The 230,686-nt window shown below is 70.5% G+C and carries 189 protein-coding genes, 2 tRNA genes and 6 pseudogenes (2 of these 197 only partly in view); 115 read left to right on the top strand and 82 right to left on the bottom strand.

What is annotated here, in order from left to right; genetic code table 11:
• From ACP4E5_RS11945 to ACP4E5_RS11900, 10 genes are all read left to right on the top strand, one after another.
• A protein-coding gene (locus ACP4E5_RS11945) for an MFS transporter (RefSeq protein WP_425827789.1) crosses the window boundary here: on the top strand, positions 1-1,062 show its final stretch. 1,359 nt of this gene lie to the left of the window's left edge; 1,062 of the gene's 2,421 nt are visible here — the last part of the coding sequence; its start codon lies beyond the left edge, outside the window; it ends in the stop codon at positions 1,060-1,062.
• 280 nt (positions 1,063-1,342) lie between these two features.
• Entirely contained in the window at positions 1,343-3,724 is a 2,382-nt protein-coding gene (locus tag ACP4E5_RS11940) for an ATP-binding SpoIIE family protein phosphatase (protein ID WP_425827787.1), read from the top strand.
• An 85-nt stretch (positions 3,725-3,809) separates the two neighbouring features.
• The gene (locus ACP4E5_RS11935) at positions 3,810-4,535 is read left to right on the top strand and encodes a class I SAM-dependent methyltransferase (RefSeq protein WP_425827785.1); all 726 of its coding nucleotides are present in this window, start codon (positions 3,810-3,812) and stop codon (positions 4,533-4,535) included.
• A gap of 127 nt (positions 4,536-4,662) precedes the next feature.
• Complete coding sequence (locus ACP4E5_RS11930; RefSeq protein ID WP_425827783.1) at positions 4,663-5,496, top strand: M55 family metallopeptidase; 834 nt, start codon at positions 4,663-4,665, stop codon at positions 5,494-5,496.
• Positions 5,489-6,841, top strand: a complete 1,353-nt coding sequence (locus ACP4E5_RS11925) for a M20/M25/M40 family metallo-hydrolase (RefSeq protein ID WP_425827781.1) — start codon at positions 5,489-5,491, stop codon at positions 6,839-6,841. Before ACP4E5_RS11930 ends, ACP4E5_RS11925 begins: the two co-directional genes overlap by 8 nt.
• A gap of 54 nt (positions 6,842-6,895) precedes the next feature.
• On the top strand, positions 6,896-9,001 hold the full coding sequence (locus ACP4E5_RS11920) for a prolyl oligopeptidase family serine peptidase (RefSeq protein ID WP_425827779.1): 2,106 nt from the start codon (positions 6,896-6,898) through the stop codon (positions 8,999-9,001).
• Positions 8,998-9,918: a S66 peptidase family protein gene (locus ACP4E5_RS11915; protein WP_425827777.1), complete on the top strand. Its 921-nt coding sequence runs from the start codon at positions 8,998-9,000 to the stop codon at positions 9,916-9,918. Before ACP4E5_RS11920 ends, ACP4E5_RS11915 begins: the two co-directional genes overlap by 4 nt.
• Before the next feature lie 173 nt (positions 9,919-10,091).
• Positions 10,092-11,879 (top strand): CocE/NonD family hydrolase, encoded by a 1,788-nt coding sequence (locus ACP4E5_RS11910; RefSeq protein WP_425827775.1) that lies wholly within the window; start codon positions 10,092-10,094, stop codon positions 11,877-11,879.
• A gap of 122 nt (positions 11,880-12,001) precedes the next feature.
• Entirely contained in the window at positions 12,002-12,244 is a 243-nt protein-coding gene (locus ACP4E5_RS11905; protein WP_425827773.1) for a LapA family protein, read from the top strand.
• 65 nt (positions 12,245-12,309) lie between these two features.
• Positions 12,310-12,876 carry a GNAT family N-acetyltransferase gene (locus ACP4E5_RS11900; RefSeq protein WP_425827771.1) on the top strand — a complete coding sequence of 189 codons (567 nt, stop codon included), beginning with the start codon at positions 12,310-12,312 and terminating at the stop codon, positions 12,874-12,876.
• On the opposite strand, the gene ACP4E5_RS11895 is transcribed toward ACP4E5_RS11900, so the two are convergent.
• Positions 12,854-13,195, bottom strand: a complete 342-nt coding sequence (locus ACP4E5_RS11895) for a DUF6204 family protein (protein ID WP_425827769.1) — start codon at positions 13,193-13,195, stop codon at positions 12,854-12,856. The two genes, ACP4E5_RS11900 and ACP4E5_RS11895, sit on opposite strands and share 23 nt — an antisense overlap.
• A 235-nt stretch (positions 13,196-13,430) precedes the next feature.
• On the opposite strand from ACP4E5_RS11895, the gene ACP4E5_RS11890 reads away from it, so the two are divergent.
• On the top strand, positions 13,431-15,407 hold the full coding sequence (locus ACP4E5_RS11890; RefSeq protein ID WP_425827767.1) for a DUF5107 domain-containing protein: 1,977 nt from the start codon (positions 13,431-13,433) through the stop codon (positions 15,405-15,407).
• A gap of 32 nt (positions 15,408-15,439) precedes the next feature.
• On the opposite strand, the gene ACP4E5_RS11885 is transcribed toward ACP4E5_RS11890, so the two are convergent.
• The 4 genes from ACP4E5_RS11885 to ACP4E5_RS11870 all read right to left on the bottom strand — a co-directional run bounded on the left by ACP4E5_RS11885 (position 15,440) and on the right by ACP4E5_RS11870 (position 19,398).
• On the bottom strand, positions 15,440-16,735 hold the full coding sequence (locus tag ACP4E5_RS11885; protein WP_425827765.1) for an amidohydrolase: 1,296 nt from the start codon (positions 16,733-16,735) through the stop codon (positions 15,440-15,442).
• 118 nt (positions 16,736-16,853) lie between these two features.
• Positions 16,854-18,143: an amidohydrolase family protein gene (locus ACP4E5_RS11880; RefSeq protein WP_425827763.1), complete on the bottom strand. Its 1,290-nt coding sequence runs from the start codon at positions 18,141-18,143 to the stop codon at positions 16,854-16,856.
• A 123-nt stretch (positions 18,144-18,266) separates the two neighbouring features.
• Positions 18,267-18,968, bottom strand: coding sequence for a GntR family transcriptional regulator (locus ACP4E5_RS11875; protein WP_425827761.1), 702 nt, complete (start codon positions 18,966-18,968; stop codon positions 18,267-18,269).
• 55 nt (positions 18,969-19,023) lie between these two features.
• Complete coding sequence (locus ACP4E5_RS11870) at positions 19,024-19,398, bottom strand: VOC family protein (protein WP_425827759.1); 375 nt, start codon at positions 19,396-19,398, stop codon at positions 19,024-19,026.
• 116 nt (positions 19,399-19,514) lie between these two features.
• Here ACP4E5_RS11870 and ACP4E5_RS11865 point away from each other — a divergent pair, with 116 nt between their 5' ends.
• The 14 genes from ACP4E5_RS11865 (at position 19,515) to ACP4E5_RS11800 (ending at position 29,431) form a co-directional block, all read left to right on the top strand.
• Positions 19,515-19,871, top strand: coding sequence for a phage holin family protein (locus ACP4E5_RS11865; RefSeq protein WP_425827757.1), 357 nt, complete (start codon positions 19,515-19,517; stop codon positions 19,869-19,871).
• A 5-nt stretch (positions 19,872-19,876) separates the two neighbouring features.
• Positions 19,877-21,274 carry an NAD(P)/FAD-dependent oxidoreductase gene (locus ACP4E5_RS11860; RefSeq protein WP_425827755.1) on the top strand — a complete coding sequence of 466 codons (1,398 nt, stop codon included), beginning with the start codon at positions 19,877-19,879 and terminating at the stop codon, positions 21,272-21,274.
• Positions 21,271-23,142: a transketolase gene (locus ACP4E5_RS11855; protein ID WP_425827753.1), complete on the top strand. Its 1,872-nt coding sequence runs from the start codon at positions 21,271-21,273 to the stop codon at positions 23,140-23,142. Before ACP4E5_RS11860 ends, ACP4E5_RS11855 begins: the two co-directional genes overlap by 4 nt.
• A 158-nt stretch (positions 23,143-23,300) precedes the next feature.
• On the top strand, positions 23,301-24,188 hold the full coding sequence (gene ligD / locus ACP4E5_RS11850; RefSeq protein WP_425827751.1) for a non-homologous end-joining DNA ligase: 888 nt from the start codon (positions 23,301-23,303) through the stop codon (positions 24,186-24,188).
• A gap of 44 nt (positions 24,189-24,232) precedes the next feature.
• Positions 24,233-24,583 carry a gas vesicle protein GvpO gene (locus ACP4E5_RS11845; protein ID WP_425827749.1) on the top strand — a complete coding sequence of 117 codons (351 nt, stop codon included), beginning with the start codon at positions 24,233-24,235 and terminating at the stop codon, positions 24,581-24,583.
• Positions 24,584-24,663: 80 nt separating this feature from the next.
• Entirely contained in the window at positions 24,664-25,098 is a 435-nt protein-coding gene (locus tag ACP4E5_RS11840; RefSeq protein WP_425827747.1) for a gas vesicle structural protein GvpA, read from the top strand.
• Positions 25,095-25,847, top strand: a complete 753-nt coding sequence (locus ACP4E5_RS11835) for a GvpL/GvpF family gas vesicle protein (protein ID WP_425827745.1) — start codon at positions 25,095-25,097, stop codon at positions 25,845-25,847. The genes ACP4E5_RS11840 and ACP4E5_RS11835 overlap by 4 nt, the downstream gene beginning before the upstream one ends.
• 4 nt (positions 25,848-25,851) lie before the next feature.
• Positions 25,852-26,076, top strand: a complete 225-nt coding sequence (locus tag ACP4E5_RS11830) for a gas vesicle protein GvpG (RefSeq protein WP_425827743.1) — start codon at positions 25,852-25,854, stop codon at positions 26,074-26,076.
• Positions 26,073-26,714, top strand: coding sequence for a DNA primase (locus tag ACP4E5_RS11825; RefSeq protein WP_425827741.1), 642 nt, complete (start codon positions 26,073-26,075; stop codon positions 26,712-26,714). Before ACP4E5_RS11830 ends, ACP4E5_RS11825 begins: the two co-directional genes overlap by 4 nt.
• Positions 26,707-27,801 (top strand): SRPBCC family protein, encoded by a 1,095-nt coding sequence (locus tag ACP4E5_RS11820; protein WP_425827739.1) that lies wholly within the window; start codon positions 26,707-26,709, stop codon positions 27,799-27,801. Before ACP4E5_RS11825 ends, ACP4E5_RS11820 begins: the two co-directional genes overlap by 8 nt.
• Complete coding sequence (locus tag ACP4E5_RS11815) at positions 27,798-28,139, top strand: gas vesicle protein (RefSeq protein ID WP_425827737.1); 342 nt, start codon at positions 27,798-27,800, stop codon at positions 28,137-28,139. The genes ACP4E5_RS11820 and ACP4E5_RS11815 overlap by 4 nt, the downstream gene beginning before the upstream one ends.
• The gene (locus ACP4E5_RS11810; RefSeq protein WP_425827735.1) at positions 28,136-28,963 is read left to right on the top strand and encodes a GvpL/GvpF family gas vesicle protein; all 828 of its coding nucleotides are present in this window, start codon (positions 28,136-28,138) and stop codon (positions 28,961-28,963) included. Before ACP4E5_RS11815 ends, ACP4E5_RS11810 begins: the two co-directional genes overlap by 4 nt.
• Positions 28,960-29,157, top strand: a complete 198-nt coding sequence (locus ACP4E5_RS11805; protein WP_351342291.1) for a gas vesicle protein — start codon at positions 28,960-28,962, stop codon at positions 29,155-29,157. The genes ACP4E5_RS11810 and ACP4E5_RS11805 overlap by 4 nt, the downstream gene beginning before the upstream one ends.
• Positions 29,150-29,431, top strand: coding sequence for a gas vesicle protein K (locus ACP4E5_RS11800; protein WP_425827733.1), 282 nt, complete (start codon positions 29,150-29,152; stop codon positions 29,429-29,431). Before ACP4E5_RS11805 ends, ACP4E5_RS11800 begins: the two co-directional genes overlap by 8 nt.
• A gap of 30 nt (positions 29,432-29,461) precedes the next feature.
• On the opposite strand, the gene ACP4E5_RS11795 is transcribed toward ACP4E5_RS11800, so the two are convergent.
• On the bottom strand, positions 29,462-30,283 hold the full coding sequence (locus ACP4E5_RS11795) for a class I SAM-dependent methyltransferase (protein ID WP_425827731.1): 822 nt from the start codon (positions 30,281-30,283) through the stop codon (positions 29,462-29,464).
• 166 nt (positions 30,284-30,449) lie between these two features.
• Positions 30,450-31,979, bottom strand: coding sequence for a bifunctional phosphatase PAP2/diacylglycerol kinase family protein (locus ACP4E5_RS11790; protein WP_425827729.1), 1,530 nt, complete (start codon positions 31,977-31,979; stop codon positions 30,450-30,452).
• Between the two features lie 93 nt (positions 31,980-32,072).
• On the opposite strand from ACP4E5_RS11790, the gene ACP4E5_RS11785 reads away from it, so the two are divergent.
• Positions 32,073-33,695, top strand: coding sequence for an ABC-F family ATP-binding cassette domain-containing protein (locus ACP4E5_RS11785; protein WP_425827727.1), 1,623 nt, complete (start codon positions 32,073-32,075; stop codon positions 33,693-33,695).
• A 283-nt stretch (positions 33,696-33,978) separates the two neighbouring features.
• Here the strand turns inward: ACP4E5_RS11785 and ACP4E5_RS11780 are convergent, their stop codons facing one another.
• From ACP4E5_RS11780 to ACP4E5_RS11770, 3 genes are all read right to left on the bottom strand, one after another.
• A complete protein-coding gene (locus ACP4E5_RS11780) occupies positions 33,979-34,521 on the bottom strand; it encodes a type 1 glutamine amidotransferase domain-containing protein (RefSeq protein WP_425827725.1) in 543 nt (180 codons plus the stop codon).
• A gap of 47 nt (positions 34,522-34,568) precedes the next feature.
• Positions 34,569-34,964, bottom strand: a complete 396-nt coding sequence (locus ACP4E5_RS11775; RefSeq protein WP_425827723.1) for a CBS domain-containing protein — start codon at positions 34,962-34,964, stop codon at positions 34,569-34,571.
• Between the two features lie 69 nt (positions 34,965-35,033).
• The gene (locus tag ACP4E5_RS11770) at positions 35,034-35,414 is read right to left on the bottom strand and encodes a DUF2795 domain-containing protein (RefSeq protein WP_425827721.1); all 381 of its coding nucleotides are present in this window, start codon (positions 35,412-35,414) and stop codon (positions 35,034-35,036) included.
• 91 nt (positions 35,415-35,505) lie between these two features.
• On the opposite strand from ACP4E5_RS11770, the gene ACP4E5_RS11765 reads away from it, so the two are divergent.
• Positions 35,506-35,682, top strand: coding sequence for a hypothetical protein (locus ACP4E5_RS11765; RefSeq protein WP_425827719.1), 177 nt, complete (start codon positions 35,506-35,508; stop codon positions 35,680-35,682).
• 211 nt (positions 35,683-35,893) lie between these two features.
• Positions 35,894-36,712 carry an RNA polymerase sigma factor SigF gene (locus ACP4E5_RS11760; RefSeq protein ID WP_425827717.1) on the top strand — a complete coding sequence of 273 codons (819 nt, stop codon included), beginning with the start codon at positions 35,894-35,896 and terminating at the stop codon, positions 36,710-36,712.
• 22 nt (positions 36,713-36,734) lie between these two features.
• Here ACP4E5_RS11760 and ACP4E5_RS11755 read toward each other — a convergent pair whose 3' ends face one another.
• Positions 36,735-37,862, bottom strand: coding sequence for a PAS domain-containing protein (locus ACP4E5_RS11755; protein ID WP_425827715.1), 1,128 nt, complete (start codon positions 37,860-37,862; stop codon positions 36,735-36,737).
• Positions 37,863-37,996: 134 nt separating this feature from the next.
• Between ACP4E5_RS11755 and ACP4E5_RS11750 the strand changes: the two genes are divergently transcribed.
• From ACP4E5_RS11750 to ACP4E5_RS11740, 3 genes are all read left to right on the top strand, one after another.
• Positions 37,997-38,701 carry an ANTAR domain-containing response regulator gene (locus ACP4E5_RS11750; protein WP_425841223.1) on the top strand — a complete coding sequence of 235 codons (705 nt, stop codon included), beginning with the start codon at positions 37,997-37,999 and terminating at the stop codon, positions 38,699-38,701.
• A 233-nt stretch (positions 38,702-38,934) separates the two neighbouring features.
• On the top strand, positions 38,935-40,233 hold the full coding sequence (locus tag ACP4E5_RS11745; RefSeq protein ID WP_425827713.1) for an aminotransferase class I/II-fold pyridoxal phosphate-dependent enzyme: 1,299 nt from the start codon (positions 38,935-38,937) through the stop codon (positions 40,231-40,233).
• Positions 40,230-41,285 (top strand): MBL fold metallo-hydrolase, encoded by a 1,056-nt coding sequence (locus ACP4E5_RS11740; protein ID WP_425827711.1) that lies wholly within the window; start codon positions 40,230-40,232, stop codon positions 41,283-41,285. The genes ACP4E5_RS11745 and ACP4E5_RS11740 overlap by 4 nt, the downstream gene beginning before the upstream one ends.
• Here the strand turns inward: ACP4E5_RS11740 and ACP4E5_RS11735 are convergent.
• Together ACP4E5_RS11735 and ACP4E5_RS11730 are read right to left on the bottom strand one after the other, a co-directional pair.
• The gene (locus ACP4E5_RS11735; protein WP_425827709.1) at positions 41,265-41,894 is read right to left on the bottom strand and encodes a DedA family protein; all 630 of its coding nucleotides are present in this window, start codon (positions 41,892-41,894) and stop codon (positions 41,265-41,267) included. The two genes, ACP4E5_RS11740 and ACP4E5_RS11735, sit on opposite strands and share 21 nt — an antisense overlap.
• 82 nt (positions 41,895-41,976) lie before the next feature.
• Positions 41,977-42,750 (bottom strand): MBL fold metallo-hydrolase, encoded by a 774-nt coding sequence (locus tag ACP4E5_RS11730; protein ID WP_425827707.1) that lies wholly within the window; start codon positions 42,748-42,750, stop codon positions 41,977-41,979.
• 89 nt (positions 42,751-42,839) lie between these two features.
• Here ACP4E5_RS11730 and ACP4E5_RS11725 point away from each other — a divergent pair, with 89 nt between their 5' ends.
• From ACP4E5_RS11725 to ACP4E5_RS11715, 3 genes are all read left to right on the top strand, one after another.
• Positions 42,840-43,265 (top strand): hypothetical protein, encoded by a 426-nt coding sequence (locus tag ACP4E5_RS11725; RefSeq protein ID WP_425827705.1) that lies wholly within the window; start codon positions 42,840-42,842, stop codon positions 43,263-43,265.
• Between the two features lie 205 nt (positions 43,266-43,470).
• Positions 43,471-45,558 (top strand): alkaline phosphatase family protein, encoded by a 2,088-nt coding sequence (locus ACP4E5_RS11720; RefSeq protein WP_425827703.1) that lies wholly within the window; start codon positions 43,471-43,473, stop codon positions 45,556-45,558.
• A gap of 90 nt (positions 45,559-45,648) precedes the next feature.
• A complete protein-coding gene (locus ACP4E5_RS11715) occupies positions 45,649-47,043 on the top strand; it encodes an amino acid permease (protein ID WP_425827701.1) in 1,395 nt (464 codons plus the stop codon).
• 96 nt (positions 47,044-47,139) lie between these two features.
• Here the strand turns inward: ACP4E5_RS11715 and ACP4E5_RS11710 are convergent, their stop codons facing one another.
• On the bottom strand, positions 47,140-48,768 hold the full coding sequence (locus ACP4E5_RS11710) for a DUF6345 domain-containing protein (protein WP_425827699.1): 1,629 nt from the start codon (positions 48,766-48,768) through the stop codon (positions 47,140-47,142).
• Between the two features lie 256 nt (positions 48,769-49,024).
• On the opposite strand from ACP4E5_RS11710, the gene ACP4E5_RS11705 reads away from it, so the two are divergent.
• Both ACP4E5_RS11705 and dnaK read left to right on the top strand, forming a co-directional pair.
• On the top strand, positions 49,025-49,453 hold the full coding sequence (locus ACP4E5_RS11705) for an OsmC family protein (RefSeq protein WP_425827697.1): 429 nt from the start codon (positions 49,025-49,027) through the stop codon (positions 49,451-49,453).
• An 87-nt stretch (positions 49,454-49,540) separates the two neighbouring features.
• The gene (gene dnaK, locus ACP4E5_RS11700) at positions 49,541-51,418 is read left to right on the top strand and encodes a molecular chaperone DnaK (RefSeq protein WP_425827695.1); all 1,878 of its coding nucleotides are present in this window, start codon (positions 49,541-49,543) and stop codon (positions 51,416-51,418) included.
• A 9-nt stretch (positions 51,419-51,427) separates the two neighbouring features.
• Here dnaK and ACP4E5_RS11695 read toward each other — a convergent pair whose 3' ends face one another.
• From ACP4E5_RS11695 to ACP4E5_RS11675, 5 genes are read right to left on the bottom strand one after another with little or no spacing between them, the layout of a single operon-like run.
• Positions 51,428-52,291: a helix-turn-helix domain-containing protein gene (locus tag ACP4E5_RS11695; RefSeq protein WP_425827693.1), complete on the bottom strand. Its 864-nt coding sequence runs from the start codon at positions 52,289-52,291 to the stop codon at positions 51,428-51,430.
• A gap of 21 nt (positions 52,292-52,312) precedes the next feature.
• Positions 52,313-53,035, bottom strand: a complete 723-nt coding sequence (narI, locus tag ACP4E5_RS11690; protein ID WP_425827691.1) for a respiratory nitrate reductase subunit gamma — start codon at positions 53,033-53,035, stop codon at positions 52,313-52,315.
• Positions 53,032-53,619 (bottom strand): nitrate reductase molybdenum cofactor assembly chaperone, encoded by a 588-nt coding sequence (gene narJ / locus ACP4E5_RS11685; protein ID WP_425827689.1) that lies wholly within the window; start codon positions 53,617-53,619, stop codon positions 53,032-53,034. Before narJ ends, narI begins: the two co-directional genes overlap by 4 nt.
• Positions 53,619-55,250, bottom strand: a complete 1,632-nt coding sequence (gene narH, locus ACP4E5_RS11680) for a nitrate reductase subunit beta (RefSeq protein ID WP_425827688.1) — start codon at positions 55,248-55,250, stop codon at positions 53,619-53,621. Before narH ends, narJ begins: the two co-directional genes overlap by 1 nt.
• Positions 55,250-58,936, bottom strand: a complete 3,687-nt coding sequence (locus tag ACP4E5_RS11675; protein WP_425827686.1) for a nitrate reductase subunit alpha — start codon at positions 58,934-58,936, stop codon at positions 55,250-55,252. Before ACP4E5_RS11675 ends, narH begins: the two co-directional genes overlap by 1 nt.
• A 191-nt stretch (positions 58,937-59,127) precedes the next feature.
• Between ACP4E5_RS11675 and ACP4E5_RS11670 the strand changes: the two genes are divergently transcribed.
• Positions 59,128-59,544, top strand: coding sequence for a hypothetical protein (locus ACP4E5_RS11670; RefSeq protein ID WP_425827684.1), 417 nt, complete (start codon positions 59,128-59,130; stop codon positions 59,542-59,544).
• On the opposite strand, the gene ACP4E5_RS11665 is transcribed toward ACP4E5_RS11670, so the two are convergent.
• Entirely contained in the window at positions 59,460-60,335 is an 876-nt protein-coding gene (locus ACP4E5_RS11665; RefSeq protein WP_425827682.1) for a helix-turn-helix domain-containing protein, read from the bottom strand. The two genes, ACP4E5_RS11670 and ACP4E5_RS11665, sit on opposite strands and share 85 nt — an antisense overlap.
• Before the next feature lie 38 nt (positions 60,336-60,373).
• Between ACP4E5_RS11665 and ACP4E5_RS11660 the strand changes: the two genes are divergently transcribed.
• On the top strand, positions 60,374-60,676 hold the full coding sequence (locus ACP4E5_RS11660; RefSeq protein WP_425827680.1) for a 4a-hydroxytetrahydrobiopterin dehydratase: 303 nt from the start codon (positions 60,374-60,376) through the stop codon (positions 60,674-60,676).
• Positions 60,677-60,777: 101 nt separating this feature from the next.
• The gene (locus ACP4E5_RS11655) at positions 60,778-61,485 is read left to right on the top strand and encodes a class I SAM-dependent methyltransferase (protein WP_425827678.1); all 708 of its coding nucleotides are present in this window, start codon (positions 60,778-60,780) and stop codon (positions 61,483-61,485) included.
• On the opposite strand, the gene ACP4E5_RS11650 is transcribed toward ACP4E5_RS11655, so the two are convergent.
• Positions 61,458-61,694, bottom strand: a complete 237-nt coding sequence (locus tag ACP4E5_RS11650) for a hypothetical protein (protein ID WP_425827676.1) — start codon at positions 61,692-61,694, stop codon at positions 61,458-61,460. The two genes, ACP4E5_RS11655 and ACP4E5_RS11650, sit on opposite strands and share 28 nt — an antisense overlap.
• Before the next feature lie 113 nt (positions 61,695-61,807).
• Here ACP4E5_RS11650 and ACP4E5_RS11645 point away from each other — a divergent pair, with 113 nt between their 5' ends.
• Both ACP4E5_RS11645 and ACP4E5_RS11640 read left to right on the top strand, forming a co-directional pair.
• Positions 61,808-62,308: a WYL domain-containing protein gene (locus ACP4E5_RS11645; protein WP_425827674.1), complete on the top strand. Its 501-nt coding sequence runs from the start codon at positions 61,808-61,810 to the stop codon at positions 62,306-62,308.
• Between the two features lie 43 nt (positions 62,309-62,351).
• Positions 62,352-64,220 (top strand): rhamnogalacturonan lyase, encoded by a 1,869-nt coding sequence (locus ACP4E5_RS11640; protein ID WP_425827670.1) that lies wholly within the window; start codon positions 62,352-62,354, stop codon positions 64,218-64,220.
• A gap of 31 nt (positions 64,221-64,251) precedes the next feature.
• On the opposite strand, the gene ACP4E5_RS11635 is transcribed toward ACP4E5_RS11640, so the two are convergent.
• A complete protein-coding gene (locus ACP4E5_RS11635; protein ID WP_422472244.1) occupies positions 64,252-64,473 on the bottom strand; it encodes a hypothetical protein in 222 nt (73 codons plus the stop codon).
• Positions 64,474-65,128: 655 nt separating this feature from the next.
• Between ACP4E5_RS11635 and ACP4E5_RS11630 the strand changes: the two genes are divergently transcribed.
• The 3 genes from ACP4E5_RS11630 (at position 65,129) to ACP4E5_RS11620 (ending at position 69,328) form a co-directional block, all read left to right on the top strand.
• Positions 65,129-66,502: a cellulose binding domain-containing protein gene (locus tag ACP4E5_RS11630; RefSeq protein ID WP_425827668.1), complete on the top strand. Its 1,374-nt coding sequence runs from the start codon at positions 65,129-65,131 to the stop codon at positions 66,500-66,502.
• Positions 66,503-66,554: 52 nt separating this feature from the next.
• Positions 66,555-68,288, top strand: a complete 1,734-nt coding sequence (locus tag ACP4E5_RS11625) for a glycoside hydrolase family 6 protein (RefSeq protein WP_425827666.1) — start codon at positions 66,555-66,557, stop codon at positions 68,286-68,288.
• 116 nt (positions 68,289-68,404) lie between these two features.
• A complete protein-coding gene (locus ACP4E5_RS11620; protein WP_425827664.1) occupies positions 68,405-69,328 on the top strand; it encodes a class I SAM-dependent methyltransferase in 924 nt (307 codons plus the stop codon).
• Positions 69,329-69,419: 91 nt separating this feature from the next.
• On the opposite strand, the gene ACP4E5_RS11615 is transcribed toward ACP4E5_RS11620, so the two are convergent.
• From ACP4E5_RS11615 to ACP4E5_RS11590, 6 genes are all read right to left on the bottom strand, one after another.
• Positions 69,420-70,211, bottom strand: a complete 792-nt coding sequence (locus tag ACP4E5_RS11615) for an aldo/keto reductase (protein ID WP_425841220.1) — start codon at positions 70,209-70,211, stop codon at positions 69,420-69,422.
• A gap of 154 nt (positions 70,212-70,365) precedes the next feature.
• On the bottom strand, positions 70,366-71,100 hold the full coding sequence (locus tag ACP4E5_RS11610) for an ABC transporter ATP-binding protein (RefSeq protein ID WP_425827662.1): 735 nt from the start codon (positions 71,098-71,100) through the stop codon (positions 70,366-70,368).
• Positions 71,097-73,763 (bottom strand): ABC transporter permease subunit, encoded by a 2,667-nt coding sequence (locus tag ACP4E5_RS11605; RefSeq protein ID WP_425827660.1) that lies wholly within the window; start codon positions 73,761-73,763, stop codon positions 71,097-71,099. The genes ACP4E5_RS11610 and ACP4E5_RS11605 overlap by 4 nt, the downstream gene beginning before the upstream one ends.
• A gap of 22 nt (positions 73,764-73,785) precedes the next feature.
• Positions 73,786-75,048 (bottom strand): ABC transporter substrate-binding protein, encoded by a 1,263-nt coding sequence (locus tag ACP4E5_RS11600; RefSeq protein ID WP_425827658.1) that lies wholly within the window; start codon positions 75,046-75,048, stop codon positions 73,786-73,788.
• A gap of 132 nt (positions 75,049-75,180) precedes the next feature.
• Positions 75,181-77,010 (bottom strand): AMP-dependent synthetase/ligase, encoded by a 1,830-nt coding sequence (locus ACP4E5_RS11595; protein ID WP_425827656.1) that lies wholly within the window; start codon positions 77,008-77,010, stop codon positions 75,181-75,183.
• Positions 77,011-77,235: 225 nt separating this feature from the next.
• Positions 77,236-78,174 (bottom strand): LysR substrate-binding domain-containing protein, encoded by a 939-nt coding sequence (locus ACP4E5_RS11590; RefSeq protein ID WP_425827654.1) that lies wholly within the window; start codon positions 78,172-78,174, stop codon positions 77,236-77,238.
• Positions 78,175-78,299: 125 nt separating this feature from the next.
• Between ACP4E5_RS11590 and ACP4E5_RS11585 the strand changes: the two genes are divergently transcribed.
• Positions 78,300-79,349: a bile acid:sodium symporter family protein gene (locus ACP4E5_RS11585; RefSeq protein WP_425827652.1), complete on the top strand. Its 1,050-nt coding sequence runs from the start codon at positions 78,300-78,302 to the stop codon at positions 79,347-79,349.
• On the opposite strand, the gene ACP4E5_RS11580 is transcribed toward ACP4E5_RS11585, so the two are convergent.
• Positions 79,279-80,517, bottom strand: coding sequence for a DUF4185 domain-containing protein (locus tag ACP4E5_RS11580; RefSeq protein ID WP_425827650.1), 1,239 nt, complete (start codon positions 80,515-80,517; stop codon positions 79,279-79,281). The genes ACP4E5_RS11585 and ACP4E5_RS11580 overlap by 71 nt on opposite strands.
• 569 nt (positions 80,518-81,086) lie before the next feature.
• Positions 81,087-82,916 carry an exo-alpha-sialidase gene (locus ACP4E5_RS11575; protein WP_425827648.1) on the bottom strand — a complete coding sequence of 610 codons (1,830 nt, stop codon included), beginning with the start codon at positions 82,914-82,916 and terminating at the stop codon, positions 81,087-81,089.
• 264 nt (positions 82,917-83,180) lie between these two features.
• Here ACP4E5_RS11575 and ACP4E5_RS11570 point away from each other — a divergent pair, with 264 nt between their 5' ends.
• Positions 83,181-84,122, top strand: a complete 942-nt coding sequence (locus ACP4E5_RS11570) for a sulfotransferase family protein (RefSeq protein WP_425827646.1) — start codon at positions 83,181-83,183, stop codon at positions 84,120-84,122.
• Positions 84,123-84,161: 39 nt separating this feature from the next.
• Here the strand turns inward: ACP4E5_RS11570 and fdhD are convergent, their stop codons facing one another.
• The gene (gene fdhD, locus ACP4E5_RS11565) at positions 84,162-85,010 is read right to left on the bottom strand and encodes a formate dehydrogenase accessory sulfurtransferase FdhD (RefSeq protein ID WP_425827644.1); all 849 of its coding nucleotides are present in this window, start codon (positions 85,008-85,010) and stop codon (positions 84,162-84,164) included.
• 235 nt (positions 85,011-85,245) lie between these two features.
• Between fdhD and ACP4E5_RS11560 the strand changes: the two genes are divergently transcribed.
• The 22 genes and pseudogenes from ACP4E5_RS11560 (at position 85,246) to ACP4E5_RS11455 (ending at position 110,870) form a co-directional block, all read left to right on the top strand.
• Positions 85,246-86,613 carry an OFA family MFS transporter gene (locus ACP4E5_RS11560; RefSeq protein WP_425827642.1) on the top strand — a complete coding sequence of 456 codons (1,368 nt, stop codon included), beginning with the start codon at positions 85,246-85,248 and terminating at the stop codon, positions 86,611-86,613.
• Positions 86,570-86,716 carry an MFS transporter small subunit gene (locus ACP4E5_RS11555; RefSeq protein WP_425827640.1) on the top strand — a complete coding sequence of 49 codons (147 nt, stop codon included), beginning with the start codon at positions 86,570-86,572 and terminating at the stop codon, positions 86,714-86,716. The genes ACP4E5_RS11560 and ACP4E5_RS11555 overlap by 44 nt, the downstream gene beginning before the upstream one ends.
• A gap of 132 nt (positions 86,717-86,848) precedes the next feature.
• Complete coding sequence (locus tag ACP4E5_RS11550; RefSeq protein ID WP_425827638.1) at positions 86,849-87,796, top strand: beta-ketoacyl-ACP synthase III; 948 nt, start codon at positions 86,849-86,851, stop codon at positions 87,794-87,796.
• A gap of 154 nt (positions 87,797-87,950) precedes the next feature.
• Positions 87,951-88,628 (top strand): GntR family transcriptional regulator, encoded by a 678-nt coding sequence (locus ACP4E5_RS11545; protein WP_425827636.1) that lies wholly within the window; start codon positions 87,951-87,953, stop codon positions 88,626-88,628.
• Between the two features lie 227 nt (positions 88,629-88,855).
• Positions 88,856-90,037 carry an ROK family transcriptional regulator gene (locus tag ACP4E5_RS11540; RefSeq protein ID WP_425827634.1) on the top strand — a complete coding sequence of 394 codons (1,182 nt, stop codon included), beginning with the start codon at positions 88,856-88,858 and terminating at the stop codon, positions 90,035-90,037.
• Between the two features lie 156 nt (positions 90,038-90,193).
• Positions 90,194-91,678 (top strand): sugar ABC transporter ATP-binding protein, encoded by a 1,485-nt coding sequence (locus ACP4E5_RS11535; protein ID WP_425841217.1) that lies wholly within the window; start codon positions 90,194-90,196, stop codon positions 91,676-91,678.
• Positions 91,679-92,088: 410 nt separating this feature from the next.
• On the top strand, positions 92,089-93,099 hold the full coding sequence (locus tag ACP4E5_RS11530) for an ABC transporter permease (protein ID WP_425827632.1): 1,011 nt from the start codon (positions 92,089-92,091) through the stop codon (positions 93,097-93,099).
• A gap of 20 nt (positions 93,100-93,119) precedes the next feature.
• Positions 93,120-94,169: a substrate-binding domain-containing protein gene (locus ACP4E5_RS11525; protein WP_425827630.1), complete on the top strand. Its 1,050-nt coding sequence runs from the start codon at positions 93,120-93,122 to the stop codon at positions 94,167-94,169.
• A 58-nt stretch (positions 94,170-94,227) separates the two neighbouring features.
• Positions 94,228-95,445: a Gfo/Idh/MocA family protein gene (locus tag ACP4E5_RS11520; protein ID WP_425827628.1), complete on the top strand. Its 1,218-nt coding sequence runs from the start codon at positions 94,228-94,230 to the stop codon at positions 95,443-95,445.
• A 27-nt stretch (positions 95,446-95,472) separates the two neighbouring features.
• A complete protein-coding gene (locus ACP4E5_RS11515; RefSeq protein WP_425827626.1) occupies positions 95,473-96,471 on the top strand; it encodes a sugar phosphate isomerase/epimerase family protein in 999 nt (332 codons plus the stop codon).
• 273 nt (positions 96,472-96,744) lie between these two features.
• The gene (locus ACP4E5_RS11510) at positions 96,745-99,192 is read left to right on the top strand and encodes a PQQ-dependent sugar dehydrogenase (RefSeq protein ID WP_425827624.1); all 2,448 of its coding nucleotides are present in this window, start codon (positions 96,745-96,747) and stop codon (positions 99,190-99,192) included.
• A gap of 15 nt (positions 99,193-99,207) precedes the next feature.
• Positions 99,208-100,584 carry a ThuA domain-containing protein gene (locus tag ACP4E5_RS11505; protein WP_425827622.1) on the top strand — a complete coding sequence of 459 codons (1,377 nt, stop codon included), beginning with the start codon at positions 99,208-99,210 and terminating at the stop codon, positions 100,582-100,584.
• 76 nt (positions 100,585-100,660) lie between these two features.
• Positions 100,661-101,710 (top strand): IS630 family transposase, encoded by a 1,050-nt coding sequence (locus ACP4E5_RS11500; RefSeq protein WP_425827620.1) that lies wholly within the window; start codon positions 100,661-100,663, stop codon positions 101,708-101,710.
• Positions 101,700-102,239: a plasmid pRiA4b ORF-3 family protein gene (locus ACP4E5_RS11495; RefSeq protein ID WP_425827618.1), complete on the top strand. Its 540-nt coding sequence runs from the start codon at positions 101,700-101,702 to the stop codon at positions 102,237-102,239. Before ACP4E5_RS11500 ends, ACP4E5_RS11495 begins: the two co-directional genes overlap by 11 nt.
• 147 nt (positions 102,240-102,386) lie before the next feature.
• Positions 102,387-103,529 (top strand): inositol-3-phosphate synthase, encoded by a 1,143-nt coding sequence (locus ACP4E5_RS11490; protein ID WP_425827616.1) that lies wholly within the window; start codon positions 102,387-102,389, stop codon positions 103,527-103,529.
• A gap of 110 nt (positions 103,530-103,639) precedes the next feature.
• Positions 103,640-104,578: an SCO3242 family prenyltransferase gene (locus ACP4E5_RS11485; protein ID WP_425841215.1), complete on the top strand. Its 939-nt coding sequence runs from the start codon at positions 103,640-103,642 to the stop codon at positions 104,576-104,578.
• Between the two features lie 119 nt (positions 104,579-104,697).
• Positions 104,698-105,519 carry a sugar phosphate isomerase/epimerase family protein gene (locus ACP4E5_RS11480; RefSeq protein WP_425841213.1) on the top strand — a complete coding sequence of 274 codons (822 nt, stop codon included), beginning with the start codon at positions 104,698-104,700 and terminating at the stop codon, positions 105,517-105,519.
• Positions 105,516-106,181, top strand: a complete 666-nt coding sequence (locus ACP4E5_RS11475) for an EboA domain-containing protein (protein WP_425827614.1) — start codon at positions 105,516-105,518, stop codon at positions 106,179-106,181. Before ACP4E5_RS11480 ends, ACP4E5_RS11475 begins: the two co-directional genes overlap by 4 nt.
• Positions 106,181-107,032 carry a TatD family hydrolase gene (locus ACP4E5_RS11470; RefSeq protein WP_425827612.1) on the top strand — a complete coding sequence of 284 codons (852 nt, stop codon included), beginning with the start codon at positions 106,181-106,183 and terminating at the stop codon, positions 107,030-107,032. The genes ACP4E5_RS11475 and ACP4E5_RS11470 overlap by 1 nt, the downstream gene beginning before the upstream one ends.
• A 3-nt stretch (positions 107,033-107,035) precedes the next feature.
• A complete protein-coding gene (eboE, locus tag ACP4E5_RS11465) occupies positions 107,036-108,226 on the top strand; it encodes a metabolite traffic protein EboE (protein ID WP_425827610.1) in 1,191 nt (396 codons plus the stop codon).
• Positions 108,223-109,608: pseudogene (locus tag ACP4E5_RS11460) on the top strand (alkaline phosphatase family protein); the annotation flags it as partial. The gene eboE and the pseudogene ACP4E5_RS11460, both read left to right, overlap by 4 nt.
• 86 nt (positions 109,609-109,694) lie before the next feature.
• Positions 109,695-110,870 (top strand): sugar phosphate isomerase/epimerase family protein, encoded by a 1,176-nt coding sequence (locus tag ACP4E5_RS11455; protein WP_425827608.1) that lies wholly within the window; start codon positions 109,695-109,697, stop codon positions 110,868-110,870.
• A 72-nt stretch (positions 110,871-110,942) separates the two neighbouring features.
• Here ACP4E5_RS11455 and ACP4E5_RS11450 read toward each other — a convergent pair whose 3' ends face one another.
• The 4 genes from ACP4E5_RS11450 to frc (ACP4E5_RS11435) all read right to left on the bottom strand — a co-directional run bounded on the left by ACP4E5_RS11450 (position 110,943) and on the right by frc (ACP4E5_RS11435) (position 117,213).
• Positions 110,943-112,316, bottom strand: a complete 1,374-nt coding sequence (locus ACP4E5_RS11450) for an OFA family MFS transporter (RefSeq protein ID WP_425827606.1) — start codon at positions 112,314-112,316, stop codon at positions 110,943-110,945.
• A gap of 1 nt (position 112,317) precedes the next feature.
• Positions 112,318-113,703, bottom strand: coding sequence for an OFA family MFS transporter (locus ACP4E5_RS11445; protein WP_425827604.1), 1,386 nt, complete (start codon positions 113,701-113,703; stop codon positions 112,318-112,320).
• Positions 113,704-113,826: 123 nt separating this feature from the next.
• A complete protein-coding gene (locus ACP4E5_RS11440; protein WP_425827602.1) occupies positions 113,827-115,980 on the bottom strand; it encodes an acetate--CoA ligase family protein in 2,154 nt (717 codons plus the stop codon).
• A gap of 3 nt (positions 115,981-115,983) precedes the next feature.
• Positions 115,984-117,213: a formyl-CoA transferase gene (gene frc / locus ACP4E5_RS11435; protein ID WP_425827600.1), complete on the bottom strand. Its 1,230-nt coding sequence runs from the start codon at positions 117,211-117,213 to the stop codon at positions 115,984-115,986.
• Between the two features lie 187 nt (positions 117,214-117,400).
• Here frc (ACP4E5_RS11435) and sucC point away from each other — a divergent pair, with 187 nt between their 5' ends.
• The 4 genes from sucC (at position 117,401) to ACP4E5_RS11415 (ending at position 122,069) form a co-directional block, all read left to right on the top strand.
• Positions 117,401-118,540, top strand: coding sequence for an ADP-forming succinate--CoA ligase subunit beta (gene sucC, locus ACP4E5_RS11430; protein WP_425827598.1), 1,140 nt, complete (start codon positions 117,401-117,403; stop codon positions 118,538-118,540).
• An 11-nt stretch (positions 118,541-118,551) separates the two neighbouring features.
• Positions 118,552-119,436 (top strand): succinate--CoA ligase subunit alpha, encoded by an 885-nt coding sequence (gene sucD, locus ACP4E5_RS11425; RefSeq protein WP_425827596.1) that lies wholly within the window; start codon positions 118,552-118,554, stop codon positions 119,434-119,436.
• Between the two features lie 171 nt (positions 119,437-119,607).
• Positions 119,608-121,152 (top strand): aldehyde dehydrogenase family protein, encoded by a 1,545-nt coding sequence (locus tag ACP4E5_RS11420; protein WP_425827594.1) that lies wholly within the window; start codon positions 119,608-119,610, stop codon positions 121,150-121,152.
• A 236-nt stretch (positions 121,153-121,388) separates the two neighbouring features.
• Positions 121,389-122,069, top strand: a complete 681-nt coding sequence (locus ACP4E5_RS11415) for a GntR family transcriptional regulator (RefSeq protein WP_425827592.1) — start codon at positions 121,389-121,391, stop codon at positions 122,067-122,069.
• 36 nt (positions 122,070-122,105) lie between these two features.
• Here ACP4E5_RS11415 and ACP4E5_RS11410 read toward each other — a convergent pair whose 3' ends face one another.
• A complete protein-coding gene (locus ACP4E5_RS11410; protein WP_425827590.1) occupies positions 122,106-123,494 on the bottom strand; it encodes an OFA family MFS transporter in 1,389 nt (462 codons plus the stop codon).
• A 225-nt stretch (positions 123,495-123,719) separates the two neighbouring features.
• Here ACP4E5_RS11410 and frc (ACP4E5_RS11405) point away from each other — a divergent pair, with 225 nt between their 5' ends.
• The 9 genes from frc (ACP4E5_RS11405) (at position 123,720) to ACP4E5_RS11365 (ending at position 133,812) form a co-directional block, all read left to right on the top strand.
• Complete coding sequence (frc, locus tag ACP4E5_RS11405; RefSeq protein WP_425827588.1) at positions 123,720-124,949, top strand: formyl-CoA transferase; 1,230 nt, start codon at positions 123,720-123,722, stop codon at positions 124,947-124,949.
• Between the two features lies 1 nt (position 124,950).
• Entirely contained in the window at positions 124,951-125,448 is a 498-nt protein-coding gene (locus ACP4E5_RS11400; RefSeq protein ID WP_425827586.1) for a beta-class carbonic anhydrase, read from the top strand.
• 225 nt (positions 125,449-125,673) lie between these two features.
• Complete coding sequence (locus ACP4E5_RS11395; protein ID WP_425827584.1) at positions 125,674-126,387, top strand: acyl-CoA dehydrogenase family protein; 714 nt, start codon at positions 125,674-125,676, stop codon at positions 126,385-126,387.
• A 155-nt stretch (positions 126,388-126,542) separates the two neighbouring features.
• Positions 126,543-127,016 carry an NAD(P)H-dependent oxidoreductase subunit E gene (locus ACP4E5_RS11390; RefSeq protein WP_425827582.1) on the top strand — a complete coding sequence of 158 codons (474 nt, stop codon included), beginning with the start codon at positions 126,543-126,545 and terminating at the stop codon, positions 127,014-127,016.
• An 18-nt stretch (positions 127,017-127,034) separates the two neighbouring features.
• Positions 127,035-128,648, top strand: a complete 1,614-nt coding sequence (locus ACP4E5_RS11385) for a formate dehydrogenase beta subunit (RefSeq protein WP_425827580.1) — start codon at positions 127,035-127,037, stop codon at positions 128,646-128,648.
• Positions 128,645-131,455, top strand: a complete 2,811-nt coding sequence (gene fdhF / locus ACP4E5_RS11380) for a formate dehydrogenase subunit alpha (RefSeq protein WP_425827578.1) — start codon at positions 128,645-128,647, stop codon at positions 131,453-131,455. The genes ACP4E5_RS11385 and fdhF overlap by 4 nt, the downstream gene beginning before the upstream one ends.
• Position 131,456: 1 nt before the next feature.
• Entirely contained in the window at positions 131,457-131,669 is a 213-nt protein-coding gene (locus ACP4E5_RS11375) for a formate dehydrogenase subunit delta (protein ID WP_425827576.1), read from the top strand.
• Positions 131,670-131,859: 190 nt separating this feature from the next.
• Entirely contained in the window at positions 131,860-132,831 is a 972-nt protein-coding gene (locus ACP4E5_RS11370) for a 2-dehydropantoate 2-reductase (RefSeq protein ID WP_425827574.1), read from the top strand.
• Positions 132,832-132,870: 39 nt separating this feature from the next.
• Positions 132,871-133,812 carry a LysR family transcriptional regulator gene (locus ACP4E5_RS11365; RefSeq protein ID WP_425841210.1) on the top strand — a complete coding sequence of 314 codons (942 nt, stop codon included), beginning with the start codon at positions 132,871-132,873 and terminating at the stop codon, positions 133,810-133,812.
• Positions 133,813-133,986: 174 nt separating this feature from the next.
• On the opposite strand, the gene ACP4E5_RS11360 is transcribed toward ACP4E5_RS11365, so the two are convergent.
• A complete protein-coding gene (locus ACP4E5_RS11360; RefSeq protein WP_425827572.1) occupies positions 133,987-135,375 on the bottom strand; it encodes an AMP-binding protein in 1,389 nt (462 codons plus the stop codon).
• A 254-nt stretch (positions 135,376-135,629) separates the two neighbouring features.
• Here ACP4E5_RS11360 and oxc point away from each other — a divergent pair, with 254 nt between their 5' ends.
• From oxc to ACP4E5_RS11330, 6 genes are all read left to right on the top strand, one after another.
• Positions 135,630-137,369: an oxalyl-CoA decarboxylase gene (gene oxc, locus ACP4E5_RS11355; RefSeq protein ID WP_425827570.1), complete on the top strand. Its 1,740-nt coding sequence runs from the start codon at positions 135,630-135,632 to the stop codon at positions 137,367-137,369.
• Between the two features lie 112 nt (positions 137,370-137,481).
• Positions 137,482-137,566: transfer RNA gene (locus ACP4E5_RS11350), tRNA-Leu, on the top strand.
• Between the two features lie 135 nt (positions 137,567-137,701).
• Entirely contained in the window at positions 137,702-138,802 is a 1,101-nt protein-coding gene (locus ACP4E5_RS11345; RefSeq protein WP_425827568.1) for a quaternary amine ABC transporter ATP-binding protein, read from the top strand.
• Entirely contained in the window at positions 138,795-141,407 is a 2,613-nt protein-coding gene (locus ACP4E5_RS11340) for an ABC transporter permease/substrate binding protein (RefSeq protein ID WP_425827566.1), read from the top strand. The genes ACP4E5_RS11345 and ACP4E5_RS11340 overlap by 8 nt, the downstream gene beginning before the upstream one ends.
• 101 nt (positions 141,408-141,508) lie before the next feature.
• A tRNA-Leu gene (locus ACP4E5_RS11335) sits at positions 141,509-141,593 on the top strand.
• Between the two features lie 425 nt (positions 141,594-142,018).
• On the top strand, positions 142,019-143,674 hold the full coding sequence (locus ACP4E5_RS11330) for an N-6 DNA methylase (protein WP_425827564.1): 1,656 nt from the start codon (positions 142,019-142,021) through the stop codon (positions 143,672-143,674).
• A 54-nt stretch (positions 143,675-143,728) separates the two neighbouring features.
• Here ACP4E5_RS11330 and ACP4E5_RS11325 read toward each other — a convergent pair whose 3' ends face one another.
• The 6 genes from ACP4E5_RS11325 to ACP4E5_RS11300 form a co-directional block, all read right to left on the bottom strand.
• Positions 143,729-145,876, bottom strand: a complete 2,148-nt coding sequence (locus ACP4E5_RS11325) for a UvrD-helicase domain-containing protein (RefSeq protein WP_425827562.1) — start codon at positions 145,874-145,876, stop codon at positions 143,729-143,731.
• A gap of 44 nt (positions 145,877-145,920) precedes the next feature.
• Positions 145,921-147,225, bottom strand: a complete 1,305-nt coding sequence (locus ACP4E5_RS11320) for an McrC family protein (RefSeq protein WP_425827560.1) — start codon at positions 147,223-147,225, stop codon at positions 145,921-145,923.
• A 10-nt stretch (positions 147,226-147,235) separates the two neighbouring features.
• Positions 147,236-149,029: a DUF4357 domain-containing protein gene (locus ACP4E5_RS11315; RefSeq protein WP_425827558.1), complete on the bottom strand. Its 1,794-nt coding sequence runs from the start codon at positions 149,027-149,029 to the stop codon at positions 147,236-147,238.
• A 121-nt stretch (positions 149,030-149,150) separates the two neighbouring features.
• Positions 149,151-149,675 carry a type II toxin-antitoxin system RelE family toxin gene (locus tag ACP4E5_RS11310; protein ID WP_425827556.1) on the bottom strand — a complete coding sequence of 175 codons (525 nt, stop codon included), beginning with the start codon at positions 149,673-149,675 and terminating at the stop codon, positions 149,151-149,153.
• On the bottom strand, positions 149,672-149,986 hold the full coding sequence (locus ACP4E5_RS11305) for a type II toxin-antitoxin system Phd/YefM family antitoxin (RefSeq protein WP_425827554.1): 315 nt from the start codon (positions 149,984-149,986) through the stop codon (positions 149,672-149,674). The genes ACP4E5_RS11310 and ACP4E5_RS11305 overlap by 4 nt, the downstream gene beginning before the upstream one ends.
• A 23-nt stretch (positions 149,987-150,009) precedes the next feature.
• Positions 150,010-150,459 (bottom strand): ATP-binding protein, encoded by a 450-nt coding sequence (locus ACP4E5_RS11300; RefSeq protein WP_425827552.1) that lies wholly within the window; start codon positions 150,457-150,459, stop codon positions 150,010-150,012.
• Between the two features lie 165 nt (positions 150,460-150,624).
• Here ACP4E5_RS11300 and ACP4E5_RS11295 point away from each other — a divergent pair, with 165 nt between their 5' ends.
• Positions 150,625-151,521 (top strand): helix-turn-helix domain-containing protein, encoded by an 897-nt coding sequence (locus ACP4E5_RS11295; RefSeq protein ID WP_425827550.1) that lies wholly within the window; start codon positions 150,625-150,627, stop codon positions 151,519-151,521.
• Between the two features lie 8 nt (positions 151,522-151,529).
• The gene (locus tag ACP4E5_RS11290) at positions 151,530-151,727 is read left to right on the top strand and encodes a DUF397 domain-containing protein (RefSeq protein WP_425841207.1); all 198 of its coding nucleotides are present in this window, start codon (positions 151,530-151,532) and stop codon (positions 151,725-151,727) included.
• 1,763 nt (positions 151,728-153,490) lie between these two features.
• Here the strand turns inward: ACP4E5_RS11290 and ACP4E5_RS11285 are convergent.
• From ACP4E5_RS11285 to ACP4E5_RS11255, 7 genes are all read right to left on the bottom strand, one after another.
• Positions 153,491-156,100, bottom strand: coding sequence for a DNA methyltransferase (locus ACP4E5_RS11285; protein ID WP_425827548.1), 2,610 nt, complete (start codon positions 156,098-156,100; stop codon positions 153,491-153,493).
• Positions 156,100-159,078 (bottom strand): DEAD/DEAH box helicase, encoded by a 2,979-nt coding sequence (locus ACP4E5_RS11280; protein WP_425827546.1) that lies wholly within the window; start codon positions 159,076-159,078, stop codon positions 156,100-156,102. The genes ACP4E5_RS11285 and ACP4E5_RS11280 overlap by 1 nt, the downstream gene beginning before the upstream one ends.
• Positions 159,079-159,139: 61 nt before the next feature.
• Positions 159,140-165,475: a protein kinase domain-containing protein gene (locus ACP4E5_RS11275; RefSeq protein WP_425827544.1), complete on the bottom strand. Its 6,336-nt coding sequence runs from the start codon at positions 165,473-165,475 to the stop codon at positions 159,140-159,142.
• A gap of 144 nt (positions 165,476-165,619) precedes the next feature.
• Positions 165,620-166,966, bottom strand: a complete 1,347-nt coding sequence (locus ACP4E5_RS11270; protein WP_425827542.1) for an AAA family ATPase — start codon at positions 166,964-166,966, stop codon at positions 165,620-165,622.
• Positions 166,963-168,462 (bottom strand): hypothetical protein, encoded by a 1,500-nt coding sequence (locus ACP4E5_RS11265; RefSeq protein WP_425827540.1) that lies wholly within the window; start codon positions 168,460-168,462, stop codon positions 166,963-166,965. The genes ACP4E5_RS11270 and ACP4E5_RS11265 overlap by 4 nt, the downstream gene beginning before the upstream one ends.
• Positions 168,459-169,580 (bottom strand): hypothetical protein, encoded by a 1,122-nt coding sequence (locus tag ACP4E5_RS11260; protein ID WP_425827538.1) that lies wholly within the window; start codon positions 169,578-169,580, stop codon positions 168,459-168,461. The genes ACP4E5_RS11265 and ACP4E5_RS11260 overlap by 4 nt, the downstream gene beginning before the upstream one ends.
• Positions 169,581-169,636: 56 nt before the next feature.
• Positions 169,637-170,470, bottom strand: a complete 834-nt coding sequence (locus ACP4E5_RS11255; RefSeq protein ID WP_425827536.1) for a hypothetical protein — start codon at positions 170,468-170,470, stop codon at positions 169,637-169,639.
• A gap of 177 nt (positions 170,471-170,647) precedes the next feature.
• Between ACP4E5_RS11255 and ACP4E5_RS11250 the strand changes: the two genes are divergently transcribed.
• The 12 genes from ACP4E5_RS11250 to ACP4E5_RS11195 all read left to right on the top strand — a co-directional run bounded on the left by ACP4E5_RS11250 (position 170,648) and on the right by ACP4E5_RS11195 (position 178,703).
• Positions 170,648-171,103 carry a LexA family transcriptional regulator gene (locus ACP4E5_RS11250; protein ID WP_425827534.1) on the top strand — a complete coding sequence of 152 codons (456 nt, stop codon included), beginning with the start codon at positions 170,648-170,650 and terminating at the stop codon, positions 171,101-171,103.
• Between the two features lie 126 nt (positions 171,104-171,229).
• Entirely contained in the window at positions 171,230-171,388 is a 159-nt protein-coding gene (locus ACP4E5_RS11245) for a hypothetical protein (protein WP_425827532.1), read from the top strand.
• A gap of 208 nt (positions 171,389-171,596) precedes the next feature.
• A complete protein-coding gene (locus ACP4E5_RS11240) occupies positions 171,597-171,998 on the top strand; it encodes a hypothetical protein (RefSeq protein ID WP_425827530.1) in 402 nt (133 codons plus the stop codon).
• Between the two features lie 59 nt (positions 171,999-172,057).
• On the top strand, positions 172,058-173,584 hold the full coding sequence (locus tag ACP4E5_RS11235; RefSeq protein ID WP_425827528.1) for an AAA family ATPase: 1,527 nt from the start codon (positions 172,058-172,060) through the stop codon (positions 173,582-173,584).
• Positions 173,585-173,771: 187 nt separating this feature from the next.
• On the top strand, positions 173,772-174,422 hold the full coding sequence (locus tag ACP4E5_RS11230; RefSeq protein ID WP_425827526.1) for a hypothetical protein: 651 nt from the start codon (positions 173,772-173,774) through the stop codon (positions 174,420-174,422).
• A gap of 82 nt (positions 174,423-174,504) precedes the next feature.
• The gene (locus ACP4E5_RS11225; protein ID WP_425827524.1) at positions 174,505-174,918 is read left to right on the top strand and encodes a hypothetical protein; all 414 of its coding nucleotides are present in this window, start codon (positions 174,505-174,507) and stop codon (positions 174,916-174,918) included.
• A complete protein-coding gene (locus ACP4E5_RS11220; RefSeq protein WP_425827522.1) occupies positions 174,911-175,630 on the top strand; it encodes a hypothetical protein in 720 nt (239 codons plus the stop codon). The genes ACP4E5_RS11225 and ACP4E5_RS11220 overlap by 8 nt, the downstream gene beginning before the upstream one ends.
• Positions 175,627-176,253, top strand: coding sequence for a hypothetical protein (locus ACP4E5_RS11215; RefSeq protein ID WP_425827520.1), 627 nt, complete (start codon positions 175,627-175,629; stop codon positions 176,251-176,253). The genes ACP4E5_RS11220 and ACP4E5_RS11215 overlap by 4 nt, the downstream gene beginning before the upstream one ends.
• 59 nt (positions 176,254-176,312) lie before the next feature.
• Positions 176,313-176,996 carry an SMI1/KNR4 family protein gene (locus tag ACP4E5_RS11210; RefSeq protein ID WP_425827518.1) on the top strand — a complete coding sequence of 228 codons (684 nt, stop codon included), beginning with the start codon at positions 176,313-176,315 and terminating at the stop codon, positions 176,994-176,996.
• Entirely contained in the window at positions 176,993-177,832 is an 840-nt protein-coding gene (locus tag ACP4E5_RS11205; RefSeq protein WP_425827516.1) for an N-formylglutamate amidohydrolase, read from the top strand. The genes ACP4E5_RS11210 and ACP4E5_RS11205 overlap by 4 nt, the downstream gene beginning before the upstream one ends.
• Positions 177,829-178,182 (top strand): hypothetical protein, encoded by a 354-nt coding sequence (locus ACP4E5_RS11200; RefSeq protein ID WP_425827514.1) that lies wholly within the window; start codon positions 177,829-177,831, stop codon positions 178,180-178,182. The genes ACP4E5_RS11205 and ACP4E5_RS11200 overlap by 4 nt, the downstream gene beginning before the upstream one ends.
• Before the next feature lie 290 nt (positions 178,183-178,472).
• Positions 178,473-178,703: a hypothetical protein gene (locus ACP4E5_RS11195; RefSeq protein ID WP_425842180.1), complete on the top strand. Its 231-nt coding sequence runs from the start codon at positions 178,473-178,475 to the stop codon at positions 178,701-178,703.
• Here ACP4E5_RS11195 and ACP4E5_RS11190 read toward each other — a convergent pair.
• A pseudogene (locus tag ACP4E5_RS11190) lies at positions 178,688-178,798 on the bottom strand (IS3-like element IS1141 family transposase); the annotation flags it as partial. The gene ACP4E5_RS11195 and the pseudogene ACP4E5_RS11190 overlap by 16 nt on opposite strands.
• Before the next feature lie 305 nt (positions 178,799-179,103).
• Between ACP4E5_RS11190 and ACP4E5_RS11185 the strand changes: the two are divergent.
• Positions 179,104-180,771: an APC family permease gene (locus ACP4E5_RS11185; RefSeq protein WP_425827512.1), complete on the top strand. Its 1,668-nt coding sequence runs from the start codon at positions 179,104-179,106 to the stop codon at positions 180,769-180,771.
• 32 nt (positions 180,772-180,803) lie between these two features.
• Here ACP4E5_RS11185 and ACP4E5_RS11180 read toward each other — a convergent pair whose 3' ends face one another.
• The 7 genes and pseudogenes from ACP4E5_RS11180 to ACP4E5_RS11150 form a co-directional block, all read right to left on the bottom strand.
• On the bottom strand, positions 180,804-182,549 hold the full coding sequence (locus ACP4E5_RS11180) for a hypothetical protein (protein WP_425827510.1): 1,746 nt from the start codon (positions 182,547-182,549) through the stop codon (positions 180,804-180,806).
• A gap of 95 nt (positions 182,550-182,644) precedes the next feature.
• Positions 182,645-183,718, bottom strand: coding sequence for a hypothetical protein (locus ACP4E5_RS11175; RefSeq protein ID WP_425827508.1), 1,074 nt, complete (start codon positions 183,716-183,718; stop codon positions 182,645-182,647).
• Position 183,719: 1 nt separating this feature from the next.
• Positions 183,720-184,067, bottom strand: a complete 348-nt coding sequence (locus tag ACP4E5_RS11170; RefSeq protein WP_425827506.1) for a hypothetical protein — start codon at positions 184,065-184,067, stop codon at positions 183,720-183,722.
• Between the two features lie 446 nt (positions 184,068-184,513).
• Positions 184,514-184,672: pseudogene (locus ACP4E5_RS11165) on the bottom strand (IS5/IS1182 family transposase); the annotation flags it as partial.
• Between the two features lie 218 nt (positions 184,673-184,890).
• Positions 184,891-185,076, bottom strand: coding sequence for a hypothetical protein (locus ACP4E5_RS11160; protein ID WP_425827504.1), 186 nt, complete (start codon positions 185,074-185,076; stop codon positions 184,891-184,893).
• A gap of 112 nt (positions 185,077-185,188) precedes the next feature.
• The gene (locus tag ACP4E5_RS11155) at positions 185,189-185,680 is read right to left on the bottom strand and encodes a hypothetical protein (protein WP_425827502.1); all 492 of its coding nucleotides are present in this window, start codon (positions 185,678-185,680) and stop codon (positions 185,189-185,191) included.
• A 153-nt stretch (positions 185,681-185,833) separates the two neighbouring features.
• The gene (locus ACP4E5_RS11150) at positions 185,834-186,571 is read right to left on the bottom strand and encodes a hypothetical protein (RefSeq protein WP_425827500.1); all 738 of its coding nucleotides are present in this window, start codon (positions 186,569-186,571) and stop codon (positions 185,834-185,836) included.
• 308 nt (positions 186,572-186,879) lie between these two features.
• On the opposite strand from ACP4E5_RS11150, the gene ACP4E5_RS11145 reads away from it, so the two are divergent.
• A complete protein-coding gene (locus ACP4E5_RS11145) occupies positions 186,880-187,104 on the top strand; it encodes a hypothetical protein (RefSeq protein ID WP_425827498.1) in 225 nt (74 codons plus the stop codon).
• Between the two features lie 156 nt (positions 187,105-187,260).
• Here the strand turns inward: ACP4E5_RS11145 and ACP4E5_RS11140 are convergent, their stop codons facing one another.
• The 11 genes from ACP4E5_RS11140 to ltnD form a co-directional block, all read right to left on the bottom strand.
• A complete protein-coding gene (locus tag ACP4E5_RS11140; protein ID WP_425827496.1) occupies positions 187,261-188,832 on the bottom strand; it encodes an amidase in 1,572 nt (523 codons plus the stop codon).
• Positions 188,829-189,104, bottom strand: coding sequence for a hypothetical protein (locus ACP4E5_RS11135; protein ID WP_425827494.1), 276 nt, complete (start codon positions 189,102-189,104; stop codon positions 188,829-188,831). Before ACP4E5_RS11135 ends, ACP4E5_RS11140 begins: the two co-directional genes overlap by 4 nt.
• A 104-nt stretch (positions 189,105-189,208) precedes the next feature.
• Positions 189,209-190,609: a uracil-xanthine permease family protein gene (locus tag ACP4E5_RS11130; protein ID WP_425827492.1), complete on the bottom strand. Its 1,401-nt coding sequence runs from the start codon at positions 190,607-190,609 to the stop codon at positions 189,209-189,211.
• Positions 190,606-192,021 carry an 8-oxoguanine deaminase gene (locus ACP4E5_RS11125; RefSeq protein WP_425827490.1) on the bottom strand — a complete coding sequence of 472 codons (1,416 nt, stop codon included), beginning with the start codon at positions 192,019-192,021 and terminating at the stop codon, positions 190,606-190,608. Before ACP4E5_RS11125 ends, ACP4E5_RS11130 begins: the two co-directional genes overlap by 4 nt.
• 409 nt (positions 192,022-192,430) lie before the next feature.
• Entirely contained in the window at positions 192,431-193,195 is a 765-nt protein-coding gene (locus ACP4E5_RS11120) for a FadR/GntR family transcriptional regulator (RefSeq protein ID WP_425827488.1), read from the bottom strand.
• 4 nt (positions 193,196-193,199) lie between these two features.
• Complete coding sequence (gene denD, locus ACP4E5_RS11115; protein WP_425827486.1) at positions 193,200-194,234, bottom strand: D-erythronate dehydrogenase; 1,035 nt, start codon at positions 194,232-194,234, stop codon at positions 193,200-193,202.
• Complete coding sequence (otnI, locus tag ACP4E5_RS11110) at positions 194,231-195,061, bottom strand: 2-oxo-tetronate isomerase (RefSeq protein ID WP_425827484.1); 831 nt, start codon at positions 195,059-195,061, stop codon at positions 194,231-194,233. The genes denD and otnI overlap by 4 nt, the downstream gene beginning before the upstream one ends.
• A 39-nt stretch (positions 195,062-195,100) precedes the next feature.
• On the bottom strand, positions 195,101-196,408 hold the full coding sequence (locus tag ACP4E5_RS11105; RefSeq protein ID WP_425827482.1) for an MFS transporter: 1,308 nt from the start codon (positions 196,406-196,408) through the stop codon (positions 195,101-195,103).
• 59 nt (positions 196,409-196,467) lie between these two features.
• A complete protein-coding gene (locus ACP4E5_RS11100; RefSeq protein WP_425827480.1) occupies positions 196,468-197,148 on the bottom strand; it encodes a class II aldolase/adducin family protein in 681 nt (226 codons plus the stop codon).
• Positions 197,145-198,440, bottom strand: a complete 1,296-nt coding sequence (gene otnK / locus ACP4E5_RS11095; protein ID WP_425827478.1) for a 3-oxo-tetronate kinase — start codon at positions 198,438-198,440, stop codon at positions 197,145-197,147. The genes ACP4E5_RS11100 and otnK overlap by 4 nt, the downstream gene beginning before the upstream one ends.
• A gap of 1 nt (position 198,441) precedes the next feature.
• Positions 198,442-199,413 carry an L-threonate dehydrogenase gene (gene ltnD, locus ACP4E5_RS11090; protein ID WP_425827476.1) on the bottom strand — a complete coding sequence of 324 codons (972 nt, stop codon included), beginning with the start codon at positions 199,411-199,413 and terminating at the stop codon, positions 198,442-198,444.
• Between the two features lie 356 nt (positions 199,414-199,769).
• Between ltnD and ACP4E5_RS11085 the strand changes: the two genes are divergently transcribed.
• Complete coding sequence (locus ACP4E5_RS11085) at positions 199,770-201,317, top strand: pectate lyase family protein (RefSeq protein WP_425827474.1); 1,548 nt, start codon at positions 199,770-199,772, stop codon at positions 201,315-201,317.
• A 79-nt stretch (positions 201,318-201,396) separates the two neighbouring features.
• Here ACP4E5_RS11085 and ACP4E5_RS11080 read toward each other — a convergent pair whose 3' ends face one another.
• From ACP4E5_RS11080 to ACP4E5_RS11070, 3 genes and pseudogenes are all read right to left on the bottom strand, one after another.
• Positions 201,397-201,888, bottom strand: coding sequence for a lamin tail domain-containing protein (locus ACP4E5_RS11080; protein ID WP_425827472.1), 492 nt, complete (start codon positions 201,886-201,888; stop codon positions 201,397-201,399).
• 105 nt (positions 201,889-201,993) lie between these two features.
• Positions 201,994-203,531: pseudogene (locus ACP4E5_RS11075) on the bottom strand (AbgT family transporter).
• Between the two features lie 59 nt (positions 203,532-203,590).
• The gene (locus ACP4E5_RS11070) at positions 203,591-204,832 is read right to left on the bottom strand and encodes a metal-dependent hydrolase family protein (protein WP_425827470.1); all 1,242 of its coding nucleotides are present in this window, start codon (positions 204,830-204,832) and stop codon (positions 203,591-203,593) included.
• A gap of 90 nt (positions 204,833-204,922) precedes the next feature.
• On the opposite strand from ACP4E5_RS11070, the pseudogene ACP4E5_RS11065 reads away from it, so the two are divergent.
• Positions 204,923-205,324 (top strand): annotated as a pseudogene (locus ACP4E5_RS11065) (Lrp/AsnC family transcriptional regulator); the annotation flags it as partial.
• A gap of 106 nt (positions 205,325-205,430) precedes the next feature.
• Here the strand turns inward: ACP4E5_RS11065 and ACP4E5_RS11060 are convergent.
• On the bottom strand, positions 205,431-207,470 hold the full coding sequence (locus tag ACP4E5_RS11060) for a zinc ribbon domain-containing protein (protein WP_425827468.1): 2,040 nt from the start codon (positions 207,468-207,470) through the stop codon (positions 205,431-205,433).
• 183 nt (positions 207,471-207,653) lie between these two features.
• On the opposite strand from ACP4E5_RS11060, the gene ACP4E5_RS11055 reads away from it, so the two are divergent.
• Together ACP4E5_RS11055 and ACP4E5_RS11050 are read left to right on the top strand one after the other, a co-directional pair.
• Positions 207,654-207,971 (top strand): AsnC family protein, encoded by a 318-nt coding sequence (locus tag ACP4E5_RS11055; RefSeq protein ID WP_425827466.1) that lies wholly within the window; start codon positions 207,654-207,656, stop codon positions 207,969-207,971.
• Positions 207,972-208,245: 274 nt separating this feature from the next.
• Positions 208,246-208,701: a hypothetical protein gene (locus ACP4E5_RS11050; protein WP_425827464.1), complete on the top strand. Its 456-nt coding sequence runs from the start codon at positions 208,246-208,248 to the stop codon at positions 208,699-208,701.
• On the opposite strand, the gene ACP4E5_RS11045 is transcribed toward ACP4E5_RS11050, so the two are convergent.
• The 6 genes from ACP4E5_RS11045 to ACP4E5_RS11020 all read right to left on the bottom strand — a co-directional run bounded on the left by ACP4E5_RS11045 (position 208,682) and on the right by ACP4E5_RS11020 (position 216,797).
• Entirely contained in the window at positions 208,682-210,157 is a 1,476-nt protein-coding gene (locus ACP4E5_RS11045; RefSeq protein WP_425827462.1) for an MFS transporter, read from the bottom strand. The two genes, ACP4E5_RS11050 and ACP4E5_RS11045, sit on opposite strands and share 20 nt — an antisense overlap.
• Positions 210,158-210,313: 156 nt before the next feature.
• Positions 210,314-211,462 (bottom strand): galactonate dehydratase, encoded by a 1,149-nt coding sequence (gene dgoD, locus ACP4E5_RS11040; protein WP_425827460.1) that lies wholly within the window; start codon positions 211,460-211,462, stop codon positions 210,314-210,316.
• Positions 211,463-211,520: 58 nt separating this feature from the next.
• Complete coding sequence (locus ACP4E5_RS11035) at positions 211,521-212,423, bottom strand: carbohydrate ABC transporter permease (RefSeq protein WP_425827458.1); 903 nt, start codon at positions 212,421-212,423, stop codon at positions 211,521-211,523.
• On the bottom strand, positions 212,420-213,283 hold the full coding sequence (locus tag ACP4E5_RS11030; protein ID WP_425841204.1) for a carbohydrate ABC transporter permease: 864 nt from the start codon (positions 213,281-213,283) through the stop codon (positions 212,420-212,422). The genes ACP4E5_RS11035 and ACP4E5_RS11030 overlap by 4 nt, the downstream gene beginning before the upstream one ends.
• A gap of 116 nt (positions 213,284-213,399) precedes the next feature.
• On the bottom strand, positions 213,400-214,731 hold the full coding sequence (locus tag ACP4E5_RS11025; RefSeq protein ID WP_425827456.1) for an ABC transporter substrate-binding protein: 1,332 nt from the start codon (positions 214,729-214,731) through the stop codon (positions 213,400-213,402).
• A gap of 74 nt (positions 214,732-214,805) precedes the next feature.
• Positions 214,806-216,797 (bottom strand): beta-galactosidase, encoded by a 1,992-nt coding sequence (locus ACP4E5_RS11020; RefSeq protein WP_425827454.1) that lies wholly within the window; start codon positions 216,795-216,797, stop codon positions 214,806-214,808.
• Between the two features lie 195 nt (positions 216,798-216,992).
• Between ACP4E5_RS11020 and ACP4E5_RS11015 the strand changes: the two genes are divergently transcribed.
• Both ACP4E5_RS11015 and ACP4E5_RS11010 read left to right on the top strand, forming a co-directional pair.
• Positions 216,993-217,760 carry an SDR family NAD(P)-dependent oxidoreductase gene (locus ACP4E5_RS11015; protein WP_425827452.1) on the top strand — a complete coding sequence of 256 codons (768 nt, stop codon included), beginning with the start codon at positions 216,993-216,995 and terminating at the stop codon, positions 217,758-217,760.
• 82 nt (positions 217,761-217,842) lie between these two features.
• Positions 217,843-218,571 carry a FadR/GntR family transcriptional regulator gene (locus ACP4E5_RS11010; protein WP_425827450.1) on the top strand — a complete coding sequence of 243 codons (729 nt, stop codon included), beginning with the start codon at positions 217,843-217,845 and terminating at the stop codon, positions 218,569-218,571.
• 67 nt (positions 218,572-218,638) lie between these two features.
• Here ACP4E5_RS11010 and kdgD read toward each other — a convergent pair whose 3' ends face one another.
• Together kdgD and ACP4E5_RS11000 are read right to left on the bottom strand one after the other, a co-directional pair.
• The gene (kdgD, locus tag ACP4E5_RS11005; RefSeq protein WP_425827448.1) at positions 218,639-219,556 is read right to left on the bottom strand and encodes a 5-dehydro-4-deoxyglucarate dehydratase; all 918 of its coding nucleotides are present in this window, start codon (positions 219,554-219,556) and stop codon (positions 218,639-218,641) included.
• Positions 219,557-219,762: 206 nt separating this feature from the next.
• Positions 219,763-220,932, bottom strand: a complete 1,170-nt coding sequence (locus ACP4E5_RS11000; protein WP_425827446.1) for an L-talarate/galactarate dehydratase — start codon at positions 220,930-220,932, stop codon at positions 219,763-219,765.
• 118 nt (positions 220,933-221,050) lie between these two features.
• Here ACP4E5_RS11000 and ACP4E5_RS10995 point away from each other — a divergent pair, with 118 nt between their 5' ends.
• Both ACP4E5_RS10995 and ACP4E5_RS10990 read left to right on the top strand, forming a co-directional pair.
• Positions 221,051-221,926, top strand: a complete 876-nt coding sequence (locus ACP4E5_RS10995) for a LysR substrate-binding domain-containing protein (protein ID WP_425827444.1) — start codon at positions 221,051-221,053, stop codon at positions 221,924-221,926.
• Positions 221,927-222,054: 128 nt separating this feature from the next.
• Positions 222,055-222,483, top strand: coding sequence for a PPOX class F420-dependent oxidoreductase (locus ACP4E5_RS10990; RefSeq protein ID WP_425827442.1), 429 nt, complete (start codon positions 222,055-222,057; stop codon positions 222,481-222,483).
• 32 nt (positions 222,484-222,515) lie between these two features.
• On the opposite strand, the pseudogene lplAB reads toward ACP4E5_RS10990, so the two are convergent.
• Positions 222,516-223,567 (bottom strand): annotated as a pseudogene (gene lplAB, locus ACP4E5_RS10985) (lipoate-protein ligase LplAB).
• Between the two features lie 1,030 nt (positions 223,568-224,597).
• On the opposite strand from lplAB, the gene ACP4E5_RS10980 reads away from it, so the two are divergent.
• The 4 genes from ACP4E5_RS10980 to ACP4E5_RS10965 form a co-directional block, all read left to right on the top strand.
• Complete coding sequence (locus ACP4E5_RS10980) at positions 224,598-225,410, top strand: SDR family NAD(P)-dependent oxidoreductase (RefSeq protein ID WP_425827440.1); 813 nt, start codon at positions 224,598-224,600, stop codon at positions 225,408-225,410.
• 126 nt (positions 225,411-225,536) lie between these two features.
• A complete protein-coding gene (locus ACP4E5_RS10975) occupies positions 225,537-228,656 on the top strand; it encodes a glycoside hydrolase family 2 TIM barrel-domain containing protein (protein ID WP_425827438.1) in 3,120 nt (1,039 codons plus the stop codon).
• Positions 228,657-228,855: 199 nt separating this feature from the next.
• The gene (locus ACP4E5_RS10970) at positions 228,856-229,914 is read left to right on the top strand and encodes a LacI family DNA-binding transcriptional regulator (protein WP_425827436.1); all 1,059 of its coding nucleotides are present in this window, start codon (positions 228,856-228,858) and stop codon (positions 229,912-229,914) included.
• A 139-nt stretch (positions 229,915-230,053) separates the two neighbouring features.
• On the top strand, positions 230,054-230,686 hold the start of the coding sequence (locus ACP4E5_RS10965) for an extracellular solute-binding protein (RefSeq protein ID WP_425827434.1). It continues 708 nt past the right edge of the window; the window shows 633 of its 1,341 coding nt (coding positions 1-633); the start codon lies at positions 230,054-230,056; its stop codon lies beyond the right edge, outside the window.

The following is a 230,686-nucleotide window of genomic DNA, read 5'->3' as shown; positions in this document are numbered from 1 at the left end:
TTCGCGAACCGGCTCGCCGACTCCCTCGCCGACCGGGTTCCGGACACCGGGCGCGGCCTGCCCGACGCCGAGTCCATCACCCCGCAGCTCGTGCACGCGATGCCCGCGGCGCTGCGCACCCCGTACATCGAGGCGTACGCCGACGCGATGCCCCGGATCTTCCTCTACCTGGTGCCGGTCCTCGTCCTGGGCCTGCTCCTCGCCTTCTTCCTCAAGGAGACCCCTCTCTTGTCCAGTTCCGCCGGTACCGTCGGCTCCGAGACCCCGCTCATCCCCTCCCAGGAGCGCAGCACCGCCTACGCCGCCGGGGTCCCGGTCTGCGGGACCGTACGGCACTCCGACGGCACGCCGGTGCCGCGCGCCGCGCTCACCCTCATCGACGTGGCCGGCTCCCAGATCGGCCGCGGCGCGAGCGGCGACGACGGCCGCTACGCGCTCGCGACGCCCGGCACGGGCTCGTACGTCCTGATCGCTGCGGCGGGCGGCCACCAGCCGCAGGCCGTGACGGTCACGGTCGGCGAGCGCCCGGTGGACCTGGACGTGGTGCTGGGTGGCGCGGGCCGCCTGGCGGGATCGGTCGTGACGGCGGACGGAGCGCCCGTACGCGAGGCCATCGTGACGCTGACCAACGTCCACGGCGAGGTCGTGTCGACGACCCGCAGCGGCCGCGAAGGCACCTACGTCATCACGGAGTTGGTGGCCGGCGAGTACACCCTGGCCGCCAGCGCCCCGGCGTTCCGCCCGGCCGCGCTGCCGGTGACCGTGATGGCCTCCCGGGAGACCCGCCAGGACGTGGAGCTCGCGGGCGGGGCGATGCTGCGGGGGACGGTGCGGGCGGGTGGAGGTCGCCCGGTGGAGGATGCCCGGGTGACGCTGCTCGATGTCGCGGGCAACGTGGTGGACACCCTGACGACGGGCCCGGACGGCACCTTCCGCTTCGTGGACCTGGCCTCCGGCGAGTACACGGTGATCGCCGCGGGCTACCCGCCGGTCGCCACGGTCCTCCAGGTAGCAGGCGGCGGCCGCACCGAACGCGACCTCCAACTGGGCCACGAGGACTGACCCGTACGGCGGCCGGGTCCCTCGCTTTGCCCACCCCGCCGCCCAGGGCGGCAGACTGCCCACGCCGGGATCGGCGGCGGGGTGGGCAAAATCTAGCCCCTGCGGCGATTGAGCAGCGGGGTCCGGGGCGGAGCCCCGTGGCCGGGGACCGGGTAGCCGCAACGGGAAGTCAAGGGGCGCGCGGGAAATCCCCGTAAGCCGCCCCCCGTCAACCGGCGGAGCCGTACCGTGGAAAGAGGCGGCACGCACCCCCGGCGCGCCGAAGGAAAGGAACACGGCGATGGACGGCACCGGTCAAGCCCCGCAGGGCCGCGTCCCGCTGGCCGTCGTACTCGTCGACCACGCGGGCCGCGTCTCGCACTGGAGCAGCGGCGCCCGCCGCCTCTTCGGCCCGCCCAAGGAGGACGCGGTGGGCCGCCCCGCCGCCGACCTGCTGCCGGTCTCCGGCGCGCTCCCCCAGGAGGGCCCCGCGCCGCACGACTTGGAGGAGTCGCTCGGCGGACACCTGTCCTACCCGGCCGCCGGGCGGGCCCGCCTCGACACCAGCGCGGAGCCCCGCGACCGCATCGACGTCCTGTGGTGGGCGTACCCCCTGGTGGGCCCGGGCCCCGAGCGGCTGCTCGTACTGGCCGCCGACGCCCGGAGGCTGAGCGGCGGCGAGGGACCGGAAGTCGAGCGCATAGCCCCCGCGTTCGCGCTGCACACGGACTTCCCGGCGGCCGACGAACTCGCCCGCAAGCTGCCCGAGATCCTGCCGAGCATGAGCGTCTCCGAGAGTGCCCGGATCGTGTCGCAGGTGCTCGAACTCGGCTATCCGGTCCTGGAGTTCAGCCAGCACGACCGGGTCCCCGTCACCGCGGACTGGGGCGTCTCCCGGCGCACGGAGCGCCAGGCGCGCCGCGCGGAGGCCGCCCGCGGCGCAGCGCCGGGTGTGCCGTCCCCGCGCGCGCCCCTCGACGACGCCGACACCGCGGAGGACCTCGAGTACGCGGCCGTGCGCGACCGCCTCGAATTCCTCAACGAGGTGAGCGGGCGCATCGGTTCGTCCCTCGACCTGTCCCGCACCATCGTCGAGGTCAGCCGCGCGGTCGTGCCACGCTTCACCGACGTGGCGGGCACGTATCTGCGGGAGCAGGTCGTCGCGGGCGAGGGCTTCCCCGAGGGCGCGCCCGACGCCACCACGATGTGGCACCGCGTCGCCCTGGAGCACACCGACGAACCGGGCCGCTGGGACGATGTCGTACCGGTCGGTGAGTCCATGCCGTTCCCGGTGCACACCCCGTTCTTCCAGTGCATGACCAGCGGCGAACCCGTCCTCGTGCCGTACATCTCGGAGGAGATGGGTAACGCGATCGCGTCGCAGTTCGAGAAGCGGGACATCCGGCCGCTGATCAACCATCGGTCGATGCTGGTGGTGCCGCTGAAGGCCCGCAATGTCGTCCTGGGCTTCATGATCCTGCTGCGCCACCAGGAGCGTCCTGTCTTCAACGACATGGACCGCGTGACCGGTGCCGAACTCGCCGCGCGGGCCGGCCTCGTACTCGACAACGCGCGCATGTACACGTACCAGGAGGCCGTCGCGGAGACGCTCCAGGACAGCATGCTGCCGCACATCGAGCCGCACGTGCCGGGCGGCGACATCGCCACCCGCTATCTGCCGGGCACGCTGCTCGGGCGGGTCGGCGGCGACTGGTTCGACTCCATCAAGCTGCCGGGCGCGCGCACCGCGCTCGTCGTCGGCGACGTGATGGGACACGGGCTCAACTCGGCGGCGATGATGGGTCAGTTGCGGACCGCCGTGCAGACCATGGCGGCGCTCGACCTGCCGCCCGCCCAACTCCTGCGCAATCTCGACGACCTGGCACAGCGACTCGGCGACACCTACCTCGCGACGTGCCTGTACGCCGTCTACGACCCCATCGCGGGCGAGCTGCACCTCGCCAACGCCGGGCACATCCCGCCCGTCCTGGTGCGCGCCGCCGACGGCGGCAGCGAACTCCTCGAACTGCCCACGGGCGCGCCGATCGGCGTAGGAGGCGTGCCCTTCGAGTCCGTACGGGTCCCGGTCGCGCCCGGCGACCGCCTGGTGATGTGCACGGACGGCCTGGTCGAGGTGCGCGGCGAGGACATCGGCGTGGGGCTCGCGACGCTCTGCGAGTCCGCCGCCCACCCGGCCGCGTCCATGGACGACGCCTGCGACACCATCATCCGCTCGCTGGCCACGAGGGGCGGCCGCAAGGACGACGTGGCGCTGCTGCTCGCGCGGCTCAACGGGTTCGCGGGGGACGACGTCGCGCAATGGACCTTCGCCCCGGAGCCCGCGGAGGTGCCACGCGCGCGTGCTCTCGTCCGCGAGCAGCTCGGGCGGTGGGGCCTGCCGGGGATCGCGGACTCCGCGGAACTGATCGTGAGCGAACTCGTCACCAACGCCGTCCGCCACGCGCGCGGCGGGCCCGTCCACGTGCGCCTGGTGCGCTCCGGGACGCTGCTGTGCGAGGTCGAGGACACCGAGGACGCGCTGCCGACGCTGCTCAACGCCGGCCCTGGCGACGAGTTCGGGCGGGGCCTGCGCGTGGTGGCGCGGCTCTCGCGCGCGTGGGGCACGAGCCGCACCGCGACGGGAAAGACGGTGTGGTTCGAACTTTCCGCGTCGTCTCGGTGAAGGTGCGTACGGCGCGCTTGTGGGGCGTGTCCGGGAGCGGTAGACCGATCTGACACTTCGGCTGCCGCATCCTGGGGAGGGTTCCATGAGCGTGAGCGAGCGCTACAGGGAAGCGTGGGAGAGCTTCTGGGAGGACGCCTCGCCCGAGCCGGGCGGCGTCTTCTGGGACTCCGAGCCCGCACTCACGGCGGGACTCCATCTGGCTCTGTTCGAGCCGGAGTTGGCGACGCCGGGCCTTCCCGTGGTCGACCTCGGCTGCGGCAACGGCACGCAAACCCGCTTCCTCGCCGACCGCTACCCGAGAGTCGTCGGCGCCGACCTGTCGGCGGTCGCCCTCGGCCGGGCCCGCGAGTCCGACCCGGCGGGACAGGCCGACTACCGGGAGCTCGACGCCACCGACAAGGACCAAATGGGCTCACTGCACGCCGAGTTGGGTGACGTCAACGTCTATATGCGTGGCGTGCTGCACCAGAGCGACCTCGCCGACCGGCAACTGCTCGTCGACGCGATCGCGGCGCTCGTCGGCGAGCGCGGGCGCGGCTTCGTCGTCGAGCTGTCGGAGCGGGCGCGGCCGATCCTGGAGGCGCTCGCGACGGGCCCCGCCGGGCCGCCGCCCAAGCTGGGCGAGGTGTTCTCGCACGGCATCGCGCCCGGCGAGGTCTCGGACGAGGCGGTGCCCGAGTACGTGGCGTCGGCGGGCCTCTCGGTGCTCGCGGCGGGGGAGCTGCCGCTCGTGACGACGGAATTCTCGGCCGACGGCGGTCGCATCGAGCTGCCGTCGACGTGGCTGGTGGTGGGACGGGCCGGGTGAGCCGCCGCGCCGCCGCACCGCTCTGACGAGCGAGAACTCCTCTCAACGGGTGGGAAATTGGTATACACCACTGGGAGTTATCCACAGGCCTGGTGCGCCCCGGCAGGATCCGCGTACGGTTCTGGCCATGAAGATCCTCATCAGCGCCGACATGGAGGGGGCCACGGGCGTGACGTGGCCCGCGGACGTCCTCCCCGGCACACCGCAGTGGGAGCGCTGCCGTTCCCTGTTCACGTCGGATGTGAACGCGGCGGCGCTCGGCTTCTTCGACGGCGGCGCCGACGAGGTGCTGATCAACGAGGCGCACTGGACCATGCGCAATCTGCTGCTCGAACAGCTCGACGAGCGGGTGCAGATGCTCACAGGGCGCCACAAGTCGCTGTCCATGGTGGAGGGCGTCCAGCACGGCGACGTCGACGCCATCGCGTTCATCGGCTACCACGCGGGCGCCGGCATGGAGGGTGTGCTCGCGCACACCTACCTGGCGAACCAGATCACGGGCGTCTGGGTCAACGACGTACGGGCGAGCGAGGGCCTGCTGAACGCGCATGTGGTCGCCGAGTACGGGGTGCCCGTCGTCCTCGTCACCGGCGACGACCACGCGTGCGACGACGCGCTCGGGTACGCGCCCGAGGCCCGCAAGGTCGCGGTCAAGGACCACGTCTCCCGGTACGCGGCCGTGTGCCGCACCCCCGCGCGGACCGCCGCCGACATCCGGGCCGCCGCCAAGGACGCCGCGTCCATCGCGGTGCGCCACGAGCCGGTGCAGGGGGGCCCGTTCACGATCCAGGTGGAGTTCGACGCCGAGCACCTCGCGATGGCCTCGACCGTCGTGCCGGGCGTGCGCCGGGTCGGCGAGCGCAGGATCGCGTACACCCACGAGACCATGTACGAGGGCATCCGCACCTTCAAGGCGGTCACCACGATCGCCTCGGCCGCGGTGGAGGAACAGTATGGCTGAGCAGGCCCACAGCGCGGCATCCCTCGGGACCGTGGACCAGCAGGCGCTCGACGAGGTCGTCGCGTTCACCTCCGAGCTGATCCGCATCGACACCACGAACCGCGGCGGGGGCGACTGCCAGGAGCGGCCCGCCGCCGAGTACGCGGCGGAGAAGCTGTCCGAGGCCGGCCTGAAGCCGACGATCCTGGAGCGCACCGCGGGCCGCGGCAATGTCGTCGCCCGCATCGAGGGCACCGACCCCACGGCCGAGGCCCTGCTCGTCCACGGCCACCTGGACGTCGTGCCCGCCGAGGCGGCCGACTGGAGCGTCGACCCGTTCTCCGGCGAGGTGCGCGACGGCGTCGTGTGGGGCCGCGGCGCCATCGACATGAAGAACATGGACGCGATGATCCTGGCGACCGTACGCCAGTGGGCCCGCGTCGGGTTCCGGCCCCGGCGCGACATCGTCATCGCCTTCACCGCCGACGAGGAGGCCAGCGCGGAGGACGGCTCCGGCTTCCTCGCCGACCAGCACCCCGACCTCTTCGAAGGCTGTACCGAAGGCATCAGCGAGTCCGGCGCCTTCACCTTCCACGACGGCAGCGGCAAGCAGCTCTACCCGATCGCGGCGGGCGAGCGCGGCACCGGCTGGCTGAAGCTCACCGCGCGCGGCAAGGCGGGCCACGGCTCCAAGGTCAACAAGGCGAACGCGGTCGGCAGGCTCGCCGCCGCCGTCGCCCGTATCGACGAGCACGAGTGGCCGGTGCGGCTCACGCCGACAGTGCGCGCCGCACTGACCGAGATGGCCGCGCTGTACGGCATCCGGGCCGACGTCGACGCACCGGACTTTGACGTCGACGCGCTGCTCCAGGTGCTCGGCCCGGCCGCCGCCCTCGTCGAACCGACCGTCCGCAACAGCGCCAACCCGACGATGCTGTCCGCCGGATACAAGATCAACGTGATTCCGGGGGAGGCCACGGCGTACGTCGACGGGCGCTATCTGCCGGGCGGCGAGGACGAGTTCAGGGCCACCCTCGACCGGCTCACCGGGCCCGACGTCGACTGGGAGTACCACCACCGCGAGGTCGCGCTCCAGGCGCCGGTCGACGGGCCGGCGTACGCGAAGATGCGCGCGGCCGTCGAGGAGTTCGCCCCCGAGGGCCACGTCGTCCCGTACTGCATGTCGGGCGGCACGGACGCCAAGCAGTTCTCCCGGCTCGGCATCACCGGATACGGCTTCGCCCCGCTCAAGCTGCCCGAGGGCTTCGACTACCAGGCGCTGTTCCACGGCGTGGACGAGCGGGTTCCGGTGGAGGCGCTGCACTTCGGAGTACGGGTGCTCGACAGATTCCTGCGCACGGCCTGAGCCGCCCGCACACGTATCGGTGGAAATACCCGCAAGGACACGGACTAGGAAAAGATGGCGGACGCGAAGAACATGGGGGTCACCGGACAAATGCGGGGCGGGGACGACATGCTGCACACGCGAGAGTACGGATCCTGGCCGTCGCCGATCGACGCCGAACTGGCGGCGGCGCACGACGGGCAGCCCGAGTACGTCGGCTTCGTCGGCGCCGAGGCCTGGTGGACCGAACCCCGGCCCACCGAAGCGGGCCGCCGCGCCCTGGTGCGCCGCCTCGCCGACGGCACGGAGCGGTCGGTGCTGCCCCCGCCGTGGAACGTGCGCAGCCGCGTCATCGAGTACGGCGGCCGCCCCTGGGCCGGGGCCGAGCGCCCCGACAACCCCCGCGGCCCCCTGGTCGTCTTCGTGAACTTCGCCGACCAGCGCCTGTACGCGTACGAACCCGACGCCCCCGGCGCCGAGCCGCCGCGCCCGCTCACCCCCGTCTCGGACATCGGCGGCGGGCTGCGCTGGGTCGACCCGCAACTGCACGTCGAGCGCGGGGAAGTGTGGTGCGTCCTGGAGGAGTTCACCGGCGAGCACCCCGGCGATCTGCGGCGCCTGGTCGCGGCCGTACCGCTGGACGGTTCGGCGGCCGAGGACCGGGCCGCGGTGCGCGAACTCTCCGACGACGCCCACCGGTTCGTTACGACCGCCCGGCTCTCGCCCGACGGGCGGCGCGCCGCGTGGATCGCCTGGGACCACCCGCGGATGCCGTGGGACGGCACGGAACTGCTGCTCGCGGAGGTCGCCGACGACGGCGCCTTCGGCCCGGCGCGTACCGTCGCGGGCGGCGTCGAGGAGTCCGTCTGCCAGGTCGAGTGGGCGCCCGACGGCGGACTGCTGTTCTCCAGCGACCGCAGCGGCTGGTGGAACCTGTACCGGCTCGACGTGCGGTCGGCGCCCGCGCCGGGCGGGCCGCAGGGCCCCGGAGCCCTGCCGGGCCTGCTCACCAGGGAACGGCCGCTGTGCGCCCGCGACGAGGAGTTCGGCGGGCCGATGTGGAAGCTCGGCCTGAGCTGGTTCAAGCCGCTGGAGGCCGGACTGATCGCCGTCGTGCACGGCGTCGGCGCCACCGCGCTCGGCATCCTCGACCCGGAGACCGGCGAGGTCGTCGACACGGCAGGCCCCTGGACCGCGTGGTCGTCCACACTCGCCGTGCACGGCAGCCGCGTCGTCGGCGTCGCCGCGAGCCCGCGCACCGCGCCCGAGGTCGTCGAGCTCGACACCGGCACCGGGCACACGCGCGTGATCGGCGCCGCGCACGACGACCCGGTCGACCCCGCGTACTACCCGGAACCGCAGATCCGCACCTTCGAAGGACCCGACGGGCGGGACGTCCACGCCCACATCTACCCGCCGCACAGCCCCACCCACGTGGCCACCGACGGCGAGCTCCCGCCGTACGTCGTGTGGGCGCACGGCGGCCCCACAGGACACGCCCCCCTCGTACTCGACCTGGAGATCGCCTACTTCACGTCGCGCGGCATCGGCGTCGCCGAGGTCAACTACGGCGGCTCGACCGGATACGGGCGGGAGTACCGCGATCGGCTGCGCGAGCAGTGGGGCGTGGTCGACGTCGAGGACTGCGCGGCCGTCGCGCTCGCCCTCGCCGAGGAGGGCACCGCCGACCGCGAGCGGCTCGCCATCCGCGGCGGCAGCGCCGGAGGCTGGACCAGCGCGGCATCCCTGACCAGCACGGACGTCTACGCCTGCGGCACGATCATCTATCCCATCCTCGACCTCACCGGCTGGGCCGAGGGGGAGACCCACGACTTCGAGTCGCAGTACCTGGAGTCGCTCGTCGGCCCGCTCGCCGACGTGCCCGCGCGCTACGCGGAGCGCTCACCGGCCGAGCACGCCGACCGCCTCACCGCGCCGTTCCTGCTCCTCCAGGGCCTCGACGACGTGATCTGCCCGCCCGTCCAGTGCGAGCGGTTCCTGGAGCGGGTGGAGAGCGAGGGGCGTCGGGTGCCGCACGCGTACATCGCCTTCGAGGGGGAGGGCCACGGATTCCGCCGGGCGGACACGATGGTGCGCGCCCTGGAGGCCGAACTCTCCCTGTACGCCCAGGTGTTCGGGCTCCATCCGAGCGGCGTCCCCACCCTTGAGCTGACCAAGTGAGGCCACTGCGCCGGCCGCGGCGGCTGGCTCCCGGCGCGCGGGTCGCCGTCGTCGCACCCAGCGGCCCGGTCCCCGAGGAGGCGCTCCAGACCGGGCTCGACATCCTGCGCGGCTGGGACCTGGAACCGGTCGTGGCGCCCCATGTCCTCGACGTCCACGGGGAGTTCGACTACCTGGCGGGCGCGGACGCCGACCGCGCCGCCGACCTCCAGCGGGCCTGGTGCGACCCGGGCGTGGACGCCGTCCTCTGCGCACGCGGCGGCTACGGTGCGCAGCGGATGGTCGACCTCATCGACTGGGACGCGATGCGCGCGGCGCCGCCCAAGGTGTTCGTCGGCTACAGCGACATCACCGCCCTGCACGAGGCGTTCGCGCTGCGGCTCGGGGTGAGCACGCTGCACGGGCCCATGGTCGCCACGGCCGACTTCCTCAAGAACACGCGGGCCCAGGAACATCTGCGGGCGACGCTGTTCGAGCCCGAGTCGGTGCGGGCGATCTCCGCGGTGGGTGGCGGTGGGGCCCTGGTGCCCGGCACCGCGCGCGGTGTCACCGTGGGCGGCTGCCTGTCGCTGCTCGCGGCGGACCTCGGCGCGGCGGGGGCGCGGGCCTCGGCGCAGGGTGGGCTGCTGTGCCTGGAGGACGTGGGCGAGGAGGCGTACCGCATCGACCGCTATCTGACCCAACTCCTGCGCGGGGGCCTACTGGACGGGGTGACCGGAATCCTGCTCGGCTCCTGGGCGGACTGCGAGCCGCTGCGCGGGCTGTTCGTGGACCTGTTGGGCGGGCTGGGGGTTCCGGTGGCGGAGAACTTCGGCTTCGGCCACTGCGAGGGGGCGCTGACGCTGCCGCTGGGGGCGGCGGCCGAACTGGACGCCGGTGCGGGGACGTTGACGCTGGACGCACCCGCGCTGAGCTGACCCGCGGCCGGCGCCACATATCAAGCCCCGCCGGCGATTGAGGCGCGGGGTCCGGGGCGGAGCCCCGTGGCGTGGGACGAAGATTCACCCAGCACGGTCCTTGCCCCCTGATGACACGTGCCACACGATGGCTCCGCGCCTACCGTTACCCGCCGGTAAGGCAACCGCACACCGTGGAGGTCGCCGTGCTCAGATCCCGCACCACGCTCGCCGCCGCCCTGTCCGTGATCGCCGCCGCCACTCTGGCCGCACCCGCCTACGCCGACACCGACGCCCCCCAAGTCACGGTCACGCCCCTCAAGGTCACCGTCCGCACAGCGGAGCGCACCTGCACCGTCGACGCCGACCTCTACCGCCCCGCCGGCGTCGACGCCGCGCACCCCGCCCCCGCCGTGCTGACCACGAACGGCTTCGGCGGCAGCAAGGCGGACGGCTCCACCGACGCGAGCGCCAAGGCCTTCGCCCAGCGCGGCTACGTCGCGCTCGCCTACTCGGGCCTCGGTTTCGGCAAGTCCGGCTGCCTCGTCTCGCTCGACGACCCGCGCATCGACGGCAAGGCCGCCTCCGCCCTCGTCGACCTCCTCGCCGGCACCCGCGCCGCCGACGACGGCACGAAGATCGACTACGTGTCCGCCGACAAGAAGGGCGACCCGCGCGTCGGCATGATCGGCGGCTCGTACGGCGGCGCCATCCAGCTGGCCACGGCCGCAGTCGACCACCGCGTCGACGCGCTCGTACCGCTGATCACCTGGAACGACCTCGCGTACTCCCTCGACCCGCAGAACGCGCGGGACCCCGAGGCGGCCGACGTCCCCGGCGCCTTCAAATGGCAGTGGACGAACGGGTTCTACCTCATCGGCGAGGGCCAGCCGCTGCTCTCCCCGTCCCTCGACCCGTCCCGGATCAACAAGCTGAGCTGCCTGCACTTCGTCGACGACGCCTGCGCCACGATCCGCACGCTCAACTCCGGCCGCTACCCGGCCGCCGAGACCAAGCGGCTCCTCGCCTACGCCCGCAGCGTGTCCCCGGTGTCGTATCTGAAGCAGGTGAAGGCGCCGACGCTGCTCGTGCAGGGACAGGCCGACACGCTGTTCAACCTGAACGAGGCCCGCTCGACGTACGACACCCTCACCGCCCAGGGCACCCCCGCCAAGATGATCTGGCAGTCCTGGGGCCACAGCGGCGGCCTCACGGACCCGGCAGCCGGTGAACTCAACCTCTCCGAGGGGAACTTGGAGACCAGCTACGTCGGGCGGCGCGTGCTCTCCTGGTTCGACCGGTATCTGCACAAGAAGGACGGCACCGACACCGGGCCCGCGTTCGCCTACTACCGCGACTGGATCACCGACCCGAACGGCACGTACGCGACCGGTCCGGGCGTCCCCGCGCTCAACCGCACGCTGTACCTCTCGGGCGACGGGAAGCTCGTCGACAAGCGCAAGAAGGTGGCGCGCGGCAGCCGCGAGTACCGCAACCGGCTCGTCCCGACCAGCCACTCCGAGTCCTCGCTCGCCGGCCTCATCGGCCTGCCCGACCCCGCCCCGTACGACACCAAGGGCACCTATCTCGACTGGACCACCGAACCGCTGACCGCCACCACCGACGTCGTCGGTGCCCCGAAGGCGACGCTCAAGGTGATCTCGCCGAAGACGGAGCGCGTGCAGAACTCCGGGGACGCGGCCGACAAGCTGGTGCTCTTCGCGAAGCTGTACGACGTGGCGCCCGACGGCTCGAAGACACTGGTGCACCGGCTCGTCGCCCCGGTCCGCGTGCCCGACGTCACCCGCCCCTTCACGGTCTCCCTCCCCGGCATCGTGCACCGCTACGAGAAGGGCCACCGGATGCGGTTCGTGATCGCCGCGAGCGACGACGCGTACGGCGGCAACAAGGGGATCAAGCCGGTGACCGTCACCAGCTCCCCGGACGACACCGGAACGCTACAGCTCCCCGTCGTGCCCTAGCCGACCCCGGGGCCATCACCCGTACGGGCCCCTGACCTGTGCGTTCTCGCCGTCTCCCCGGACATCCTTGGCACAGGGGAGGCGGCGACCGGCCTCCGGGGGAACGACGGAAGGGTCCACCGATGAGCCCCAAGGGCGGTTCGAGCTCCTCGAAGAGCGGCGGCTCCGGCGCGTTCACCCCGGCCAGGATCGGCGTGCTCGTCCTGGCCGTCCTCGGCCTGGTCTTCATCTTCGAGAACACCCGGCACGTGAAGATCCGGCTGCTGATCCCCGAGGTCACCGTGCCGCTGTACCTGGCCCTGCTGATCACGGCGGTCATCGGCGCGATCTGCGGGGGCTACTTCGTGTCGCGCAGACGCAAGTGACCACCAGGAACGGTGATCACCGGACCCGGCGACGGGGCGGGTCGACCGCTTCCTAAGCTGGCCCGATGACGGACTCTCCCGGCGCCCGCGTGGGCCTGCGCCCCTACTCCCTCGACGAAGCCGACGTCGCCGAGTTCACGGCACGCGCGCGCGAGAGCGTCGAGCTGCACCGCCCCTGGCTGTTCCCGCCGACCGGCGCCACGGCCTACACGGAGTACGCGGGACGGCTCATCGAGGATCCGACCCGGCACGGTTTCCTCGTGTACGAGCGGGACGGCGGGGCGAGCGGGTCCCTCGCCGGGTTCATCAACATCAACAACGTGGTGCTCGGCGCCTTCCGCTGCGGCGCCCTCGGTTACGGCGCCTTCGCGCACGCGGCCGGGCGCGGACTGATGTCCGAGGCGCTCGACCTCGTCGTCCGGGAGGCGTTCGGCCCGCTCGGGCTGCACCGTCTGGAGATCAATGTGCAGCCCGGCAACACGGCGTCGATCGCGCTAGCCCGCCGGGCCGGTTTCCGCCTCGAAGGCTTCTCGCCGGACTTCCTCTTCATCGACGGCGCCTGGCGCGACCACGAGCGCTGGGCGCTCACGGCCGAGATGGCGGCACAGGTCAGCGACGCGACTTCCGGTTGATCTTCATGGTGTCCATGTCGGTCACCGTCGAACGCAGCTCCCCGTGCCCGTAGCCGCGCTCCTCCAGGTACGCCTCCGCCTTCTCCTCGGCGAGCGCCCCCGCCATCTCCTCGCCGTCGTCCGGGTCGGACTCGACGACGTAGCGCATGGAGAAGTGCTTGAGCGTGCGGTCGTACGCGAGCGAGCCCTCCGGGCCGAACTTCATGCCGGCGATGCCCTCGTGCTCCGCGACCTCGGCGAGCAGCCGCTGCCGCGCCGTGTCGGTGAGGTCCTCGAACGTGGCGCGGACGATGACTCGGTAGGTGTGGCTCTCGGCCATGGTGGTGCGGTCTCCTCGGGCGTACGTGCTGCCTGCCGGCCTGTCGCGGCGGTGGGCTCAGAGCGCCAGCGTACGTCGGTGCGGGCGGGACGCCCATGGAATATCGGGGCGCCCGGTGGCGGCTCCCGACCGGTTTTGCGCAATCGTGGGCGGAAGGGGACCTGGTCAGCGCACGCGGGAGCATGTTCCATGGTCGTCGGGGGCGGGGCGCGTCCCCTGGCGACGGGAGGCACACGTGACCGAGATCCGCCGTGCGGTACTGACCCTGCCGGGCGTGCCCCTGGGCCCGGACAATCCGCTGCCGCCGCTGCGGCCACTCGACGAGACGCACGAGGTCGACGAGCGCGCCAAGGACGACATGCCGCTCGACATGGCCCGGCAGGTCGGCTACCGGCCGCTGCGCAGCGTGCTGCCCGAGCGGATCCGTGACGGGTACGGGCGCGACCGGCAGCCGGTCGACCTCGACACGATCGTCATCGAGAACGACCGGCTGCGGGCGACGGTGCTGCCGGGCCTCGGCGGCCGCGTCGCATCCCTGTTCCACAAGCCGACCGGGCGCGAACTCCTCTACCGCAACCCGGTGTTCCAGCCCGCCGACTTCGCGCTCAACGGCGCCTGGTTCTCCGGCGGCATCGAGTGGAACATCGGCGCGACCGGCCACACCGCCCTGTCCTGCGCACCGTTGCACGCCGCGCGCGTGCCCGCCCCCGACGGCGGGGACATGCTGCGCCTGTGGGAGTGGGAGCGGCTGCGCGACCTGCCCTTCCAGGTCGACCTGTGGCTGCCCGACGGCTCCGACTTCCTGTACGTCGGGGTACGGATCCGCAATCCGCACGAGAAGCCCGCGCCCACCTACTGGTGGTCCAACATCGCGGTCCCCGAGGAGCACCGGGTGCTCGCTCCGGCCGACGAGGCCTGGTACTTCGCGTACGAGCGGACGCTGAGCCGGGTGCCCGTGCCGGAGCACGGGGGAGCCGACCGCACCTATCCACTCAACAGCGAGTTCCCCGCCGACTACTTCTACGAGGTCGAGGACGGGCGACGCCGCTGGATCGCGGCACTCGACGACGCCGGACACGGACTCGTACAGACGTCGACCGACCTGCTGCGCGGCAGGAAGCTGTTCGTGTGGGGTGCGGGGTCGGGCGGCCGGCGCTGGCAGGAGTGGCTGACCGAGCCCGGCACGGGCGGCTATTCGGAGATCCAGGCCGGGCTCGCGCGCACGCAGTTGGAGCACGTACGCCTGGAAGCGGACGGGGAGTTCAGCTGGCTTGAGGCGTACGGGCCGCTGTCGGCGGACGCCGAAACCGTGCACGCGACCGGGAGTTGGGGACGCGCGGTCGGCGAGGTGGAGCGGCGCCTCGAGGACGCGCTCCCGCGCGCCGACGTCGACGCCGCGTACGAGGCGTGGCGGGCCTGCGCCGACACGGAACCGGTGGAGCGGCTCGCGGTCGGCTCCGGGTGGGGCGCGCTCGAAGTGCTGCGCGCGGGCTGGAAGTTGCCCGGTACCCCCTTCGACGAGTCGACGCTCGGTGAGGCGCAGGCGCCGTGGCGCGAGCTGCTCGACTCGGGCGCCTTCCCCGAGCGGCGCCGGGTCGGCCCGCCCGGTCCCACGCTCGTCGCCCCGCCCTGGCGGGACATGCTGGAGACGGCGCCCGCCCGGCCGCAGACCGAGTATCACCTCGGCATCGCGCAGTGGCACGCGGGCGACCGGGCGCAGGCCGTACGCAGTTGGGAGCGCGGCCTCGAACTGGCGCCCTCGCTCTGGCCGTTCCTGCGCTGTCTCGCCGTGGCCGACGCGGCGGACGGCAACACGGAGCGCGCCGCCGACCGTTACACCGAGGCCTTCGACGACCTGTGCGCGGAGCGCCGCGACGACGGCGAGCCGTGGCGCGCGGCGTGCGCGGCCCTCGGCCGGGAGGCGATCGGGGCGCTGCTCGCGGCGGGCCGGGTGGTGGCGGCCCGGGGTGTGTGGGACCGCCTGCACCCGGCCACGCGGGAGCGCGGACGCTACCGCTTGATCGAGGCCGAACTGCTGTGTGCGGAGGGCGACTTGGCAGCGGCGCGCACCATCTTCGACGCCGGGTTCGAGGTGGCGGATCTGCGGGAGGGCGCGGAGACGCTCGGCGAGGTGTGGGCGAAGGCGGCGGGCCCGGACGAGCCGCTCCCGCCGCGCTACGACTTCCGCATGCGCCCGTCCGGCGACGTGTAACTGGCTACGCGCGGCTACGGGTCACGGGGTGGCTAGACCAACTCCCCGTTGCGCGCCACCACGTGACCCGCATGCACGACCACGTCCCGCTGCGGCATGTCCACCACCACCTGCGGGACGCCCTCGCCGCGCATCAGCACGAAGTCCGCCGGGTCGCCCGCCTTGAACTCCACGCGAGGCAGCCCCATGACGTCGGCGCCGCCGTGCGTCCCCGCCGTGTAGCACGCGGTCAGTTCATCGTCGAGGCGGATGTCCGTGACCCAGCCGAGGAGGTGCGCGCGGTGCAGCATGTCCGCGTTGCCGAACGGGCTCCACGAGTCGCGCACCCCGTCCGAACCGAGCCCGACCCGCACACCGTGCTCCTTCAGCCTGCCGATGGGCAGGACCAGCTCCGCGCTCGGCGCGACCGTCGTCAGGGCGATGTCCTGATCGGCCAAATCCCGTGCCATGGTGTCGAGTTCGGCATCGCTCAGCAGCGGCAGACAGAACACGTGACTCACCGTCACCTTGCCCCGCAGCGACAGCGCCTTCGTGCGCTCGATGATGCCGCGCAGCACCTTCGTGCCCTTCTCGTCGCGATCGTGGAGGTGGATGTCCACTCCGACGCCGTAGCGGTCCGCGAGGTCGAAGACCAGGTCGAGCTGCTCGTCCATGGCCTGGTCGAAGCTGATCGGATCGATGCCGCCGATCATGTCGACGAGCCCGCCGCGCGCGGCGTCCCGCAGCAGCTCCGCGGTGCCCGGCGTGCGCACCACGCCGTGCTGCGGGAACGCCACGATCTGCACGTCGAGCGCGTCGGCGAGCCGGTCCCGCGCCTGCGCCACCCCCTCGACCCCGGCCAGACCGTACGCGGGCGCCACGTCGGCGTGCGCCCGCATCGCACGGGTGCCGCGGGTCACCGCGTGTGCCATCAGGCCGTACGCCCGCTCGCCGACCGGACGGGACTGCGTACGGAACACCTCGACGTCCTGGTCGCAGTAGTCCGCGATGCCGTCCGCCGGCTTGCGCGAGATCCAGTCGCTGCCCCAGGTCGTCTTGTCGGGGTGGATGTGCGCGTCCACGAGCGACGGGAGGGCGATCCGGCCGCCGCCGTCGACGATCCTCGCGCCGGCGGGCGCGGGGCCGTCCATGAACCGGCCGTCGACCACGGTCAGGTCCACGGACTCCCGCGCGCCGAAGGGGCGGACGTCGCGGAACACCACGGCTCTACCGGGACGCCGGCGCTCCGCGGTCTGCGCCTGCGCCTGCGTCGCCGACGCTCCGAGGGCCGCGCCGCCGAGCGAGGCCGCACCCGCGAGGACGCCGCGCCGGGACAGGGGAGGAGTCATGCCGTTCTCCTTCGGTCGAGAGGGAAATACGAGGGGGAGAGTGACGAAGGTGATGAAGGTGACGAAGGTGGAGAAGGCGGCGAGGATGGCTCAGTGCGGTGGCCGCGTGCGCCGTGCCTCAGGCCGCCGCCACCGCGATGCCCGAACGCACCACGCCCACCGGCTGCTTGAGGACCGACACGTCGGCCAGCGGGTCGCCGTCGACCAGCAGCACGTCACCCGCGCTGCCGCGCGTGAGGCGGCCCGCCGTGCCGTCGAGGCCCAGCAGGTGCGCGGCGCCCGTCGTCGCCGTGCGGATCGCGTCGAGCGCCGGGAGGCCCGCCGACACCATCAACTCGACCTCGCGGCCGATCGGTTCGATCTCGCCGCCGGACGAGTCCGTGCCCGCCGCGAGCGGCACACCCAGCTCGTACGCGGCACGGACCGCCTTCTTCAGCGCGGGCAGGTACGTGCGGCCGCGCTCGGCGAGTACCGGGTCGTCGGAGTCGGCGAGGCCCGCGATCGCGGTGAGAGTGGGCGTGAAGTACGTTCCCCTGCGCCGCATTTCGTGCAGCGTGCGCTCGCCGACGAACGCGCCGTGCTCCAGGGAGCGGATGCCCGCCCGCACCGCGTCGTCGCAGCCCTTCTCGCTGTAGCTGTGGCACAGCACGCCCTTGCCGCCGCGCTTGGCGGCCGCCACGACCTCGGACAGCTGCTCGTAGGAGTAGACCTGCGCGAGCGGGTCCTGCTCGGGCAGGCCCGCGCGCTCGTTGACGCGCGTCTTGATGACGTCGGCGCCGCGCTGGAGGTTCACCTCGACGACGCGGCGCAGCGCCTCGGCCGAGCGCACCCCGTCCTTGAGGCGGGCGAGCGCGGTGAGGTCCGGGTCACCGAGGATGGTGTCGCCGAGGTCGGGCGTGACGAAGATGCCGGCGGCCTTCAGGCGGGGTGCGAGTTCGGGGGCCTGGCGGGCCAACTCCCGTACGGCGATGTCCTGGTAGAAGTTCGTGGAGCCGCTGCGCGCGCTGGTGGCGCCCTTGCGGACGGCGTCGCGCGCCTCGGCCGCGGTGTTGAGGTGGATGTGCGCCTCGACGAGTCCCGGCAGCACCCACCGGCCGTGCGCGTCGAGGCGCTTCGCGTCCTCGGGCACGTCGACGCGGCCACGCGCGCCGGCCGCGCGGACCACGCCGTCGCGGATCACGACGACCGCGTCCTCGGTCACCTCGCCCGTCGCCGGGTCGAGCAGGGTGCCGCCGTCGACGACCAGGTCACCGGCGCGGGGCGCGGCGGCCGGGCGGCGGGGTGCGGCGGATACCGCGGACGTGCCGGAGCCGAGGGCGGTCGCGGTGCCCGCGAGCACGGCGGACGCGGCGAGGACGCCGCGGCGGGTCAGTCGGCTGGACGGCGGCTCGGCGGGCTCGACGCACATGAGGGCTCCTTGGGGGCAGGAAGGGCTGGCCCGCCTTTTTGTATACCAAGGTGGAACGCACGACAAGAACGGTCGCCCGTACTCTGCCGTTCTAGGCGGTAATGCCCGGGCGGGTGGGGCTGGTCACTCGCCCTCGGTATACAAGGCGGCGTCGCCGAACAGGGACCTCAGCGCGACCGTCCGGCTGTCCCTGACGTGCAGCAGGGTGCTGGCCACCGCCAACTCCTCGTCGCCCGCCGCGATGTGCCGGTAGATGTCCGCGTGCTGCGCCCGCATGTGCGCCGGCTCCTCGCGCATCCCGAACAGCAGCTGCAACTGCCAGCTCAGCTGCTCCATCGTGCGGGCGAGCAGCGGGTTTCCGCCGAGCGCCACGATCTCCTCGTGGAACTGGGTGTGCGCGGCCACCTCGTGCGTGCCCTCGTCCGCGGCGGCCGCCAGCTCGGCACGGTCGAGGCATGCGCGCAACGCCGCCAGGGAGGGCGGGTCCTGCGCCGTGAGCGCCCGCGCCGCGAGCCGCGAGGCCTGCACGGCGAGCGGCTCCCACACCTCGTACAGATGCCGCACATCGGTGCGCTCCAGGCGGCGCACCCGCACGCCACTGCGCGGCAGCAGCTCAAGCAGGCCCTCCGCGACGAGCGCGCGCAGCGCCTCCCGCACCGGGACCCGGGACATCCGCAGCTCCTCGGCGACCTCCCGCTCCACGAGCCGCGCGCCCATCGGGTAGCGGCGGTCCACGATGCGCTGCCGCACCGCCTCCCGCGCCTGCGCGCTCAGGGACGCCTTCGCCCGGTGCCCTTCGTCCGACCCCGCCGTGCTGCCCGCCACGTGCACCGTCCTTCGCCCGTCGTGCTCCGGGCGAGGATACGTGCCGCGCCGCCGGTCAGGCCTGTGCGGCGGGTTCCTCGGGCTGTGCCTGACGGTCCACGTACTCGAAGACCGAACCGTCCGGGTGCATCGCGATCAGGTTGCGGCCCGCCGGGGTCGGCACCGGGCCCGCGATGACCTTGGCGCCGGAGGCGGCGAGGAGCATGCCGGCCTCCTCGACGTCGGCGACCGCGATCGTCGCCGCGACCTTGCGCAGCACGTCGATCTCCGCCTTGGGGCCGCTCATCAGGAGGAAGCAGCCGACCGCCGCCACCGAGACCCCGCCGCGCTCGAACCGCAGCGCCGCGCTGCCCGTGAGGTTCTCGTAGAAGGTGACCGAGGACTCCAGGTCCTCGACGCAGACGCGCAGCGTGGTTCCCAGGATTTCCATGGGGAGGAGCCTAGTCGGAGGGGCCGGGAGCGCGTGATCGTTTCACGGAAGAAGCGCGACGCGGGCGGGCGCTACGGCCGTCGTTACTCGCCGCGGGGCACGGGTACCCGGCGCGCATGGAACGCATGGGCGAACACATCAACGAGCAGCTGACCGACGAGCTGGCCGGACGGGTCACGCACGCCGTGCGCGAGACGCTCCGCGAGGAGTTCACCGCGACCGTGCGGGCGCAGCGCCGCAGGGCCGCCCTGTACGCGGGAGCCGGCGCCGCCGCGCTCTACGCGGGGGCGGCCGCGGCGCTCGCGCTCGGTCTCGTCCTGGCCCTCGGCATACCGGACTGGGGCGCCGCCCTGGTCGTCGCCGTGGTGCTCGCCGTCGCGGCCTACGTGCTGCGGGGCGCCGCCCGGCCTGGACGGCCCCCGGCGCCCACCGCGCCGCCGATGCCGACCGCGCCGCCGACGCCCGGAGCGTGAACGCCGTGAGCCGATCCCGAGTCGTCGTCGTCGGTGCCGGATTCGCCGGATACCGGGCCGCCCGCATGCTGACGCGGGTGGCCCGCGACACCGTCGACGTCACCCTGCTCAATCCCACCGACTACTTTCTGTACCTTCCCCTGTTGCCGCAGGTGGCCGCGGGTACGCTCGAACCGCGGCGGGTCACCGTGTCGCTTTCGGGGACGCTGCCGCACGCGCGGCTCGTGCTCGGCGAGGCCGACGGCGTGGACCTCGACGAGCGGGTCGTCTCCTACACCGACCCCGAGGGCGGGCGCGGCACCCTGCAGTACGACCGCCTCGTCCTGGCCGTCGGCAGCGTGAACAAGCTGCTGCCGGTGCCGGGCGTCGCCGAGCACGCGCACGGCTTCCGCGGCATGCCCGAGGCGCTGTACCTGCGCGACCACGTGACGCGGCAGATCGAGCTCGCCGCGGCCTCGGAGACCCCCGAGGAGTGCCGTGCCCGCCGCACCTTCGTCGTGGTCGGCGCCGGCTACACCGGCACCGAAGTCGCCGCGCAGGGGCAGCTGTTGACCGACGCTCTGATGAAGAAGCAGCCGCCGCGCCACGGCGTCCGCCCGCGCTGGATGCTGCTCGACGTCGCGCCGCGCGTCCTCCCGGAACTCGATCAGCACCTCTCGCGGACCGCCGACAGCGTGCTGCGCCGGCGCGGCGTCGAGATACGGACGGGGACCTCCGTGAAGGAGGCCACCAAGGACGGTGTCCTGCTGGACGACGGCGAGTTCGTCGACACCCGTACGCTCGTGTGGTGTGTCGGCGTCCGCCCCGATCCGCTCGTCGCCGAACTCGGGCGGCCCCTCGAACGCGGGCGGCTGCTCGTCGACCCGTATCTGAACGTGCCGGGGCACCCCGAGGTGTTCGCGTGCGGCGACGCGGCCGCCGTGCCCGACCTGGAGAAACCGGGCGAGTACACGCCGATGACCGCGCAGCACGCCTGGCGGCAGGGGCGCGTCGCGGGCCTGAACGTCGCCGCGTCGCTCGGCAAGGGCGAGCGCCGCGACTACCGGCACAAGGACCTCGGCTTCACCGTCGACCTCGGTGGCGTGCAGGCCGCCGCGAACCCACTCGGTGTCCCACTGTCCGGCCCCCTCGCGGGCACCGTCACCCGCGGCTACCACCTGGCCGCGATGCCCGGGAACCGGGTGCGGGTCGCCGCCGACTGGCTCCTCGACGCCGTACTGCCGCGCCAGGCCGTCCAGTTGGGCCTCGTCCGCTCCTGGTCGGTGCCGCTCGACACGGCGTCACCGGAACTGGCCCGCGTACCCGACGACAGCCGCGAAAGGCAGCGCGACGGGGGACACGACAAGCAGCAGTCCGACCAGGCCCACCAGCCCCACCAGTCCGACCAGGGAGGTGTCTCGTGACCACCACCGCGACCACCACATACACCGACGCCGAACTCCGCGCCCTCGGACAGCAGTTGAGGGTCGACTCGGTCCGCGCGGCCGACGCCGCCGGCTCCGGGCACCCCACCTCCTCGATGTCCGCGGCCGACCTGATGGCCGTCCTCCTCGGTCGCCACTTCCGCTACGACTTCGACCGCCCCGCCCACCCCGGCAACGACCGCTTCGTCCTCTCCAAGGGCCACGCCTCGCCGCTCCTCTACGCCGCGTACAAGGCGGTCGGCGCGATCAACGACGCCGAGCTGCTCACTTTCCGCAGGCTCGGCAGCCGGCTGGAGGGCCATCCGACTCCGCGGAGCCTGCCCTGGGTCGAGACGGCCACCGGCTCGCTCGGTCAGGGGCTCCCGGTCGCGGCCGGCATCGCCTGGTCCGGCAAGCGGCTCGACCGGGTCGGCTACCAGGTGTACGTCCTGTGCGGCGACAGCGAGATGGCGGAGGGCTCGGTGTGGGAGGCAGCCGAGTACGCCGGGCACGAGCAGCTCGACAACCTCACCGCGATCGTCGACGTCAACCGGCTCGGCCAGCGCGGCCCCACCCGGCACGGCCACGACCTCGACGCCTACGCCCGCCGCTTCAAGGCCTTCGACTGGCACACCATCGTCATCGACGGGCACGACGTGGCGGAGATCGACCGCGCGTACGCGGAGGCCGCGTCGACCGTCGGCCGGCCCACGGCGATCCTCGCCCGCACCCTCAAGGGCAAGGGTGTCGAGGCGGTGGAGGACCGCGAGGGCGCGCACGGGAAGCCGCTGCCCGACGCCGCCGCGGCCATCGAGGAACTCGGCGGCGACCGGGGCGTACGTGTCTCGGTGCAGGCGCCGCCCGCCGCGCGCATCCTGCACGCGGTGCGCGGCGGGCGCCTCGACCTGCCCCGCTTCGACGTCGGCGACGAGGTCGCCACCCGCGACGCCTACGGCCAGGCGCTCACCGCCCTCGGCGCCGCGCGCGGCGACGTCGTCGCGCTCGACGGCGAGGTCGGCGACTCCACGCGTACGGAGATGTTCGCGAAGGAACACCCCGAGCGGTACGCCGAGTGCTACATCGCGGAACAGCAACTCGTCGCGAGCAGCGTGGGGTTGAGCGCCCGGGGGTGGCTGCCGTACGCGGGCACCTTCGCGGCGTTCCTGACCCGCGCCCACGACTTCATCCGCATGGCGTCCATCAGCGGGGCGGACATCAACCTCGTCGGCTCGCACGCGGGTGTCGCGATCGGGCAGGACGGCCCGTCGCAGATGGGCCTGGAGGACCTGGCGATGTTCCGCGCCATCCACGACACCACCGTCCTCTACCCCTGTGACGCCAACCAGACCGCCCGACTCGTCGCGCACATGGCCGACTTGAACGGCATCCGCTATCTGCGCACCTCGCGCGGGGCGTCGCCGGTGATCTACCCGCCGCACGAGGACTTCCCGGTCGGCGGCAGCAAGGTGCTGCGCTCCGGGGACGGCGACCGGGTGACGATCGTCGCGGCGGGTGTCACGGTCCACGAGGCGCTGAAGGCGGCGGACGAGCTGGCCGCGGCGGGCATCCCGGTCCGTGTGATCGACCTGTACTCGGTGAAGCCGGTCGACCGCCGTACCCTGCGGGCCGCCGCGCGGGCGACCAGGTGCCTGCTGACGGTGGAGGACCACCGGGAGCAGGGCGGCATCGGGGACGCCGTGGCCGAGGTCTTCTCCGACGCGGAACCGGCTCCGCGGCTGGTCCGACTGGGGGTTCGCGGTGCGCCGGGGTCCGCGACTCCCGAGGAGCAGTTGGCCGGGGCGGGTATCGACGCGGCCGGGATCGTGGCGGCGGTCGGCTTGCTGGTCGAGCACGCGGTGACGTCGTGACGGCCTCGGGGCTCCGCCCCGGACCCCGCTGCTCAATCGCCGCAGGGGCTTGATGTGGGCACTCCATTCAAGCCCCGCCGGCGATTGAGGCGCGGGGTCCGGGGCGGAGCCCCGAGGCCGTGACGCCGGTGCCGCGCAACAGGTAAGGAGGCCCCCCGATGACGGACTCCCGCACCGTGAACGTCCGGCGCCCGGACAAGGTGCTGCTGCCGGACGGGATCACCAAGAACGACCTCGCCGACTACTACCGTGCCGCCGCCCCGTTCATGCTGCCGCACCTCCGCGGCCGCCCCCTGATGCTCGAACGCCACCCCGACGGCGTCGACGGCCCGCGGTTCATGCAGAAGGACACCCCGGACCACTACCCGGACTGGATCCACCGCGCCGAGGTGCCGAAGGAGGGCGGCACGGTCACGCACACCGTGTGCGACGACACGGCCACCCTGATCTTCCTCGTCGACCAGGCCGCCCTCACCCTGCACCGCTGGCTGTCGCGCGCCGACGACATCGACCACCCCGACCGGCTGGTCTTCGACCTCGACCCGTCCGGGGACGACTTCGAGACGGTGCGCGAGGCGGCCCGCCTGCTGCACGGAACGCTGGACGACCTGGGTCTGCCCAGCGCCCCGATGACCACGGGATCCCGCGGCGTCCACGTCGTCGTACCCCTCGACAGGAGTCAGGACTTCGACGAGGTACGGGACTTCGCGCGACAGGTCGCCGACGCGCTCGCCGACGAACACCCCGACACGCTCACCACGGCCCCGCGCAAGAAGGACCGCGGCGACCGCCTCTTCCTCGACGTGCTGCGCAACGGCTACGCCCAGACGGCCGTCGCGCCGTACTCGGTGCGGGCCAGGCCCGGCGCCCCCGTGGCGACACCCCTGACGTGGCGGCAGCTCGGCGCCCCCGCCGTGGGCGCCCGGCACTGGACCATCGAGAACGCGGTCGAGCAGGCCCGCACCGACCCGTGGGAGGGCCTGCTCACAAGGGGCCGCTCGCTCGGCCCGGCCTGGCGCAAACTCCGGTCCCTGCAAGGGAGTTGAGGTTTGTTCCCGGCGTCTGTGGAGACTCGGTGACCGAGGCTGCCATGACCAACACACACAAGACGCAAGCGTCGTCGGAGCGCGAGCCCGGCGACGACAAGACCACTGAGGCGGGCGGCGTACCGGGCCCGATGGAGGTGCTGCGCGACGCGCGCACCCAGCTGGCGGAGCTCACCGGTATGGCGGCCGAGACCGTGTCGTCCTTCGAACGCACGGAGGACGGCTGGGAGTTGGAGATCGAGGTTCTCGAACTGGCCCGGGTCCCCGACACCATGAGCCTGCTGGCGAGCTACCAGGTGAGCCTGGACCCGCACGGCGCGCTGACCGGCTACCGGCGCCTGCGCCGCTACGAGCGCGGGCGCTCCGAGCCGGCCCACAGGCAGGGCGGCCACTAGGCCGTCGCGCCCCGCCTCGAACCACGTACCGCACACAGACACCGCGTACGTACTACACACAGACAGGAGGACCTGCCTCCATGACCGTTGTCCCCGCACAGCAAGGCGGTGGCGGTGGCGGCACCAGCGGCCTGTACGACGTGCTCGAACTCGTCCTGGACCGCGGGCTCGTCATCGACGCGTTCGTCCGTGTCTCGCTGGTCGGCATCGAGATCCTGAAGATCGACGTCAGGGTCGTCGTCGCCAGTGTCGACACCTATCTCCGCTTCGCCGAGGCCTGCAACAGGCTCGACCTCGAAGCGGGCCCCAAGCGCAACCCCGGACTGCCCGACCTGGTCGGCGACATGACCGAGTCCGGCGCGCGCGGCAAGACCAAGGGCGCCCTCTCGGGCGCCGCGCAGACCGTGTCCGACGCCTTCAACCAGGCCCGCGAGGAGGGCCAGGCCGAGCCGAGGCGATCCGGTTCCGGCAGCCGCAGGTCCACCACGAGCCGCCGTAAGGAGGAGCAGGAGTGAGCAGCACGTACATCTACGCCATCGCGAGCTCCGAACACCCCTCCCTGCCCGAGGGCATGGGCGGCATCGGTGAGCCGGCGCGCGAGGTGCGCGTCGTCAAGAAGGGCTCCCTCGCGGCGCTCGTCAGCGAGGCCCCCGAAGGGCTGCGGCCCAAGCGCCGCGATCTGCTCGCCCACCAGAGCGTGCTCGCCGAGGCGGGCGCCGGGGGACCGGTGCTGCCGATGCGGTTCGGCTCCCTCGCCCCCGACGACGAGTCGGTCTCCGAGGTGCTCGCCGAGCGTGCGGACCACTACCAGGAACGGCTGCGGGAGCTCGACGGCAAGGTCGAGTACAACGTCAAGGCGCAGCACGACGAGGAAGCGGTGCTGCACCTGGTGATGGTCGACAACCCCGAGGTCCGCAACCTGACCGAGGCCAACAGGCAGGCGGGCGGCGGCACTTACGAGGACCGGCTGCGGCTCGGCGAGCTCGTCGTGTCCGCCGTGCAGGCCCGCGAGGCGGAGGACGCCGTCGAGCTCCAGCGCCTGCTGGAACCCGTGGCGTCCGCGGTGTCGACGGGGCCCGAGAGCACGGGTTGGCTGGCCAACGTCTCGTTCCTCGTCGACAAGAAGGCGGCCGAGCACTTCCTCGCCGCCGTCGAGGAGCTGCGCCGCAGCCACCCGCACCTCGACCTCACGGTCAACGGGCCGCTGCCCCCGTACAGCTTCGTCGAGCCGGGCCCCGCGGAGCCCGCGGCAGCGACGGACTGAGCCCATGGGCCTCATCTCGGAGCTGCTGTTGCTGCCGCTCGCTCCGGTACGCGGGTCCCTCTGGGCCGTGGAGCAGGTGCTCACCGAAGCAGAGCGGCAGTACTACGACCCGGCGGCCGTACGTGCCGAACTCGCTCGCCTGGAAGAGCAGTTGGTGTCCGGCGAGATCGACCAGGAGACGTTCGACCGCGTCGAGGACGAGCTCCTCGACCGTCTGGAGGGACCTTGAACCGAACAGCGCTCGGCCTCGCGATAGGGGCCGGATACGTCCTCGGACGTACGAAGAAGATGAAGCTGGCGATCGCCGTCGGCACGATGGTCGCGGGCAAGCGGCTGAACCTGAGCCCGCGTGCGCTCGCCGACATGGTGACCACGCAATTGCAGAACAACCCGCAGTTCAAGGAGGTCGGCGACCAGCTGCGCGAGGATCTGCGCGGCGTGGGCAAGGCGGCGTCCGGCGCGCTCGTCGAGCGCCAGATCGAGGGGCTCGCGGGGCGCCTGCACGACCGTACGCAGGGTGTCCGCGACCAGATCGAGGGCGTCGCCCCGGACGTGGACGACGTACGGGACGCGGGGGAGCGGGTCACCGGAGTCGCGACGGGCCGCGGCCGTGACCGCGGGAACGACGAGGAGGAGTACGAGGACGAGGACAACGCCGGCTACGAAGACGAGGCCGAGGCCGAGGAAGAGGAAGAGTCCGAGGAGGACCGCCGGCCCGCGGCGGCCAGGAGCGCGAAGCAGCAGGCCGCCAAGAAGGCGCCCGCGAAGAAGCGCACCGCGAGGCCGCAGGGACCGAAGAAGACCGCGGCGAAGAAGTCGACCGCCGCAAAGAAGACCGCCGCGAAGGGAGGCCGGAGCCGTGGCTGACCGTACGAGCGACGTGCTCGGCGGCCTCGCCAAGAGCGAGGCGGCCGACCATCTCAAGGCGGAACTCCAGGAGTACCTCGCCGCCCAGGCCCAGCGACTGCTCATCGGCACGGGTCGCAAGCTCGGCGAGACCACCGTGAAACTGAACGACATCGCCGAGGGCAACAGTCCCGGCTTCGCCAAGCTCGCGCTCGACGGCGGCCGCAAGCTCGCCGAGGGCAAGGGCCCGGTGCGCAGCGCGGTGGAGCTCGGTGCGAGCCACCTGAAGGACAACGTCGTGGGCGCCTTCAAGGGGCTCGCCGGGAAGGGCAAGGGCAAGCGCAAGGGCGGCGCGGGCAAGAAGCCCACCGTCATCATCGAGTACATCGATGTCGGCGTCGACGTGCGCACCGCCTACGACCAGTGGACGCAGTACCAGGACTTCAGCACCTTCGCGAAGGGCGTCAAGAACGCGAACCGCGCCGACGACGTCACCTCCGACTGGCAGCTCAAGGTCTTCTGGTCCAACCGGAGTTGGAAGGCGCACACCACCGACCAGCATCCGGACGAGCGGATCGCCTGGACCTCGGAGGGCGCCAAGGGCACCACGAAGGGCGCCGTCTCCTTCCACCCGCTGGGCGACCGGCTCACCCGGGTGCTGCTGCTCATCGAGTACTACCCGAAGGGTCTGTTCGAGAAGACCGGCAACATCTGGCGCGCGCAGGGCCGCAGGGCCCGACTCGACCTCAAGCACTTCGCGCGGTACGTGACGCTGCGCGGCGAGGCGCCCGAGGGGTGGCGCGGCGAGATCGAGGAGGGCGAGGTCGTGCGCTCCCACGAGGACGCGCTCGCCGAGGAGGAGCAGGAGCAGGAGGAGCAGGAACGCGAACTGGACAAGCCGTCCGACGCGTACGACTCCGAGGACGCCGAGGACTCCGAAGACCCCGAGGAGTACGAGGACGAGGCCGACGAGGTCGACGAGGAACCGGACGAGGAGGAGCCCGAGGCCGACTACGGCGACGAGTACGAGGACGAGGAGGACTCCGAGCCGGCGGACGACGAGCCCGCGCGGGAGCGGGAGCACGCGGGGAGCGGGGCCCGCCGATGACAACGGCGAGCCGCTTCCCCGAGCCCTACCGGGGTGACGGCGGGGCCAACCTCGCCGACATCCTGGAACGCGTCCTCGACAAGGGCATCGTCATCGCGGGCGACATCCGGATCAACCTGCTCGACATCGAACTGCTCACCATCAAACTGCGCCTGATCGTCGCCTCGATCGACAAGGCGAAGGAGATGGGCATCGACTGGTGGGAGGACGACCCGGCCCTCTCCTCGGGCGCCCGCCGCAAGGAACTCGCAAGGGAGAACGCCGAGTTGAAGCAGCGCATCGCCGAACTCGACGAACTCACCGAAGGCCGCACCGAAGAACGGAGGGGTTCGGCTTGACCACCGACGACGCGAGCGAACCGCGCGAGCTGCGCTACGTGTACGCCGTGTGCCACCCGCTCGGCGCCCCGCTCCAGGCCGAACTCACCGGCGTGGCGGGCGCCCCGCCCCGGCAGCTGGAGCACGAGGGGCTCGTCGCGGTCGTCGGCTCGGTGCCGGAGCGGGACTTCGCGGAGGCGCCGCTCCGCGCCCACCTGGAGGACCTGGACTGGCTCACCGAGACGGCCCGCGCCCACCAGAACGTGATCGCCGCGCTCACCACGGTCACCAGCCCGCTCCCGCTGCGCCTCGCCACGGTCTTCCGTGACGACAGCGGCGTACGCCAGATGATGGAGCAGGAGGAGCGGCGCTTTCGCGCTGGGCTCGACCGCCTCGAAGGGCGCGTGGAGTGGGGCGTGAAGGTGTACGTCGAGGAGCCCGAGGCCGAGGCGCCGGCCCCCGCGCCGGCCGCCTCCTCGGGCCGTGACTACCTGCGCCGCCGCCGCGCGGAGCGCACCGCACGCGACGACACGTGGCGGCGAGCCGAACGCTTCGCGCAGGAGCTGCACGACGAGCTGTCCCGGCACGCCGCGCACACGCGCATCCACCCGCCGCAGAACCCGGAACTCTCCCGCGTCAGCGGCCTGAACGTGCTCAACGCGGCGTATCTCGTGGAGCGTTCGGGCGCGGAGGAGTTCGTGGAGCTGGTCGACGCGACCAAGGACCGCGAGCCGGACCTCCGGGTCGAGCTGACCGGTCCGTGGGCCGGCTACTCGTTCTCGTCGGAGGAAGGGGACGGGGATGAAGGCAACGGGGAGGAAGCGAAAGAGGAGGGAGAGACGTGACGGTCGTCGAGCGGCGCGAGATCGCCCTGGTCGACCTCCTCGACCGGCTGCTCGCGGGTGGCGTCGTCCTCGCCGGGGACGTCACCCTGCGCATCGCCGATGTCGACCTGGTGCGCATCGACCTCAACGCCCTGATCAGCTCGGTGAACGAGCAAGTGCCCTCGCCCTGGCCGGAGGTGACGAACGGTGAGTGAACGACGTCGCATCGAACTCGAACCCGACACGGTCGAGCGCGACCTGATGAAGCTCGTCCTCACCCTCGTCGAGCTGCTGCGCCAGCTCATGGAGCGGCAGGCGATCCGCCGCTTCGACATCGGCGATCTGACGGAGGACCAGGAGGAGCGGGTCGGGCTGACCCTGATGCTCCTGGAGGACCGCATGGAGCAGTTGCGCGAGCGCTACGGGCTGCGGCCCGAGGACCTGAACATCGACCTCGGACCGCTGGGCCCGCTGCTGCCCCGAAGCTGAACCGCCGTGCGATCGGCGGGACTTGAGGGGTCAGCGGGGCTTGCGGCAGAGGATCTCCCCGTGCAGGACGCCGAACCAGGCGTCCTCATGCGTGCCCCACTCCCGCCACGCCTCCGACACGGCCGTCAGCTGCCCGGTCGTCGCGTGCCCGCCGCCGGTCGCGCGGTCGGCGTACGCGGAGGCCAGCGTGCGGTCCGCCCACAGCCCGCTCCACCAGGCGATCTCCTCGGGCGTCGAGTAGCACCATGTGCCGGCGGAACACGTCAGGTCGTCCTGCGCGAAACCGGCCTTCAGGGCCCACGACTTCAAGAAACGCCCGGCGTCCGGCTCGCCGCCGTTGGCGCGGGTGACCCGCTCGTACAGGTCCAGCCAGTCGTCCATGGCGGGCAGCCGCGGGAACCAGGAGAACGCCGCGTAGTCGGACTCCCGTACGGCGATGATCCCGCCCGGCTTCGTCACCCGGCGCATCTCGCGCAGCGCCTGTACCGGGTCGCCCACGTGCTGCAGCACCTGGTGCGCGTGCACGACGCAGAACGTGTCGTCCGGCCAGTCCAGCGCGTGGACGTCCGCCGTCGTGAAGTCGACGTTGGTCAGGCCCCGTTCGGCGGCCGTGGCCCGCGCCTGGTCCAGGATGCCCTCGGCGTGGTCGGCGCCGGTGACGTGCCCGTCGGGAACCAGCTCGGCCAGGTCGGCGGTGATGGTGCCGGGGCCGCAGCCGATGTCCAGGATCTTCATGTGCGGCTTGAGCGAATCCAGCAGGTAGGCCGCCGAGTTGGCGGCGGTGCGCCAGGTGTGCGAGCGGAGCACGGACTCGTGGTGGCCGTGGGTGTATACGGCGGTCTCCTGCGACATGACTCGATCCCTTCGCGTGCGGCGGACCGCCGGAGGCGCCTGCCCCCGACGGTTTGATCACCGTACGCCCGTCAGCCGCATTGTGAGATACCCGTCTTGAATAATGGACACCTGGTCGGGTGGAGTGATGCCTGGCCGGGGCGGAGCGGAGTAATGCCCGGCCGTGTCAGAGCAGTGAGTGCGGCCGGTACACGCGCAGCCCCTCGTGCTCCTTGGTCACCCACAACTCCCCACCGCACTCGGTGACTTCACCGTCGAAGGCGAGCGGGGTGCCGGGTGCCACGCCGTCCACCCGCAGCCGCGTCAGGCGGGTCGCCGCGTGGAACGGTGAGCGGGACAGCGGCCCCGAGAGGGCCGCCGCGAGCAGCCGCACGCCGGGCAGCCGGCCGCCGTCCACCGTGCGCACGTCGAGCAGGCCGTCGGCCAGGTTCGCGCGCCGGCCCGCCGTCAGGCCCATCCGCCGGTACGTGCAGTTCCCGGCGAACAGCAGCCACAACGGCCGCTGCCTGCCGTGCAGTTCGACGGTCAGTGGATGGTCGCGGCGCAGCACGTACAGCGCCGCCACGACGTCCGCGAGCCGCCCGCCGACCCGGCCCGACCAGCGCTGCCGCTCCCGCACCAGCTCCGGATAGGCGCCCAGGCTCAGGGTGTTGAGGAAGATGCCGGAACCGTGCCCGGACGAGAAGCGGCCCACGTCCACGGCGACCGCGTGCCCGCCCTCGACGGCGCCCACCAGATCGCCGGTGTCCTCGATACCGAGGTCGTACGCGAAGTGGTTGAGGGTGCCGCCGGGCAGCACCGCGAGCGGCAGGTCGTGCCGGAGCGCCACGCGCGCGGCCGTGTTCACGGAGCCGTCGCCACCCGAGATGCCGAGCACGCGGGCGCGCGGCGCCGCCTTGTCGAGCTGCTGCTCCAGCTCGTCGCCCGCGCACTCGATGTACTCGGCGTGGGGCAGCGCGTCCCGCAGGGCCCGCACGCGCTCCGGGGTGCCCGCCCCGGTGTTCACGACCATCACCAGGCCCTCGCCGCCCGGCAGCGCCGGCACGTCGTCCACCAGGGGACGGCCCGGCGCGGGCATCTGGTCGCGGGTCGGCACCAGGCCGCGCACCGCGAAGGCCGCGCCCGCGCCGAGGGCCGCGCCCGCGAGGACGTCGGCGGGGAAGTGGGCGCCCGTGTAGACGCGGGAGGCCGCCACCGAGAACGCCACGGGGGCGACGAGCGCGCCCAAGCCGCGGGACTCCATGGCCACGCCCGTCGCGAAGGCCGCGGCCGAGGCCGCGTGCCCGGAAGGGAACGACGTCGTGAACGGCTGCCGCTTCAGCCGGCGCACCAGCGGCACCGGGTCCAGCGCGGGCCGCGCCCGACGCACCGAACGCTTGCCGAGGGTGTTGATGGTGGCCGAGGCGAGCGCCAGGGACGCCACTCCGCGCACGGCGGCCCGGCGGGCGCGCGGCGACCCGGACACGGCGAGGGCCCCGCCCACCGCGAACCACAGCACGCCGTGGTTCGCGGACCGGCTGAGTCGCGGCAGGATCCGCTCGGCGCCCGGCCAGTGCGCTCCCGCGGCGAACTCGAAGACACGCAGATCGAGGCCGGCGAGCCGCTCACGCAGCGTAGGGGGCACGGGCGGCGCCGGATCGAGGGTCGGACGCGAGGAGAACGGCTTCAGCGAATTGAGTGACTTCAGGGGCGACATGGGTGACAGGTACCCAGGCCAGGGGCGCGCACCCGGCGCCCTCCGGCCAATTCGTTTGCCCGTCACCCGCACGGGCGTCCAGAATGCGGGATCATGGGACATCTGGAAGCGGCACATCTTGAGTACTACCTCCCCGACGGGAGGGCGCTGCTCGGCGATGTCTCGTTCCGGGTCGGCGAGGGCGCCGTCGTCGCGCTCGTCGGGCCGAACGGAGCGGGCAAGACGACCCTCCTGCGCCTGATCTCCGGCGAGCTGCGACCGCACGGCGGCTCGGTCACCGTCGGCGGCGGCCTCGGCGTGATGCGCCAGTTCGTGGGGTCGGTCCGCGACGAGACGACCGTCCGCGACCTCCTCGTATCGGTGTCGTCGCCGCGCATCAGGGAGGCGGCGAAGGCGGTCGACGAGGCCGAGCACCTGATCATGACCGTCGACGACGAGGCCGCGCAGATGACGTACGCGCAGGCCCTCTCCGACTGGGCGGAGGCGCAGGGCTACGAGGCGGAGACCCTCTGGGACATGTGCACGACGGCGGCGCTCGGCATGCCGTACGACAAGGCGCAGTTCCGCGAGGTGAGCACGCTCTCCGGCGGTGAACAGAAGCGCCTCGTCCTCGAAGCCCTGCTGCGTGGCACGGACGAGGTCCTCCTCCTCGACGAGCCGGACAACTATCTGGACGTCCCCGGCAAGCGCTGGCTGGAGGAGAAGCTCCGCGAGACCCGCAAGACGGTCCTGTTCGTCTCCCACGACCGGGAGCTGCTCGCCCGCTCCGCGGAGAAGATCGTCAGCGTCGAGCCCAGCCCCGGCGGGGCCGACGCGTGGGTGCACGGCGGCGGCTTCTCGACGTACCACGAGGCGCGCCGCGAGCGTTTCGCGCGCTTCGAGGAGCTGCGCCGCCGCTGGGACGAGAAGCACGCACAGCTGAAGAAGCTGGTGGTCAACCTCCGGCAGGCGGCGAGCGTCAGCCACGAAATGGCTTCGCGCTACGCTGCCGCGCAGACGCGCCTGCGCAAGTTCGAGGAGGCGGGTCCGCCGCCGGAGCCGCCGCGCGAGCAGGACATCACGATGCGCCTCAAGGGCGGCCGCACCGGCATCCGGGCCGTGACCTGCGAGGACCTGGAACTGACCGGCCTCATGAAGCCCTTCTCGCTGGAGGTCTTCTACGGCGAGCGGGTCGCGGTCCTCGGGTCGAACGGCTCGGGGAAGTCGCACTTCCTGCGGCTGCTCGCGGGCGACGGGTCCGTGGGGCACACGGGCGCGTGGAAGCTCGGTGCGCGCGTGGTGCCGGGGCACTTCGCCCAGACCCACGCCCACCCCGAGCTCCAGGGCCGGCCGCTCCTCGACATCCTGTGGCGCGACCACGCGAAGGACAAGGGAGCGGCGATGTCCCTGCTGCGCCGCTACGAGCTGACCGCGCAGGCCGAGCAGAAGTTCGAGCGTCTGTCGGGTGGCCAGCAGGCCCGCTTCCAGATCCTGCTCCTGGAGCTGGAGGGCGCGACCGCGCTGCTGCTGGACGAGCCCACGGACAACCTCGACCTGGAGTCGGCGGAGGCGCTTCAGGAGGGCCTGGAGTCCTTCGACGGCACGGTCCTCGCGGTCACCCACGACCGCTGGTTCGCCCGCGCCTTCGACCGCTACCTGGTCTTCGGCTCGGACGGCCGCGTCCGCGAGACGGGTGAGCCGGTGTGGGACGAGCGGCGGGTCGAGCGCGCCAGGTAGGCGTGCGCGGCACCGCACATCAAGCCCCGCCGGCGATTGAGGCGCGGGGTCCGGGCGGATGAGAAGCTCTGCGATCCGGTGCTCACGGGCCGCGTCCACCAACGCCGGCACGCCCTCCGCCGCGGCGTCCCCCTGACCGCGCGCCTCGGCGAACAGCCGCTCCGACTCCCCGCGCGCGGAGCGCAGTTCGAAGTCGGCGCCGGTCCGGTCGACGTACACGGAGGCCATGGGGCCGGATCCATGGCTGCCTGCCGAAAGTCGTGGGTGTGGTGTGCCGCGCGCCTCAGGTGCCGCTGACCTGCTTGAGCAGGGCCGCGTCGAAGGCCTTGAGGTCGTCCGGGCGGCGGCTGGTGACCAGCACGTTCGGTCCGGCGGTGCAGACCTTCACCTGCTCGTCGACCCAAGTGCCGCCCGCGTTGCGGATGTCGGCGGCCAGGCTCGGGTACGAGGTCAGCGTGCGGTCGCGCACCACGTCGGCCTCGACGAGCGTCCACGCCGCGTGACAGATCGCCGCGACCGGCAGGCCCCGGTCGAAGAAGTCCCGTACGAACGCGACCGCTTCGGGGTCCGTGCGCAGCTGGTCCGGGTTGGCCACGCCGCCCGGCAGCACCAGCGCGTCGAAGCCGTCCGCCGACGCTCCGAGGGCCGCCACCGTCTTGTCGACCGGGAACTTGTCCGCCTTGTCGAGGTGGTCGAAGGCCTGGATCTCACCCTGCTTCGTCGATACGAGCACGGGTTCGCCGCCCGCGTCCCGCACCGCCTGCCAGGGGTCGGTCAGCTCAACCTGTTCGGCCCCCTCCGGCGCCACCAGGAACGCGATTCGCATCGTCGGTCAACTCCCTTGCTGAGTAGTGCTGTTGCTGCACAGTGCTGTTACCGGTCGAAGCGGTCGAACCGGTCGTGGGTCAGGGTCACATCGCCCAGGCTGACCATCCCGACCGCCCGCCCGTCCTGCACGACCGGCAGGCGGCGTACGGCGTGCTCGCGCATCAGGGCCACCGCGGCGGACACCTCGTCGTCCGGGCCGACGGCCACCGGATGCGGAGTGCACACCGCCTCCGCGCTCACGGTGAGCGGATCGGCCCCGTCGGCGACGGCCCGCAGCGTGATGTCACGGTCCGTGAGCACGCCCACGACCTGCGCCTCGTCAGCCACCAGCACATCCTTGATGTCCTGCGCCCGCATCAGCTGGGCGGCCTCGACCAGCGAGGCGTCGGGGCGTACCGCGACCACGCCGGGTGTCATGACGTCCCTCACTACATCGGCCATCGCCATCCGGCCTTTCCGCATCCTCGGGTGCACCGTGAATTCCGGCCCATGTACCCGACCGGCCCGGAGCTATTCCCCGTCATTTGTGAGGGCCTTGGCCAGGTCCGAGGCGTTTTGGAACACGGTTCCCGGCGGCAGCGCCGCCACCAGCTCGACGAGCCGGTCGGGGGCGGCCCGCTCACGCAGCCCGGCCGCGAGCGCCGCGGGCGTGGCCGGAAATGAGGTGCGGCCGAGGAGCCGTCCCAGTTCGAGCCGGACGGCGTCCAGGCGGCCGGGTCCGAGACCCGGTTCCACGGGGCCGCCCGCCACCTCCGGGTCGTCCTCCGCCGCGGGCTCGGGATCGTTCCACTCCTCGACCCGCGTGGGGTGACCGGACCGCAGCAGGCCCTGCAGTTCGTGCTTCATCTCGTCGTCGCGGTGCACGTTCAGCCGGTCGCTGCCTCGTTGCATCTTTCCCTCCAGTGACTCGGCGGTGCCCGACGCGTACCCGACCCCTTCGCGGTGACACCTGGTGGTTTGCCCCGGCCGGGCGGGGAGACCCGTGAGCGGTCGTTCCCTCTCGGACGACCGGCTGGAAGGACAGGCCATGGAGCTGCTGACGGTCCTGATCCCCGCGGGCATGCTGGGGTTCGTCCTGGTCCTCGGGCGGTACGAGGAGTGGCTGCTGCCCCGGCCCGAGGAGGCGGAACCCCGCGAACGTGCGGGCCCGGCCCGTTGAGTGCACGCTTGAGGTGTCGCCGTGTTTGCGGCGATGCCCGAGGGGCAGGCGAAAGACAGTGCTTCGGACAGGAGGCACGTCCGTGGGAGGGATACGACCGCGTCGTATCCGGTGGATCCGCAGGATCGCCCCGGGTGTGTCCGACTCGTCTGCGGGCGCGACTCCCACGGTGACCACCGAAACCAAGGCACCCTTCAGGGAGTTGCTCCAGATGCGTACGCGTACCAGCTCACCCCAGAACCCGGTGAAGCCCGGTGGACGCCACCCGCACGACGACGCCCCCGACACCGCTGAGGCCTTCGCCCGGCTCTGCGACCTGCCCGACGGGCCAGAGCGCGAGGAACTGCGCCAGGAGATCGTGGAGGCCTGGCTGCCGATGGCCGACCGGCTTGCGGGGCGATTCCGCAACCGCGGCGAGTCCTACGAGGATCTGCGGCAGGTAGCCGCGCTCGGCCTGGTCAAGGCCGTGGACCGATACGACCCGGCGCGCGGCAACGCCTTCGAGAGCTATGCCGTGCCCACCGTGACCGGCGAGATCAAGCGACACTTCCGCGACCACATGTGGACACTGCATGTGCCGCGCCGCGTCCAGGACCTGCGCAACAGGGTCCGGTTCGCGCAGCACGAACTCTCCACGAGCATCTCGGGGCGGGCCCCGACCCTCGCGGAGATCGCCGAGCACGCCAACATGACCGAGGACGAGGCACGTACCGGCCTGGAGGCACTGGAGAGCTTCACCGCGCTGTCCCTCGACGCGGAGCTGCCCGGCAGCGAGGACGGCTACTCGCTGTCGGACGCGCTCGGTGACGCCGACCCCGCGCTCGACGTCGTCGTCGACCGCGAGGCCGTCAAGCCGCGCATCGCGGAACTGCCGGAACGCGAGCGGGAGATCCTGTACATGCGGTTCTTCGGTGACATGACGCAGAGCCGGATCGCCGAGCAGTTGGGCATCTCGCAGATGCACGTGTCCCGGCTGATCAGCCGGTGCTGCGACCGCCTGCGCGACCAGGTGCTCTCGGACGCCGCGTAGGACGGTGCGCCGCGGGACGGCCCTATTTCCGCATCGCCAACGCGATGTGACGGGCCATCATGTCGAGCGTCTTCGCCTCCGCCATCGAGAAGGCGAGGCGGCCCGCGGACCGGAACAGGGTGAGCACACCCTGGACCGGTTCGCCGGGCGCGGCGATCAGCGGGACGCACAGCAGCGAGGTGACATCGGCGCGCACGAGCACCGGCGCCCCCGACGCGTCGTCACCCATGGCCCGCAGGTCCTCCGGGCGCACGAGCAGCGCCGGCGCGCCACCGCGCGCCGCCTCGACGACCAGCGGTCCCGCGGCCGGGTCCTGCGCGGCGATGTCCCGAACGGCCTCGTCGTCCGCGCCGAGCACCTCGATACGCTCCAGGCGCGCGGCCCCCTTGTCGGCCACCACCCAGTCGGCGAACCGGCCGTGCAGGACGTGGGAGGCGCGGCGCAGCAGTTCGGCCGGGTCGCCCACGGGGCTGCCGAGCAGCTCTCGCGCCATCGCGTCGAGCAGGTCGGTGAGCGCGGCGTGCCGGGTCGTCTCCGCGAGGTCGGGGACCGGCGCGGTGGGCCGGGCCGAGGCGGGCCCGACGGCGGCGGCCTCGGAGGGCTGGAGGACCGCGAGGACCGTGGTGCGCCGCTCGTTGCCCGGACGCAGGCCTGTGAGGACCGTGCGCACGGGGGCGTGCGGGTTCTGCTGCAGATGCACGGTCAGGCCGCGGTCCCCCTCGCCGCGGGCCACCGCCGCGACCTGCGAGCGGAACGCGGCCCGGTCGGCGTGCGCCAGGAACCCGGTCATCGGGCGGCCCGTCGCGTATCCGGCGCGTACGCCCGTGAAGGTCGTCGCCGCGAAGTTGAGGCGGCGCACCACCGACTCGCGGTCGACCAGCGCCACCGGCAGCGGCAGGCGCTGGAAGACGGCGCGCAGCAGCTGCTGCTCGTGCCGCTCGGCCATCGCGCTCCGGCTCGGGCTCGGGACCGCGGCCTCGTCCTGTTGGGGCCGAGCCGACAACTTCCCTGCTACATGGTCGAGTTCGAAGAGTGCCGCGTCGAGGACGGCGGGCAGATCCGCCGTCGGCACCGAGCGCGCCGCTTTCAACTCCGCCACACGGCGCACGAAATCGGCCAGCTCTTCATCGAATTCTTCCGTCTGCGCCATGCCCAGAACGTATCCCGTCCCGCGTTTTCGGGAGCCCGGTACGGGAAGCGAACCGACAAGGAGGCCTGAACCCGATGCGACAGAACGTGCCGGCCGAGCAGGACGACGACGCGGCCCACGTCGGAAGGTATCCGATGGCGCCGGGCCGACGCGCCACGGGTACAGCCGGATCGGAGCTCCCCGCCCGGCGGCTCTCCGAGCTCGCCGAGGGAGCGCTGCGGTGCACCGCGGAGTGCTGCGGCGCCGTCGCCACGGTGACCGACGGCGGCGACGAGCGGCCGACCGCGGTGACCCACCCCGATCTCGCCGCGCTCGTCTCCGTGCAGGACCGCAGCGGCGACGGGCCCATACCGGCGGCCGAGGAGGGCGGCGCCCCGGTCGACGCCAGTGACCTGCTCAACGACCGGCGCTGGCCCGACTACCGTGCGCTCGCCCTGGACTCCGGGGTGCGCTCCAGCGTCACCATCCCCTTCCGCAGCGGCGACCTCACGGTCACCCTCAGCCTGTACAGCTTCCGGCCCGGCTCCCTGGAGGCTGCGTCGCACGGCCCGATCCGCGCCCTCGGCGATCTGGCCGCGAGCTGCCTGGTGCGCGACCGCTCCTACCAGGCGGCACTCACCGAGGTCGACCAGTTGGGCTCGGCGCTGCGCTCACGGCCCGTGGTGGACCAGGCCTGCGGCATCGTCATGCATGTGCTGGGGTGCGCGCCGGACGACGCGTTCACCGTGCTGCGCCGAATCTCGCAGACGACGAACCGGAAACTGACGGATGTCGCCTCCGCCGTCGTCGAGCGGCGCGGACGCGGCCTGGAGCGCGAGTTCAGCGCAGTGGCGCGCTGACCGTCCGCCCCGCCCGGTCACCCGCCCGGCCCAGCCGCACGGTGCCGTCCCGCGCGCCCCGGTGCCCGGACGGGTACGTACAGGGGCAGGGGGACGGCCCCGCGGCCACGCCGCGCGCGGACACCGGGTGAGGTGTGACGCTGGAAGCAGGACCCGGCGGCCCGCGTCCCCGCGGCGGCCGCTCCCGTACAGCGACCCGCACCCGCACGACGGGCGGACGGCACGGAGGCAGCATGCGGCACCCGGAACCCACGGCCAGGACGTCAGGGCCCGGCGCCGCGCGGGCACGGGCCCCCGAAGGCCGGGGGCCCGTGCGGTACGGCCCGCCGCTGCCGGAGCCCGGCCTTCCGGTGCTGCCCGAACTGGCCGCCGTCGCCGCGGGCGCCGCGGCCCGCCCGGCGTCGGAGCCGCCCGGCGGGGCGCCCGCCCTGCTCGAAGCGGCCTGCGGCTACTGGCGGCGCCGCGGCCTCGACAGCGAACGCGAACAGCTCGGCGCGGCGCCCGGCGCGGCCCCGCTGCTGCTCGCCCTCACCGCCGCGCTCGGCGGCGACGTCCTGGTGCCGCGCCCCTGTTCGGCCTGGTGGGTGCCGCAGGCCAGGCTCCTGGGCCGCGCCGTCTACCACGTGCCGACGCCCGCCGAGTGCGGCGGCGTCCCCGACTCGACGGCCTTCCTGGAGACGGTCCGCCGGGTCAGGGCCGAGGGCGGCGACCCGCGCCTCCTCGTCCTGTCCGTGGCCGACGACCCGACGGCGACCGTGCCGCCGCCCGAGGTGCTGCACGAGGCCGTCGAAGCGGCCGCGGCCGAGGGGCTGCACGTGGTCAGCGACGAGACGTGGCGGGACACCCTGCACCCCGGCGCGGACTCCGTCCTGTTCAGCCCCGCCGAGATGTACCCGCGCGACGTCACCGTCCTCAACGACCTCACCGGCGCGTTCCTGCCGCCCTCGCTGCCCGCCGCCTGCGCCCGCTTCCCCGCCACCGAGCGGGGCGCCAGGCTGCGCGCCCGCGTCCTCGACTTCCTCACCGCGACGGGAGCGCTGCTCGCGGCGCCGGTCGCCGCCGCGGCCACGTACGTCCTGAACGAGACCGAGGAGATCACCGAGCGCCGCCGGATCGGTGCCGCCCTGCACGCGCAGGTCGCCGGGGCCGCGCACCGCGCCGTGCTCCGCGCGGGCGGCCTCGCCAGGCCGCCGCGGGCCGGCCGGCACCTCTACATGGACCTGGAGGAGCTGCGACCCAAGCTCGCCGTGCTCGGCGTCAGCGACTCCCAGGAGCTGGAGGACTTCCTCGGCGACCGGCTCGGGATGCCGGTCCCCGGCGGCCACCGCTTCGGCGACGAACAGGGCGCGCTGCGGGCGCGACTTTCGACGGGACCGCTGCTCGGGTCAACCCCCGAGGAACGCAGGGCGTCCCTCACCTCACCGGAGCCCTTGGAATTGCCGCACGTGGCACGGCAGTTGACCATGGTGGAGTCGACGCTCCGCGCCATCGGCGGGCAACCGGCAGGCGAAGGATGGGAGACCGAGCGATGACGCAGGCGTCCGAAGCACCCTCGGCCGTGGAGCGGGTCGATGCCCCCGCATCCCCACCGCCCCTCGTCGAGCCGCGGCCGCTCGGCGGGGGAGACACCGGAGCGCAGGACGTACCGCGCCGCTGGCCCAAATCCTTCGCACACCGGCTGACCGCACCGCTGCCGGGCCTGCGGGCCTTCGCCAGATTCGCCCGCGAGGGCGCGCTGCGGCCGCCCGCCGAGAGCCTGGCCGACATCCCGCAGCTGCCCTTCGCGCCCGGCCCGCTGCCGCGGGTCGACGCCCGCACGGCGGCCGTCACCTGGGTCGGGCACGCCAGCTGGATCGTCCGCATCGGCGGCCTCACGGTCCTCACCGACCCCGTCTGGTCCCGCAAGATCCTCGGCACCCCGGCCAGGGTCACCCCCGCGGGCGTCGCCTGGAGCGCGCTGCCCCGTATCGACGCCGTCGTCATCAGCCACAACCACTACGACCACCTGGACTGGCCGACCGTCAAAAGACTCCCGCGGGACACCCCGGTCCTCGTCCCCGCGGGCCTCGCCCGCTGGTTCACGCGGCGCGGCTTCACGAAGGTCACCGAGCTGGACTGGTGGGAGGCGGCGGAGCTGAACGGCGTCCGCTTCGACTTCGTGCCGGCCCACCACTGGTCCAAGCGCAGCCTCGTCGACACCTGCCGCACCCTGTGGGGCGGCTGGGTCCTCACCGACTCCGAAGGACAGCGGATCTACTTCGCCGGCGACACCGGCTACGGCCACTGGTTCTCGCAGATCGGCCGCCGCTACCCGGGCATCGACCTGGCGCTGCTCCCCATCGGCGCGTACGAGCCGCGCTGGTGGCTGAAGGACGTGCACTGCGACCCGGAGGACGCGGTGCGGGCGGCGCAGGACGTGGGCGCGCGCCGGATGGCGCCGATGCACTGGGCGACGTTCCTGCTGTCGGCCGAGCCGGTCCTCGAACCGCTCCACCGGCTCCGCGCCGCCTGGGAGAAGGCGGGCCTGCGGCGCGCCGACCTGTGGGACGTGCCGGTGGGCGGCTCACGCGTGCTGACTGCCTGACTCCCGCCCCCGCGCCTTGCGCCACAGGCTCGGCGCCACGCTGATCAGCACGGTCAGGGCGATCGCGGCGACGACGCCCTGCCACGGCTCCGGGAAGAGGGAGCCGCCGAGGATGCCGATCACCTGGTACGTCGCCGCCCACGCGAGGCAGGCGGGGACGTCGCCACGGGCGAATTGCCGCAGCGGCATCTTCGCCATCAGGCAGGCCAGCATCACGGGGATCCGCCCCGCCGGCACGAGGCGGGACAGCACGAGCACCATCACCCCGTGGTCGGCGAGCTTGTCCTGCGCCTGCGCGAGCCGCTCCTCCGGGGCCCGCGACCGGATCGCCTCCAGCCACTTCGAACCGTTCTTGGAGCGCATGCCGCGCTGCCCCAGCCAGTACAGGACGATGTCGCCGAGGAACGCGGCGAGCGCGGCCACCACGAAGACGAGCAGCAGCGTGAGCGGCGCGTCGTGGTGGAACGCGACGACCGCCGCGGAACTCACGAGCGCGCCGGTCGGAATGACCGGGACGAGTGCCCCGAAGAAGACGAGCAGGAACAACGAGGGGTAGCCGACGGCCTGTTGGGTCGTCTCGGGCGGCACCTGGGTCGCTGCGGAGAGCATCACCGGCGCGCTCCCGGCCGAGGGTTTCCGGGCCGACGGGTTCCGGGCCGTGGGGGTGCGGGCCTTGGGGTTGCGGGGCGTCTCATCCGGCCACCTCCGGCAGTACGCTCTCGCCCTGGTCGAGCCGGTGCACCGTCACGCCGGGCGCGCGCAGCGCCGCCTGCCGGACGAACTCGTCGCCCGGCGCGTGGAACTCGTGCGGCCGCACCGCGTCCATGCCGATCGGCCAGTACGTCCCGTAGTGCACGGGCACCGCGCTGCGCGGTGCGATCCGGGCGAGCGCCTCGGCGGCCCGGCCCGCGTCGAGATGACCGGCCCCGAGGTACGGGCCCCAGCCGCCGACCGGCAGCAGCGCCACGTCGACCTCGCCCACGGCCTCCGCCATGCCCTCGAAGAGCCCGGTGTCGCCCGCGAAGTACGTACGGGCCTCGCCGTTCACCACGTAGCCGAGCGCGGGGGCCATGCGCGGTCCGACCGGGAGCCTGCGGCCGTCGTGCTCGGCGCGGACCGCCTCGATCACCACCTGCCCGACCTCGACGCGCGCGCCCGCCTCCACCTCGATGATCTTCAGCGTGCTGAGCTTGCGCAGCGTCGGCACCGCGCGCGGGGCGCCCTTCGGCACGAGCACGCGCGTACCGGGCGCGAGCCGGGCGAGCGAGGGCACGTGCAGATGGTCGGCGTGCAGGTGGGAGACGAGGACGACGTCCGCCTCTGCCGCGCGCGGCGGCGGGGGCGCGCCGCGCCGGCGGCGCAGATGCGCGAGACGCCTCGCGAAGAGCGGATCCGTCAGCACGCGCGTGCCCGCGTCCTCGACGGTGCAGGTGGCATGACCCCACCAGGTGACCTCCACCGGCACGCGCTCCTCCTTGTGCTCCTTCGGGCGACTCCCTTGAGCCTACGTGCAGGAGTAGGGTCGACGCCGAAAGCTGTGGTGAGGGGGGACGCATGGGGGCATCCGACGGGAGCGGTGACGCGGTGCGGGTCGCGGCGATCGCCAGCCTGATCCCGCTGGAGGAGCTGGACGCCGACCCCTTCCTGGTGGATTCGCGCAGTCAGCACGCCATGTGCGCGCGCTGGGCCGCCGAGCGTGGCTACGTGATCACCCGCGAGCTGCTGGTCCACTCGGTCCGCCCCGACCACGAGGTGCTGTGGGCGGACGTCGACGCCGGCCTCGTCGATGTGTTCGTCGCCCCCTGCGAGCGGGTCCTGCGCGCGGCGCTCCGCTCGGTCGACGCGTTCTCGGCGGAGTGCGCGCGGCGCGGCATCCGCCTCGAAACGGCGGGCCTGGCGGAACCGTCGTACGACGCGCAGATGAAGGCCCGCGTCCACCGCCGCCTCTCCATGCCGACAGCCGGCTACGACGGCTGCTAGCCATTTCAAGCCCCTGCGGCGATTGAGCAGCGGGGTCCGGGGCGGAGCCCCGTGGCCGTCACACCGTCTGAGCGCAAAGGGTATGAAACCCTGACCACACGTGACCAGACGAAGGGAGCCGAAAGTGGCCGGAGGCCGATGGTGGCGGCGAGCCGGAAGCACCGCCTGGCGGTCCGTCGCGGTCTGGGCCGCATGCACCCTCACCATGATGGTCCTCGCAGGCCTGCTGCCCGACTTCAAGCTGACGTCCGACGACGGCGACAGCATGACCCGCGTCGCCATCACCGCCGCCCTCGGCGCCGCCGCCTTCGCCCTGCTGTCGGCCCTGGTCTGGCCGATCCTCGTACGCGCCCTGCTGCTCGTGCCCGCGCTCGTCCTCGGCCTCGTCGTGTTCTTCCTCAACGGCGCCCTGCTGCTCATCGCGCTGCACCTCATCCCGGACGGCAGGGGAGAGGCGGGACCCGAGACCGCGGTCGTCGTGGCCGCGGTCATGTCGGCCGTGGCGTCCGCGGCCGGCGGTGCGCTGGCCGTCCGGGACGACGACGCGTACCGCAGGCGCCTGTACCGGCTCGCCGACCGCAGGCGCCGCAGGGGCTCCGACGACACCGCCACCTGCCCGCCCACCCCCGGCACCGTCTTCATCCAGCTCGACGGCGTCGGTCACGAGGTGCTGGGCCGCGCCGCGCGCGACGACGTCATGCCGACGGTCGGCGCGTGGCTGCGCGACGGCGGCCACCGCCTCACCCCGTGGCGCACCGACTGGTCGAGCCAGACCGGCGCCAGCCAGCTCGGCATCCTGCACGGCTCCAACGAGGACGTCCCGGCCTTCCGCTGGTACGAGAAGGACACCGGCGAGACCCAGGTGTCCAACCGGCCCACCAGCGCCGCCGAACTCCAGCGCCGCGCCGTCGCGCGCACCGGCGACGGCGGACTGCTCACCGTCGACGGCGCCAGCCGCGGCAACCTGTTCAGCGGCGGCGCCGAACAGGTCGCGCTCGTGCTGTCCGTGGCGGCCCGGCGCGGCAAGGAGAACCGCTCGCGGGCCGGTTACTTCGCCTACTTCTCCGACCCGGCCAACGCCGTCCGTACCGCGCTGTCCTTCTTCGCCGAGGTCGGCCGCGAGATCGGCCAGTCCACGCGGGCGCGCCTGTGCAAGCAGCGCCCGCGGATCGGGCGCGGTGGCCTGTATCCGTTCATCCGCGCGTTCGCGACCGTCGTCGAGCGCGACGTCGTCGTCGCCGCCGTCATCGGCGACATGCTCGCGGGCCGCAGCGCCGTCTACGCCGACCTCGTCGCCTACGACGAGGTGGCGCACCACTCGGGCCCGTTCGGCCGCGACGCGCGGCAGGTCCTCGAACGCCTCGACCGCTCGCTCGCGCTGCTCGTCAAGGTCGCCGACCACGCGCCGCGCCCGTACCGCATCGTCGTCCTCTCCGACCACGGGCAGAGCCCCGGCGAGACCTTCCGCGGCCGCTACGGACTCACCCTCCAGGACCTCGTGCGGGCGGGCTGCGGGCTGCCCGTGCCGCGCAAGGCGGGCCGCACCCGCAGCGGCGCCGAGGCCCGCGCCGCCGTGCGGGCCGCGCTGCACCGGCCCGTCGAGGCGGGCGCGGGCAAGGGCCGCCGCAGCGAACCGATCGTGCTGGCCTCCGGCAACCTCGGCCTCGTCTCGTTCCCGGACGTCCCGCACCGCATGACCCGCGAGGAGATCGACGCCCGCAACCCCGCCCTGCTGCCGACCCTCGCCAACCATCCCGGCATCGGCTTCCTCCTCGTACGCAGCGAAGAGCACGGCGCGGTCGTGCTCGGGGCGAAGGGCGCGGAAGTGCCGCTGGCCGAGCTGGCCGACGGCGAGGGGCCGCTCGCCGACTTCGGCCCCGGCGCCGCCGACGCCGTGCGCCGCACCGACTCCTTCGAGCACACCGCCGACATCATGGTCAACTCCATGTACGACCCGCTGGACGGCGAGGTCCACGCCTTCGAGGAGCAGATCGGCTCGCACGGCGGGCTCGGCGGCGCCCAGAGCCGGCCGTTCCTGCTCTCGCCCGCCGAGCTGTCCGAGCCGGTGCCGGAGGGCGAGGTCCTGGTCGGCGCCGAGCAGGTGCACCGGGTGCTGCGCCGCTGGCTGACCGAGGGCCACGGACCGCAGATCCCGATGCGGGTCGCGCCGCTGCCCCTGGCCCCACCTGCGACGGAGCCCCTGGAGCGGGCCGTGGAGAAATCCCTCCGGCGCGAGCCCGACGGTGGATCATTTGCGGCCACGCCCCCCGAGCCGCAGGACAATTCCGCCTGATTTGGAGCGCGGCGGGAGCCCACCGGACCATGGGCCCCGCCATCCGGCGATCCCGCGGTGGCCCAGCACAATCGAGAGGCACTTCCCCTCATGCTCGACACCGGGACTGCCCCCGCTCCCGAGACGGCTCCGGCAGCGGACGAGGACCAGAACCACGACGGCAAGCACGCCCGCAGGTTCGGCCTTCCCATCGCGACGGCCCTCGTCATGGGCAACATCATCGGCGGCGGCATCTTCCTGCTGCCCGCGTCCGTGGCCCCGTACGGCACGATCTCGCTGGTCGCCTTCGGTGTCCTGACGGTCGGCGCCATCGCGCTCGCGCTCGTCTTCGGACGGCTCGCGAAGCGGCATCCGCAGACCGGCGGCCCCTACGTGTACGCCCGCGAGGCCTTCGGCGACTTCGCCGGGTTCCTCGCCGCGTGGAGCTACTGGATCACCACGTGGGTGTCGAACGCGGCGCTCGCCGTCGCCGCCGTCGGCTACCTCGACGTGCTCCTGCCGATCCACGGGTCGACGTTCTGGACGATCGTCGCGGCGCTCGCCTGCCAGTGGCTGCCCGCGCTCGCCAACCTCGCCGGCACCCGCTACGTCGGCGCCGTCCAGCTGGTCTCCACCATCCTGAAGTTCGCGCCGCTCGTGCTCGTCGCCATCGGCGGCCTGTTCTTCTTCGACGCCGACAACCTCGGCCCGTTCCAGGCCAGTGGGGACTCCCCGGTCGGCGCGGTCTCGGCGTCCGCCGCGATCCTGCTCTTCAGCTACCTGGGCGTCGAGTCCGCCTCCATGAGCGCGGGCGAGGTCCGCGACCCGGAGCGCAACGTCGGCCGCGCCACGGTCCTCGGCACGGGACTCGCCGCACTGGTGTACCTGCTGTGCACGGTCTCCGTCTTCGGCACCGTCGCCCACGACAAGCTGGTGAACTCCACCGCGCCGTTCACCGACGCCGTCAACGTGATGTTCGGCGGTACGTGGGGCGGCACCGCGGTCGCGCTCGCCGCGATCGTCTCGATGCTCGGCGCGCTCAACGGCTGGACGCTGCTCGCCGCGCAGGCGCCGTACGCCCCCGCGAAGGACGGCCTGTTCCCGGCCGCGTTCGCCCGCAAGAAGCGCGGCGTCCCGACGTTCGGAGTGATCGTCGGCGTCGCCCTCGCCTCGCTCCTGACCATCTACAACTACACGGCGGGGTCCGAGGGCGTCTTCGAGAGCCTCGTGCTCATCACGACGTTCACGGCGACGGTCCCGTACCTCCTCGCCACCGGCGCGCAGATCTACTTCCTGCTGTCCGGCCAGGGCCACCGGGTGAGCAAGGGCCGCCTCGCGCGCGACATGACCCTCGCGCTCGTCGCGTTCGGCTTCTCGATGTGGCTGGTCGGCGGCGCCGGCTACGCGGCCGTCTACCAGGGCGTCATCTTCCTGTTCGTGGGTGTCCTCGTCTACGCGTGGATGGCGGCCCGCAAGAGGCGGCAGTCAAGCCCCGCCGGCGATTGAGCCGATCAAGCCCCTGCGGCGATTGAGCAGCGGGGTCCGGGGCAGAGCCCCGCGGCCGAAACGCCGTGGGGCCCGCCCCGAGCCGCTCCGCATCGGTCACCGAGCGATAGGTGCCATCACCCACCGCTGGGTCTTGAACATGCCGTCCCGCGAACCGATCTCGATCAGCTTCCGGGCCGCGGGATACGCCTCGTTGCCCTCGATCTCGTAACCGACCTCGAGGGAACCGGGTACGTCCCTGACCTCCAGCTGCGCCTCGATGTCGGCCGCCGACCGCTCACCGTCGGCGGCCATCGCCGTGAGGTGGGCGATGCGCCGCCGCTGCGCCTCGTCGAGCGCCTGCCGCGGGTCCCGCGAACCGGGCGATGCCAGCGCCTGCTGACCCTTGCCGGACGGGGGCGCGACCGCGGAGGCGGGCGTGCGCGTGTCACCGGTGGGCGTGCGCGTCGACACGGTCGCCTGGACGACGGTGCCGTCGTTGTCGAGCGCGACCCGGAACTCGCCGCGGCCCGGCGTGATCACCGGTACGCCGTCGAAGGCCTGCCGGAACGTGACGTGCGTCTGCAACGACACCGGCTCACCGAGCTGCGAGCCGTCCTTCTTGCCGCTGTTCTGCATCAGGTCGTGCACACCGTCCACGACCAGCTCGACGCCGTTCGCGTGCTGCTCGGCGAACTGCCGCGCGATCTCGACGGCGCGCTCGGTGGACAGCTGGCGCGTGTTGCGATGGTTGGCCTCGGCGAGCTTCACCCAGCGCACCGCCTGCGGCGCCGTCGACACGAACCGGTCGCCCGAGCTCGCGCTGAGCACGCCCTGCCGCTCGACCTGCACCACTTGCAGCGCCGCAGCCGGGAAGTGCGCGATGCGGCCCAGCTCGGTGAGTTCCTCGCTCGGGTCGCGCGGCGCCAGCCGCACGATCTGCGGGGTCGGCGGCGCCTGCGTCAGCGGGTCGCGCAGCCCCTGGCGCGCGTAGTACCAGCGCCACACGTACCAGGTGTCCGGAACGTGCTCCCGGTAGAAGTTGCGCTCGGAGTTCAGCCGGTTCTGCGCGTCCGCCTGGGTCGCGCCCGTGGCGCACACCGACGGCGCCTGACCGTGGTAGATGTCCCAGCTCGCGTTCAGCCACGCGTCGCAGTACGTCTGCCCGGCCCGCCACTTCTCCCAGAACTTCTTGCCGTAGTCCGGGCTGTCGATGCTCGTCGTCTCGAACCCGAAGATCATCCGGGAGCCGAGGTTGGGTCCGGCCCAGGTGCGTACGGGGGAGTGCCCGTCGAGGACGCGCAGCGAGTTGCACGTCGACCAGAACACGTAGTTGGCCTTCTCGTTGCCGAACGCCATCCGGTTGGAGATCGCGTCCGAGCGGCCGTCCCACACCGCGCCGAGCGGAGCGAAGAACACGCCGTTGCCGTCCATGCCGCCGTGCCCCGAGTGGTACACGGCGACCACGGCGTCCACGCCGTACCGGTCCTGCCAGTTGTCGTACGTCTCCTCGTACGCCCACACCTGGGCGCCGCTGTCGGCGAACCAGAAGTTGCGGTCGTAGAACTGCTGGAGGTACGCGAGCCATCCGGTCGCGTCCTCGTGCGTGTGCGAGAGCGGGTTCTGGTTGACGAACTTCTGGATGCTGAACGCACCCCACCAGCCGAACGTGGAATCCCTGTCGGTCGCGCCCGGCTTCCCGGTCTCCAGTGGTGACGGACCTCGGTCCGCGTAGATCATGCGCATGGTCTGACCCCCTGCGAAGCCCCCTGAGACCCCCCTGAGCGGGAGGCATCAAACTGTCACCGTTGTGCCGACTTGCCCAGCTCGCTTTCCAGCCACATACCGAGCCCATATGAAGCCCGCCTTTGGGACGAGAGCCCGCGGGGTCCGGGGCAGAGCCCCGCAACCGCAACAACGCCCCCGTAAACAAGACCCGCCACCCCGAATGTGATCGGATGGGACGGCACACGTACACCTACCAACCCGGAAAGGACCACCCGTGGCAACCACCCGCTCCGCACACACCGTGTGGGAAGGCAACCTGTTCGAGGGCAACGGCACCGTCACCTTCGACTCGTCCGGCATCGGGCAGCAGCCGGTGTCCTGGCCGTCCCGCGCAGAGGAGGCGAACGGCAAGACGAGCCCGGAGGAGCTGATCGCCGCCGCGCACTCCTCGTGCTTCTCCATGGCGCTCTCCAACGGCCTGACCGGCGCGGGCACCCCGCCCACCAAGCTGGTCACCTCCGCGGACGTGACGTTCCAGCCGGGCGAGGGCATCACCGGCATCCACCTCACCGTCGAGGGCACGGTCCCGGGCCTCGACGAGCAGGGCTTCAAGGCGGCCGCCGAGGACGCCAAGAAGAACTGCCCGGTGAGCCAGGCGCTCACCGGCACGACGATCACCCTCTCCGCGAAGCTCGGCGGCTGAAGGCTCCGCGCTCTTGACGTGGGCCCGCTCACGCCCTGTGCTGGATCCGGACGTGTGCGGGCCTTCGTCACGAAATGGGGACGCGTCATGGGGCGTGCGGTCGGTATCGATCTCGGTACGACGAACTCGGTGGTGGCCGTGCTCGAGGGCGGTGAGCCCACCGTCATCGCCAACGCGGAGGGCGCGCGCACCACGCCCTCGATCGTCGCCTTCGCCCGGTCGTCGAGCGCCGAGGTGCTCGTCGGCGAGGTCGCCAAGCGGCAGGCCGTGACGAACGTCGAGCGCACCGCGCGCTCCGTCAAACGGCATATGGGCGACGGGAGTTGGCGCTTCCCCGACACCGGGGACATCGACGGGCACCGCTACAGCGCCCAGGAACTCGCCGCCCGCGTCCTGCAGAAACTGAAGCGGGACGCCGAGTCGTACCTCGGCGAGGACGTCACCGACGCCGTCGTCACCGTGCCCGCCTACTTCGACGACGCGCAGCGCCAGGCCACGAAGGAGGCCGGCGAGATCGCGGGCCTGAAGGTGCTGCGCATCGTCAACGAGCCGACGGCCGCCGCGCTCGCGTACGGGCTCGACAAGGGCGACGAGCAGACCGTCCTCGTCTTCGACCTGGGTGGCGGCACCTTCGACGTCTCGCTCCTGGAGATGGGCGAGGGCGTCATCGAGGTCAAGGCCACCAACGGCGACACCCAACTCGGCGGCGACGACTGGGACCAGCGGATCGTCGACCATCTCGTACGGCAGTTCAAGAACGCCCACGGCATCGACCTCGCCGGCGACAAGATGGCCGTGCAGCGGCTGCGCGAGGGCGCCGAGAAGGCCAAGATCGAGCTGTCCTCGTCCAGCGAGACGAACATCAACCTGCCCTACATCACGGCCTCCGCCGCCGGCCCCCTGCACCTCGACGAGAAGCTGACGCGCGCCCAACTCCAGGAACTCACCGGCGACTTGCTCGACCGCTGCAAGAAGCCCTTCCACCAGGCGGTCAAGGACGCGGGCGTCGAGCTGAAGGACATCGACCACGTGATCCTGGTCGGCGGGTCCACGCGGATGCCCGCCGTCACCGACCTCGTCAAGGAACTCACCGGGAAGGACCCGCACAAGGGCGTCAACCCGGACGAGGTGGTCGCCGTCGGCGCCACGTACCAGGCCGGTGTGATCCGCGGCGACGTGAAGGACGTGCTGCTGCTCGACGTCACGCCGCTGTCGCTCGGCATCGAGACCAAGGGCGGGGTGATGACCACGCTCATCGAGCGCAACACCACCATTCCCACCCGCCGTTCGGAGAGCTTCACGACCGCCACCGACAACCAGCCGTCCGTCGGCATCCAGGTCTTCCAGGGCGAGCGGGAGATCGCCGCCTACAACAAGAAGCTGGGCGTCTTCGACCTCACCGGCCTCCCGCCCGCGCCGCGCGGTGTGCCGCAGATCGAGGTCACCTTCGACATCGACGCCAACGGGATCATGCACGTAGGCGCCAAGGACCTCGCCACGGGGCGCGAGCAGAAGATGACGGTGACCGGCGGCTCGGCGCTGCCGAAGGACGAGATCGACCGGATGATGCGGGAGGCCGAGGCGCACGCGGAGGAGGACCGCACGCGCCGCGAGGCGGCCGAGGTCCGCAACGAGGCGGAGCAGCTCGTGTATCAGACGGAGCGCTTCCTGCGGGAGAACGACGAGGGCACGGCGCGTGTCCCCGCCGCGACGCGGGCCGAAGTGGAGGACTCCGTAAGGGAGTTGAAGACGATACTGGAATCCAAGGAGGCGTCCACGCAGGAGTTGCGCGAGGGTGCGCGGCGGCTCGCCGAGGTCAGCCAGCGGATGGGTCAGGCGATGTACCAGGCGGCCTCGTCGGCCCAGGAGGACGCGCCGCCGTCGGGCGAGCGGCCCGCCACGGACAAGGAGGGCCAGGGCGATGACGTGGTCGACGCCGAGATCGTGGACGACGACAAGCCCTGAGGCCTGCCTTCACCCCAGGCGATCGCGCGTCTCGCGCAGGATCTCCAGCGTCCGCCCCGCCCCGGCCGCCTGGGCCACCAGGTGGTCGAGGACCTCCAGGTGCATGCCGACCTCGTCCCGCGCGTCCAGGTACAGGGCCCCGGTCACGTACTCGCTGTAGACCATGTCCGGCAGCTCCCTGACCGGGAACCGGAACAGGGTGAACGGGCCGAACGTGCCGGGGTGCGGCCCCGTCGCGAACTCGGCTATCTGGAGCGTCACGTTGGGGCGCTCCGCCGCCTCGATGAGCCGGTCCAGCTGGCCGCGCAGCACATCGGGGGTGCCGGGCGGGCGCCGCAGCACCGTCTCGTCCATGACGACCCACAGGTGCGGCGAGTCCTCCCGGTCGAGCAGCGACTGGCGGGCCATCCGCAGGTCGATGTGCCGGTCGACCTCCTCGGGCCGGGAGCGGCCCACCGTGCCGGCGTCGAAGACGGCCCGCGCGTACTCCTCGGTCTGCAACAGGCCGGGCACGAAGTGCGGTTCGTAGGCGCGGATCATCGAAGCCGCGCCCTCCAGGCTGACGTACAGGCTGAACCAGTCGGGGAGCACGTCGTGGAACCGCTGCCACCAGCCCGGCAGGTTCGCGTCCTCGGCGAGCGCGACGAAGGCCTCGATCTCCCGCTCGGGCACCTCGTACAGCTCCAGCAGCATCTGCACGTAGGGGATCTTGAGCGCGACCTCCGCGGTCTCCATCCTGCGGATCGTCGCGCTCGCGACGCGCAGCGGCCGGGCCGCCTCCTCGCGCTTGAGCCCGCGGGCCTCGCGCAGATCGCGCAGGCGGCGGCCGAGGACGACCTGGCCCACCGTGGGCGCGGGCCGACGTTCACTCACCTTGGTACGTCCCCCCAGGAGTTAGGAGCCGGTGCGCTCCCACCCCCGACGCTCCGGCCGTGCGCCGAGGCGCCGCGGGTCGCGGCTGCGGTAAACGACGTACGGGCGGAACAGGTACTGCACCGGCGCGCTGAACATATGCACGAGCCGGGTGAACGGTACCAGCGCAATCAGTAGCATGCCCACTACTGCGTGAATCTGATAGAGAACGGGCACGCCGTCCATCAGCGTCACGTCGGGGCTCAGCGTGAACAGGCTGCGCGACCACGGGGCGATGGTCTGCCGGTAGTCGTAGCCGTTGCCGCCGGAGTGCGTGAGCTTGGCCGTCATGCCGAGGACGATCGCCCCGAGCAGGAACACGTACATGGTCTTGTCGTTGCGCGTCGTGGCCCGCAGCACCGGCGCCTTGGTGCGGCGCCGGTACACCAGCATCGCGATCCCGACGACCGCGAGCACACCCGCGAGGGTGCCGCCGATCAGCGAGAACATGTGGTACGTGTGCTCGCTGACGCCGACCTTCTCGGTCCACGACTCCGGGATGAACAGGCCGACGATGTGGCCTACGAGCACGAAGAGGATGCCGTAGTGGAACATCGGTGACGCGATGTTGAGCAGCTTCGACTCGTAGACCTGTGACGAGCGCGTCGTCCAGCCGAACTTGTCGTAGCGGTAGCGCCAGACGGTGCCGGCGATCAGCAGGACGAACGCGACGTAGGGCAGGACGCCGAAGAGCGCTGTGTTCACCGCGCGTGCTCCGTTTCGAGGAGGGGGAGGGCGAAGGGCTCGAGGCCGACGTTCTCTTGGGGCGGCCCGGACCGGGCGAGCGCCTGCGCCTCGGCCCGGTCCTTGGGGGAGGGGCCGGGCAGGGCGGCGCACACCGCGTTGAGGACGACCCCGTACGGGGTGCCGTGGTCGGTGAGGGCGAACCGCAGCAGTTCGAGGCCCGCACGGTTCTCCTCCAGCAGGAACGTGCCCGCCTGCGCGGAGAATTCGAGGACGGCGGGCAGGAAGTCGGGGAGTTCCTCGCCGGTGAACTCCATGCCGTGCTCCCGGTAGACCTCCTTCATCCGCACCAGGGACATGCCGCGCCGCCTGGTGTCGCCGTCGCGCCACCACGTCAGATACAGGCTGTGCCGGTTCTTGAAGTCGAAGACCTGCACGTAGTGGGCGGCCAGGTCCTGCATCGGTGTGGCCTCGGCGTGCTCGACGAAGGGGGCGAGCGGCGGGGCGGCCGCGCGGATCAGCGGAAGCCGCTGGTAGAACTCCTCGTCGGGGTACGTGAGACAGAGCGCGGAAGCCTGCAGGAGCAGGGAGGTCCGGTCGGTCATCAGCTGTCCTCCGTGGTCACTGTCTCGGTCCTGTCCGCGGTCTGCCGTTCCTTGCTGAGCTGGAAGTTCTCGACGGAGACGACGGGCAGCAGCTTGCGGCCGTCCGCGACGGTCGACCCGGAGTCGCCGCCGAAGGGGCCCTCGCCGCCCATGCCGGGCCCGCCCTCGTGGTCGAGCGAGCAGGTGTCGGCGGGCAGCGCCGACTCCTCGAGGCGCTGCGCGTCGCCGACGGCGGCGGTCGGGATCACGTACCGGTCCTCGTACTTGGCGATGGCGAGCAGCTTGTACATGTCCTCGATCTCGTCCGGTGACATGCCGATCGACTCGGCGATCGAACTGTCCGGCAGGTCACCGAGGTTGATGGCCCGCATGTGCGAGCGCATCGCCGCGAGCTTCTCCAGTGACGCCCGCACCGGGCCGACGTCGCCCGCGGTGAAGATCTCCGCCAGGTACTCGAGCGGGATGCGCAGGGTGTCGATCGCGCCGAACAGGTTCGCGTGGTCCTCGCCGTCGTGCCCGGTCTCGGTGAGCGCGTCGACGACGGGGGAGAGCGGCGGGATGTACCAGACCATCGGCATCGTCCGGTACTCCGGGTGCAGCGGGAGCGCCACCTTGTACTTGCTGATGAGCGCGTGCACGGGGGAGCGCCGCGCCGCCTCCATCCAGTCGTACGGGATGCCGGCCTCCTCGGCGGCCCGCTGCACCGCGGGGTCCTCCGGATCGAGGAAGACGCCCAACTGCTCCTCGTACAGGTCGTGTTCGTTCGTCGAGGAGGCGGCCTCCGTCACCTTGTCGGCGTCGTAGAGCATCACGCCGAGATAGCGCAGCCGGCCCACGCAGGTCTCGGAGCAGACCGTCGGCAGACCCACCTCGAGGCGCGGGTAGCACAGCGTGCACTTCTCGGCCTTGCCGGTGCGGTGGTTGAAGTAGACCTTCTTGTACGGGCAGCCGGTGACGCACATCCGCCAGCCGCGGCACGAGTCCTGGTCGACGAGGACGATGCCGTCCTCGACCCGCTTGTACATCGCGCCCGAGGGGCAGGACGAGACGCACGACGGGTTGAGGCAGTGCTCGCAGATCCGCGGCAGATAGAACATGAAGGTCTGCTCGAACTGGAACTTGACCTTCTCCGCCGCCTGTTCGCGGGTCTTCTCCACCATCGGGTCGAGGTCGCCGTACTCGGCGGAGCCGCCGAGGTTGTCGTCCCAGTTCGAGGACCACTCGATCTTCATCGGCTTGCCGCTGATCATCGAGCGGGGCTCGGCGACCGGATAGTCGTCGCCCAGCGGGGCGTCGGTGAGGTTCTTGTAGTCGTACGTCCAGGGTTCGTAGTAGTCCTTGATCTCCGGCAGCTTCGGGTTGGAGAAGATGCCGAGGAGCTTCTTGAACCGGCCGCCGCCCTTCAGCTTCAGGGCGCCCTTCTTGTTCAGCTCCCAGCCGCCGCGCCACTTCTCCTGGTCCTCGTAGCGGCGCGGATAGCCCTGCCCGGGGCGGGTCTCGACGTTGTTGAACCAGACGTACTCCATGCCGTTGCGGTTGGTCCACGCCTGCTTGCAGGTGACCGAGCAGGTGTGGCAGCCGATGCACTTGTCGAGGTTCATGACCATCGCGACCTGAGCCATGATGCGCATCAGTACTGGACCTCCTGGGAGCGGCGGCGGATGACCGTGACCTCGTCGCGCTGGTTGCCCGTCGGGCCGAGGTAGTTGAACGCCCAGCTCAACTGGGCGTAGCCGCCGATGAGATGGGACGGCTTGAGGATCAGTCGGGTGAGCGAGTTGTGGATGCCGCCGCGCTTGCCGCTCGCCTCGGCCTTCGGGACGTTCACGGTGCGTTCCTGCGCGTGGTGCATGTAGACCGTGCCGGCCGGCATGCGGTGCGAGACGATCGCGCGGGCGACGACGACGCCGTTGCGGTTCACGGCCTCGATCCAGTCGTTGTCCTTGACGCCGATCGACTCGGCGTCCTGCGGGGACATCCAGATGGACTGGCCACCGCGGGACAGCGCGAGCATGAACAGGTTGTCCTGGTACTCGGAGTGGATGGACCACTTGTTGTGCGGGGTGAGGTAACGGACCGTCACCTCCTTCTCCCCGTCCGGTCCGAGGCGTGGCTCGCCGAACAGCCGGTTCATGTCGAGCGGCGGCCGGTAGGTCGGCATCGCCTCGCCCAGTTCGTGCATCCAGTCGTGGTCGATGAAGAAGTGCTGGCGGCCCGTGAGGGTGTGCCACGGCTTGAGGTGTTCGGTGTTGAGCGTGAACGCCGTGTAGCGGCGCCCGCCGGACTCGCTGCCGGACCACTCGGGGGAGGTGATCACGGGGACGGGCGCCGCCTGCGTGTCCGCGTAGGTGACACGCTTGCCCTCGTGCTCGGCGGACAGGTGCGCCATCTCCTGTCCCGTACGGGCCTCAAGGGTGTGGAAGCCCTGGGTGGCGAGGCGGCCGTTGGTGGTGCCGGACAGGGCGAGGATGGTGTTCGCCGCCTTGACCGCCGTGTCGAGGGACGGCCGGCCGTCGGCGGGGCCGCCGCGCACGGTGCCGTTGCGCTCGCGCAGCTCCGTGACCTCCTGGTCGGGCTTGAGGGCGATGCCCTTGGCGGGAAGGCCCAGTTGCTCGACCAGCGGGCCGAGCGCGGTGAACTTGGCGCCGATCGCCGTGTAGTCGCGCTCGACCACGGTGAGGTTCGGCAGCGTCTTGCCGGGCACCGGCTCGCACTCGCCCTTGCGCCAGTCGAGGACGACGCCGCCGGGCTGCGCGATCTCGCCCGGGGTGTCGTGCTGGAGCGGCGCCGCCACCAAGTCCTTGCGCACACCCAGGTGTTGGGCGGACAGCTCGCTCAGCTTGTGGGCGAGCGCCTTGAACGTGTCGAAGTCGCTGCGGGCCTGCCACGGCGGGTCCACGGCGGGCGTGAAGGAGTGCACGTAGGGGTGCATGTCCGTGGAGGCGATGTCGTGCTTCTCGTACCAGGTGGCGGCCGGCAGCACCACGTCCGAGAGCAGCGTCGAGGACGTCTGCCGGAAGTCGAGGGAGGTGAGCAGGTCGATCTTGCCTTCGGGGGCCTCGTCGTGCCAGGTCACCGTCGTGGGCCGCTCCTCGGGCGATGCCTCCTCGGCGCGCAGCGAGGAGTGGGTGCCCAGCAGGTGCTTGGTGAAGTACTCGGCGCCCTTCGCGGACGAGCCGAGCAGGTTCGCCCGCCACAGGGTCATCACGCGCGGCCAGTTCTCCGGCGCGTCGGGGTCCTCGCACGCGAACTTCAGCGTGCCCGCCTTGAGTTCGGCGACGGTGTCCTCGACGGACTGCTCGCCGAGCGCGAGGGAGCTGCGGTCGAACGTCGGATACGACGGCATCCAGCCCGAACGCGCCGACAGGGCCAGCACATCGGCGCCCGTCATGCCCTCGAAGGCGCCCTTGCCGAGCGGGGACGCGAGCACGTCCGCGCTGAACCGGTCGTAGCGCCACTGGTCGGTGTTGAGGAAGAAGAACCCGGTGCCGATCATCTGGCGCGGCGGCCGCGACCAGTCGTTGGCAGAGGCGAGCGAGGCCCAGCCGGTGACCGGTCGGCACTTCTCCTGGCCGACGTAGTGCGCCCAGCCGCCGCCGTTCCTGCCCTGGCAGCCGGTGAGCTGAAGCAGGGAGAGGAAGCCCCGGTAGGTGGTCTCGGAGTGGAACCAGTGGTTCGTGCCCGCGCCCATCAGGATCATGCAACGCCCGCGCGACTTCTCGGCGGTCCTCGCGAACTCCCGCGCGATCTTTACGCACTTGGCGGCCGGTACGGACGTGTGGATCTCCTGCCAGGCCGGGGTGCCGGGCGTCTCCGCGTCGTCGTACGAGGTCGGCCACTGGCCCGGGAGGCCCTCGCGGCCGACGCCGTACTGCGCGAGCAGCAGGTCGAACACGGTCGTGACCAGCGGGCCGCTCTGGCCGCCGAGCCGGGTCGCCGGCACACCGCGCCGCACGACCTCGCCGCGGCCCTGCCCGTGCGTGCCGCCGTCGGTGTCGAAGCGGGGGAGGAGTACCTCGACACCGCCCGCCACGTCGGAGTCGTGCAGGGTCAACGTCGGCTGGATATTGCCCAGTTCGAGGTTCCACTTGCCCTTGCCCGACTCGGTCCAGCGAAAGCCGAGGGAACCGTTCGGAACGGCCGGCTGACCCGTCGCCTCGTCGAGCACGGCGGTCTTCCACTCGGCGCCCTCGCCGCCCTGCCCGAGGTCGGTGGCGCGCAGGAACTTCGACGGCACGTACGCGCCGTCCCGCTCCTCAAGCGTCACCAGGAACGGCAGGTCGGTGAACTTCTTGACGTAGTCCGTGAAGAACGGCGTCTGCCGGTCGACGAAGAACTCCTTGAGGATCACATGCCCCATGGAGAGCGCGAGGGCGCCGTCGGTCCCGGGGTGCGGGTGCAGCCACTCGTCGGCGAACTTCGTGTTGTCGGCGTAGTCGGGCGCGACGACCACGACCTTCTGGCCGCGGTACCGCGCCTCGGCCATCCAGTGCGCGTCGGGCGTCCTGGTGACCGGCACATTGGAGCCCCACATCATCAGATACGCGGCGTCCCACCAGTCACCCGACTCGGGGACGTCGGTCTGGTCGCCGAACACCTGCGGCGAGGCCACCGGAAGGTCCGCGTACCAGTCGTAGAACGACAGCATCGGGGCGCCGATCAGCGAGTGGAACCGGGCGCCCGCCGCGTGCGACACCATCGACATGGCGGGGATGGGGGAGAAGCCGGCGATCCGGTCGGGACCGTACGTCTTGATGGTGTGCACATGCGCCGCGGCGACGATCTCCACGGCCTCGTCCCAGGTGGCCCGCACCAGGCCGCCCTTGCCGCGGGCCTGCTGGTACCTGCGCCGCCGCTCGGGGTCGGCCTGGATGTCGGCCCACGCGAGCACCGGGTCGTGCAGCCGCGCCTTCGCCTCCCGGTACATCTCCACGAGCACACCGCGGATGTACGGGTAGCGGACCCGGGTCGGCGAGTACGTGTACCAGGAGAACGCGGCGCCGCGCGGGCAGCCGCGTGGCTCGTACTCCGGCCGGTCGGGGCCCACGCTCGGATAGTCCGTCTGTTGGGTCTCCCAGGTGATGATGCCGTCCTTGACATACACCTTCCACCGGCACGAGCCGGTGCAGTTCACCCCGTGCGTGGAGTTCACGACCTTGTCGTGGCTCCAGCGGTCCCGATAGAAGACGTCCCCGTCCCGGCCGCCCTTGATCTGCACGCTGTGCAGGTCGGGCGCCGCCGTCCCCCGCCGGAAGAACCGCCCCGCGCGCAGCAGCGCGGCGTCCGGCTCGGTCGGGGTGCGCGTCGTGTCCGTCACCGTTTGCTCCCTCGATATCCCGTTCTGGGCACGCTAATGGCGTTATGTGCGGGGCACACTTCGGCCGGGCCCGTACGAGTCGGAGCGGACGGCCCCGCGTACGGGCCCCGGCCATTACCCCGGACGTAATCGACCCGCCACCCGGGCGCGGGCAGGGTGGTGTCACCGAACCGATGACGGAGGGTGATCCCATGTCCGCCACCACGCTCGCCACCACCCCGGTACAGGCCCGCCCCTGGCTGCGCCGCCTGCTCGGCGCCGACGCGCTCGGCACCGGCGTCAACGGCCTCGCCTACGTCGCCGCCTCCGGGCCGATCGGCCGCTTCCTCGGCATCGATCCGGGGCTGCTGTTGGGTCTCGGCGTCGGTCTGATCGCGTATGCCGCCGCCGTCGGGGCGCTCGCCGCGCGGAGCAGCCCGTCCGCGCTCGGCGTGCGCACCGTGATCGAGGTGAATCTCGCCTGGACGGTGCTCAGCTTCGTCGCCCTGTTCGCCTGGCTGGACCCGAGCACCGCCGGGACGGTCTACGGGTCACTGCAGGCCGTCGTGGTGGCCGTATTCGCGGCGCTCCAGTACGCGGCGCTGCGCGCTGAGCCCAGCGCGGAGTGAAGGTACTTCGCCGTCGCCGGGTCGGCCGGGAGCAGCGTCTCCACGGCCAGCTCGGCGACCGTCACGTCCATCGGCGTGTTGAACGTCGAGATCGACGACACGAACGACAGCACATGCCCCTCGTGCTCGATCACCATGGGCAGCGCGAAATAGGGCAGCACGGGCGCGGCCGGTCCGTCCCCGGTCGCGCCCGGCGGCAGCGGATACGCGGCCACCTCCTCGTACAGCTCCCGCAGCGCGTCCGACCCGGTCAGCGTGATCTGCTGCTCCATCTGTGCCAGCAGATGCCCACGCCACTCGCGCAGATTCCTGATCCGCGGCGCGAGGCCCTCCGGGTGCAGGGTGAGCCGCATCGCGTTCAGCGGCTGCGTGAGCAGGTGCTCGGGCGCCGAGGACATCAGCAGGGCGATGCCGTCGTTCGCCGCGATCACGTCGTACGTCGCGTCGACGATGAACGCCGGATACGGCTCGTAGCCGCGCAGCAGCGTGTCGAGTCCCTCGCGCAGCATTCCGAGCGAGGGATCGTCCAGTGGCGTCTCCTTGAACCGCGGGGCGTAACCCGCGGCCAGCAGAAGGGCGTTGCGCTCCCGCATCGGTACGTCGAGGTGCTCGGCGAGCCGCATGACAAGGTCTTCACTGGGCCGCGAGCGGCCGGTCTCCACGAAACTGATGTGCCGCGCCGACGAGTCCGCCCGCAGCGCGAGCTCCAGCTGGCTGACCCGGCGACGCTCCCGCCAGCCGCGCAACAGGACACCCACTTCTGACGAGTTCTTGCGCGCGGGGGCAGTCATGGGAAGACCGTAACCGGATCCGGTGGCACGCTGGAGGCATGCCTACCGAACCGCTCTCCCAGAAGGACATCGAGGACCGCCTCACCGAGCTGCCGGGCTGGTCCGTGGACGACGGCGCGCTCACGCGCACGTACCGCCTCGGCTCGCACTTCGCGGCGGCGGCGCTGGTCGTGCACATCGCGCAGACCCAGGAGGACCTGAACCACCACTCGAACCTGACACTCGGATACAACACGGTGACCCTCGCGGTGAACACGCACGACGCGGGCGGCGCGCTGACGGCGAAGGACTTCGAGCTGGCGGAGAAGGTGGAGAAGCTGGCGGCGGCGCATGCCGTTTAAGCGTTTAACCCCCTCCGGCGTTTGAGGAGCGGGGTCCGGGGCAGAGCCCCGGTTTCGGGAAGGGGCGGGGTGGGGGAACTTCCTGGGCTAGAGTCCCCGGCGTGCTCGACTACGACGAGGAAGCCGCCCGGTACGACGCGACCCGCGGCGGCGAGCCCCGCGCTCAAGCGGCAGCGGAGGCCGTGCTCGGCCTCGTGCCGGCAGGCGCCCGCACCCTCCTCGACCTGGCCTGCGGCACCGGCCTCGTCACCCGGCGCATGACGCGCCCCGGCCTGCGCCCCATGGGCGTGGACCGGTCGAGCGGCATGCTGCGGGCCGCCGCACCCCGCCTGTCCGGCGCGGCGTTCCAGGCGGATGCCCGGCAACTGCCTTTCGCGGACGCCACGTTCGACGCGGTGACCGCCGTCTGGCTGCTGCACCTCCTGGACGACGCGGCACCGGTCCTCGCCGAGGCGGCCCGCGTGCTGCGCCCCGGCGGCGTGTTCGTGACGACGGTCGACAAGGCGGCGGCACACCTGGTCGGCAGTGACATCTGCGCCCTCGTCGCACCCCACGGCCGCCGCCCACCCACCGACGCGACCGAGCGCATCACGACGATCGCCGCCGAGCATGGCCTGCGCCCGCAGGGTTCCGCCACCTTCGTCGGACACGGCCAGGGCCGCACGCCGGCGCGGCTCGCACGGGAGGTGCGGGCCGGGCGGATCTACGCGAAGGGCGGCGCGGACCTGGCGGCACGCCTTGAGGCGCTGCCGGACCGGCAGACGGCACGACCGGACCCGGTCTACACCCTGCTGGCGTTCTCGGCCTGAACGGGTACCTGAGAGGTCCCGGCCCGCCGCGTGAAGTCCATCGTCCAGTTCGGCAGCCACGTCCGCCCTTCGTCGACGGAGAACGCCTGCTCCCAGCGCGCGGTCGTCGCGCTGATCCCGGACCACGTGAACCGCACCCGTACGTCCCGGCCGTCGTGCGAGTCGTCTCCGTGGAACAGGCCGAGCCCGTCCGTGAAGCCGCCGAGCACGGGCGGGAAGAGGCGGCCCGTGCGGTCGGTGGACCAGTTCAGGGACCAGGTGCGGGTCGCCGGGTCGAACAGACGGAGCGTGAGGCCCGTCCAGCTGGCGCGAACCGACCGACGTGGAGCGGCGGTTGGAGCCGTACGGGCTCGTGCTCAAGGCCGGCCGCTGGTACGTCGTGGCGTCGGCCGGGACGGGCGGCCCGCGCGTCTACCGCGTCGACCAGATCCTCGAACTGCGCGCGACGGGCGAGGAGTTCAGCGCGCCCGACGGCTTCGACCTGGCCGCGTTCTGGGCCGCGTACCAGACGGACTTCCACCAGCGTCTGCACACCGCTGAGGCCGTCGTGCGCCTCGCCCCCGGTGCGGCAGACCGGCTCACCGGGGCCGCAGCGCGAGCCGCGCGCGTCACAGGCCGCACCGAGGCCGACGGCAGGCTGCGCGCCCGGCTGCCCATCGAGTCGATCGGCCACGCGCACGACGAGTTCCTGCGCCTCGGCGCGGACATCGAGGTGCTTGAGCCAGCCGAGCTGCGTGATCGGATCGCGGCGACGGCGCGGGCGCTCGCTCGCATGTATGCGGGCACGGAGACCGGCAACTCATCGGTACACAGCGGCAACTGAGGGGTCGTAAGGATCTGTACGACTCACACCCCCAGGAGCGCCGATGCCCCGCCCCCACCGCAGACGCCGTCGTCTGTTGCTCGCCGCCACCACGGCCGCCGCTCTCGCCGCTACAGGGCTGACGCTGCTGCCCGGTGACGACGCCTCCGCCGCCACCGCCCGTCAGGCCGAGAGGCTGGACCGCGGCCTGGTCAGCGTGCACACCGACGCAGGGAACCTCGTCAGCTGGCGGTGGCTCGGCACCGACCCGGACAACGTGGCGTTCAACGTCTACCGCGCCGGTACGAAGGTCAACTCCGCGCCGATCAGCGGTTCCACGAACTTCTTCCATGACGGCGCGCCCAGCTCCGCCGACTACACGGTGCGGGCCGTCGTGAACGGCACGGAACAAGCCGACTCGGCGCACGCGATCCAGCTCCGGAGCGGGTACAAGGACGTGCCGATCTCGCCGCCCGCCGGTGGCACGACACCCGACGGCGTCGCGTACACCTACGAGGCCAATGACGCCTCCGTCGGCGACCTCGACGGTGACGGTGTCCTCGAGTTCGTCCTCAAGTGGCAGCCCACCAACGCCAAGGACAACTCGCAGTCCGGCTACACGGGCAACACCGTCGTCGACGCGGTGAAGCTCGACGGCACCCGGATGTGGCGCGTCGACCTCGGCAAGAACATCCGCTCGGGCGCCCACTACACGCAGTTCCAGGTGTACGACTACGACGGCGACGGCAAGGCCGAGGTCGCCATGAAGACGTCCGACGGGACGAAGGACGGGAAGGGGACCGTCATCGGCAACTCGTCCGCCGACCACCGGAATTCGAGCGGTTACGTGCTGTCCGGGCCCGAGTACCTGACCATGTTCAACGGGCAGACCGGCGCCGCCATGGGCTCCGTCGACTACGTCCCCGCGCGCGGCACGGTGTCGTCGTGGGGAGACTCGTACGGGAACAGGGTCGACCGGTTCCTCGCCGGTACGGCGTACCTCGACGGGGCCCGGCCCTCGCTCATCATGGCGCGCGGTTACTACACGCGCAGCGTCATCGCGGCCTGGGACTGGCGGGACGGAAGGTTCACGCGCCGCTGGACCTTCGACACCAACTCCTCTACCAACTCCGGCAAGGGGTACGACGGGCAGGGCAACCACCAGCTGTCCGTCGCGGACGTCGACGGCGACGGCAAGGACGAGATCGTCTACGGCGCCATGGCGGTGGACGACAACGGGTCGGGCCTGTGGACGACCAAGAACGGCCACGGCGACGCCATGCACGTCGGTGACCTCGACCCCTCTCGGCCCGGCCTTGAGGAGTTCAAGGTCGACGAGGACAGCTCCAAGCCGTCCTCCTGGTTGGCCGACGCCAAGACCGGTGGTGTCATCTGGAAGACGGGCGCCAATGGCGACAACGGCCGTGGTGTGTCCGGTGACATCTGGTCAGGAAGCGCGGGCGCCGAGTCCTGGTCGTCGGCGGAGTCCGGCGTCCGTGACACCAAGGGCACGGTCGTGAACTCGCACAAACCGTCCTCCACCAACTTCCTGGCCTGGTGGGACGGCGACACCACCCGCGAACTCCTCGACGGCACACACATCGACAAGTACGGCACGTCGTCCGACACCCGCCTCCTGACCGGCTCCGGCGTCCACTCCAACAACGGCACGAAGGCCACGCCGGCCCTCTCCGGTGACATCCTCGGCGACTGGCGCGAGGAGGTCGTCTGGCCGACGACCGACAACACGGCGCTGCGGATCTACTCGACGCCGGTCGAGACATCGACCCGCATCACGACGCTGCTGCACGACACCACGTACCGCACGGCACTCGCCTGGCAGAACACCGCCTACAACCAGCCCCCGCACCCGAGCTTCTTCATCGGCGACAAGATGCCGACGGCACCACGGCCGACGATCACGACGCCGTGACGTCCTGACGGCGGGCGAGGCGCCCCTGCGGTCAGTCCACGCGGTGCAGCTTGATCTCCCGGTTCGCGAAGAGATGCACGTAGCCGCACTTCCAGCAGATCAGCCCGGAGGCGTTCTCGTCCGCCCAGGCCAGCTTGAGGAACTCGCCGCCGGTGCTGTTCAGTTTCACGTTCCGCTCCCGGAACTGGTCGTTCTTGCAGACCAGACAGGTGATCCACATGTCACCCAACGACGCCCGCACCGGCTTGGCCATGATTGTTCTCCTTGATCGTCCGACGCGTCCGATCATGCCCGGGAAGGGAAGCGCGACACGTGAATTGAGCAAGGCCTGAGCAAGGCCGGTACAGGCGCACGTCGGGACCGGGCCGGGCGGCCCCCGGAGAGGGGAGGGCTGCCCGGCCCGGTAATACGGAGCCGCCTTCAGCGGGGCGTTGATCGAGCAGCTCCGCGCGAAATTGGTGGGCGCTGAATTCGAGCCACTGAAAGAGAATTGCGCGTCGGCCGAAGTGGCGGAGCCGGCCACAATTCTGCCCTGATATCCGGCGTCCTTCGTGGTGATCGTCGGCCCGGCAGGTGGCGCCGCCAAACGCCCAACTCCCGCTGTGGATACGGCAGATGGCGGAACGGCGTCGCCGGGGTCGTCTCTTGTCCGGTCTCTTGCGCGGCGTGTTCCTCCTGATGCGACTCGGAAATGCGTGAACCAGTGGGAGCGCTCCCAAGGATGCGGACGGGGTAATTGGCGGTCAAGAGGCTTGAGGAGTCGAATAAATTCGACAGCGAAAGTTCGGAACTCGTCTGTTGCTTGACGGCAGTTCCTTCTCTAAAGTCACCCAGCAACCAGTGGGAGCGAATCCACCAGTCGACGCGCCGGCCGTGGCCGTACGTGTCCGAGCTGCAAGGAATCGCTCATGCGACACCCCCCGCACAGTGCGTTACTCATGGTGTGTGCCGTCTCGGCGGCCACGCTGATCCCGTTGGCCGGCACCGCATCCGCGTCCGCCGCCGCCCCCGCCTGCACGGTCGAGTACTCCGTCACCGGGCAGTGGGGGGACGGCTTCCAGGGTGCCGTGAAGGTCACCAACAACGGTGCTGCGAAGTACAGTTGGAGCCTTTCCTTCGGCTTCGCCGACGGCCAGAAGGTCACCCAGGGCTGGAGCGCCAAGTGGTCCCAGTCCGGCACGACGGTCACCGCGGGCAACGAGACATGGAACGGCGCGCTCCCTACGGGCGCCTCCGTGTCCGCCGGTTTCGTGGGCTCGTGGTCCGGCGCCAACACTGTGCCCACCGCCTTCAGGCTGAACGGCACGACCTGCGACACCGACACCACGGGCCCGATCGATCCGACCGATCCGACGGATCCGACCGGCCCCGGTGACGGCGCCGCCCCGGCCCTGAAGGTGTCCGGCAACAAGCTCGTCGACGCCTCAGGGGCCACCCGGCGGATCCTCGGCGTGAACCGCTCCGGCGCCGAGTTCATGTGCGTACAGGGCCACGGAATCTTCGACGGCCCCGTCGACGACGCCGCGATCAAGGCGATCGCCGACTGGAAGTCGAACGCCGTCCGCATCCCGCTCAACGAGGAGTGCTGGCTCGGCCTCGACAACATCAAGCCCGAGTACGGAGGTGCCAACTACCGCTCAGCCATCAAGCAGTTGGTCGACCGCGTCACGGCCAACGGCATGACACCCGTCCTGGAGATGCACTGGTCGTACGGTCAGTACACCGGCAACTCGGCGGGCTGCTCCGATGTGCACGCGAGCTGCCAGAAGCCGATGCCGGACGCCAAGTACGCGCCGAGCTTCTGGTCGTCGGTGGCCGACACCTTCAAGGCGCGCCCTGAAGTCGCCGGCATGCAGGACCTGGTGGACGCCGTGCGCGCGGCGGGTGCCCCGAACCTGATCCTGGCGGGCGGCCTCGCCTACTCCAACGACCTGCGGCAGTGGCTCGCCCACAAGCCGTCCGACCCGGCCGGAAATCTCGCCGCGGCCTGGCACGTCTACAACTTCAACACATGTGCAGGGGAGGCCTGTTGGGCCGAGCAGCTCGCGCCCGTCGCGGCGCAGGTCCCGCTCGTGGCTGGGGAGATCGGCGAGAACACCTGCTCCCACGCCTTCATCGACCGGGTCATGAAGTGGTTCGACGAGCGGAAGCTGTCGTACCTCGGCTGGACCTGGAACACCTGGGACTGCTCCTCCGGTCCCTCGCTGATCAGCGATTACGACGGCACGCCGACCAACTTCGGGGTCGGCCTGCGCGACCACCTGAAGACCCTCGGCAACTGACCGAACCGACCGCCCGAGGAAATCCAACCCCCTGAAAGGAACCAGGAACCTCATGTTACGTACCCGATCGAGATCCAGAGCCGGCACCGCCGCGCTCGCCGCCCTCGCCCTCACCGGAGCCGGCTGTCTCGCCGGCGCCGCCGTCGCCCTCCCCGCCCACGCCGCGGCCCACGCCTGCACCGTCGACTACAAGGTGCAGAACGACTGGGGCAGCGGCTTCACCTCCGCCGTCACGGTCACCAACAACGGTGCGGCGGTGAGCAGTTGGAACCTGACCTGGTCGTACGCGGGCAGCCAGAAGGTCGGCTCCGGCTGGAACGCCGACATCTCCCAGTCCGGCGCCGCCGTCACCGCCAAGAACGTCTCCTACAACGGCGCCCTCGCCACCGGCGCCTCCGCCTCCTTCGGCTTCAACGCCACGTACAGCGGCGCCAACGCCGCGCCCACCACCTTCAAGCTGAACGGTGTCACCTGCAACGAGGACACCACGGACCCGACCGACCCGCCGGACCCCACGGACCCGCCAGGGCCCGGTGAGCGCGTCGACAACCCGTACGCCGGCGCCAAGGTGTACGTGAACCCGGAGTGGTCCGCGAAGGCCAAGGCGGAGACCGGCGGCAGCCGCATCGCCAATCAGCCGACCGGTGTGTGGCTCGACCGGATCGCCGCCATCGAGGGCGTCGGCGACGGCATGGGCCTGCGCGACCACCTCGACGCGGCGCTGACCCAGAAGGGCAGCGGCGAGGAGGTCGTCCAGCTGGTCGTCTATGACCTGCCGGGCCGCGACTGCGCCGCCCTCGCCTCCAACGGCGAGCTCGGCCCGACGGAGATCGACAAGTACAGGTCGGACTTCATCGACCCGATCGCGAAGATCCTCGCCGACCCCAAGTACGCGGGCCTGCGCATCGTCACCACGATCGAGATCGACTCGCTGCCCAACCTGGTCACCAACGTGTCCGGCCGCCCGACGGCCACGCCCAACTGCGACACCATGAAGGCCAACGGCAACTATCAGAAGGGCGTCGGCTACGCCCTCGACAAGCTCGGTGACATCGCCAACGTCTACAACTACATCGACGCGGGCCACCACGGCTGGCTCGGCTGGGACGACAACTTCGGGGCCTCCGCCGAACTGTTCAGGTCGACCGCGAGCAGCAACGGCGCCAAGCTCTCCGACGTCCAGGGCTTCATCGTGAACACCGCCAACTACAGCGCCCTGAAGGAGGACAACTTCGCCATCGGCGACAGCGTCAACGGCAAGTCGGTGCGCGAGTCGAAGTGGGTCGACTGGAACCGCTACACCGACGAGCTGTCGTACGCGCAGGCCATGCGCGACAAGCTGGTCTCGCTCGGCTTCGACCAGAACCTCGGCATGCTGATCGACACCTCCCGCAACGGCTGGGGCGGCGCGGCGCGGCCGACAGGACCCGGGGCGAAGACGGACGTCGACACGTACGTGGACGGCGGGCGCTACGACCGCCGCATCCACCTCGGCAACTGGTGCAACCAGAGCGGGGCGGGCCTCGGCGAGCGGCCGCAGGCCAACCCGGCGACCGGGATCGACGCCTACGTGTGGATGAAGCCGCCGGGCGAGTCGGACGGGTCGAGCACCGCCATCGACAACGACGAGGGCAAGGGCTTCGACCGCATGTGCGACCCGACATACACCGGCAACCCGCGGAACAACAACCACATGTCCGGGGCGCTGCCGAACGCGCCGGTGTCCGGGCACTGGTTCTCCGCGCAGTTCCAGGAGCTCATGAAGAACGCCCACCCGGCGCTGTAGGCCACCCAGTGCCGACAAATTGCTGAGTCGGCAACGTGGCTTGCCCGCCCGTATGTCGTCCGCGCACCCTGGGGTCGACGGACGACATACGGGCACGAAGGGCGGCGACACCGGACATGGCACACGGCCACCACCAGCACGGACAGCACGACGGAGAGCAGCACGGTCAGCACGGCGGGCACGGCGGCCACGACCACACGGACATCGACTGGGCCGACATGATCCCCATGCTGGAGCGCAACGCCTCCGTGTACGAGCCGCTCTACACGCAGGCCCTCGCGTGGCTCCGCGCGTCCCGCCCCGCCGGCACCGGCCTGATCGTCGACGCGGGCGCCGGCCCCGGCGCCGTCTCGCTGCACCTCGCCGAGGCCTTCCCCGAGGCCCGCGTCATCGCGGCCGACCCGGAAGAGGCGCTGCTCGCCCGCGCCACGGAGCGGTTCGCGCAGCAGGGGATCGCCGACCGCACCGACACGCTGCGCGTCGAACTCCCGGACAGCATCGACGAGTTGCCGTCCGCCGACCTCATCTGGGCGGCCCGCTCCCTGCACCACGTGGGCGACCAGCGGGCCGCGGTCGCCGCGCTCGCGGGGCGGCTCGCCCCCGGCGGCACCCTCGCGCTCGTCGAGGGCGGCCTGCCGCAGCGCTGCCTGCCGCGCGACTTCGGACTCGGCAAGCCCGGACTGCAGGCGCGGGCCGACGCCATCGAGGAGGAGTGGTTCGGCGACATGCGCGCGAAGCTGCCCGGCGCCAAGCAGGACACGGAGAACTGGTCGGAGCTGCTGACCGACGCGGGACTGACGAACGCCGTCAGCCGCAGCTTCCTGCTCGATCTGCCCGCGCCGCTCACCGGCCAGGCCCGCGAGACCGTCATCGATCTGTGGAAGCGCCGCCTGGAAGTGTTCGATGAGGCCCTTTCGCCCGAGGACATGGCCACGATCGGGCAGCTCATGGACAAGGACGACCCGCAGAGCCTGTACCGCCGCGACGACCTCTTCCTGCTGACCGCGCACACCGTGCACACGGCGGTCAAGGAGGCCTGAGGAGCGTACAAGCACACGCGTACGATCACGCGCGTACGAGCAAGAGAAGGGGCCCGGAGCGGTGCGCTCCGGGCCCCTCTTCGTACAAGTGTTACGCCACGTCCATCGTCGCCGGGTCCGGGCCAAGACGCCGGTCCTCGTTGAGCGCGGAGATCGCGCCGAGGTCCTCGGGGTCGAGCTCGAAGCCGAACACGTCGATGTTCTCCTTGATCCGCGACGGCGTCACGGACTTGGGGATCACCACGTTGCCCAGCTGGACGTGCCAGCGCAGCACGACCTGCGCGGGCGTGCGGCCGTGCTTCTGCGCGATCGCGACGATGGCCGGGACCTCCAGGAGGCCCTTGCCCTGGCCGAGCGGCGACCAGGCCTCGGTCGCGATGCCCAGCTCGGCGTGCTTCTCACGGGCGGCGCGCTGCTGGAGGTGCGGGTGCAGCTCGATCTGGTTGACGGCAGGGATCACGGAGGTCTCGGCGGTCAGCCGGTCCAGGTGCTCCGGCAGGAAGTTGGAGACGCCGATGGACTTGGCGCGCCCGTCCGCCTGGATCTTCTCGAAGGCCTTGTACGTGTCGACGGCCAGGCCCTTGGACGGCAGCGGCCAGTGGATCAGGTACAGGTCGACGTAGTCGAGACCCAGCTTCTCCAGCGAGGTGTCGAAGGCGCGCAGCGTGGAGTCGTGGCCCTGGTCGGCGTTCCACAGCTTCGTCGTGACGAACAGCTCCTCGCGGGGGACGCCGGACGCGGCGATGGCCTTGCCCGTGCCCTCCTCGTTGCCGTAGATCGCGGCGGTGTCGATGCTGCGGTACCCGGCCTCCAGCGCCGTCACGACGGCCTTCTCGGCCTCGTCGTCCGGCACCTGCCACACGCCGAAGCCGAGCTGGGGCATCTCGACGCCGTTGTTCAGGATGATCGGGGGAACCTTGCTCACGAGGTGTGGATCCTTTTTCGTCCGGTGATGGGTGGCACTGCACAATGCGGTACCCCCATGGTCAACGATCACGGGCGCACGCGCATTCCTGTGGGTGACACCAGCATGACAGTCAGGTATGAGCGCTTTGCGCCGGGGGCTGTGTCCCCAGGTAAGCCTCGCGTACCCGCGTGTCCGCCCGAATCACCTCAGCGGTCCCCTCGGCGAGCACGGACCCCAGATCGAGCACCACGACCCGGGAGCACAGCTCCATCACGAAGGCCACATTGTGCTCGACGAGCAGCACCGCGCAGCCGTCCCCGGCGAGGCGCCGCACCGTCGCCGCGAGCAGCTCGCGCTCCTGCGCCGTCATGCCGGACGCGGGCTCGTCGAGCAGCAGCACGCGCGGCCGGTCGGCGGCGGCCCGCGCCAGCTCCAGCATCCGGGCCCGGCCGACCGGCAGCGTCCCCGCGTACGTATCCGCGAGGTCGTCGAGGCCGCAGTCGCGCAGCAGGCCCTGGGAGCGGGCGGGGTCGGCGCCGCCGCGCCGCCACTCCTGCGCGACCAGCAGGTTGTCGGCGACCGTGAGCTGCCCGAACAGCTGCTGGCGCTGGAACGTGCGGCGCATCCCGTGCCGCGCCCGCCAGACGGGGGAGCGGCGGGTGACGTCCGCGCCGTCGAGCAGGACCCGGCCCGCGTCGGGCCTGCGGATCCCGGAGACGACGTCGAAGAACGTCGTCTTGCCCGCGCCGTTCGGCCCGATAAGGCCGCACACCTCGCCGGGCGCGAGGCGCAGGCCCACCCCGTCGAGGGCCCGCACGCCGCCGAAGCGCACGCCGATGTCCTCGGCTTCGAGTACGTGCCTCATGAGTGTTCGGCCTCCTTGGTCGCCGCGATGCCGAGGTACGCCTCCGTTAGCCGCTCGGCCTCCACCTTCTCGCGCGGCCCGCACCACGTGACGCGGCCCTGCGCGAGGTACGCCACGGTGTCCGCGACGCCGAGGATCTCCGACGCCTTCTCCTCGACGAGCAACAACCCCGTTCCCGCGTCGCGGAGTTCGGCGAGCAGCCGGTACACCTCGTCGGCGACGCGCGGCGCGAGTCCGAGCGAGGGCTCGTCGGCGATGAGGACGCGGGGCGGGCGGTGCAACAGCGGGGCGAGCGCGAGGAGTTGCTGCTCGCCGCCGGAGAGCGAGCCCGCGGTGACGTCGCGCCGCGCGGCGAGCCCCTTGAACCGTTCGTAGACCGCCAACCGGTCGTGTTGCTGCGGGAGTTGGAGGGCGAGGTTCTCGTCGACGGTGAGCGAGGGGAAGATGCCGCGGCCCTCCGGTGCGAGCACCACCCCGGCCCGCGCCCGGCGGACCGCGCCCCGACGGCCCGACGCGGACCCGGCGACGTACACCTCGCCCGCAAGGGGTGTCATGAGGCCCGCGGCGACCTTGCAGGTCGTCGACTTTCCGGCGCCGTTGGGGCCGAGGAGCGCCACGATCTCGCCGGGGTGGACGGTGAGGTCGACGCCCTGGAGGACGCGGGCGCCGTCGTATCCGGCCTGGACGCACGCCAGTTGGAGCGCGGCGTCCGGGTCGGGGGCCGCCGCGGGCGCGTCGTCGACGGCATCGGCCGTGGCGGTCTTCCGGCGGTGGCGGCGGGCCGGGATCGCCGCGCAGTAGCCGTCCGGGTCATTGGCGAGCGCGAGGCCCGCCAGACCGAAGAGGATCACCGGGAGCTGTACCGACTCGGTCAGGTAGTCGCTGATCAGATGCGGTACGACGGCGAAGCTGAGCCCCGCGACCACCGCGAACTGCGGCCGCCGCACGCCCGCCGCGACCACCACGGCGAGCCAGATGAGGCCGGTCATCGCGGTGAAGTCGGTCGCGGTGATGCGGGTGTTGTACGAGGCGTACATGACGCCGCCGAACCCGGCGAGGCCCGCCGAGATCGTGAACAGCAGCAGCTTCGTGCGGATCACGGAGACGCCCGAGGCCATCGCCGCGGCCGGCGCCGAGCGCACGGCGAGCATGGCCCGGCCCGCGCGGGAGTTCCGCAGCGCGCTCAGCCCCGCGACGGCCGCCGTGCACAGCACGACCATGGCGACGCCCATCGCCCGGTCGTCGCCGAGATCGAGCGGCCCCGCGACGGCCCGTGGGATTTCCCAGCCCGTGTCGCCGTTCCTCAACCAGCCGAGCTGGAACAGGACTTGGTCCGCGAGGAAGGCGAGCGCGAGCGTGGCGAGGGCCAGCGAGCGGCCGCCGAGTCGCAGCGCGGGCAGCGCCACGAGCGCGCCCAGCAGGGCAGCCGCGCACGTCCCCGCGAGCGCCGCCCCCAGGAACGGCCACCCGTGGCTCATCAGCAGGCCCGCGACCAGCGCGGCGCCCGTCACGAACGCGGCCTGCGCGAGCGACACCATCGCGCCGAGCCCGGTGACGACGGTGAACGACAGGAACACGAGCGAGATCGCGAGCCCCTGGGCGAGGATCCCGCTCCAGAACGGCGTCGTCACCGTGTAGAACGCGACGGCGAGCAGCACGGCGGCCGCCGCCCAAGGACCCCAGCGCCGCAGCCACGAACGCCCCGCGAGATAGTCCACCGGCGGCGCGTCGCTCGCCACCGTGCCCGCCGTGCGCTGCCGCCGCGTGAGCAGCAGCAGCCCGGCGAACAGGATCAGGAACGGCACCGCCGTACGGAACCCGGTGATCTTCTCCGCGAACGTGGCGTACCCCGCGACCAGGTTCTGCAGCACCCCGAGCCCGAGCCCGCCCGCGAAGGCGAGCGGGATCGACATGAAGCGGCCGAGCACGGCGGCCGTCGCCGACACGAACAGGAACAGCGTGAAGTCGTGCGAGGAGAGCCCGAGCAGGGGAGTGGCGAGGACGCCGGCCAGGCCCGCGAGCACCGAGGAGAGCATCCACGCCACCGACGAGAGCCGGTCGGCGCTGATCCCGCGCAGCTCGACGAGCGAGCGGTTGTCGACGGCCGCCCGCAGCTTGAGCCCAAGTGCCGTGTGGCGCAGGAGAATCCACAGGCCGAGCGCGACGACGGCGGTCGTCACCCAGGTGATCAGCTGGTCCGAGTCGATGCCGACGCCGTCCATCAACTGCCAGTTCTTCGCCGGACTCGGCCCGACACCGGGAAGCCCGAACTGGTTCTCCGCCGGCTTGACCGGCGCGCCCGCGTCCTCGAGGAGCTCGACGATCCACAGGCCGAGCGCCGGCAGCGCGACGAGCAGCCCGATCGTCGCCACGATCTGCGCGGTCTCGCCGACCCGCGCCAGTTTCCGGAACATCATCCGGTCAAGTCCCCAGCCCAGCAAGGGAGCCACGACGAGGACGAGCAGCAGCGCCGTCGGCACGGCAGGCCAGCCGAAGCCGGAGTGCAGCTCGTAGAAGGTGAGCGCGCACAGATAGGCGGTCGCGCCGTGCGCGAAGTTGAAGAGCCCGGAGGCCGAGTAGGAGAGTACGAGCCCCGTGGCGAGCAGCGCGTACAGCGCACCCGACACGAGCCCGCTCAGGATGAAGGCAAGCAGATCCGACACGTCAACGCCCCTAACCCTGGGCCTACTTGAAGGGGATCGGCGGATAGCACTTGAACGGCGACGACACCCGGTACGCCCCGTCCTTGAGCTGGGCGAGCGCCCCGCAGCCGAACGACTCGGTGCGCCCGCGCGGCAGAGCCCGGTCGCCGACGAGCGTCCCGGTGTCGGAGAAGCCGTTCGCCGCCTTCTGGAACGACGCGAGGTTGAGGTCCTTGCCGGCCTTCTTCGCGATGGCGAGGAACAGGTCGGCGCTCATGTAGCCCGTCATCATGTGCATGTTGAGCGGGACGTCCTTGCCGCCCGAGGCCTTCTTGATGTCCGCCTTGAATTGCTTCATGCCGGGCGTGTGAGCCTCGAACGGCTCGAAGGACAGCAGCACATGCACCCCGTCGAGCGCCTGCTTCGTCGCCTTCTTGGCGAGGAGCCCGGGGTCGTAATCCGTCGGATCGGTGAGCACGCCCTTGTAGCCGGTGCGCTTGACGGCGGTGAACAGGCCGATGTTGTACGGCGTCTGCATCACGGAGACGACGACGTCAGGCGCCTTGCCGCCGTCGCTGCGCAGCAGTTCCTTCGTGTACGCCGACCAGTCGCTCGGCACGGCTGTCGCAGGCACGGTGGCCTTCGCGAACGACACCTTGTAGCCCGCCGACTTGAAGGACTGCTTGTACGTGCGGATGGCGAAGGTGCCCGCGTCGTTGTCGTTGGCGAGGATCGCGACGCTCTTGCCCTTCGCCCCGCCCGTGACCTTCTTCAGGCCCTCGGGCCAGGTCTGCGAGATGGTGCCGCCGGGCATCGGCACCATGCAGCCGCCGAAGCCGTAGATGTACGTCGGTCCGCAGAACGAGGGGAGCGTGCCCCAGCCGAACGTCGGCACCTTCTGCTTCTGGAGGAAGTCCGCGCCCGAGAACGTCACCGAACTCATCGGCGAGATCGCGAACACCTTGTCCTGCTGCACGAGTTTGCGGGCCGCCGCGAGGTTCTTCGCCGGGTCCTGGCCGTCGTCCTCCGCGCCCAGGTAGTCGATCGTCCGGCCGTTGACCCCGCCCTCGGCGTTGGCGCGGTCGAAGCGGGCCTTCGCGCCGAGGTCGGTGTCCTTCTTGCTGTAGCCGCTCGACGTCGTCATCGAGACGATGCCGCCCACCTTGATGCTGTCGTCGGTCACACCGCGGACCGAACTTCCCTGCCCACCGGCGGAGTTGGTTCCGCTGTTGGCGGTGGAGTTGCAGGCGGTGGCGAGCAGGAGTGCCGCCACGGTGGCGGTGATGGCGCGGATCGGTCGCGACACGGTCGGTCCCCCTCCGTCGGAGTGAGGGTGATTCTGTGCGCGAGCTGATGAACCGTCAATAACTGACGCATAGTCAATTGATGACGCGTCAGTTACCGACGGTTTACCTCGTCCGGTCCCGGCGGGGTCGGGTCACCCCGTCCCGTACAGCGCGTCGACCTCCGCCGCGTACGCCTGCTCGATCGCCTTGCGCTTCAGCTTCAGGGACGGCGTGAGCAGGCCGTGTTCCTCGCTGAACTGGTGGGCGAGGATGCGGAACGTACGGATCGACTCGGCCTGCGAGACCAGGGTGTTCGCGGCCACCACCGCGCGCCGCACCTCCGTCTCCAGGTCCGGGTCGCGCACCAGGTCCGCCGGGGACATCGACTGCTTGCCGCGCATGCCGAGCCAGTGGTCGACGGCCTCGTTGTCGAGCGTCACGAGCGCCGCGATGTAGGGGCGGTCGTTGCCGACGACGAGGCACTGGGCGATCAGCGGGTGGTCGCGCACCCGCTCCTCCAGCTGCTGCGGCGAGACGCTCTTGCCGCCGGAGGTCACGAGGATCTCCTTCTTGCGGCCCGTGATGGTGAGATAGCCGTCCTCGTCGAGGGCGCCCAGGTCACCCGTGGCGAGCCAGCCGTCGTACAGCGAGGAGTCGGTGGACTTCGGGTCGTTGAGGTAGCCCTGGAAGATGTTGCCGCCGTAGACCCACACCTCGCCGTCGTCCGCGATGTGCACGCTGGTGCCGGGGATCGCCTGGCCGACCGTGCCGTAGCGGGTCTGCTCCGGCGGGTTCGCGGTCGCGGCGGCCGTCGACTCGGTGAGTCCGTACCCCTCGTAGATCGAGATGCCCGCGCCCTCGAAGAACAGGCCGAGGCGGCGGTCCATGCCCGAGCCGCCGGACATCGCGTGCCGCACCCGGCCGCCCAGCGCGGCGCGCACCTTGGAGTAGACGAGCTTCTCGAAGACGGAGTGCTGCATCCGCAGCGAGGCGGAGGGCCCGGGGCCCGTGCCGAATGCTTTCGCCTCCTGCGCGTCCGCGTACTTCACGGCGCACTCGATGGCCTTCTCGAACGGCCCCGACTTGCCTTCGTTCTCGGCCTTCCTGCGGGCCGCGCTGAACACCTTCTCGAAGATGTACGGCACGGCGAGGATGAACGTCGGCTTGAACGACTGGAGGTCGGGCATGAGCGCGGACGCGCGCAGCTCCGGCTGGTGGCCCAACTTCACGCCGCCGCGGATCGTCGCGACCTCCACCATGCGCCCGAAGACGTGGGCGAGCGGCAGGAAGAGGAGCGTGGACGGGGTGCGGTCGCGCTTGGAGGAGAACACCGGCTCCCAGCGCGTGATCATCGTGTCCGCCTCGAACATGAAGTTCCCGTGCGAGATCACACAGCCCTTGGGGCGGCCGGTGGTGCCCGACGTGTAGATGATCGTGGCCGTCGAGTCGGGGGTGATCGCGCGGCGGTGCCGGTGCACGGTCTCGTCGTCGAGGTGGGTGCCGGACCCGGTGATCTCGTCGACGGCGCCGCCGTCGATCTGCCACAGCCGGTGCAGATGGGGCAGCCGGCCGATGACCGTGGCGATGGTCATCGCGTGGTCCTCGTGCTCGACGATCGCCGCCGACACCTCGGAGTCGTACAGCATCCAGAAGACCTGCTCGGCCGAGGACGTCGGGTAGACGGGGACGACCTGGGCGCCGATGGTCCACAGCGCGAAGTCGAACAGCGTCCACTCGTAGCGCGTGCGCGACATGATCGCGACGCGGTCGCCGAACCGGATGCCCTGCGCGAGCAGGCCCTTGGCGAGGGCCATCACCTCGTCGCAGAACTGGGCCGAGGTGACGTCGTGCCACTTGTCGTGGCGGTCCTTACGGGCCAGGGCTATATGTCCCGGTGTGTCCAGGGCATGATCGAACACGGCGTCGGCCAGGCCGCCGACCAGCGGCGCCGACGCCACAGGGGGGTTGGTGAACTCACGCAAAGTTGCTCCTTGTGGCGCTCCGCACAGCGTCGGTGACGGTACCCGACCTCGGGCCCCTGCGGGAGTGCCCGCAACGGGCAGAAGGTGCGCGGAATTTGCACAGGTCAGGCGTTTATAACGGGCCACAACGGGTGGAGCTGGGCAGATTACTTACGCCACAGTAAGTTTCGGGAGCGTAATCTCCCGGCCCTCTTCACGGTCCTCCATGGGATCTCTGCAAAGAGGTCACCGTCGGCCGGCCTCCGAGTTTTTAGACGGAGTAGTCGGTTCCGGTGGACGGTACCACTGTGGCCGCTGTGGCTGGCGGGCGCTTCGGTGGAGGCGGTCGCCGCCCGCGAGGATCGCCTGCGCGAGGGCGCGCGCGGGCTCGCTCTCGTCTCGGGCCGCGCTGCGCACCACGAAGTCGACCTCGCCCAGCTCCGGAAGGCCCGCCCGGTCCGGCACCCGCACGAGGCCCGGCGGAATGAGGCCGCGCGAGTGGGCCATCACGCCGAGCCCGGCCCGCGCCGCCGCGACCAGACCGTTCAGCGAGCCGCTCGTGCAGGCGATCCGCCACGCCCGCCCGTGCCGCTCCAGCGCCTCAAGGGCGAGGGCGCGCGAGATCCCCGGCGGCGGGTAGACGATCAGCGGGACCGGGCGGTCCTGCTCGATGCGGAGCCGCTCGGAGCCGATCCACACCAGGCGGTCGTGCCACACCGACTCGCCGCGCGGATCCTCGGGGCGCCGCTTGGCGAGCACCAGATCCAGCTTTCCCGCGTCCAGTTGCGTGTGCAGCGTCCCCGACAGCTCGACCGTCAACTCCAGGTCCACCTCGGGGTGCTCGGCCCGGAACGACTCCAGGATCTCGGGCAGCCGGGTCACCACGAAGTCCTCCGACGCCCCGAACCTGAGCCGGCCGCGCAGCCGCGTCCCCGTGAAGAAGGACGCCGCCTGCTCGTGCACCTCCAGAATCCGCCGGGCGAATCCGAGCATCGCCTCCCCGTCCTCCGTGAGCTCCACGGAGTGCGTGTCCCGCGTGAACAGCGTGCGCCCGGTCGCGTCCTCCAGGCGCCGCACATGCTGGCTCACGGTCGATTGCCGCAGGCCGAGGCGGCGCGCGGCCTGCGTGAAGCTCAGCGTCTGCGCGACGGCGAGCAGGGTCCTGAGCTGTCCGGGGTCGTACATGCCACCGACCGTACCCCCGCTCATCACGTGACGCGATGACAGTCAGAGCGGTATGCAGGATTCCCGATCAAGGAGTCGGGGAGGACCATGGAGAGGGCACGACCTGAACCGAGAGCAAGGATCCAATGAAACGCCTGACCTGGCCGAGCTGGATGCCGATCGACCCGTACATCCTGGCGTTGATCGCGACAGTGGGCCTCGCCGCACTGCTCCCGGCCCGAGGGGCCGCCGCCGATGTCGCGTCCGGCGCCTCCACCGCCGCCGTCGCCTTCCTCTTCTTCCTCTACGGGGCGCGTCTGTCGACCCGCGAGGCGATGGACGGACTGCGTCACTGGCGGCTCCACGTCACCGTCCTCGCCTGCACGTTCCTCGTGTTCCCGCTGCTCGGCCTCGCGGCCCGCGGCCTGGTCCCCGTACTGCTGCCGCAGAACCTCTTCGAGGGCTTCCTCTTCCTCACCCTCGTCCCGTCGACCATCCAGTCGTCGATCGCGTTCACCTCGATCGCGCGCGGCAACGTCCCGGCGGCGATCTGCGCGGGCTCCTTCTCCTCGCTCGCCGGCATCGTCCTCACCCCGCTGCTCGCGGCGGCGCTGCTCGGCAACAGCGGGGGCGGCTTCTCCGCCGACTCGGTCGTCAAGATCGTGCTTCAGCTCCTGGTGCCGTTCCTCGCGGGCCAGTTGCTGCGCCGCTGGGTCGGCGGCTTCATCGCGCGCCACAAGAAGATCCTCGGCTACGTCGACCGGGGCTCGATCCTGCTCGTCGTCTACACCGCGTTCAGCGAGGGCATGGTGCAGGGCATCTGGCACCAGGTCAGCGCGGTCCGCCTCGCCGGGCTCCTCGTCGTGGAGGCGGTGCTGCTCGCGATCATGCTGGCGGTCACCTGGTACGGGGCGAAGGCCCTCGGCTTCAACCGAGGCGACCGGATCGCCATCCAGTTCGCGGGCTCGAAGAAGTCCCTCGCCTCCGGGCTCCCCATGGCGAGCGTGCTGTTCGGCGCGCACGCCTCGCTCGCCGTGCTGCCGCTGATGCTCTTCCACCAGATGCAGCTCATGGTGTGCGCGGTCATCGCCAAGCGCCGCTCGAAGGACACCGAGGAGCCGGAGTTCAGCGAGCCGCTGGAGGCCCGAGCCGAAGAGACACGAACCGCGGTCGGTACAGGGACACGTTCCGGCTGAGCTCCGCCTGTGCGGCGGCGGGCGCGGCGTCCAGCCAGTTGACGTCGTAGCTCAGGACGAGCCGGCCGCCGCCGCTCAGCGCCGGGTGCGCCTGCGGGTTGTACGCCGCCGCGCGCGAGGGCGCCGCCCCGTCGCGGGGGAGCGGCGGCGTGAAGGCCTGCGCGGGGCCGTGCCAGGGTCCGGTCGGTGAACAGGCCCAGTACGAGGTGACCTTCGTCAGCCCCTCCGCGCCCGCCGCCGTCGTGAACAGGACGTACGTCCCCGCGTCCCGCACCACCGAGAAGGCGGTGCCCACGCCGCGGCGTTCGCCGTCCCCCAGGACCGGCGCGGCGCGCGTACCCCACCGCTCGCCGTCCCAGTACCGCCAGGCCCGCGCGTCCCCGAGGCTCCCCTGCGGAACCCTCGCCACGTACGCGCGATGCACGGCCTTCTCCCCGTCGTCCGCGCCGAACACGTACGTCCAGTCGCCCTCGTCGACGGCCGTCGTCCCGTACAGCACGCGCCGCGCCGGGTCCCGCACCTGCCGCTGGTCGAGGACCTGCGTGATGCCTTCGAGGCGCAGGTCCGGCAGCGACAGGGTGGCCACCTCGGTCGCGTTCGGCACGCCGTAGACGTACGGTCCCGTGCCCTGCGCCCGCGTCCACAGCAGCACCCGTACGACCTGCTTGCCGCCGCTCTCCTCGACGCGCGCCGCGACCGGCCAGCGCCACTCGCCTGCGGCGGTGTCCGGGAACAGGGGGGCTGCGAGCGTCCGGTCCAGGTTTCCCGAACGGTCCGTCACCACGGCGGAGTTACGGACGAAGGGCGCGTCCGCGGTCCGCCAGGGGTGCGGTTGCCCGGCCGGGTTCGGGGGCCGGTTCACCGCGCCCAGATACGTGTCGGAGAACAGCCACAGCAGCCGCCCGTCCGGCAGCCGCACGGAGTGCGTTCCGTCGCCGCCGGTCCAGTCGTCGAGCCGGGAGGCGTCGTCGCCGTACGCCGCGAACGCGGTGGTGAGCCGGTTCTCGGCCGCCCACGAGGTGACGCCGCGCGGCGCGCAACGGGTGTCGCCCTCCTGGTCGGGGAGGGCGACGAACACGACGAGCACGAGGAGCAGCGCGGCGAACAACGCGAGCAACGGCACCCCCGGCCCCCGCCGCCGCGTCGCCGCCCGCTCATATCCCCGCACGCGAGGCGACGTTAATGCGCGGGGCGCGGTTGGTCCACGGGGCCGGTGGGCGATTCAGGCTCCGCTTGGCTGCGGCTCAGGGGTCGCGTGGCGGGTGGGCGATTCAGGCTCTGCCCGGCTGAGGCTCAGGGGTCCCGTGGCGGCGGGCAAAATGAGCCAGCCCCGCCTCCACGGGGCCCGTGGAGGGTGGGCAGTTCAGGGCTCCGCGCAGGGAGTGGTTCACGGGTTCAGCGGCGGGTGGGCGTTTTGAGTGCCGCCTCCATAGGGCCCGTGGCGGGTGGGCGTTTTGAGTGCCGCCTCCATAGGGCCCGTGGCGGTGGGGGATTCAGGCTCTGCCCCGGGAGTGGCCCACGGGTCCGGCGGCGGCTGGGCAATCTGAGCCCCGCTTCCACAGGGCTTGTGGCGGGTGGGCGATTCAGGCTCTGCCCCGGGACTGGTCCACGGGTCCGGCGGCGGGTGGGCCGTTTGAGCCCCGCCGGCGATTGAGGCGCGGGGGCCGGGGGCGGAGCCCCGTGGCGTCAACCACGTCGGCCGGGGCGCACGCCCGACCGCGGCAACCGCTGCCGAGGTCAGCCGCCCCTGACCCGGTCCAGCGGCAGCCACAGCACGACTTCGCCGCCCGAGATGACCCGTACGTCGTCGATGGCCCCCGTAAAGAACGCCCGGCTGTCCATCCGCTGCCCGATGTGCACGCCGAACGGCGAGTTCTGGCTCACCGATCCGGGCACGTCGTCGGCGCCGCCGACCTCCTCGCCGTCGACGGAGAGCGTCAATCGCCCATCGTCACGCCGGAGTTGGAGCCGGTGCCAGTTCCCGTCGTTGTACGCGGACGCCGACCGCACCGTCACCGTACTGGGCGGCGCGGCCCCGTCCCGCACGGTGATCAGCCCGGTGATCCGGTTCGACGCGGGCTCGGCGCGCAGCGTCACCTGGGGCTGCGAGGCGCCGGTGCCGCCGAGCGAGAGCAGCGGCTGCTCGCCACTCGTGGCGCTGTAGCGGAACCGAAGGGAGGCGCTGAACTCCCGCTCCCCGAGCCGGAGTCGGTCGCTGTAGGGCAGCCGCACCGCGTCGTCCGTCCCGTCGAACGACAGCGCCCCGCCGACCCGCCCCTCCGTCTCCCGCGCCCCGCCGAGCACGGCCGCGTCGCGAGCCCCCGGCGCCCGGTCGTCCGTCGTCGGGCCGGGGCCGCGCCGGTCCTTCAACCAGTCGAGCGTGAACCGGGCGAAGCGGATCTCGTCCCGGGCGTCGACGGCCCCGCCCTCGTACACAAGTCCCACGTGCTCCCGGTCGGCCTGCACCATGTCCGAGTAGCCCGACCAGTCCGTGCTCACGATGGTGCCCCGGTCGAAGCTCTCCCACGTGCGCCCGCCGTCGTACGAGGAACGGATCATCATGGTGCGCCGCCGGTCGGGGTCGCCGGGGCAGGCGAGCAGCAGCCGTTCGCCGTCCTCGCCCACGGGCAGGAGCGACCCCTGGACCTGTGGTGCGTAGAGGTCCGGGAGCGCGGTGAAGGGGTGGGCGAAGGAGTCGCCGCCGTCGCGGCTGACCGCGTGGGTGCGGTGCCCGAGGTCGGTGCCGTCCTGTTCGCGCGCGCTGACGTAGACGGTGCCGTCGGGCCGCTCGGCGATCGCCAGCTCGGAGGGCTTCTGCCGGAAGGTGCCGTCGTCGGCGATCGGCCAGGAGTCCTTCGCGCCGACCCGCCAGTGCTCGCCGCCGTCGTCGCTGACCATGAGGGCGGCGTGGTTCGCGGTGAGCCGACTGCCGTTCCACGTCTCGGCGTTGACCGCGAACACCAGGCGGCCGCGGTGCCGCCCGTGGGTCAGCTGGAGGCCGTGCGAGGGCCCGGTCGCGTACCAGGAGTTGAAGTCGGCGGGCAGCAGCTCGTCGCTCAGGTCGCGCGGCGGCGACCACGTGCGGCCGTCGTCATCACTGTGCTGCATGTGCGGGGTGCGGTCGCACGGCACGTCGCAGTTCTGGCCGTCCGTGCGCCCCGTGTTGTACGTCTCCGCGAGGAGGATGCGGCCCGTCCTGCGGTCCACGACCGGCGAGGGATTCCCGTGGGTGTCGCCCCCGCCCTCGTTGACGACCCGCAACGGCGACCACGTGCGGCCGCCGTCCTCGGACCGCTTGACGACGATGTCTATGTCCCCCGCGTCGGAGCAGTCGTTCTTGCGCCCTTCGGCGAAGGCGAGGAGGGTGCCGCGCACCGTCCGCACGACGGAAGGGATTCGGAAGCAGGCGTATCCGGGATCCTGCGAGGCTTTGAACAACACCTGTTGTTCAAAGGGGGTTTGGGGCGCGGTTCCCGCTCTCGCGGAGGCCGGGTGGGGGAGCGCGGCGGCGGCCAGCGCCGCCACGGCGAGCGATCTCAGGCAGACACGGACGGATCTTCCCTGCATGGCGCGGCCCACCCTTCAGATCAAGCGGACAACCGGACATCCCACGTCCTACGTGTGCGCCGCAGACGCTACTTGTGTCACTCGATGCCCCACAAGAACCGCGGCGAGGACCGCGCGTCGGGTGGCCGGACTCCGCCGGATGTGGAAGCGCTGTGTGTCGGATGTGCCGTGTTCCCGTTCCCCTTACGCCACATGGAATTCGTCTCGCCCCACTGGGCTGGGCCGGGAAACCGGAACGGTCGGATCGGAGAGGGGTGACGCGACGTGCGGGACGACCGCTGGGGCGCGGTACGCAAGGGGCTGCGACGCAGACGGAGGCTGCTGGGGGAGGCGATCAGGCCGCCGGCGCCGCGGGCGCGGGCGCTGGACGCGGTTCCGGCCCAGCCGGGGCCCGCCGATGACGGGCACGCGGATGACGGGCCCGACGGTGGGCCGGTCGTCGAGGCGGCCCCGCGGCTCGTGCCCGACCCGGTTTTCCTGCTTTCCTCGGTCCGCTCCGGCTCCACGCTGCTGCGCGTCCTGCTGAACAGTCATCCGCGGATCCGCGCCCCGCACGAGATGCACCTGCGCACCCTGCACGTCCGGCTCGATCGTGACTTCACGTACGACGCGATGGGTGAACTCGGCCTGGATCGGCGCGAGTTGGAGCACATGCTGTGGGACCGGGTGCTGCACCACGCGCGATGTCGGGGCGGCGTCGAAGAGACCGAGCTGCCCGTCGTGGTCGACAAGACCCCGGCCAACACCCTGCTCTGGCGCCGCCTGCACCGCGCCTGGCCGCAGGCCCGCTACGTCTTCCTGCTGCGCCACCCGGCGGCCGTCGTCGAGTCGCTCACGGCGCGCCGCACGGAGCCGGACATCGACGCCATCCACCAGGAAGTCCTCGGCTACGCCGAGGAGTTGGAGCATGCGCGGCACACCCTGGACGGTGTCACCCTGACGTACGAGGACCTGACCGCCGAGCCCGAGCGCGAGACCCGGCGGATCTGCGCGCACCTGGGCGTGGACTGGGACCCGGCGATGCTCGACTACGGCGCCCGCGACCACGGCACCTTCCGCCCCCACATCGGCGACTGGAGCGAGACCATCCGCTCGGGCCGCATCCAGCCGGCCCGGATGCCGGCCACCTGCGACGGTCTGCCGCCACGCCTGCGGGAACTCGCGCGGGCCTGGGGGTACGAGGTCTGGCCGGCGGGTCCTGGGTAAGGCCACCAGCGGGTCCTGGGTAAGGCCAGGGGGCCCGGGTCAGCCCTGTGCGACCGCGGTCCGCAGGGCGATCCGGTCCTCACCCGCGTACACGTTCATGGAGCTGCCCCGCAGGAAGCCGACCAGGGTCAGGCCCGTCTCGGCCGCGAGGTCCACCGCCAGCGACGAGGGCGCCGACACCGCCGCGAGCATCGGGATGCCCGCCATCACGGCCTTCTGCGCCAGCTCGAACGAGGCGCGGCCGGAGACCATCAGGATCGAGCGGGACAGCGGCAGCTGACCGTTCTGCAACGCCCGGCCGACGAGCTTGTCGACCGCGTTGTGCCGCCCCACGTCCTCCCGGATGTCGACGAGCCGCCCCTCCTCGTCGAAGAGCGCCGCCGCGTGCAGCCCCCCGGTCCGGTCGAAGACGCGCTGGGCCTCACGCAGCCGGTCGGGGAGCGAGGCGAGCAGCTCGGGTGTGATCCGGACCGGGGGAGTGTCGGCGATCGGGAACCGGGCCGTGGTGCGCACCGCGTCGAGGCTCGCCTTGCCGCACAGGCCGCACGACGAGGTCGTGTAGACGTTGCGCTCCAGGGTGATGTCGGGCAGCTCGACGCCCGGCGTCGTCCGCACGTCGACCACGTTGTACGTATTGCTGCCGTCCTCCGTGGCGCCCGCGCAGTACACGATGTTCTGCAGGTCGTCGGCGGTGGCCAGGACGCCCTCGCTGACCAGGAAGCCTGCCGCGAGCGGGAAGTCGTCGCCCGGGGTGCGCATGGTGATGGCGAGCGGCTTGCCGTTCAGCCGGATCTCCAGGGGTTCCTCGGCGACAAGGGTGTCGGGCCGCGTGGAGACCTGTCCGTCCCGTATCCGGATCACCTTGCGTCGTTCCGTGACTCGTCCCATGTCCCGATACGTCCTCATCGCTGCTGGTGGTGGTGATGGCCGGGGTGCGCGACTCCCATTGTCCTGCACCGCGCCCGGCCCGTCGGCTCCGGCCCCGGCCTCGTGCCACCACCATTGGGTGGGATATTGCCTACAGTATGGAAGCCGCCACCCGCATCGACAAGGGGGCGGACGGCAGAGGTCGGAGGCGGAGGGGGCTTCCCAACAGCCCCTCGACTGCCTACCGTTCGGGATCATGAGGCCCCCCGTCGCGCCGGCCGGCTGGAGCCGCTGGCTCGTTCCCCCCGCCGCGCTCTCCGTCCATCTCTCCATCGGTCAGGCCTACGCCTGGAGCGTCTTCAAGCCGCCCCTGGAGTCGGCACTCGGGCTGAGCGGCACGCAGAGCGCGCTGCCGTTCCAGCTCGGCATCGTGATGCTCGGCCTGTCGGCCGCCTTCGGCGGCACGCTCGTCGAGCGCAACGGGCCGCGCTGGGCGATGACCGTCGCGCTCGTCTGCTTCTCCTCCGGCTTCCTGCTCTCCTCGCTGGGCGCCGCCACCGAGCAGTACTGGCTGATCGTCTTCGGCTACGGCTTCGTCGGCGGTATCGGCCTCGGCATCGGCTACATCTCGCCCGTCTCCACGCTGATCAAGTGGTTCCCCGACCGGCCCGGCATGGCCACCGGCATCGCGATCATGGGCTTCGGCGGCGGCGCGCTCATCGCGTCGCCGTGGAGCGCCCAGATGCTGGAGTCCTTCGGCGCGGACAGCGGCGGCATCGCGCTCGCGTTCCTGGTGCACGGGCTCGCGTACGCGGTGTTCATGACGCTCGGCGTGCTGCTGATCCGGGTGCCGCGGCCCCGTACGCAACAGACGCAGCAGGGGGAACAGGTCGAGGCGGCGGTCGCGGTCGTCACGGGCCCGCAGGTCTCCGCGAAGCAGGCGATCCGCACGCCCCAGTTCTGGTGCCTGTGGGTCGTCCTGACCATGAACGTGACCGCGGGCATCGGCATTCTGGAGAAGGCCGCCCCGATGATCACGGACTTCTTCGCCGACACCAGCACCCCGGTGTCGGTGTCCGCTGCCGCCGGCTTCGTCGCGTTGCTGTCCGCGGCGAACATGGCGGGCCGCATCGGCTGGTCCTCCACCTCCGACCTCATCGGCCGCAAGAACATCTACCGCGTCTACCTCGGCGTGGGCGCCCTGATGTACCTGTTCATCGTGCTGTGGGGCGACTCGTCGAAGCCCCTCTTCGTGCTGTGCGCCCTCGTGATCCTCTCCTTCTACGGCGGCGGCTTCGCGACGATCCCGGCGTATCTGAAGGACCTCTTCGGCACGTACCAGGTCGGCGCCATCCACGGTCGGCTGCTCACCGCCTGGTCCACGGCGGGCGTCCTCGGCCCGCTCATCGTCAACTGGGTCGCCGACAGCCAGGAGAGCGCCGGCAAGCACGGCGCCAACCTGTACGGCCTCTCGCTCATGATCATGATCGGCCTGCTGGTCATCGGCTTCGTCGCCAATGAACTGGTACGTCCCGTGCACGCCCGCCACCACGTAGTCCCCGCCCCCAGGGAGCCCGCAGATGACATCGACACCGCCGCCGGAGACCGCAAGGAGCGCGCCTGAGCGGCGCGGCCTGATCGCCCTCGCCTGGCTGTGGGTCGGGCTGCCGCTCGCGTACGGGGTCTACGAACTGGTGCAAAAGGCCACACAGCTGTTCACCGGGTGAATGTCCGTGACCGGCCCTGCGGCTCCAGCGGAACTCTCCAAGCGAAACGGCACTTTCCTGTCACTGACCGGCACCCGTTACTCGTGAGTCGCTGACCAGACTGGAGGATCCGCAGCTCACGAGGGGGCCTCCATGGTCGGTTCGCGCATTGTCGGCATCGGGCACCACCAGCCCGCCAGGATCCTCACCAACGAGGAGCTGGCGGGCATGGTCGACACCAACGACGAGTGGATCCGCAGCCGCGTCGGCATCCGCACCCGCCACATCGCGGGCCCCGACGAGCCGGTCGACGAGCTCGCCGCGCACGCCGCCGCCAAGGCGCTGGCCGCGGCGGGCCTGGGCGCGGACGAGATCGACCTGGTCGTCGTCGCGACCTCCACGGCCGTGGACCGCTCCCCGAACATGGCGGCCCGCGTCGCCCACCGCCTCGGCATCCCGTCCCCGGCAGCGCTCGACCTGAACGTCGTGTGCGCGGGCTTCACGCACGCCCTCGCCACCGCCGACCACACGCTGCGCGCCGGGGCCGCGACGCGCGCCCTGGTCATCGGCGCCGACAAGATGTCCGCCGTCACCGACTGGACCGACCGCTCGACGTGCGTGCTGGTCGGGGACGGGGCGGGCGCCGTGGTCGTCGAGCCGTGCGCCGAGGGCGAGGAGCCGGGGATCGGCCCCGTCCTTTGGGGCTCGGTCCCCGAGATGGGTGACGCCGTACGCATCGAGGGCGAGCCCGCCCGCTTCGCCCAGGAGGGCCAGTCCGTCTACCGCTGGGCCACGCGCTCGCTGCCGCCGCTGGCCCGCGAGGCCTGCGCGAAGGCGGGACTCGACCCGGCGGACCTCGCCGCGGTCGTCCTCCACCAGGCCAACCTGCGCATCATCGAGCCCCTCGCGGAGAAGATCGGCGCGGTGAATGCCGTGATCGCCCGGGACGTCGTCGACTCGGGCAACACCTCGGCCGCGAGCGTGCCGATCGCCCTGTCGAAGCTGGTCGAGCGCGGCGAACTGGTCAGCGGGGCACCCGCGTTGCTCTTCGGCTTCGGCGGCAACCTCTCGTACGCGGGCCAGGTCGTGCGCTGCCCGTGACCTGACATCGGCACCGGCGCCCGGGAATCAGAATGTGACGAGGTCAACTCGCCCTAGCCGTGGCGATTGCGCTCGGTAAACTGTATTCCAAAGCCAATCCGGCATTCGTCGGAGCCGGCCTGCCGGATGTTCGAAGCCCAGGAGGGGGACCGCGATGTTGTCCACAGGACTGCCGCAGGGGGCGGTGCCCAAGCTGGAGCGCCCCGGACCGCTGCGCGAGCGGGTCTACGAGGCGCTGCTCGAACTGATCACGACGCGGGCCCTGCAGCCCGGCCAGCACCTGGTCGAGAGCGAACTCGCCGGCCATCTCGGGGTCTCCCGCCAGCCGGTGCGCGAGGCGTTGCAGCGGCTGAACACCGAGGGCTGGGTGGACCTGCGGCCCGCGCAGGGCGCGTTCGTGCACGAGCCGACCGAGGAGGAGGCCGACCAACTCCTCAGCGTCCGGACGCTGTTGGAGGCCGAGGCCGCCCGGCTCGCGGCCGCCAACGCGGGCAAGACCGGCATCGGCGAGCTCGAGGCGCTCTGCGCCAAGGGCGAGCAGGCCGTCGCCGACGGGGACGTCGACCTGGTCGTCGCCACCAATGCCGAGTTCCACGCCAAGGTCATGGAACTCGCGGGCAATGTGGTCCTCGGCGAACTCGCGGGCCAGGTCGACCGGCGCGTGCGCTGGTACTACCAGCCCGTCGCCCGGCAGCGCGGCGAGCAGTCCTGGATCGAGCACCGCCAGCTGATCGCGGCCATCTCGGCGCGCGACGAGGCCAAGGCCACGGCCGTGATGCGCGCGCACACCGAGCACACCCGCGAGACGTATCACCACCGCGACGAGGCGTGACGAGGTGTGAGGGGGCCTGACAGGCCCTGACGAGAGGCCTGCGGGGACCGTTCCCCGCCTCCGGCGACAGGCTTTGTCCTGTGGCCGGAGAAAGTCGCGGGCAATTCCTGCGCAACTTCTTCCCGCGCCGGGTGGGCGCTGCTACGTTCCCCATCGAAAGACGAACGCGAGCACACGGCACCACCACCCATGAGGCCCGAAGCGGCGGGGAGGGGCACGTGAGACGCATGACGGCTCGACCCGCCAACGCGCACCAGGCGCGACTGCTGCGGCTGCTGCGCGACGCAGGTCCCAACTCCCGCGCCCAGCTGGGCGATCAGGTGGAACTGTCCAGGTCGCGGCTCGCCGTCGAGGTGGACCGGCTCCTGGACACCGGACTCGTGGTCGCCGACGGGCTCGCCGCCTCGCGCGGCGGCCGCCGCTCCCACAACGTCCGGCTCGCCCCCTCGCTCCGCTTCCTCGGCGTGGACATCGGCGCGACCTCGGTCGACGTCGCCGTCACCAACGCCGAGCTGGAGATCCTCGGCCACATCGCCCAGCCCATGGACGTACGCGAGGGCCCCGTCGCCGTGTTCGAGCAAGTCCTCGCCATGGCGGCCAAGTTGAGGGCCTCCGGCCTCGCCGAGGGGTTCGACGGCGCGGGCATCGGAGTGCCGGGGCCCGTGCGGTTCCCCGAGGGCGTCCCCGTCGCGCCGCCGATCATGCCCGGCTGGGACGGCTTCCCGGTCCGCGAGGCGCTCAGCCAGGAACTGGGCTGCCCCGTCATGGTCGACAACGACGTGAACCTGATGGCGATGGGGGAGCAGCACGCGGGCGTCGCCCGGCAGGCGCGCGACTTCCTCTGCGTCAAGATCGGCACCGGCATCGGTTGCGGCATCGTCGTCGGCGGCGAGGTCCACCGCGGCACCACCGGGTCGGCCGGCGACATCGGGCACATCCGCGTCGAGCAGGACGGCCGGCAGTGCGCCTGCGGCAACAAAGGCTGCCTGGAAGCGCACTTCAGTGGCGCCGCGCTCGCGCGGGACGCGGAGTCCGCCGCCCGCGAAGGGCGCTCCGCGGAACTCGCCGCACGCCTGGAGAGCGCGGGCCGGCTCACCGCCGCCGACGTCGCGGCGGCCGCCGCGGCCGGCGACGCCACGTGCCTCGACCTGATCCGGGAGGGCGGCAACCGCACCGGACAGGTCATCGCGTCCCTCGTCAGCTTCTTCAACCCGGGGCTCGTCGTCATCGGCGGCGGTGTCACCGGCCTCGGCCACACCCTTCTCGCCGCACTGCGCACCCAGGTCTACCGTCAGTCGCTCCCCCTGGCGACCGGCAATCTCCCCATCGTGCTCGGGGAGTTGGGGCCCACCGCCGGAGTCACCGGCGGCGCCCGACTGATCAGCGATCACCTGTTCTCACCCGCGTAAGCCCAGCCGCTCCACGCCGCTCCACGCACACCTTGTACGGCTTGTACGGCGCTCAGCCCCGCCCTGCCTGTTTTGCCCTGAAACCGGCCCGCACCCGCCCCGAGGGGAACCGTCATGGGACCCGATACGGCCTCCGCACCACCACCGCTGCTCACCATGTCAGGCATCACCAAGTCGTTCCCCGGCGTGCGCGCCCTGGACGGCGTCGACCTGGAGGTCCAGGCCGGGGAGGTGCACTGCCTGCTCGGCCAGAACGGCGCCGGGAAGTCGACCCTGATCAAGGTCCTCGCCGGGGCGCACCAGCCCGACGACGGCGTCATCACCTGGCACGGCGCCGACGTCGCGCTGCGCTCGCCGATCGCCGCGATGCGCCTCGGCATCGCCACCATCTACCAGGAACTCGACCTGGTGGAGGCCCTGTCCGTGGCCGAGAACGTGTTCCTCGGGCACGAGCCGACCTCCGCCGGATTCGTCGTGCGCGGGCGCGCCGCCCGGACCGAGACGGCCGCGCTGCTCCGGCGGCTCGGCCACCCGGAGATCGATCCCGAGCGCCTCGTCGGCGACCTGTCCGCCGCCCACCAGCAGATCGTCTCCATGGCCCGCGCGCTCTCCCACGACGTACGGCTCATGGTCATGGACGAGCCGTCCGCCGCGCTCGACCCCGACGAGGTCGAGAACCTCTTCCGGATCGTCGGCGACCTCACCGCCGAGGGTGTCGCCGTCGTCTACATCTCGCACCGCCTGGAGGAGATCCGCCGCATCGGCGACCGCGTCACCGTCCTCAAGGACGGCCGCGCGGTGGCCGTCGGCCTGCCCGCCGAAAGCACACCCACCCGCGACATCATCTCCCTGATGACGGGCCGCAACGTCGAGTACGTCTTCCCGGACCGGCCCAACACGGGGCCGCACACGGATCCCGTCCTGAAGGTCCAAGGCCTCACCCGCACAGGGGAGTTCGCGCCCTTCGACCTCGACCTCCGCCCGGGCGAGATCGTCGGCCTGGCCGGGCTGGTGGGCTCGGGGCGCTCCGAGATCCTGGAGACGATCTACGGGGCCCGCAAACCGACGGCCGGTCAGATCAGCGTAGGCGGACGGCAGTTGCGCTCGGGAAGTGTCCGAGCCGCCGTCCGGGCGGGGCTCGGGCTCGCCCCCGAGGAGCGCAAGGCGCAGGCCCTGATGATGCTCGAATCGGTCACCCGCAACGTCTCGGTCTCGTCCATGTCCCGCTTCTCCTACGGGGGTTGGCTGGATCGCGGCCGAGAGCGCGAGGCGGCGCGCGGCGCCACCCGTGAACTGTCCCTGAGCCCCGACGACCCCACCGTGCCGGTGCGCACGCTCTCCGGCGGCAACCAGCAGAAGGCCGTGCTCGCCCGCTGGCTGCTGCGCGGCTGCCGGGTGCTGCTGCTCGACGAGCCGACCCGCGGCGTCGACGTCGGCTCCCGCGCCGAGCTGTACGCGGTCATCCGCCGCCTCGCCGACGAGGGCCTCGCCGTCCTCCTCGTCTCCAGCGAGGTCCCCGAGGTACTCGGCCTCGCCGACCGGGTCCTGGTCCTCAGGGAGGGCCGCGTCATCCACGAGTCACCGGCGACCGACCTGGACGAACACGCAGTGCTGGACCTGGTGCTGGAGGGGGCACGATGACGGGGACACCGGAGGGGACGCCGCGCGAGGAAACCGGGCCCGAGCCGCCCGCCGACTCCTCCACGGAGACCCACCACCCCACGAACACACCACCCCCTGCCGGGGCAGGCGGACGCCCTGCCGGGGAGGGCTCCGCCGCGGGGGCGGGAGTGCCTGGTGGGGCTGGTTCTGCCGCAGGGGCGGAGCCGTCCGGCGCGGAGGTCCCTGGCGTGCGGCGGGCGCCGACGGATGGCGAGGGCGCCGTCGAGGGGACTGCCACGGCGGCCGGCGCGGGGCCGGAGCCGCCGCATGGCGTCGGTGGCCGGCGGGCCGAACCGCCGCAGGTCGCCCGGGGCCGGCGGGCCGAACCGCCCCCGGTGGCAACGCCCGACCCGGCCGACCCCACCCGCCCCCCGAAGGGACCTGGCGTCATGACGCACACCGCATCCGCCACCAAGCCGGCGGCCCCCGAGGACGCCCCGGTCAGGCATCGACCCCGCGTCGCCCGGATGGACGTCCGCACCCTGTCACTGCTCGGCGTGCTCGCCGCGCTCCTCGTGATCGGCGGCATCACCCAGCCCGACTCCTTCCTGGACACGGACAACCTCCAGCTCGTCCTCACCCAGGCGTCCGTCATCGGCGTCGTCACCGTCGGCATGACCTTCGTGATCATTTCCGGCGGGATCGACCTCTCCGTCGGCGCGATCGTCGCCCTCGCCGGTGTCTGGGCCACCACCGTCGCCACCCAGGAGTACGGATTCGTCGGCATCCTGTTCACGGCGATCCTCGTCGGCGTCGGCTGCGGCCTCGTCAACGGGGTGCTGATCGCATACGGCGGCATGGTCCCGTTCATCGCCACGCTCGCGATGCTCGCCTCGGGCCGCGGACTCGCCCTCCAGATCACCGACGGCAAGACCCAAATGGTCACCGTGCCAGGGGTGTTGAAGCTCGGCGAGCGCGACTCGTACGTCCTCGGGATCCCGCCCCTGGTGCTCGTGTTCGTCGCGGTCACCGTGATCGGCTGGCTGGTCCTCAACCGCACCACCTTCGGCCGCCGCACCGTCGCCGTCGGCGGCAACGCGGAGGCGGCCCGCCTCGCCGGCATCGACGTACGCCGCCAGCGCCTCTATCTGTATCTGCTCTCCGGCCTGTGCTGCGGCATCGCGGCCTTCCTGCTGATCGTGCTCTCCGGCTCGGGACAGAACACCAACGGCAACCTCTACGAACTCGACGCCATCGCCGCCGCCATCATCGGCGGCACCCTGCTCACCGGCGGGCGAGGCACCATCGTCGGCTCCGTCCTCGGCGTCCTGATCTTCACCACGATCCAGAACATCTTCGCGCTGAACAACCTGCAGAGCGACGTCCAGCAGATCGCCAAGGGCGCCATCATCGTCGTGGCGGTCCTGGTGCAGCGGCGCACGGCCAGCACTTCCCATTGAAACGCGGAAAGGGACACGCCATGCCAGAGACAACGAGCCGCCGGGGACTGATCTTCGGCGCGGCCGCGGCCGTCACCGCGGGCGGACTGCTCACCGCCTGCACCAGCAACGAGCCCAGTGACAAGGGCGACGACAAGAAGACCGCCGACCAGCCCGTCGCCGACGACAAGAAGGGCAAGCAGGTCACCATCGGCTTCGCGGGGCCGCAGGCCGACCACGGCTGGCTCAACGCCATCAACGACAACGCCAAGGAGCGCGCCAAGAAGTACGCGGACGTCACCCTGGAGACCACCGAGGGCTCCAACGACACCGCCGCGCAGATCGGCCAGGTCGAGACCCTCATCAACAAGAAGGTCGACGTCCTCGTCGTGCTGCCCGCCGACGGCAAGGCGCTGACCCAGGTGGGCCTGAAGGCGATGCGTGCCGGGATCCCCGTCGTGAACCTCGACCGCATCTTCAACACCCCTCAGGCGTACCGCTGTTGGATCGGCGGCGACAACTACGGCATGGGCCTGAGTGCCGGTCAGTACATCGGCGAACAGCTCAAGGACAAGAAGAACGCGAAGGTCGTCGAGCTCGCCGGGCTCGACAACCTCGAACTCACCAAACAGCGCACCGAGGGCTTCGACGCCGCCCTGAAGAACTACCCCAACATCAAGAAGGTGGCCCGGCAGGCCGCCGAGTTCACCGTCGAGTCGGGGCAGGCCAAGATGGCCCAACTCCTCCAGGCGCAGAAGAACTTCGACGCCCTGTGGAACCACGACGACGACCAGGGCGTCGGCGCCCTGCGCGCCATCAAGCAGGCAGGACGCGACGACTTCCTGATGGTCGGCGGCGCGGGCGCGCTCTCCGCGATGCAGGCCATCGAGGCCGACAACAGCGTCCTGAAGGCCACCGTGCTCTACCCGCCGACCATGGCCGCCTCCGCGATCGACCTGGCCCGCGCGCTCGGCCAGGGCAAGGGCATCAGCGGCATGGCCGAGTTCGAGATCCCCGCCCACGTGACCCTGTACTCGGCCGTCGTCGACAAGAAGAACGTCGACCAGTACATGCCCACTGGCTTCAAGTGAGCCCCGCCCGTAGGACTGGAGGGTCAGCGAACACCGCGCGGACGAGGAGGACTTCTGCATGGCAAGCACGGACGACGGGACCAGTAACGACGGGGTAGGCAAGCCCGTCCTGGGTATCGGCATGGTCGGGTACGCGTTCATGGGCGCCGCCCACTCGCAGGGCTGGCGCACCGTGGGCCACGCCTTCGACCTGCCGCTCAGGCCCGGACTCGCCGCCATCTGCGGCCGCGACGCCGCGGGGGTGCGCGCCGCGGCCGACCGGCTCGGGTGGGCCGCGGCCGAGACCGACTGGCGGGCGCTGATCGCCCGGGACGACGTCGACCTGGTCGACATCTGTACTCCGGGCGACAGCCACGCCGAGATCGCCGTCGCCGCCCTGGAGGCCGGCAAGCACGTGCTGTGCGAGAAGCCGCTCGCCAACTCGGTGGAGGAGGCGGAGGCGATGGCGGAGGCCGCCGAACGGGCAGCGGCGCGCGGCCAGTTGGCGATGGTCGGCTTCAACTACCGACGCGTTCCGGCCCTCGCGCTCGCCCGCCAGCTGGTCGCCGACGGGCGCATCGGCACCCTGCGGCACGTCCGCGCCCACTACCTCCAGGACTGGCTCGTCGACCCGGCCTTCCCGCTCACCTGGCGGCTTCAGAAACCGCACGCGGGCACCGGCGCCCTCGGCGACCTCGGCGCGCACGCCGTGGACCTCGCCCAGTACCTCGCGGGCGAACCCCTGGCCGGTGTCTCCGCGCTCACCGAGACCTTCGTCCGAGAACGCCCGCTCCCGGGCGGGGCGTCCTCCGGACTCTCTGCGACCGGAGCCGACGGCGCCGGCACCGGCCCCGTCACGGTCGACGACGCGGCCCTGTTCACCGGCCGGTTCGCCTCCGGCGCGCTCGCCTCCTTCGAGGCCACCCGGTTCGCGACCGGCCGCAAGAACGCGCTCACCGTCGAACTCAACGGCTCCCACGGCTCGTTGGCCTTCGACCTGGAACGCCTCAACGAACTGTCCTTCCACGACCACACCGAACCCGCCGAGCACGCCGGATTCCGCCGGATCCTCGCCACCGAGCCCGGCCACCCCTATCTGGACGCCTGGTGGCCGCCCGGCCACGGACTCGGCTACGAGCACACGTTCACCCACCAGGCCCGCGACCTCGTCACCGCCATCGCCGAAGGGGTACAGCCCCGGCCTTCGTTCGCCGACGGTCTCCAGGTGCAGCGCGTCCTCGCGGCGGTCGAGGAGAGCGCGGCCAAGAACTCCGTCTACACCCCCGTTCCCGCCTGAGGGCCCCCGACCCGAGAGGAGCCACCCATGCCCCGCCCCTTCACCCTCTTCACCGGCCAGTGGGCCGACCTGCCGCTCGAGGACGTGTGCCGCATCGCCCGCGACGCCGGGTACGACGGCCTCGAACTCGCCTGCTGGGGAGACCACTTCGAGGTCGACAAGGCCCTCGACGACCCCGGCTACATCAAGGGGCGCCACGCCCTGCTCGACAAGTACGGCCTCAAGTGCTGGGCCATCTCCAACCACCTCGTCGGCCAGGCCGTCTGCGACGCCATCATCGACGAACGCCACGAGGCGATCCTGCCCGCCCGGATCTGGGGGCACGGCGAGGCCGAGGGCGTCCGCCAGCGGGCCGCCGCCGAGATCAAGGACACCGCCCGCGCGGCCGCCGCCTTCGGCGTCGACACCGTCATCGGCTTCACCGGGTCGGCCATCTGGCATCTGGTCGCCATGTTCCCGCCCGCGCCCGAGTCGATGATCGAGCGCGGCTACGAGGACTTCGCCGAACGCTGGAACCCCATCCTCGACGTGTTCGACGCCGAGGGCGTCCGCTTCGCGCACGAGGTCCACCCGAGCGAGATCGCCTACGACTACTGGACAACGCACAAGGCACTGGAGGCAGTTGACCACCGGCGGGCCTTCGGCCTGAACTTCGACCCCTCCCATTTCGTGTGGCAGGACCTCGACCCGGTCGGCTTCCTCTACGACTTCCGCGACCGCATCCTGCACGTCGACTGCAAGGAGGCCCGCAAGCGCCTCGACGGCCGCAACGGCCGGCTCGGCTCCCACCTCCCGTGGGGAGACCCGCGCCGCGGCTGGGACTTCGTGTCCGCCGGGCACGGGGACGTCCCCTGGGAGGACGTGTTCCGCATGCTCCGCTCCATCGACTACTCCGGGCCGATCTCGGTGGAGTGGGAGGACGCGGGCATGGACCGCCTCCAGGGCGCCCCCGAGGCGCTGACCCGCCTCAAGGCGTTCGACTACGAGCCGCCCACCGCGTCCTTCGACGCGGCGTTCAACAGCTGAACAGGCCGCCCGAGCCGCGCGACCGGACCCAGTGGTCGCGCGGCCGCTGAACCACGCCCGGAACCGGCTTTGTCCTGAGGTAGGAAAAAGCTCAACTCCCCGCTGCACATGGTCTGTTCGAACGGGACAAACGCGGCTAGCGTCCTCCCCCGAACGACCGCAACCACCGCAAGCACCGCACGGCACACACATCGCACTCACGGCACAGATCCCTCCGGGGCGACGGCGCGCCCCGGCGTATCGCACGACCCGCACCTCTGTCCGGAGGAACCCGTGCACAGGAAACGCCTGAGAACGCGCAACGCACTCGCCCTGCTCACCGGCACCCTGCTCGCCGCCGCCTCGCTCACCTTCTCGGCGGCCGCGGCCCCCGCGCCCGTTGCCGGCACGGCCGCGGCCGAGGACTTCCAGCAGGTCACCCTCGCCAAGGGCGCGGAGGAGGTCGGCGAACCGATGTCGCTGGCCGTCCTCCCGGACCGCAAGGTCCTGCACACCTCGCGCGACGGCGTGCTGCGCCTGACCGACGAGAACGGCACCACCAAGGTCGCCGGCAAGCTCGACGTCTACTCCCACGACGAAGAGGGCCTCCAAGGCGTCGGCGTCGACCCGCACTTCAGCGAGAACCGCGCGATCTACCTCTACTACGCGCCCCCGCTGAACACCCCGGCGGGCGACGCCCCCAACGACGGGACCGCCGCCGACTTCGCGCCCTTCGACGGCTACAACCGGCTCTCCCGTTTCACGCTGAACGCGGACGGCACGCTGAACAAGGACTCCGAGAAGAAGGTCCTCGACGTCGCCACGTCCCGCGGCATCTGCTGCCACGTCGGCGGCGACATCGACTTCGACAAGGACGGCAACCTGTACCTGTCGACCGGCGACGACTCCAACCCCTTCGCCTCCGACGGCTACACACCCATCGACGAGCGCAGCACCCGCAACCCGGCCTACGACGCCCAGCGTTCGGCCGGCAACACCAACGACCTGCGCGGCAAGATCCTCCGCGTCAAGGTCGCCGCCGACGGCTCGTACACCGTCCCCGACGGCAACCTGTTCGCCCCCGGCACCGACAAGACGCGCCCCGAGATCTACGCGATGGGCTTCCGCAACCCGTTCCGGATGAGCGTCGACAAGCCCACAGGAACCGTCTACGTCGGCGACTACGGGCCCGACGCCGGCACCGCCGACCCCGCCCGCGGACCCGGGGGCCAGGTCGAGTTCGCCCGCGTGACGAAGGCCGGCAACTTCGGCTGGCCGTACTGCACCGGCGCCAACGACGCCTACGTGGACTACGACTTCGGTACGCAGGCCTCCGGCGCCAAGTTCGACTGCGCGGCGCCCAAGAACACCTCGCCGCACAACACGGGCCTCACCGACCTGCCGCCCGCGCAGGCCGCCTGGATCCCCTACGACGGCAGCTCCCTCCCGGAGTTCGGCTCCGGCTCCGAGTCCCCGATGGGCGGCCCCGTCTACCGCTACGACGCCGCCAACACCTCCCCGGTGAAGTTCCCCGAGGCGTACGACGGCGACTTCTTCGCCGGCGAGTTCGGCCGCCAGTGGATCAAGCGGATCGAGCAGGACGCCGACGGCAAGGTCACCTCGATCAACCCGTTCCCCTGGACCGGCACCCAGGTGATGGACATGGCGTTCGGCCCCGACGGCGCGCTGTACGTCCTGGACTACGGCCTCTCCTGGTTCGGCGGCGACGAGCACTCCGCCCTGTACCGCATCGAGAACGCCACCGAAGGACACTCGCCGACCATCGACGCCAAGTCCGACAAGACCTCCGGACAGGCGCCCCTGAAGGCGCAGTTCACCTCCACGGCTTCGGACGCCGACGGTGACGCGCTCACGTACTCCTGGAACTTCGGCGACGGCACCACCGGCACCGGAGCCTCGCCCAGCCACACCTACAAGAAGAACGGCACCTACACCGCGACCGTGACCGCCAAGGACACCACGGGCCGCACCGGCAGCGCCGATGTGCACCTCGTCGTCGGCAACACCGCGCCCAAGGTGACCCTGGAACTCCCCGCCGACGGCCAGCTGTTCACCTTCGGCGACAAGGTCCCCTTCAAGGTGAAGGTCACCGACCCGGAGGACGGGGCCATCGACTGCTCCAAGGTCAAGGTCACGCACATCCTCGGCCATGACAGCCACGGCCACCCGATCACCTCGGCCACCGGCTGCTCCGGCACCATCCAGACCAGCGCCGACGGCGAACACGACCCGAACGCCAACGTCTTCGGCGTGTTCGACGCCGAGTACACCGACAAGGGCGCGAACGGCCAGCCGGCCCTCACCACGCACGACCAGCACGTCACCCAGCAGAAGCAGCGCCAGGCCGAGCACTACGGCGACTCCAAGGGTGTGTCCGTCGTCGGCCACGAGTCGGCCCACGGCGGCAAGGCCGTCGGCACCATCGACAACGGCGACTGGATCTCCTTCAAGCCGTACATGATCGGTAACGCCAAGTCCCTGAAGGCGCGCGTCGCCTCGGCCGGCAGCGGCGGCACCCTGGAGATCCGCACCGGCTCGGCCACCGGCAAGCTCGTCGGCAGCGCCAAGGTCGCACCGACCGGCTCCTGGGAGACGTACACCGACGTCACCACGGCGATCAGCAAGCCGCCCACCAAGAGCACCACGCTCTACCTGGTCTTCAAGGGCTCGGGTGGCGGACCCCTGTTCGAGATCGACGACTTCACGTTCACCACGAGCTGAGAGGAGCAGGACAGCATGCGCACCTCCGTACGCATAGGCCTCGCGACGGCCGCCGCCGCCCTGCTCATCGGCGGGCTCACGGCCCCGGCCACCTCGGCGCCCCAGGGCGCCGGGGCCCGCGACCGGGTCCTGGTGTTCTCCAAGACCGCCGGGTTCCGGCACGACTCCATCCCCGAGGGCATCGCAGCGCTGAAGGAACTCGGCGCCGCCGACCGCCTCGCCGTCGACACCACCGAGGACGCGACGGCCTTCACCCCGGGCAACCTCGCCCGGTACAAGGCCGTCGTCTTCCTCTCCACCACGGGCGACGTGCTCGACGCCACGCAGCAGAAGGCGTTCGAGGGCTACGTCGCCAAGGGCGGCGGCTACCTGGGCGTGCACGCCGCCGCCGACACCGAGTACGACTGGGACTACTACGGCGGCCTCGTCGGAGCCTGGTTCCAAGGACACCCGGCGATCCAGCCGGCCACGGTCCGCGTCGAGGACCGTCACCACCCGGCGACCCGCGAACTGCCGGACGCCTGGCAGCGCACCGACGAGTGGTACAACTACCGCTCCAACCCGCGCGACAAGGTGCACGTCCTCGCCTCGCTCGACGAGACGACGTACTCCGGCGGCACCATGAACGGCGATCATCCGATCGCCTGGTGCCAGAACTACGGAGGCGGCCGCGCCTTCTACACCGGCGGCGGACACACCAAGGAGTCCTACGCCGACCCCGCGTTCCGCGGTCATCTGCTCGGCGGTCTGAAGTACGCCACCGGGCAGGTCTCGGCCAACTGCCGCCCGAACACCGGCTACCGGGACATCTTCAACGGCGAGACGCTCGACGGCTGGAAGCAGGCGGGGCCCGGCGGCTTCACCGTGGATCCCTCGAAGGGAACGGTCGACTCCCACGGCGGGATGGGCCTGCTCTGGTACCAGGCCAAGGAGCTGAAGTCGTACTCCCTGAAGCTCGACTGGAAGATGGCGAGCGCCGGCGGCGACGACAACTCCGGTGTCTTCGTGGGCTTCCCGGCCTCCGACGACCCCTGGTCGGCCGTCGACAAGGGCTACGAGATCCAGATCGACGCCACCGACGCACCCGACCGCACCACCGGCGCGATCTACTCCTTCCAGTCCGCCGACCTCAAGGCCCGTGACAAGGCACTGAAGCCGCCGGGGGAGTGGAACTCGTACGAGATCAAGGTGCGGGGCGAGCGCCTCCAGGTGTTCCTCAACGGGGTCGAGGTCAACGACTTCACCAACAAGGACCCCGAGCGGAGCCTGACCGACGGCTACATCGGTCTGCAGAACCACGGCGACTCCGACCAGGTGTCCTTCCGCGAGATCCGCCTGAAGGAACTCACCGCCGCGTCCGACGCGGGCGCACTGCCCGGCGCGGGCGACTAGTGCTGCGCCGCGGAAGTTCCGCCGATGGCCATCGGCTCGTTGACCCGGCATGGTCTTGGATCCCGATGATCGGCGTGTGCTGGAGGACCGGGTGCGTGCGCACACCACCCCGCAGCGTGCCGCCCGCCGTGCGCACATAGTGCTGCTGGCTGCGGGAGGGTGCCCTGTCTGGCGGATAGCGGAGATCGTGCGAGTGGATGTCTCCACGGTGGTGCGGTGGCGGGACCGGTTCACCAGGGAGGGAGTGGCCGGACTGGAGGACCGGCCCCGCTCGGGCAGGCCGCCCGTTTACGGTCCGGAGGTTCGGCTGCGGATCGTGGCGACGGCCACCAGCACCCCACCTCGTCCCTACGACGGCTGGTCGCACCGGCTGATCGCAGATCGCCTGGCCGACACGGGCGTCTCCGTCTCCCAGGTCGGACGCATCCTTGCCGCGCTCCAGGTCAAGCCGCACCGGGTCCGCGGCTGGCTGACCCGGCCCGCCGACCCACACTTCTTCACCAGGGCGGCCGAGGTGTGCGCCCTCTACCGCAACCACCCGCCGGAATCGGTGGTGCTCTCGGTGGATGAGAAGACCGCGATGGCCGCCCGCTCCCGCAGGCACCCCGACCGGCTGCCCGGCCCCGGCCGGGTGCGCCTGCGGGAGTTTGAGTACGTCCGTCATGGCACCGTCTCGGTCACCGCCGCGCTGGACGTGCACACCGGGCAGGTCGTCGTGGACGAGCTGCCACGCAATGACTCCGCGCACTTCGTGAAGTTCCTGGCGCGGCTGGACAGGTGCATCCCGGCCGGGCTGACGGTCCATCTGGTCCTGGACAACGGCGCCTCGCACACCTCCAAGGCCACCCGGGCCTGGCTGAGGCGACATCCCCGGATCGTGACGCACTACACCCCCAAGCACGCCTCCTGGCTGAACCAGGTGGAAATCTTCTTCTCTCTCCTGGCCCGTGCCGTCCTGCGCCACGGGGACTTCTCCTCACGCACCGACCTGCTGGAGAAAGTCACCGACTTTGCCGTCATCCACAACGAGACTGCCCACCCGTTTAGTTGGAACTACAACGGTCGGCCCCGCCAGACTGGGCACGAAAGCGCCGCCGCTGCGAAGGAACCGTGCCATGCCCACTGACTCCGTCCTGCAGATCAAGGTCACCCTGGCCGGCACCCACCCGCCGATCTGGCGACGACTGCAGGTCCCGGCCGACCTCACGCTCGACCGCCTGCACCTGGTGATCCAGACCGCGATGGGCTGGGAGAACTACCACATGCACCTTTTTGAGACCCCGGCCGGCGACTACGGGCGCCGCGACAGCGAGCTCGGCCACCGCGACGAACGCAAGGTCCCGCTCTACGCCGTCGCGCCCGCAGTCGGGGACAAGATCAGCTACACCTACGACTTCGGTGACGATTGGGTGCACCGCATCGAGGTGGAAGAGACCCTGCCCCGGGACCCGGGAACGGCCTACCCCCGCTGCTTGACCGGTCGCCGGGCTTGCCCACCCGAGGACTGCGGTGGTCCGTGGGGCTACGCGAACTTCATCGAGGCCATCACCGATCCCGACCATGAAGAACACGAGGAACTCCTGGAGTGGGTCGGCAGCGCCTTCGACCCCAGCCAGTTCGACGTCGAGGACGCCAACAAACGCCTTGCCGCCTGACGGCCACCGGCAGAACTTCCGCGGCGCAGCACTAGGACGGCGGCGGGCGAGGGACGCCGGACCCCCGCCCGCCGCCTTGCCCTGCCCCACCGCATGACGTCATGCATGGCTTCACGACCGGCTTCACGCTCGACTAGGAGGCTGCCCATGTCCGCCGGACCGTCCCGCCCTCCATCCTCGACCGGCCCGCGGTTCGGTGTGTGGCTCATCGGGGCCCGCGGGTCCGTCGCGACCACGGCGATCTCGGGCTGCGCCGCCATCGCTGCCGGGTTGCATCCACCGTCCGGGATGGTCACGGAGACCGAGCCGTTCACCACGGTGCCCCTGCCGCCCCTGACCTCCCTCGTCTTCGGCGGCCACGACACCCTCGACTGCCCGCTGCCCAAACGCGCCGAACACCTCGCCGCCGGGGGAGTGCTGCCGCACGGGCTGCCGGGCGCGGTGCAGGGCGAACTCGCCGCCGCCGACCGCGAGATCAGGCCCGGCGGACCGCTTCCTGGCGACGACCGTCCCCAGAACGAGCTGATCGCCGCCTTCGCCGCGGACATCCAGGCCTTCGTACGACGCCATGCCCTGGCCGGCGCTGTCGTCGTGAACGTCGCCTCCACCGAGGCGCCGCCGCGCGGCGACCTCCTCCCGGCCAGCTCCCTGTACGCGGCGGCGGCCCTTCGCGCCGGTTGCCCGTACATCAACTTCACCCCCTCCACGGGACTCCACCACCCCTCTCTTCAGCACGCGGCGCACACCGCGGGCGTCCCTTTCGCGGGCCGCGACGGCAAGACCGGGCAGACGCTGCTGCGGTCCGTGCTCGGCCCGATGTTCCGCAGGCGCGCGCTCGACGTGCGCGCCTGGTCCGGCACCAACCTCCTCGGCGGCGGCGACGGTGCGGCCCTCGCCGACCCGGCCGCTGCCGCCGCCAAGAACGCCGGCAAGGAACGCGTCCTCGCCGACACCCTCGGCGCCGTCCCGCAGGGCGAGGTCCACATCGACGACGTCCCTGCGCTCGGCGACTGGAAGACGGCGTGGGACCACATCGCCTTCGACGGCTTCCTCGGCGCCCGGATGACCCTTCAGACCACGTGGCAGGGCTGCGACTCGGCTCTCGCCGCACCCCTCGTCCTCGACCTCGCCCGCCTCCTGCTGCGCGCCGCGCAGTCCGGCCTGACCGGCCCCCGCCCCGAACTGGGCTTCTACTTCAAAGCCCCCGACCCCGGCGCGTCCTCCGACCTGGACCACCAGTACGCATCCCTCCTCGCCTTCGCCCACCGCCTACGAGACGACGCATCGTGAGCGCGACACCGACCGGGGGGCCTGCCGACGGGAACCGGGACGAGGTTCCCCGTCCGCGGCGCCGTGGTCGGGCCTGGGTCGAACTCCTGCGCCTACCCGCCTTGTTCACCGTGCCCGGCGACGCCTTGGCCGGGGCGGCCGCGAGCGGATACGGGTCCCGACCCACGCGCGGCACCTTCCTCGCCGTCGGCGCCTCCCTCAGCCTGTACGCGGCGGGCATGGCGCTCAACGACTGGGCCGACCGGGACGAGGACGCCCGCGACCGCCCCCACCGCCCACTGCCCTCGGGACGCGTCCGACCGGCCCACGCCCTGGCGGCGGCGGGGGCGCTGACCGGCACGGGCCTGGCCCTGGCCTGCCGCGCCAACCGGACGACCGGCGCGGTGGCCACGGCCCTCGCGGCGACGGTGTGGGCGTACGACCTACGCCTGAAGCACACCGCGGCGGGCCCGGCCGCAATGGGCGCGGCCCGCGCCCTCGACCTCCTGATGGGCGCAACGGCCACCGGGCCGCCGCGGTCAGGCTGCGTCCCGGGCCCGGGTGTCACGGCAACCACCGCCCGGTCGGGGCCACACGACGCCCTGGCCCCGACCCTCACCGCGGCCCTCACCCTCGCCATCCACACCACCGCCGTGACCACCGTTTCCCGTACGGAGGCCCAGGGTGGGGCCAGTACTGGTCCGCTGACCGCCCTGGGCGCAGGCGTCGGCATCGCGGTGGCGCTCCTCAGCACGAGGGCCGGGAGCCTGCCTCGGGAGCGGCCCGGTGCACGTACTCGCCACCCGTGGGCCAAGCCCACGCGGTCCGCTCCGATCGCTGTCGCCCTCCCCGTCGCCGCGTACGCCGCCACCGCGCTGCGCCCCCTCTTCCACGCCGCCCTCAATCCGTCACCCCAGCTCACCCAACGCGCCGTCGGCGCCGGCATCCGTGCCCTCGTGCCCCTCCAGTCCGCGCTGGCCGCCCGCTCCGGCGCCCCCATGACCGCGCTCGCCACCCTCACCCTCACGCCCCTGCCCCGCCGCTTCGCGAAGAAGGTGAGCATCACGTGACTCCGCCACCGTCCGGCACCGGCTCCGCCACGCGGCTTCCGCGGACCGGCCATGTCGGGGCGTCCGCCCTCGAACCCACCCCGCCCCGCTGGGGCTACGGCACCAACGGCCTCACCGATCTGCGGCTCGCCGACGCACTCGCCCTGCTCGCCGACCTCGGCTACGACGGTGTCGGGCTCACCCTCGACCACATGCACCTCGACCCCCTCGCTCCGGACCTCGCGGCCCGCACCCGCGACGTGGCCCGTGCACTGGACCGGTACCGGCTCACGGCCACCGTGGAGACCGGCGGACGTTACGTTCTCGACCCGCGCCGCAAGCACGGCCCCTCCCTCCTCGACCCGGACCCCGACGCCCGGGCCTCCCGTATCCGACTGCTCGTCTGTGCCGTCCAGGTGGCCGCCGACCTGGGCGCCCACGCGGTGCACTGCTTCAGCGGCGTCATCCCCGACGGCACCGAACCGGACACGGCCTGGAAGCGGCTCGGCGCGGCACTCGCCCCCGTACTGGAAGCGGCCGACGCCGCCGGTGTCCCGCTCGCCGTCGAGCCGGAACCCGGTCATCTCCTCGCCACGCTCGACGACTTCCATCGGCTGCGCCGCATCCTCGGCAACCCCGAGGGGCTCGGCCTGACCCTCGACATCGGGCACTGCCAGTGCCTGGAACCGCTGCCTCCCGCCGACTGCGTCCGAGCGGCGGCGCCCTGGCTGCGGCATGTGCAGATCGAGGACATGCGCCGAGGCGTCCATGAGCATCTTCCGTTCGGGGAAGGGGAGATCGACTTTCCGGCCGTCCTCGGCGCACTCGCCGCCACCGGATACCAGGGTCTGACCGTCGTCGAACTCCCTCGCCACTCCCACGCGGGGCCCCAACTGGCCGCCCAGTCACTCGACTTCCTGCGGGCTGCGGCCCGGCCGGCACCGCGAGGAGGCACACCATGACGGACAGCACCGGCACCCTCCCGGCCCTCGACGCCCTCCGTGATCGTCTCGACTCCGCTGCCCGTGCCTGGTTGGACGCGGCACTCACCGACGCGGCGGCCGCCCACACCGTCGCCGCCACGGCCGAACGTGGCATCCCCGCATGGGAGTTGCGGTTCGCCGAGGCCGGACGCCGCGTCGGTGACGCGCACGCGGACGCCGCCCGGCTCCTGCTGCTGCACGCCGCCCGCGCCGACACCGCCACCCTCTCCGCGCTGTACGCGCAGGGCACCGCCGCCGAACGCCGCGCCGTACTGCTCGCCCTGCCCCACCTGGTGGAAGGCCCGGACGCCCGCCCGCTGATCGAGGACGCCCTGCGCGCCAACGACACCCGCCTGGTGGCGGCCGCCGTCGGACCGTACGCCGCCGCCCACCTGCCCGCCCACGCGTGGCGGCACGCCGTCCTCAAGTGTCTGTTCACCGGGGTGCCGGTGGACGCCGTGGCACGGCTGGCCGACCGCACTCGCGGCGACGGTGAACTCGCCCGCATGCTGGCCGACTTCGCCGACGAACGCACCGCCGCGGGGCGCGCCGTCCCCGACGACCTGCACCGCGTCCTGGCCCTGACCGCACCCGAGTCCTCGACCGACGGCCGGGTCGATCCCCACGGCAAGGAGTCCTGATGCGCATCTTCGACCCCCACATCCACATGACCTCGCGCACCACCGACGACTACAAGGCGATGCACGCCGCCGGTGTGCGGGCCCTCGTGGAGCCGGCCTTCTGGCTCGGCCAGCCCCGCACCTCGCCCGCCTCCTTCTACGACTACTTCGACTCCCTCCTGGGCTGGGAGCCCTTCCGCGCCGCCCAGTACGGCATCGCACACCACTGCACGATCGCCCTCAACCCCAAAGAGGCGAACGACCCGCGCTGCACCCCCGTCCTCGACACGCTGCCCCGCTACCTCGCGAAGGACAACGTCGTCGCCGTCGGCGAGATCGGCTACGACTCGATGACCGCCGCCGAGGACACCGCGCTCGCCGCCCAGCTCCAACTGGCCGCGGACCACGGCCTGCCCGCCCTCGTGCACACCCCGCACCGCGACAAGCTCGCAGGGCTGCGCCGCACCCTCGACGTCGTCCGCGAGTCCGCGCTGCCCGTCGAGCGCGTCCTGGTCGACCACCTCAACGAGACCACCGTCAAGGAGGCCAAGGACTCCGGGGCCTGGCTCGGCTTCTCCGTCTACCCCGACACCAAGATGGACGAGGCCCGGATGGTGGAGATCCTGCGCGTCCACGGCCCGGAGAAGGTCCTCGTCAACTCCGCTGCCGACTGGGGCAACAGCGACCCGCTCAAGACCCGCAAGGTCGCCGACGCCATGCTCGCCTCCGGCTTCACCGACGACGACGTCGACCACGTGCTGTGGCGCAACCCCGTCGCCTTCTACGGACTCAGCGACCGCCTGCGACTCGACGTGCCACCCGCGGAAACCGTCACCCACGAAGGCAACTCGGTCCTGCGCGGCGGTGAGTGACGCATGCGCTTCAGGCACCCCGACGGCTCCACCGTCCACCTCGCGTACTGCACCAACGTGCACCCCGCCGAGACCCTCGACGGCGTCCTCGCCCAACTGCGCGACCACTGCGAACCCGTGCGCAAACGCCTCGGCAGGGACCGCCTCGGCATCGGCCTGTGGCTCGCGAGGGACGCCGCCCGCGCCCTGATCACCGACCCCACCGCCCTGCGCGGACTGCGCTCCGAACTCGACCGGCGCGGCCTCGAGGTCGTCACCCTCAACGGCTTCCCCTACGAGGGCTTCGGCGCCGCGGAGGTCAAGTACCGCGTCTACAAACCGGACTGGGCCGACCAGGAGCGCCTCACCCACACCATCGACCTGGCCCGGCTGCTCGGCGCCCTGCTGCCCGCCGACGCCACCGAGGGCACCGTCTCCACCCTGCCGCTGGCCTGGCGCACCGCCCACGACCCGCAGCGCGCCGAACGGGCCCGCACCGCCCTGCGCACCCTCGCCGAACGCCTCGACACCATCGAGGAGCTGACCGGCCGCTCGATCCGCATCGGCCTGGAACCCGAACCCGGCTGCGTCGTCGAGACCACCGCCGACGCCATCGGCCCCCTCACCGACATCGCCCGCACCGACCGCGTCGGCCTGTGCCTCGACACCTGCCACCTCGCCACCTCCTTCGAACGACCCGACGCCGCGCTCGACGCCCTGGCCGCGGCCCGCGTCCCCGTCGTGAAGGCACAGCTCTCCGCCGCCCTCCATGCCGAACACCCCCATCTGCCCGAAGTCCGCTCGGCGCTCGCCGCGTTCGACGAACCCCGCTTCCTGCACCAGACCCGCGCCCACGCCGACGGCACCCTGCACGGCGTCGACGACCTGGGCGAAGCCCTGGCGGACGCCGGACAGGACAAGCCGCGGCGACTCCCGCGGGGCGTGCCGTGGCGCGCCCACTTCCACGTCCCCCTGCACGCGGCCCCCGCCGCGCCCCTCATCTCCACGCTCGACGTCCTCAAGGACACGCTGACCCGCCTCGTCGGCACGGCCCACCCGCTCACCCGCCACCTGGAGGTCGAGACCTACACCTGGCAGGCCCTGCCGCCGGCCCTGCGCCCACGCGGACGCCAGCAGCTCGCCGACGGGATCGCCGCTGAACTCGCCCTGGCACGCGACCTGTTGACCGACCTCGGCTTGAAGGAGCTGCCATGACCGGCACGCCCAGCACCGGTCCCACCCCGCTCCTCGTCCTCGACATCGTCGGCCTCACCCCCCGCCTGCTCGACCACATGCCGCACCTCAAGCGCATCGGCCAGTCCGGCACGAAGGCATCCCTCGGCACCGTGCTGCCCGCCGTCACCTGCGCCGCCCAGTCCACGTTCCTGACCGGCACGATGCCCGCCGAGCACGGCATCGTCGGCAACGGCTGGTACTTCCGCGAACTCGGTGACGTGCTGCTGTGGCGCCAGCACAACGGCCTCGTCGGCGGCGACAAACTCTGGGACGCCGCCCGCCGCGCCCACCCCGGCTACACGGTCGCCAATATCTGCTGGTGGTACGCCATGGGCGCCGACACCGACATCACCATCACTCCCCGTCCCGTCTACTACGCCGACGGCCGCAAGGAACCCGACTGCTACACCCGGCCCCCGGCCCTGCACGACGAACTCACCGAGAAACTCGGCACGTTCCCCCTGTTCCACTTCTGGGGTCCGGGCGCCGACCTCGTCTCCAGCCGGTGGATCATCGACGCCACCCGCCACGTCCTGGCCACCCGCCACCCCGACCTGATCCTGAGCTACCTCCCGCACCTCGATTACGACCTGCAGCGCTACGGCCCCGACGACCCGCGCTCCCTCCAGGCCGCCGCCGATCTCGACGCCGCCCTCGCACCGCTCCTGGACGACGCCCGCGCCGAAGGCCGCACCGTCGTCGCCCTGTCCGAGTACGGCATCACTCGCGCCGACCGCCCCGTCCACATCAACCGGGCGCTGCGCCGCGCCGGACTGCTCGAGGTGCACACGCAGGACGGCATGGAGTACCTCGACCCGATGGCATCGCGCGCCTTCGCCGTCGCCGACCACCAGATCGCGCACATCTACGTACGCCGCCCCGAGGACCTCGACGCCACCCGCGAGGCGCTCGCCGAGCTTCCCGGCATCGAGCGACTCCTCGACGACGAGCGCAAGAAGGCGCACCACCTCGACCACCCGCGCTCCGGCGAACTCGTCGCCATCGCCGACGCCGACGCCTGGTTCACGTACTACTACTGGCTCGACGACGCCCGCGCGCCCGACTTCGCGCAGCTCGTCGAGATCCACCGCAAACCCGGCTACGACCCGGTCGAACTCTTCATGGACCCCCTCGACCCCTATGTGAAGGTCAAGGCGGCCACCGCCCTCGCCCGCAAGAAGCTCGGCATGCGCTACCGCATGGCGGTCGTCCCGCTGGACGCCTCACCTATTCGCGGCAGCCATGGCCGCCTCCCGGCGAGCGAGGAAGAAGGTCCGCTCATCCTGTGCTCCACCCCCCACGCGTTCCCTGGCCGCGTCGCGGCCACCGATGTGAAAGCCCTGCTCCTCGAACTGGCAGGAGCAACAGCACCAGTTACAGAGAGTGAAGCACACGCCACTGACAACGCCCGGATCAGCCAAGACACCCGGACCGAGAGAAGGCACCCGTGACCGACTCCCGCACCACCACCCCCGGCCCCGACGAAGCGGCCGGCCCCGACGACGCCCTCAGAACCCGCCTCGGCATCAACCGCCGCCGCTTCCTCAGCACGTGCACCGCGGCAGCCGGCGCCGCCATCGCCGCACCCGTCTTCGGCGCGGCCCCCGCACTCGCCCAGCCGAACGCGAAGGCCGGAGGCGGCGGCCCCGGCACCCGCCTCGTCCCCGCCGACAAGCGCGGCATCATCCTCTACACCGTGCGCGACGCCACCGGCCGCGACCCGCTCAGCACCGACCTGCCCTCCGGCTTCCGCGAGGTGTTCAAGGAGCTGGCCCGCTACGGGTACCGGCAGGTCGAGTTCGCCGGCTACGGCCAGCACGCCAACGCGCCAGGAGGCGCCAACCTGGAGTCCGTCGAGGGCGCCAAGCTGCTGCGTTCGTGGCTCGACGAGTACGGTCTTCGCGCCCAGGGCAACCACGGCTTCATCCCGTCGTCCTGGCCGCTCACGCAGGCCGACACCGACCAGTTCAAGAAGCACCTGGAGATCGCGAACATCCTCGGCATGGACCACATGGGCACCGGCGGCGACCCCACCGGCAGCTCGTACAAGGCGGACTGGGACGTCGCCGCCGACAAGTGGAACGCGCTGGGGCGGATCGCCGACCGCGCGGGTCTCAAGCTCTACACGCACAACCACGACGCCGCGTACGGGTTCCTCACCGACGGCGGGCCGCTCGACGACCAGGGCCGCCCGACCCGCAGCTCCGGCATCCGCAAGCTCGAGTACTTCCTGCGGATCAGCGACCCGAAGACGGTGTGGCTGGAGATGGACATCTTCTGGGCGCACGTGGCCCAGTACAAGTTCCACACCTACACCGCGCACGACGGCTCCACGCGCGAGAAGGTCTTCGACCCGGCCGCCCTCGTCGTCGCCCACAACGCGCGCTACCCGCTCTTCCACGCGAAGGACGGCACCCGCAACGACACCAACGGCATGGGCTACGACATGGTGCCCTTCGGCGAAGGTGTCATCGACTACCGGACGTTCTTCAAGCGGGTCGGCGCCCGCAACTACCACAACCCCATGGTCGAGCAGGACAACGCGCCCAGCTCCACCGACCCCGCCCAGTCCCTGACCCACGCCCGCATCGGCTACGACAACCTCGCGGCCCTGCGGAAGTAGGACCCGGCGCATGAGTGGGGCCCGGCCGCCCGGCCGGGCCCCACTCAGCTGTCACGGACACGTGTTACGTGATCATGCCAATGACACCGCCTTCTCGTTCCGCCCCGGCTGCCGCAGCAGCAGGGCCACGAGCGCCGCCAGCATGGAGATCCCGCCGGCCAGGGCGTACGCCCCGTTGTAGCCCCAGGCGCCGACCACCATCGAGCCGAGGCCGCCGCCGAACAGGCCGCTGATGAGCTTGCCGCTGTACACCAGGCCGTAGTTGGTGGCGTTGAAGTTCTCCCCGAAGTAGTCCGGGGTCAGCGCCGCGAACATCGGGTAGAACGCACCGCCGCCGAAGCCGGACAGGAACGCGAAGACCAGGAACAGGGCCTCGCTGTGGATGTCGCCCGCCCAGATGATGCCGAACTGGGCGAGACCCAGGACGACGATCACGAGGATCAGGCTCGCCTTGCGGCCCCACAGGTCCGACATCCAGCCGACAACGGCACGGCCGACGCCGTTGATGACAGCCATGACACCCATCGACGAGGCGGCGACGAGCGGACCGAAGCCGACCTCCTTGGCGAAGTCGACCTGGAAGGAGATGCCGAAGATCGACACACCTGCCGTGAGGACCAGGCTGAGCCACATCAGGGGCAGCTGGCCGGTCTTGATGGCCTCCATGGGTGTGAACTGCCGTACGGCGGGCGGGTTCTTGGTGAGAGCGGCCCCGCTCTTGCCCGACTTGGCGAGCGGGTCGACCTCCGAGGGCCACCAGTTCTTCGGCGGGTCCCGGAAGAAGAACGCACACACCAGCACCACGACCAGCACGTACACGCCGATCATGTCGAGCACCCGGTGGTAGTTCGACGTGTCGAAGGCGTAGTTGAAGATGAAGATGAACGGAAGCGAGCCGTAGGCGAAGCCTCCGTTGACGAAACCTGTCCTGCCGCCTTTGCGCTCCGGGTACCACTTGCCGACCATGTTGATACAGGTCGCGTACACGAACCCGGAGCCGAGCCCGCCGATCACGCCGAATCCGATGATGGCCAGCCACACGTTGTGCAGGTGCGACAGGGCCAGGAAACCGAACAGGCACATGAAGGCGCCGACGTACATGGCGCGCCGCGCCGGCATGATGCCCTTCTCCCGCAGCCAGCCGGCCGGGAACGCCACACCTGCCTGGAAGAACACCCAGACGCTCAGGATCCAGAAGGTGTTGGACTGCGTCCAGCCGTGCGCGGAGGACAACGTGTCCTCGGCGGACCCGTAGGCGTACTCGAAGACACTGATGGCCATCATCGCGGCCCATGGCAGGTACACCATGAACTTGCGGGAGTGGCCGAGGATGTCGCGGTCGGTCTCGCCCACGCGATAGATCCGGCCGTGCTCATCGGTGATCTCTCGGTACCGGCTCCCCGAAGCCGGTGCCGTATTGCTAGCGGAGACAGGTTCCGCCGTCATATCAAGCCATCTCCTCACCAAGGGGTTGTGGGTTGGGGTGGATCCCACGCTTCTTGGGCCTACCGGGCGGGGACAGGAAGATGGCCACGAAGCCGGCGAAGAACGAGATGCAGCCGGCCAGGATGAACGCACCGGAGTGCCCCCAGGCGCCGACGACGACGGACCCCATGCCCGCGCCGAGCCCTGAGACGAGCTTGGAGCTGTAGACCATTCCGTAGTTGGTGGCGTTGTTGTTCTCACCGAAGTAGTCCGCGGTCAGGGCCGCGAACATCGGGAAGATCGCGCCGCCACCGAAGCCGGAGATCGCGGAGAAGATCAGGAACATCGCGAGGATCTGCTCCGAGGCCGACCAGATGATGCCGAACTGGGCGAGGCCCAGGATGAAGCAGACCGCCAGCAGACACTGCTTGCGGCCGTAGCGGTCGGACAGCCAGCCGATGACACCGCGGCCGGTGCCGTTGACGACCGCCTTGAGTGACATCGCGGTCGCCACGATGCCGCCCGCGAAGCCCGCTTCCTTGCCGATGTCGACCTGGAAGGCGATGCCGAAGATGTTCACACCCGACGTACAGGCCAGGCAGAACCACATCAGCGCGACCCGGCCGGTCCTCCATGCCTCCATGGGGGTGTACTGCTTGACGGCCGGCGGGTTCTTCTCCAGCGACCGGCGGGCCCGCGGGTCCTCCGGAGGGTTGAGCGGGTCGATGTTCGCAGGCCACCAGTTCTTCGGCGGGTCCTTGAAGAAGGAGCCCGCGACGGCGACCATCGTGGCCAGCAGGACACCCACCGAGACCAGCACCCAACGGAAGTTGGTCAGGTCCATGAACCCGGTGAACAGGAACACGAACGGGACCGAGCCGTAGGCGAAACCGCCGTTGACGAAGCCCGTCTTGCCGCCCCTGCGCTCCGGATACCACTTGCCGACCATGTTGACGCAGGTCGCGTACACCATGCCGGCGCCCATACCGCTGAAGACACTGAAGCCGATGTAGGCGACGATGACGTGCGGTGCGAAGGCCAGCGACAGATAGCCGAGGAAGGTTCCCGCGGCGCCGAGCATCATGGCCCAGCGGGCCGGTAGTTTGCCGCTCTCGCGCAGCCTGCCCGCGGGCATGGCCACGGCCGCCTGGAAGAACACCCAGACGGTCATCATCCAGAAGATGTGTCCGCTGTTCCAGTTGTGCGCGGTGTGCAGGGTGTCCTCTGCGGACGCGAACGCGTACTCCGCGGAGGAGATGCCCATCATGCCCACCCAGGGCAGGATGACCATCCACTTGCGTCCGCGACCCATGATGTCGATGTCGCTCTCGCCAACGCGGTACATCCGGCCGTTGGCGTCCGTCACCTCCCTGTAGGGGACGGAACTCGGCAGATCGGTTGTTGTCATGTCGGTCGTTTCCCTTGCGTCGAAAGATCTGGGCAGCGCCCCCTGTCCAAATTTCTTCCGTGTGCGCACGGGGCCTGGGTCCGGTCGGCGCACACCGCCGACCGGATCCGTCGGTCGTCTACCTCATCGACCGCCCCCCAACTTCCCTGCCGCGCGGGCCCACTTGTACTTGGCGCCGAGCACCGCGACGGGCTTCTCGGTCGTGTACGGGTACGCGACGACACCCCGGTCGAAGAGGTACTGGCACGCCTCCTCGACCTCGACGTCGCCGGCCAGCGAGGCCACCACGGGCTTCTCGATGCCGCGCTCCCGGAACTCCTGGACGACGCGCGCCGTCACCTCCGCGAACACCATGGGCGGGGTGACGATGGTGTGCCAGTAGCCGAGCACCAGCGAGTGGATCCGCGGGTCCTCCAGACCGAGCCGGATCGTCGCCTCGTACGTCGACGGAGGCTCGCCGCCCGTGATGTCGACCGGGTTGCCCGCGGCGCCGAACGGCGGGATGAACTTGCGGAAGGCGGCGTCCAAGTCGGCCGGGATCTCCATGAGTTCGAGCCCGTTGTCCATCACGGCGTCCGACAGCAGCACACCCGAGCCGCCGGCCCCCGTGATGATGACGATGTTGTCGCCCTTGGGCGTCGGAAGCACCGGCAGCGCCCGCGCGTACTCCAACATGTCGTTGAGGCCGGGCGCCCGGATGACACCGGCCTGCTTGAGGATGTCGTCGTACACGGCGTCGTCGCCCGCGAGCGCGCCCGTGTGCGAACCGGCCGCCTTCGCGCCCGCCGCCGTACGCCCCGCCTTGAGGACGACGACCGGCTTCTTCGGCACGGTGGCGCGCGCGGCCTCCACGAAGGCGCGCCCGTCCTTGAGGTCCTCCAAGTGCATCGCGATGCAGTCGGTGTTGGGGTCCTCGCCGAACCAGGTGAGCAGGTCGTCCTCGTCGAGGTCCGACTTGTTGCCGAGCCCGACGATCGCCGAGACACCCGTCTTCGTGGTGCGCGCGAAGCCCAGGATGGCCATGCCGATGCCACCGGACTGACTGGTGAGGGCGACGCCGCCCTTCACGTCGTACGGCGTGCAGAACGTGGCGCACAGGTCCTGCCACGTCGAGTAGTAGCCGTAGATGTTCGGCCCGAGCAGTCGCACCCCGTGCCGCTCCGCGATGGCCACGATCTCGTCCTGGAGCTCCTGTTCGCCGGTCTCGGCGAACCCGGAGGGGATCAGCACCGCGTTGGGGATGCCCTTGCGGCCGACCTCCTCGAGGGCCGATGCCACGAACTTGGCGGGGATCGCGAAGATGGCCACGTCCACGTCGCCGGGGACGTCCGTGACGCTCTTGTACGCCTTGCGGCCGAGGATGTCGTCGGCCTTCGGGTTCACCGGGTGGATCTCGCCGGAGAAGCCGCCGTCGATGAGGTTGCGCATCACCGAATTGCCGATCTTGCCCTGCTCGTTCGAGGCACCGATCACGGTGACGGAGCGCGGCTCCATCAGCCGCCGCATGGAGGTCAGGATCTCCTCGCGCGTGTAGGTGCGCCGCTTCTTCTGCTCACCCTCGGCGAGGATGACGCGGATGTCGGCGGCGAGCGCGCCCGTCGGGGTCGCGATCACCGGGTTGAGGTCGACCTCGGCTATCTCCGGGAACTCCGTGACAAGCTGCGACACCCGGCGGATCTGCTCGGCCAGCGCCTCCCGGTCGACGCCCTTGGCGCCGCGCACACCGCGCAGCACCTCCGCCGCCTTGATGGAGTCGAGCATGTCGAGTGACTCGTCCGCCGACACCGGCGCGAGCCGGAAGGTGACGTCCTTGAGTACCTCGACGAGTACGCCGCCGAGCCCGAAGGCGACGACCTTGCCGAAGGTCGGGTCGGTGACGGACCCGACGATGACCTCCTGGGCGTCGGGCCCGGTGGGCAGCAGCTCCTGCACCTGGATGCCGGTGATGTGCGCGTCGGAGTCGTATGCGTGCGCGTTGTCGACGATCCGCTGGTACGCCTCCCGGACGGCGCTCTCGCCCTCCACGCCGACGATGACACCGCCGGCGTCGGTCTTGTGCAGGATGTCGGGTGAGACGATCTTGAGCACCACGGGTCCGCCGAAGCGGGCCGCCGCGGCGACCGCCTGGTCGGCATCGGTCGCGAGCTCCTCGCCGGGGACGGCGATGCCGTACGCGTCGGCGATCACCTTTCCCTCGGGCGCGGTGAGCGCTGTACGTCCCTCGGCCCGTACGGTGTCGAGCAGCGCTCGTACCTTGAGCTCACGTTCCTCGGCCATCAATCAGATCACTCCGTTCGACTTGAGCAGACGCAACTCTTCGTCCCCGAGGCCGAGTTCACCGATGAAGACCTCCGCGTTGTGCTCGCCGAGCAGCGGGGAGGAGGTGACGTCGACGGGGGAGTCGGAGAGCTTGAGAGGGGAACCGACGGTCTTGAAGGAGCCGCGTCCGGAGTGCGGCACTTCGACGACCATCTCGTTGGCCACCAGCGACTCGTCCTCGATGATCTCCTTGGTGGAGAGGATCGGGCCGCAGGGGATGTTGTGGGCGTTGAGCTTGTCCAGGACCTCCCACTTGGGAAGCGTCGAGGACCACTCCTCGATGAGCTGGAACATCTTGTTCAGCTTCGGAAGGCGGGCCTCGGGTGTGGCCCAGTCGACGTCCTCGGCGAGTTCGGGCCGCCCGATCAGCTCGGTGAGCGGCTTCCAGCCGACCGGCTGGACGATGACGTAGACGTAGTCGTTGGGTCCGCCGGGCGCGCACTTGACGGCCCAGCCGGGCTGTCCGCCGCCGGAGGCGTTGCCGGAGCGCGGGACCTCGTCGCCGAAGTCCTCGTTCGGGTACTCCGCCAACGGGCCGTGGGTGAGGCGTTGTTGGTCGCGCAGCTTCACGCGGCACAGGTTGAGGACCGCGTGCTGCATGGCGACGTTGACGCGCTGCCCGCGGCCCGTGTTCTCGCGCTGGAAGAGCGCGGCCAGGATGCCGGCGACGGTGTGGATACCGGTGCCGGAGTCGCCGATCTGCGCGCCGGTCGCGAGAGGTGGTCCGTCCTCGAAGCCGGTGGTCGACATCGAGCCGCCCATGGCCTGGGCGACGACCTCGTAGGCCTTGAAGTTGGTGTAGGGGCCCTCGCCGAAGCCCTTGATGGAGGCGTAGATGATGCGGGGGTTGATCTCCTGGATGCGGTCCCAGGTGAAGCCCATCCGGTCGACGGCGCCGGGGCCGAAGTTCTCCACCAGCACATCGCTGCGGCGGATCAGTTCGGTCAGCAGCTCCTTGCCGCGCTCCGTCTTGGTGTTCAGGGTGATGCTCCGCTTGTTGCAGTTGAGCATCGTGAAGTAGAGGGAGTCGACGTCCGGGATGTCACGCAGTTGCTTGCGCGTGATGTCACCGGTCGGCGCCTCCAGTTTGACGACGTCCGCACCCAGCCACGCCAGCATCTGCGTGGCGGATGGGCCTGACTGGACATGGGTCATGTCCAGGACGCGCACACCCTCGAGTGCCTTGGTCACGAACGACTCACCTCGCTACTGGTCCACGGTCGGTCCACCGGCGACTCGTACATTGCATACAGTCGCCGAATACTGTATGAAAACTGGTATCCCGCATTGAGTGGGTGGTGTCCAGGGGGCGTGCAGCACTTTTCCTTTCCGTAGCCGAATCAGCGGCTGAAGCAGGAACCCAGACAGGAGCCGCAAAATGGACCTGTACGAACACCAGGCGAGGGACCTGTTCGCGGAGCACGGCATCCCCGTCCCGCGGGCCGAGGTCACCGAATCCGCCAAGGAGGCCCGCGAGTTCGCGCGCCGACTCGGCGGCCGCGTCGTCGTCAAGGCGCAGGTCAAGACGGGCGGTCGCGGCAAGGCGGGCGGCGTCAAGCTCGCCGCCGACCCGGCCGCCGCCGAACTGACGGCGCGCCAGATCCTCGGCATGGACATCAAGGGCCACACCGTCCGCAAGGTGATGCTGGCCCAACCGGTCGACATCGACAGCGAGTTCTACGTCTCCTACGTCCTCGACCGCGCGGCCGGCACCTTCCTCGCCATCGCCTCCGCCGAGGGCGGCATGGACATCGAGGAGGTCGCCGCCACCCGGCCCGAGGCCGTGGCCCGGATCCCCGTCGACCCGGCCGTCGGCGTCACCTCGGCCGTCGCGGCCCGCATCGCCGAGGCGGCGGTGCTCCCGCCGCAGACCGTCGACGTCCTCGTCCGCCTGTGGAACGTACTGACCCGCGAGGACGCACTGCTCGTCGAGGTGAACCCGCTCGTGCGCACCACGCAGGGGCAGATCCTCGCGCTCGACGGCAAGGTCACCCTCGACGACAACGCCCGCTTCCGCAACGCCCGTTGGGGAGAGCAGGAGGCCGCGCACGAAGAGCCGCTGGAGGCCCGGGCCGCGGCCAAGGGGCTCAACTACGTGAAGCTCGACGGCGAGGTCGGCATCATCGGCAACGGCGCCGGGCTCGTCATGTCCACCCTCGACGTCGTCGCCGGCTGCGGCGCGAAGCCCGCCAACTTCCTCGACATCGGCGGCGGCGCCTCCGCCCAGATCATGGCGGACGGCCTCGACGTCATCCTCTCCGACCCGGCAGTGAAGTCCGTCTTCGTCAACGTCTTCGGCGGCATCACCGCCTGCGACGCGGTCGCCGACGGCATCGTCCAGGCCCTGGAACACGTCCAGTTGACCAAGCCACTCGTCGTCCGCCTCGACGGCAACAACGCCGCGCGCGGCCGGGCCATCCTCGAAGAGCGCGCGCACCCTTTGGTCGGACAGGCCAGCACCATGGACGGCGCCGCGCGCCAGGCCGCCGATCTCGCCCTCGCCCCCAACCCCCTTTAAGGAGCCGGGACATGGCCATCTACCTCACGCAGGAGAGCAAGGTCCTCGTCCAGGGCATGACCGGCGCCGAGGGCATGAAGCACACCCGCCGCATGCTCCAGGCCGGCACGAACATCGTCGGCGGCGTCAACCCCCGCAAGGCCGGGCGCGGCGTCGACCTCGAAGGGCGCGACATCCCGGTCTTCGGCAGCGTCGCCGAGGGCATGGCGGCCACCGGAGCCGACGTCACCGTCGTCTTCGTGCCGCCCGCCTTCGCCAAGGACGCCGTGACCGAGGCGGCCGACGCGGGCATCCCCCTCGCGGTCGTCATCACGGAGGGCATCCCGGTGCACGACGCCGTCACCTTCCACGCGTACGCGAAGCAGCGGGGCACCCGTGTCATCGGCCCCAATTGCCCCGGCCTCATCTCGCCCGGCGCCTCGAACGCGGGCATCATCCCGGCCGACATCACCAAGCCGGGCCGCATCGGACTCGTCTCCAAGTCCGGCACCCTCACCTATCAACTCATGTACGAGCTGCGCGACATCGGCTTCTCGACGTGCGTCGGCATCGGCGGCGACCCCGTCATCGGCACCACCCACATCGACTGCCTCGAAGCGTTCGAGGCCGACCCCGAGACCGAACTCATCGTGCTCATCGGGGAGATCGGCGGCGACGCCGAGGAGCGGGCGGCCGTCCACATCCGCGAGCACGTCACCAAGCCCGTCGTCGGCTACATCGCCGGGTTCACCGCGCCCGAGGGCAAGACGATGGGCCACGCCGGCGCCATCGTCTCCGGCTCCTCGGGTACCGCCGAGGCCAAGAAGGAGGCCCTGGAGGCGGTCGGCGTCCGCGTCGGCGCCACGCCGACGGAGACGGCCCGGCTCGTCCTGGACCGCCTCGCCGACGGGCAGTGACGCTTCTCATAGGCGTCAACTCACCATCCCCGTACGGTTCCTGGCATACGGGAGGTGTCCGCCGGGCACCTCCCGTCCACAGCACCACCAGCCATACGGCACCACCAGCCATACAGCACCACCAGCCATGAAGACCCGCCCCGACTGTGCACCGTGAGCGGAGACCGAACAATGGCAATCACCCTCAAATCCGGAACGTCCTGGTCCGACGCCTGGCAGCGCTGCCTCGCCGTCGCCCCCGAGGCCTTCCAGGGCGACCGCGTCCTGAACCTGTGGAACGGCGCCTGGCAGGCCGACGGCCGCGCCCTGCCCGCCACCAGCCCCGTCGACGGCAGCCCCATCGCGGGCCCGCCCCGCCTCGACGCCGACACCGCCCACCAGGCCGTGCGCGCCTCCCTCGACCAGCACCGTGCCTGGCGGCACGTCCCGCTGCCCGAGCGCCGCGCCCGCGTCGCCGCGACCCTCGACGCGCTCACCGAGCACCGCGAACTCCTCGCCCTGCTCCTGGTCTGGGAGATCGGCAAGCCGTGGCGGCTCGCGCAGGCCGACGTGGACCGCGCCATCGACGGCGTGCGCTGGTACGTCGACGGCATCGACGAGATGCTGGCCGAGCGCACCCCGCTGGCGGGACCGGTGTCCAACATCGCGAGCTGGAACTACCCGATGAGCGTGCTCGTGCACGCCATGCTGGTCCAGGCGCTGGCCGGCAACGCGGTCATCGCCAAGACACCGACCGACGGCGGCGTGTCCTGCCTCACCCTGGCCTGCGCCCTGGCCGCCCGCGAGGGCATCCCGGTCACGCTGGTCAGCGGCAGCGGCGGACAGCTCTCCGAGGCGCTCGTGCGGGCACCCGAGATCGGCTGCGTGTCCTTCGTCGGCGGCCGGGACACCGGTGCGGCCGTCGCCACGGACGTCGCCGACCTCGGCAAGCGGCACATCCTGGAGCAGGAGGGCCTCAACACCTGGGGCATCTGGAACTTCACCGACTGGGACAAGCTGACGGCCGCGATCCCGAAACTCTTCGACTACGGGAAGCAACGCTGCACCGCCTACCCCCGGTTCGTCGTCCAGCGCGAGGCCTTCGACGACTTCCTCGCCGCCTACCTGCCCGCCGTACGCACCCTGCGCGTCGGCCACCCGCTGGCCGTCGAGCACCCCGAAGACCCGTACCCCGCCCTGGACTTCGGGCCGCTGATCAACGCGGCGAAGGCGAAGGAGCTGCACGACCAGGTCGCGGAGGCGATCGACCGCGGGGCCGTCCCGCTGCACCGCTCCAAGGCCGACCCGGCGCTGTTCCTGCCGGGACAGGACACCGGCGCGTACGTGCATCCGGTGACGCTCCTCGGCCCGCCGCCGTCCTCGCCGCTGCACCACGCCGAGCCGTTCGGTCCGGTCGACACCATCGTGCTCGTCGACACGGAGGCGGAACTCCTCGCGGCGATGAACGCGTCCAACGGCGCCCTCGTCGCCACGCTCTCCACCGACGACGAGGCGACATACGAGCGACTCGCCCCGCAGATCCGGGCGTTCAAGGTCGGCCACGGCAAACCGCGTTCGCGCGGGGACCGGGACGAGCTGTTCGGCGGGTTCGGGGCGTCGTGGCGCGGCGCGTTCGTGGGCGGCGAGCTCCTGGTCCGCGCGGTCACCGAAGGGCCGGCGGGGGAGCGGCTGCCGGGCAACTTCCCCGAGTACCACCTGATGCCGAACACCGGCTGACACCCTGGCGGGCCCCGTCGCAGCTGCGGCGGGGCCCCGCACGGCGCAGGGGGCGCTCCCCGCCGCTCGTGGACCCCGCCGCCGTGCCGCGGGGCGAGTTGTCGCTCGCCCCGCGCACACGATGTGTCGACGGGATATTGTGTACAGGCTGGGATTGCGCTCGGCAAGAACTACGACAATTCCCATGCGGGAAGCGTGGGTCGAGAAGCCGTGGACGCAGGACGGAAGGGGCCGCGATGTTGCCGACCGCAGGACTGCCGCAGGGCACGGTGCCCAAGCTGGACCGGCCGGGACCGCTGCGCGAGCGGGTCTACGGCGCGCTCCTCGAACTCATCATCACCCGCACCCTGCCGCCGGGCGCCCACCTCGTCGAGACGGAGCTCGCGGCGCAGCTCGGGGTGTCGCGACAGCCCGTACGGGAGGCGCTGCAACGGCTCAGCACCGAGGGGTGGGTCGATCTGCGGCCCGCGCAGGGCGCGTTCGTGCACGAGCCGACCGAGGACGAGGCGGACCAGCTCCTGACGGTCCGCCAACTCCTGGAGACCGAGGCCGTACGGCTCGCCGCGGGGAGGGCCGACGCCGCCGCGGTCGCCGCGCTGGAGGAACTGTGCGAGGCGGGGGAGCGGGCGGTCGCGGCGGACGACGTGGAGGCGGCGGTCGCGCTCAACGCGCAACTGCACGGAACCGTCATGGAGTTGGCGGCCAATGAGGTGCTCGCGGAGCTGGCCGCGCAGGTCGACCGCCGGGTGCGCTGGTACTACACGCCGGTGGCGCGGCAGCGCGGCCACCAGTCCTGGGCGGAGCACCGCGAGCTGATCGCGGCGCTCGCGGACCGGGACGAGGGCCGCGCGGCGGAGGTCATGCGCGCGCACACCGAGCACACGCGCAAGTCGTACCACCAGCGTGCGAGGCAGTGACCCGCGCCGGGCCACCACCTCGCGCGGGAGGGTGTCTCAGGTCGCCGCCTGCGGCTGCGGCACCGCGGCCGGGCTGCCCTTCTTCGGGCGGCCCGGCTGGTGCAGCGTCATCGCGATGACCGCGGCGATCAGCGAGGTCCCGCCGGCCAGCGCGTAGGCGCCGTTGTAGCCCCACGCGGAGACCACCATGGAGCCCATGCCGCCGCCGAACAGGCCGCTGACCAGCTTGCCGCTGTACACCAGGCCGTAGTTGGAGGCGTTGTAGTTCTCGCCGAAGTAGTCCGGCGTGAGCGCCGCGAACAGCGGGTAGAACGCGCCGCCGCCGAAGCCGGAGAGGAACGCGAAGACCAGGAACAGCGCCTCGCTGTGCAGGTCGCCGGCCCAGATGACACCGAACTGGGCGAGCCCGAGCACCAGGATGACCATCACCAGCGTCGGCTTGCGGCCCCACTTGTCGGAGGCCCAGCCCACGACGCCGCGTCCGACGCCGTTGATGACCGCCATGACACCCATCGACGAGGCGGCGACGAGCGGGCCGAAGCCGACCTCCTTGGCGTAGTCGACCTGGAAGGAGATGCCGAAGATCGACACACCGGCACTGATCACGAGGGCGATCCACATCAGCGGCAGCATGCCCGTCCTGATGGCCTCCATGGGCGTGAACTGCCGTACGGCGGGCGGGTTCTTGGCGAGGCTGGCGGCGCCCTTCCCGGTGCCGCTCTGCCCGGCCAGCGGGTCGAACTCCGCGGGCCACCAGTTCTTCGGCGGGTCCTTGAAGAAGAAGGCGCAGACGAACACGACGACCATCACGTACAGGCCGACCAGGTCGAGCACGGTCTGGTAATTCCCCGTGTCGAAGGCGTAGTTGAAGATGAAGATGAACGGCAGCGAACCGTAGGCGAAGCCGCCGTTGACGAACCCCGTCTTGCCGCCCTTGCGCTCGGGGAACCACTTGCCGACCATGTTGACGCAGGTCGAGTAGATGAGCCCCGAGCCGATGCCGCCGACGACCCCGAAACCGAGGATCGCGACGAGCACGTTGTGGATGTGCGAGAGGGCGAGGAACCCGATCAGGCACATCCCCGAGCCGATGAACATGGCCCGACGGGCCGTCAGAATCCCTTTCTCGCGCAGCCATCCGGCGGGGAAGGAGACCCCGGCCTGGAAAAAGATCCAGATGCTGAGGATCCAGAAGGTGTTGGACTGCGTCCAGTGGTGCGCGGAGGACAGGGTGTCCTCGGCGGAGCCGTAGGCGTACTCGAAGACGCTGATCCCCATCATGGCGACCCACGGCAGGTACACCATCAACTTCCGGGAGTGGCCGAGGATGTCGCGGTCGGACTCGCCGATGCGGTAGACGCGGCCGCGGGCGTCGGTGACCTCGCGATACGCGTGCGGCTCCGTTGTGTCGTGGTTCAAGGTCATATCAGGCGTTCCCTCACAGAGCTTCGTTGCTTCATGTGCGGTGTTCCGGGCCTGTGCCCCGGCGGCCGCAAGCAGACGAATGCTGCCGCCGGTTATTGCATACAGTCGACGAATACTGTATGAAGAGCGTTATCCCTCACTGGGTGGCTGAGTGTCCAGGGTCGTGCGGATCTCTGTACCGACCTTTTAACTCCGAACGCGCAAGCGAGAGGTGGGGTGTCGTTCATGACCAAGGCTCTTGAGGGCGTGCGTGTCCTCGATATGACGCACGTTCAGTCGGGTCCGTCCGCGACGCAGTTGCTGGCGTGGCTCGGTGCGGACGTCGTCAAGCTGGAGGCGCCGACCGGTGACATCACGCGTAAACAACTGCGTGACATCCCGGACGTCGACTCCCTCTACTTCACGATGCTCAACTCCAACAAGCGGAGCATCACCCTGAACACCAAGTCCGAGCGCGGCAAGGAGATCCTCACGGAGCTGATCCGCCGCTCGGACGTCATGGTGGAGAACTTCGGCCCGGGCGCCGTCGACCGGATGGGCTTCACCTGGGACCGCATCCAGGAGATCAACCCCCGCATCATCTACGCCTCCATCAAGGGCTTCGGCGAGGGCCCCTACACCAACTTCAAGGCCTACGAGGTCGTCGCCCAGGCCATGGGCGGCTCGATGGCCACCACGGGCTTCGAGGACGGTCCTCCGACGGCCACGGGCGCGCAGATCGGCGACTCGGGGACGGGTATCCACACCGTCGCCGGCATCCTGGCGGCACTGTTCCAGCGCGAGAGCACCGGGCGCGGGCAGCGGGTCAATGTCGCCATGCAGCACTCGGTGCTCAACCTGTGCCGCGTCAAGCTGCGCGACCAACAGCGCCTGGCGCACGGCCCGTTGGCGGAGTACCCGAACGAGGGCTTCGGCAACGAGGTCCCGCGCTCCGGCAACGCCTCCGGCGGCGGACAGCCCGGCTGGGCCGTCAAGTGCGCGCCCGGCGGCCCCAACGACTACGTCTACGTCATCGTCCAGCCGGTCGGCTGGAAGCCGATAGCCGAGCTGATAGGCCGGCCGGAGATGGCGGACGACCCGGAGTGGTCGACCCCGGAGGCCCGCCTTCCGAAGCTGAACAAGATGTTCCAGCTCATCGAGGAGTGGTCCTCGACGCTTCCCAAGTGGGAGGTCCTGGACAAGCTCAACGCCCACAACATCCCCTGCGGCCCGATCCTCTCCACCAAGGAGATCATCGAGGACGAGTCGCTGGGCGCCAACGAGATGGTCGTCGAGGTCGAACACCCCCAGCGCGGCTCGTACATGACGGTCGGCAACCCGCTCAAGCTCTCCGACTCGCCGACCACCATCTCCGGCTCCCCGCTCCTGGGCGAGCACAACTCCGACATCTACGCCGACGAACTCGGCCTGGACCCGGCGGAGTTGGCCCAGCTCGCCGAGCAGGGCGTCATCTGAGATGGGCGGCACCGTGGTCGACCGCCTCGTCGAGGCGAACGAACGGTACGCCGCCGCGTTCACCGATCCCGGCATGGACGCCCGCCCGGTCCTCGAAGTGGCCGTCGTCGCCTGCATGGACGCCAGGCTCGACCTGCACGCCGCGCTCGGCCTGGAACTCGGCGATTGCCACACCGTCCGCAACGCCGGCGGTGTGGTCACCGACGACACCATCCGCTCGCTGGCCATCAGCCAGCGGGCGCTCGGCACCCGCAGCGTGGTGCTCATCCACCACACCGGCTGCGGACTCCAGTCCCTGACCGAGGAGTTCCGGCACGAGCTGGAGCGAGAGGTCGGGCAGCGGCCGACATGGGCGGTGGAGGGCTTCACCGACGTCGACCAGGACGTGCGGCAGTCCCTGCGGAAGGTGCGCACGTCGCCCTTCCTGCCGCACACCGACGACGTCCGCGGGTTCGTCTTCGACGTACGGACGGGGCTGCTGCGGGAGATCACCGCGTAGCCCCGCCCCGCCCCGTCGGCCCGGTCCGCCGCGGCCTGCCCGGTGAGTCAGTCACCCGGGCCGGCCGCGGCCTCGCCGTGCGTGCCGGGTAAATCGGCCTGAATTCAAGGGAGTTGAAACTCAACCGTGCACACCTCTGGCCCCGGGGGAGTACGACGGAATACTGTATGCAATTACTGCGCCACATCGTGGCAGCTCATACTTCACTGACGAGGGGGTCGCCCCGTGTCGTACCGCACCGCACTCGCTCACGTCCTGACAGGCGCCGTCGCAGCCGGCGGCGAACCGGCCCGTACGCAAGGCAGATTCCCGCGGTCCGGAGTCACCGCGCTCGGCCGCGCCGGCCTCCTCGGCCTCACCGTCGCCCCCGAACTCGGCGGCGGTGGAAGGGGATTGACCGAGGCCGCCGATGTCGTGGACCGCGTCGCCCGCGTCTGCCCGGCCGCCGCGACCGTGCTCCGCTCGCACTACGCGGCGGTGGCCGTCGTCGAGGCGTACGGCGGCGCCTGGGTGCGCTCCGAGATCGCCGCCGGGCGCCATCTGTGCTCGCTGGCCCTGGAGGACGACGGGCCCGGTCCTGCGGCCCGCCGCACCGGCGAGGTCGTCACCCTGCGAGGCCGCAAGCACCAGGTGGTGGCCGCCGGCGAGGCCGACAGCTACCTCTGGTCGAGCGGACCGTCCGGAACCGGTTCGGGCGGGCGGAGCCTGTGGCTGGTCCCGGCCCACGCCCCCGATCTGTACGTGCCCGCCCGGGCGGCCGGGCCGGGACCGCGTGGCAGCGCGACCTCGACGGTCTGCGCCGACCCCGTGCGCGTACCCGCCTCGGCGCTGCTCGGCGAGGACGGGGGCGGCGAGCGGCTGGTGCGGGACATCGTGCTGCCGTGGCTGACCGGACTGGCCGCCGTGACGGACCAGGAGCCCGTGCTCGTGGCCTCGTGAACACCGGCCCGGTGTACGGAAGTCGGCCGATCGACTCCGCTCGATTTCGTCCCGCTCCTTTACACCGGGCTTCTGTATACAGAAGTCTGTATGGGGTAGCGCCGGGGTCTTCTGCACCCCCGCCGGAGGCCCGCACGACGGAAGGCGGAGCGATCATGACGACCAGCGGGACGGACGTGTCGGTCGAGAGCGTGGTCAGGAGGGCGGCATCCGCGCACCGCGGCGAGCGCGGCGCGCTGCTGCCCGTGCTCCACGACGTACAGGCCGAGTTGGGGTGCGTACCGCAGGAGGCGATCCCCGTCCTCGCCGACGAGTTCAACCTCTCGCGGGCCGACGTCCACGGGGTGGTGACCTTCTACCACGACTTCCGCCGCGAGCCCGCGGGCCGCTCCACCGTCCGCATCTGCCGCGCCGAGGCCTGCCAGGCCCTGGGCGCGGACCGGCTGGTGAGCCACGTACGGGAGTCGGGCCTGACGCTCGGCGACACGAGCGCCGACGGCGGTGTCACCGTCGAGCAGGTCTTCTGTCTCGGCAACTGCGCGCTCGGCCCCTCGGTGGAGGCGAACGGGAAGCTGCACGGACGCGTGACGCCGGCCCGGCTCGGCGCGCTGCTCAACGGGACGGTGTGAGAGGTGACTTCCGGCAACGTGACTTCCGACAACACGACGACCGTCTACGTTCCGCGCGACGCGGCGGCCCGCTCCGTCGGCGCGGACGAGGTGGCGCAGCAACTCCAACGCGCCGTGTTCGAAGGCGAATTGGACGTCGACGTCGTCCGCAACGGTTCGCGCGGACTGCTCTGGCTCGAACCCCTCGTCGAGGTCGTGACCCCCGAGGGCCGCATCGGCTACGGACCGGTCACCCCCGACGACGTCCCGGACCTCCTCGCCGCCGGCCTGCTCGACGGCGGCGAGCACCCGCTGCGGCTCGGCCCCGTCGGCCAACTCCCGTGGCTGGCACGGCAGAACCGCGTCACCTTCGCCCGCGTCGGCGTCACCGACCCGCTCTCGCCCGAGGACTACGAGGCCCACGGCGGCCTGCAAGGGCTGCGCGCGGCCCTGGAGATGACGCCCGCGGACGTCGTCACCGAGGTCACCGACTCCGGCCTGCGTGGCCGCGGCGGCGCCGGATTCCCTGCGGGCATCAAGTGGAAGACGGTCCTCGACTGCACCGACGACCTGAAGTTCATCTGCTGCAACGCCGACGAGGGCGACAGTGGCACCTTCGCCGACCGCATGGTCATGGAGGGCGACCCGTTCCTCCTCATCGAGGGCATGACGATCGCCGCCCACGCAGTCGGCGCCCGCGAGGGCTACCTCTACATCCGCTCCGAGTACCCCGACGCCATTGCCACGATGGGCGCCGCGATCGACATCGCGCGCGGGCGCGGCTGGCTCGGCACCGGCATCCTCGGCTCGTCGCTCGACTTCGACCTGCACATCCGCGTCGGCGCAGGTGCGTACATCTGCGGCGAGGAGACCTCCATGCTGGAGAGCCTGGAGGGCAAGCGCGGCATGGTCCGTGCGAAGCCCCCGATCCCCGCCGTCGAGGGCCTCTTCGGCAAACCGACCGTCGTGAACAACGTCCTCACCCTCACCACCGTCCCCGTCGTCCTCGCCGACGGCGCCAAGGCGTACCAGGACCTCGGCGTCGGCCGCTCCCGCGGCACCCAGGTCTTCCAGCTCGCCGGCAACATCAAGCGCGGCGGCATCGTCGAGACCGCCTTCGGCATCACCCTGCGCGAGCTGATCGAGGACTACGGCGGCGGCACCCTGAGCGGCCGCCCCGTGCGCGCCGTGCAGGTCGGCGGGCCGCTCGGCGCGTATCTGCCGGAGGCGCGGTTCGACCTGCCGATGGACTACGAGGCCCTCGCCGAGGCCGGGGCGATGCTCGGGCACGGCGGCGTCGTCGTCTTCGACGACACCGTCGACATGGCGGCGCAGGCCCGCTTCGCGATGGAGTTCTGCGCCGAGGAATCCTGCGGCAAGTGCACTCCCTGCCGGGTCGGTTCGGTGCGCGGCGTCGAGGTCATCGACCGGATCGTGGCCGGTGAGCAGCGGGACGAGAATCTCGCGCTGCTCGAGGACCTGTGCGAGCTGATGACCGATGGTTCACTGTGTGCCATGGGCGGGCTGACCCCGATGCCCGTACGCAGCGCCCTCGCGCACTTCGCCGACGACTTCGTCGACCGCGGCGACCGCCGGCTCCTGGAGATCCACCCCGTACAGCGGGGCAACACCCGAACGGAGGGCCAGGCATGACACTCATGAAGGAACCCGACTTCGGCACTCCACAGCGCCCCGGAGCGGCCACGGTCTCGGTGGAGATCGACGGACTGCCGGTGAAGGTCCCGGAGGGCACGTCCGTCATGCGGGCCGCCGCCGAGGCGGGCATCGACGTACCGAAGCTGTGCGCCACGGACAGCCTCGAGGCGTTCGGCTCCTGCCGCCTGTGCGTCGTGGAGATCGACGGCCGGCGCGGCACCCCCGCGTCCTGTACGACGCCGTGCACGGACGGCATGTCCGTGAGGACGCAGACCCCGAAGGTCGAGAAGCTCCGCCAGGGCGTCATGGAGCTCTACATCTCCGACCACCCCCTCGACTGCCTCACCTGCCCCGCCAACGGTGACTGCGAACTCCAGGACATGGCAGGGGTAGTTGGCCTGCGGCAGGTCCGCTACGGCTACGAGGGCGCGAACCACCTCGACGCCGAGAAGGACACCTCCAACCCGTACTTCGACTTCGACCCCTCCAAGTGCATCGCCTGCTCGCGCTGCGTGCGAGCCTGCGACGAGACGCAGGGCACGTTCGCGCTGACCATCGAGGGGCGCGGCTTCGAGTCCAAGGTGTCGGCGGGCGCGGGGGAGTTGTTCATGGACTCCGAGTGCGTGTCCTGCGGCTCCTGCGTCCAGGCCTGCCCGACGTCAACTCTCCAGGAGAAGTCGGTAGTCGACCTCGGCATGCCGACACGCTCCGTCGTCACCACATGCGCGTACTGCGGTGTCGGCTGCTCGTTCAAGGCCGAGCTGCGCGGCGACGAACTCGTCCGCATGGTCCCCCACAAGGACGGCGGCGCCAACGAGGGCCACTCCTGCGTCAAGGGCCGCTTCGCCTTCGGCTACGCCACCCACCCCGACCGCAAGCTCAAGCCCATGGTCCGCGAGAACATCACCGACCCGTGGCGCGAGGTCGAGTGGGACGAGGCCATCGGCACCGTCGCCCGCCGCATGCGCGAGATCCAGGGCCGGTACGGAGCGGGCGCGATCGGAGCCATTTCTTCGTCTCGCTGCACCAACGAAGAGGTCTACGTCGTCCAGAAGATGGTCCGCGCCGCCTTCGGCAACAACAACGTCGACACCTGCGCCCGCGTCTGCCACTCGCCGACCGGCTACGGCCTGAAGCAGACCTTCGGCGAATCGGCCGGCACCCAGGACTTCCGCTCCGTCGCCGAGGCCGACGTCATCATGGTCATCGGCGCCAACCCCACCGACGGCCACCCCGTGTTCGCGTCGCGGATGAAGCGTCGCCTGCGCGAGGGCGCGAAGCTGATCGTCGTCGACCCGCGCCGCATCGACCTCGTACGCTCCCCGCACATCGAGGCACAACACCACCTCCAGCTGCGCCCCAGCACGAACGTCGCCGTCGTCAACGCCATGGCGCACGTCGTCGTCACCGAGGGCCTCGCCGACGAGAACTTCGTCGCGGAACGCTGCGAAGGGTACGAGGAGTGGGCCGAGTTCGTGGCCCGCCCGGAGAACAGCCCCGAGGCGACCGAGGAGGTCAGCGGCGTCCCCGCCGCCGACCTGCGCGCGGCCGCCCGCCTGTACGCGACCGCGGGCAACGGCGCGATCTACTACGGCCTCGGTGTCACCGAGCACAGCCAGGGCTCGACGATGGTCATGGGAATGGCCAACCTCGCGATGGCCTGCGGAAACATCGGCCGCGACGGCGTCGGCGTCAACCCGCTGCGCGGGCAGAACAACGTACAGGGCTCCTGCGACATGGGCTCCTTCCCGCACGAGCTGCCCGGCTACCGGCACATCTCCGACGACGCCGTGCGTGGTGTCTTCGAGAACCTGTGGGGCTCCGCGCTGCTGCCCGAACCGGGCCTACGCATCCCCAACATGTTCGACGCTGCGATCGAAGGGGACTTCCGCGGACTGTTCGTGCACGGCGAGGACATCGCCCAGTCCGACCCGAACCTGAAGCACGTCACGGCGGCCCTCGAAGCCATGGAACTCGTCGTCGTCCAGGACCTGTTCCTCAACGAGACCGCGAAGTTCGCCCACGTCTTCCTGCCCGGCGCCTCCTTCCTGGAGAAGGACGGAACCTTCACCAACGCCGAGCGGCGCGTCAACCGGGTGCGGTCGGTGATGCCGCCGAAGGCCGGGAAGCACGAGTGGCAGATCGTGTGCGAGATCGCCACCGCGATGGGCTACGCCATGGACTACGACCATCCGTCGCAGATCATGGACGAGATCGCCTCGGTCACCCCGACCTTCGCGGGTGTCTCCTTCGACCTCATCGACAAGCTCGGCAGCATCCAGTGGCCGTGCAACGAGGAGGCCCCCGAGGGCACACCGACCATGCACGTGGACTCCTTCACCCGCGGCAAGGGAAAGTTCGCGGTCACCTCCTACGTGCCGACCAACGAACGCAGCACGCGCCGCTTCCCGCTGGTCCTCACCACGGGCCGCATCCTCAGCCAGTACAACGTTGGCGCACAGACCCGCCGCACCGGCAACGTCGCCTGGCACCCCGAGGACATCCTCGAAGTGCACCCGCACGACGCGGAGGAGCGCGGCATCAGCGACGGCGACCTCGTGACCCTCTCCAGCCGCGTCGGTGCGACGACGCTGCACGCGCAGATCTCCGACCGGATGCCACCGGGCGTCGTCTACACCACCTTCCACCACCCGGTGACGGGCGCGAACGTGGTGACGACGGAGAACTCCGACTGGGCGACCAACTGCCCGGAGTACAAGGTCACGGCCGTCCAGGTCGGACTCGCGCCGAAGGCGGCGGTCGCCCGCGAGACGGCCGACGCACTCGTCACGGTGGTGGACTGACATGACACACACCGTCCCGTCGGAACAGCGCATGGCGAACGACATCGCCGCGAACCAGGGCCACCTGCCGGGTGCGGCGGCGGCCGAGGTGATCGCCGGACACCTCACCAGGTTCTGGGACCCGAGGATGCGCACGCGGCTCTACGCGCTCGTGGACGACGGAGCGGACGGCCTCGACCCGCTCGTGGTCGCGGCCGTGAAGCTCATGCGCTGAGGCCCTTCGGCCATCTTCCCGGCGGCCGCCGCGCGACAGGGCACGCGCGGCGGCCGCCCCCGTTTCTGCATCTCTGTACGTCATGCCATCGGACACCCCGCGTGCTGTGCGGCGCGCGGGGTGTGCGTGACACCCGATGACATGTGTGCGCGTACGTACCTCCACACCCTCGAATCCAGGAGGCACCACGATGAAGATCGCAGTTGTCGGCGCCGGAGCCATCGGCGCGTACGTGGGCGCGGCCCTGCACCGCGGCGGCGCGGACGTACACCTCGTCGCCCGCAGGGACCATCTGCGCGCCATCCAGGCCGAAGGCGTCCGCGTGCTCAGCCCGCGCGGCGACTTCACCGCCCACCCGCACGCCACCGACGACCCGAACGAGATCGGCCCCGTCGACTACGTGTTCCTCGGCCTCAAGGCCCACTCGTACCCGTCGTGCGGCTCGCTCGTCGCCCCGCTGCTCGGCGAGCACACCGCGCTGGTGGCCGGGCAGAACGGCGTCCCCTGGTGGTACTTCCACCGCCTCACCGGCCCGTACGAGGGCCGCCGCATCGAGGCCGTCGACCCGGGCGGCGCGACCAGCAAGGTGCTGCCGCCCGAGCGCGCGATCGGCTGTGTGGTCTACCCGGCCACCGTCATCGAATCCCCGGGCGTCATACGGCACTTGGAGGGCACACGGTTCTCCATCGGCGAACCCGACGGCAGTGTCTCGCGGCGCTGCACCGAACTGAGCGAGGCCATGATCGCGGGCGGCCTCAAGTGCCCCGTCGAGCGGAACCTGCGCGACGACATCTGGATCAAGCTCATGGGCAACGCGGCCTTCAACCCGATCAGCGCCCTGACCCGGGCCACCATGGTCGACATGTGCCGGCACCCGCTGACCCGCACCATGGTCGCCCGCGTGATGGAGGAGATCCTCGACATCGCGGCCCGGGTCGGCTCGACACCCGAGATCTCCATCGAGAAGCGCCTGCGCGGCGCCGAGGGCGTGGGCGCGCACAAGACATCGATGCTCCAGGACCTCGAGGCCGGCAAGCAGCTGGAACTCGACGCGATCGTCACGGCGGTCGTGGAGATGGCCGACATCACCGGCGCCGAGGCACCCACGCTGCGCGCGATCCACGCGGCGACCGACCTATTGGCACGCACCGTGCTGCCGTAGCACGCTACGGGTGAAGATCACGTGGCAGAGGAGACGTACATGCTGTTCCGGCAGTTGGAGTACTTCGTTGCGGTGGCTCGCGAGCGGCACTTCGCGCGGGCCGCCGAGTCCTGCTACGTCTCCCAGCCGGCGCTCTCCGCGGCGATAGCCAAGCTGGAACGCGAGCTGAACGTCACGCTGATCAACCGCGGCCACAACTACCAGGGCCTCACCGCCGAGGGCGAGCGCCTGGTGGTGTGGGCGAAACGCATCCTCGCCGAACAGGACGCGTTCAAGGCCGAGGTCGCCGCCGTCCAGTCGGGCATCACCGGCACCCTCCGCCTCGGCACCGACCCCACGGCGTCCACGACGCTGGCCCTCCCGGTGGGCGCCTTCTGCTCGGCGCACCCCCTGGCGAAGGTCCAGGTCCGCTCCCGCCTCTCGACGAAGGAACTCCACCGCCAACTCCGCGACTTCGAACTCGACGTCGCCATCGCCCACTTCGACCCGGACGACCAGGAGGGCCTCCAGGTCGTCCCCCTCTACCAGGAGCGCTATATGCTCCTGGTCTCGGACGACCAGTTCAACTCCCGCACTGACAGCGTCACGTGGGCGGACGCGGCCGGCCTCCCGCTGGCCCTCCTGACCCCCGACATGCGCATCCGCCAGATCGTCGACAAGGTCTTCGCGAACAAGGGCCTGGAGGTCACCCCCCAGGTCGAGACCGACTCCATCGCCTCCCTGTACGCACATGTGGGCGGCGGAGAATGGGCCAGCGTCGTCCCCCACACGTGGCTGCGCGCCATGCCGGTGGCCGGCCGCACGCGAGCGCTCCCACTGGTCGACCCGGAGGCCGGCGCCCAGGTCTCGGTGGCCATCCACGCGGGCACACCGGGTTCGGTGGCGGCGAGGGCGTTCGTGAGCGCGGCGACGGCGCTGAACCTGGACGAGGTGTTCGCCCCGAGAGCCCCGACGAGCATTTCAAGCCCCGTCGGCGACTGAAAAGGGGGGGCCACTCAAGCCCCGCCGGCGACTGAGCAGGTGTGCCACTCAAGCCCCTGCGGCGATTGAGCAGCGGGGTCCGGGGCAGAGCCCCGATCTTTTAAGCCCCGCCGGCGATTGAGGCGCGGGGTCCGGGGCAGAGCCCCGCGACGTCAACCCACCCCCACCGCCAACTCACCCGTACCGCTCCCGCACGGCCAACCGGTCCAAACCCCCTTGCGCCGTCCGCGGCAGCGCGGACACCACCACCACCCGATCCGGCACCGCCACCGCGGCCAACCTCTCCCGGCAGTACCGCAGAATCTCCGAAGGCCCCACGCACTCCTCACCCCGAACGACCACCACCGCATCGACCCGGTCCGCCACCGCGAACACCGCCGCCTCCGCGACGGACGGACACCCGGCGAGGACGTCCTCCACATACTCCGGGGAGATCGCCAACCCCCGCCGCACGATGAGGCTCCCGATCCGCCCAGCCAGGGACAGATACCCGTCCTCGTCGAGCGACCCCAGGTCACCCGTGCGCAACCACCCGTCACCCGCCACGGTCGGCCCCGACACCCACACCTCCCCCCGCACCCCGGCCGCACACTCCCGCCCGTCCCGACCGACGACACGCAACCGCACCCCCGTCGCCCGCCCCACCGTCCCGTGCTTGAGCGGCCCACGCTCCGGCAACGGCTCGCTGGCGATCTGGTGCGCGGCCTCCGTCATCCCGTACGCGGACAGCAGCGGCGCCCCGAACATCCGCTCAAGAGCCCGTTGTGACGCGGCGTTGAGCGGCGCGCCACAACTGCGTACGAAACGCAGCGGAGGCGGCGCGCCCAGGTCGGCGGCCTCCGACGACCGATCGAGCAGCGCCTCATGGATCGTCGGCACCGCCGTGAACCAACTCGCCCCCGCCGCCCGCAGATCCGCCCAGAACGTGTCGGCCGAGAACCGCCCGCCCGCGGGCAGCAGCACACGCCCCCCGCTGGCGAGCGTGGCCAGGAGCGAGGCGAACAGCCCGTGCCCGTGGAAGAACGGCATCACCGCGACGGTCGCGTCCTCGGGCCCCAACGCGTAGGTGGCACAGACGTTGTTGACGGACGCCGCGACATTGGCGCGCGTGAGCGGCACCATCCGGGCGCGCCCCGTGGCCCCAGCGGTGTACAGGACGAGCGCGCTCTCCTGCCCGGAACACGACACGTTGCCTACGCCGACGCGGTTGATCCCCTCGGCGGTGAGCACGGCGCTGGCCCCCAACTCGCCGACCCGCAACCGCAGTTCGGCATCCATCAGAGCCGGATCCAAAGGGGCGGCGACCACCCCCGCGCGGGCCGCACCGAGCAGCGCGGCCACGAACTCCGCCGTGTTGCCCGCGACGAGAGCGAGCACATCACCGGGGCGCAGTCCCGCCGCGGCGATCCGCTCCGCCGCCCGTTCAGCGAGCGCGTCCAACGCCTCGTACGTCAGGGGGACCCGCTCGTCGCCGACGACGAGCGCGGGGGCGTGGGGCCGCGCACGCGCCTGCCGGTCGAGGAGATCGGCGAGCCCCGTGACGGTCAGGGCCGACGTGGCCATGCCTTCCACCTCCCCTCCTCAGCGAGAGTGCGGTCAGCGCCCGCGCACGTCCAATACGCACTCACGAACACCCGATAGCAACCGCTTATGAAGCCCGAACGGCCCTCCCCAGCAGGGGATTTGGAACGGCCTTGACTCTCGATAGACGCCAGTTATCGGCTGGAAGCCGATGGGTCTTGGACGAGGCGCCGCAGCCTGTCGAAGGTGAGAACAGGAGCCGTACCGGCAGGACCGTCCAAGGAGGAACTCGGATCATGACCGCTGACTCGACCGCCGACCAAATCGCCGAGGCCGCGGCAGGAGCCGACGCGCCGGCCGAGCTCACCGACGGCTACCACCTCGTCGTCGACGCCCTGAAGAAGAACGACGTCGAGACCATCTACGGGCTCGTCGGCATCCCCGTCACCGACCTGGCCCGCCTCGCGCAGGCCGAGGGCATCCGATACATCGGTTTCCGCCACGAATCCAACGCGGGCCACGCCGCCGCGATCGCCGGCTACCTCACCCAGAAGCCCGGCATCGCGCTTACCGTCTCGGCCCCCGGATTCCTCAACGGCCTGGTCGCCCTCGCCAACGCCACCACCAACTGCTTCCCGATGGTGCAGATCTCCGGCTCGAGCGAGCGCCACCTCGTCGACCTCAAGCAGGGCGACTACGAGGAGATGGACCAGCTCGCCGCGGCCCAGCCCTTCGTGAAGGCCGCCTACCGCGTGAGCCGCGTCGAGGACATCGGCCGCGGCATCGCCCGCGCCCTGCGCACCGCGGTCTCCGGCCGCCCTGGCGGCGTCTACCTCGACATCCCGGCGGCGGTCCTCGGCGCGGTCATGGACAAGGAAGAGGGGGCCCGCACGCTCTCCCGCCTCGTCGACCCGGCGCCGCGCCAGCTGCCCGCCCCCGAGGCGGTGGACCGCGCGATCGACCTCCTGGAGAACGCGGAGCGCCCGCTGATCGTCCTCGGCAAGGGCGCCGCGTACGCGCAGGCGGACGACAAGATCCGGCACCTCATCGAGTCGACGGGCATCCCGTACGTACCGATGTCGATGGCGAAGGGCCTGCTCCGCGACGACCACCCGCAGTCGGCGGCGACGGCCCGCTCCCTCGCCCTGAAGAAGGCCGACGTCGTCATGCTGGTCGGCGCCCGCCTGAACTGGCTGCTCAACCACGGCGAGCGCGGCTGGAACCCGGACGCGAAATTCATCCAGGTCGACATCGAGTCCAAGGAAATGGACTCCAACCAGCCGATCGCGGCGCCCCTCGTCGGCGACATCGAATCGGTCCTCGACCAGCTCGCCGACCGCACCAAGCCCGGCCAGATCTCCGCGCCGACCGCCTGGCGCGACGAGCTGGGCGCCCGCTCGGCCCAGAACATCGAGAAGATGGCCAAGCGCCTGGAGGCCGACCCGCACCCCATGCAGTTCATGGGCGCGCTCAAGGCCGTCCGCGACGTCGTCCACCAGCACCCGGAGACGTACATCGTCAACGAGGGGGCCAACACCCTCGACATCGCCCGCAACGTCATCGACATGCACCACCCGCGCCGCCGCCTCGACTCCGGTACCTGGGGCGTCATGGGCATCGGCATGGGCTACGCGATCGCGGCCGCGGTCGAGAGCGGCGGGGCGCCCGTCGTCGCCATCGAGGGCGACAGCGCCTTCGGGTTCAGCGGCATGGAGCTGGAGACGATCTGCCGCTACAACCTGCCGGTCGTCACCGTGATCATGAACAACGGCGGCGTCTACAAGGGCGACGAGACCATCGCGGGCAAACCCGCCCCCACCACGCTCATGAGCGCCGCCCGCCACGACCAGATGATCGAGTCCTTCGGCGGCAAGGGGTACCGCGCCACCACCCCGGCCGAGGTCACGGCCGCCCTCACCGAGGCGATCGCCTCCGGCGGTCCGGCGCTGATCGACTGCGTCATCGACCCGTCGGCCGGCACGGAGAGCGGCCACATCGCCCACCTGAACCCGAAGGGCATCGGCATCAAGAAGTAGTCACCCTCCGTATCCGGGAGTGCACCAATACGCAGGTGAAAGCCACTCCGAAACCTTGGTATTGTTGAGGTGTCGCCGCGGGGAACGCCACGCGCCGAGCGATGCTCACCTTGTCCGGGTGGCGGAATGGCAGACGCGCTAGCTTGAGGTGCTAGTGCCCTTTATCGGGCGTGGGGGTTCAAGTCCCCCCTCGGACACTTACGGAGTGCCGGTCGAGATTCTTCTCGACCGGCACTTTTTGTGTTTGAGCTGGTCGGACGCGGGCAGACGCGACCTTGAGCCATGTGTATGGCTTTTCAACCTTTCACAGGTCAAAGAGAACAGGGGTCAGGGTGTCCTCCAGACTGGCGGTCGAACATCTGTACAAGGTGTTCGGCGGGAGACAACAGGACGCTGTGGAGAAGCTCCGCGGCGGGGCGGACCGCGAGGAGCTGCGCGCCGAGGGCACCACGGCCGCCGTGGTCGACGCGTCGTTCACGGTGGAGTCCGGGCAGATCTTCGTCGTCATGGGTCTGTCGGGTTCCGGCAAGTCCACGCTGCTGCGGATGCTGAACGGACTCCTGGAGCCGACCGCGGGACATGTGAAGTTCGACGGCCAGGACCTGACAACGCTGTCCATGCGCGAGCTGCGCGAGGTGCGCGCCCGCAAGATCAGCATGGTGTTCCAGCACTTCGCGCTGTTCCCGCACCGTTCGGTGATGGAGAACGCGGGCTACGGCCTGGAGGTGCAGGGCGTTCCGCGCGCGGAGCGCGAGGAGCGGGCGATCGAGGCGCTGCGTCTGGCGGGTCTTGAGGGGTGGGAGAAGTCCTTCCCCGACGAGCTGTCCGGCGGTATGCAGCAGCGTGTGGGCCTGGCCCGCGCGCTGGCCACGGACGCCGATCTGCTGCTGATGGACGAGTCGTTCAGTGCGCTCGACCCGCTGATCCGGCGTGACATGCAGGACCAGCTCCTGGAGCTGCAGAAGACGCTGAAGAAGACGATCGTCTTCATCACGCACGACCTGAACGAGGCCATGCGTCTGGGCGACAACATCGCGGTCATGCGCGACGGGCGCATCGTTCAGATCGGTTCGGCCGAGGACATTCTCGTCACGCCGGCCAATGACTACGTGGCGTCCTTCACCCAGGACGTCGACCGTTCCCGTGTGCTGAGCGCGCGGGCGATCATGGCGGACGCGGAGGACGGCTACGACATGGCCGATGCGCCGGCGAAGGTCCACCAGGACGCGCCGATCATCGACCTGTTCACGCCGTGCTCGACGAGCGAGATACCCGTCGCCGTCGTCGACGACGAGGGAGAGCTTGTCGGCACGGTCCCGCGCGAGCGGCTGCTCGCCGTGCTCGGCGAGCCGACGAAGACCGTCGAGGACACGACGGCAGCCTCCGCTCCCGCCGTGGACGAATCGGCGAAGAAGGTGAACGCCGGTGCCTAGGATTCCCTTCGGTGACTGGGTCAACAGCGTCGTCCAGTGGATGCTGACCCACCTCGACTGGCTGTTCGGCTTCTTCGAGAGCATCTTCAACGGCATCTACAACGGCCTGAGCGACCTGCTCCAGGCGCCCGAGCCGCTCCTGCTCGCGGGCATCTTCGCCGTCATCGCCTTCTGGCTGCGCGGCACACTCGGTGCCGTCCTCGCCTTCGTCGGGCTCTGGTTCATCCAGAACCTGGAGCTGTGGGACGAAGCGATGCTGACGCTGTCGCTCGTCCTCGTGTCGACGCTGATCGCGTTGATCATCGGCGTGCCGCTGGGCATCTGGGCCGCGCGCTCGAACCGGATCAGCAATCTGTTCCGTCCGGTCCTGGACCTGATGCAGACGCTGCCGGCGATGGTCTACCTGATCCCGGCCATCCTGTTCTTCGGCTCGGGCGCTCCGGCCGGTATCGTCGCGACGCTGATCTTCGCGGTGCCGCCGGGCGTGCGCATGACCGAGCTGGGCATCCGGCAGGTCGACAAGGAACTGGTCGAGGCGGCCGACGCGTTCGGTACGACGCCGCGCAACACGCTGTGGCGTGTGCAGCTGCCGCTGGCGCTGCCGACGATCATGGCGGGTGTCAACCAGGTCATCATGCTGGGCCTGTCCATGGCCGCGATCGCGGGCATGGTCGGCACCGGCGGTCTCGGTGGCTCGGTCAACGAGGCCATCGGCCAGCTGAACGTCGGTCTGGGTGCCGAGGCCGGTATCTCGATCGTGATCCTGGCGGTCTACCTGGACCGCATGACCAGCTCGCTCGGTCAGCAGGTCTCCCCGCTGGGCCGTCGCGCGCTGAACAAGCTGCGGGCCACGCACGGCCTGAAGATCTGGTCGTACCGTCCCCGTCCGGCGGTCGCCGTGGTCGGTGTCGTCGTCCTCGCGCTCGTCGCGGGCGGCATGGGCATGTTCGGCCAGACGAGCACCGGTGGCAGCCCGACGGCCGGTTCCACGAACGTGGGCCAGGGCAAGAAGATCTCCATCGGCTACATCCCGTGGGACGAGGGCGTTGCCTCCACGTTCCTGTGGAAGGAGATTCTCGAGCAGCGCGGCTTCGACGTCGAGACCAAGCAGTTCGACGCGGGCCCGCTCTACACCTCGCTCGCCAACGGCAGCGTCGACTTCCAGACAGACTCCTGGCTGCCGACGACGCACGCCCAGTACTGGAAGAAGTACGGCGACAAGCTCGAGGACCTGGGCTCGTGGTATGGGCCGACGTCCCTGGAGCTGGCCGTGCCTTCGTACATGAAGGACCTCAAGTCCATGGAGGACCTGAAGGGCCAGGCGTCGAAGTTCGACGGCAAGATCACCGGCATCGAGGCCAGCGCCGGTGAGACGGGGCTGCTCAAGAGCAAGGTGCTCAAGGAGTACGGCCTCGACAAGGAGTACAAGGTCGTCGACAGCTCGACGCCGGCGATGCTGGCGCAGCTGAAGCGCGCGTACGCGGCGAAGAAGCCGATCGTCGTTCCGCTGTGGTCGCCGCACTGGGCGTACAACGACTACAAGCTCACCAAGCTCAAGGACCCGAAGGGTGCCTGGGGCAAGGGTGACGGGGTGCACTCGCTGGCCCGCAAGGGCTTCGGCAAGCAGTTCCCCGAGGTCGACAAGTGGCTCAAGAACTTCAAGATGAGCGAGAAGCAGCTCACGAGTCTTGAGGCCGAGATCAACAAGGTCGGCAAGGGCAAGCAGCAGGACGCCGTCAAGACCTGGCTGAAGAAGAACCCGGGCTTCGTGAACAAGGTGGCCCCGGTCGATACGAATTCGACCCCCGCCGAGGCCAAGCGCCCGGTGAACGTCGCCTGGTTCCCGTGGGACGAGGACATCGCGGTCACCTTCCTCTGGAAGCACGTCCTGGAGAACCGCGGCTACAAGCTCAACCTCAAGCAGATGGACGTCGGCCCGGTCTACACGGGTCTTTCCACCGGTGACCTCGACGTCAACTTCGATGCCTGGCTGCCGTATACGCAGAAGAGCTACTGGGACAAGTACAAGAACAAGGTCGCGACCCTCGGCTCCTGGTACGGGCCCACCTCGCTCGAGATCGCCGTCCCGTCGTACGTGAAGGGCGTCAAGTCGCTCGAGGACCTCAAGGGCAGGTCCAAGGAGTTCAACGGCAAGATCGTCGGCATCGAGGGCGGCACCGGCACGATGGACATCCTCAGGAAGGATGTCGTGCCGGGCTACGGCCTCGACAAGGAGTACAAGGTCGTCGACGGCTCCACCCCGGCGATGCTCGCCGAGCTGAAGCGCGCGTACGTCAAGAAGAAGCCGATCGCGGTGCTCCTGTGGACCCCGCACTGGGCCTACAGCAAGTACGACCTGACCAAGCTGAAGGACCCCAAGGGACTCTTCGGCAAGGGCGACACCATTCGCACGGTCACCAGCAAGGCGTTCACGCAGAAGTACCCGCAGCTCACGAAGTGGTTCAAGAACTTCAAGATGACCGAGGACGAGCTCGGCACCCTGGAGATCGAGATCAACAAGCGGGGCCAGGGCCACCAGGCGGAGGCCGTCACGGCGTGGCTGAAGAAGCACCCGGAGGTCGAGCGGCGGATGACTTCGTCGTAGTGCACAGGTGAGTGCATAGGTGCTGGTGAAGGCCGCTCCGAGACCTTGATAAGGTTCTCTTCGTCGCCACGGGGCCCCGCCCCGGGAGCGGCCGACACCTTGTCCGGGTGGCGGAATGGCAGACGCGCTAGCTTGAGGTGCTAGTGCCCTTTACAGGGCGTGGGGGTTCAAGTCCCCCCTCGGACACGTTCAGTGAGCCTATGGTTTCGCTGCGAGTCCTGGTCGAGAGCCATCTCGACCAGGACTTTTTGTTGTGCGAGCTGGTACGTGAGGGGCGGCCCGAGCTCCCGGTGGATCTTGGCCTGGCGGGTCGTACGAGGCGCCGAGCCGAGCGAGCCGATCTCGGTGCTTGCGGGGTGTGCTGAGAAATGTGTTGGCGGCATCAACGTGAAGAATGTTGCCCACTTACGGCAAGTGTGAACTCATGTTCTTGTTCGTCACGGTCTCTCGGTGTTGTTGCAGGTCGCCGCGCTTCGTGCTGGCTGGGGGCCGCCCTGTAGTGCTGAGTGTCGTTCAGTAGCGAGGGGGCTTGTGGACTGCCTAGTGCTTGTTAGCTACATCAACGCGCATCCAGGTTTCCGGCACGGGGAGTCGCGTGTACGGTGGCGCGCATGACCGAGCACAAGCCCAGCTCCAGCACGCTGGTCTCGGCTGCCGAGATCGCCCGGATCGCCGGCGTGACCAGGGCGGCCGTGTCGAACTGGCGTCGGCGCTACGACGACTTCCCGGCTCCGGCGGCGGGCTCCGGCACGAGCCCGCTCTTCGACCTGGCGGCCATCCACCGCTGGATGGCCGCTCAGGGCAAGGGACAGGAGCTCTCCGCGGAGGTTCTCCTCTGGCAGGACCTGCGCCGTGCGTACGAGGACGACATGGTCTCCGGTCTCGCCGATGTGGCGGCGTACTGCACGGGCGGCAGGACCGGGCTGAGTGCCGCGCTGCGCGAGCGGGTCGACGCGCTTGTGAGCGAGGGCGATGCGCGGCTCGCGGTCGACGGGCTTGTCGCCCGCTACACGGAGTCCGTGGGGCGCAGTGGTTCGGACAGTGCCTCATCCGCTCGACTCATCCGTGCGTTCCGCCACTTCACCCGCAAGGCCAAGGGTGTCGCCTTCGACCCCGCCTGCGGAATCGGCGCCCTGCTCCTCGCCGTCGGCGGACTGGAGATCAGAAACCGGGTCGGCCAGGAGATCGATCCTGCCAAGGCCTGGCTCGCCGAACGATGGGCGTACGTGCACGGTGCCTCGAAAGCCGCTGTGGCAGCGGGCGATTCGTTGCGTGACGACAGACACCGGGGCCTCAGGGCTGACCTCGTCGTCTGCGATCCACCCGTCGGCGTCACGGACTGGGGCCGCGAGGAACTGCTCCTCGACGCCCGCTGGGAGCTCGGCGTTCCCTCTCGTGCCGAGGGCGAACTCGCCTGGCTGCAGCACTGCTACTTCCACACGGCGCCGGGAGGGACGGCCGTTGTGGCAATGTCACCGTCCACCGCCTACCGGAAGGCCGGTCGGCGCATTCGCGCCGAGCTCGTACGCCGGGGGGTCCTGGAGCACGTGGTCGCTCTGCCGCCGGGCACCGCGGCCGCGCACGCGCTCCCCGTGCACCTGTGGCTGCTCCGGCGGCCGCCTGCCGACGCCACGACGAAGGCCGCCGAATCCGTACGGATGACGGACCTGACTGCGAACGAACCGGATGCGCCGCTTGAAGCCCGCCCCGATCAAGTGGCCGACGTCCCGCTCATCGACCTGCTGGACGACACCGTCGATCTCACGCCGGCACGGCACATCACGCCCGCCCGTACCGACTACAACCACGCATACAGCACCGCACGCCTCGCCCTGGAACGGCGACTCGGGGAACTCCAGGGGCGGCTGCCCGTACTGACGGAGGGATCGGACGGATTCCACGGCGGAACCGTCCGCGTCGCGGACCTCGCCCGCGCCGGCCTGGTCGACCTCAGCGGCAAGGAACCGCAGTCGACCAGCGATCAGCTCGATACGGACTACCTGCGCGGCTTCCTCCGCAGCGCCACCAACACGCGCCGCAGTACGAGCGCAACCGGCACGTTTCGCGCCGATGCCCGCGGGGCCCGGCTGCCGCAAATGGACATCGGTGAACAGCAGAGCTACGGCGCTGCCTTCCGCGCGCTGGACGAGGTCGAGTCCGAGATCACCGAAATCCTGGATCTTGCCAGGCAAGCCGTCGCCCTCGCCCGTGACGGGCTGACCAGCGGGGCGCTGTCTCCGCAGGCGGAGCCGGCCGACCAGGACTGACAGTGCCGTGGCGATGCCTCGACCGTGGTGCATCGAGGCATCGCCTGCTGTGATCTACGTGTTTGCCGTGTTCGCCGCCGGTACGAACGGGCTCGCCTTGCCGCTCCACGACACCCGCAGCGCCTCCCGAGCCCGCGTGCACGCCACGAACAGCAGGCACCGTTCGCGTAGCAGGTCCGACTCGTGCTGGAGTGGATCGCTCTCGGCTGCCGTGATCTCCCGTGCGAAGGGCACCGTCCCGTCCGCGACGCCGAGGACCGCGACCGCGCGGAATTCCAGGCCCTTCATGGAGTGCATCGTCGCGAGGCGGACGCCGTCGGCTCCGGCCGGGACCTGGCCCTTGACGCGGACGACCGGGATGCCGGCCGCATTCAGCCGGTCAGCGGCCTTGTCGAGGAGCACGTTGAAGCGCGCGCATACTCCGATCTCGGCGGGCGCGATGCCGCTGTCGATCCACTCCTGGACGCGCTCGACGAGGGCCGACACCTCCTCCTGCTGGCTTGCGTAGCCTGTGGCTTCGGGACGGCCGCCGTGCAACAGGGAGCGGTAGCCAGAGAGTGAGTCCGTACCGTCGCCGTCCATGGCCTCCACCGGCGTGGACGTGAGCAACCGCGCCGACCAGGTGAGAATCTCTTCCGTGGAGCGGTAGTTGAGGCGAAGCCGGTAGCTGCGCCCGGAGATCCGCACGCCTAGCGAGCCGAGCGATACCCGCGAGTCGTAGATACGTTGGTGCGGATCGCCGGTGACGAAGAGGTCGTCGGGGCCGGGTGCCACGGCGGCACGCAGTACGCGCCACTGGGCGGGATGCAGGTCCTGGGCCTCGTCGACGACGACGTGCAGGTGGGTGGGGCCGTGCTCCCGGAGCAGGTCGGCGGCGCGGGAGCAGATCCCCAGGTAGGTGGTCCCGTTCCGGTCGCGCAGCATTTGCTGGAACAGCTCGATCGCCTCCCAGACCGGCTCACGTCGCTGGCCCGACAGGGCGGTGCCGCGGCCGTGGCGGATCACTGCTTTGTACGCGGCGAGATCTCGCAGATCCTGGCCGATGATCACATGCCGGTACTCCTGTGCCAGAAACTGCTCGTTGTACGGCAGCCCGAGCTGCTTGACGACCTTGCCCCACAACTGACGCTGCTCGCGGTCTCCGACGGGTTCCGGAGTGCGCGCATCGTGGGTGCGCAGGACCGAGTTCGCGTACGCATCGACGGTGGTGACATCGACGCGAGCCAGCAGGTCCGCGTCGTCGTCGAGAAGCAGCGCGAGGTTGTCCCTCAAGCCGGCGGCCAGAGCATTGGTGAACGTGGTCAGCAGCACACGGCCGTCGGCGGACCTGCCGAGCAGATGCTTGACCCGGTGCAGGGCCGCCACTGTCTTGCCCGTGCCGGGACCGCCCGTGACCTGCACCGGTCCTCCGTACGAGGTGCGGTATGCAACACGACGCTGCGAGGGGTGAAGGAAGACCCGCCAGGCAGCGAACGGCTTCTCGAGGATCTCCTCCAACTCCTGTGGCCCAGTGACGAGTCGGATCCGTGCCGTGGTGTTGGAGAGCACCGTCGCGAAGTCCTCGACCGGCTCCACGGGGGCGTCGGCGGGCCGTCGCTCGGCGACGAGGTCCCGGTAGACCTCGTCCGGGGTGAATCCCTCGGCCAGGTACTGCAGCACTTCCAGCTGGTCCTCGGGCAGGAGTGTGGCGAAGGCCTCGAGCTGTGCCTTGTCCGCGATGGAGCGGACGGCTCGCAGAACCTGGTCGTCGATGCCGAGGTCCCGCAGCTTCCCGTCCGACACCATTGCGAACAGCAGCTCCGGCGCGGTCCGCGCTGCCTGTTCGTACATCGGCGTCAGCTCGTCGAGCGCGGCCGCGTTACGGACCTCGAGCGCGCGCGTCGCCGTGTTCGTGCTGTACAGGCGCTTGGCGGCCCACGTGTAGGCGTCGTCGTGCGGAAGGACGTTGACCAGGAGGAACACGTCGCTGCCGTCATCGGGGGCGAGGACGACACCGCGCCAGAAGTCGGTGATCCGGATGGTCCTCATCCGCGGGTCGCGGGCCTTGTCGACCGACTCCAGGTGGAGCCCCTTGTCGGCGTTGAGCTCGGCCATGCTGAGCGCCTGGAACTTCGCCATCGCCTTGCGGACTCCGGAGCGGATCTGCTTCTCCAGGCTGTCGTACCCCTCCCAGAAGCTCTGGGCGAATGCGAGCCGTGGCATGTGAGGTCTCTCCCGTCGGGTGTGAGCTGCCAGTGGAAGTGCGGTCAGACGCCGGTCGGTTGGGCTGGGGCCAGGCGGGCGGCCAGTTCGCGGAAGGTGCCGAGCAGGGCCCCCGGCTCGCGGTCCAGGTCGAGTGCGTGCTGGTGCAGTCGTACGCCGCAGCCGCGGACGTCGTGTGCGTCGTGGACGTGCCCGTCGTGCTCACCGGCCGCGTAGATCAGATGTCCTTCGGCGAGGCCGAGCGCGGTGCAGTACGCGAGCATCTGGTACAGGTCTGCATTCGGGTACGAGCCCTTCTTCTCCGTCTTGTACTTGGCGTCGGCGACCGCGACTGGGCTGCGGCCGTCCCTCCCGTACAGGACGAGATCCGGGTACATGGGGATGCGGTCCGCGGTGTCGAGTCGGTGTGGATCCTGCGGGCGACCGGTGAGCCCGTGCTCGCGCCCCGCCTCGGTCAGGGCGCCGGTGACGAAGTCCTCGAACAGGTCGTTCATGTCGAACAGGAAGCCGGAGAGCGGGAGTTGGCCGGCACGGTGCTCGGGTGAGGTGCCGCGCAGGACGGCTTCGGCGAGTCGAAGTGCGGGCTGGTAGCGGGCGTTGAGCCGGGACGGTGTCCAGGTGGGCAGCACGGTGCCGCGTACGAGAGGAGCGGCATCGGCGAGGCGTACGCGCTGGTGGGTGAGGCGGCGGCGTACGTCATCGGGTACGTCGGGCAGGCGCAGGAGCCGCTCGGTGGCTGCGCGCAGGATGCGGTTCTCGGGGGTGTCCGCGGTGTAGGCGTCGTAGGCGACCTCGACGGGCGGTGTGCGCCCGAAATGCCGCCGGATCTGCTCGGCCTCGCGGATCCGTCCGCGTACGACGTGTGAGGTCTCCTCCACCCGCTGGTACCCCTGAAGGAGCCCCTGCCTCAGGGCCCGATCGATCTGCCGCTCCACCGCGTGCGCGAGCGCGGGCACGATGTCGTCGTGCTCGCCGGTGTCCACGGTTCCTTCCCGGCTCTGCCGCCAGGCTCGGGCCGGGTCGCGGCTGAAACCGAGGAGGAAGAAGAGCCGGTGGACGGGGGTCTTGGGAGCGATGCGCAGGGTTACGGCGTTACGGGGCCGGGAGTGCCCGGCACTGGATGACGGGACCGGTACGCGCACGGCCCCGACGCGGCTGCCGGCGCGCAGCAGCCAGTGACCGGGTCTGCCGGGGTCCGGGGTGGCGCTCTCCAGGATGCCGGACACAGCCAGGGCCCGGCCGAGGGCGGCGTTCAGAGGAACGGAGCGGGCCGGGCCGTACTCGCGCAATGTGATGTCGGGCAGCGATGCCTCATGATCCGTTGCGGCAACGGCTGTTGGGCTCTCCACAGGAATCACGTCAGAGGCTTCCGCTCAGCGACTTCCGCAGCGCGTCGAGCCCGTACCGCTCCTCGATGTCCACGCCCTCCCCGAAGTGGTGCTCCTCCAGGAGCGGCAGGATCTTCGTCCGCCACGTCCGTTCGAGCCCACCGGGACGGTATGTGCCCGGCTTCATCAGGTACGAGGGTCCGATGGAGAAGTCGGGATCTGCCAGCGCGCGGTTGAGCGCGTCGAGGAGTCGGGCGGGCTCGTCGTCCTTGTCCTCGCGGCCGAGCCACCGGGCCAGCAGGCCGCGCGTCGGCTCGGTGCGCGGCGAGAGTTCGACGAAGGCGAAGCGCCGGCGCATCGCGGCGTCGACCAATGCGATGGAGCGGTCCGCGGTGTTCATGGTGCCGATGACGAACAGGTTCGGCGGGATGGCGAAGTCGTCACCGGAGTAGGTGAGCCGTACCGTCTTCTTCCGGTACTCCAGGAGGAAGTACAGCTCGCCGAAGACCTTCGCGAGGTTGGCCCGGTTGATCTCATCGATGATCAGGAAGTGCGGGATGTGCCGGTTGCCCTCACGGGATGCGAGGTCGGCGAGATCGCGCAGCGGCCCGGGGACGAGCCGGAAGGCGACGTCGCGTGTCTCCGAGTCCTCCACGGGCCTGTAGCCCTCGAAGAAGTCCTCATAGGTGTACGACGGATGGAACTGCACGAGCTTCACCTGCTCGGGCCCGCCACCGAAGTGCTCGGCGAGCTGGAGCGCGAGGTAGGTCTTGCCGGTGCCCGGCGGACCGTAGAAGATCAACTGCTTCTCGTCCCACAGGAGTTCGCGCACCTCCTCCAGCCACTCTGTGTCGTGAACGAGCAGGTCCGAGGCGAGGGCGTCCGTGACCTCGGGCAGGGACAGTTCCTGCGGGGGAGCGGGGACGGTCTCAACGGCGGCCTCTACGGCGGCCGTGTCGAAGCCCGGGAGGAGAGCAAGGGAGTCCTGGACCGGCGTGAGGTCGACGACGTCGCGCTGCACGGAGAGCTTCTGCTGGAGCTCCTCCGGCAGTTCCTCGTACGCGTACGTCTGCGGCAGCCACTCCGTCGCGCGCCGCAGGTTCGACAGGCCGCTCGGCGAATCGACCTGCTGGACCTCGCCCGTCAGCGTGCCCACGTAGAGCAGACCGTTGGAGAGCGTGCACACCGTGTCCCCGACGCGCATCTGCGAGAGCAGCGCATGCAGGTCGTCGACGAGGCCGCGCTTCTGGCTGTACGAGGTCGAGCTCTCGTAGCCCTCCTGCACGTACACGCGCAGCGTGCTCTTGGTCGGCTCGTCCTCGTCGAGGGCGGGCAGGTGGGTCGCGGCGAGGGAGACGAGACCTTCCTCCAACCAGAGGCGCTGGACGAGGTCGCGTCCTGCGACATTCGAACCGCGGATCAGCCAGGTCTTGTGCGAGGCACGCCAGCTGTGCCCCAGGTAGTCGACGAGCGGATGGTCGTCCTCGGTCTTCCAGTGATCGAGGCCGCCGGTGGTGCGTCCCGTGATCAGTGCGGCAGCACCGGAGGCCGAATTGCACTCGACGTCGCGCGCGGTCTCCCAGTACCCCGGCCACTGTTCGGAATCGACCAACACCCCTTCCGCGCGCAGGCGTTCACGCAGCTCGATCGTGTGTGAGCTCAGGCTCGCGGTCTCGTCCGGGCGGATCGGTGAACCGGCGAGCACCAGGAACTTGAAGCTCCCGTTCAGCCCTCGCTCGGGCAGCACCCGGCCCCGGGCGGAGGGCCCGCCGTTCGGCAGCCTGATCTGGAACTCGAGTCCGTCGAGCTCTGCGGGATAGTGCATGGGCCGGCCTTCCGTGGGGACGGGGTGCGCGCGGAGTCGCGGCCCAGTGTACGCGTTGACAGTGCTAACGGAAGGCTTATATGGAGATGGCTGGCGAGGGTTCGATGGCGAGGTTCTTTGGTCAGGGGCGTGGTCTGGCGGTGTACTCGGCCCACAGGTCGACCGCGGCTTCGAGATCCAGCGCCGCCACCTGCTCTCTGGGAATGCCCGCTGTGTGTACGAGGCGATCGGCGAGCCAGTCGGGGACGGGCTGTCTGGCAGCCTCCCGAGTGCGCAGCGAGATGTCGCCGGCCAGTTTTCCCATGCGCTCCACGACCTCGGCGAGCTGTACGAACTCGGGGCGCACGTCGCCGGCTTCGCGCACACGCCGCGTCGCTTCCGCGTACACCTCGGAGTCGGCCCGCTCGCCGACGGCCCACACCTCGCAGATCTCAATGGTCTTGTGCTCGGTGATGCGGTAGACGATGCGCCAGGTGTTCCGGCCGACGATCAGTTTCCGGTATCCGGTGAGGTCGCCGCCGAGTGGATACCCGGCTTCGGGGTTCTCTTCCAGGAGGAGAACCTTCTTCAGGACTTTCGGTACGGCGTCCGGCCCGATCCGGCGCAGGTCGTCCAGGGCTGCGTCGGTGAAGGTGACCTCTGTCATCGTTCCTCGTCGTCCGGGGGCTGGGACAGGGTGTCTCGGCTGTGCCCGTAGGCGGCGAGAACGTCGTCCAGCGAGGTTCGGCGGCCGGTGTCGGTGGTGCTCCGGGCCAGGACGAGAGCCAGGTCATGCAGGTCGGAGGCGGCGTTCTCGAGTTCTTCCAGTCTGTCGATGCCGACGACGGCCGCCACGGGCCGGTGGCGGCGGGTCACGATGAGGTCGGAGCCCTGCTCGGCTTCGGAGACGAGTTTGGCCAGACCGCGCTGGGATGCCTCGGTGACCGTGAGTTCGTGGGTGTCCCGCAGTATCGCCATGCCGTAACTGTACAGATTTCTACTCAGAACGGCAACCGGGTGTGTGCTGCGGCTGAAAGGTCGGCGTACACGGTTTTGCCGCCAGGTGGGTGCGGGACGGTGTCCCAGTGGTCGGCGAGCGCGTCGACGAGGAGCAGGCCCCGGCCGCCGGTCTCGGTGGGGTCGGGGGTGGCCGACTTGGGAGGGCAGTCCTCGCGGGTGTCGGTGACCTCGATGCGTAGGCGGCGGGTCGCGGGGTCGTATGCGAGCGCGAGTCGGAAGCCGCGGCCGGGCAGGTGGCCGTGGAGCACGGCGTTGGCGGCGAGCTCAGCGACGACGAGCTCGGCACGCTCCGTAAGGTCCGACGGCAGTTCCCAGGCGCGCAGTTCGGTCACGGCGAGCAGCCGGGCGAGGCGGGCGTCGCGTCGGGTGCACGACAGGAGCTGCCTGAACGTCCGTACCTGGGTTGGTGGTTGGGCAAGGTGCTGGTCCATGGGGTCAGCGTGGCGTGCTCGGTGAGGTGGGTGCGAGTGTACGGCCACGTACGCAGAGTGAGAGTACGTGGACGCGGGGTGGACAGTACGGCCGTGGCGTGGTCACGCTGAGTGTGCGGGTCGTGCGGCGGCTCGCGGTCCGGCATGGAGGGAAGGGGCGGGAGCATGGGGATCGTCGAGAGGGGTGCGGCGGCGCGAGTTCGGGACGATGGCGGGCGCGGATGCGTCGAGACCGACGCGGAGATCGAGAGGGAGCCGCGGCCGTCGGACAGTTTGAGGACCTTCGGCGCTGTCGTCCAGGCGTTGCGCGAGAACGCGGGGCTCAGCCGGGAGGATCTCGGTACGTGTGTCAGTTACTCCAAACACACCGTGGAATCGGTGGAGTTGGGCCGCAGGATGCCCGACGACACCTTCGTCGAACGAGCCGAGCAGGCGCTGGGCAACACCGGCGTGCTGCGCAAGGCGTCGCGGCATGTCACCCGCGGAGAGGCGGGGTTGGCGGCCTGGTTCCGGCAGTGGGCGCGCCTGGAGCGGGAGGCGGCGAGCCTGTGCACGTACGAGTGCCGGCTGGTGCCGGGCCTTCTGCAGACGGAGGCGTACGCGCGGGCGGTCTTCGAGGGCACGATCCCGCTCCGGACCGATGAGGAACTGGAGGCCCAGCTCGCGGCCCGGATGGACCGGCAGGCGACGATGCGGCTGCGGCCGACGGTGCCGTTCTCGTTCATCGTTGAGGAGCATGTGTTCCGGCGGCGGTTCGGGGAGGTGGCGGCGGTGCGTGAACTCCTTGATCATGTACTGGAGTTGACGGCACCGCGGAATGTGTCGTTGCAGGTGGTGGCGGTGGAGGGTGGGTTGCATTCGTGTACGGACGGCCCGGTGCGGATTTTGGAGACGCCTTCGCGGCAGCGGCTCGGGTACTCGGAGGGGCAGGAGAACGGGCGGCTGATTTCTGACCCGAAAGAGGTGAGCTTGCTCTGTCAGCGCTATGAAACACTGCGCTCGCAGGCCCTCAGTCCGGCGGATTCCCGGGCCCTGCTGGAGCGAATGCGAGGAGAGCTGTGAGCAGCGCTATCGGTACGTGTACGACGGAACTCGCCTGGTTCAAGTCCAGTTACAGCGGCAGCCAGGGCGACGACTGCGTGGAGGTGGCCATCGCCGAACAGGCCGTCCACGTACGGGACTCGAAGGACGTTGAGCGGCCTGCCTTCGCGGTGGGATGTGATGGGTGGGGGCGGTTTGTGCGGTACGCGGCGAGGGGCGGTCGGTAATCCTCCGACTGAAGTTGATTCGGGCCCGTTGGTCCCGCAGTGTGGGCGCGCAGTGCGCCGAACTGTGGGGCTGACGGGCCCGAGTCGTGTGCCGAGCATGGTCGACGGATGGTGGGTAGATCAGCTGTCGTCGGTCACCTGCAGCTGGGTGTCGCCGCCCGGTACGGAGTCACGGGCCGACGGATACGGGTCCGCCACGGGGTGTCGGGGGCCATTACCCGGGGGCGGGGTGAGAGTTGAGCGGTACGTGCCGGACTCGGACACGTCGAGCGGTGTGTCGAGGCTGAGGCTGGCGGTGGCCATGCGGTCGTACTCGGTCAGGACGAGGCGCTTGGTGCGGTACTCGCCGAACTTGGCGATCTCGTTGTTCTTCAGGCCGCCGGTTGGTGACTGGAAGGTCTCCAGGATGTAGTCGGTGTCCTCGCGGGAGATCCCGTAGAGATGAAAGAAGTACGCGTCCAGCTCGGCCCGGATCTGCGCCCGCCGGTCGTCGTCCCACCGGAAGGGGCCTTGCTCGTCGCCGAGGTCGAGGGCGAGCGGGGTCATGTCGTAGGCGGTGTAGACGAGTTCGATGACGCGGGGGAGCAGGAAGGGGAGGTGGGGTTCGAGGACGGTGGGGGCGGGGACGGGGAGCTGCTTCCAGATGAAGAGCTTCATGTGGGCGTCGCTGATTTTCTGGCGACTCACGAAGTCGAAGACCAGGGAGGACTGGGTGGCGATCAGGGCGGCCACCAGCTGAGGTTCGATGAGGGGCAACATCAGGGGGAAGGTGTGCAGTGTCGCAACTCGCGGGATGAATGCCGGGATGGATGTGCGTTCGTTCGTTGAGGCGGTTACGTCGCACCAGCCGCAGAGCCAGTCGTGGTTCCAGCGGTACCCGCGGAGCCGGGCGTCGACGCCTGGCACCTTGGTCTTCTTGCCCTTGCGTACGGTCTCGATCATCCCGGCGTCCTGTACCCAGTTCATGGGGAGCGCTTGACGCGTGGGGTCCTGCAGCTCGCGGCGCGACAGGTAGTCGGGCTGGTTCTGTCGGTTCACTGCGGTCGGGCTCTTGATGACGTCGGCGGCGCGATGGTTAAAGAAGTCGACCATCTTCGCTTCGTACAAAGGAAGGGCTCGCTCGCGCTCGCGCATGAAGGTATGCCCCTGCAACCGCCAGTCGCCGTCTTCGAACTCCTCCCGCGTGTGCAGAATGTCCCGATCGTTCGTGCTCCGGAACACGTACTTGAAATCGATGTTCCAGGGGTTACCTTCCCGGTCGCCTTCCTTCTGGAGGGCCGGGAAGCGCCGGTAGATCTCCGCTGTGAGATCGGCATCTCGCTGCGTGCGAAACGACGGAAGCGTACCCGTGTTCGGACTCATCCGCGCGAGGTCGTCCGGCGCCACTGCGAGGACCCGGCTGGGGTCGTCGATGTCAGCGGTGCTGGACAGAAAGAAGCCGATGCGGCTGGCGTCCGCGCGCGTTGCCCGACCCGTGAGGGAGAGCAGGCAGAACTTGTATCCGGGGTGCACATCGAACCACTTGCCGCCCTTGGGCAGTACCGGTGACTTCGGGCGGCGGTTCTCGAAGTCGTACAGCGAGGCCAGCGCGCCTCTGCGGACGAAGTTCCCGAACAGGTACTGCCCGCCGGCGTTTGTGGCGATGGCGGTCGGGATGATGGAGCCGAAGCGGCCGGTGGGGCTAATGAGCGCCGAGAATAGTTCGGTGAACAGTTGGTCGGTTTGGAGTTTGGTGACACCCCCAGCAGTGAGCCCCAGTGCAGTCAGGGGGAACACCCCGGAGTTCGCTGCGAACATGAAGGTCGCCTTGAGCTCGCGACGTGCACTGTAGTACCGCTTGGCCTCCTCTGGGTACTTCGCCAACCATTCGGCGATTCCCTTTGCCATTGCCGCACCTGCCAATTCGGCAATCGACGGCTCGACAACACTGAAGTACTTCTTGTCCTCGAATTCAGAGCGGTCCCACGGCGGGTTGCCGACCACGCACGAGAAGCCGCCCGTCCAGCCAGGGGCCGCTGCATCCTCGCCCGTGCCGTCCGAAGCTCTCTCGTCGTCCCGGACCGTGAAGCCTCTGGGAACTCCAGGTGCCAGTGGAAGAAGGTGTACTGGTCGCGCAGCCGCACGATCTCGTCGTGTGTGGACTTGGGCGCCGCGTCGCCCTCAGGGTCAGACAGACCGCGGAACACCTTGTCGGTGACGGCCGGCGGCGCGTCCTCGCGCTTGATCCAGACGAACGCCGCGCACCAGGCGTCCGCGATGTGCAGGGCGCGCAGGTACTCGGAGGACGTCGACCAGTCGTGGAATGCGGCCTCCTTGCGGCGGATATCGGTGAGCTCGCCGTCAGGTGCGTCCGTGATGCGACGCAGGCCAGGAGCGAAGGCGGTGTTGGAGACCTTCGTCTCGGACGTGACCTCGAACAGGCCTTCCTGGCCTCGGTGTTCTTCCGTGTTGCGGGCCAGGAGCTGCTTGACCCAGCCCTCGTCGTCACCCTCGGTCTTCTTGAACGCCTTGTCCGGGATGCCGTTCCGCATCAGCGCCGGCGTGGCGCCGATCAGGCCGTTGCCGTGCTTGATGTGCGCGTCCAGGAAGCCCAGCGGCTTGCCGGGTTCCATGGCCTCCAGCCACAGGGACACCTTGGCCAGCTCGACTGCCATGGGGTTGAGGTCGACGCCGTACACGCAGCGGGCGACGACCTCGTGCAGGGCATGGCGTACCGCGTCTTCGGTCGGCTCAGGGTTGCGTTCGCGGATGGCGGCCACGCGCTTGGCGATGCGGCGGGCCGCCGCCACGAGGAAGTGGCCGGAGCCGCAGGCGGGGTCGCAGACGGTGAGGATGAGCAGCTCGTCGACGATCGTGTCTGCGGCGTCCGGCAGGCCCTGCGCGCTCGCGCGCTGTTCGCCGCGCTTGACGGCGTCGTCGATGACCGGGTTGAGCGTGGAGTCGAGGAGGGTCTCGGTCAACTCCGTCGGCGTGTAGTAACTGCCGGTCTTCTTACGGTCGTTGCCGATGCGGTCGACGAGTTCGAAGGTGCGGTCGGCGGCGCTGTGCTTGGGGACCAGCTCCAGGAGCGCCTCGTACACCGAGCCGAGCTCCTCGGCGCCCATGCGCAGGTAGTCGACGGGGCGCCAGCGTCGGGAACCCGCGTCGCGGACGCGGGCCAGGTACTGGACGGCCTCGAAGAGGTGGCGGTTGGAGAGCCGCGCTCCGGTCAGCGGTGCGTCGGCCTCGGTGGAGTTGAAGAGACCGCCCAGGCCCTTGAGGCCCAGTTCGGGGCGTCCCTCCTCGGAGCCGAGGGCGTTGATCAGTAGGTCCAGAGCGCGGTACTCGTCGTCGTGTGCGGTTCCGACCCGTCGCAGGGCCTTGCGGCGCAGGCGAGCGGTGGCGAAGTAGCGGGCGTAGCGCTCGCGGGTCGTGTCGTCCGCGTCCGGGTCGAGCAGGGCGCTGCGGTCCTCGGCGACGAAGAGGAAAATCATCCGGTACACGAGCCGGAGCAGCGCCGTCTGGAAGGCGTGAACGTCCAGCTGTTGGCGAAGCTCGTTGTTGGCGGGGTGACTCAGGAAACCGGTGCCGAGTGCTTTCAGGGCGCTCTGTACGCCGTCGCGGAAGTGGTCGAGCGCCCGGCTGCCCGACTCGATGGCAATCGACCGCCACTTCTCCAGCCAGCACCCCGACGCCGCCTGCCCCTCGCCCACCTCGAAGCGGGACGCGTGCAGCGTCGCGTAGAGGAGGACGAACTCGCTGAACAGTTCGCCGTCGAAGATCGCTTCGAGGTCGAACTCGACGTATGCGGCCGTCGCCATCGCCGACGTGTCGCGCAGCAGGCGCAGGCGGCGGCCGTTGGTGAGGACGGCCCAGAGGTGGGCCTCGGTGCGGTTCAGACAGTCCTGGAGCATCGACTGCGGTGGGACCTGGCCAGCGGCTGCGCGTTTGTCCAACTCCCCGTTCCAGGGGATCTGGTGGACCAGGGCCGGGCCGTGTCGGTGGGAGACCGGGAAGCGGACGGAGGCGTCCGAGTCGGCCGCGATGCCTGCCGAGCCCACCTCCGTCAGGTGACCGAAGTCCAGCTTGCGGAACAGCTGGGACAGCCAGTCGTTGCCCGCCCGGTTCGTCGGGTCGGCGGCCGGGGCGCCCGTGACCGGGTCCGACGGAAGCGCCGAACGCAGGTCGCGCCACAGCGGCTTGAGGTACTCCCAGGCGCGCTCGGCCTCGTCGCGTACGGGGACGGAGGCCGGCAGGTGGTAATCCGCCGGCTTCGTGCCGGGCAGGTTCGTGCCCTCGGCGATGCGCAGGAGCATGTCGGCGGGGAGCAGGCCGCCGACCGTGCTGATGGCGGTGAACGTCTTCGCGGTGCGCGTAGTGGTCGTGGTGGACATCAGGCGTCGGCTCCAGCGGTGGACGCACCGGCGGCGGCCGGGTTGGCGGGCAGGTAGATGTACGCGCCGAGGATGTCGGCGGGCTTCTGCGGGTCGACCTTCAAGCCGCGAACGATCTCGCGGACGCGGCTGTCGGACTCGGCCTGGCGGACGCGGCGGTGCGAGGCGGCCAGGTCGGCGGCGAGCTGCGCCCCGTACTCCTCCAGGTGCCCGGTGAGTTCGTCGAGGTTGTCCAGGGTGCGGATGATCTGGTTGCGGGCCAGCTGCGCGTTCGTGTTGGCCGAAGCGCTCGCCGCGAGCAATTCGGTGGCCGCGTCGTCGTCGAGCCAGCGGGCCCGCGCCGGAGCCCCCTCGAAGGCGAGGAGTCGGGCGTCCTCGGCGACCAGCTGTTTCTCGCCCGTGCGAGACGGCAGCGTGAGGTGGAAGCGGTAGCGGACGAGCAGCAGTGTCGTGCGCGTCGACACCGCGTCCGTCGTGACCACGCCGCAGCGGCGGGCCGGGCGGGGGCCCGAAGTGTCGCTGTCCAGCGCCGAGTTGAGGACGTAGGAGGCCAGGGCGCCCACTGTGGGGTCCGTGCGCACGAGCGCCGCCTCGCCCCGCGCGATGGCCGGGTCGGTGCGGAAGGGGATCTCGCGGTCCTCTTCCACGATGCGGTTGCCAAGGGTCGCGGCGAGTGCGTCGCGCAGGCCGGCCGGGGCGCCCCCGATCTGGGCGGTGAAGTCGCCCGAACCGTCGCGCGGATCCCGTACCAGAGCGTCCAGGCCGTCCAGGGCGGCAAGCGCGAAATCCCGCACCTCCTCCGCGCCGCCGAGGGCGGCCCGGACCGCGATGACCTCGCGGGCGACGTCCTCCGGGTGGATGGAACGCTGGGCGTACTTCGAGCGGGAGGTCTTCTCGCGCTCGGCCGCCGAGTTCCAGTCGCGCTCGACGCGGTCGAAGGACTCCTGGAGCTCGGGGGAGTCGAAGAGGGACTCCTGTACGCCCTGGCGGCCGTGCAGGAGAAGCCAGTCGACGAGGGCGTCGGTGACGGCCACCGCCGACTCGTCCGGCACGGACACCGAGATCCCGAGGTCCTTCTGGATCTGCCGGTGCTTCTCGAAGAGCACCTTGAGCACGCGTTCGTCGATGCCGTTGTCCTCGCCGAACATGGTGATGACGCGGACCTGGTCGCGCTTCTGGCCGTACCGGTCGACGCGGCCCTCGCGCTGGTCGTGGCGGGTGGGGTTCCAGGCGAGGTCGTAGTGGACGACCGCGTCGAAGTGGTGCTGGAGGTTGACGCCTTCGGAGAGGCAGTCGGTGGCGATGAGGACGCGGCGTACGGCCGGGTCGTCCTGTCCCTGTGCGCCGAGTTCCTCGATGCGCTCCAGGCGCTGCTGCGGGGACAGGGTGCCGGTCACTGCGGCCACGTGGGTCTTCTTGCCGAGCTTGCCTGCCTTGCCGTCCTTCCCGCCCAGCTCCTCGGCCAGGTACTCCGCGGTCGGGATGTACCGGCAGAAGACGATGGGGTGATAGCCGTCGGCGAGCAGTGACTTCAGGTGCTTGATCAGGGCCTTCAGCTTGGCGTCGGTCGCCTGGCCCTCCAACTCCGCCGCCCGATCGGACAGTTCGCGCAGCCGGGCACCCGCCGCCTCGCTCTCACTCGCCCCCGGCGCGACGTCCAGACCCTCGAGGGCGTCGGTGTCGGCCGCGTCCTGGTTGAGCGGGGCGCCGAGGACATCGGCCTCCTCCGCGCTGCGCGCAACAGCCGATGCGGACCGGGTCTTGAGGGTCTGGGCAGCCGCGCGCGGTGAGGACACCATGGAGCGCAGCATCGCGATCACCGACCACCATGCGATACGGGCCTCGCGCCGGCCCTGGCTGTCGGCGGTGCGGACGCGTTCGGCGGCGTAGGCGATGGCGTCGTCCAGGAGGGCGCGGTACACGGGCGCCAGTTTGTACGGCTCGTCCTTCGTCCACCGGTCGACCGGGAACGCCGTGCGCTCGGCCAGCGAATCGTCGGCCAGGCCGTCCTCCTTGGTGAGGTAGTGGCGGACATCGGCGCGCTTACGGGCGATGAAGTGCTCGGCGAGCTTTCCGCGGCCTGCCGGTGTCTCGAGGTCGAGGGCGGCAAGTTCGGGCCGGACCAGGCCGAGCAGATTGCGGAAGGCAGACTCCTTGCCGGAGTGCGGGGTCGCGGTGAGCAGCAGCAGGTGCCGGTCCGCCTTCTCGGCCACGCGCTGCAGCAGCTCGTAGCGCAGCTGGTTGGTGGCCGACTTGCCGCCTCTCTTGGTGTCGTCGGCGGCGACACACGTGTGTGCCTCGTCCACGATCACCAGGTCCGGGCAGTGGCGCACGAAGTCCTCGCGATGGCGGGTGGACTTGATGAAGTCCGTCGAGATGATCGTGTACGGGTGCTTGTCGAACAGCGACTGGCCCAGCTCCAGGGCACGCTCCAAGCGCGAGACCGTCGATGCCAGGACGAGCTCGGCATCGATGCCGAACTTCTCGCGGAGCTCCGCCTGCCACTGCTCGGCCAGCGCGGGGGAGCACAGGACGGTCATGCGGCTCGCCTCGCCCTGAGCGAGCAGCTCGGACGCGATGAGCCCGGCTTCGACGGTCTTGCCGATGCCGACGTCGTCGGAGATCAGGAGCCGTACGGTGCGCTGCCGAAGCGCCATGAGGAGAGGTACGAGCTGATAGGCGCGCGGCTCGACGGCGATCGAGGCGAGCGAGCGGAACGGGCCCGCGCCCGAGCGGAAGCCGATCCGCAGGGCCGTGCGCAACAGCCCCGCCGCGCGCTGGTCGCCGAGGTCGTCGGCGTTGGGGGCGGCGAACTCGGCCGGGCGCACGTCCTCGAAAGTGGGGAACACGGCGGCGACGTCGTCGTCGCTTCCGCCCAGCGGGCGCAGCACCAGCATGTCGGGCGCGCTCTCGGGCAGTACCACCCACTCACGGCCGCGGGCGGCGACCAGGGAACCGGCGGAGTACGTGAGGCTCATGGCGTGTCTCGGATCCTTTGATGGCTGGTCAGTAGGTGATCAAGAGCTGGTCGGGATGTGGTCAACGGAGGTGGAAGTAGCCGGAGTTGGCTTCGGTGAGCGCATCCCAGTCGGCGCCCGCGCGGAACCGCAGCACGTCCCAGCCGGCGTCCTCGAGCCGCTCGCCGGCCTCCTTGTCGCGGGCAGGCTCGGCGTCGTGAGCCGTACCGTCCACAAAGACCGCGACGTTCGCTCCAGAGATGCGGAACACGTAGTCGGGCCGGGCGGCGGCCTCCGGGACGAACACGCCCGTCTCGTCGGGCAGCCGGTATCCCTTGGCCTTGAGCCACGCGACGAGGTCTCCGGCGTCCACGAGCGCGGCCAGGTCGGTCTCCAGCGGTGTGCTGTCGGACTGAGGAGCGAGCCGCCGGAACTGCTCGCTGCGCGACTCGCCCCGGTCCTCCGCGGTCGTCGTCGCGGTCGCCAGGCTCCAGAGCAGCGGGCGTGCCGCATGACGGCTGAGGAGCTGGTGAACGCCCTGATTTCCGTACGTGAGCAGGCACTCGTAGCAGCCGCGTGCACACTTTACGGCGTCGCTGGGCCCCTCCTTGTCGGAGCCGTCCGCCGGGTCGTAGTGGCAGATCTCCAGGGCCTTGCGGGCCGCCTGGGCCAGCGCGTGCTTGTCGTGCTGGATGCGGCGCAGGACACCCGCGCCGCCCTCCGCGGCCTCGGTGAACAGGAAACGGCGGTGCGGACCGTCGTCCGGTGGGAGGAGTTCCGCGGTCAGCTCGGCGTCCTCCAGCTCGAAGGCCGCCTCGATGCCGCGCTCCAGGGCGTACATGAACGACAGCGCGATGTTCTCCGGCTGCGGCTCGTCCAGCGTGACCACGAGGATGTTGCGCCGGTCCTCGACGTACGGAAGGACCCGCTTCTTGCGGCGCTTCTCGTTGCCGTCCTCGTCGACGACGGGAATGTCGGTGCCCTTGTCGCCCTCGATGGCATCGGCAGCGGCCTTGTCGTTGAGCCAGCGGCCGTCACCGAGGTCGAGCCAGTAGCCGTCCGGTTCGCCCTCCTTGGCGCGAACCCGGCCGAGGTTGGTGATGCGCACGGTCGCCGAGTCGCCGTAGTCCAGGTCGAGCACCGGCGCACCGCCGGCGTTGGTGACGTGCGAGGTGAGCCGGCCCTTGCGGTCGCCGTGGTCCTGGAAGGCGTACGAGGTCTCGAGCCGGAACCCGGCCCTGCGCCGCTCCTCCTCGTCCGAGGAGATCCGCTCGCGCGGCATCGTGTACACGGTGTGCAGGTGCAGCAGGTTCTTGCGTCGGCTGTTCAGCGGCTCGTCGCACATGTCGCAGATGTCGACGTGCGCCGAACCCTCGTAGTGATAGCCACAGTTGTCGCAGCGCTTGGCCTCGGCCGTCGCCAGGTCGCCGGAGGCGTCCGGCGGCAGCTGGACGCGGGTGACCTGGTACCGGGCGCCCTCGTGGTAGATGAGCGCGCCGGGGCCGAACTCGCGGATCGCAAGGAAACGCGGGCGCTGCAGATAGTCGCCGTCGGCGTTGCGCCGGTTGCCGGAGCGGGGAATGTAGGCGGCCAGGGGGAGGCGCGGGAAGCTGTAGCCGGGCAGGAACCCTTCGGAGGCCAGGTAGCGGTACGGATTGAAGTCGCTCATCACCGACTTGGAGTCGGTAGAACGGTTCAGCAGCAGCGAGGTCTGCGTCTCCGCCTCGCGCCGTCGCGTGCGGGCGCGGGCCTGCTCGCCCTGGGTCAGCGTGTGGTCGACGACCCGCCGGTTCTGCTCGTACTGGTCGAGGACGGCGGCCCGGAACAGCTGCCGCCACCGGTCGAAGGCGGCGTCGAGCGCGCGCGGAGCCTTGGCGACCTGGTCCTCGATCCAGTCGTCGTACCACCAGGTGGTGTCCGTGAAGTCCGGGATCAGCGGGCCCAGGGTGGCGCGCGCCGCAGCGATCGCGCGGCGCTGGGCGTCCTCGTCCAGGGACAGGTCGCGGATGTCGTCGAGCAGCGGCAGCGGCATGTTCGGGTCCGGGCGCTCGTCGCCGTCCGGGTCGTAGGCGACGTCGACGACCTGCGGCACGGCCTGTCCCAGCTTCATGCCGGTCTCGGCCAGCCAGATGCCCTGTAGGTGCGAGCGCACCAGGTCCTCGTTGGCCAGCTCCAGGCGCGGTGGCGCGACCTGACCGGCCACCATGTCCTTGGACCGGCGGAAGTAGTACTGGTCGTGGCTGTTGCCCGTGGCGCAGTACGTGGTCACCAGGGCGGGCTGACCCGACCGGCCCGCGCGTCCGGAACGCTGGGCGTAATTGGCGGGCGTCGGCGGGACGTTGCGCATCATGACCGCGTTGAGGTCGGAGATGTCCACGCCCAGTTCCATGGTGGGGGAGCAGTACATCAACGGCAGTTCGGCGGTTCGGAACGCTTGCTCGCGCCGTTCGCGGTCCTCGGGAGCCACCTGCGCGGTGTGCTCTCGGGCGTACAGGCCGGCCAGCTCGGAGGCGGCGTCCTTGTAGAGGTCGCGGAAGAAGGGGTTGACCCGTGGGACCTCACCGCCCATGTAGGTACGTGCCAAGGGGTCGAGGGCACCGGCCTCGCCGGTCCCCGCCTTCCAGATCAGCGACGCCGCTGACACCCGATATCCCCGGCGCCGCTCGGTACGGTTGCGGCGGAACACCGGCCCGGAGGGTTCCGGGCCCGCCTCCACCTCGTGGACCAAGTCGGCGCCGCGCAGCACCTTCAGCAGATCCTCGATGACCGTCTGGATGTCCTCCGTGCCGAGTTCACGGAACGCGGGTGCCGTGCGCTTGAGGTACTTGCCGAACTTGCCGCGCGCGGACAGGAACAGCGCGGACCGCTCCATGCCCGGCCGGGAACCGTACGGGTAGGCGGTACCCACCTCCGGCTTGTCGCTCTCGGAGAGCACCCACGGGTCGACGAGTCGCTCCTCGCTGGCGCGCTGCAAGGTGTCGAAGTCGTCGCGGAAGTACTGCACGTCGATGGCGAGCGCGCGACGCATGAAGTCGAGCAGCGTACGGGCCACTTCGGCACGCAGTGCGGGATCCGCGTCGCGCAGCGCGAGGTGCGTGCTCTGCCAGCGCTCCTGCTCGTCGGCGATCCAGTCGAGGTCCTCGTAGTCGATACGGAGCAGGCCGGTCTGCTCCAGGTTGGGCATCGTGATGCGCCAGCCGCGCTCCAGGTCGCGATACAGGCGATATCCGACGACATCACGGAACACCTTCGTGGCCCGGCGCTCCATGCCCGGCGCCAACTTCGGATTCCCGGTGTACTCACCAGGAGCGAGCCCCATCACGTCGGTGACGGCCCGGCACAGGTCGTCGTGGCGCAGCCCGTCCTCGCCGGCCTCGCGAGCCGCCTGGTACAGGGCGCTGCGCAACTGTGTGACCTGCGCGAAGTCGTTGAAGTGGCCGGCCTGGAGCGAGGCGTCCTGCCGGTTGTCGACGAACGTAAGGAGCTTGCGGGACTCCTTCGACAACACGTCGGGGTCCACCTGACGAAGCGACTTGACGATCGACGCCGATACGACGGACGTCGCCGAGGAGCGGCCCTCCTGGTCGAGTGTGGCCAGCTTGGCGAAGTCCCGGCCACGCGTCTGCTCGTACGAGATCTGGCAGTGCAGGCAGAACAGGAACGGGGCCGGAATGAACGCCGCGACCAGGCCCTCGCCGGACTCGAGTCCGTACGGATCGACGACGACGCGCTTGGGTAGCCGGGGCCGGTAGGACTTCTTGACGGCGTTCACGCCCTGTCCGTCCGGCTCCAACCAGGACTCCGGAAGCCGCCGTTCGTCGATGGCCTGCTGTGGATCGGCCGGCCACTCGTAGTCCTCACCGGGCGTGCCGACGTACAGATAGCCTTCGCCGGCACGCCCGCCAGAGGCCGAGGTGTCGCGACGCGGCTCGTAATGGAACGAACCGTCCTTCTCGGTGCGCCAGACCGTCATGTACTCCTGCCCGCACTGGCGGCAGAACGCCAGCGGGAAGAGAGGCTTGCCGTCGCTGCCTGGGTACTCCAGCTGGTATGTGCGGGTCAGTGGTCGTGTCAGTGGGTCCTGCAGCGTCGTGTAGACCGTGTCGCCCTTGGACAGGAACTGGTGCAGCCGGAACGCGAACAACGGGCGTTCGGTCACCGGGTGCTTGGCCTGGGACCCGGCCTCGAGGGTCGCCCGGATCGCCTCCGCGATGGTCTCCTCCTCGACGCCGGACTCTTCGCAGAGGTCCTTCGCGGCCTGCTCGATCGTGCCGGGCGGGCAGCGCCGGAGCCGGCCGGTGTCCTGCTCGCGTTCGAGGCCGAAGCGCGATTCCAGCCAGCGGGCCAGCGGGTCCTGGGTGAGCGCCTTGTAGGACAGGGGGGCCGCGGCCGCGCGCAGCCGTTCCGCAGGCACCTGGGCCGGGGCCTCTTCGGTCGCGCGGACGAGTGTCTCGCCGATGATGCGGTGCGGCAGCACGGTGGTGCCGAAGAGGCGCCCTGCGACCATGGCCACTTCGCGCTGCTGGTCCTGCCAGGTTCCCTCGGTCGACATCGTCGCGGACGTACCAATGCATTGGAGCGTGTCCGCTGCCCGGCACGCCTCACGGACCCGGCGGATCAGCAGGGCGACGTCCGCGCCCTGGCGGCCGCGGTAGGTGTGCAGCTCGTCGAAGACCAGGAACTGCAGGCCCTCGGCCATGCGGATCAGGCTCGCCCGGTCGTCGGGACGGGTGAGCATGAGCTCCAGCATCACGTAGTTGGTCAGCAGGATGTCCGGCGGATTCTTGCGCAGTTCGCGCCGGTCCTCCTCGCTCTCCTGCCCCGTGTAGCGGGCGAAGGTGACCGGCTCGCGGCCCGCGCCGAAGCCGTGCTGCAGGTACTTCTCCAACTCCCTGAGCTGGGAGTTGGCCAGCGCGTTCATCGGGTAGACGACGATCGCCCGCACACGCCCCTGAGCTCGTGGACCTTCCGCCTCCCGTTCCTTCAGAACCCTGTCCACGATCGGGACGATGTAGGAGAGCGACTTACCGGAGCCCGTACCGGTCGTCAGCACGTACGAGTCCTCTGCCTGAGCAGCCTCGATCGCCTCACGCTGATGCCGGTGGAAGGTGAGCGGCCTGCCGCTGGGGCGCCGATCGTCCCGCTTCTTGCCGGCCTGGAACACCTCGGCGCACTTCGGGTGGAGGACACCGTCGCGCACCAGGTCCTCGACCGTGCCGCCGTCGTCGAAGAACGGGTTCAGCGACAGCCATGGATCCGGCCACTGGGACTTGTGCGCCAGGTCGTCCTCGATGAAGCCAGCGATCCGCCCGTCGCGAACGACTGTGGCGCCCTTGGTGAAGCGCTCGTACTCGTCGATCAGGCCGCTGTGAAGGGTGAACACGTCCATGGCGTCGGGTACGCGCGGCTTGCGACGCGGAGCCGGCACCTCGACCGGAGGCGATGGTTCAGGGAAGTCCTCACGCAGGCGGGCCACCGGATCCATCGCTGCCCACTCGGGGGCGAGCAGGGCGGCCGAGTCGTCGTCCGCAAGTGCGAGCGGAGCGAGGATCTCGCGGACCTGGGTGGCGTTCTCCGGACGGTTCGCCGCGTCCTTCTCCAACAGTCGGTTGACCAGCAGGACGAGCTCGTCCGGAAGATCGGGGCGGACCACGGTGAGCGAGGGTGGGGCCTTGTACTGGTGAGCCTCGGACAGATCGAAGGCGGCCTTGGCATTGAACGGTGGCTTGCCGATGAGGAGTTCGTACAGCACGCACCCGAGCGCGTACAGGTCGGCGGAGGCGGTGACGAGCTCGGCGCGGAACTGCTCGGGCGCCATGTAGCGAGCCGTGCCCACCGCTACCCCTGTACTTGTCAGGCGGGTCTGGTCGGGGTCGTCGACGATGCGTCCCATGCCGAAGTCGAGGATCTTGACCGTGCCGTCGCGCGTCAGCATCACATTGGCGAGCTTCAGGTCCCGGTGCACGATGCCGGCACTGTGCGCGGAGGCGAGGCCGGCCGCGATCTGCGCGGTGATGGCCGCTGCCCAGGACACGGGCAGTTGGGGCGCCTCGTCGATGAGCTCGGACAGAGGATGTCCGTCGAGGAGTTCCATGGCCAAGTACGGCAGACGGTCCCCGGCCTCGGGCCCTGTGGTGTCGACGCCGCCGGCGATGAGGCGGGTGAGGTTCGGATGGCGGGGAGAGAGGCGGCGCATGATGTCCACTTCGCGGCGGAAGCGCTCGACCGCGTGCGTGTCCTGCGAGGTGTCGATCGCCATGCCGGTCCGGCCGCGCAACAGGGTCTTCACCGCGACCTCATGATCGGCGGGGCCGTTTCCGGATGCCTGAAGATCCGTGGCCCGGTGGACCTGCCCCATGTTTCCGCGCCCGATGACCCCCGTGATCCGGAACCGTCCGGCCACCGTCTGCAGGTTCACTGGGACTCCTTCGAATGTCATCCGCCTCGATGCAGACCAGGTGCGCGGCATGGGCACCCTGGTCGAGTCAGCGTACACCTCTGAATGAGGAATGGGGAGCATATTTATGTGTTGACGTAGTTAACATGTCGCAGTGTTTGGTCGTCAGTCGGCGACGCGGTGCTCGTCCCTCTCCAGATGCCCCATCACCGTCTGATGCGCCCGCCACCCGTCCGGAAATTTCGGCGGTACGTCCAGGTGGACCGGCCGCGTGCTCGGGTGGCGGTCCAGTAGGTCCCGGATGCCGGCCCGGGCCACCACGATGCACGCGTGCCGGTGGCGCGACAGCAGGACGCACAGGCGGCCCGTCTCCAGGTGGAAGGCGCTCGCGTCGTGCCGACCGGAGAGCGGATGCCACACCAGCGTGACATCGAACTCGCGGCCCTGGAGGCGGTTGGCCGTGTCGACCGTGATGCCAGTCAGGCCGCGGGTGGCCAGGCGGGTGCGGACCGCGTCGGCCTGCACCGTGCGTGCCGTGCCGACGGCGATGCGGGACTCCGTGAGGCGGACGTCGTTCGCCGTCGCGCCGCGCTCCAGGACGCGGGCGGCGCAGGTGGCGAGGGCCTCGGCCACCTCCGGGTCGTCGTCGAGGGTGTGGCGGGGCGGGAGTTCGAGGTAGCCCCAGCCGGAGTCGGCGGCGCGGGTGAGGACGGTGTCGACCGGCGTGAGGCGGTGGGCCGTCGTGGCGTAGGTGAGGGTGCGGTCGGCTGTCCGCGTGCCCGAAGTGAAGGGGTAGTACGGGTAGAAGGCGCGTTGGACGACGTCCGCCGCTGTCTCCGGGAGGCGCCAGGAGATGGGGAGTTGGTGGCGGGCCAGGTCGGTGTTGTGGGCGAGTGTGACGTCCACCGCGTTGCGCAGCGGGTCCCACGTCAGGCCGCGCCAGCGGTCCGTCTCCACCGTGGCGAAGGGGTCCAGTTGGCCGGGGTCGCCGACGAACAGGACGCGGGAGTCGGGCAGGGAGAAGAGGGGCGCCGTCGCGAGGAGTGCGTCCGAGCGCATTTGGTACGCCTCGTCGACGATCGCCCACTGCCAGGGTTCGCACTTCTCGGGATCCACGTATGACCATTTTGCTGCCGTCGAGACGACGATGGGGAGGGTGCGCAGGTCCGTGATCTGTGAACTGGCTGTGACGTTCGGGTGGTTGGTGACGCGGGGTGGGAGAGTGAAGCCGGTTGCGTGCAGGCGGCCGATGGCGAGATCACGGTGTTCGCGGGCCAGGCGGTCGACGAGGTCGTCGACCTGCTCGTTCGTCTGCGCGACGATCATGAGCTGGCGGTCGGTGTCGGCCAGGTGTCCGGCGGCCTTGACCACGAGCGTGGACTTGCCGGCGCCGGGTGGGGAGTCGACGACGACGCCGCGGCCTGGTGCCGTGTCGAGGTCGGCGAGGATCGCGGCGACGGCCCTGTCTGCGCGTGCGCCGGGGGACTCGGATTCGTGCGTGGTGTCCGTCATTCCCACAGTTCCTCCGCGTCCTCGGGCGTCGGGTCGTACGGGGCCGGCGGGCCGCCGTGCGTCCACGGGGTGTCCTCGTCCGTGGGCAGGCTGCGGGGGACGCCCCGCGGGTCGAGGGTCGTGTAGGTGAGTTCTTCGCCGAGGGCGGGGACGGCGCCCGGCGGGAGCGGCTGCTTGTAGCCACGGCCGAGGCCAGTGACGATCTGTAGGACCACCTCGAAGGCGCCGTCGGACGTCGGGCCGACGTGGACGACCTCGGTCTTCTGGCCCATGCGGGCCGGGCATCTGACGGTCGCACCGACGGGCGCGCGAGGGAGTTCCGTCGTGCGCAGCGTCACGGTCGGGCGTCGCCTCGGCGTCGTGCCGGTCGTGTCCAGGCGTTCCGGGTCCCGGGCCACGACCGTGCCCGTGAAGGCCTCGCCCGTCAGTTCGTACTCGCCCATGACCAGCGGGTCGTCGTAGGCGCACTCGACGGCGAAGCGGGTCGTGGCGTCCTCGAGGCGGGCGAGGCGACGGGCAGCCGATACGGCATGGTCACGACGGGCCTGAGGGTGTCCGTCCTCGTCGAGGTAGGTCGCGTACGAGGTGAAGAATTCGCGGTCTCGTGTCCAGCGTCGCTCGACGTGGGAGGCGGCCGGGAGGGATCGCAGGAGGTCGACGCCGTGCCACAACTGCTTCCAGGTGGGCAGGAGTTGGCCTTCCAGCTCGCGGTCGATCTGGCGGGCGGCGACCTCGCGGGCGCGGTCCGTGGTGGCGTCCCGGTGGCGGGCGACGAGCTCGTGGAGCTGAGTGTCGAAGACCGGGTCGGTGGTGGGGCCTGCGGGCGGGAACACGTCGGGGTCTTCGGCGAGGCGTGCGGCCTGCGCGCCCGTGCTGTCCTCGGGCGGGGCGATCCAGGCGAGGAGCGAGGCCAGGTTGGCGTCCTCCGTGGGGCTCTGCCCCGTGGCCCAGTGGAAGCCGAGCAGCCGGGTCATGGCGAGGAGCGCTGCCGAGCCGGGGAACTCGGCCGCGTCCGCGGCCCACGTCAGCCATTTCCCAAGCGTGGGCACCGTGGGATCCACCGCGTAGGGGCCGTCGGTCGCGCGCAGGCGCGTCGAGCGGCCGAGAAGGCGCAGGTATGCGATCCCGGCCGTGTTCGGGACCAGGATCTGCGGAGCGCGCAGCGCCCGGACCCGTTCCTCCTTGGGGCGGCCTGCCGTGTACTCCTCGGTCTCGGCGCGGCACTCCTCGATGTATGGCAGCAGCAGGCCGGCGAGGCGGGCGCAGAAGTCGAAGCGCTCGGTGCGGTCCTGCGGCCGGTGCACGGTCAGCAGCGTCGGCCGCTCCGGATCCGTGCCGGTGAGTGCGGCGAGCGGGGCGCAGGCCTCGCCGGCGAGGGTGAGCGGGACGAGGGCGAAGGGCCGGTCGTCGATGTGGTGATGGCGCACCGTCGTCAGGCGCTGCGCCTGTCCGGTGCGGGTCGCGTGCAGGGCTGCGACCGTCGTCAGTGCGCTCACGCGACGTCACCTCCGCGCAGCCGTCGCAGCCGGTGGGCGGCCCGCAGCTGCTCTACGGCGTCGGCCACCTCGGCGCCCGGCGGGGCGGTGCCGTCCAGGTGGGCGAGGGCGGTGCGGGTGGAGTCGATGCCCGGCAGGTCGTTGCGTACGGCGCTGCCCAGGCGGGCGGGCAGGGCGCGGCTCTCGGCCTCCTCGCGGCAGAAGCGGGCCATCTCGCAGAACGACAGGCAGTCGGGCATGTAGGCGGCGTCCAACTCGGCGACTGCTGCGGCGAGTTCGGTGGGGTCGCGGTCGATGTCGAGTGTGGCGGAGGGCGGAAGGAGCGCGGCGATCGCCGCGGCGCGCGGCAGCCGGGACAGCTGGAACTGGAGGGCGTCGAGCTCCTGGCGTACATCGACGATCCGGCCGTAGGGGCGGTTGGAGAAGTCCTTGGGGCAGACGAGGAGGAATTCGTGGGCGATCTGCTCGGGATCCCGGCCGGCGGCGTTGAAGGCCCGGCGCAGGGCGAGGACGTAGACCGCGGCCTGCTTCGCCGCCTGTGCCACCGCCGTCGGGTCCGCCTGGCCGTCGATCGCGGCGAAGGACTTGATCTCCACGACGTAGAACTTGCCGTCGACGCGATGGCTGAGCGCGTCGGGCTCCAGGTACGCGGTGCGGCCCGCCACGTCGAGAGTGAGGACCGGGTGGTCGAGGATGAGCCGCTCGTCGAGCCCGTGCGCAAGGCGCTCGACGATTCCCCGGGTCTCCCGCTCCCTGCGCCTCAGCGACGTGTCACCGGCGACGTCGTTCAGGTCGACCACGGCGGCTTCCGCCACGGGGACCCCCAGCTCCGCGCGCAGCAGCCGGATCAGCTCGGCGTAGCCGCCCCACTTCACCAGTGCCTCGAAGCTGTGACCGCGGGCGATCGCGAACGGGGACTGGCCCGAGCGCGGGTCGTGGCCGATCCGGGAGGCCAGGGCCGTCTTGTCGATGCCGGCGGCATCCAGGACGGCGCGCCGGGAGCAGGCGGGGTTCGCGGTCAGCGCGGTGATCTTGCGCGCCGTGTACGACTGCGGGTCCCGGGGTCCTCGCAGGTGCGCGAGTCTGTCGCCGGCGGAACCGGGATGTTGCGGGGACATCGTCTCTTCTTCGGTCTGCTGCTCTTTTTCTTCGGTTCTGGCGTCTGTACCTGTATTCAGCTTCCGCCGTCGGCGACAGGGCGCAAGGCGTGCGGCGACGCCGCACCGAACAGCTGTTGCGCATCGGCGAGTCGAGCGCGAGCCCGGTCCGCCGACTCCTGGCGCTGCAGGTCGTCGGTCTCCCGGTGCACCGTGGCTTCGCTGTGCGCGGCGGCGATGACGCGGGCGGGGTCCGGGTCCCCGTCATCGTAGACACCTGGAATATTGACAGCAAAACGCCTCAAAAGCCGCCATGCCGCATCGGGCGGGCTGTGGTCGGCCGCGAGCAGGCGCTGCATCTGCTCGGCGATGCCGACGGCGTGGGTGAGGAAGTCGCATCGCGGGCTGAGCGGGGCGATGATGCGCCGCTCCAGGGGCCAGACGGACACGGCGAGCAGGCCGCGGGCCGCCGCGAGCCGGTCATGGGTGAGTGCCGCGCAGATGTAGTACGCGCGTGAGTGCCCCTGGGAGGCGAAGGAGCGTTCCTCGTCGCGGCGGAGCGAGGCGAGCTTCGTGGCCACGAGGGGCTCGGCGAAGAAGGCCTCGTGCACCGAAGCGATCAGCTTGGGTGAGGCGGGGGCGCCGAGCACGGTCAGTGACTGGTGCACCTGCTCCCTGACGGGGACCGCGGCGCCCCGGGCCGGGCGCGGGGCGGCAGGTGTGGGCAGGGGGGCGGCCGCCTCTTCGGGCGCGACCTCGGCGTCGAGGGCTCGCTCCCAGGCCACTTCGCAGGCGCGCAGCTCGGTGCGGATCTGCTTCGTCCGCGTTTTGTCGCGTGCGCGGGCGGCGTCCCGCAGCTGTGCGCGGAGGTCCGTCAGGCGCTCTTCAAGCTCTTCGGGTGATGCGGCCATGTCGACAGCCTACCGCTGAACCATGCTCTTCCAAAGGTTTCCAAGAAATTCCAAACTTGGTGTACGTTCGTGGAGTCGGACGCCGCTGTGCGTCGTCCGCCCTGTCCCGCCTACGCCTGCTTGCTCCCGGAGCCGTGGGCCTTCCGATTCGCACCTGCTCGAAGGGACGGTTTCGCCATGCCTGCTTCCCACACCACGCCGTCCAAGCGCCGGCCGCGTCACACCTGCGGCAAGCGCCACTTCGGGGACCGGATCAGCGCGGAGCTGGCGCTCGCGTACATCTGGCGCGACCCGAACGACGATGGCCGGCCCGCCCCACGGGCCGCGTACGACTGCCCGACCTGTTCGGGATGGCACCTCACCTCCCAGAAGCCCCGGTCTCGGCGACCCGTGCACAACGGTCCCGAGACCAAGACGCAGAAACTCGTACGCGGCAAGGAGCACAAGGTCATGCGCTACGTGGCCGACTACCGCGCGGTGCACGAACACGGCCCCACGTGGAGCGAGCTGGCCGTGGCCTTCGGGTGGTCGCCGGGCCAGGGCGCACATGCGATCCGCTACCTCACCGCCCAGGGGTGGCTCGCTTCCACGGGTCGGCCTCGCTCGCTGCGCCCTGGCCGGCGCTCCGCCTGATCTCCCGTATCCGCTCACCGCCTCAAGCACGCGAAAGGCTCCACCGTGCATTCCGACACGCGCCCGCTGCTCCTGTTCGACCCAGACCTGCCCCAAGGCGGGGTGTCTGGGAAAGGACAACGCATCATGGCGCACTCACCACACCGGCGCTGGAAGGGCTGCCGGCTGTGCAAGCCGCACAAGCTGCGCGGCTTCGGCCGTTCCATGAAGGACCCGGCGGCCGTACGCCGCCGCCTCGGGAAGTCGCGTCGGCTCCGCCGCGGCGACCTCGGCGATCAAGGCTGACGCCATGGCTGCTCCCGCCCGCTTCGCCGGGCGGGAGCAGCCACTTCCTCTCGCCCCCTCGCGGGAACCCCCTCAGCGGCGCTCAACTCCTCATCGCCCGACACCACTTGGACCCCTCTTGCCCACCCCGTACCACCCCACCCGCACCTGTCCCCACCGTTGGTGCCGTCCCGCTCACCGGCTAGCGGGCGTCCTGGGGCTGCTTGTCGTGGCCCACGGCTCGTTCCAGAGCTTCACGTACTTCCTCTACTCCGTGGCCATGGGTGTCCTGGGCTGGCAGATAGTCCGGCTCGTGTGGCGCCGTTCGCCCACCGAGGTCGCCGCACTCGACCGGATCCGCACGCACCGGCTGACCGTGCACCGGGGCTGGGCACGCGTCGCGATCGCCCTCGACGTCCTCTTCGTCTCCCTCGGTGCGCTCGCCAATGTCCTCTCCCTGGTTAATACGGACCAGAAGGCGTCGGTGCCGCCTGCAGACGTGGAGGGCGGGGTCGTGCTGGTGATCGGAGTAGCGCTGCTCGTGTTCTGGGAGTTCGCACACTGGCGGGCGACGCATCCGCGCCGCACCAAGCGGGCCCGCTTCTGGGCGTGGGCGCCCCAGTCGACCTGACGGAGGAAGGGGGGCGATCAGTAGCCCACCGTCCAGCACCGCCATGAGCGCACATTCCAATGAAACGAACGGAAAGGCCGGACGTGCCGCACCACCAGCACCCAGACGGAGCGACGCAACGGAGGATCGAACTCCTCGCAGCCCTCGGCGAGCTCGACGAGAGCGAGGCGATCGGGAGTGCCGGTGACGGTGTGCAGGAGCGACCGGCGGACGACAACGCCCCGTGGCGCCCGCTGCCGCTGGGCCGCCAGTACAGGTACGCGAACGGCCTCGTGGTGTGGGTGGACGACCTCCATACTCGGGAGCCGGCCGGATTCCTGGACGGGCCTGAGGAAGACGAGACGGTCGTTGAGTGCAGCGTGACCGTCGTGAATCGCGCTTCCGCTCCTACGAATGTCTCCCGCATACGGGCATCGGCGCGGGCGGGCAGGCACGGCGTGCAGGCGCGGAACTCGACACTGTCCGCGTTGCCCTTCAGCGGGCGTCTGCTGCCTGGTCGTGCCGCGACCGGCACTGTCTCGTTCATCCTTCCCGCCAATACCCTGGACCGGGTCGACGTCGAGGTCGATGTCGACCCCTACAACTCGCGCCACGAGGAGTCGGCGACCTGGACGGGAGCCGCCACAGGCGCGGTCCGGCGGCGCCCGGCCGAGCGTGGCGACGTCGCCGCCGGCCCGGACCCGGGCGCCCTCGACGAAGCAGTCCAGCAATTGACGGCCCTGGTCGGCCTCGCCCCGGTCAAGGAACACGTCCGCATGCTCACGGCCCAGCTCCGCCTGGCCCAACTCCGGCGCGACCACGGCCTTCCGGCCGGGTACGCCCCACACCACCTGGTCTTCACGGGCCCGCCCGGCACCGGCAAGACGACCGTCGCCCGAATCGTCGGCAAGATCTTCGCGGGCGTAGGGCTGCTCGCGCGCGGACATGTGGTGGAGGTGTCCCGCGGCAACCTCGTTGGACGCTTCGTCGGCCACACCGCCGCGAAGACGAACAAGGTCATCGACAGCGCGCTGGACGGCATCCTGTTCATCGACGAGGCGTACTCCCTCATCAACACCAAAGGCGACGACGACCGGGACGCGTTCGGCGACGAGGCCGTGCAGACGCTCCTCAAGCGGGCCGAGGACGAGCGCGACCGGCTGGTGGTGGTCCTCGCCGGCTACCCCGACGAGATGGACGTCCTCCTGACGGCCAACCCTGGGCTCGCCTCGCGCTTCAACACACGTATTCCGTTTCCCAGTTACTCGGCCGACGAGCTCGCGGCCATCACGCAAGTCCTGATCGCCGACCAGTCCGACGTCCTTGACGAGGAGGGGCAGCGGGCGCTCACCGAGTGCTGCCGCGCCGTTGAAGAGGGCGGGCTCGCCGACACGCTCGGCAACGGCCGCTTCGCCCGCACCCTCGCCGAACGCACCGCGGCGGCACGGGCCCTGCGGGTCGTGGAGAACCTGGATGGCAGGGAGCCCACCCGCGACGAACTCGTCACCATCAGCGGTGGTGATGTCGCTGCGGCTGTGCGGCGGTTCCTGCCCACGGGGCTCGGACCGTGTCCCCGGGACGGAAGCGGACCATGTGCGCTCACGTGAGGGGCACACGTTCACAGTGACGCAGAGTATTCCAGGAAGCGTCGATGTCACCTCTTCATCCAATTTGACACCTTTGTCCAGGGGTTGTGTCCTGGCAAGCACTGCTTGGGCTATGGCTGCGCGAGCGCCCGAGGCCATGACAGCAAGCGGCACGATGAGGCGCGGCATGCAAGAAAGGCGGTCTTCGATGCTGGACCCCGGCTACTTCGAGATCGACATTCCTCTGGAGCACGTCGATTGGGCCCAGACCCATGCCTTTGGTGACGACATCTTTGGCCTGGGCACCGTGACCGAGGGTGAACACGAAGGCAGGCCGGTCGCGGTCCTACGTACCGACCGCGGAACGCGCATCTATGTCGGAGAGTCGCAGGCGTACGCCAAGGAGGCCCGAGACGCCTTGCTGGCGATCTACCTCGAGGGCGGGGATGCTCCTGCGGACCTCGAGCTTGGCGACGGTGAATGGAAGATCTACCGGGCTTCGGACAGCAGCGCATACCTCGTGAAGTGGGACCCCGACGAGGGGAGCAGCATCGAGGCGGGCACGTACAGCGAACTGGCGCTGGCTGCGGCCGGCCAGCTCGCCGGTCGATTTCAGCTCGGGGACCACGAGGACGAGGATGCCGACATCGGTGAGGACGACGAAGACTACGGTGACGCCGAGTTGCGCGAAGGGTGTCGGGCTGAGGTTGGTGCCTTGCTGCGGAGTCTGCAGGCACAGGGGCTGATCCGTGAGGGTCGCAGCACCAAGGCTGCCCGTGGCAAGAGTGCGGTCGCTCGTGAGCTGGAGATCACCACCGCGCGCCTGGAGTCGATCCTCGCAGGTCACGCATGGTCCTGAGCAGCGTCGACTTGAGCATTCGTTCGCTTTACTCCCTCGCCGCGCCGGAATTGCTCCGGTGAATCCGAAGGGTTCCCATCCCGTGACCTTCCTTCCCAAGTGTCTTGCGACCCTCGACTTCAGCGACGGCAGTCGTGCTGAGCTGCGCCGACTGAGCGTCGGTCTCACTTACGAAGGGCTGATGCAAGGCACCCCCGACTCACGCTTCAACCAGGAACTCATCGACGGTGCGCGGCAGCAGGCTGTCCGTGCGAGCCCGCATGTCCCCGTCTACGTCCTCGCCCCTCCGCGCCGCCTCGGCGACACCAGGCGCGAGGAGTGGTTGCCGGGTGTGCACTGTCAGGGCCGGTTCACCGGCCAGGATGCCGGTGGCCGGCACGGCGACCTGAACATCGTCTGGTGGCAGGACGACACGGACCTGCCCTTCTCCGAGGAGGCTCGGCGCAGGCTCGCAGCTGTCGAGTGGTCCGTACTGGCCGAGGAGCTGTATGACTGAGAGCCCTGGCGTTCCGGAGGCTCCGCCCTGCTTCCCGGGGTCCCCTACCCCCAGCGGCCCCTGGTGCACGGACGGCGTCTTCAGGATCGGCGCTCTGTCCGAAAGCCCCAGTGCCGGACCGTCCGTCCAGGCCGTCATCACGGCCGAGGGACTCCGCTTGGTGCTCGGTGACCTCCTGCGCGACACCGAAGAGGCGTACTGCGACTGGCTCGCCGTTCGCGAAGGCGCACACTCGGACTCGCCGCAGACCTTCAACTACGGACTCTGGTACTCCCTCCGTCTTTACCGAGGAGCGCAGGATGTGGCCGTGGTGATCGCCCAGTGCCTAAACCCCGAGCACCCCACGGGGTCCTATCGCGTCGCTAAGGGCGGCTTCGAGCAGGTGGCCGTCCGAACGGCCCGTCTGGTGCTCGACGGCAACGGCCTGCGGGAGCGAGACGACAGCCCGCCCCGGAAACTCCCGGACGGTGGCACGGAGTTCGACGACTTCGGGTGCACGGAGGTCGACCGGCCCGCGGTGGCGAAGCTCCTGCGCCGTCTCCGGCTGAAAGACGAGCACAACGACCCCTCGGCGACCTTCACTCTCGACGACCTCTCCCGCCTGCTGCAGCTGACCCCGGAGCGGCTCCGCGAAATCATGAACGGCCGTATCTGGCAGGACTCTTTCGGCTTGGACAGCGACCTGCCCCCCACCCCCGAGGAGACCGGATGAGCGAGAGTCCCACACTGCTCGACGACCCGCAGCACCTGCGCGACCTGGTCCGCTTCCGCGCCGAACACCCGCCCCCGCTCCCCGTCGGATTCCACCAGGCCGTCGGAGAACTCAACCTGTGGCGAGCCGCGATGCACGCCATCGGCTTCGAGGGCGGCTTCCTGCCGCTGTCCCTGCTGGTACGCAGCGGCGTCGCGGTTGGTCTCGCATACGGACTGTACGGGGGCGAGGTCCGCCCGGACTGGGGCGTGCTGTACGAGGCGCTCGGCGGCGACGAGGACGCCGTGAGCGAAGCGCGTTGGTGTGTACGCGAGACCTTCGGGGCCGACCACCCCGACCCCTGGGCGGACCGCAGGTTGTCAGATGTGCTCGCGACGCACGCGGCCATGGGCGAGGGGCAGGGCGTGGGACCGGCCCGCGTCACCCGAGCCGAAGCCGGTCGGCGCGGCGTACGAACCTTGCGCATGGAGTGGAATTGCCGCCCGACCGGAGAGGCCGTGACGATCGAAGAGGCGCTCGGGCAGCACCGAGGGGGCCGCGCCCCGAGCGACGAACCCTACGTTCCCCTGCACACCAGCGAGGGCCCGGCCATCCCCGGATTCCACTACGAGCCCGCACGATGACTGCGCCCCGGCACGACGGGACACGTAACGACGCAACCCCGGCCGCGCACCGCACAACCATGCATCGCATCACCCCGTACGCCCCGCTCACCGAGGCCGATGCCCGACAGCTGCTCGACCGCATCGCCGGCTTCGGAGTCACCATCGAGCCCGGCCTCACGGAGGCCGAAATCGCCGCTGCTGAACGACGTTGGGGGTTCCGCTTCGCGCCCGAACATCGCACGCTGCTCGCCGTTGGCCAGCCTGCCGACAGCGAGGAGGACAACTGGCCCGACTGGCGAGACCTGGATAGCGGCCGCATCAGTGAACTGATGGAGTGGCAGGCGAGAGGGGTGGAGTCGCAGGTGGACAGAAGCAACTTCTGGCATCCGTCGTGGGGTTCGCGACCTGATGACCCTGCTGTAGCCCTCGCCCTCGCGCGTGAACACACCGCGGTCCTGCCCATCCTGGTTCCCGTCGACGGCTGGCGCTTCCTGCCGGAGGCCGCCCATGGCACAGGGAACCCCGTCCTGTCCTTCTTCGGCCCCGGTACCGACGTACTCGCCGTCGGCCGCGACCTGGCCCACTACTTCACCGGTCCGGGAGACGAAGACCTGCCCAACCCAGTCCACGCCACCGCTGCCGACGTGCCCTTCTGGACCACCTGCGGACGAATCGGCAGATGGGAGGAAGGCGCGGACGGTCACCCGCCCAATCCCGGGCCCCACGCGATCGCCACCCTCTTCGCACGGAGCACCTCATGACCCACGAAGCGAACACCGGGTACCGCATACTCGCCGGCGCGCCCACATCGCCGGTACTGCTGCACGTACCGCACTCGGCGCGGCACATCCCGGCCGACGTGCGCCGCGACATGGTCCTGGACGACACCGCCCTGGCCGTGGAGCTGGACCACATCACCGACGGTCACACCGCCGACATCGCGGCACGTGCGGCGCAGCAGGTGGAACTCACTCCATGGCAGTTCATCAACCAGCTGTCCCGACTCGTCATCGATCCCGAGCGCTTCCCTGATGAGCGCGAGGAGATGCTGGCTGTGGGCATGGGCGCCGTATACACCCACACCACCCACCGCGAACCACTCCGCAAACCCGGACACGACCCCCAGCCCCTGATCGATGCCTACTACACCCCCTACGCGCAGGCCATGACCCAGCTCGTCGACGACCTTCTGGCCCGCACCGGTCGAGCAGTGATCATCGACGTCCACTCGTACCCGACCCGCACCCTCCCGTACGAATTGCACGGCGACGGCCCCCGCCCGCCAATCTGTCTGGGCACCGACCCCTTCCACACCCCACCCGAACTCCTGGACCGAGCACGGGAGGCCTTCGCCTCGACGGGGGAGACGTCGGTGAACAGCCCCTTCGCCGGTACATACGTGCCCCTCAAGCACTACGGCCGAGACGCCCGCGTCCAGGCACTGATGATCGAGATCCGACGCGACCAGTACATGCACGAGCCTGGAGGCAGTACGACCCACGGGGTTGACTCTTTGGCCGCTGGGCTCGCGGCTCTTGCGGGGTCCGTAGCCGGCGGGGTGCCGGTGACCAACTATCAAAGAGAGAATCGGACATGACCAGCACCTCCGTGACGCTGCCGATCCACCCAGAGCTGCTGGAGCGCGTGCGGCAGCGACTCAACTTCAGCACCAACAAGCAGTTCCAGCAGGCGTCCCAGGCCTACATCAAGTACCTTCTGGCTCAGGCGGGCAAGCATGCCGGGACTGACATCGCCCGCAGCTTCTACGAGACAGAGATGGTGCGCTATGCCGAGCTGGCCCATGACACCACGTTCTGCGGTGCGACGGCGGATGTACCTGCCGATGATGTCAACGATGTGCAGCGGCTGGCCGTTCTCGACCTCGCCGATCTCGCTGTCCGGTACGGGTGCCCGGTGCCCGAGTTCGAGCCCGAAACCAAGATCTGAACGTTTGCCACCCCGAAGGTCTTCGAACGGGACACACCAAGTTTGCTGCATCGCCAGTCCTGCCCCGCGGCGACGTTGACTCCGACGAGACCGGGCAGCAGCAATCCTTCCCTTCGTATTGGCGTGGTTGGACCCCGCTGTCAGGCCCTGGATCGGCACACCGTTCACGCCGTAGCAAGCGCCAGCTCCGTGCGCAACGGCGCCACCAATAGGTCCACCGTCCAACTCCCCCCTCGGACACCGACCCCAGGCCCAACGGCCGCCGGGGAGCCCTTCGGGGAACACTGAGAGTGCTGGTTGAGATCCATCTCGACCAGCGCTTTTTGTTGTGCGGGTTGATAGGTGAGGGTGAGTCCGAGCTCGCGGTAGATCTTGGCTTTGTCGGCGGGGACGGCGTCGCGGATGACGGCGGTGAGGTTGCGGACGGCGCCGCCTTGCATCTTGCGCTGGCAGGCGCCGCAGAAGAGGACGCCGCGCAGGAGGTACGGGCGGCAGGAGAAGCGTTCGGGGGGCGTTCGTAGGCTTCGGCGAGGGTGACGGCCCGCTGGTCGCGGACCTGCTCGGCGGTGCCGAAGTGCACGGAGGCGGGGGTGTGCAGGCCGATCCCGGAGTGCCGCCGCTTCTCTGGGGGTCGTTTCATTGCTCCGGCTTGAAGATGGCGTCCCGCCGAGTGCAACGCCATGACTCTCTTGAACATCGCCAACAGAGTCATGGCGTTGCATCACCAGGGACACGACCGCCCTTCTGCCCAAGAAAGTTGACACGGGACAAACGGCGGTGACGATTCGTCAAGTCGCGTATGAGTAAGGGGGAACCTCAGTGAAGCTTTCGCGCTCAGAGGGAAACGGCATACCGCACAGCTGTAGCATTCTTCTCTCGCAATCACGGTCTACGCGACATGGGTGGGGGCAGTCGGCGCACATGGGGGAAAGAGGCGAGTCGACTGGAACGGTGCAAAGCGGGCTCTCTGTCTGGGAGCTCCTCGGGATGGCAGCCGGCGGGATCCTCGGCTCGGGGTGGCTCTTCGCCGCAGCTGCTGCTGCTCGCGCGGCTGGCTCGGCGGCCATATGGTCCTGGCTGATCGGCGGCGCGCTCATGCTGCTGGTCGCCGCCGTGATGGTCGAGCTGGGGACGGCGATCCAACGCACCGGGGGACTGATCCTCCATCCGTTGGACAGCAGCGGGCGGCTGGTGGCGCTGATCGTCGCAGCTGGCCTCTGGGTTGCCTACGCGACAATTCCCGCCGTACAGGCGGTGGCTGCGACGCAGGGCATCGCGCACTGGTACCCGGGCCTGGTGGCTGAGCCCCACACCGGCCGGCTGACCGCGGCCGGGACGGCCTGTGCGGTCGGCCTGATGGCGCTGGTGCACCTCCTCAACCTGATGGCTCCGCGGTTGTTCGTCCGGTTCAATCTGGCGCTGACCGCCTTCAAGGTTGCCGTGCCGGTGCTCATCGCAGCATTGCTGCTGGCCTCGTCGTTGACCGCCCACCACGCCGTCTCCGCTCCGGTCCCGGCCGGACACAGCACCCTCTCGGCAGCCATGTCTGCGGTGGTGGGAGGTGGGGTGGTCTTTGCCTATATAGGCTTTCAGGCCCCACTGGACCTGGCCGGCCACGTCCGGGCGCCTGACGCAGCCACGAAGAGCCGACTGCTGCGCCGGGCCGTGTACGGGACGGTCGTGGCCACGGTGGTGCTTTACACCCTGCTGCAGACGGTTTTCCTTGGGCACCTGCACGAATGGGGTGGTGGCGTGCTGACCTCCCCGTACGCCGCATTCGCGACTGCTGCCTCGCTCGGCTGGCTCTCCATTCTGGTGCTGGCCGATGCCATCGTGTCGCCGGCCGGCTCGGCGCTGGTTTTCTCGCACGCACTTACCCGGGAGATCGCCGAGCTCAGCCACAACGACCTGGTACACGGAAGGCTTGCCGACGCACCGCGCTCGCGGATTTGGCTTCCGTGGGGGCGCCGAGAGCGCATCTACTGGGCGGTTCTTGCGGTCGACTTCCTGCTGGGTGCGGTCTTGCTGTTCGCCGCCCGTGGGAACTGGAGTGATCTCGCGGCCTTCAACAGCATCCCGCTGCTGGTCGTCTATGTACTTCAAGGGGTGTGCCTGCTCACCCTCCCCCAGGTATCCGAGGCGTACGGCCAGCGACGCCGACAAGTGCACTGGCTACTGGTCGGCGCGAGTTTCGTCGGTGTCAGCCTGGTGCTCTACCAGAACGGCTGGCATCCGCTCTCCTTGGGCCTGGCCGGGATGGGTGTGATGCTGCTGGTCCTGCTGGTGGTGCCGTTGCTGCTGCCTGGCGGGGTCGAGCCGCTGCTTCATCAGATCCATCGCCCTGAGCACCGGCTAGAGCTAAGGCCGGCGGTGCCCCTGCTGGGGATGCTGGTGACATGGCTGTTGGCCGACCTGTTCTTCCGCTCGGACGCGGGTCTGCACAGCCGCGGCGCCGTGGTCGCCGTTGGCGTCCTCGTGCCGCTGCTGACACTGGCTGCACTCTGGTGCATGGTGCACCACTCCCGGAGGTACGCACGTGCGCAGCAGCGAAAGATACCGCGCGGGCCGAGGCAATTGAGCGACTCCTGATCACATGCTCTTCAAGGTCACGCTTGACTGGCTCAGAACCACGACAGCCCTTGCGCCCAGCTCGCCTCGGCTGTGAGTCCCGCTTCTCGCAGTGCGTTGCAAGCCGCTTCCCGCCGGGTGGTGTCTCCCCACATTCCAACGGTGCCCTTGAACAGGTCCCTGCGCGCGTCCTCGGGCACGTCCGCGCCGTGCAGCCGCCGAGCAGCGGTGACCACATCTGCAGATTCGACGCGCATATCCGACTTCAGTAGCTGGTGCAAGGCCTCCCAGCCCTTCTTGTGCAATGGAGTCTCTCGAAGGCGTACAGCGATGTCCGCGACCACGTCTCCCAAGTGCGCCTCCGGAACCGACCGTGCGGGATTGACCAGATCGGCGAAGGCGGCCCGCACCGCGTCAGACTGGTGGTCCTCCAATGCGCCCAGGCAGTCCGTGAACAGCGAGATGTCCGCACCGTCCGCCAGGACCTGCTCGGCCAGCTGCTCCCCCATTACACGGGCCGCGGTGCGCAGATCACCGCGGCCCTTGAACCCGCTGAACCGGCCCTTCAACGAGTTGATGCGCTCGAGGATGCCGGTCAGATCTGGCCCGGTCCGCCCTGCCACCTGCCGCGCGGCCGCGAGCCACAGCTGCCGGATGCACTCGGGGCCCGCGTCCAAGTGCTGGTGCAGCTCACCTACCAACCAATCCAGTTGATCCAGTGCCCTCGGTCCTCCCTCGGATCCGGTGGACACCACGTCATCCATCAGGGCGGGTAACCCGTCCCGTAGATCGTCCTTCCGCCACCAGTTGGTGACCAGGTCGACCAGCCTTCCGCGAGTCCGCCGACGTGCGGCCAGCCTGCGCAGCTCCGCGAAGTGCTCGGACTGTGCCTGTCTGAGGGCACTGCAGGCCTGTGCGACATGCTCGCCGGACCAGTGATCGGCGATGTGCCGGCTGAGCATGTTGCCGGACTCCGAGGCCTCGCATCCATCCATGAGCGAGACCACCAACCAGCTCATGGACGGCAGTTCGTCGGGCACGTCGGAAAGTGCCAGGTCAACATACCGCTCCAGGATCGCCTCGGAAGGGCTGAGGAAGTGGAAGGCCCCCACCAGATCGTGGATCCCTTTGAGCCCGCTGGATCTTCGAGTGTCACCGGCCCCTGCCGTGGCGCCGCGCCCTCGGTCCTGTGCATCGGCTGCCTTTGCCGCGGTACCGCGCCTCGCTTGCTTCGCGACCTCCTGCAGACACACCGTGAGCAGAGTATGTGCTTCGGCCCGCAATCCCTGGTCGCGGAGGACGAAGTACAGCAGCGCCTTGTCGAAGGCGGTGCGTCCGGAGTCGGCGTCTGCGAACGAGGCCAGCGTCCGATCGCTGAGTAGCGTCGACTGTGCCTTCCGGCATGCCTCGACGAAGGCTGCCACGTCGGTGACGAGCCGCTGGCGGGCAATGGCCTGGACGAGGCTGTCGATCACCGGCTGCTCGGCCTGTTGTCCGTGTGCGCCGTGCTCGTCAGCGTCATGCTTGTCGTCTTCGACGACCAAGGCCGTCGCGACGGCTGCAGCATCCGCAGGGGAACGGCTGAGGGCGGCGCTCGCCAAGACGGTCAGCCGATCCCGCTCGTCCAGCTTTCTGGATTCCCGGACCAGCTCGTCGATCGGCTTGCGCTCGGCGAACGTCTGAAGGAAGAGGAGTGCGTCCGAGGCCTTTGACTCGGGGGCATGCCGACGGATGTACTCGATGTCCCGCTTGAAGTTGTCGATGGACCTCTTGACGGCCGATGTGGCCGACAGACGCACGCGCGGAACGTCAGTGCTTCTCGGGCCTTCGAACCCGCTGTCACCCAGCGCGCCCCGCTCTCCAGCCCTGGACCCGCCCTCGGCTGGTTCTGGGATCACGCACCCTCCGGCACCGGCTGCAACTTGCGTTCCACTGTTGTCCAGTACTGGTAGAACTCCTCGGGATCGCTGTAGGCCGTGCACGCCCAAGTATCGATGCGCTCCGCCAGGTACTGGCTCTGATCGTCCTGTTGCAGCTGGGGCCTGCGCAGTTCGGCCACTATCTCCCCGGCGATCAAGGGCTTCTGCTGGAGCTGGGACGTGTAGTGCTCGAAGTTCAGCTTCAGCACCTTCGTCCACTCATCGATGTTCTGCGGCTCCTGGATCTGGGTGCGCGAGCCCGGGGCTACCTGGTTGGTGAACAGTATGCTGTCGCCGCGCCCCTTCAGGGTCATCTCAGGTACCTGGCCGCTGTGCGCGTCGCAGTCGGCCATGTCCCGCCACACGGCCTCGCGAAGGAAGCTCAACGTCCAGTCGCTGTCGTATCCCTTTGTCCCGTTGTCGAGTTGGTGGAGGAGGTGCCCGCTGAAGGCTGTGCACTGGGAAAACTCGTCCGGCAGGTGCGGACAGCCTTTGGGATCGGCGAGATTGCGGTCGCCTTCGAGGGCGGACAGCACGCAAGTACCGCCGTCGGGATGGCCGAGCACTCCAGGGAGTCCGTCCGTACGCAGCCCCTGCGGAGGTGTGTCACCCCCCAGCCCGGGGAGCTTGTTCGAAAAGCAGCAGTCGGCTATCAGCACTTTGAGCGAGGCGTTCGAGGTGCGGATGGCTCGGTAGAGATACCAGCTGTTCAGCCAGGTCCATGGCTCGTTCTTGCGGGATGACTCGACCGCGAAGTGCACCTGCGCTCCAGGAACGTCCTCCCAGGCAGCCCCGTGGCCGACATAGACCACCAGCAAGGTGTCGCTCGCTCCCACCAGCCTCGCTTTCTCTTGAAGTGCCGCCATGACCTTGGGCACGGATCCGAGTTGGGCCCGGTCCAGGACGGTTAAGTTCTCCGGTCCCCACAACGGGTCTTGCTTCAGGACCCGTTCGTAGAGATCCCCGCTGGCCGCGATCGAGGCGTGGCGCTGCAGGCCGGAGCCGTCGGCGTATTGGGATGGTGCGATCACGATCGCCTGCGATGCCATCTCAGTCCTCCGCGCCATTCTGCTCGGCTTCGCCCTGCTCGGGATTTTCATCGGGCTCGGCGACCGTACGTTGCTCGATCTCGGTTGTTGGAGGGGAGACCCACCGTTCCTTGAGCTCGGCGAGCACGGTTTTGGCACCGGCCACGATCTGCTCCACGGAGAGCTCGGTCGCCTTGGTGAGCGCGACGATGAGGATGATCTCCGCTATGCCGCCGGCGAGGTGGGAGTCATTCGGCTCTTTCGGCGCCCACTGGACGCCGGTTTTCTCGGCGAGTCTGTCGGCAAGCAGCGTGGGGTCGTCCAGGCCGAGGTTGCCTCGGACGGTCACCGCGATCTCCGTCGCCACCATTCTCCCCCTCCTGCGCCGTCGCCTGCGAAGGCTCGAAGGCGCACAGCAGTGCCCGTGCGACAATACGCCGCCACCCCACCACTGTGCCTAGGTATCACCCACAGGCGAAAGCCGATGGCGCAGCCCCTTACGCAACCATTACAACTGTCGGGCGGTTGGTTGGATCGCGCTGAGCGAGACGGCTGTCCGCGGCGGCGTCTACATCGACGCCCGGGCATCCGACGACAGCGGACACCGCGCGCCCTCGACTTCCGGGACGGCTGACAGCTGCAACCCACCGCCGCATGGCGCACCAAGGACTTCGACGGCGTCCACGTACGCAATCACGCCAAGTTCCTCGCGATCGACCACCGCCAGCTGCTCGTGACGAGCGCGAACTTCTCCCGGGGCGCCGAGCACAACAACATCGAGTTCGACCTCATAGCCGACGGCCGCATCTACGGTAGGGGGTCGTGTTTCGGCTGGTGGCCTTCGGACATGGGCTTCAGTGCGGGGCTGTCGTGGACAGTGACGGCGGAGTCGCCGATGACCAGGGGCAGTCCGTTCGCGTCCGTCAGAAGGTGCATCTTGGAACCTGGCTTGCCCCGGTTCACGGGGCTCAGACCTGCGGGCCCCTACGCCCCCACCAGCTCCAACGTCCCCCTCAACGGCGCCACCATTAGGCCCACCGCCCAACTCCCCCCCTCGGACACGTCAAGTGAGCCTACGGTTTCGCTGTGAGTCCTGGTCGAGAGCCATCTCGACCAGGACTTTTTGTTGTTCGGGTTGGTAGGTGAGGGAGAGGGCGAGCTCTTTGTAGATCTCGGCTTTGTCGCGCTCCGGGCTACGACTCGATCACAGGGCACCGCCCGCCGAGGAGGAGTCGGCTGCCGCCCGCCTCGCCCGCGACCTGGCCCGCTGCGCCGTCCGCCTCGCAGCCACGCTTGGTGTACCGCTGGAAAGGATCGCGATCGAGTGCGACGAGCAGCGGGCCCGCGTCACGGCCCGTCCGGCGCACGCTGCAGTACATGATGAACGTGTCGCACTGCCAGGCCGCGGCAGCGGAGTGCCGGCACTCCGCTCGCCGAGGGCGATCACGTCGGCCAGCTGCCGGGCCTCGCACCGGCCTCGGTTGCATGCCGCTATGCGGCGCCGGTCACCGCCCGCCAGCTGGATCCGGGGAATTGGACGTCCACCCACGAGCCGTCGCGGAAATGGATGCGCACCATACCCCCCGCAACATCGTCAGGGCGGACCCAGTGCGCGAGCTCGATGTCCTTGACGGCCGATGACGGGCACTGCCAGGCGACCTCGGTGCCGTAACGTCCCACGTACACCAGCGCCAGGCCCTCTGCGCCGGACGCCAGTACGCGGCGTCCCCGGATCGAAAGGCGCGCCGCGAGCTCGCCGGCCGTCGATGACCAGCCACCCTTGAGCCACTTCTCCTGACGGCGACGTTCCGGACCGCGAAAGGGACCGACGAACGCGTCACCGAGGGAGCCGAACGGATCCAGAATCCAGTCGACGAACCCGGCGCCGGCGTCCGCTGCACGGTCGCCCGCCGTGCGCCGCCCCCGGTGGGGAAACACGTCGGAGGCGGGGCGCAGCCTGCGCGGGGGACGCTTGGCGGTCACGGGCAACCTTGCTGCCTCGGCCCACGCCGTGGGTGCACCGAGCGCGGCGGTCGCGGCCGTGATCGATTGCGTGTCACGCTGCTGCGGCTGTCGAGGGGAACGCGCCACTGGTCACTTGCTCCTTGATGCGGTATCGGTCCGGACGGTACTGGATCAGCCGAAGGTGCTGCGCACGTCGCGGTCGCTCGCTGATTCGGCGGCGTGCATCCGCTCGTCGAAGCTCTGCGATGCGGGCCGGGCGTCGTACTCGGCGTGCCGCTGCGCTGTCCCCTCGTCGGAGAACTCGGTCATCGCCTGACCGATGGGTTCGCCCACGTCATTGCCGAGGGCTGGGGCGACGACGCCCTTCTTTACGCCCTTCTTCACCCCTTGGTAGATCGCGTACTCGGTGAGATCCGCCCCGGTGCCGAGCCGGTTGCCGTCCTCATCCTTGGCTCTGAAGCGCTTGAGGCCGTTGCGGTAGCTGTTGGCGACCTTCTTGCCCGCGCCGAGCCGCTTCATTTCCTGGGCGAGTTTCTCGGCGCGGCGGATCGCCTTGAGCCGCTTGGCGATGTCGGTGAGCTTGTCGGCCAGGCTCGCGGTGATCTTCACGGCGCGCAGGACCTTCGTCGCCACACCCGCCGTGGCGACCACAGGCCCGATCGCAGCCGCTACACCGGCCGTGACCAGGGACAGAATCGCGCTGGTCACGAGGGCCGCGGCCACCGTCTCCAGGATCTCCATGATGAGGTCGATCATCAGCTGCTCGGCCGTGGCGCAGGCTTCCGCTGCCGTCTCCAGGAGTACGGCGACGGTCTCCATGTCGTCCGCCTCGCCGGACAGCGCTTCCTCGTACGCGGTCAGCTTCGCATCGAAGGACTCCTGCGCCCCGCCCTGCCAGGAATGCGCCAAGGGCCGCGCTCTGTACGTCGTACCCAGACATTGACCCGCCCCGGCCTTCCCCTGCGCCCCACGTGTCACGGAACGGTGAGACTAACAATTGCAGCTGTGCCGCTATGGGCAAGGTGCCTCGGCTCCGGAGCTGTCCCCGTGAGCCTGGTGCCACGTCACGATTGTTGACTGCCGTCCTCATGGTTCTCGTCAGAGTCACTCAAGGTTCGCAAAGCTGGCACGTGGGGTGCTGGCACCCGCGCCCAACGCCCATCTCCCATACCAGTCGTCAGCACGCTGTACCGGCCTCGCTGTGCACGACGCACTCCATGACCGCCAGCCCCAGGCCAGCACCCGCTTCATCGTCCCTGGTCCCCACGACGGTGTGGCTCCCCGTCCCCGACCAGCATCCGGAGACCGACGCCCGGCCGGGCGCACTCCTGCTCGACCGGGCCGTGGACAAGATCCCCGGCAAGATGCTCCCCGCGATCGCCGCGCATGCAATCCGCACAACGTCCGCTGGGCCCGCCGCCGCGGGCACCACCTCGCCGTGATCCAGCATGAGGACGTGCTGGTGTTCAGGGCGGGCTCCTGGCCCCTCGGCGTGGCCCGGTACCGTCCGCGAAAACCATCTGGCGGGGCGCGCCGGACGAGGGCCCGTGTCGCGGCGAGGCGCCGTCCGCGGAACTGAAGTTCCAACAGCTCGTCGGTCAGGCCGACTTCTCCGCGGCCTCCTTCGCCCCGATGCGTGGCCGGGCCACGATGGACCGCAGGCGAGCCGCTTCGGGGTCGGCGGGGCGCCGTGTGTGCCAGTCCGTCACCGCCTGATACGCCGCAGCGACCTCAAGCAGGCGGTCCTCCTCGTACGGTTGGCCGCCGAGGATCACACCGGCAGGCACGTTGTCGCCAGAGAAACCGATCGGGAAGGCGATCTCCGGCAGCCCGAGGATGTCGAACGGCACGGGGCTGGTCTGCAGTAGTACGTCGCAGCGGGCCATCACCTCGTCCAGGACTTCGCGCAGGAGATGCGTCTTGGCCCGCTGTGCCGTGATCCACTCGTCGCCGGAGATCATCAGCCCCTGCAGCCAGCTCAGCAGCGACACCCCGAACTTGGCCGGGTCTTCGCGCAGCCAGTGCCGGAACGGCTCGGTGCGTTCGGACAGGCGTGCCGCGTTGAACGCCCCGGTAAGCAGCTCCCAGTCGTCGGGATACGCCACGTCGAGGAGGGTGACCCCGGAGATCGCGTCGAGCCGGTCCAGGAAGGCCTTCCGCAGCCCCAGCCCGTCACCGGCCAAGAAGTCCGCCGGCACCCCGACCCGCGTCGCCCGGCGCATCCGCACCGCGCCGCCGCGCCCCACGACGGGCGTCGCCGACGTAACGAGGTCGGGCACCGCGGGCAGGCCGAGCGTGCGCGGGTCGCCGGGGTCGGGACCGGCCATGACGGTGAGCATGAGCGCGGCGTCCATGGCGTCGCGGGCCAGCGGACCCGCGTGATCGCGGGTGTACGACAGCGGGATCACGCCGTGGATCGATACGCGCCCCATGGTGGGCTTGAGTCCGGTCAGGTTCTGCTGGTTGGACGGCAGCACGATCGAACCGCCGGTCTGCGTGCCTATCGATGACACCGCGAGCCGCGCCGCGACAGCGCAGGCAGGCCCGGTGGACGAGCCGCCCGGATCGACCGAGGGGTCCTCGGGCGTCCAGGCGTTGACGGTGGTGACCGTGCCGTTGGGCTTCGTCGCCCGCGTCGTGGCGAGCGGTCCCATCTGCCCTTTGCCGAGCACGATGCCACCCGCTGCCTTCAGCCGTGCCACGGCGGTCGCATCGTGGTCGGGCACGAAGTCCTCGAAGATGTACGAGTTGCAGCGGGTCGGTACCTCGGCCGTGAAGTAGTTGTCCTTGATGCACAGCGGGATGCCGCGCAGCGCACCCTTGGGTCCGTCACCGCGGTCCGCCTTGCGCGCCGCTGCGAGTGCGCTGTCCGCGGTCACCTCCGCGTACGCCTGGTACGTGACGTCGTACCGCGTGATGCGGTCGAGGTGTGCCTCCACCAGCTCGACCGACGTGAGCCGTCCCCGCGCCATGAGGGCGGCGGCCTCGGCGAGCGTGGCCTCCGACGGATCGCTGCGGGCGGCGTCGCGTACGTCGATGTCGGGGACGGCAGGGGGCTGTTGTGCAGCGGCCGCGGCGTGGGCGGGCGTGGCCCCGGTCGTGGCGACGACGGTCGCCGCCGCGGAACTGGCAAGGAATGTACGCCGGTTGAAGGCTCTCGATGTTCTCACTGTCGGCCTCCCCGCGCCTCGTCGATCGACGGATAGATCAGTGGAGCGGACTCCTGCTGTGCGTGGGCGGCATCCGTCGCGGGCGGCGTCCAGGAGGACAGGGCACCGGGCGTAGACGCCACGAACACCCGTAGTGAGGCGAGCGCTTGGGCGCGCGTCGGCACCCCGGATTCCGGATCGGCTTCTTCGGGCAGCTTGGCCAGGTCGAAGCCGGCCAGGGCCAGCCGGGCCCGTATGTAGGCGTCCAGTTCTTCCTCGCTCAGCGAGTCCATGCTCACAGCTCCTCCGGAATCGGACACGGTTGACACGGTTGCGGTGACTTCATCACCGGCCCGTGAACTTCCCATTGAGCATGTGCTTCACAGCCGTAACGCGCCTACCGGCCTCCCGACGTCGACCGCGTTGTAGGTCCCGAACTTCGCTGTCCACCAAGGATTTCGAGTGCGAGGACCGTCACCGTTCCGACGACGACGCCCTGGCCCGCGAGGTCCGCGAGGACGGACGGGAGGTGGTCGAGGAAGGGGCGGCCGAGTGTGGGGAGGCCCAGGCCTGCCATCAGGGCGAGTGCGACGAAGAGGAGGCGGCGCTGATCGTCCAGGACCTTGCCGATGAGACGCAGTCCCGCGAGGCAGACCGCGGCCGCAGCCGGTAGGAAGAGGCCGCCGACCACCGGGGCCGGGGTCGCCACCAGGAAGGCCCCGATCTTCGGGCAGAAGGCCAGCGTGATCATGATCAGGGCCGTCGCCCGCACCGCACGCCGACTGGCGACGCCCGTCATCTGCACCACCCCCAGGTTCTGCGCGTAAGCGGTGGTCCCGAAGCCGCCGAACAGTCCGGAGACGAGCGAGCCGCCCGCTTCGCCCGCGACGCCCGCGCCGAGGCGGCGGGAGGTGAGCGTGCGTCCTGTGTGCTCCGCCGTCGCCTCGTAACAGCCGATCGCCTCGATCACCGCGACCAGGAAGATCACGGTCATGGTCACCGTCAGACCGGCGTCGAAGGTGAGCGGCCCGTACGGCAGGAAGGACGGCAGCCCGAACCAGGCGGCGTCCGCGGCCACGCCGAAGTCGAGCCGGCCGAAGACACCGGCGAGTCCGTCGCCGAGGGCGAGTGCGAGGAGGAACGCGTACGGACGGGTGCGGCCGCGGCCGAGTGCGTATACGGCTCCGCAGGTCACCACCGCGATGAGAACGGTCGCGGGCGCCGCGAACCCGGGTGCGGACGGTTCGCCGCCGAAGAACTCGAGGAAGGTGAACTGGGCGAGCACAAGCCCGACCAGGAGCATCACCGTCCCTGTCACGGCCGGTGTGAAGAAACGGCGCACGCTGCCCAGGACGCCCGTGACGGCGGCGAGGAAGACGAGGGCCGCGCCGATGACGAGGCCGGTCGTCGCGGCGGCGAGCTGCCCGGACTTGGCGGCGGCGATGGCCATCGCGTCGAACGCGGACGAGGGTCCTTCGACGATGGGCAGCCGTACCAGGCGCCATGTCTGGACGAGGGTGGCTAGACCGGCGGCGAGGAAGGTGACGGCGACCAGGTTGGCGGACAGCCCTGCGGAGAGACCGCCGACCCCGGCGATGAACAGGGGGTCCAGCCAGACGTTGGAGACGAGGAGCTGCTGCAGGCCGACCAGGGCGGTCTTGCCCGGCGGCAACTTGGCTTCGACGTCGGGCGCGGGTGGCGTCTGCGGGACGTCACCAGGCGCTGTATCCGTATCTGTATCTGTATATAGAACCGTATCCGTATCTGTATCCGTATCAATCGGCTTGATGTCGCTCATGCCACCGCACCCCCGATCCCCTGCATCCGCGCGGCGATCCGCCTGTGATCCCGCAGCGCGTCGGCGAGCCCCGGCAGCCTCGGTTCCCCGTCCTCGACAAGGACCCGGCCCGCGACCACCGTGGCCCACGCCCGCGAGGGCCCGCAGCGCAGCCATGCCTCGACCTGATCGGTCAACGCACCGGCCAGGGCGAGCGGATGGGTGTCCCAGACGACGAGGTCCGCGCAGGCGCCCGGCCGCAGGTGGCCGAGTTCGTCCTCGCGTCCCAGGCAGCGGGCCGAGCCGCGGGTCGCGATGTCCAGGGCGTCGCGCCCGGTCATGGCCGTGGGGCCGCCCCGGTAGCGGCCGAGCAGCAGGGCGCCGCGCGCCTCCATCCACAGTGAGGCGTGATCGGTCGAAGCTGATCCGTCGCAGCCCAGGCCGACGGGCAGCCCGAGCTCCCGCATCTCGCGCACCTTGGCCGTATCTCCGCAGATGAGCATGTTGGAGCTGGGGCAGTGCGCCACGCCGACCCCAGCGGCAGCCAGACGACGGATCTCCTCGTCGCTGGGGTAGATGCCGTGCGCGACCCAGGCGCGGTCCGTCATCCAGCCCGCCTGCTCGAAGTACTCCACCGGGCGGCAGCCGTACACCTCTTGGCAGTACGTCTCCTCGTCGCGGTCCTCGGCGAGGTGCGTGTGCAGGCGTACGTCGAGGCGCTCCGCCAGCTCGGCCGTCGCCGTCATCAGCTCCTTCGTCACCGAGAACGGCGAGCACGGGGCGAGCGCGACGCGGATCAGCGCGCCGGGTGACGGGTCGTGGAACGTACGGACGACGCGTTCGCTGTCGGCGAGGACCTCGTCGTCGGTCTGCGTCACCGAACGCGGCGGCAGCCCGCCGTCTTCGACCGACCGCGTCATGGAGCCGCGCGTGGCATGGAACCGGAAACCGATCTCACGGGCGGCCGCGATCTCCGCATCCACGAGGCGTGGGCGCGGATGCACGTACAGATGGTCCATGGAGGTCGTGCAGCCGCCCATGAGGAGTTCCGCCATACCGACGTAGGCGGACGCGTGTACGGCCTCCTCGTCCAGCGCCGACCACAGCGGATACAGCGTGGTCAGCCAGTCGAAGAGTGAGCCATTGACGGCGGGCGCGTAGGAGCGGGTGAGGTTCTGGAAGATGTGGTGGTGGGTGTTGATCAGCCCGGGGGTGACGAGTCGTCCGGTGGCGTCCAGGGTGCGCCGCGCCGGCGGTCGTGGCGTGGAGCTGTCCCCGACAGCCGCGATCCGTCCGTCCCGCACGGCGAGCCAGCCGCCGGGAATCTCGCATCCGCCGTCGACGACCAGCAGAGCGGCGTCGCGGATGAGGAGATCGGCTTCGGGGACGGGAGCACTCTCTGCGTTCCGGGGGTGATGGTTCGGCGGCGCCATGCGGGGCCTCCTCGGGCAGGCGCACGCACCTGGTGCGCCAAACCCCGCTCCCGGGAGGGGCGGACGGCGGACGTCACCGGCGCGTGCGGACAGCGGTGCCGGAACGTCCTCGCCCTACGGGCGGGCACGAGCCGACCTGGATGCGCTGCCCTGTCCCGGGGCCGTGCGAGCCTCCGGATCGTCACCGCCCGACGGAACGACGTGCCCGCACCGCTGCGCGGTGATGGGCCGACGGGACCGGGGTGGACGGGCCGAACAGGACGGTAGGCAGGGAGTGTTGCGGGTGCGCGCCCGTGCGGGTTTCGAGGCCGTTACGCCGACTCGGCCGGAGCGGAGGACGCCCTTTGCCTTCTGTGAAGACTGTGACGGTGACGGCCCGACCGGGTTCCCCGGAGCGTGAGGGGCGCGCTCAGGCCCGCTCGTCCAGGTGGACGTCCACGTCCAGGTGCTCCGCCTCGTCCCAGAATTCCGGGTCCGCCTTCTGGAGGCGGGTCGCCGCGTGTTTCATGTGGCGGCGGGCCGCCGTGCGGGCCGCTTTCGCGTCGCCCTCCTCGATGGCCGTGAGGATCGCCTGGTGTTCCTGGCGGACCGCCTCGAAGAAGTCGTCGCGGCGGGCCTCGTTGGCGCGGGTGACGCGGATGCCGCCGCGGGAGACCTCGCCGAGGTAGTGGACCGTCGAGACCAGGACCGGGTTGCCCGTCGACTCGGCGATGGAGCGGTGGAAGGCGAGGTCCTCGTCCGTGCCGTCGCCGCCCGCCGCGACCGCCGTGTCGATCGCGGCCAGCGCGGCCCGCATCCGTACGATGTCGGCCGGCTTCGCGCGGGTCGCCGCCAGGTGTGCCGCCTCGGCCTCCATGGCGCGGCGGACCTCGACGATCTGGAGCACCTTCGCCAGCGTTCCCGGTGACTCGGTGTCGCCCTCCAGGTCGAGGGGGCGGATGCGGCGGGGCAGTACGAAGACGCCGCGGCCCTGGCGGGGTTCCACCAGGCCCGCGTTGCGCAGCCGGGAGACCGCCTCGCGGATCACCGTGCGACTGACGCCGAGCTGCTTGACGAGTTCGACCTCGGTCGGCAGCTTGTCGCCCGCCGTCAGCCGCCCCGAGTCGATCTCCTCGGTGAGCATCGCGGCGACGCGATCGGCGAGTCGCACGGGACCGTCCACCTTGTTGAACATGGCGTCAGTCTATCGACGTGGCCGCGGACACCTCGGCGCTCACCGCGGCCGGGTGGTCGGCCACGTACTGGAGGATCACCGACGCGAAGTCCGGGTCGGGGGTGAGACCGAGCGCCGCCGCGCGGGCGTTGTCGAACGACGCCGGCCACGAGCCGACGAGCGCCTCGACCGCCGGGTCCGGTGCCACCGTCACCAAGTCGGCCACCGCGTCGCCCGCCACCTCACGGAGCGTGTCCAGCATCTCGGCGACCGTCACCGTCAGGGCCGGGAGGTTCACCGGGATGTTGCCGGTCAACTGGCCCTCCTCCGTGCCGCGTTCGGCCTCGGCGACCCGCAGGATGCCCTCCACCGTGCGGCGCGGCGAGGCCAGCGCCACCCGCGTCTCCGGGCTCACCGGGCAGGCCGCCGGGAGGCCGGCGAGGGGCTCGCGGACCACGCCGGACAGAAAGCCGGAGGCGGCGGCGTTCGGCTTGCCGGGGCGCACCGACACCGTCATCAGGCGGGTCACGCGGCCGTCCACGTACCCGCGGCGGGTGTACTCGGCGACGAGCTGCTCGCAGATCCGCTTCTGCACGCCGTAGCTGGACTGCGGTGTCGGCAGCGTCGACTCGGTGACCACCGGCGGCAGCGGGAGCGCGGCGTCGGAGCCGTAGACCGCGACGCTGCTGGCGAGCACGAGACGTACGGAGGGGCCACCCGCCTCCGACTGGGCACGGGCCGCCTGGAGGAGGGTGCGGGTCGTGTCCAGGTTCGCCGTCATGCCGAGGTCGAAGTCCGCCTCGCACTCCGCCGACACCGCCGCCGCGAGGTGGATGACCACGTCGACCGGCTCGGCGAACAGTTCCGCGAGGTGCTCCGTGAGGTCGCCCCGCACCACGTCGACCAGCGCGTCCGCCATGAGTGGCGACTCGTCGGGCACGAACTTGTCCGCCAGCGTCAGGCGGTCGATGGGCGCGCCGTCGAACGTGCGCCGCTCCAACAGGGCTTCGGCGACCTGGCGGCCCAGGAAGCCGAAGCCGCCCGTGATGACGATCCTCATGATGCGTGCTCTCCAGAATTGTCGTGCGTGGTACGGAAGTTGCCGGTACGGAAGTTGTTCAGCCAGCCGAGGCCCTCGCTCGTGCCGGCCTTCGGGAAGTACTCGCAGCCGATCCAGCCGTCGAAGCCCAACTCATCGACGACTCCCATCAAATGACGGAGGTTCAGCTCGCCCGCGTCCGGTTCGTGGCGGTCGGGTACACCCGCGATCTGAAGGTGGCCCACGCGGCCCGTTGGCAGGTCGCGGCGGAGGGTGGTGGTGAGGTCGCCCTCGACGATCTGGCAGTGGTACAGGTCGAGTTGGACTTTCAGGTTGGCCGCGCCCACCTCCTGGACCACGGCGTGCGCCGCGGCCTGGTGGTTCAGGAAGTAGCCCGGCATGTCGCGGGTGTTGATCGGCTCGATGAGGATGTCGACACCCGTGGGCGCCGCCTGTTCGGTCGCGTACGCCAGGTTGGCCAGGTACGTGTCCCGGCACTCGGCGCGCGACACACCCTCGGGCACGAGGCCCGCCATGATGTGTACGCGCGGGCTGCCGAGCGCGGCCGCGTACTCCAGGGCCCGGTCGACACTCTCGCGGACCTCCGACTCGCGGCCCGGCAGCGCCGTGATGCCGCGCTCGCCGCCGTCCCAGTCGCCGGGCGGGGCGTTGAACAGGACCTGGCGCAGGCCGTGTTCGTCGAGGCGGGCGCGGAGTTCTCCGGTCCCGTACGCGTACGGGAAGAGGTACTCGACGGCATCGAAGCCGTCCGCCGAGGCCGCGGCGAAGCGGTCCAGGAAGTCGTGCTCGGGGTACAGCGTGGAAAGGTTCGCCGCGAACCTCGGCATGGTGGCTCCAATCGGAAGTGGTGTGTCAGCGGAGGTGCGTCAGCGGTTGACGACGCTCTTCTTCGTCGTCAGGACGGCCGCCGCCCCGATGACCAGCGACAGTGCCAGAACGTACATCGGGATCGCCGTCGAACCGGTCGCGTCCTTCAGCGCGCCGATCATGTACGGGCTGACGAAGCCGGCGAGGTTGCCGACCGAGTTGATCGCCGCGAGGCCCGCCGCGGCCGCCGTGCCGCCGAGGAACGCGGTCGGCAGCGACCAGAACAGCGGGGCGCAGGTCAGGACGCCGGCCGCCGCGATCGACAGGGCGACGAGGGCCAGCGGGGTCGAACCGGTGAAGCTCGCCGCCATCGAGAAGCCGACGGCGCCCATCAGGGACGGGATCACGAGGTGCCAGCGGCGCTCACGGCGTTTGTCGGCGGAGAAGCCGAACAGGTTCATGGCGATCAGCGCGGCCAGGTACGGGACGGCGCTCAGGGCGCCGATCGCGAGGCCGCCCTCGACGCCGGTGGACTCGACGAACGTCGGCATCCAGAACGTCAGCGCGTACTGGCCCATCACGAAACAGAAGTAGATGAGGCACATCAGCCACACCTTGCCGTTGCGAAAGGCGTCGAGGGCACGGCCGTGGACGGTCTGGTGTGTGGCGTCGGCGGCGAGGGCGTTCTCGATGACCGACTTCTCGTCGTCGGTCAGCCACTTGGCGCCGCGCACGCTGTTGTCGAGCCAGAACAGGCAGACCACACCGATGACGAGGGCCGGGATCGCCTCCACGACGAACAGCCACTGCCAGCCGCTCCAGCCGGCCGCGTCGTCGAAGACGTCCATGATCCAGCCGGAGAGCGGGTTGCCGAAGATGCCCGCGACAGGGATCGCCGACATGAACATCGCGATGACGCGCGCCCGGCGCTGGGACGGGAACCAGTACGTGCAGTAGAGGATGACACCGGGGTAGAACCCGGCCTCCGCGGCGCCGAGCAGGAAGCGGAGCACGTAGAACGTCGTCTCGCTGTTGACGAAGGCGAACGCCGCGGACACCACGCCCCAGCTGATCATGATGCGGGCGATCCAGGTGCGGGCGCCCACCTTCTGCATCAGCAGGTTCGAGGGGACCTCGAAGAAGAAGTAGCCGATGAAGAAGAGGCCTGCGCCGAGCCCGTAGGCCGCCTCGCTGAAGCCGAGGTCCGAGGACATCTGCAGCTTGGCGAAGCCCACGTTCACGCGGTCCAGGTACGAGACCACGTAGCAGAGGATCAGGAAGGGGACGATGCGGCGGATCACCTTGCGGAACACCGCGTTCTCACGCGCGAGTTCGGGGGTTTCGGCCGTGGGGACGGTCGTGGACATGAGGGGCACTTCCTTGTGCGGCTCAGGTGGGGGAATGAGCGGGGCGGGGGGACTGCCGACTACCAGGCCGCGCCGAACGTGGCTCTCAGCTCGGCGATGGCGTCTTCGGGGAGGGGAGCGGGCTTGCGGTCGGTCGCCAGCCAGAGGCGGGCCGTCTCCTCGAGCTCTTCGAGGACGGCGAGCGCGGAGGCGGCGTCCGGGCCCCAGACGACGGGGCCGAGGCGGTCGAGCAGGACCGCCCTGATCGGAGTCCCTTGAACGGTACGGGAGTTGATCCGCTCGGTCACCAGGTCGGCGACGCGCGGGTCCCCGGGCCGGTGGTACGGGATGTGCGGGACGTGACCCACCTTCATCACGTAGTACGGGGTGATGGGTGGCAGTACGTCGTCCTGGTGCCACACACCGGCGAGGGTGAGCGCGACCAGGTGTGTCGAGTGGGTGTGGATGACGAAGCGGGCCGTGGGGTCGGCCTCGTAGATCCGGCGGTGCAGGGTGAGTGTCTTGCTGGCGCGGTCGCCCGCCACCTCCACACCCTCCGCGTCGACGAGCGAGAGCCGCTCGGGTGTGAGGAAGCCGAGGGCCGCGTCGGTCGGGGTGATGAGGTGGCCGAGGCCGTCGTCGAGCTTGGCGCTGATGTTGCCGGCGCTGGCGTGGACGTAGCCGCGGGCGAAGAGGCTGGTGCCGACGCGGACGATCTCCGAACGCGCCGTGTCGACGGGGGAGTTGGTGTCGGGTGTCATTGGTGCGCCCCCTGGCCGAGCTCGGCGAGCTTGTCGAAGGACGCGGTGAAGAAGTCCGGGCCGCCGAAGTTCCCCGACTTGAGCGTGATGTGGAGAGTGTCACCGTCGGCGAGCGGCGCCGCACACCACGGCACACCGGGGTCGATCTGCGGGCCGATCCGCAGCCCTGTCAGACCGAGTGCCTGCACGACGGCGCCGGAGGTCTCGCCACCGGCGACGACGAGCCGCCGCACCCCGCGCTCGACGAGCCCCTGGGCGACACGCGCCAGCGTCCGCTCCACCAACTCCCCGGCCTCGGCGGCCCCGAGCCGACCCTGCACATCACGTACGGCGTCGGGGGACTCGGTCGAGTAGATGAGAACCGGTCCTTCGGACGACAGGTGGGCGTCGGCGAAGGCGAGCGCCTCGGCGGCCACGTCCTCGCCCGCCGCGATCCGCATCGGGTCCACGCTGAAGCCGGGGCGGCCGGTGGCGAGGAAGTCCCGCACCTGACCGTTCGTCGCGGCGGACACCGATCCGGCGACGACCGCCGAATGGCCGGAGGCGGCGGTGAGTTGGGCGGCCTCGGGGGACGGCTCGATGCCCCAGTTCGCGGGCAGCCCGATGGCGAGGCCCGAACCGGCGGTGACCAGCGGCAACTTGGCGACCGCGGCACCGAGCCGCACCAGGTCGTCGTTGGACACGGCGTCGACGATCGCGGCGCCGACCCCCTCCGCCCGCAGCTCCTCGATGCGCGCCGCGATGGCCTCGGGGCCCGCCGCGACGGCCTTGTGGTCGATGAGTCCGACGGGCCGCCCGGTCTGCGCGCCGAGCACGGACACAAGATTGGAGTCGGTCATCGGGGTGAGCGGATGGTGTCGCATGCCGCTCTCGCCGAGCAGCACATCACCGACGAAGAGGTGTCCCTTGAAGACGGTGCGCCCGTTGTCGGGGAACGCGGGCGTCGCGACGGTGAAGTCCGTGCCGAGCGCGTCCATCAGCGCCTCGGTGACCGGGCCGATGTTGCCGGCCGGCGTCGAGTCGAACGTCGAGCAGTACTTGAAGTAGATCTGCTCGGCGCCCGCGGAGCGCAGCCAGTCCAGGGCGCGCAGCGAGGAGTCGACGGCCTCGGCCGCCGGGACGGTCCGCGACTTGAGCGCGATGACGACCGCGTCGGCGTCCTGCGGCGCCGCCGCGTCCGTCGCCGGTACGTCGATCAGCTGGACCACGCGCATGCCCGCGCGCACCAGATTGTTGGCGAGGTCGGTGGCGCCGGTGAAGTCGTCGGCGATGCATCCGAGGCGGATGGGCACGTCAGGCCTCCTTCTCGTCGTTGTCGTGGGTGTTCGGCCGGTGCTCGGGCAGCTCGATGCCCGGGAAGATCTTGATGACCGCGCTGTCGTCCTCGCCGCCGAGGCCGGACGCGGAGGCCTGGAGGAACATCTGGTGGGCGGTCGCGGAGAGCGGCAGCGGGAACTTCTCGGGTCGTGCCGAGTCCAGCACGAGACCGAGGTCCTTGACGAAGATGTCGACGGCGGAGAGCGGTGTGTAGTCCCCGTCCAGCACATGGGCCATGCGGTTCTCGAACATCCACGAGTTGCCCGCGCTGTGCGTGATCACCTCGTACAGCGACTCGGCCGGCACACCTGCCTTGATGCCGAGGGCCATGGCCTCCGCGGCGGCGGCGATGTGCACGCCCGCGAGCAACTGGTTCACGATCTTGACCTTGGAGCCGAGCCCGGCCGTGTCACCGAGCCGGTAGACCGCGGCGCTCATCGCGTCGAGCACGGGATCGGCGAGCGCGTACGCCTCCGGGGAGCCGGAGGTCATCATCGTCAGCTCGCCGGTGGCGGCGCGGGCGGCGCCGCCGGAGATGGGGGCGTCGAGGAACCGCACGCCCAACTCGCCGAGCCTTCCCTCGAGTTGGACGGAGAAGGCGGGGTCGACGGTGGAGCACATGACGTAGACGGCGCCGGGCCGCAGCCGGTGGGCCGCGCCGCGGCCGCCGTCGTTGCTGTCGCCGTCACCGTCGCCGAACAGCACCGATTCGACCTGCGCCGAGTTGACCACGACACCGACGAGGACGTCGACGTCGGCCGCCAGGTCACCGGCCGTGTCGTACGCGGCGCCGCCCTCACGGGCGAAGTCGGCGGCGACGTCGGCGCGCAGGTCGTGGACCGCGACATGGAACCCGGCGGCGCGCAGACTGCGCGCCATACCGAGCCCCATGGCCCCGAGGCCGACGACGCCTACGCGTGGGTGGTCCTGGCGATCCTGGTCGTGCATGTGTGTCTGTCCCTGTCTCTCGCCGTGGGCCGGGGCCGTGGGTCGAGGCCCCTGGGGCCGTCGAGCGCAGGTCATATGATGACCTGACGTCGCTGGTGAGTACAGGGTGATGCCGGTCACAGGTGAGTGACGGCGTCCACGTCGGGGGGCAGGGGGGCGCGGGTTCGCCGGAAAGTTGAGTCACAAGCGGTGCGCGGGACCTTGTCACCCGATCCAGCGGCGCTCTATTGTCCCGCGCAGAAAGCGCTTTCTCTCTCTTTTCGCCGGGCACCGCACCCGTGGCACCGGCATGCCCAGAGCACCTGAGTCAGCGCGCCAGTCAGTGCGCTGCACTGCACCGGAAGGGAACCACGACGATGAAGTTACCCAGACCCGTCGCGCTCCGCCTCACCGCCGCCGTCGGCGCGCTCGCCCTCGCGGGAGCCGCCGCGATGACGTTGTCGACGTCCGAGGCGTCGGCCGCCGTGACCGGCAGCGCCACCGGCTACGCCACGCAGAACGGCGGGACCACCGGAGGCGCCGGCGGGGCCACCGTGCGGGCCACCACCGGGACGCAGATCCACGCGGCCCTGTGCAACCGCGCGAGCGACAGCACCCCGATCACCATCGAGGTCGAGGGCACGATCAACCACGGCAACACCAGCAAGGTGTCGGGCGACAGCTGCAACACCGCCGACGGTGTCATCGAGCTCAAGCAGATCAGCAACGTCACGCTCGTGGGCGTCGGCAACGGCGCGGTCTTCGACCAACTCGGCATCCACATACGCGAGTCCAGCAACATCATCATCCAGAACGTGACGGTCCAGAACGTCAAGAAGTCCGGCTCGCCCACCTCCAACGGCGGCGACGCCATCGGCATGGAGAGCGACGTCCGCAACGTCTGGGTGGACCACGTGAACCTGCTCGCCTCGGGCGGCGAGTCGGAGGGCTACGACGGCCTCTTCGACATGAAGGACAACACCCAGTACGTCACCCTCTCGTACAGCACGCTGCGCAACTCCGGCCGTGGTGGCCTCATCGGCTCCAGCGAGACCGAACTCTCCAACGGCTACATCACGTTCCACCACAACCTGTACGAGAACCTCGACTCCCGTACGCCCCTGCTCCGCGGCGGCACGGCGCACATGTACAACAACTACTACGTGAGCCTCAACGAGTCGGGCATCAACTCCCGCGCCGGGGCGAAGGCCAAGGTCGACAACAACTACTTCAAGAACTCGAAGGACGTCCTCGGCACCTTCTACACCACCGCCGCCGGATACTGGCAGGTCAGCGGCAACACCTTCGACAACGTGACCTGGTCGGCCGCCGCGAGCGACTACAAGCCGGCCGGACCGAACCCGGTGTCGAACACCACGGTCTCGATCCCGTACTCCTACAAGCTCGACGACGCGTCGTGCGTGCCGGGCATCGTGGGTCAGACGGCGGGCGCGGGCAAGGGCATGAAGGTGTCGGACGGCAGCTGCTCGACGCAGACACCCACGCCGACCCCGACGCCGACACCCACGGACCCCACGCCGACGCCCACGCCGCCCTCCGGGAGCAACCTGAGCATCGGTGCGGGCTCCGACGGCTCCAGCAAGGCGGACGGCACCAGCTACGGCAACGTACGAGACGGCAGCATGAGCACCTACTGGTCGCCGAGCGGCACGACCGGCTCGGTCTCGGTCAAGTGGGGTACGGCCACCGCGGTCTCCAAGGCCGACATCCGGGAGACGGCGGGCGCCACCGGCCGCATCAAGGCATGGCGGGTCGTCAACGGTGACACCGGCGCGGTGCTGGCCTCCGGCACGGGAGCGGGTGTCACGTCCTTCCCCAGGACCTCACTGAAGAAGCTCACACTGGAGATCACCAGCGCGAGCGCGGCGCCCCAGGTGGCGGAGTTCGAGACCTACGCGCAGTAGGCGTCGGCGCCGACGACACACCATGACACCCCCTCCCGCCGGTTTCCTCACCGGCGGGAGGGGGTGGGCTACCAGCCGCTCAGCCGTGGAACGTGATGTAGCCGTTGCCGTCCCGGTCGTTCGTCGACGCCTTGTAGGAGTGGACGTCGGAGCGGGGGCCGGAGGGCTTGTACAGGTAGATGGTGTCCTTGTCGTTGTTCCATATGAAGTTGCAGTTGTCGCGGTAGACGACGTTCTTCGCGTCGGAGTCCGTGCCGTTGCCGCCGCGCAGCTTGACGTAGTCACCGGGCTGGAGGGAGTGGCTCGCGGTGAACGTGAAGCGGTTCCCCGTGGCGTCCTTCACGACGTACCCCTTGAGGTTGACCGTCGCGGTACGTGAGTAGTTCTTGATGGTCACGTACTCGTCCTTGGTGTTGCCACCCGAGCAGCGGTTGGAGTCCGGACCCGGGGCGTTGTACTGCACGCCCCGGATCTTCAGCGCCGAGGAGTACTCGGTGGCCTGCGCGGGTGTCACCGCCGCGGCGAGCGCGGCGGCGGCGAAGACGGCGGGCAGGGCGTAGCGGTAGCGCATGAGGTTCCCCCCTCAGTGGTTCCAGTGGAGCCCCGCGAGCATATGGCATGTGAATACGTAGTGGCGTCGACGTGCAGGAATTGTGCGCAGGTTGAGATCTGTGGGTCAGGGTGCGCTGATCGACGCCCCGGGCCCGAGCGGTATGTCGAAGCCGTAGAAGATGCCGAGCACCGCCAGCCACGCCACGAGGAACGGCACCACGAACACCGACAACCGCGAGAGCAGTGAGCCGAGTTGGGCCTCCGGTTCGTAGCGTTTGAGGACGGTGAGGAGCAGGAAGACGTAGGGGTTGAGGGGAGTGATCATCTGGGTGGCCGAGTCGCCGATGCGGAACGCCGCCTGGGTGACCGCCGGTTCCATGTGGAGCAGCATGAAGGCGGGTACGAACACCGGGGCCACCAGCGACCACAGCGCGGAGCCCGATGTGATGAACAGGTTCAGTACGCACACCAGCAGGACGAACGCCACCAGGCCCAAGTAGCCCGTCAGGCCCACCGATTCGAGCAGCGCCGCGCCCTTCACCGCGAGCAGCGTGCCCAGGTTCGTCCAGTCGAAGACGCCGATGACCTGGGCGATGACCAGGATGAGCACGATGTACGCGGACATGCCCGTGATCGCGTCGGCCATCATGCGCGGCACGTCCTCGAAGCGGGTGACCGCCTTGACCGTGCGGCCGTAGACCGCGCCGGCCAGCAGGAACGCCACGAAGAGGAGCGGGACGATGCCGTCCAGTACGGGGAGGGGACCAGCGCCCCGCCCTCGCCGCGCAGCGGGGAGCCGGGCAGCAGCCAGCAGGTGATGACCACGGCCGCGTAGGCGAGGACCGCGAGTCCGGCGCGGAGCATGCCCCGGCGCTGGAGGTCGGTGACCTCCGTGGTGACGTCTCCCGTGGTGGCTTCGTCGGCGGCCCGGGCCGTGGTGTCTTCGCCGGCGGCCTGGGCGCCGTCCGCGGTCGGCCACGGCAGTCGCGGCTCCAGGACGCGGGCGATGAGGAAGCCGCCGATGAGGGCGAGGACGATGCTGGCCGACGCCGTGTAGAAGTAGTTGATGAGGATGTGTGTCGGGGCGTCCGCGCCCTGCGGGAGGACCTGCGCGGCCTGATGGGTGATGCCCGTGTAGAGGGCGTCGAGGGCGCCGATCGAGAAGCCCGCCGCGTATCCCGCGCACACGCAGGCGAAGCCGCCGATCAGGCCCGCGACCGGGTTGCGGCCCGCGTTCTTGAACACCAGCGCGGCCAGCGGCGGGATCACCAGGATCGCCACGTCGCTCATCAGGTGTGCCTGCGCCGCCACGAACGCGACCAGGTAGGGCAGGAGCCACCGAGGGGCGCGGGAGATCGACGCCCGGACCACCGTCTCCAGGAGGCCGGTGCGCTCGGCGACACCCACCGCCGCCATCATCAGCAGGACCGTGCCGAGCGACGGGAAGCCCGTGAAGTTGGGGATGAAGTTCTCCAGGAGCCAGACCACGCCGTCCCCGGTGAACACCCCCCGCACGGCAACTGTCTTGTCCTCGCCGGGAATTCGGACCGTCGCGTCCGCCGCCGCGAGCACGGTGGACGCGGCGCCGACGAGGACGAACAGGCCGAGGAAGAGGAGGACCGGGTGGGGCAGCTTGTTGCCCACCCGCTCGATGCCGGACATGGCCTTGTCGATGAACCCCCGTTCGGTGGGGGCCGTCTCGGGGGCCGGGGCCTGTGTCGTCACGTCCCGAGTCCGTTCTTGCGGAGTGTGCCGCCCTGTGCGACGAGGACGACGTTCGCCGGGTCGGCGAGCAGCGCGATGTCGGCGAGCGGGTCGCCCTCGCACAGCACCAGGTCGGCCCGCTTGCCCGGCTCCAGCGTGCCGATCTCGGCGTCCAGGCCGAGGAGTTCGGCGGCGGAGCGGGTACCCGTCGTGATCGCTTGCAGTGGTGTCATGCCGAGGGCCACGAGGTGGGTGAGCTCGCGCAGGTTGCGGCCGTGCGGGACCATCGCCGCGTCCGTACCCATGGCGATCTTCACGCCCTCGGCGATCGCCGCGGAGATGTTCTCCTTGGTGATCCCGGACCAGCGGACCTTCTTCTCGTAGTGGTACGGCTCCATCGTGGCCTTGTCGATGCCGTCGAAGACCGTGGAGAGCGTCGGGACGACGAACGTGCCCCGCTCGCCCGCGAGTTCACGGGCCTGCGCCGACATGCCGTAGCCGTGCTCGACGCTGGTGACACCGCCGCGGATGGCGTTGAGGATGCCCGCCGTGCCCTGCGCGTGCGCGGCGACGGGACGGCCACCGTGCCGGGCCAGCTCCTCGACGACCGTACGGATCTCGTCCTCGGTCAGGCCCTCGTCGTCCGGGTGGTCGTAGGGGCTCGACATGCCGCCCGTGGCACACACCTTGATGACATCGGCGCCCGCGCGCAGCAGCTTGCGCACCGCGAGCCGCACCTCGTCCGGGGTGTCGGCGATCTCGCCCATCCCGGAGCTCGGGTCGAAGCCGCACTCGGTGGCGAAGTCGGCGTGGCCGCCGGTGTGGCTGAGGATGCGGACCGCCGTGTGGATGCGCGGGCCGCTGGTCAGGCCCTGCGCGACGGCCGTGCGGTAGCCCGCCGGCAGCCCGCCGAGGTCGCGCACGGTGGTGACACCCGCGTCGAGGGTGGCGCGCAGCCGGTCGGCGGTGCGGAACACCTCGACCGTGGTGTCCTGCTCGTAGCGGCGCACCATCTGGCGCGCGGACTCGACACCGAGGTGGACGTGGGTGTCGATGAAGCCGGGGAGGAGGGCGCGGCCTCCGGCATCGATGGTGCGTACGCCGGGCAGGGCGTCCGGCGCTGTCGCCGTCGGGCCCGCGTAGGCGACGAGGCCCTCGGCGTCGACGACGAGCGTGGCGCCCTCGACAGGCGCGGCGCCGGTGCCGTCGATCAGGCGGGCGTTGGTGATGCGGAGCGAGGAAGGGTGTTGGGAACTCATGAGCGAACACTGTCGGATTCGGCGATGACGAACACGTAAAATCGCAGGAACCTGACCTTGAACCCCTCCCTGTGCAGGATTTCGGCCACTGTGAGAACGCAGCATTCGGAACCGACAGCGGCGGAACCCGCCGCGGCGGACCGCGCCCGGATCGACGAGCTCGACCTCGCGCTCGTGCACGCCCTTCAGGTCAACACCCGCGCCCCGTGGACGCTCATCGGCGAGGCCCTCGACATCGACCCGGTCACCGCCGCCCGGCGCTGGGAGCGGCTCGCGCGCAGCGGGGCCGCCTGGGTCGACGGGTACCTCGCGCTCGACCGCGACGAGGGGTCGGTGTACGCGCAGGTCGAGATCGACACGGGCGGGCATCTGCCGGAGGACGTGCTGACCTCGCTCGCCGCGGACTCCCGGATGCTCAGCCTCAAGCAGACGTCGGGCGGGCGTGACCTGCTGGCCATCGTGGGCGCCTCGTCGTTCGACGACCTCGCCCGCTACACCGGCGAGCGGATCTCCCGGCTGCCCGGCGTGCGCGGCACCCGGATCCATGTCATCACGGCGGTGCCCTTCGAGGGCGCGCAGTGGCGGCTGCGGAGCGTCTCTAATTGGCTTGGGTTTCCTGGGTTGTCCCGGGTGTTCGGGATGGTCCGGGAGGGGGACTCGGCCATGGCCACCTCGGTGTTCGGGTGGGTGTGGTGTGGGCGTGGCGGTGGAAGCCTGCCCCGAGTCGTGCCCCGCCCGGCCGGTGTGGCCGGGTGGGGGTGCCAATTGTGGTCGGTGCCTGCTGCCTTCGGCGCCGCTGGTTGCGGTGTGTCGGGTGCGTGGGGTGCCGCCCCGCCGGACGCTTGCCACCCGGACCTGTCGTCCCCGCCGGGGCAGGGGCTCGGGTGTCGGGTGGGGCGGGGACCCTGCGCCGCTTCCCGGGCACGGGGTGTCTGCTCGTCGGGCCGCTCTTGGTGCGGTCCGGGGTCTGGGGGTGGACCGCACTGGCGCGGTCCAGTGCCTCGACGACGGTGCGGATCACGTAGGTGCCGCTGGTGCGGTCGAGGCGGGTGGTGTGCTGGTGGGTCAGCCCGCGGGCGCCGATCCGCTGCCACGCCGCGATGTCGCGGCCGGTGCTGTACCCGCAGGCCGGGTTCGGGCAGCTCGCCCACGCCCACCCGGAGCGGAGGTCGTTGGGGGCGCGGTGGTGGCGGAAGCCGGTCAGGCAGCGCGGGCAGTACTTCGACGTCCCGCGCGGGGGCACGATGACGACGGCGATGCCGTGGACGGCGGCTTGGTGGCGGGTGTGGGTGACGATCGCGCCGCGCACCGTCTGCGACAGCCGGGTGTTCAGCGTGCGGCCCTTGCCGCGCGCCTCCATGTCCCGCAGATCCTCCAGATAGATCACGCTCGCCCCTGCGGCCAGGGCATGGTCGACCATGAACCGGGCCGCCGCCCGCGCCAGATGCGCGTTCAACCGGGTGCGTTTGCGGGCGACCCGCTCCCGCTCCGTCTCCAGGACGGCGAGCTTGCCGCGCACCCACGGATCCGGGGGCAGGCCACGCTCGGTGCGGGAGGTGGTCAGAATGTCGAGGGCGGTGATGCGGGTGTGCAGGTGCTCGCCCTGGAGGCGCAGCCGGTCGGATCTGGCCAGCACGCCGTCGGCGCGGAAGAACAGCGGCCGTCCGTCGGTGACCACGCGGGGCTGGGTCTCGTCGGTGAGGTGGAGGGTGCCGCCGGTGAGCAGGGTGTTCAGGCCCCAGTCGAAGGCGACCGCCACCCGATGCCCGGTCCGCTCGGTCTTGGGCACGGCGTGGGCGTAGGGAAGATCGAGCAGGAGGCGGCCCTGGCGGATGCGCAGGGTGGGCGGGCACAGCACCGCGCCCGCCGGGACATGCGGCGGCAGGCGGAAGCGCAGCCGCACCGGATGCCAGTCCGCCCGGGACACCGGGTCGGGCCGCACCGGCAGGCGCACGGTCAACACCGCGTAGCGGGCCGGGTCCTGATCGCAGCGCTCCAGGGTGGCGAGCTGTTTGTCGACGGCGGCCAGCAGCGCCTGCCCACCCACCCGTGGCGCCTGCTCGCACTCGGTCAGCCCCGTCGGAAGCGAGCCGTGCCGGGCCCGATAAGCGACGATCTGCCGGGTACGGGCCTTCAACACACCGGAGGCCACCATCCCGCCGTCGTCGGGCAGCACGGCGCGCAGCGCCTCCCACTCCCCGTCGGTGCGGCGCTCGGGATCGGCCGGCCAGGTCGCCAGCACCGCGGCAGTGATCCGGGCGCGCCACCAGGCCGAGCGCAGCACCCGCCCGGCCTGCTCCTGCACCATCCGCACCACCCGGTCGGACACATACATGCCCTCCGGCACCACTGGAGCCCAGCGCAGACGGCGCAGCGCCATCCACGCCTGCGACGGCAACGCCACCCCCAACCGATCGACACCAGAGGCGAGTTGGGCCAGATCGGCCTCGTTCCAGTGCTCGCGCATCAGAGCGTCGGCCAGATCGCCGACCAGCGTGGTCAGCCAGCCGGCCCGCTCCACCACCTGCGCCTCACCCAGGGCTTCGCCGGTCGTCACATCCACGCCCCGCAGCACCCGGGCACAGGCCGCCGCGACCTGCTGCACCTCACCCGCACCCACCACGACCTTCCGCCGCACGCGACCCACCCCCTCCCGACCACGTACCGCACGACCACGCCGACGATCACATCAACGACCGCATCCCTGTACGGGTTACGCACCCCCGTACGGATCCACTGCTACCAATGCGTAGCCCAGGAAATCTCTGGATCCCCAGCCGAACCCGCCAACTGTTAAACCCTCACGCCGAGCCAGCGCGCGGTGCTGCGGCCCGAGTACCCCAAGAGCACAGCCGCCGAGAGCCCCGTCCCCGATGAACCGATACGTCCCATCGACCGGCGCATCGCGCACGCGCTCGGCACGGACGGGCGGATGCCGTTGTCCGGCCTGGCCCAGGCCACCGGGGCGAGTACCGCCACGGTGCGGCGCAGGGTGTTTAACAGTTGGCGGGTTCGGCTGGGGATCCTGGGTGTTCCTGGGTTCGTCAGCCACTCCGAAAATCGTACGGAGGTCCGGTGTGTGACCTGTGCGAGTGGCACGTCCGGGGTCGAGGGTTGCAGGCGGGGCGGACGGAGCTAACTTGGTCCGCAGGTCGCCGAGTCTCCATGTCGGCGGCGCTTTCAGGGACCGGAAACACCGCTCCTGTGACACAACGCCCCGTGCCCGGGAAGCGGCGCGGGATCCCTGCCCCGTCCGGGTCCACACCGACACGGAAAGCGTCCGGCAGGGCGGCTACCACCGCGCCAGACCCGCCGCAGCCAGCAGCAGGAGCCGAACACGATCGGCACCGATCGCACCCCGCGGTCGGCCAACGGCTCGCACCCCGGCGGGATTCCAACCCCCGCCAGCACACTTGCGAGCCATCCATCCGACGTCGCCCAGGATCACCCAGGACGACCCAGGAAACCCCAGCCGATCAGAGACGCTGCGTGCGCTGACCGCGGGCGGACGTCTCTCCCTGCGGTGCACACTCGCCCGGCCGCTCACGGAGTTCCCCGTCTCGGCCGTCTACTTCGGGTCCGTGCCCGCCGAGAACCTGGACCCCGCCGTGCAGGCCCTGCGCACACTTCCCGGTCTGCGGATGTGCAGCATCACCGCGGGCACCCACAACCTCATCCTGGACATCTGGCTGCGCACGCTCGCCGAGGTGCACACCACCGAGGCCCTCCTCAACCGGCGCCTCGCCGACCTCGGCCTGCGCATCACGGAGCGCGCGGTGGTGCTGCGCACACTGAAGCACGCCGGCCGACTGCTCGACCGGCGCGGCCACAGCGTGGGCGCGGTTCCCCTCAGATCGACCGGAGGCTGAGCTCCCGCTCCTCCGCGTCCGCGTCGAACCCGACCGGCTCCCACCGCTTCACGAGCAGTGCGATCAGGCCGAGGACGGGCGCGCCGAGAATCACCCAGTACACCCCCGTGCCGAGGCCGGTGCTGAGGATCGGGAAGAAGAACAGGGTCAGCGTCGAACCGAGGCGCAGCACCGCCTGGTTGAAGCCGATGCTGACACCGCGCATCGACGTCGGGAAGCCCAGCGAGGCGTAGCTCATGATGTGTGCGCCGGGGCCGAAGCCCTGGGCGAACATGAAGGCTCCCAGCATCAGGATGCCCGCCGTGACGACGGCCGTTCCCGAAGGCTGCCCGACGAGCGCGAGCACGGTGATCGCGACGAGCTGGATCGCGAAGCCCAGCGTCATCATGGGCCAGGCGCCCTTCGTCGACGCCCAGCGGATGCCGAGCAGCCCGCCGGTCAGGGCGAAGACGAGGTTCAGGGTGAAGGACGACGCGATCGTCGTCAGCGGGCCCTGCGTCATGAGCGTGGCGATGATGATCGGCAGGCCGAACGCGACCGCGTTGTAGCCGAAGGTCTCCGCGAGGCCGACCGCCACCGACTGGATGGTGCGGGTGCGGTACGGGCCCTTGAACAGGCGCGCGTAGGAGGCGAGCCCGGGCCGTTGCGGGCGCTCCGTCTTCCCCTGCACGTCATCGGGGACGTAGGCCCCCACACCGTACGAGTCCCGCAGGATGCCCGCCGCGCCCTCCAGGTCGCCCTGGTCGGCGGCCCAGGTCGGCGACTCGTTCATGTAGCGGCGGCGCAGCAGCAGGACCACGAGCGCGGGGACCGCGCCGAAGCCGACGGTGAAGCGCCACAGCCAGCCCAGGTGGGCGTCGGGCAGCAGGAAGTACAGCGCCATGATCACGAGGTAGCAGCCGCTGGTCGCCGCGTACCAGGCGGGCGACCAGGCGGCCGTGCGCGAGCCCTTGCTGCCCTTGCCGCGCAGCCGGGAGAACTCGGCGAGGAACGCGATGGCGACCGGGATGTCCATGCCGACACCGATGCCCATGACGAAGCGGGCGCCGATCAGCGTCCACGCGTCCTGTGCCACGGAACACACCAAGGCTGTGACGACGAAGAACAGCATGTTGGCCATGAAGACCCGGTATCGCCCTATTCGGTCGACGAGCCAGCCGCCGACGAGCGCGCCGAGCAGCGAGCCGACACTGATCGAGGCGGTGACGACACCGGCCATCGTGGAGCTGAGGCCGAACTGCTTCGTGATGTCCGGCAGCCCGTACGCGAGCGAGCTGAGGTCGTACGCGTCGAGGAAGATGCCGCCGAGCGCGATGATCACGATCATCCGGGCGTGCTTGCCGCGCGCCGTGCCGGAGTTGACCAGGTCGGAGACATCGGCCGCGGACCGGATCGGCACGGGTCCGGACGCCGCCTCCGCCGGCGTGGGTGAGGGCAGGGAGGAAGTGGTGCTCACGGGGGCCTTCCGGGGTGCTGGTGTGCTGGTGTGCTGCAGAGGGGGAGAGGTGTCCCACGGAATCGTATGCAGCCGCCGGAAGGTCACCGTCCGCTTGTCCGCATGCTGGTCACGGCGGTGGTCACGGTACGAGCGGGGCCCGGCCGTCGACCGGTGTCACCATTCCGCGAACGACCCGTCCCCGTGTCGCCACACCGGGTTGTGCCAGCTCGACGCCGAGTCGTTCGCCGTGCGGACCGCCTTCTCGTCGATGCGGACGCCGAGGCCCGGCAGGGTGGGGCGGGAGAAGTGGCCCTCGTGGAAGCGGAAGACCTCGGGGTCGGACACGTAATCGAGGAGTTCGGAGTCGTTGTTGTAGTGGATGCCGATGGACTGTTCCTGGATGAGGAAGTTCGGGGTGCAGAAGGCCAGTTGGAGGCTCGCGGCCAGGGCGACGGGGCCGAGTGGGCAGTGTGGGGCGACCAGTGCGTCGAAGGTCTCGGCGAGGGAGGCGATGCGGCGGGACTCCGAGATGCCGCCCGCGTGGGAGAGGTCGGGCTGGACGACTGCCACACCGGATTGCAGGGCCGGGAGGACCTCCGTGCGGGAGTAGAGGCGTTCGCCCGTCGCGACGGGTGTCGTCGTCGACTCCACCACCCGGCCGATGCGGTGTGTGTACTCGGGGAGGACCGGTTCCTCGACGAACATCGGGCCGTACGGTGCGATGGCCTCCGCCGCGCGGACCGCGCCCGCCACCGTGAACCGGCCGTGGAAGTCGACCGCGAAGTCGCCGGCCGGGCCCAGGACCTCGCGGGCCGTCGCGGCGCGCGCCGCCATCGCGTCCAGTGAGGCGACGGTCGGCAGGCGGTCGGCGCGGCCCGCGCCGTTCATCTTGACCGCCGTGAAACCCGCCGCCACCTGCTCGGCGATCTGGTCGCGCAGCTCGGTCGGCTCGTCGCCGCCCACCCAGCAGTAGGCGCGCACCCGCTCGCGCACGGGACCGCCCAGGAGCTGGTGCACGGGAGCGTCGTACGCCTGGCCCGCGATGTCCCACAGCGCCTGGTCGAGGCCCGCGACGGCGCTGGAGAGGACCGGGCCGCCCCGGTAGAAGGAGCCCTTGGTCATCAGCTGCCAGTGGTCCTCGATCCGGAACGGGTCCGCGCCGACGAGGAACTGGTCGGCGAGTTCGTGGACGGCCGTGCGGACGGTGCCGGCACGGCCCTCCACCACGGGCTCGCCCCAGCCGACGAGACCGTCGTCCGTCTCGATCCGGCAGAGCAGCCAGCGCGGCGGGACGGCGAAGGTCTCGACTCGGGTGATCTTCAAGCCAGTTGCTCCTCTTGCCTGTTGACGCTTACTCCTGGGCCGCCATTACTCCGTGGCTCTACTCCTTGACGCTGCCCTCGGTCAGACCCGTCCGCCAGAAGCGCTGGAGGACGAGCATCGCGACGGCGAGCGGGATGACGGAGACGAAGGCTCCGCCGATGGTGTACTGCGTCAGCTCCGGGACCCGGTCGGCGGCCTGCTGCCACGTGACCAGGCCGAGGGTGATCGGGTACTTCCGGTCGTCGGAGAGCATCACCAGCGGCAGGAAGTAGTTGTTCCAGATGTGCACGAACTGGAAGAGGAAGACCGTGACCAGGGCCGGTGTCATGATGCGGAGCACCAGCGTCGCGAAGATCCGTTCCTCGCCCGCGCCGTCCACCCGCGCGGCCTCCAGGAGGGAGTCGGGGATGGACGCCTCGGCGTAGATCCGGCACAGATACACGCCGAAGGGGGAGACGATGCTGGGGATCAGGACCGCCCAGTACGTGTCCGTGAGGTGCAGTTTGCTGAAGAGGAGATAGAGGGGGAGTGCGAGGGCCGTCGACGGGAGGAGTACGCCTGCCAGGACGAATTTGAAGACCGCCTCGCGGCCCCGGAATTGGTACTTCGCGAGGGCGAAGCCGGCCGCTGCCGAGAACAGGGTCGCGAGGACCGCGCCCACTCCCGCGTAGAGCAGTGAGTTCAGCGCCCACTGGATGTAGACGTGGTGGTCGTAGGAGAAGACGTTGCCCAGGTTGTGCAGCAGCTGCGGGTTGTCGAACCAGAAGCCGAACGAGCCGTAGAGGCTGTCGTTGTTCTTCGTCGCGGCGACGATCAGCCAGTACACGGGGACGAGGAAGTAGATCGCGGCGATCGTGAGGACCGCGACCAGCACGATCCGGCCCGGCGTGATCCGGCGCGGCCTGCTCGCTCGCACGGGCGCGGGCGCCACCGGTGGGTTCTTGACGTCGACGGCGCTCATCGCTCGCTCCTCTGCTTGCGCGTGACGAGGCTCAGGAAGCCGAAGGACAGGACCATCGCGACCACCGCGAGGATCACCGACTTCGCGGCGGCCACATAGATGTTGGAGTTGGAGAAGGCGTCGAAGTACGCGCTGAGGTTCGGCGTGTAGTCGGGCGTCACGGCCGGGGCGATCTTCTTCAGGACCAGCGGCTCGGCGAACAGCTGCATCGTGCCGATGATGGAGAACACGCAGGTGAGGACGAGTGCCGGGCGGACGAGCGGGATCTTGATACGGAGCGCGGTCTGCCAGGGACCCGCCCCGTCGATCTTCGCCGCCTCGTACAACTCCTGCGGGATGGACCTGAGTTGGGCGACGATGATCAGCATGTTGTAGCCGGCGAACTCCCAGATGACGATGTTCGCGATCGACCACAGCACGTTGTCGGGGCCGAGGAAGTCCGGCTGGAAGCCCAGGTCGCCGAGCAACTCGGTGATGGGGCTGATGCCGGGGACGTAGAGGAATCCCCACAGGATCGTCGCGATGACGCCGGGGATGCCGTACGGGAGGAAGTACGTGGCCCGCATCAGGCCGGCCCAGCGGTCGGAGATCTGGTCGAGCAGCAGCGCGAGGACGAGCGAGAGCAGCAGCATCACCGGGACCTGCACGATGCCGAAGAGCAGCACCCGGCCGAAGCCCTCCAGGAAGGCGTCCTGTTGGAGTGCGAGGGCGTAGTTGTCGAGGCCGCCGAAGACGACCTTCGGGGCGCCGAGCCCGAGCGGTCCCGAACGCTCGACCTTCAGCAGGCTCTGGTAGATCGCGTAGAACACCGGGATGATCATCGCGAACAGGTAGACCGCGAGGAACGGGGCGAGGAACATCCACGCCTTGCGGTCCGGACGGGCGCGGCGCGTGCGGCGGCCGGTGGCCTTCTGGGGCGCGGCCGGGTGCGCGGAGCCGTCTCCGTCGGACCGCGGGGACTTCACGGATGATGTCGTCATCGTGCGCTCCTCGCCTTGAGCCCCTTGGCCTTGAGGTCGTCGACGAACTTGCTCTGCGCGTCCTTCAGCGCCTCCGCGAACGTGCCGTGACCCGCGAGGGCCAGCGCCAGGTTGTCCTGGATGTGCGTGAAGGACTGCGTGGTGGTCGGCGCGTACCGCCAGGAGGTGTCGACATTGCGGTCGGAGGTCTGGAAGACCTCGTTGTAGCGCTGGCCGCCGAAGAACGGATCCGGCTTGCCGAGCGGTGTCTTCGGCAGGTCGATCTTGGCGGCGGGCCAGCCGTACCCGGCCTCGATGAGCAGCTTCATGCTGTCGGGGTTCGTGTTCAGCCAGTGCGCGACCTTCAGCGCCTCGACCGGGTGCTGGGAGCCCTGGAGGACGGCGGTGGAGGAGCCGCCCCAGTTGGAGGAGGCGTGCGCGCCCTCCTCCCACTGCGGCAGTTCGGACACCGCCCACTTGCCCTTGGTGCGCGGGGCGTTGCCGCGGATCAGCGCGTCGTACCACTGCGCGCCGGGCCACGTCGCCAGCCGGCCGGACTGGAGCCCCTTGTAGAAGGCGCTCTGCGAGTCCTGCGTCTGGATGAGGAAGCCGTCGCGGACCAGGCCGTCCCAGTAGTCGGCGACCTCCAGGGACTCCGGGGACGTCAGGTCGACGATCCAGGTGTCACCCTCCGTGCGCACCCAGTGGGCGCCGCGCTGCCAGGGGAAGGAGGCGAACCACTGGGCGTTGGCGGGCGGGAAGGCCGTCATGTACGAGCCGTGCTTCCGCACCTTCTTCGCGGCGGCGCGGTACGCGTCCCAGGTCCTGGGGACCTCGATGTCCCACTTCTCGAACAGGTCCTTGCGGTAGAAGAGCCCCATGGGGCCCGAGGCCTGCGGGATCGCGTACGTCTTGCCCGAGAAGACGCCCTGCTTCCACTGCCAGTCGACGTAGTGGTCCTTGAGCTTGTCCGCCCCGTACGCGCTGAGGTTCGTCAAGCCGCCCTCGAGCATGAACTCGGGCAGCGCGTAGTACTCGACCTGGGCGAGGTCCGGCGGGTTGCCGGCCTTCACTGCGGCGTGCATCTTCTGGTAGCCGCCCGAGGTGTTGGCGGGGACCATCTGTGCGACGACCTGGATGTCCGGGTTGCGCTTGTTCCACAGCGCGACCGCCTTCTGCAGGGGCACCCACGTCCATAGCCTCAGGGTGACCTTCTGGCCCGGCTTGCGGTGGTGGTCCCGCGTCATGCGGGCGGCGCCGGCGGATTCGCCGCAGGCCGCTACCGCGGGGGTGGCGGCGGTTGCCGCGGCCCACGTCAGGATTTTTCGCCGGGTGGGTGTTGGGGGCATCTGACCTCCTTGTCAGTGCGCGATTTCGGCCGCACGGCGTTGCGGTCGCGGGGCTCTGCCCCGGACCCCGCTGCTCAATCGCCGCAGGGGCTTGATTCGAGTACGGCCACGCCGTAGGGCGGCAGTGCGATGTGAGTGGTGGGGGGTGCGTGGGTGGTGAGGCGGTCGCGCATCGGTGTGGGGAGGTCGACCGCCGCCTCGACCTCGCCGTGGTTCAGCAAAAACAGGAAGCGGCCGCCCGCGCCCTCGCGGACGGTCGCCTGCACGGCTGTGGGGAGGTTCGGGAGGACGGGGGTCACCCCGGCTTCCGCGCGCACCCGGTCCAACAGGGCCCGCAGTGCGGCCGGTTCGAGGCGGGTGCCGATGTACCAGGTCGTTCCCTCGCCGTACGTGTGGCGGGTGACGGCGGGGCGGTCCGCGAGGTCGCCGTCCTCGAAGACGGCGACGGCTTCGGCGCCCTCCAGGTCGATGGCCTCCGACCAGAGGTCGGCGCGGCCGGTCAACTCGCCCCGCACCGTGAGGTGTTGACTCTCGTCGAGTGGCCAGAACTCCTCCGTGCGAATGCCGAGGAGGCGGCGCAGGTGGGCGGGGTAGCCGCCGAGTTCGACGCGGTCGCAGTCGTCGACGATGCCGGAGAAGAAGGACACGAAGAGGTGTCCGCCGCCCTCGACGTAGGCGGCGAGCCGCTCGGCGTTGTCCTGGCTGAGGAGGTACAGGTTCGGCACGACGACCAGCCTGTACGAGGACAGGTCGCGGTCCGGTGGGACGATGTCGCAGGTCACGCCCGCGTCGAAGAGGGCGCGGTGGTGCGCGAGGTTGATCTCGGTCTGGTTCAGGGCGGTGGAGGGGTGCGAGTCGAGTTCGAGGGCCCACCAGCTGTTCCAGTCGGTGAGGAGCGCGGCGTCGGCCGTCGAGCGGGTTCCCGCGATCTCCGGCACGGACGCCAACTCCCGGCCGAGGTCGGAGACTTCGCGGAAGATGCGGGTGTCGGTGCCGGCGTGCGGGACCATCGCGGAGTGGTATTTCTCGGCGCCGCCGCGGGACTGGCGCCACTGGAAGTACAGGATCGCGTCGGCTCCCTGCGCGACGGCCTGCCAGCTCCACAGCCGCATCCGGCCGGGCTGCTTCGGGCTGTTGCGGGGCCGCCAGTTGACGGCGCTGGGTGCCTGTTCCAGGAGCAGCCAGGGCTGTCCGCCGCGCGCCGAGCGCATCAGGTCGAAGTTGTAGGCGGCGGTCAGGTGCGGGGCCGCCTCGTAGGGGTCCTGGTAGTGGTCGAGGGCCATCACGTCCATGTGCTGCGACCAGGCGAAGGCGTCGACCGGCTTGTGGTTCGGCATCAGGTTCGTGGTGATGGGCACGCCGGGTGTGATGCGGCGCAGGACGGCCTGTTCGGCGAGGTAGCACTGGCGCAGTGCGTCGTCGCTGAAGCGCCAGTAGTCCAGCTGCTGGGCCGGGTTGGCGAAGGTGGGGGCCAGGCGCGGCGGCAGGACCTCGTCGAAGGTGTCGTAGGCCTGTGACCAGAAGGCCGTGGACCAGGCCTCGTTGAGGGCGTCCACGGAGTCGTAGCGTTCGCGCAGCCAGCGGCGGAAGTCGGCGGCGGACACGTCGCAGTGGCACTGGCGGGTGTGGCAGCCGTACTCGTTGCCGATGTGCCAGGAATCCAGGGCCGGGTGGTCGGCGTAGCGGGTGGCGAGGCGTTCGACGAGGCGGGTGGCGTGCCGGCGGTAGACGGGGCTGGAGGGGCAGTAGTGCTGGCGCCCGCCGGGCCACTTGCGCCGGCCGTCGGCGTCCTGCGGGAGGACCTCCGGGTGCAGGCGCGACAGCCACGGCGGGGGTGACGCGGTCATGGTCGCCAGGCAGACCCGGATGCCCGCGTCGGCGAGGTTGTCCATGATCCGGTCGAACCAGCCGAAGTCGTACTCGCCGGGCCGGGGTTCGACCTTGGCCCAGGAGAAGATCCCGGCCGTGACCATGGTGACCCCGGCCTCCTTCATCAGCCGGGTGTCCTCGGCCCAGACCTCCTCGGGCCACTGCTCGGGGTTGTAGTCGGCGCCGAAGTGGAGCATCGCACCTCACTCGATCGGTGGGATTCGCTGTCTGTGCCCGGTGTTGTGCCGGGTGTTGTGCACGGCCTTGTTCAATCCATTAATTAGGAATTAACGTGGCGGAATATAGAAGCGTGGATGGAGGGGGTCAACCCCCCTGTGCGGCCGAACAGTTGATGAACATGTTTCCGAGTCACCGGAACCAGGAGGCAGCCCATGACAGCCCCCCGTGCCACCGACCGCTTCGCCGGACGCACCGCCGTCGTGACCGGCGCCGCCGCGGGCATCGGCGCCGCGACCGCGCGCAGGCTCGCCGCGGAGGGCGCCGCCGTCGTGCTCGCCGACATCGATGAGCGCCGCGGTTCCGAGGTCGCCAAGGAGATCGAGCGGGACGGTGGGCGCTCCTCGTTCGTGCCCGCCGACGTCGCGCGCGAGGAGGCCTGGCAGGAGGTGCTGACCGCCGCGCACGCCTTCGGCCCCGTCGGCGTCCTGGTCAGCAACGCCGTGAGGATCGAGGTCGCCCCGGCGCACGAGACCTCGCCCGAGTCCTGGAACCGGCAGCTGTCCATCGGGCTCACGGCGGCGTTCCTCGGCGTGCGCACGTGCCTCGACGACCTGCGCGAACAGGAGGGCTCGGTCGTCCTCGTCTCCTCCGTCCACGCCCGCCACGGCATCCCCGGTCACCCGGCGTACGCGGCGGCGAAGGGCGGGCTGCTGTCGCTGAGCGGTCAACTCGCCGTGGAATACGGGCCGTTGGTCCGGGTCAACACGGTGCTGCCGGGGCCGATCCTGACCGGGGTGTGGGACCGGGTGCCGCAGGAGGAGCGGGCCGCCAGCGTCGCTGGGACCGCGGCCCGCCGTTTCGGCAGCCCCGACGAGGTGGCGTCCGCGATCGCGTTCCTCGCGTCGCCCGAGGCGTCGTACGTGACCGGGACGAGCCTGGTGGTCGACGGCGGGTGGAGCGTGATGAAGTCCTCGGCGTAGACGTACGGCCAACGGGGGGTGAACTCCCGCTGTCCCGGAGATACTTGGCCGGTCGAGACTTCGAGAGAACAGCAGGTAGGACATGGCGGGGTACGCGCGCCGCGGCGTGCACGGGCAGACCGTGGAGACCATCGCGCACCGGGTGCTGAGCGGCCGGATCGGGCAGGGGGAGACCCTCGACCTCGGCGCGCTCCAGGACGAACTCGGCGTCAGCCTCACCGTGTTGCGGGAGTCCTTGAAGGTGCTCGCCGCCAAGGGCATGGTCGACGCCCGGCAGAAGCGCGGCACGTTCGTGCTGCCCCGGGCCGACTGGCATCTGCTCGACGCGGACGTGCTGCGCTGGCAGTTCGAGGCGCTGGACGGGGGCGTCGCGGAGGGCGCGGGCAATCCGCTGCTCGGCGACCTCGACGAGGTGCGCGGCATAGTCGAACCGGCCGCGGTCCGGCTCGCCGCGCGCCGCCGCACGCAGGACGACCTGGCCGCGCTCGACGCGGCGTTGGAGGCGATGGGGCAGGACGGCGAGGACGGCGCTGCCCACGCGGTCGAGGCGGACCTCGCCTTCCACGGCGCCCTGCTCCGCGCCTCCCACAACGAACTGCTGGAGCGCATGGACCTGGTGATCGCCGCGGGCCTCGGCTACCGCGACCGCCTCGTCCACGGCACGGGCCGCCACCCCAAGGACCCGGTCCCCAGCCACCGCGCCGTACTCGACGCGGTTCGGGCGGGGGACCCGGATGCCGCCGAGTCGGCGATGCGCACACTCCTTGACCAGGCGGCGCGGGACCTGGGGCGGATTCTCGGCGGGCGGTGACGCGCACCTCTCGCCGCACGTCGCGGGGCTCCGCCCCGGACCCCGCTGCTCAATCGCCGCAGGGGCTTTACACGGTCGCGCCGATGAGCCCGCTCAACTCGGAGAGTTCCGACTCCGTCAGGTCCGTCAGGGGAGGCCGGACCGGGCCCGCCGGGTGGCCCGTCGCCGTCATGCCCGCCTTGACGATGCTGACCGCGTACCCGGCCTTGCGGTTGCGGAGCTCCGTGTACGGGAGGACGAAGTCGCGCAGGTGCTTGAGGACGGTGGCGTGGTCCCGGCCGCGGACGGCCGCGTAGAAGTCGAGGGCGAACTCCGGGAGGAAGTTGAAGATCGCCGACGAGTAGGTGGTGACGCCGAGTTCGAGGTACGGGAGCGCGTACATCTCGGCCGTGGGCAGGCCGCCGACGTAGGTGAAGCGGTCGCCGAGCTTCGTGTAGATGCGGGTCATGGCGTCGATGTCGCCGACGCCGTCCTTGTAGCCGATCAGGTTCGGGCAGGACTCGGCGACGCGGGCCAGAGTGTCCGCGTTGTACTGGGCGTTGGCCCGGCCGTACACGATGACGCCGAGATCCGTCGCCTTGCAGACCGCCTCGACGTGGTCGGCCAGGCCGTCCTGCGAGGCCTCCGTCAGGTACGGCGGGAAGAGCAACAGGCCGTCGGCGCCCGCGCGTTCGGCCGCCTGCGCGTACTCGATCGCGGTCCGTGTGCCGTACCCGGCCGGGGCGAGGATCGGGGTGCCCGCCGGCGCCGCCTGCACGGCCGCGGTCACCACCCGCTCCGTCTCGGCGGCGGTCAGCGAGAAGAACTCACCGGTGCCGCCCGCGGCGAACAGCCCGCCGACCTCGTGCTCGGCCAGGCGCTCGATGTTGGCGCGGTAGGCGGCCTCGTCGAACGCGAGGTCCTCCGCCTTGAAGTGGGTGACCGGGAAGGAGAGCAGGCCCGAGCCGATGCGGGCGCCGAGTTCTGACGGGGTGAAGGACGACATGACTGGGCTACTCCTGCTGAGTGGTGGAGGGCGGTGAAGAGGCGGTGTGAGTACGACATTACGAGGCGTCACTCATGCGCGTCCAACACTGCTTTTGCATCCAGTGATACCCGACGGGTATGACGCGTGGACTCCGGGCGTGGCTCTGGCGCGGGCCCCGCGCTGTCCGTCAGCGGGGCCCGCGCCAGAGAGCGGGGAGGGGCAGGCTACGGGCGCGCGCCCACCTCGTGCGTCGCGACGGTCCAGGCGCGGGCCTGCTCGGTGAGGGTGATGCCGAGGCCGGGACGGTCGGAGACGTGCATGCGGCCTCCGCTGATCGCCAGGCGCTCGTTGAACAGCGGCTCCAGCCAGTCGAAGTGCTCAACCCACGGCTCGATCGGGTAGGCGGCCGCGAGGTGGAGGTGGATCTCCATGGCGAAGTGCGGGGCGAGCTGCAGGTTGTGGTGCTCGGCGAGGGTGGCCAGCTTGAGGAACTGGGTGATGCCGCCGATGCGCGGGGCGTCGGGCTGGATGACGTCGCAGGCGTTCGCCTTGATCAGCTCGACGTGCTCGGCGACCGAGGCGAGCATCTCGCCGGTGGCGACGGAGGTGTCGAGCGAGGCGGCGAGCGCCGCGTGGCCCTGCGCGTCGTAGGCGTCGAGCGGCTCCTCGATCCAGACGAGGTCGAACTCCTCCATGGCCCGGCCCATGCGCTGGGCGGTCGGCCGGTCCCACTGCTGGTTGGCGTCGACCATCAGCGGGACGCCGTCCCCGATGTGCTCGCGTACGGCGGTCAGCCGGGCGAGGTCCGCCTTGCGGTCCGGGTTGCCGACCTTGATCTTGATGCCGCCGATGCCGCTGGCCAGGGAGGCGGTGGCGTTGTCGAGGACCTGCTCGGTCGGCGTGTGCAGGAAGCCGCCGGAGGTGTTGTAGCACTGCACCGAGTCGCGGTGGGCGCCGAGCAGCTTGGCGAGCGGCAGCCCGGCCCGCTTGGCCTTCAGGTCCCACAGGGCGATGTCGAGGGCGGCGATCGCCTGCGTGGCGACGCCGCTGCGGCCGACGGAGGCGCCGGCCCACACCAGCTTCGTCCACAGGCGGCCGATGTCGCTGGGGTCCTCGCCGATCAGGTTGTCGGCGATCTCCTTGGCGTGTGCGAACTGGGCGGGGCCGCCGGCGCGCTTGGAGTAGCCGAAGCCGATGCCGGAGTGGCCCCCGGTGGTCTCGATCTCCGCGAACAGGAAGGCGACCTCGGTCATCGGCTTCTGCCGGCCCGTGAGCACCTTGGCGTCGCTGATCGGCGTCGCGAGGGGCAGCGTGACGGAGGAGAGCTTGATCCAGGCGATGGTGTCGAGAGTCGCCTCGCCCTGGCGGGAGGCGGCTGAGCTGACGGTGGACATGCTGGTCACCACTGCGAATCCCTGGGGGTGTGAGCCGTTGGTTCCTGTTGACGCTAAGGTCGGCGATTGATCCACGTCAAACATAGTTTTTGGATGATCCAATACCTGGAGGGCATCGTTGTTCACGCTTGCGCAGCTGGCGAGCTTCGTGGCCGTCGCGGAGGAACTGCACTTCACGCGGGCCGCCGAGCGGCTGCGGATGACACAGCCCCCGCTCAGTCGGCAGATCCAGCTCCTTGAGCACGAGTTGGATGTGCAGCTGCTCGACCGCACGAACCGGACCGTCCGGCTCACTCCGGCGGGCCGGGCCTTCCTCAACGAGGCGCGGACGATCCTGCGGCAGGCCGAGGCGGCCACGCTCGCGGCTCGGCAGGTGTCCACGGGGGAGGCGGGGGCCATCGCGGTGGGCTTCACCGCCGCGAGCGCGTACTCCGCGCTCGGCCCGTTGCTCGACGTGGCCAGGACCTCGATGCCCGGCACGGAGATCGTGCTGCGCGAGAAGGTGACCCGCGACCAGCTGGAGGCCCTCACCGAGGGCTCCCTCGACCTCGGCATGATCCGCCCCTCCAGCACGGGACCCGACCTGGAGACCCGGTCGACCACCCGCGAGGGGCTGCTCGCCGCGGTGCCGAGCGGGCATCCGCTCGCCGAGGGCGAAGGGCCGCTGCCGATGGGCGAGTTCGACGGCCAGGACGTGCTCATGTACTCGCCGATCGAGGCCCGCTACTTCCACGAACTGCTGGTCAGCATCTTCCGTGAGGCCCGGGTGCGGCCGCGCTTCACGCAGTACCTCAGCCAGGTGCACAGCCTGCTCGCCATGGTCCACGCCGGGTGGGGGATCGCGTTCGTGCCCGAGTCGGCCGCGCAGATGCGGTTTCCCGGGATCGCGTTCCGGCCGCTGGAGCTGTCCGACGCGAGGCCCGTCGAGTTGCATCTGGTGTGGCGCAAGGCGAATGACAATCCGGCGTTGCATGCGCTTCTGCGGTTGCTGTAGCCGGACTTGTCGCGGTCGGCCGTGCCTACGTCGCGGGGCGCTGCCCCGGGCCCCGCCGGCTCTCGTCCACAGGCGGGGCTTGATGTGACTATGGTCGACGCGTAGCCCTCGACGTATCAGGAGGAACCGTGTCCAAGCCGCCACTGTCCGCCGAAGCCATCGCCATGCTCGAGCGCGCGAACCCGGCCACCGTCGCCACGCTGCGGTCGGACGGCTCGCCCGTGTCCACGGCCACCTGGTACCTCTGGGAGGACGGGCGGGTGCTGCTGAACATGGATGAGGGGCGGGTCCGCCTCGGGCACCTGCGCCGCGACCCGCGGCTCACCCTCACCGTTCTCGACAAGGACAGCTGGTACACCCACATCACCCTCATCGGGCGGGTCGTCGAGCTCCGCGATGACAAGGGTCTCGTCGACACCGACCGGATCTCGACGCATTACGCGGGCGGCCCCTACCCGGAGCGTGAGCGTGCCCGCGTCACCGCCGTGATGGAGATCGAGCGCTGGCACGGCTGGGGCGAGTTCCGCGACAGCGACCAGGCCTCGCCCGGAGCCTGACCGCCACACCCGGCCCGCTGCCCCGGCAGGGGCTACGGCACCCGCGCCGTCCACTCGTCCGTGCCGAACTTGGTGCGGACGAGTTCCTGGGCGCGGGCCAGTTCCTCGTCGGTCACCTTGTCGTCGGTCAGCCCGTACCGGTTCCGGAACGAGTCGATCATGCGGGAGATGACCTCCTCACGGGGCAGTCCGGTCTGCCGGCGCAGCGGGTCGACGCGCTTCTTGGCGCTCTTCGTGCCCTTGTCGGACAGCTTCTCCTTGCCGATGCGCAGCACGTCGACCATCTTGTCGGCGTCGATGTCGTACGACATCGTCACGTGGTGCAGCACCGCGCCCTGCCCGGCCGCGACCCGCTTCTGCGCGGCGCCCGCGACCTTGCCGACGTCCGTGGCGATGTCGTTCAGCGGCTGGTACCAGGCCTTGATGCCCATGTCGGCGAGGGCGCCCAGCACCCAGTCGTCGAGGTAGGCGTACGAGTCCTGGAACGACAGGCCGGAGACCAGGGACTCCGGCACGGCGAGCGAGTACGTGATGGTGGACTTCGGTTCCGCGTACATGGCGCCGCCGCCGGAGATCCGGCGTACGACGGTGACACCGTGCCGCTCGACGCCCTCCGGGTCGACCTCGTTGCGCAGCGACTGGAAGCTGCCGATGATCACCGCGGGCCGGTCCCACTCCCACACGCGCAGGGTCGGCGGCCGCTGCCCGAGCGCGACCTGCTCCACCATCACCTCGTCGAGCGCCATGTGCAGGACGGGTGACTGGGGGGCGTCGTGGACGAGCTGCCAGTCGTAGTCCCGCCAGTCCGTGGCCTGGGCGAGGGCCCGGCGTACGGCGGTGGCGACGCCCTCCGTCGTCAGGCCGAGCATCACGGTGCCGGCAGCGCCGCGTCGATCCGGGCGGCGAGGGTGGCGGTGTCGGCGTCGGCCGGGGCGCCTTCGAGTGCGGCGTTGATCGCGAGGAGCGCGTCGTCCGGTTCGAGGAAGAAGTCGCCCGCCACCCGGACTTGGCGCAGCACGCCGTCCGCCACGTCCACGTCCACGACGACGAGCTTGCCGCCGGGGATCTTGTACTCGCCGTGCACGGTGTGCCGCCTTCCACCAGGTTGTCCATCCTCGCGAACAACGCTATCCGCAGTCCGGACATTCCGGTCCCCACGGACGGGGCCGGTGGACGGGCTCCGGGGATGGGTGCTGCGGACGGGTGCCGTGGACGGGGCCAGCGAATGGGTGCTGCGGACGGGCTCCGCGGACGGGCTCCGCGGACGGGCTCCGCGGACGGGGCCCGTATACGGGTGCCGCGGATGGGGCCCGCGGACGAGGTCCGTGTACGGGGCCTGCGGCCTGGTGCCGCGGACGGATCCCGGCGAGGGGACCCGCGGACGGGTGCCGCGGTCGGACCCGCGGACGGGACCCCGCAGATTGGTGTCGCGGCCTGGCGCTGTGGATGGGCCCCGCGGACTGGTGCCGCGGACGGGTCCCGGGGACGGGTGCCGCGGTAGGGCTCCGCGGATGGACCCGTGGACAGGTGTCGCGGACGAGGCCCGCGGACGAGGCCCGTGTACGGGGCCTGCCGACTGGTGCCGCGGACGGATCCCGGTGAGGGGACCCGTGGATGGACCCGCGTACGGGTCCCGTGGACAGGTGCCGCGGATGGGGCCGCGGACGAGGTCCGTGTACGGGGCCTGCGGCCTGGTGCCGCGGACGGATCCCGGCGAGGGGACCCGCGGATGGACCCGCGGATGGACCCGCGGACGGGTGCCGCGGTCGGACTCGCGGACGGGACCCCGCAGATTGGTGTCGCGTCCTGGCGCCGTGGACGGGGCCTGCGGATGGGCTCCGTGGATGGGCCCGTGGACGGGTGCCGCGGTCGGACCCGCGGATGGGCCCCGGGGACGGGTCCCGCGGACGGACCTGAGGATGGGTCCCGCGGACGGGCTCTGCGGACGGGCTCCACGGATGGGCTCTGCGGACTGGTGTCGCGGGCGAGCCCCGTGGGTGGGCCCCCGGACGGGCCCCGCGTCGGCCCCCCGCCGGTATTGACACTTCGTCAGATATACCGCATCGTCGCCCCGCATCCCGACCGGTCCACCCACCCACCGGAGGAGCGCGGTCATGGACCTCGATGACACACCCGTCCCCGATTACGCCGGCCTGCACCGCGTCGAAGGCCGTGCCTTCGTTCTGCTCGGGGCGGGCAATGGCATCGGTCGGCAGACGGCCCACGCGCTCAGCTCGGCGGGTGCGCGCGTGCTGTGCGTGGACCTCGACAAGGAGCGGGCGGAAGCCGTCGCGGCGCAGACCGGCGGCGTACCGTACGTCGCGGACGTGACGCGGCGCCAGGACATGGAAGCACTCTTCGCCCATGCGCAAAGGGAGTTGGGCCCGGTCGGCGGCGTCGTCGACATCGTCGGCATGGCCCGCTACGAGGCCCTGGACACGCTCGACGACGACGCGTGGCAGTGGCACTTCGACCTGGTCCTGCGGCACGCCTGGCTCGCCGTTCAGTACGGGGGAGCGGCGGTCGCGGCGGCGGGCGGCGGACCGCTGGTGTTCGTGGCGTCCGTCTCCGGCATCACGGCGGCCCCGCTGCACGGCGCGTACGGCGCCGCCAAGGCGGGTCTGATGTCCCTGGTGCGCACGGCCGCCGTCGAGTACGGGCCGCGCGGGGTGCGGGTCAACGCGGTGGCGCCCGGCGTCGTGTGGACGCCGCGCGTCGCGGGCCTGCTCGGCGAGGAGGGCCGCGCGGCCAACGCGGCGAACGCCCCGCTCGGCCGCGTCGCCGAGCCCGCCGACATCGCCGCCGCCCTCCTCTTCCTGGCCTCACCGCTCTCCTCGTACGTGACCGGCCAGACGCTCGTCGTGGACGGCGGCACCGGGGTCAAGTTCCCGTACCCGACGATCGGCGACAGCGGCTCCGCCGGGTGATCGTGTCGTACGGCTCGAACGGGCTTATTCCGTAAGGCTATTGACTAAACCCCGCACGAACGCACAACAATCTGTTCGCTCACGTTTGTTTGTGACGCGTCATGTTGGCTTCGAGGGGATTTCCGCATGCCTGTCAGCCGTAGATCCGTCCTGGCCGCGAGCGCGGCCGCCCCCGTCGTGGGGGCGCTCGCCGCGCCATCGGCCCGCGCCGCCGAGGGCCGCGCGGGGAGCGTCGGCCGCCGCACCGTGGAGCTCGCGGACGGCTGGCGCTTCGCGCTGGTCAGCCTGGACGGCATCACCGACCCGACCGGCGCGTACGCCGACGCCGAGCGGCCCGACCACGACGACGGGGACTGGCGGCAGGTCGCGATCCCGCACGACTGGTCCATCGAGCAGACCCCCACCGCCGCGCACAACACGACGAGCGGCACGGGCTTCCTGCCCGGCGGACTCGGCTGGTACCGCAAGACGTTCACGGTGCCGAAGGCGTACGCGGGCAAGCGGATCTCCGTCGAGTTCGACGGCGTCTACATGGACTGCGACGTCTACGTGAACGGCGAGCTCGTCGGCAACCACCCCTACGGCTACACCGGCTTCGCCCACGACATCACCGACCTCGTCCACGCCGACGGCAAGGCGCCGAACGTCCTCGCGGTCCAGGTCCGCAACCGCCTCCCCAGCAGCCGCTGGTACTCCGGCAGCGGCATCTACCGCAGGGCCCGCCTCGTCGTCACGGAACCGGTGCACGTCCAGCGCTGGGGCACGTTCGTGACGACGCCGGACCTCGCCGCGACCCTCGACAAGGGGTACGCGACGGTCGACGTACGCACGACGGTCGTGGGCGAGGCGGGCGCGGAGCACGACGTCACGGTGGTCTCGACGGTGCGCGACCCGAAGGGCCGCAAAGTGGCGCGCGCCGAGTCGACCCTCAAAGGGGTGGCCGCCACCCCGAAGACGGATGCCTCTCAACTCACCCTGAAATCCCCGCAGTTGTGGTCGATCGAGACCCCGGGCCACCGCTACACCCTGGTCACCGACCTCCGCGTGGACGGCCGCACCGTGGACACGTACCGCACCCGCTTCGGCATCCGCCACGCGACGTTCGACCCGGACAAGGGCTTCTCGCTCAACGGCACGTACACGAAGATGAAGGGCGTGGACCTGCACCACGACCTCGGCGCGCTCGGCGCCGCGGTCCAACCGGACGCGGTCCGCCGCCAGTTGGCCATCATGAAGTCCATGGGCGTCAACGCCCTGCGCACCTCGCACAACCCGCCCGCGCCCGAGGTCATCGAGGCCTGCGAGGACCTCGGCCTGATCATGCTCGTCGAGGCCTTCGACTGCTGGCGCACCGGCAAGAACACCTACGACTACGGACGCTTCTTCGACGAGCACTCCGACGCCGACATCGCCGAGATGGTGCGCGCCGCCCGCAACTCCCCGGCCGTCCTCATGTGGTCCATCGGCAACGAGATCCCCGACTCGACCCGCACCGAGGGCATCGCCATGGCGGAACGCCTCATCGCCGACATCAAGGCCCTCGACACGACCCGCCCCATCGTGATCGGCTCCGACAAGTACCGCTCCCTGCCGGCGGTGGGCTCACCCGCCGACAAGATCGTCGCGGGCCTTGACGGCCTGGGCCTCAACTACAACACGGCGGCGTCCGTCGACGCGCTGCACGCCCGCTACCCGCACCTGTTTCTCTTCGAGTCCGAGTCATCGTCGGAGACGTCGAGCCGGGGTACGTACCAGGAGCCGCAGCACCTCAACACGGGCGAGAACCACACACCCGGGAAGCGCGCCACCTCCTCCTTCGACAACAACCTCGCCTCCTGGACGATGAGCGGCGAGTACGGCCTGAAGAAGGACCGCGACCGGCGCTTCTTCGCGGGCGAGTTCCTGTGGTCGGGCATCGACTACATCGGCGAACCCACCCCGTACGACGTGTTCCCGGTCAAGGCGTCCTTCTTCGGCGCGGTCGACACCGCCGGCTTCCCGAAGGACATGTACCACCTGTTCCGCAGCCAGTGGTCGGCCGAGCCGATGGTCCACCTCCTCCCCATGGACTGGACGACGCACAAGATCGGCGACGAGGTGGAGGTGTGGGCGTACGCGAACGTCGCGGAGGTCGAGCTGTACCTCAACGGCCGTTCCCTGGGCGTGCGTTCCTTCGACGAGAAGAAGACCGTGGACGGCCGCGCGTACCTGGAGACGACGGAGGCCACGCACGACGACAAGACGGTCACCGGCGGCCCCTATCCCGGCAGCTACACATCACCGAACGGCAGCGCGGGCAAGCTGCACCTGACGTGGAAGGTGCCCTTCGCGGCCGGTGAGCTGAAGGCCGTCGCGCGGCGCGGCGGGAAGACGGTGGCGACGGACGTGCTGCGCACGGCGGGGGCGGCGCACGCGATCCGCCTCACCCCGGACCGCAAGTCCCTCGCGGCGGACGGCCGCGCGCTGGCGTTCGTGACGGCGGAGGTGGTGGACGCGAAGGGAGTGGTGGTCCCCGACGCGACCCGCACCCTCGAATTCACGGTGAACGGCGGCCAGTTGGCGGGCGTCGACAACGGCCAGCAGGAGAGCGCCGAACGCTACCAGGCGAGTACGCGCACCACCTTCCACGGCCTCGCGCTGGCCATCGTCCGCTCGGGAACGAAGCCCGGAACGCTGACCGTCACGGCGGAGGCCAAGGGCCTGCGAGAGGGGCGGGCGACCCTGCGCGTGACGGGTCCGGCCGGCGCCCCGGTCACACCGACCGACGCCTTCACCGCGGACCCGGGCCCCGGAGCCGTGAAGTACCCGCACGCGGACGCCAGTTACTCCGGCTCCCCGACCACGCTCCCGGCCGCGGCCCTGGACGGCGACCCGAAGACCCAGTGGTCCAACGCCTTCCAGAAGTCCGCGACAGCCCTCCTCCCCGCCTTCGACGGGGCCCGCCCCACCGACTGGATCTCGGTGGAATGGGCGGAGGAACGCGAGATCGGGCGCGTCGAAGCATCCTTCACGGTCGACGCGAAGCACTCGCTGCCCGCGTCGGTCGACGTGGCGGTCTGGAACGGCGAACGCTACGTCGACGTACCGGACCCGGACATCGCCTGGGCGACCGCCTCCGGCGACCCGACGGTCATCACCTTCGACGCCGTACGGACCGGCCGCCTGCGCCTCACGCTGACGAGCCGGAAGCCGGGGGAGGCCGCGGGGGCGGTGGGGATCAGCGCGGTGGATGTGGCGGGGTCGTGAGCCGCGGGGGACCGTGACGCGGAACCGGGGTGTGGTCGTGGCCGGCCTTCACAGTGACCCGTCTCAGTTCAGTTGACCCGTCACAGGTCAGTCGTGCTTGACCAACTGGCCGTCGAGGGCGTGTGCTACGGGTTCCGGAAGACATCCGGAGGACTTTCGGATGCACATCCGGATGCACATGTCGACGGAGGTGGGGAACGTGGCCGGGGAAGGTGCCCAGCGCAGGACAGCCACGCGGAGCCCGGACGGGCCGGCCAAGGTGACGATCACCGAGATAGCGCGGGAGGCGGGTGTGTCCGTGCCGACCGTCTCGCGGGTCGTCAACGGGCGTTCGGACGTCTCGCCGGCCACCCGGGCCCGGGTCGAGGACCTGTTGCACCGGCACGGCTACCAGCGGCGGCCGCCCGCACCGGGGGACCGGGCGGCCCTGCTCGACCTGGTCTTCAACGACCTGGACAGCCCGTGGGCCGTGGAGATCATCCGGGGTGTGGAGGAGGTCGCGCACGAGGCGGGCGTCGGCACCGTGGTCTCCGCGATCCACGACCGGGCGGGCGACGCGCGGGAGTGGATGACGAACCTGCGGGCGCGGGCGTCGGACGGCGTGATCCTCGTGACGTCCGTACTCGAACCGGGGCTGCACGACGAACTCCGGCGCCTCGGTGTGCCGTTGGTGGTCATCGACCCGGCGGGCTCGCCCGTGACGGAGGAGCCGACCGTCGGCGCCACCAACTGGGCGGGCGGGATGGCGGCAACCGAGCACCTGCTCGCCCTGGGCCATCGGCGTATCGGGTTCATCGCGGGGCCGCCCCGGATGCTGTGCTCGCGCGCCCGGCTCGACGGGTACCGGGCCGCCCTCGACGTCGCGGGGGTGCCGGTCGAGGACGAGCTGATCGTGCCCGGCGATTTCTACCACGAGTCCGGGTTCACCGGCTGCGGCCGGCTGCTCGGCCTGCAGGAGCCGCCCACCGCCGTCTTCGCGTCCAGTGACCAGATGGCGCTCGGCGCGATCGAGGCGCTGCGGCGGCGCGGTCTGCGGGTGCCCGAGGACATGAGCGTCGTCGGCTTCGACGACCTGCCGGAGGTGCGGTGGTCGGCGCCTCCGCTCACCACGGTGCGCCAACCGCTGTCCGACATGGGCAAGTTGGCAGCCCGTACGGTTCTCGACCTTGCCCGGTCCGTGGAACCCGCGGCTCCGCGCGTCGACCTGGCGACGGAACTCGTGGTCAGGGCCAGTACGGCCGCTCCGCGGAACGCGTAACTCCGCCAGAACGGTCGCCACAGACTCCCCAGGGGCGTCAACAGCCTTTTTTGTTAAGGCCGTTGACGCCCCTGTTCTGTGCCCGTAACTTCCGAGGCCATCCACCGATAGTTTTCGGTTTCCTTCCGGAAGGTGCGCCATGTCTGTGTTCGATCGAGCCCCTGTGCCCTCGTCGGCCCGGTCCGCCGTCGCCGCGGCCCTCTCCCGCCGACGGTTCCTGGGCGCGGCCTCCGCCGTGGGCCTCGGGGCCGCGGGCCTCGCCGCCTGTTCGGACTCCGGCTCCGGGGCCACCGACAGCAAGGGCCGCACCGTCGTGGAGTGGTGGAACATCCAGACCACGGAGCCGACGAAGACCGTCTGGCCGGAGCGGGCCAAGGCGTTCGAGGCCGAGCACCCCGATGTGCACATCAAGCTCGTCACCCTGGAGAACGACGCGTTCAAGGCGAAGATGACCGCGCTGACCAGCTCCGGAAAACTTCCGGACATCTACCACACGTGGGGCGGCGGGGTCCTCAAGCAGCAGATCGACGCGGGCCTCGTCGAGGACCTCACCGACACGATCAAGCCCCTGTCCTCCGAGTTCGTGGGCGTGGCCGGCGATCCCTACAAGTTCGACGGCAAGTCGTACGCGATGCCCCTCGACATCGGCGGCGTCGGATTCTGGTACAACAAGGCGCTCTTCGAGAAGGCCGGAGTCACGACCCCGCCCGCCACGTGGAGCGACTACCTCGACGCGGTCAAGAAGCTGAAGAGCGCCGGGGTCACCCCCATC

The organism is Streptomyces fractus (assembly GCF_049844455.1).
Lineage (GTDB): Bacteria > Actinomycetota > Actinomycetes > Streptomycetales > Streptomycetaceae > Streptomyces > Streptomyces fractus.
Note: the sequence above shows the minus strand (reverse complement) of the source record. Positions and strands in the feature narration are given on the sequence as shown.

Excerpts from the sequence above, each read along its gene's own strand:
- ACP4E5_RS11940 (WP_425827787.1), top strand. The coding sequence starts at position 1,343 with ATGGACGGCACCGGTCAAGCCCCGCAGGGCCGCGTCCCGCTGGCCGTC.
- ACP4E5_RS11935 (WP_425827785.1), top strand. The coding sequence starts at position 3,810 with ATGAGCGTGAGCGAGCGCTACAGGGAAGCGTGGGAGAGCTTCTGGGAG.
- ACP4E5_RS11930 (WP_425827783.1), top strand. The coding sequence starts at position 4,663 with ATGAAGATCCTCATCAGCGCCGACATGGAGGGGGCCACGGGCGTGACG.
- ACP4E5_RS11925 (WP_425827781.1), top strand. The coding sequence starts at position 5,489 with ATGGCTGAGCAGGCCCACAGCGCGGCATCCCTCGGGACCGTGGACCAG.
- ACP4E5_RS11920 (WP_425827779.1), top strand. The coding sequence starts at position 6,896 with ATGGCGGACGCGAAGAACATGGGGGTCACCGGACAAATGCGGGGCGGG.
- ACP4E5_RS11905 (WP_425827773.1), top strand. The coding sequence starts at position 12,002 with ATGAGCCCCAAGGGCGGTTCGAGCTCCTCGAAGAGCGGCGGCTCCGGC.
- ACP4E5_RS11900 (WP_425827771.1), top strand. The coding sequence starts at position 12,310 with ATGACGGACTCTCCCGGCGCCCGCGTGGGCCTGCGCCCCTACTCCCTC.
- ACP4E5_RS11895 (WP_425827769.1), bottom strand. The coding sequence starts at position 13,195 with ATGGCCGAGAGCCACACCTACCGAGTCATCGTCCGCGCCACGTTCGAG.
- ACP4E5_RS11885 (WP_425827765.1), bottom strand. The coding sequence starts at position 16,735 with ATGACTCCTCCCCTGTCCCGGCGCGGCGTCCTCGCGGGTGCGGCCTCG.
- ACP4E5_RS11880 (WP_425827763.1), bottom strand. The coding sequence starts at position 18,143 with ATGTGCGTCGAGCCCGCCGAGCCGCCGTCCAGCCGACTGACCCGCCGC.
- ACP4E5_RS11870 (WP_425827759.1), bottom strand. The coding sequence starts at position 19,398 with ATGGAAATCCTGGGAACCACGCTGCGCGTCTGCGTCGAGGACCTGGAG.
- ACP4E5_RS11865 (WP_425827757.1), top strand. The coding sequence starts at position 19,515 with ATGGAACGCATGGGCGAACACATCAACGAGCAGCTGACCGACGAGCTG.
- ligD (WP_425827751.1), top strand. The coding sequence starts at position 23,301 with ATGACGGACTCCCGCACCGTGAACGTCCGGCGCCCGGACAAGGTGCTG.
- ACP4E5_RS11845 (WP_425827749.1), top strand. The coding sequence starts at position 24,233 with ATGACCAACACACACAAGACGCAAGCGTCGTCGGAGCGCGAGCCCGGC.
- ACP4E5_RS11840 (WP_425827747.1), top strand. The coding sequence starts at position 24,664 with ATGACCGTTGTCCCCGCACAGCAAGGCGGTGGCGGTGGCGGCACCAGC.
- ACP4E5_RS11830 (WP_425827743.1), top strand. The coding sequence starts at position 25,852 with ATGGGCCTCATCTCGGAGCTGCTGTTGCTGCCGCTCGCTCCGGTACGC.
- ACP4E5_RS11815 (WP_425827737.1), top strand. The coding sequence starts at position 27,798 with ATGACAACGGCGAGCCGCTTCCCCGAGCCCTACCGGGGTGACGGCGGG.
- ACP4E5_RS11795 (WP_425827731.1), bottom strand. The coding sequence starts at position 30,283 with ATGTCGCAGGAGACCGCCGTATACACCCACGGCCACCACGAGTCCGTG.
- ACP4E5_RS11790 (WP_425827729.1), bottom strand. The coding sequence starts at position 31,979 with ATGTCGCCCCTGAAGTCACTCAATTCGCTGAAGCCGTTCTCCTCGCGT.
- ACP4E5_RS11785 (WP_425827727.1), top strand. The coding sequence starts at position 32,073 with ATGGGACATCTGGAAGCGGCACATCTTGAGTACTACCTCCCCGACGGG.
- ACP4E5_RS11780 (WP_425827725.1), bottom strand. The coding sequence starts at position 34,521 with ATGCGAATCGCGTTCCTGGTGGCGCCGGAGGGGGCCGAACAGGTTGAG.
- ACP4E5_RS11775 (WP_425827723.1), bottom strand. The coding sequence starts at position 34,964 with ATGGCCGATGTAGTGAGGGACGTCATGACACCCGGCGTGGTCGCGGTA.
- ACP4E5_RS11770 (WP_425827721.1), bottom strand. The coding sequence starts at position 35,414 with ATGCAACGAGGCAGCGACCGGCTGAACGTGCACCGCGACGACGAGATG.
- ACP4E5_RS11760 (WP_425827717.1), top strand. The coding sequence starts at position 35,894 with ATGCGTACGCGTACCAGCTCACCCCAGAACCCGGTGAAGCCCGGTGGA.
- ACP4E5_RS11755 (WP_425827715.1), bottom strand. The coding sequence starts at position 37,862 with ATGGCGCAGACGGAAGAATTCGATGAAGAGCTGGCCGATTTCGTGCGC.
- ACP4E5_RS11750 (WP_425841223.1), top strand. The coding sequence starts at position 37,997 with ATGGCGCCGGGCCGACGCGCCACGGGTACAGCCGGATCGGAGCTCCCC.
- ACP4E5_RS11745 (WP_425827713.1), top strand. The coding sequence starts at position 38,935 with ATGCGGCACCCGGAACCCACGGCCAGGACGTCAGGGCCCGGCGCCGCG.
- ACP4E5_RS11740 (WP_425827711.1), top strand. The coding sequence starts at position 40,230 with ATGACGCAGGCGTCCGAAGCACCCTCGGCCGTGGAGCGGGTCGATGCC.
- ACP4E5_RS11735 (WP_425827709.1), bottom strand. The coding sequence starts at position 41,894 with ATGCTCTCCGCAGCGACCCAGGTGCCGCCCGAGACGACCCAACAGGCC.
- ACP4E5_RS11725 (WP_425827705.1), top strand. The coding sequence starts at position 42,840 with ATGGGGGCATCCGACGGGAGCGGTGACGCGGTGCGGGTCGCGGCGATC.
- ACP4E5_RS11720 (WP_425827703.1), top strand. The coding sequence starts at position 43,471 with ATGATGGTCCTCGCAGGCCTGCTGCCCGACTTCAAGCTGACGTCCGAC.
- ACP4E5_RS11715 (WP_425827701.1), top strand. The coding sequence starts at position 45,649 with ATGCTCGACACCGGGACTGCCCCCGCTCCCGAGACGGCTCCGGCAGCG.
- ACP4E5_RS11710 (WP_425827699.1), bottom strand. The coding sequence starts at position 48,768 with ATGCGCATGATCTACGCGGACCGAGGTCCGTCACCACTGGAGACCGGG.
- dnaK (WP_425827695.1), top strand. The coding sequence starts at position 49,541 with ATGGGGCGTGCGGTCGGTATCGATCTCGGTACGACGAACTCGGTGGTG.
- narJ (WP_425827689.1), bottom strand. The coding sequence starts at position 53,619 with ATGACCGACCGGACCTCCCTGCTCCTGCAGGCTTCCGCGCTCTGTCTC.
- narH (WP_425827688.1), bottom strand. The coding sequence starts at position 55,250 with ATGCGCATCATGGCTCAGGTCGCGATGGTCATGAACCTCGACAAGTGC.
- ACP4E5_RS11670 (WP_425827684.1), top strand. The coding sequence starts at position 59,128 with ATGTCCGCCACCACGCTCGCCACCACCCCGGTACAGGCCCGCCCCTGG.
- ACP4E5_RS11665 (WP_425827682.1), bottom strand. The coding sequence starts at position 60,335 with ATGACTGCCCCCGCGCGCAAGAACTCGTCAGAAGTGGGTGTCCTGTTG.
- ACP4E5_RS11660 (WP_425827680.1), top strand. The coding sequence starts at position 60,374 with ATGCCTACCGAACCGCTCTCCCAGAAGGACATCGAGGACCGCCTCACC.
- ACP4E5_RS11640 (WP_425827670.1), top strand. The coding sequence starts at position 62,352 with ATGCCCCGCCCCCACCGCAGACGCCGTCGTCTGTTGCTCGCCGCCACC.
- ACP4E5_RS11635 (WP_422472244.1), bottom strand. The coding sequence starts at position 64,473 with ATGGCCAAGCCGGTGCGGGCGTCGTTGGGTGACATGTGGATCACCTGT.
- ACP4E5_RS11630 (WP_425827668.1), top strand. The coding sequence starts at position 65,129 with ATGCGACACCCCCCGCACAGTGCGTTACTCATGGTGTGTGCCGTCTCG.
- ACP4E5_RS11625 (WP_425827666.1), top strand. The coding sequence starts at position 66,555 with ATGTTACGTACCCGATCGAGATCCAGAGCCGGCACCGCCGCGCTCGCC.
- ACP4E5_RS11620 (WP_425827664.1), top strand. The coding sequence starts at position 68,405 with ATGGCACACGGCCACCACCAGCACGGACAGCACGACGGAGAGCAGCAC.
- ACP4E5_RS11615 (WP_425841220.1), bottom strand. The coding sequence starts at position 70,211 with ATGCCCCAGCTCGGCTTCGGCGTGTGGCAGGTGCCGGACGACGAGGCC.
- ACP4E5_RS11610 (WP_425827662.1), bottom strand. The coding sequence starts at position 71,100 with ATGAGGCACGTACTCGAAGCCGAGGACATCGGCGTGCGCTTCGGCGGC.
- ACP4E5_RS11590 (WP_425827654.1), bottom strand. The coding sequence starts at position 78,174 with ATGTACGACCCCGGACAGCTCAGGACCCTGCTCGCCGTCGCGCAGACG.
- ACP4E5_RS11585 (WP_425827652.1), top strand. The coding sequence starts at position 78,300 with ATGAAACGCCTGACCTGGCCGAGCTGGATGCCGATCGACCCGTACATC.
- ACP4E5_RS11575 (WP_425827648.1), bottom strand. The coding sequence starts at position 82,916 with ATGCAGGGAAGATCCGTCCGTGTCTGCCTGAGATCGCTCGCCGTGGCG.
- fdhD (WP_425827644.1), bottom strand. The coding sequence starts at position 85,010 with ATGGGACGAGTCACGGAACGACGCAAGGTGATCCGGATACGGGACGGA.
- ACP4E5_RS11560 (WP_425827642.1), top strand. The coding sequence starts at position 85,246 with ATGAGGCCCCCCGTCGCGCCGGCCGGCTGGAGCCGCTGGCTCGTTCCC.
- ACP4E5_RS11555 (WP_425827640.1), top strand. The coding sequence starts at position 86,570 with ATGACATCGACACCGCCGCCGGAGACCGCAAGGAGCGCGCCTGAGCGG.
- ACP4E5_RS11550 (WP_425827638.1), top strand. The coding sequence starts at position 86,849 with ATGGTCGGTTCGCGCATTGTCGGCATCGGGCACCACCAGCCCGCCAGG.
- ACP4E5_RS11545 (WP_425827636.1), top strand. The coding sequence starts at position 87,951 with ATGTTGTCCACAGGACTGCCGCAGGGGGCGGTGCCCAAGCTGGAGCGC.
- ACP4E5_RS11540 (WP_425827634.1), top strand. The coding sequence starts at position 88,856 with ATGACGGCTCGACCCGCCAACGCGCACCAGGCGCGACTGCTGCGGCTG.
- ACP4E5_RS11535 (WP_425841217.1), top strand. The coding sequence starts at position 90,194 with ATGTCAGGCATCACCAAGTCGTTCCCCGGCGTGCGCGCCCTGGACGGC.
- ACP4E5_RS11530 (WP_425827632.1), top strand. The coding sequence starts at position 92,089 with ATGACGCACACCGCATCCGCCACCAAGCCGGCGGCCCCCGAGGACGCC.
- ACP4E5_RS11525 (WP_425827630.1), top strand. The coding sequence starts at position 93,120 with ATGCCAGAGACAACGAGCCGCCGGGGACTGATCTTCGGCGCGGCCGCG.
- ACP4E5_RS11520 (WP_425827628.1), top strand. The coding sequence starts at position 94,228 with ATGGCAAGCACGGACGACGGGACCAGTAACGACGGGGTAGGCAAGCCC.
- ACP4E5_RS11515 (WP_425827626.1), top strand. The coding sequence starts at position 95,473 with ATGCCCCGCCCCTTCACCCTCTTCACCGGCCAGTGGGCCGACCTGCCG.
- ACP4E5_RS11505 (WP_425827622.1), top strand. The coding sequence starts at position 99,208 with ATGCGCACCTCCGTACGCATAGGCCTCGCGACGGCCGCCGCCGCCCTG.
- ACP4E5_RS11495 (WP_425827618.1), top strand. The coding sequence starts at position 101,700 with ATGCCCACTGACTCCGTCCTGCAGATCAAGGTCACCCTGGCCGGCACC.
- ACP4E5_RS11490 (WP_425827616.1), top strand. The coding sequence starts at position 102,387 with ATGTCCGCCGGACCGTCCCGCCCTCCATCCTCGACCGGCCCGCGGTTC.
- ACP4E5_RS11475 (WP_425827614.1), top strand. The coding sequence starts at position 105,516 with ATGACGGACAGCACCGGCACCCTCCCGGCCCTCGACGCCCTCCGTGAT.
- ACP4E5_RS11470 (WP_425827612.1), top strand. The coding sequence starts at position 106,181 with ATGCGCATCTTCGACCCCCACATCCACATGACCTCGCGCACCACCGAC.
- eboE (WP_425827610.1), top strand. The coding sequence starts at position 107,036 with ATGCGCTTCAGGCACCCCGACGGCTCCACCGTCCACCTCGCGTACTGC.
- ACP4E5_RS11450 (WP_425827606.1), bottom strand. The coding sequence starts at position 112,316 with ATGACGGCGGAACCTGTCTCCGCTAGCAATACGGCACCGGCTTCGGGG.
- ACP4E5_RS11445 (WP_425827604.1), bottom strand. The coding sequence starts at position 113,703 with ATGACAACAACCGATCTGCCGAGTTCCGTCCCCTACAGGGAGGTGACG.
- ACP4E5_RS11440 (WP_425827602.1), bottom strand. The coding sequence starts at position 115,980 with ATGGCCGAGGAACGTGAGCTCAAGGTACGAGCGCTGCTCGACACCGTA.
- sucC (WP_425827598.1), top strand. The coding sequence starts at position 117,401 with ATGGACCTGTACGAACACCAGGCGAGGGACCTGTTCGCGGAGCACGGC.
- sucD (WP_425827596.1), top strand. The coding sequence starts at position 118,552 with ATGGCCATCTACCTCACGCAGGAGAGCAAGGTCCTCGTCCAGGGCATG.
- ACP4E5_RS11420 (WP_425827594.1), top strand. The coding sequence starts at position 119,608 with ATGGCAATCACCCTCAAATCCGGAACGTCCTGGTCCGACGCCTGGCAG.
- ACP4E5_RS11415 (WP_425827592.1), top strand. The coding sequence starts at position 121,389 with ATGTTGCCGACCGCAGGACTGCCGCAGGGCACGGTGCCCAAGCTGGAC.
- ACP4E5_RS11410 (WP_425827590.1), bottom strand. The coding sequence starts at position 123,494 with ATGACCTTGAACCACGACACAACGGAGCCGCACGCGTATCGCGAGGTC.
- frc (WP_425827588.1), top strand. The coding sequence starts at position 123,720 with ATGACCAAGGCTCTTGAGGGCGTGCGTGTCCTCGATATGACGCACGTT.
- ACP4E5_RS11400 (WP_425827586.1), top strand. The coding sequence starts at position 124,951 with ATGGGCGGCACCGTGGTCGACCGCCTCGTCGAGGCGAACGAACGGTAC.
- ACP4E5_RS11390 (WP_425827582.1), top strand. The coding sequence starts at position 126,543 with ATGACGACCAGCGGGACGGACGTGTCGGTCGAGAGCGTGGTCAGGAGG.
- fdhF (WP_425827578.1), top strand. The coding sequence starts at position 128,645 with ATGACACTCATGAAGGAACCCGACTTCGGCACTCCACAGCGCCCCGGA.
- ACP4E5_RS11375 (WP_425827576.1), top strand. The coding sequence starts at position 131,457 with ATGACACACACCGTCCCGTCGGAACAGCGCATGGCGAACGACATCGCC.
- ACP4E5_RS11370 (WP_425827574.1), top strand. The coding sequence starts at position 131,860 with ATGAAGATCGCAGTTGTCGGCGCCGGAGCCATCGGCGCGTACGTGGGC.
- ACP4E5_RS11365 (WP_425841210.1), top strand. The coding sequence starts at position 132,871 with ATGCTGTTCCGGCAGTTGGAGTACTTCGTTGCGGTGGCTCGCGAGCGG.
- ACP4E5_RS11360 (WP_425827572.1), bottom strand. The coding sequence starts at position 135,375 with ATGGCCACGTCGGCCCTGACCGTCACGGGGCTCGCCGATCTCCTCGAC.
- oxc (WP_425827570.1), top strand. The coding sequence starts at position 135,630 with ATGACCGCTGACTCGACCGCCGACCAAATCGCCGAGGCCGCGGCAGGA.
- ACP4E5_RS11330 (WP_425827564.1), top strand. The coding sequence starts at position 142,019 with ATGACCGAGCACAAGCCCAGCTCCAGCACGCTGGTCTCGGCTGCCGAG.
- ACP4E5_RS11325 (WP_425827562.1), bottom strand. The coding sequence starts at position 145,876 with ATGCCACGGCTCGCATTCGCCCAGAGCTTCTGGGAGGGGTACGACAGC.
- ACP4E5_RS11315 (WP_425827558.1), bottom strand. The coding sequence starts at position 149,029 with ATGCACTATCCCGCAGAGCTCGACGGACTCGAGTTCCAGATCAGGCTG.
- ACP4E5_RS11310 (WP_425827556.1), bottom strand. The coding sequence starts at position 149,675 with ATGACAGAGGTCACCTTCACCGACGCAGCCCTGGACGACCTGCGCCGG.
- ACP4E5_RS11305 (WP_425827554.1), bottom strand. The coding sequence starts at position 149,986 with ATGGCGATACTGCGGGACACCCACGAACTCACGGTCACCGAGGCATCC.
- ACP4E5_RS11300 (WP_425827552.1), bottom strand. The coding sequence starts at position 150,459 with ATGGACCAGCACCTTGCCCAACCACCAACCCAGGTACGGACGTTCAGG.
- ACP4E5_RS11295 (WP_425827550.1), top strand. The coding sequence starts at position 150,625 with ATGGGGATCGTCGAGAGGGGTGCGGCGGCGCGAGTTCGGGACGATGGC.
- ACP4E5_RS11285 (WP_425827548.1), bottom strand. The coding sequence starts at position 156,100 with ATGTCCACCACGACCACTACGCGCACCGCGAAGACGTTCACCGCCATC.
- ACP4E5_RS11280 (WP_425827546.1), bottom strand. The coding sequence starts at position 159,078 with ATGAGCCTCACGTACTCCGCCGGTTCCCTGGTCGCCGCCCGCGGCCGT.
- ACP4E5_RS11270 (WP_425827542.1), bottom strand. The coding sequence starts at position 166,966 with ATGACGGACACCACGCACGAATCCGAGTCCCCCGGCGCACGCGCAGAC.
- ACP4E5_RS11260 (WP_425827538.1), bottom strand. The coding sequence starts at position 169,580 with ATGTCCCCGCAACATCCCGGTTCCGCCGGCGACAGACTCGCGCACCTG.
- ACP4E5_RS11255 (WP_425827536.1), bottom strand. The coding sequence starts at position 170,470 with ATGGCCGCATCACCCGAAGAGCTTGAAGAGCGCCTGACGGACCTCCGC.
- ACP4E5_RS11250 (WP_425827534.1), top strand. The coding sequence starts at position 170,648 with ATGCCTGCTTCCCACACCACGCCGTCCAAGCGCCGGCCGCGTCACACC.
- ACP4E5_RS11245 (WP_425827532.1), top strand. The coding sequence starts at position 171,230 with ATGGCGCACTCACCACACCGGCGCTGGAAGGGCTGCCGGCTGTGCAAG.
- ACP4E5_RS11235 (WP_425827528.1), top strand. The coding sequence starts at position 172,058 with ATGAAACGAACGGAAAGGCCGGACGTGCCGCACCACCAGCACCCAGAC.
- ACP4E5_RS11230 (WP_425827526.1), top strand. The coding sequence starts at position 173,772 with ATGCTGGACCCCGGCTACTTCGAGATCGACATTCCTCTGGAGCACGTC.
- ACP4E5_RS11220 (WP_425827522.1), top strand. The coding sequence starts at position 174,911 with ATGACTGAGAGCCCTGGCGTTCCGGAGGCTCCGCCCTGCTTCCCGGGG.
- ACP4E5_RS11215 (WP_425827520.1), top strand. The coding sequence starts at position 175,627 with ATGAGCGAGAGTCCCACACTGCTCGACGACCCGCAGCACCTGCGCGAC.
- ACP4E5_RS11210 (WP_425827518.1), top strand. The coding sequence starts at position 176,313 with ATGCATCGCATCACCCCGTACGCCCCGCTCACCGAGGCCGATGCCCGA.
- ACP4E5_RS11205 (WP_425827516.1), top strand. The coding sequence starts at position 176,993 with ATGACCCACGAAGCGAACACCGGGTACCGCATACTCGCCGGCGCGCCC.
- ACP4E5_RS11200 (WP_425827514.1), top strand. The coding sequence starts at position 177,829 with ATGACCAGCACCTCCGTGACGCTGCCGATCCACCCAGAGCTGCTGGAG.
- ACP4E5_RS11185 (WP_425827512.1), top strand. The coding sequence starts at position 179,104 with ATGGGGGAAAGAGGCGAGTCGACTGGAACGGTGCAAAGCGGGCTCTCT.
- ACP4E5_RS11175 (WP_425827508.1), bottom strand. The coding sequence starts at position 183,718 with ATGGCATCGCAGGCGATCGTGATCGCACCATCCCAATACGCCGACGGC.
- ACP4E5_RS11170 (WP_425827506.1), bottom strand. The coding sequence starts at position 184,067 with ATGGTGGCGACGGAGATCGCGGTGACCGTCCGAGGCAACCTCGGCCTG.
- ACP4E5_RS11160 (WP_425827504.1), bottom strand. The coding sequence starts at position 185,076 with ATGTACTGCAGCGTGCGCCGGACGGGCCGTGACGCGGGCCCGCTGCTC.
- ACP4E5_RS11145 (WP_425827498.1), top strand. The coding sequence starts at position 186,880 with ATGACCGCCAGCCCCAGGCCAGCACCCGCTTCATCGTCCCTGGTCCCC.
- ACP4E5_RS11135 (WP_425827494.1), bottom strand. The coding sequence starts at position 189,104 with ATGGACTCGCTGAGCGAGGAAGAACTGGACGCCTACATACGGGCCCGG.
- ACP4E5_RS11130 (WP_425827492.1), bottom strand. The coding sequence starts at position 190,609 with ATGAGCGACATCAAGCCGATTGATACGGATACAGATACGGATACGGTT.
- ACP4E5_RS11125 (WP_425827490.1), bottom strand. The coding sequence starts at position 192,021 with ATGGCGCCGCCGAACCATCACCCCCGGAACGCAGAGAGTGCTCCCGTC.
- ACP4E5_RS11120 (WP_425827488.1), bottom strand. The coding sequence starts at position 193,195 with ATGTTCAACAAGGTGGACGGTCCCGTGCGACTCGCCGATCGCGTCGCC.
- denD (WP_425827486.1), bottom strand. The coding sequence starts at position 194,234 with ATGAGGATCGTCATCACGGGCGGCTTCGGCTTCCTGGGCCGCCAGGTC.
- otnI (WP_425827484.1), bottom strand. The coding sequence starts at position 195,061 with ATGCCGAGGTTCGCGGCGAACCTTTCCACGCTGTACCCCGAGCACGAC.
- ACP4E5_RS11105 (WP_425827482.1), bottom strand. The coding sequence starts at position 196,408 with ATGTCCACGACCGTCCCCACGGCCGAAACCCCCGAACTCGCGCGTGAG.
- ACP4E5_RS11100 (WP_425827480.1), bottom strand. The coding sequence starts at position 197,148 with ATGACACCCGACACCAACTCCCCCGTCGACACGGCGCGTTCGGAGATC.
- ltnD (WP_425827476.1), bottom strand. The coding sequence starts at position 199,413 with ATGCACGACCAGGATCGCCAGGACCACCCACGCGTAGGCGTCGTCGGC.
- ACP4E5_RS11085 (WP_425827474.1), top strand. The coding sequence starts at position 199,770 with ATGAAGTTACCCAGACCCGTCGCGCTCCGCCTCACCGCCGCCGTCGGC.
- ACP4E5_RS11080 (WP_425827472.1), bottom strand. The coding sequence starts at position 201,888 with ATGCGCTACCGCTACGCCCTGCCCGCCGTCTTCGCCGCCGCCGCGCTC.
- ACP4E5_RS11070 (WP_425827470.1), bottom strand. The coding sequence starts at position 204,832 with ATGAGTTCCCAACACCCTTCCTCGCTCCGCATCACCAACGCCCGCCTG.
- ACP4E5_RS11035 (WP_425827458.1), bottom strand. The coding sequence starts at position 212,423 with ATGAGCGCCGTCGACGTCAAGAACCCACCGGTGGCGCCCGCGCCCGTG.
- ACP4E5_RS11030 (WP_425841204.1), bottom strand. The coding sequence starts at position 213,283 with ATGTTCCTCGCCCCGTTCCTCGCGGTCTACCTGTTCGCGATGATCATC.
- ACP4E5_RS11025 (WP_425827456.1), bottom strand. The coding sequence starts at position 214,731 with ATGCCCCCAACACCCACCCGGCGAAAAATCCTGACGTGGGCCGCGGCA.
- ACP4E5_RS11020 (WP_425827454.1), bottom strand. The coding sequence starts at position 216,797 with ATGCTCCACTTCGGCGCCGACTACAACCCCGAGCAGTGGCCCGAGGAG.
- ACP4E5_RS11015 (WP_425827452.1), top strand. The coding sequence starts at position 216,993 with ATGACAGCCCCCCGTGCCACCGACCGCTTCGCCGGACGCACCGCCGTC.
- ACP4E5_RS11010 (WP_425827450.1), top strand. The coding sequence starts at position 217,843 with ATGGCGGGGTACGCGCGCCGCGGCGTGCACGGGCAGACCGTGGAGACC.
- kdgD (WP_425827448.1), bottom strand. The coding sequence starts at position 219,556 with ATGTCGTCCTTCACCCCGTCAGAACTCGGCGCCCGCATCGGCTCGGGC.
- ACP4E5_RS11000 (WP_425827446.1), bottom strand. The coding sequence starts at position 220,932 with ATGTCCACCGTCAGCTCAGCCGCCTCCCGCCAGGGCGAGGCGACTCTC.
- ACP4E5_RS10980 (WP_425827440.1), top strand. The coding sequence starts at position 224,598 with ATGGACCTCGATGACACACCCGTCCCCGATTACGCCGGCCTGCACCGC.
- ACP4E5_RS10975 (WP_425827438.1), top strand. The coding sequence starts at position 225,537 with ATGCCTGTCAGCCGTAGATCCGTCCTGGCCGCGAGCGCGGCCGCCCCC.